The following is a 174,059-nucleotide window of genomic DNA, read 5'->3' as shown; positions in this document are numbered from 1 at the left end:
GGCGACTTATATAATATATCACATGGTTTTTTTAAAGCAAGATAATTTTACGATGGAATTATCTTGCTTTAAATTCCGTTCCTATTCCTGATGAAGCGCAGGCTCAATCTTACCTAATTTATGATTTGCATAGCGTGCTGCTACAAATAAAAAGTCGGATAATCGGTTTAGATACCTTATTACAGTCGGGTTAACTTCTCCGCTCTCTCTAAGTGCGATTGCCTTGCGCTCCGCCCTGCGCACAACCGTTCGGGCAAAGTGAAGCCCCGCTCCTGAAGAAGCCCCTCCGGGAAGAACAAAGTTTGTCAAGGCAGGCAACTGTTCATCCCACTTATCAATCGATTTCTCAAGGAACTGCACGTCAGCTTCCTCAAGTTTCCATCCAACCTCTTTTCCTGCAGGAGTAGCTAACTCCGCCCCAACATGAAACAGCTTCGTTTGGATAATATGAAAAACGGACCTAAATTCAGTCCACTCTTCCTCTTCAGGTAAATACGACAAAGCTAACCCGATGGCAGAATTCGCTTCATCACATGTACCGTAGGCATCGACACGCAGATCGTATTTAGGGACACGAACTCCATAAATCAGACTTGTTTCCCCTTTATCGCCGGATTTTGTATAAATCTTCATTTCGTATTCCCTCCCATTTTATATGACTAAAAGCTGCACACCGGCTAATACCCGCGCCTGCAATCAATTTTATTTATCATCTCATCCTTTAATCCTTTATCATACAGATCAAGGTTCTGATGAAAAATTTCCATCGCCCTTTCCATGTAAAGGGGAGAACGTCCGGATATATGCGGAGTTATAATGCAATTATCAAGCTCCCAGATCGGGGACGTTTCAGGTAAAGGCTCTTGCGAAAAAACATCCAGTACAGCAGCTTTTAGCTGTTTATTCACCAAACGCTCGATGAGTCTTTTTTCGTCAACTACTTCCCCTCTCGCAATGTTGATTAAAACCGCATCCTGCCGCATTGCCTCAAGCTCTTTCTTCCCCAGCAGCCCCCGTGTCTCCTCCGTCAAAGGAACTGCAATCACAACATAGTCGCAACGGGGAAGAACCTTCAATAGTTCCGACTGCTTATGCATCTCGTCACATACATCTTTAGGATGGCCGCTGCGGGAAACGCCAAGGACTTGCATACCAAAAACTTTCGCCCGCCGCGCAATTTCTTCACCAATGGCGCCTACGCCGATAATCCCCATTGTTTTTCCATACAGTTCTTCCACCCGAAGCGTTCGGTCCCACTTTTTGTTTTTCTGATTCTCATATAGTGTATTCATTTCACGCGCGACCTGCAGCAGCACAGCAAACGTATATTCAGCCATCGGAATCTTATGGATGCCACTGGCATTCGTTACAATAACTCCGGCCTTCCCCAGGGCAGGAAGCGGCATTATGTCCAAGCCGGCGCTAATTACCTGAATCCAGTGCAGCCGAGTCATTTCCATAACCCTTTCGGGAGTTAAATCTTCACCATATGTAATTAAAATTTCTGCGTCTCTGACTACTCCACCCGCTTCTTTTAGAGAAGGGTAGAAGTGAAAGTCATGGTGCGCAAATTTTTCCTGCAGCGCGTGTTGATGGCGCTGGCCCATTTTTGCCGTGGAAACAATCTTCATACGTTCTCATCTCCCCTGCATGCTATTCTTTTTTGGCCACGATAATGAGTTCAGTACTTTCAGGCCCGAACGCTGCTTTCTTAAAATCCCCATACCTGGAAACAACGGAAAAACCCGCTAACTTCAGAAGATGATGAAGCTCCATCGGAAAAATATAGCGTATGTGAAAAGGAGCAATGACACGCTGTATCAATTCCCCCGATTTATTTGTACGTTCGTACTGGCGAATGATTTCTGCTATTTGCTGAAAATGGTCGTACCTCGTGTAATCCCAAACAACGAGACGATCCTCGCTCCCCGGAATCGGATAAATCCCCCGGGTAGAACTTCTTTCTTCCTGTTCATATAAGTGCTTAATCAAAGGGACAAATATATTCAGCGCAAGCAAACCATCTTTTGCTAAATGCTTTCGGATTTGCCTTAGCGCAGCGACCTGATCCTTTACCGTCAGAAGATGAAGAAAGGAACGATAAGGAACCATCACAAGAGGAAACGTCCGTTCAAGTTCAAAAGAACGCATATCCGCCTCAACAAAAGCGATACGATCTACCACCTTTGCAATCTCCGCTTTCGCCTTTGCTTTTGCGAGCATTTTGTCCGAGGAATCGACGCCAACAACCTCGATTCCCTGCATCGCCATCGGAACCAAAAAACGGCCTGTGCCGCACGCCAAATCAAGTACCGGCCCATTTGCACTCTTAGCCAGCTCCGTATAAAACTCGATGTCATAATCAATGCCCGTTGAAATCACATCATAATAATCCGTCCAATCATAATGAGCTATGCCCATTACCTACACCTCACCTTATTTATAAAAAAACATTATTCCAAATTTTCACGGATAAAAGCAAGCGCCTCTTCCACGTGTCCATCTACTTTCACTTTTCGGTATTCCCGGGCGAGCTGCCCCTCTTTATCAATGATGAAAGTGGAACGCTCAATCCCCATATACTCTTTCCCGAAATTCTTTTTAAGCTTATACACGTCATACAATTTCGAAACAGCCGCATCCGTGTCACTGAGCAGTATAAAAGGCAAATCGTACTTTTTAATAAATTTATCATGCGACGCTAAACTATCGGTACTAACCCCGAGGATAATCGTATTTTTAGCTTCAAATTGGCCCGCGTTATCACGGAAATCACACGATTCTTTTGTGCATCCCGGCGTATTATCCTTCGGGTAAAAATAGAGAACAACATTTTTGCCGCGAAAATCATGGAGCGAAACCTCTTCTCCATTGCTTGCAGGCAGTGTAAAGTCGGGGGCTGCCTGTCCAACCGTTAAATCAGCCATGTAAATACCTCCTCAAACGTTGAATGATATATTTCTCTTTCATCTTATCAACTTTTCCCATATAAAACAAAGAAAGGAGCGGCTCCTGCATTCAGGAACCTGCTCCTTTGTAATTTTTCACTCCATAATTCCACGCCATTACACCGAGGGCAAAAAACACAACCCCAATTACAGGCGTCAGCATACTGTAAAAATAATATTCCTGTCTCTTTAAGAAATAAGCTGCCGGATACACACCAACGAAAGCGAACGGCAAAATCCAGGTGAGCAGAAATCGAATGGCTTTGTTGTAAATATTGACGGGGTAACGTCCGTAGTTCTGGACGTTATAAATCATCGGCGATATTCCTGTTTTCGAGTCTGTAAAGAAGCCGATCGCCGCGATGCCTGTATATACCCCGCCATACACAAGGGCACCCGAAATGACCAGGAGAACGAAAACAATCGGGTCATACCACGAAAAATCCAGACCCAGCTGAATTCCCGAATATGTCATAATAATCAACCCCGTTGCCGCTCCGACAAGTGACTGCGGGTCCATTGTCTCAAGCATAACCTGAAATAAATTGTGGGCAGGCCGCGTTAAAATCCGGTCCATTTCCCCTTTAATAATGTATTTCTCCTGGAACTCCCATAGATTGAAGAACGTGGAGAATACAGCATAAGGAACAAGAAAAAAGCCATAGATAAAAATAATCTCATCCTTCGACCACCCTTTTAGCAAGGATGTATGCTGAAACACTACAAGGATAAAAATAAGATTAGTCAATTGAAAAACAAAGTCCGAGAGAATCCCATTCACGAAGTCCATGCGATAGGCAAAGCGCATTTTGAAATACTGCTTGAGATAATCCCAGAACAACGAAAGATAAAACATGGATTACCCCCCCTGAATGATGACGTTTTTGCGGGCACGCCACCACATCCACTGAATCGGAATCATAAGAACAAGCAGCCAGATAACCTGAATGAAAACGGCGGAATAAATGGCCTGCCCCTTGACTGCCTGGGTAAAAATCACTCCTGGCAGGTAGCTAATCGCCTGAAACGGCAAGTACTTCAATATTTCCTGTGCCCACAGCGGGTAGAAGCTAATCGGCAGAATCAGCCCGGAGAACAGGTCAACGACCACGCGCTTGGCCCTCATTAATCCATCATTGTTGTAAAAGAAGAAGGTAAGCAGTCCTGTAATCAAGTTAATTTGCGTATTTATCGTAAAGCTAATGAGCAGGCTCAACGCATACCACATCCATGTGCTCACACTGTGGGGATAATGAATCGGAAAAATAAAACTGACAATGAGCATGCCAGGTATCGAGAAAAACAAAAGACGAAAAACCCCCTCACCCAGCCCCTGCATCATTTTAACAAGAAGGTAATTGTAAGGGCGAATCATCTCAATCGCAACTTTGCCTTCTTTTATATCCAGCGCCATTTCCCGATCGATGTTGTTAAAGTAAAATGCCCGCGCCATCCAGCTTATCGCAACATACGTAACCATTTGCAAGGATGTCATCCCCCCCATGGTTGATTGCCCGCCGTATATTGCATTCCAGAGGAAATAGTAGGCACCGATGTTAATACCGTAGACAACAATCCCACTGTAGTAATTTACCCGGTACGCCAGCATCGTAAGAAAACGAATCCGAATGATTTCCGCATACATACTAAGCATGAGCGATACCTTCTCTGTATATTTCACGAACAATTTCTTCGGTGCTGGTAGCCTCGATTGATATATCCTTTACTTCATAATGAGGAATAATAAGAGATAGAAGTTCGGAAATGGCCGTATTTTCCTCCGCGAAAACCGCCCGATAGCGAAGCTCGTTTTCCCGCTGCCAGCTCACAGGGAGGCTTTTTGTGAGAAGACTCAGGCTATCTGCAGCTACAGGATTTGTGAATTCAATGAGTACAGTTTTCTGATTCCCCCATGTTGTCCGCAGTTCATTAAGCCCTCCGTCGTATATAACTTTCCCTCCATCCAGCATGACAACCCGGGAGCATAGCGCTTCAATATCTGAAAGATCGTGCGTGGTAAGCAAAATCGTCGTCCCGTACTCTTCGTTAATCTCCTTAAGAAATTCACGGATTTTCAGCTTCACAAGCACATCAAGCCCAATGGTAGGCTCATCAAGGAATAATAACGGCGGGTTATGAATCAAAGCCGCTGCCAGCTCGCACCGCATGCGCTGTCCAAGGCTTAGCTTACGAACCGGCCTGGTGAGCAGGTCCTCAATTTCAAGCACCTCAATAACATGGCGCATATGTTTGTTATATTGTTCATCCGAAATCCTATATACCTTCTTCAGAAGAGTAAATGACTCCTGAACAGCAATATCCCACCACAGCTGGCTCCTCTGCCCAAAAACTACGCCAATCGTTTGGACAAAACGCTCCCTTTCCCGATGCGGGTCCATTCCATTTACACGCAAATAGCCGGACGTCGGCATAAGAATGCCGGTCAGCATCTTGATCGTTGTTGATTTACCCGCTCCATTTTCCCCAATATATCCGACCATTTCTCCCGGCTCAATGCGCAGGTCAATCGAATCGACAGCACGCATCGTTCTATATTGGCGATTAAACAAATCACGGAAAGCTCCGGAAAGACCGGCGCGACTCGTGTACGATTTAAATTCTTTTGTCAGTCCTTTTGCTTCAATCCGCAGCATATATTTTCTCCCTCCACTTCAGATCCATAAGATACAATTATACCTCTTTTACAATAAGTTTTCATCAGTGGTAAAGTATAAAAGACACATTCATACAGGAGGAATGCCATTTGAATCACTCACGTTCTGAACAACTATACAGGGAAGCGACCGACGTTATTGTTGGCGGAGTCAACAGCCCGTCCCGCTCTTTTAAAGCAGTTGGCGGCGGTGCACCCGTCACGATGGAAAAAGCAAAAGGTGCCTATTTCTGGGATGTAGATGGAAACAAATACATAGATTACCTTGCACCTACGGCCCTATTATTACAGGGCATGCCCATCCGCATATAACAGAAGCGATCACACGGGCGGCACAAAATGGTACACTGTACGGCACCCCTACTCCATGGGAAATTAAATTCGCCCGCAAAATTCGGGAAGCGATCCCTTCTATGGAGAAAATCCGTTTTAACAACTCCGGAACCGAAGCCGTTATGACAACGATTCGTGTTGCCCGCGCGTACACCGGGCGCACAAAAATCCTTAAATTCGCCGGCTGTTACCACGGACACTCCGATTTGGTGCTTGTTGCCGCAGGCTCCGGGCCGTCTACCCTTGGAATTCCCGACAGTGCGGGGATTCCGCAGTCAATTGCAAATGAAGTCATCACCGTTCCGTTTAACGATGTAGATGCTTTGTCTCAAGCGATGGAAAAATGGGGCCACGAAATCGCCGGTGTTCTTGTTGAACCGATTGTCGGTAACTTCGGTATTGTTATGCCTAAGGAAGGCTTCCTTGAAGAGGTAAACCGGCTGGCCCACGCAGCTGGAGCGCTTGTCATTTATGATGAAGTGATTACCGCCTTTCGTTTCACGTACGGTGGAGCACAAAACCTGCTTGGTATCGAACCGGATTTAACGGCGCTTGGCAAAATTATCGGCGGCGGACTTCCGATCGGCGCCTACGGCGGAAGAAAAGACATTATGGAGCAGGTTGCACCGCTTGGCCCTGCTTACCAGGCGGGCACGCATGCGGGGAACCCGGTATCCATCCAGGCAGGAATCGCGTGCTTAGAGGTGCTTGAACAGCCAGGCGTCTATGAAGAAATGGGCCGCCTTGGCGCTATGCTTGAAGATGGCCTGCGCAAGGGCGCAGCGTCAGCAGGTATAGGTGTAATAATTAACAGAGTAGTAGGTGCGCTCGCCATGTATTTTACTGAAGGCCCTGTGACCAATTATGAGGAAGCGAAAGCTGCTGACGGTGAAGCTTTTGCCCATTTCTTCCGGAACATTCTGGAGGAAGGCGTATGCCTTGCCCCTTCAAAATATGAAGCATGGTTTATTACAACCGCCCATACAGAAGACGACATTAACCGCACCATCGAAGCAGCGGGTAAGTCTTTTATAAAAATGCGTTAGAATTAATATTTATCCATTATTTTCATAAAAAAGCGGGAGTGTCTGCGGATACTCCCGCTTTTTATATACAAATATTATCAAAAAGTATAAATAGGTAATTTTATTCTATAATCGTATACCTTTCACAAGAACCTTGCTGATAAACTCTCAAAGGCGGACAAATAAACACAAACTTTTTCGGGCTTGGAAGGGTTTATTGTTCGGATAAACCTCTTAAAACTTTCAATTACGATTATTTAATTTCTTGTTCACAGCACGGGTAAAAACGCTTACATATGAATATTTAATCATTAGCTTATTGTTCGAAAAGAAAATTCGTGATATTCTTTATTCTATATTTACTTTTTCAAACGTTCTGTTTCATTTAAGAACGTACCCGCCATTCCCCGCACAACAGTTCGGTAACACACATAGAAAATCGAACAGCATCCTGTGTGGAATATAAGAATGGCAGAAGTGAGAGATTTCTACTGTTTATTTAGGAGGTGAAGGTCAGTTCACTGACCGAAGTGATGAAAAAAGCAGATTTCGGCAATTTCCGCAATCATCAGGCAGAAGAGCATGACAGCTGTGGCATTGTTGCTATTATTGAAAAAAACGGTAAACCACACCGTGATAACATTTCTAAAATCATCAATGCCCTTATCAAGATGGAACACCGTTCAGGATTTATTGACGGCGAAGGCGATGGATGCGGTATCCTAAGCGATATTCCCCGCGAATTGTGGGCGAAGAAGCTGGCTGACGCCGGAAAACCTGCTGAACTGGCTTACTCGCCTTCTTTTGCCATAGGCCATATTTTCATTCCCGCACGTAATTGCGATGTAGAGAATGTAATGTCTTCCATCCGGCAGATGTTTGCTGAAGCAGAAGTAACCATTGAGTTGGAACAACAGGGCGCTGTAAACAGCGCGGTGCTGGGTAAGAACGGCCGTGCAGATGAGCCTGTTTTCTGGCAGCTTGCCTGTAACTATAAAGGAAAAAATAGAATTGAAAATACATTGTTTGAATTGCTCATCGCTATCGAAGAAACGTATAACGTTCATGTGGCTTCTCTGAGCAACTACTCCGCTTCCTATAAGGTAATGGGGGCCGCTAATATTCTTCCTGATTATTTCCAGGACATTCAGGAGCCGGAATTTGCGTCTTCTGTAACGGTCGGACATAACCGCTATTCTACGAATACACTGTCCAATTTCTTCCGCGTCCAGCCGTTTACGATTCTCGGACATAACGGAGAGATTAACACGATTCGTAAACTGGAAGACGAAGCAACTATGCTCGGTGTCGATCTTGTTAAGGGCGGCAGCGACTCGCAAAATATGAACAGAGCGATCGAGACGCTTATCCACCGCTATGATTTATCTCTATTTGAAGCGATGGAAATGGTGTTCCCGCCGATTATTAATGAAATGAAAAACTTACGTCCGGAGCTGCAGGACCTTTATGTTTATTACCGTCAGACATGGGGCCATTATGCTCAGGGGCCGGCCGGTATCGTATCTCGTTATGGAAACGAATGTATCTTTAGCGTCGACGCACTTGGCCTTCGTCCTGTATGGATGGTAGAGAGCGAAACCTCTCTCTATTTCTCTTCCGAACAGGGAGTCGTTCCTGTGTATGAGATGGTTAACGAACCTAAATCCCTTGCACCAGGCGAAAAGGTTGGCGTGCAGTTGAATCCGGGACAGCCGGTTCAGGTCATTTTGCACCATGAGGTACAGAACCTTGTTCTCGAACGTTCACTTAAAAAAGCGGATTTTGCAGGCTTCCGCACACAGCTTCAATTCTCTCATGCCCCGGCCGCTACAGCTCCTTATTCCGATATCGAAGGCGTGACGAACCAGCAATATGCGGCGTTTGGCTGGGAAAGAGAGCACATCCAGCTTGCAGAGCAGATGGCTACGAACGGAGCGGAACCAATTCGTTCACTTGGTCACGATGCGCCTCTGGCTGCCATTGCAGAAGTACGGCAAAATATCCCTGACTATATTAAAGAAAGTGTAGCCGTTGTAACGAACCCGGCAATCGACCGGGAGCGGGAAATGGAGCATTTTTCAACACGCGTTGTCATCGGCGGACGCCCTGCACTTTTCCCTGCGAATAACGGAGTAACACAAGGGTTGGAACTTCCTTCTCCAATTCTGCTGGAAGGATCTTCTCTTCAGAACCTGGCAGAAGAACTTCATACCCTGTCACTCGAACAAATTATGGAACATTTCCCAGCCTCGGCCTCGATCGTTCCTGTTCATTTTAGCGGAGAGGAAAAGATCGCTAATGCTCTTGAAAGAATTGCCTCCACTGCGGTTTCTGCAGCTGAAGGCGGCGCACGCATTCTTTTACTCGATGATGGCCAGTCGCATCAGAACGGCAACTTCTGGCTCGATCCTCATCTTGCCCTGGCAAAGATCGATCATGCGTTAAAAATAGCCGGTGAAAGAGGAAACAATAATCTGCGCCGTCAGGTGACCCTTATTGTGCGTTCGGGAGCCATTCGAAGCCTGCACGACCTCGCCCTGTTATTCGGGCTTGGTGCAGACGCTGTGTCCCCTTACCTGCTCTTCGCTACCGTTTTCGCGAAAGATGCAGAACGCTCAGTAAGCAACCTTTTCCAGTCTTTAAACAAAGGGTTGGAAAAAGTCATTTCTACGATAGGAATTCATGAGCTTCGCGGCTATTCCCGTCTCTTCTCTTCGATTGGCCTGCACACAGAAGTTGCAGAAATCCTTGATATTGTCAATTTCTGCGGAAGTGAAAAGGCCGGTATATCCTTCCTTAATTTAGAGGAAGACAGCAAAACGCGCTACGAGGAATTCAATAGTGAGCAGGCGAGACCGGCAAAAATATTCCACCTGTGGCCGAGAATTTGGAAATCCATTGGGGAGGTAGCATCAGGCAGCCTTCCGTACCGCGAATTCGCGGATAAATTAATACTCCAGGAACAGGAAAATCCGCTGGCTATCCGTCACCTTGCTGACTTTGATAAATCAAAGTCAGGAGCTCCGGTAGCACCTGAAACTGTGGATGTCTCAATCGGGGAACACAGCCTCCCGTTCCTCATTTCATCAATGTCCTTTGGATCGCAGAACGAAACTGCCTTCAGGGCTTATGCGGAAGCAGCCGATCAGCTAAACATGATTAGCTTTAACGGCGAGGGCGGCGAAATTAAAGATATGCTCGGCAAATATCCGAGAACACGCGGGCAGCAGATTGCTTCCGGACGTTTCGGGGTGAACATAGAGCTTGCTAATTCATCTAACCTGCTTGAGATTAAAATCGGCCAGGGAGCAAAGCCGGGAGAAGGTGGGCACTTGCCAGGCAAGAAGGTTACCGCAAAGGTTGCTGCGGCACGGAATGCTACGCTGGGGTCCGACCTTATCTCCCCTTCGAATAACCATGATATTTATTCGATCGAAGATCTCGCGCAGATGATTACGGAACTGAAGACGGCAAACAGTGAAGCCAAAGTCTGTGTTAAAGTACCCATTGTCCCCAATATTGGTACGATTGCAGTAGGCGTCGCAAAGGCCGGTGCGGATTTTATTACCTTGAGCGGTTTTGACGGAGGCACAGGAGCAGCCCGGGTGCACGCGCTTCAACACGTAGGGCTTCCGGTGGAAATCGGGGTAAAAGCAGCGCATACCGCGCTCATTGAAGCCGGATTGCGGGATAAAGTAGAACTATGGGCTGACGGCGGTATAAAGGGCGGCCACGATGTCGTGAAAATGCTCCTTCTGGGAGCAAACCGTGTCGGGTTCGGCACGCTGTCCATGCTCGCTGTCGGATGTACGACGTGCCGCGGCTGCCACCTCGATACATGTCATGTTGGGATTGCAACGCAAATTGAAACAGTAGAGGAAGCGCAGGAACACGGACTTCGCCGCTTCGTACCGCGCGTACTCGATATTGCTGTTGAGAATTTGAAGCGTTTGTTTACGGCTATCGGTGAAGAGGTTAGGCTTTTGACTGCAGAACTGGGATTCGAGCGGACGCAGGACATGGTCGGACGCGCCGATCTTATGATCCAGACCCGCGGGCTTTCGCAATTGGATCTATCATCCCTGCTTCGTGAGGTCTCATTCCCTTATGCGGAAAGCCCACGCGTTGAATCCAGAGTGCTTGTCGCCGCAGGGGTGGAGTCGTATGAAATTGAAGACTCCTATGCTTCGCCGCAAGCGCCTATTAACGAAACGTTTACGGATGTGCTAAGTGATCAGCGGGTCCTTGGAAGCCGCTATTCGGGTGCCCGTGTTAAACCGTACCTTGACGGAAGCTATGTCAACCTGCCGGAAGTTTCCCTGACATTTGATAACGGAAGCGTGCCGGGGAACGGCCTCGCCGCTTTTAATGCGGAGGGCGTATCGATTCGAGTCCGTGGCGGAGCCCAGGACGGCGTAGGAAAAACAGGATTCGGCGGACGGGTAAGCATTATGAAATCACCGAATGCACATGGTGGTTTCATTAACGGTTCAGTCGGGAAAAGCTTCTGCTACGGCGCCCAGAAAGGGCTCTATATCGTGCAGGGCAATGCGGATGCCCGCGCCTGCATCCGGCTCTCCGGGGCTGACGTCATTATCGGCGGGGAATTAACACAACCGATTAACGACAGCCTGGGAGGCATCGGTGCCCGCGCCAATATTAAAGGATTTGCTTTCGAGTATATGACGAACGGCCGTGCGGTTGTATTAGGCGACCCGGGTCCGTGGATTTGCTCCGGTATGACAGGGGGAACCGTGTACCTGCATATTCAACCGGAAATGGGGCTTGATGAAGCCGCAATTAAACGCCGGATTGCCAAAGCAGCGAAGGTTACGCTCCAACCGCTCAACCAGAAAGGAAAGGAAGACCTCTCCTATCTGCTTGGCGAATATGTTACAGAACTGGAAGCAAGCAACCAGCCACAGACTGCTGAGCACATCAGACAACTGCTGGCACAGGCCGAAACAAACTTTGTGATGGTGACACCTGTAAAAGAACAGGCTGATCCTTCTATCGCGACTGAGTAATTTAACTTTCACCTGCATCTCCCAAATTGCAGTGTGATTTACCACCTTTATAAAGCAGCCGGTCCCCTCCCAAGGACCGGTTGCTTTTTTTACAGTCCATGGTAAGATACAGTATTAGCAGACTATATAGACGGAGGGAACATGAGAGTCGGAGCACGCATTATTAAAACCGGAATTGCTCTTATTTTAGCTTTGCTTGTTTGTAAGTGGCTGAAGCTGAATCCGCCTGTTATTGCAGCGATTGCTGCAACGCTAAGCATTCAGCCTACGCTCTATCGCACATGGAAGCAGCTAAGGGAACAGCTTGAGGCAAATGCGATAGGAGCTGTTATCGGCGTTATCGCCACTTATTTTTTAGGTGCACAACCGCTTATTGTTGGGCTGGTTGTTATGATTGTTATTCTTATAAACCTTCGCCTTAAACTAGAGGACAGTCTTGTTCTCAGTATCATTACTGTTATTGCAGTTATGGAAGTATCCACAGGCAACAATCTGCAGCTTGCGTGGAATCGTTTTTTCCTAACCGTGATTGGCATTCTTTCCGCGGCTATCGTTAATGCTGTATTTATTCCACCACACTATGAAAAGCGCTTATTCAACGAAGTTAGCGAGCTTACAGATAAGCTTTCCTTTATGCTTCGGACCCTCGTCCATAACGAGATGGAAGAAAAGGCATTTCGTAAAGAGAAGAACGAAGCGAAGTCAGCCTTTAAAAGTATCGAACAAATTTATGACCTATACATCGAAGAGCGAACCCGCTTTCGCAAAGTGACGTACTCCGGTTCTAAAAAACTTGTTCTATTTAAACAAATGGTTACTGTTTTATATAAAGAAATGGATATGCTACGCACCTTTGAACGGCACATCTATTCTTCATTTACAAATGAGCATTACCTGTTCCCTATGATTAAGCACCAGCTGGTTGAACTTACAGACTATCACAAGAATATACTTATGACGTATAGCGGTGTATTAAAAACAAAAGAAACATGGCAGCTTCCTGAACCAATCATTGAAGAAAACGACCGGGTCCTTCACGAATTTATGCTGCTTTATAAAGAGGTAAAGAGTACACCCGAAGAGCAGGATGATGGACAGTGGAAGCATTTATTTCCGATCGTTGCAGAGATTTTTGAATACGCAAATCAGCTTGAGCACTTAAACAAACTCGTCCATACTTTCCATACTCATCAATCAGAAGAAGACTAGCTTCTATAAAAAAAGATTGACAGACGGATTTTTTCAAATTATCATTTAAGAGATAATTTCATAACGCTTATCGCGAGATGGCTGAGGGACCGGCCCGATGACGCCCGGCAACCGACTTTTTCATTTTTATCTTTATAGAAATGAGCAAGCACGGTGCTAATTCCTGCAGAATGAAAGATCATTCTGGAAGATAAGAACGTTGCCAGAATGCACGGATGGCTCTCTTTCTTTCAGAAAGAGGGCTTTTTTATTTTCCTAGGAAAGTAGGCTGAATAAATTTATGAATGAATATATAACGGTTCGTTATCTGACAGAAGGAAAAGATTTATCTAAAAAAGCAGAAGGGATTGCAGTAGGGATGACGGTTGGCAGCTGGACAGAACTTCCGGCAGCCCGGAAAGAAATGCTGGCCCCTTACCTTGGAAGAGTGGAAGGTGTAACCGTACAGGAAGAGTGCAGCGGAATTCAACGAGGCATTATTTCCATTCAATATCCTGTTGGGAATATTACGCCCGACATTCCGGCTTTATTGACAACCGTGTTCGGCAAGCTTTCAATGGATGGCAAAATTAAGCTGATGGACATTGACTTTCCCCCTTCCCTTCTTTCGCAATTTCCAGGGCCAAAGTTTGGGATTGAAGGCGTTCGAAGCCTGCTCGGCGTTACTGAACGTCCCCTGCTTATGAGTATTTTTAAGTCTTGCCTCGGGCTGCCTCTTCATGAGCTTGAAGAGCAATTCGCCGCCCAGTTGGAAGGCGGAGTCGATCTTGTTAAAGACGATGAAATTTTCTTTGTGGACGATAAAGCTCCCCTGGAAAAAAGATTACAATCATATAACAGAATTAGAGAAAATGCAGGCCGTCCTGTTTTATATGCAGCCAACTTAACCGGCCCTGTCCATCAGCTTATTGATCGGGCAAAATATGCAATTGAAAACGGGGCAAATTGCCTCCTGTTAAATATTCTTCCATACGGTTTTGATATTTTACACCGATTGGCCGCTGATCCTGATATCACTGTTCCCTTAATGGCTCACCCTGCCCTGGCAGGCGCCTTCTCTTCCGCCGCAGAATACGGTATCGCCTCTCCCCTTCTTCTTGGAAAGCTGATGAGGATTGCCGGCGCCGATCTTGTGCTGTTTCCTTCTCCTTACGGCTCGGTTGCACTCGAGCGGAATGAAGCCCTCGCCATTGCCGACAACGTTCGTGCAGAAAATGGTGTACACAGGCCGTCCTTCCCAGTACCTTCTGCAGGCATTCATCCTGCACTTGTACCACAGCTGTATGAAGACTTCGGCACAGATGCCATTATTAACGCCGGCGGTGGAGTCCACGGCCATCCAGGAGGCGCAGCCGATGGTGCCCGAGCGTTCCGCGCGGCGATTGACGCTGTAACGAGCGGAAGAACACTGGCGGATGCGGCAAATGAAAGCCAGCCGCTCGCTGCAGCTTTAAAGAAATGGGGAGGTGCATAAGATGAGCAAAAAAATTGTGATCTTCTGTGACTTCGATGGAACGATAACAGAAAAAGACAACATTATTGACATCATGAAACAGTTTGCACCGCCTGAGTGGGAAACGATCGTTGATGAAATTTTTGCCAAGGAAAGAAGCCTTCGTGACGGCGTTCATAAAATGTTTTCCCTCATTCCAAGCAGCCTAAGGCAGGAAATTACGGACTTTGTCCTGGAAAGGGCCAACGTACGTGAAGGATTTGCTGACTTCGTTGCTTACTGTAAGAAAAACGGCATTGAACTGTTAGTAACAAGCAATGGAATTGACTTCTTCATTAAGCCGATTCTTGCGCCATATGAAAGCGAGATAAATAGAATTTATTGCAACGACAGTGATTTTTCAGATGAAACAATCAACATTATTTATCCTTATCCATGTGATGAGCACTGCGATGTAGACTGTGGCATGTGTAAAACGACCATTATCCGCTCGTACGACAGTGCCAGCTATCTTAAAGTTGTTATCGGTGACAGCATTACAGACCTCGAAGGGGCGAAAATCGCCGATGCTGTCATTGCCCGCTCTTACCTGCAGAAAAAATGCGAAGAACTTAACATTCCTTATTATCCGTTTTCTACGTTTACGGACTGCATACAGGCGCTTGCTGATTTAAAAAATAAAGCGGAGGTTTTGCAATGAGCACTTTTACACATGAGCAACGTCAACAGGCTTTTCACCAGCTTGATCAAGTGAAGCAGACATTTGCCGCCCGGGGCTGGTTTCCCGGTACCAGCGGCAACCTTTCGATAAAAATCAGCTCCGATCCGCTGCTTGTCGCTGTAACAGCAAGCGGCAAAGATAAAACAGTTTCGACCCCTTCCGATTATTTGGTCGTTGATAAGGAGAACCGCCCTTATGAGGCTACAACGTTAAAACCATCGGCCGAAACGCAGGTTCACACTGCTGTTTACCGGAATATTCCTGAAGCAGGCGCTGTTTTCCATGTCCATACGATTTCTAATAATATTATTTCAGAATTGTACGGAGACCAGGGTTATGTATCGCTCCGTGACCAGGAGCTAATTAAAGGTCTCGGTATATGGGAAGAAGGAGCACAAATCCAGGTTCCTATTGTAGAAAACTATGCGGATATCCCTAAGCTCGCAGACGCTGTAGAAGATGTTTTGGATTTGAGAGTTCCCGGAGTTCTTATTCGAAATCATGGGATTTACGCGTGGGGTAAGAATGATTTTGAAGCAAAGAGGCACCTTGAATCGTTTGAGTTCCTTTTCACTTATCACCTGCAGTGGCTGCAGGTTCGCCATCTAGTTGGCAAACAAGCTACTAATCAAACACAGTCCCTCTCTTACCAGGCCGCGACCCAGAAGTAAAGGAGAGTATAAGGAAGGCACCTGCTGCCTTCCTTTTCTACTGCCGTTTAATGCTTTCCTGACTAAAAAAAGAGACCCATCGTAAAAACGAGGATCTCCAGTACTATTCCAGGGTATCATTTGCCTTCATGCGCTAGCTCAGCCCCATCTAAATTCTGCACTGTAAACAATTTATAATAAGAACCATGGCTATTCATTAATTCCTGGTGTGTACCCTGTTCTTTGATTTGTCCATCCTCGATTAAAACAATTTGGTCCGCATGTGTAATTGTCGACAGCCTGTGGGCGACGATAAAGGTCGTGCGGTTGTGTGCAAGCTCTTCCAGAGATTGCTGGATTAAATGCTCGGACTCAAGGTCAAGGGCAGATGTTGCTTCATCCAGAATTAAAACCCGCGGATTTTTTAAAAACACGCGTGCAATCGCAATTCTTTGCTTTTGCCCGCCCGATAGCTTGACACCCCGCTCCCCAATCTCCGTGTCGTATCCCTGCGGCAGCTCCATAATAAAATCATGCGCACTCGCTGCTTTGGCCGCCGCAATTACGTCTTCTTCGCTTGCTTCCGGATTTCCCATCATAATGTTCTCCCGGATGGAATCGCTAAATAAAATATTATCCTGCAGCACGATTCCGATTTGGCTGCGTAAGCTTTTCATTGTCACATCGCGTATATCGTATCCGTCAATCCGCAGGCTTCCCTGCCGAACATCATAGAAACGGGGCAGCAGGCTGATTAGGGAAGACTTTCCTCCCCCGCTGGCGCCGACAAGGGCAATGGTTTTCCCCGGCTCTACCTCAAGGTTAATCCCCTTCAATACGTTATCGCCGCTATCGAGATAACGGAAAGACACATTATCGAATGTTACCTGTCCCTGGATACGCGGCAGCACCACGGCATTCGGTTTATCCTTCACATCGTACTCAGCATCGAAGAACTCGAATACCCTATCCATCGAAGCGTATGCCTGTGTTAATGTAGTCGATGAATTTACCAGCCGGCGCAGCGGTGCATACAGCCTGTCGAGATAAGCGTAAAACGCAACAAGAGCCCCAATGGTTAGATGCCCGTTAATGACCTGATACCCTGCGACCGTAATGACAAGCAGCGGGGAAATGTCCGTAATGGTATTTACAACGGCAAACGTCTTCGCATTCCAGCTCGTATGCTCCAGGGCCCTGTCAAGAAAATTCCTATTGCGCTTATCGAATTGAACCTGCTCATGCTCTTCCAGGGCGAAGCTTTTAATCACAGGGACGCCCTGGACCCTTTCATGCAGGTGCGCCTGCAGTGTTGCAAGCGCCTGGGAGCGCACCTTGGTCAGGCTTCGTAATTTTGAATAGAAGTATTTAACGGAAAAACCGTAGAACGGAAACATGCAAATGGAAACGAGCGTCAGCCACCCATCCATGGAAAACATAATGCCAGCCGCGATGAGGAGCGTGACGAGGTCAAGCCATATGTTCATCAATCCTGTATCGACAAAGCTTTTCGTCTGCTCAACGTCATTCACTACCCGTGAGATGATTTCTCCCGCCTTATGGTTGTGAAAATACCGGAGGGAAAGTTTCTGGATATGGTCAAATGCCTTGTTCCGTATGTCATAAAGCACACGGTTTGACACGGATTGTGCTAAATACTGACGCCAGTATTCAATCGGCCCCCTGACAACGGTGAAAATGATGAATACGGTTCCCATAATGTACAATAAAGTCTTTAATTTTTGCGATGCATCTCCCGGGGAGAGCAGAATATCGTCAACAACGTATTTAAGAAGGAGCGGTAAAATGAGCGGGATTCCGAACTTCATGATTCCGACAACAATCGTTACCATAATCTTCTTCCAATACGGCCTTACAAAAGCCAAATAGCGCTTTATACTGTCCAATTCACCCCCGCCTTTCGTTCTTATAAAAATAGCCAGAATAAAAAACTCCCTTTCATGCAGAAAAGGAGTTTCAGCCGTTCTTTAAATGCAAGTATCTTTCATACCAGCGTTCAACAAAGCCGGGATGAAACGGTCCCCGTCTTTCCTGTATCCAGCCAACAACATCCTGAACTCCTTTATACACCAATTCTACCACGTCCTCAGGATATTTCATCATTCGGCTGTGCAAAGCAAATTCTTCTTTATCCAGAATTGTATAGCTCATGTCGGGATATACCTTTACATCAAGATCATAATCAATGTATGTCACAAGCCCATTGCGCAACGAAAAAGGTGACCCGATATTACAATAATAATAGATGCCATCCGGCCGAATCATAGCAATTGTATTAAACCACTGACCACGGCCAAACGTACAGATAGCCGGTTCGCGCGTCCGCCATTCCCGCCCGTCCGATTCTGTTACCCGAACATTGTCGTTTCCACCGATAAGCACAGCATCGCTTAGGTGAAGCAACAATGTTTTGTCCCATGAGCGATGAAATAACTGGTTATGTTTGAAGCTTTCAATGCGAAGTGGGGTCCCGGGTGACGTCATCACGCTCTCCTTTCTTTCTACGTGGTTTATATACTTATATACTTCCCGTTATTTTTATTCTCTTTCGAAAGAAAATCCTATTATAAACCCATCCGGTTATGATGAGATTTTCTTGGATAATGTAATATACTCCTTTACCTCATACCCCATCGAGCTATAAAAAGGAATCACTTTCTTATTATCCTGGTTTACCATGATAAATACTCTCGTAACACCCTTTTCCTTAAAGCGTTTCTCCAAAGCTTCAACAAGCTTACGGCCAATCCCTAGATTCTGGTAAGCCGGATTAACAGCCAGACGGTAAAAATACCCGCGGGCACCGTCAATCGTTCCAACAATAACACCTGCAACTTTATCCTCATACTCAGCAATCATAACAAGCTCACTGTCCCATGCCAGCTGTTTGGCAAGCGCATCAAGCGTTTCTGTCTCTGTCTGCTCCAGCCCTGTCTCCTGCCATATTGTACTGATGTGAGCGTAATCTCCTAAGCGAAACGAACGTATTAGCACGCCTGTAGCCCCCCTGCTTTTCGTCTCTTCTTATTTTACACTACAACATATAAAATGTCGCTATTTATCATATAGTTGAGCACAACCCCACAAAGAAAACCTGCCCAAGCATGATGCAGGCAGGCAGGTTTTTTTTATTTTTCTTGCAAAAGGACCTGTTGCCATTGGTAAAACATGGCTTCAACTTCTCTTTGCTTTTCCTCTATGCGGTGCTTTTTTTCATCAATTAACTCGATGATGCTAACAATCGCTTCATCCAGCTGTTGGAGTGCGGGAACGTCAATCGTATCTTCTTGAAGAAGGGTTTGGCGTCTATCGTTTAAGTCTATTTTAATCCAGCGGTACGCGGCAAGCAGCTGTCTCTCCTGATCCAAATCATCTGCCATCTTAGCTTCCCACGTTAGTACTTCTTCTAGAGGATACATTATCTTCGCCCTCCCTATTTTATAATTGCAATAATTATATATATATTCAGGAGGGGGGAGAAAACCCTTTCATTTTTATGCTTCTTTGTGAATTTTGTTTGTCATAAAAGGAAGGAAGGCCCAATTTATAAGCGGCCTTCCTGTCCTCCTGCGTATTCTGTTATAAAAGAATCGAAATCCCGCCGTCTACAATCAAAGTCTGCCCGCGGATCATGGAAGCTTCTTCTGAAAGCAAGAACATCACCGCGTTTGCAAGATCATCGGGCGTAACCATCCTGCCGGCAGGGGTCCGGTCCGCTGCATCCGACAGTATTTCCTGACGGTTGGGAAAGTGCTTGAGAGCATCCGTATCCACTGCACCACCCGAAACGGCGTTAACTACGATGTTCTGTGAAGCAAGTTCGGCAGCGAGGTAGCGGGTCAATGATTCAAGTGCAGCCTTTGATACCCCTACGGTTGTATAGTTTGGAATGACACGCTGGGAACCGAGACTGGACAGCCCAACCATCTTTCCTCCCCCGCTTTTTGTCATCAGCTTTGCCGCTTCTTGGGCGCAGAACAGATAAGCCCGGCTGTTTATGTTCAATGTCCAATCCCAGTGTGACTGTTCCAGCTCCATTAATGGCCGCAGCACACCGGAAGCCGCATTGCTGACAAAATAATCGAGTCTGCCAAATTCACGGTCGATTTCCGCGAACATTTCTTTTATCTTTTCTGTTTCAGATACATTCGTTTTTACAAGGTGAACCCGAACGCCCTTCGCTTCAAGTTCAGCAGCCGTCTCTCTGGCCACCGTTCTGTTGCGTAGATAGTTAATTACAAGATCACACCCCTGGTCGGCAAGCCTATGGGCAATGGCCTTGCCTATCCCGCGGGTCCCGCCTGTAATAAGGGCTACTTTTCGTTGCTGCATAATAGATTCTTTCCCTTCTGATTATGTATTCAACAAATTATACCATACCTGCACATGAAATCGAGCAGCAATGCACAACTTAAGAAATGAATGACAGGAGATTTATTATACTTTCTCATCTGTTTAGTATTGAATTATAATGCCAGTACGATATAATGGATTTTGGAAACATTTTCGTACAAACCCACAAGGAGGATTTACGTTATGGCAAAATTTGAATTACCAGCTCTACCTTACTCTTTTGACGCGCTTGAGCCTCATATCGATGCTCAAACAATGGAGATTCACCACGACAGACATCACGCAACATACGTAAACAACCTTAATGCTGCTCTTGAAGGAAACGAACAATTGGCAGGACAGAGCATTGAAGATTTAATGAGAAACATTGACAGCGTTCCTGAAAACATTCGGGGTGCTGTCCGCAACAACGGCGGCGGCCACTACAACCACAGCTTGTTCTGGGAGATTATGAGCCCGAACGGCGGCGGAGAGCCTACTGGTGATGTTGCTCAGGCTATTGAAGCTTTCGGAGGCTTTGATAAGCTGAAAGAAGAATTTGCGAAAGCTGCAGCTACCCGTTTCGGAAGCGGCTGGGCATGGGTTGTTGTTGATGGCGGCAAGCTCGCTATTACAAGCACACCAAACCAGGATAACCCTCTGATGGAAGGAAAAACGCCAATTCTTGGTGTGGACGTATGGGAGCACGCTTACTACTTAAAATATCAAAACAAACGTCCTGATTACGTGTCTGCATGGTGGAACACAGTAAACTGGGATGAAGTGAACAAGCGCTACAACGCAGCGAAATAAAAACAGGAAAGACTCCCTTTGCTTGAACGGGAGTCTTTTTTTACTATGCGGACGCGTATAGTATAATGATAGCAACCTATACTATATAGGAATGGAGGTGTTTACATTGAATATAGCAACCGTTGTTCAGGAACAGCGGCGCTACATGCAGCGCGTATTTTCCTGGATGTTCGTCGGCTTGCTGATGACAGCCGTTGTTTCGTTTCTCCTGAGCAGGAATAATAATGTCATTTCTTATTTCTCCGAGCATCCGTATGGCTTCTTCGGCATTCTTATCGTAGAACTTGTCATGGTGTTTTACCTTTCCGCCAGAATTCATAAACTGTCGGTCACAGCCGCCACGCTGCTTTTCTTTATATATGCTGCATTGAACGGAATTACGTTTTCCCTGCTTTTTTCTATCTATACAGCCGAATCCATCGGTACTACCTTCTTTATTACAGCGGGGATGTTTGGGGCGGTTTCTGTTTACGGATATGTAACAAAACGAGATTTATCCCGTATGGGTTCCATCCTGTTCATGGCACTTATTGGGCTCCTTCTTGCCACGCTCATAAACATATGGCTGCAAAGCAGCGGCTTGTATTGGATCGTCACGTATGCAGGTGTTCTTATTTTTACAGGCCTTACCGCCTATGATGTCCAGAAGATTAAAGAGGGCAACATTATTGGGAACGAGGGCACTGTTGACGATACAAAAGAAGCAATTATTGGAGCGCTCGTCTTATACCTCGATTTTATAAATTTGTTTCTCTATCTGCTGCGAATTTTTGGCAATCGGGACTAATAGCAAATTTCTGCTTAAAACAAAAGCCCTGCGGCAAAATACGCCCAGGGCTTTTGTTTTATACAAGCATTGTTATTTAGCCAGCCTTTTCCTTACGTTTATATTCCATTATATCCCCACCCTTTTTTAGAATAGCGTTGCCTGGAACCCCTCCTAGAGGGCCTCCACTATTTTCTTATGTGAGACAGAGAATGGATACTCTGCCATATTTTCTTGTTCGATCCATCTCATTCGTTCCTTATTCTCCTGGATGCCAGTCTCTATGTCCTGCCCTTCATACTTGCAAGAATACACCTCAAGATTCCACTGCAAATGGGAAAACACATGCGTATGCTCCATTACCTTTTCTCCGGGAACGACCTGGACGCCAAACGTTTCATACACGTATTTGCTCAGCTCTCCCCTCGCACCTTCTCTGTTTGAAACCGGGGTATTCGGAAACTCCCACATGCGGGCGAGCAGGCCTGTATCCGACCTTCTATGGAGAAGGAAGTTTCCATCCTCTCTTTCTATGAGGCGACCGCCATTTCCTGGACACGAACCTGCTTTGCTTTCTTTTTGACAGGGAGGCTCTCCTGCACCCCTTCTTGCCGGGCACGGCAGTGCGCAGCTACCGGGCACACGGCGCAGCGGGGAGAACGCGGAATACAAATTAATGCCCCGAGCTCCATCAGCGCCTGGTTAAAAAACGACGGATTCTGGCGAGCGATAATGTCCCGGATAATATCCTCAAACAGCTTTCTTGTCTTTACCTTCATAATGTCTTCCTCGATTAAAAAAATACGGGACAGCACCCGCATGACGTTACCGTCTACCGCCGGCTCAGGTACGCCGTAGGCAATGCTGAGAATCGCCCCTGCCGTGTAAGGGCCGACCCCCTTAAGCTTATGAATCTCCTCAGGCGTGTCCGGAACGGTACCGCTGTAATTCTCCTGTACTTCTTTTACGGCCGAATGGAGGTTGCGTGCCCTGGAGTAATAGCCAAGCCCTTCCCAGTACTTGTACACTTCTTCTATATCCGCTTCCGCCAAATGACTTATCGTAGGAAAACGCTCCATAAAGCGTTCATAGAAAGGGATAACGGTGTCTACTCTCGTCTGCTGCAGCATAATTTCTGACACCCAGACACGGTACGCATCACGATTTTGCCGCCACGGCAAGTCTCTCTGCTGCCTTTCAAACCAGTATAGAAGTTGATTCTGGAATTCCTGGACAGCGAAGGCTGCTGTATACTGTTTATGCTGTTCTTGCTGCTTTGCCATTTTTTATCCCTCGCTTCTGGTAACAGGGGTGAATGCCCACATATGCAGCTTTTCGCTACCCCCATCAATGCAATCATTAATACTCTGCCAGAAGACGCCGCCTTCTGCCTTCTCTTCACACCGCTTTCTCTTTAGCTTGCGGTACGCCTCTACAGAAGGTACATGAAACATTTCGACAAAAAGATTGGGTTGATCCACCCCTTCGTATACGAAAAAATTCGTCACACCAATTTTTTCCATCGCAAGAGAAAGGTGGCTCACTTTCTCCAAATATTGCCCGCGCATCTCTTCTTTTACTTTATATTCTGCAAACACCTTAACCGCTGTCAATTATTGAATCCTCCTTGAATAAAAAATTATGGATTTTATGTAAAATAGCTAAACTTTTTTCGCAGTATCCTTTATAATAAAGATATCGCTTCGCACCGTGCATGAAAAGGAAAAATTTCAGCCGGTGTGCATATATAAAATAACGAGCCACTAAACTGGCTCACAAGTAGGAATTGGGGGAATTAAAGGTTGGATACAGGTACCCACATTGCTATGGGGTTTGGTCTTGCAGGTCTCGCGTACATGGACCCTGCGGTTGCAGCACAGCCTGAATTGGCGAGTGCCGTGCTGTTAGGGACGTTAATTGGTTCTCAGGCACCTGATATTGACACTGTGTTGAAGTTAAAGGGAAATGCTACGTACATTCGCAATCATCGCGGGCGTTCCCACTCGATTCCGGCTCTTCTTATTTGGACCGGTTTAATTAGCGGAGGCGTATATTTGTTCCACCCGGGTATTTCATTTCTGCACTTGCTTTTATGGACCCTGCTGGCCGTCGTTGTTCACGTTTCCATCGATTTGTTTAATTCGTATGGAACACAGGCGGGGCGCCCGTTTACAAAGCGGTGGATCGCATTAAACGTCATTAATATTTTTGACCCGTTTATTATGGGAATTCACATCCTTGGCTTCCTTTTCTGGGAGGCAGGTCTGCACCCGGGACACATATTCAGCGTGGTGTACGCCGTCATGCTTACTTATATTGTACAGCGCGTCGTTGCATACCGCAGGCTGCTTACTTACGTTAAAGCAAACCTTGGTGAAGAAGGCCACTATATTCTCCAGCCTACGATTCGCTGGACCCGCTGGGGAATCGTCGCGGATACGGCAGCCGCTTATTACGTAGGTGAATTGAGAAATAAAGAGATTATATGGCACGATACTTTTTATAAAAAAGATGAGAATACGATAATTGAGAAAGCGAAAGCGGATGAGAATGTGCAAGCTTTTCTCTCATTCACCCGCCATCCTCATGTATATACAGCAAAACGTGAATTCGGATATGAAGTTCGGTGGATCGATTTGCGATACCGGACGAAAACACATTATGCCTTCGTTGCTATCGTTCACCTTGATGAGCAGTTAAACATTCTCACTTCCTATACAGGATGGGAATACCGCGAACATAAAATCGAAGAAAAGCTCCTTGTTCCTGAATTGGCTCTCGAAAAATCATAACCCACAAGCGCATTGCCCAGTTACTTTTGTATCGATGGCAATGCGCTTTTTTATTGTTCCCACAAATGAAAAAGGCTGCGGACATGAACCCACAGCCTTTCTAAATACCAATATACCGGAACTAGTATTTTTTCTTCTTTGGTGCTCCCGGCTTTGTATTCTGCATTCTCCGGGTCATCTGGTTCAATTGCTTCTGATTCAAATTCATGCCCATTGAACGGGCGATTTGTTGAAGCTGCTTTTCATCCATCTGCATGTTTGTCATCTGGCGCTTCAAATACCAGACGCCGATGGAGAATCCTCCCACCAATCCTACGACCAGCGTTAGGATAGGAATAATATAATTCCACATAGACATAGTACTCGTCCCTTCCACTCATAAATTACAGGCAATCAAATGATATTTTACTTGGCTTAAGGGAACTTGTCAAAGAGCAATTTTACTTTACGGTGTGTAAAAGTGCTGTGTATAATACGTGCTGTATACGCCGGCACCGAGTTTTTTGAACGATGGGTTCAGCAGGCTCTTCCGGTGCCCTGTGCTGTTCATCCATCCAAACACCGCCTCAATACTGTCCGTATACCCCATTGCAATGTTTTCTGCCGCAACGCTGTATTTAATTTTTTCCGCAGCCATCAAGTCGAATGGTGAACGGCCATCAAACAATGTATGAGAAAAATATTTGTGCACACTCATATCTTTACTATGCTTGTAAGAAGACAGTGCCGCTTGTGAACTCCAGGTCAGTCCAGGCACCTTTTTCTTCATACGTTCAACATTGCTTAGCAGCAGAATTTCCTCGGCTCCCTGCTTGTTTACGGCTGCAGCATCTGTAGTAAAGACAGGGATAGTAGGACGTTTTACATACTGGTACGTATACCCAAAGTATTTTTTATAAACGAGTTCTTCAGGATTGACAACGCGAAGGCCGAGAAGTTTATTCCCATCCAGCGTGTCGTAGTAGGCGATCAGCGCCTGCGAGCCTGCTTTGTAGAGCACTTTCTCTGTCCCAGTATTTTGGAAGGAGAACATGGCGTTGAAGACACTCCATTGCGGGCGGGATGTATACGCTAGCTTCTTCTGCACCTCGCCTCTCGTCATGCCAATCTTTATTCCGTTATATTGCATGGATGGGTAACTGGTGAAAAGCTCAACAACCTTTCCATTGCGGTACCCAATCCAATCGTTATCATAAATCCACCATTTCGTTTCCTTTATTCCTGTATCAAACCGCTTCGGCATCCCCGCTCTTGCCTTCACTGTCTCCCATTTATCACCCAGGTTTGCCTTAAAGCTCGAAGAAGTGACCGTAGCCACGTTCGTAACGTTTTCACTTGTATCCTGTGTACCGGCTATCGGAGAGCCTGTCCACACTCCGAACGTAAATGCGGCGGTTAAGGCTGCCAACGATATCGTCACTTTTCGCGCTAATCTCAACTCTAAACAACTCCCTAATTTGTCTTTTTATAAAAAAAGCGTTCCTAACCCCGAAAACCAAGGTCAGTGAACGCTTCTTTAGTAAATCGTACCATTTAATCCGAAACATGTCTACAATGACCAGCGACCCAATTTCTCGCCGCCTCTATATGCTCATCGTCACATTTTACCTGTTCTGTAAAATCCTTATCCTGCGCCACTGTCCCCACCTGTAATACGCAACCGCAAATAGGGCGCTAATGATGAAGCTGGTCCCCATCCCATAGGCGATTCCTTGCTCTCCAACAAATTTGGAGAAGAAGGCGGTAAGCGGGTAGCGCAGCACCCAGAATGAAATAAAATTAAGCAGCAGAATCTGCATCATACCGCCGGCTCCGCGAATAATTCCGTTCAATATAAAATTAATCCCCAGAAAAGGATAGAAAAAGCAAACGGTAGATAGGTAAAGGGTCCCGAATGAAATAGACTTCGGGTTGTCGACAAATAAGTTAAGCAGCATAGGGGCGGTAAAGTAAACGGCAAGCGCGATGACAAGAGAAACGCTAATAATTAAAATAATTCCGCTGCGCGTTATCTCACCGACCCGCTCCCACTTCCCGGCTCCGATGTTTTGGCCGGCCATACTGTTTACCGCTGAGCCGAGTGTAACAATCGGGAGCATAATGAGGCTGTCCATCCGCTGGGATGCGCCAAATCCTGCGACAACATCAGCTCCAAAGGCGTTTACAACACTCATAATGGCAATCATTCCGCCTGAGATAACCATCATCTGCAGGCCGGCCGGAACTCCCAGTCTAAAGATAGCCAGGGCGTACTGCCTGGAAGGAATATGCGGCCGGACAAACGGGATCGCCCCTGTTCTCCGTGTATAGATGAGCGCGTAAACAAAGGAGAAACCCTGGGAGATAATCGTTGCTATCGCTGCGCCTACAATTCCCCAGCCAAAATAAGAAATAAACAGCGGGGCAAGAACCGTATTCAGCAGCACTGCCATAAAAACAAAGCGGATCGGCGTTCTGCTGTCCCCCAGCGCACGCAGTACCGTACCGATGAAGTTATAGCCGAACAAAAAAACAATGCCAATAAAGTTTACCTGCAGATACTGGGTGGCAAGAGAATGTATAGCCTTCGGTGTTCCAATCAGGTTCAAAATATGCGGGGAGAAAATGTACCCGAGAACCCCGATTCCGGCGGATAAAATAGCGAATACAACAACGAAGGCATTTAACGATTCCTTTAGGCCCTCCTCATCCCCCGCTCCCTTCCGCTGGGCAAGGATCGTGAGGGTGGCCCCATTCATCCCAATAATAAAGGAAAGCATGGTGAATACGACACTTGCGGACACAGATACAGAAGCAAGGGCATCCGATCCAAGCAAATTCCCAACCCACAGGCTGTCAATGAACTGGTACGATGTCTGCAGCACATTTGTAAGAAATATCGGAAAGGAATACACAGCCATCTGGCGCATGATATTCCCTTCCGTAAAGTCCATAAGCTTTGCGGCCATTTTGTTTCCTTCTTTCTCTGCAACACTTATTTCTTCATCATACCATCATACCACCGTAAGAGGTGATAAGGAGTGTTTCAATGCGCTATTATATCGGAAAAGTGGATGGGCTCAGGTCCTCCCAGATTATTGAACTCGGAGGGCTTGTCGAAATTCTGGTGCTTAAGCATAATGGAAAAGTATATGCGAGTCAGAAGGAATGCATACACGCGGGAGCCAGCCTGGCTCGCGGAATTATTAGGGATCATTGTCTTGTCTGCCCGGCACACGGCTGGGCGTTCAACTTAGAGACGGGAATCGATGAAACAGGACAGGCTGAGCCCTTGGAAAAGCAGGTCATGTTTCCCGTTAGCATGGAAGGCGATGATGTGTACGTTGATTTTTGAAAATAATACGATGCCAGGGACGAAATTAAATATCTTTATCATCGAACATCTATAACTTTTACTAAATTAGAAAAGTGCAACCTCTCCACATGAATCATAAGAAGTTGCACTTTTTGTTACTGATAAATTTATTATTTAATTTAAAACTTCCTGACCCGTCAATTTAATATGACCTTCTCCCCAACTGCACATCGCATCCAAAATGGGACGAAGAGACCAGCCATACTCTGTTAAAGAGTAAACGACTTTCGGCGGAACCTGGTCAAAAACCATACGGTTCACGACGCCATCCTCCTCCAGTTCCCGCAACTGCTGGGTCAGCATTTTTTGCGTGATACCAGGCATGAGCCTTTTCAATTCACTCGTTCGTTTTTCCCCTTTAATCAGGTGACACATAATGACGACTTTCCACTTTCCTCCGATGACATCAAGTGTAGCTTCTACGGGAATATTATAAGCCATTTTAGCTCCCCCTTTATTTCTTATAGGTACTTTAAAGTACCTACATTACTTTAAAGTACGTACTATCCTTTCTATTTTACATGTTTCATAATAACGTTCATAGAGGCAGCGTGATAAAAATTTGAAAGGCGCCAACTCACGCTGTCCATAAGTGACACATCTTGAAATTACACATTTTAAAAAGGATAAGGGGGATTCTTTTATGAGTTCAACTGCTATAAGAGCTCAAGAAAAAAAAGGCGGTGCCGCCGCGTTAATGGCACTGGCGATTAGTGCATTTGGAATTGGTACGACGGAATTCGTACCAGTAGGATTACTTTCTTCGTTAGCTGATGATTTAAGTATTTCAATTACTTTAGCCGGTTTATTAATATCTGGTTATGCAATAGGTGTTGCTATCGGAGCACCAGTCCTTACGGCTTTAACAAACAAAATGAACAGAAAAACATTATTAATGTTATTGATGATTGTTTTTATTGTTGGTAACTCAGTCGCTGCTTTGTCGACAAGTTTCGTATTGTTGTTAGTGGCAAGATTCATTACTGCATTTTCTCACGGGGTATTCTTCTCCATCGGCTCAACGATAGCAGCAGACGTAGTTCCTGAAAACAAACGGGCTAGCGCCATCGCATTTATGTTCACTGGGTTAACCGTTGCAACTGTAACAGGTGTTCCACTGGGTACATTTATTGGTCAAGCATTTGGATGGAGAGCGACATTCTGGTGTGTTGCAATGTTAGGTGTAATTGCTATTATTGCAAGTGCCATTCTAGTTCCTAAAAATCTTAAACAAGCACCACCATCTAAATTAAACGACAACTTTAAAATCATAACAAACGGTCCATTACTTCTAGCCTTTGCAATTACAGCTTTAGGATACGGCGGTACTTTTGTAGCGTTTACTTATCTTGCACCCATCTTAGAAGATATTACAGGTTTCGCACCAGGCGCTGTCAGTATCATCTTACTTGTATATGGTGCTGCTGTTGCTATTGGCAATACGATTGGTGGTAAGGCTGCCAATAAAAACCCGTTAAAAGCCTTATTTTGGATGTTTTTAATGCAAGCAGTTGTACTCGTTATTCTAACATTCACAGCACCATTCAAAGTGGCAGGAATTATTACAATATTCTTCTTAGGTTTACTAGCTTTCATGAACGTGCCTGGGTTACAAATTTATGTTGTTCAATTAGCTGAAAAGTATGTACCTTCGGCAGTTGATGTTGCATCTGCTTTAAATATCGCAGCGTTTAACGTAGGAATTGCAATCGGAGCTTTTGTTGGAGGACTTATCGTTGATTCAATCGGATTAATTCATACACCTTGGATTGGCGGAGTTATGGTGCTTGGGGCTGTACTTCTTACACTATGGAGTTCGGCTTTGGAAAGACGTAGTTTTTAGATTTGATTAATTTATTCAATTAACAGAAAAATATACCAGGCGCTGGACTTGGTATATTTTTTTCAGTTTATAAGCATAGCATTATTTTTCTTCATTCCTTTTACTGGGTATCTTACACTCTCATCGTAGCATACCGGGGGATGGTTTCCACTCTGTTTGAATAGGTGTCATAATCTATTCATAACTTTATTGCAATTGTGTCACAAAACACTGGCGGGCGGTGTCTATAAAGTGAAACACTTGAGAAAGGAGGCGGGGAAATGGAGGTTCAGATGGCATTCAGAAAAAGCGAGGAACAGAGCGCAGCAGGCGATTTATCGTTTCAGGACTTATTTAAAGCATATTATCCGCACGTTGTACGGCAAATTGTGCGCATCGTCCACGACCAGGCACGCGCCGAAGATATTGCCCAGGATGTCTTTCTTCAGTTCTATCACACTGACCGCACCCGCATTGAAAATATTCCTGCCTGGCTGGCAAAGGTATCTCTGCATGCGGCTTATAATGAGATTCGCTCGGAAAAAAGGCGGCTGCAACGGGACGAAAAGGAAGTGAACCCATTATGTACATACAGCCTGTCGTCCGAAGAAACGTGGCTGCAAAAAGAGGAGATCCATACCGTGCGTGAAGTGCTAACGGAAATGGACGAACGGGACCGTGTTCTGCTGTTAATGAAATATTCCGGATTTAATTACCGGGAACTCGCGAAAGCAATCGATGTAGAAAATGGCTCAGTTGGTACACTGCTCGCCCGCGCAAAAACGAAGTTTTCCAAACTGTACAAGAAAATGAGGGGGGATTACCAATGAAATGCCAGGATCCTGGATTTATCCAGGCATATCTCGACGGCGAGATCAACCGGGAACAGCGTAAGGAATTCACCCGCCACCTCGATGAATGCGTACAATGCCACGCAATGGTAGGTGAAGCAAACCGGCTGGACAGCTGGGTGCGCCTTACCCTTGATGAAAGCTTTTCAAACACGGAAACAGAACTGATCCATACAGAAGCGGCCTGGCAACGCTTTGAACAGCGGCTAACGGAAACGGCGAGTCTGCACCAGACTGACGGGCACGGCCGCGAACGAAAAGAAACAAAAAGGAGCTGGCGAACAATGAAAAAAACATATAAAAAATGGCTGGCAGGCACAGCCGCTGCGGCCGTACTGGCGGGTTCTCTAAGCATTCCGCAGGTACAGGCGGCCGCAAACAATCTGCTCTCCATCTTCCGCGTAAATAAGGTAGAGCTTGTGAAGCTGACGAACTCGGACCTGCGTGACATCGAAACCTGGATGGTTTCCGGTGAGCCCGGCACGAAAGAAATCAAGGGCATCGGAAAAATGTGGCTTGATGAAGAAACACAGGATCACCACCAGCAGAACTTCGAAACTGTGGAAGAAGCGAAAAAAGCCGGGTATACGACACCTAAAGCTCCTAAAGGCTACAAAACCGAAAACATCATCATCGAACCAAAGTATACTTTAAATGTACAGCTGGATACAGAAAAAGCGAATAAGCTGCTGAAGCAAATGAACACCGGAACCCAGTTCGACAGCAAACTGGACGGTAAACAGTTTGCTATTACCGTGCCGCGCTCCATCCGTACGAGTTTTACGTCCGCGTCCAGAACTGATGGGAATCCGTGGAAAGATCTTTCTTATACCGTTGTGGATGCGCCACAAATGAAGGTGCCAGACAACATAGATTTAGAGCAGGTTCGCACAACCGTTCTCTCCCTCCCCTTCATCCCGGAAAATGTGAGACAGCAGTTGGCCGGCATTCAAGACTGGCAGCACACCCTGCCTTTCCCTTATGTTGAGGATGAGAAAAATAAAACCCGGGAGGCGAGCATTCAAGGTGTCAAAGGTGTTGTTTACGAGTCGGAGCACGAAACGTTTATTATCTGGCAGAAGGACGGAAAGCTGCGCCAACTGACCGCGTACGATACCCGCACGAACAAGCATACTGACGTACTGATTGATATCGCTAACCAGCTACAATAAAGGCAAAACGAAGAAGAGCGGCTATTCCTGCGGAAGGCGGCTCTCTTCGCGTGTCAGAAGGAGAAAACCCTATGAATGACTATGTGATTGAAACGCAGGGATTAACGAAGCAGTACGGCGGAAAAGCCGGCTGCCGGGATATTACGCTTCAGGTGCCGCGCGGCGTTGTTTTCGGCTTTCTCGGCCCCAACGGAGCCGGAAAAAGCACATTCGTCCGCACGATGCTCGGACTCTTACACCCTACAGGAGGCAGCGCCACCATGCTCGGCCGGCCAATCGGCACTGTTTCAGCGCGCACACGGATTGGCTATCTTCCCGAATTATTCCGCTATCCCGACTGGCTGACAGGCCGCCAGCTGCTTGAAACGCACGCTGGTATATGCAGGCTGCCGCGCTCGGAACGAAAAAAGCGAATCAATGTCTTACTGGCCCGCGTCGGGCTGGACGGGCGAGGTGACGAAAAAATACGCGGCTATTCGAAAGGCATGCAGCAGCGCATCGGGATTGCCTGTGCCCTTCTGCCCGATCCGGAGCTTATTTTTCTTGACGAGCCGACCTCGGCTCTTGACCCAATCGGGCGCCGGGAAGTGCGAGAATTGATGAACGAGCTGCGCAACGAAGGGAAAACCGTGTTTCTAAACAGCCACCTCCTAAGTGAAGTTGAAAATGTATGTGACCATGTCGCCATCATACATAAAAGCGAACTCGTTGTGCAGGGAGAGTGGCGCAGCCTGTCTGCCGTGAAAGCAGAGGTGGAAATTACCGCTGCTTCCCTGCCTGATCACGTTTGGAGCAGTGTTTCTTCCTTTATTGTTGATAAGAAAAAGCTCTCATCCTCTCACGGGAAAGACACCTGGCTCGTTACTCTCCATAATGAAGAGCACATTCCAGCCCTCGTTCAGCGGTTTACTTCGCATGGTGCTCTGCTGTACCAGGTAACGCCGAAGCAGCAGCATTTGGAAGATGTATTTATGTACTGGGTTAACCGAAAGGAGCAGGAAACCTATGTGGGTGATCGCCAAATTATCCTGTAAAGAAATACTATACAAGCGGATTTTTCTCATTACCGCACTGGCAAGCCTTGCCTTCCTGCTTTTCTATGCCATCGCTACTCATTTCGCGGCTGGAGAAGTGGCTCAGCAGTCGAATAACGACGTCATGATGCGGAGCTTCTATACCACTCAGTTTCTTGGCATCGGCCTTTATTTTGCCGCGTTTATTACCGCCCTGCTTGCGATTCTAAGCAGTGTCAGCAGCATATCAGGGGAAATTGAAAGCCATCAAATCGATACGTGGCTGGCCCGTCCCCTTCCCCGTCGCTCCATCATTCTCGGCAAGTTTGCCGGTCTCAGCCTGCTGCTTGCGCTTTATGCTGCCTTTTTATTCTCAGGCATTATTTCAATTAATCAATTAATCGGCGGAGAAGCATTGAAGGTGGATATAACCGGAAGCCAGTTTATAAAATCACTGGGAATTTTCATGCTGGAGCCCGTCATTCTCGTAGCGGTCGCTCTTTTCTTCAGCAGCATGATAACAACGATTAACGGCGGTGTCATTATGATTATCCTGTATGGAATCAGCTTTATCGGCGGGTTTGTCGAGCAATTCGGTGTTTTAATCGAGAAGCCAGCCCTGCAGGACATCGGGATTGCGTCCAGCCTGCTGTTCCCTGTGGATTCCCTGTTTCGCAAAATGATGGTGTGCCTGTTTGATACAGCCGACAGCCCGTTTTCTTTTGCCGCCCAGGGGATGTTTGGAAGCCTTTCTGAGCCAAGCGGTGCCATGATGGTGTATACCGCCCTGTATGCGATGACCGCACTCTGGCTGGCCGTCCGCAACTTCACTGTACGTGACGTCTAAAAAAGAACAGCAAAAAAGCGCAGCGTAACGGCTGCACTTTTCTTATCGTATAAGAAACTATATGTTGCTTTAAAGTCATAAAGTGGGACCGTGCGGTCTTAGGCGTCAAAGAAAAACATCGCGGGCGATGACGGCTCTTTTCTTTCCCCCTGTGGAGCGTGTCGAACAAAGGGCGAAAAAGACCGGCAATTGTCTCCATCATTGAGTTACCCAGATGTTTTGCCGGTCCGCCCGGCGTGAGACTAAGCGGCCGTCCCGCTTTCAGGAGGGGAAAGGACGAGCGGCATGCCCGCGATGTTTTTCTCATTATTCTGCAATAATTCCACGTGAGAGCAAATAATCAATAAGCTGGTCCACGGACTGCTCAACTGATTGCTTATCCGACTCAATGATAAGCTCAGGTGCTTCCGGTTCCTCATACGGAGAGGAAATACCGGTGAATTCCGGAATTTCTCCCGCTTTTGCTTTTTTGTACAGCCCCTTCGGATCGCGTACTTCGCATTGTTCCAGAGAGCACTTCACATACGCCTCAACGAACTCACCTTCGTCTACAAGCTCTCTGGCAATCTGGCGATCTTCTTTATAAGGGGAAATGAAAGCTGTCAGAACGATTAATCCCGCATCAACGAACAGCTTTGATACTTCCCCGATTCTGCGGATGTTTTCCTTGCGATCTTCCGGGCTGAATCCAAGATCACGGTTAATGCCGTGACGGATGTTGTCCCCATCAAGCAGGTAGGTACGCAGCCCTCTCTCATGCATACGCTGCTCAACCGCATTCGCTATCGTTGACTTCCCGGATCCGGAAAGCCCGGTAAACCATATGACTGCTCCTTTATGGCCATTTAACTTCTGCCGATCTTCCTTACGAACGGAAGCTGCATGCCATACAATATTTGCATTATGTGACGCCATCGCTGCCCAACCCCCTGTTTTGTTATTTCGTGCCTACCGTAACGCCCATTCCGCGAATGAGCACTTCCACTACTTCCGGACGGCTGAACTCAGGCGGCGGCGCCTCCCCATTACTGAGCATCTGTCTTACCTTCGTTCCGGATAGAATCAGACGGTCTTCTGCTCCGTGTGGGCATGTTTTTGTGGAAGCCATGTTTCCGCACTTCTTGCAAAAAAAGCTGTGTTCAAAAAATAAAGGCATAATTCCAAGTTCCTCCGGAGTGAAGTTACGGAAAATAAGCTGCGCATCATATGTTCCGTAGTAATTGCCAACACCCGCATGATCACGTCCAACAATAAAGTGGGTACAGCCATAATTTTTCCGAACCATCGCATGGAAAATCGCTTCACGCGGTCCCGCATATCTCATCGCTGCCGGAAATACTGCAAGGAATACCCGATCCTGCGGATAATAATTCTTCAATAACACCTGATAGCTTTCCATTCGAATATCGGCAGGAATATCGTCTGATTTTGTTTCTCCGACAAGCGGGTTTAAGAACAGGCCGTCCACGATTTCAAGAGCAGTCTTTTGGATATATTCATGCGCTCTGTGCACAGGATTCCGCGTTTGAAACCCTACGACTGTTTTCCAGCCGCGTTCGGCAAAAGCAGCGCGCGTTTCTTTCGGATCAAGATAGAATTCCTTGAATTGATTTTTTTCCGGACGCTTTATAAGCGTAATCGGGCCAGCCAAATATACTTCTGGCCTCTCCCACAGCTTTTTCACACCCGGATGGGCAAGTTCAGCTGTGCCATACACATTTTCCGCTTCTGCCTCCTTGTCCGGCGAGTACTTCTCTGTCAGTTCAATGACACCGTAAACCGTTCCGTTCTGTACAAGCTTAACCTTATCCCCTATTTGCAGGCCGCCCGCAACCTGCTCCGTTACAGGCAGTGTTATCGGAATGCTCCATACCGTCCCGTCAGCCAGTTTCATATTCTGCACGACACTAAGGTAGTCTGCTTCTTTCAAGAACCCTGTGAGAGGGCTATAGGCGCCAATAGCAATAAGTTCAAGATCAGATAAGGCGAAGTTATCCAACTCAATTTCTTTTGTAAGGGAGGAAATATCGTATGCAGCATTTACTCGGTTCACTAATTCCCCGCCATGTGGTTGATTTACACTCATGTTGTCCACTCCTTTAATTTTTCTCTTGTTCCATTTATTGATGAAGCCCGCATTCCGTTTTGCCGGATCCGCTCCACCGCCCGGCGCGCGAATCGCCGCCGTCCTCTACCGGCAGCGTGCAGTACTCACACCCGATACTCGGATAATTGCGGTCGTGAAGGCTGTTATACGGTAAATTGTGGAGGGTAATATACGACCATACTTCATCCCACGTCCAGTGGATAAGCGGGCATACTTTTATGGATTTAAACTTGTTATCCTTGTTCACATACTGGGTATTAGCACGCGTAGGCGACTGCTCCCGGCGCAGACCCGAAATCCAGCCTTTTACACCTGACAATGCCTTCTCCAGCGGCTGGATTTTCCGCAGGTTACAGCAGAGATCCGGCTTGCTTTTCCACAATTCAGGCCCATGTTGTTCTGCCTGCTGCTCCGGCGTCAGGTCGGTCTCCTGTATTTCGATTCTTAATTCGGGATATTTTGCTTTTACACGATCAATCAGTTCGTATGTTTCCTTAAAATGAAAGTGTGTGTCCAGGAAAATAATCCGTGCGTCCTTCTTCACCTTGCTGATTAAGTCAATGAGAACCATGCCTTCCGCGCCGAAACTGCAAGAATAAACAAGTTCATCTCCGAATTGCTTATATGCCCATTTCAGCACATCGAGCGTATCCGCTCCGGCCAGCTCACTTTCATTGATTCTCTTATAATCTTCATCTGTTAAACGGTCATATGATAGCGCAGAAGCCTGCATTTTATATTCCGCCCCCTTGATCATGAATTGTGCTTTTCTCTTTACGAATCGTTTGTGAAAGGCTAATAGAACCAACAGTTGCAATAAATACACTTACAATAACGACGATGATATACGGGTTGGGCTCAAGCAAAAGATTAACCATTGCGTAAGAAACCACGAGCGAAGATACCGGCGAGACAATCCATACTTTAACAATTTGCCTGATAACTCCTTTTTGCCAGAGGCGAAACCCATTCTCCGCTGTTCCTACTCCCAAAATCGCACACGTCGTTGCCTGGGTGAGCGGAACCGGAATGCCAAATACGGAAGCAATGACAACCAGCGTCCCGCCTGTAAAGGAAACTGCGCTTCCCTGCAGGAGTGAAAGTCTCGTAATTTTCTTTCCGTTTGTCTCCAGAACCTTACCGCCAAGAGCGACGGCTCCTATCGCGACAAACAATCCACCAATCCAAATCCCGCTGTTTGTGCTCATCATATGTGCGCCGACGAGCGGACCGACTGCATTCGCCACATTATTCATCCCCGCGGAGAATGCCTCGAGGCACCCGCCGATAACAAGGAGTATCGAAAGCCACTTTCTCCACTTTCCCTGCCCTTTTAATAGAGGCCACCGTTTCTCTGCTCTTGCAATGCCTTTTCCTATTAGAAAGGCGGCCAGGAAAGCAAGGAAAGGAATAAAAATCCAAAAGGATACAATAACCAGGAGACTATTTGTAAACACAGATTTGTACGCAAGTCCTACTCCAACAATCGAACCGACCGTCACTTCACTTGTTGACAGCGGAATTCCCAGCAGATTCGCAAAGAACAGAGTCAGCGTGGCTGAAGCGAGGATAACGATGACGATTTTCACAGTCAGGATCGAGGAAGGGATAATCCCTCCACCGATTGTTTTTACAACTTCTCCTCCACCGAGAATGGCTCCAAGAAAAGCGGCCAGGGCTACCAGGTACATGGCAATGCGCTTGTTTTTTATCGCTCCGGCTCCATAGGCAGCCCCCATAGAGGCAGCCGTGCCGCTCGCCCCTATATTCATCGCAAAGAAAAGAGCGACCGCCATAGCAATATATGTCCATGTCATATGTCAATCACATACCCGCGTCCGACGCCCGCTGGTTTCTTCTCAACGATCGCGATTTCCGCTATTTTTTTGGGAGGCAGAAATTGCCCCTCCATCTGGCTTTCCGCACTGCGAAACGCCTTCTCTTCATTTTCGTGAAGCACAACTACCGCTGAGTTCGAGCCGTCATCAGACCGCACTTCAAATCTGTATAGAAACATAGTCGCTTCGATCCTTTCCCTTCCGATTCCTCTATTAAGCGATAACGGAAAGCCGCGAAGAATACAGCACCGCCGTCCCATCTTTAACAATATAATCCACATCCACCCCCTTTTGGTGCAGGAGCGCTGCGGTTTCCTCGTCAAAGCACAATGTTTTCAGTCTTTCAAGATTACGCCCCTGATCTTTGAACAGAGGCAGAGATACAAATGCATGCACATCGGCTGGACAGGTGAAAGCAATATAATCAAGGGCTTGTTCCTCTATCATATTTTCGAGTATGGCAAATCCCTTTTCTGAAAGAACCTTCTTGCTTGCTGTCCACCCAATGACTTCCGCTCCCTGTTCTCTTATGTGATGAACGAGCGACCCTTTCCCCTGTTCTTCACTTTCCACTATTATTTTTTCTCCTGCCCAGATCCCATTTAACCTGTTATCTGTAATGGTCTCTACGAAAAGCCCCTTGTTAAGCAAGGCTTCAGACGCATCTCTCCCTACTGCGTAGAATCCCCCGCGGAAGCTTCGGATATCTTCTCCCATTTCTCGAATCCTTCTAAAAAATGCGCCAACGCCTTCTTCACTCGAAAAGACCATTCGGTCCGAGGTTTCCAGTTGATTTATAACGGTATCGAGCGTATCTTCAGATGCGGGAACAGTATCTACAAGGAGAATTTCTACCGGTTGACCGGCCAATTCTTCTATTTGTTCCACCGCGGCCTGCTGCCCTCTATGTAAAACCGCAACCCTTTTTCCAAATAGCGGTTTATTTTCATACCAGGATAGTTTCTCATGCAGACGCACCGTTTCCCCAACGATGATAATCGCCGGTGACGTAAACTTCGCCTCTCTTACCTTCTCAACAATCGTATCGAGCGTGCCGACAAGCGTTTGCTGTACTGCACACGTCCCCCACCTGACCAGGGCAACCGGGGTATTCTTATCTCTTCCATTCTCAAGCAGTTTTTTCGTAATAAGAGGCAGGTTGCGAACCCCCATATAAAAAACAATCGTTTCAACAGCCGTTGAAATCCTTGCCCAATCGACGTGTATGCCTTCGTTTCCTTCACACGCATGGCCGGTCACAACGGCAAAGGAGGAGGAAAAATTCCGGTGGGTGACTGGAATTCCGGCATAGGCAGGAGCGGCAATTCCCGAGGTGATGCCGGGTATTATTTCAAAAGGCACACCCGCTTCTACACATGCCTCGGCTTCTTCTCCTCCACGTCCAAATACATAAGGGTCTCCGCCTTTCAGGCGTACCACCCGCTTCCCTTCCAGCGCATGCTTCAGTATTGCTGCGTTAATTTCATCCTGGGATAAAGCGTGATTGCTCGCTTCCTTCCCACAATAAATAAATTGCGCCCTCTCTTTCGCATGTTCGAGCAGTTTCGGATTAGCCAGGCGATCATGGATTACAACATCCGCTTTCTTTAATGCTTCAAGTCCGCGGACTGTAATGAGCTTGGGATCTCCCGGTCCTGCACCTACTAGATGAACGATCCCTACTGCCATCCTTTTTCGCCTCCTTACTAATTAATTAACTTCATAGGAATAATATGATTTCACTCTATAAAAAAACCTTCTTCACCAAAAGAAGAAGGGTTACTTTATCACACCCTCCTCCTCATCTTCAAGCGAAAGCTTTCTGGAATTAGCACCTAACCGAATTAGGTTGCCGAGATATCAAAGGGCCAGTCCCTCCACCTCTCTAGATAAGAAAGAGTAATTCATATTAAACTGATAGGATTTTTTATTTGTTGTTTTTTATTATATAGGCTGCAAAACTGAATAGCAATATTTTTTTCGAAAAATACTTTTTGTTTTATTAATTCAAAACAGAATCATTAAAATTCAATATTGAATCAAACGGATTTTTTTTAGCTGTTTTTACTTGTTATTAATAGGTTTATACCTGGCATGCTCTTTGCATCCCTGAAATAAACAAGAGTTTAGCCGAGTCATTTAGTTTTCATTTTACTAAGGAGGTTTTCAATCATGAGCTATAAATTTTCCAATGTAAAAACAGAATTGCCGGGTCCAAAAGCAAAAGAACTACTGGAGAAGCGGAAACAATTCGTTCCAAAAGGAATCAGCAACGGTATCCCAACGTTCGTATCCCACGCGGAAGGTGCGCTCCTAACAGATGTAGACGGCAATACGTTTATTGACTTCGCCGGTGCTATCGGAACGGTTAATGTAGGCCATTGCGCACCTGAAGTTGTCACTGCCCTGCACGACCAAATCGACAAATACATTCATACCGGATTTAACGTTATGATGTACGAACCTTATATCGAGCTTGCGGAACGCCTCGCAAATCTTGCACCCGGCGCGCACGAAAAGCAGGTCATGTTCCTGAACAGCGGGGCCGAGGCTGTGGAGAACGCGGTGAAAATCGCCCGCAAATATACAAAACGCCAGGGAATTATCTCATTCTCGCGGGGGTTCCATGGCCGAACCCTGATGACAATGACGATGACGAGCAAAGTAAAGCCGTACAAGTATGAATTCGGCCCTTTTGCCCCTGAAGTATATAAAGCGCCTTATCCATACACATACCGCCGTCCTGATGGAATGAACATAGAGGCGTACGATGACTTCATATTAAATGAATTTAAAACCTTCCTCCTCGGCGACGTAGCCCCGGAAACCGTGGCCGCTGTTGTGATGGAACCTGTTCAGGGGGAGGGCGGCTTTATTGTCCCAACCAAGAAATTCGTACAGGGCGTAGCGGAAATTTGCCGGGAGCACGGCATTCTGTTCGTGGCGGATGAAATCCAAACCGGCTTTAGCCGGACAGGGAAATATTTTGCCATGGAACACTTCGGTGTTGTTCCCGATTTAATCACCGTATCAAAATCGATGGGAGCAGGGCTGCCAATCAGCGGTGTCATTGGCCGCAAGGAAATCATGGACGTTGCAGCGCCGGGCGAACTAGGCGGTACCTATGCGGGAAGCCCGCTCGGATGCCGCGCCGCGCTGGCGGTACTGGATGTTATCGAGAAGCGCGGACTGAATGAGCGTGCGGCGGTTATTGGAGAAAAAGTAATGGAACGCTTCGACCAATTTTCCAGAAAATACGATATAATTGGAGACGTACGCGGATTAGGCGCGATGTGCGCGATGGAATTCGTTAAAGATCCGGTTACGCGTGAACCGAACAAAGAAATCGTAACAAGCATTGTAAATGAAGCAAATAAACGAGGTCTTATTACTTTAAGCGCCGGTTTACATGGCAATGTTCTTCGCACCCTGATGCCGCTCGTGATTACGGATGAACAGCTTGAGGAAGGCTTAACCATCCTGGAACAATCCATCGCAGCAGCTACGTCCGCTCTGCAGGTCCACTAAGAAGGAGGAATGACAATGATAAAACAAGAGATTCCTAAGAAGCTGCTTTTTATCGGTGGAGCTTTTCAAGAAGCCGCTTCCTATAAAACACTGTATTCTCCTCACTCCGGTAAGGCAATTGCCGAAGTAGCCGTCGGTACCCGCGAGGACATGCAGCGAGCGATTGCCCATGCGGAAAAAGCGGCAAAAACAATGGCTAAACTGCCGGCTCACAAACGGGCTGCGATCCTGCAAACTGTTTCTGCTCTCCTGCAGGAACGTAAGGAAGAGGCAGCAAGGATTTTAACACAGGAAGCGGCGAAGCCAATTTCAATGGCCCGGGCCGAAATTGGGCGGACGATTGAAACCTATCAGTTCGCGGCGGATGAAGCGCGCCGCCTGCACGGAGAAACGATTCCGATGGACGCCTCCGCAATGGGTGAAAACCGAATCGCTTACACGGTACGGCAGCCTGTAGGAATTGTTGGCGCCATCACTCCGTTTAACTTCCCATTCAATCTCGTCGCTCACAAACTTGGCCCCGCTTTTGCCGCGGGAAATCCTGTGATTCTCAAGCCTGCTGATCAGACGCCGCTTTCCGCCTTTTTCATTGCTGAATTGTTCGCAGAAGCAGGCCTCCCGGAAGGGGCTTTACAGGTTGTTACCGGCCGCGGCAGTGAGGTTGGGGACGAAATGGTTTGCGATGAGCGCGTGAAGGTCATTACATTCACAGGCAGCCCGTCTGTCGGAAAAACGATTCGGCAGAAAGCCGGCCTCAAACGCGTTGTGCTTGAACTCGGCTCGAACTCCGGCCTCATTATTGATGAAGGCTTCGACATTGAACCAATTATCAAGCGTACAGTCACCGGAGCATTCAGCTTTATGGGCCAGGTGTGTATTTCCCTCCAGCGCATTTACGTGCATCGCTCGCTCTATGATCATTTCCTGGAGAAATTCGTAGTGGAAACAGAGCGCCTGCGCATTGGCGATCCGGCAGACGAGACAACAGATATCTCGGCTCTTATATCAAAGGGCGATACCGAGCGAATCCAGGAATGGGTGGAAGAAGCAAAAGCACTCGGTGCCCGCGTGTTGACCGGGGGCACGGAAGGCCATGTTGTGAAACCTACCGTTATCGTGGATGCTGCGCCCCATGCAAGGGTCAGCTGCCAGGAAACGTTTGCGCCTGTTGTTGTTATTAGTCCTTTTGATACGTTTGACGAGGCGATCGAGGCCGTCAACGACTCCACCTATGGACTGCAGGCCGGGGTGTACACGAATGATATGGAGCACGCGTTCGAAGCGGCGGAATGCCTGGAAGTCGGCGGTGTTATGATTAACGACTTCCCTACTTTCCGCGTTGATCAAATGCCGTACGGCGGGGTAAAAGAGAGCGGTATAGGCCGCGAGGGCATTAAGTATGCGACAGAAGAGATGACAGAGCTTAAACTCGTCTGCTTCAACCGTAACAAGTAGAACAGCCATGTCCGGCGCCTTATATGGGAGGCGTCTTATGCAGTGGAATAACGATATCGAATTGATCTTAGCCGGGTTTTCCATCGGTTTCTGTTATATAGAAGACGGTGTCCTCCACTATAACGAACCTGTGGATACATGGTATTTACAGCAGGGATGGGATACGGATGCCCTCGCATCGCGCCTGCAAAAGTGGATGGCGTCTGGAGAATATATCCAGCAGTTTGAAGGGTTTCTATGGGAAGGAAGAAGGCTTGGCGAACAAGGCTTGTTCGTCTGGCTTGTTTTCCCCTGGAAATCAAAAGAAAACCACGTGGCGACCCAGTTTGAACATTTATATGCAGAGCTGAAAAGCGTGTTCGCTGCCGCCTATGATGAGATTTTCGTCACAGACGGCAGCGGCTATACGGTACGGGTGAACAACGCCTGTGAACGCAATTACGGACTGACGGCCGGGCAAATGGTCGGCAAGCATGTGACCGAGCTTGTTGAAACAGGCATCTTCTCCCCCTCGGCTACACTTGATGTTATCGAAAAACGGAAACAAATCAATCTTGTGCAGCAGACACAAAATGGACGCAAGCTGCTCGTAACGGCTACCCCTGTTTTCACCCAGGATGGAGAGTTAATCCGCGTCGTCAGCAACTCACGGGATATTACTGAACTTCTCAACCTGCGCGAACAGTTGGACCAACTGCAGGAACAGGTTGATTCCTATCAGGAGACATTAAAGCAGCATGAACGAGAAACAGGAATGCAATTCTCCATCAGAAGCCGTGCGATGCTAAAAGTTCTGGATCGGGTGGAAAAGGTAGCCCGGGTAGACAGTACCGTTCTCTTCCTGGGTGAATCAGGCGTGGGGAAAACTCATATTGCCCGCTACTTGCACAATATGAGCCCGCGTAGAGCCTATCCCTTTCTTTCCGTAAACTGTGGAGCGCTGCCTGAAACGCTAATCGAATCTGAGCTTTTCGGATACGAACCCGGGGCGTTTTCCGGGGCACACGCAAAAGGCAAACAGGGGCTTTTCGAAGCCGCTCACCGGGGCACCCTCTTTCTTGATGAAATTGGCGAACTGCCTCTCTCTGCGCAGGCGAAGCTGCTTAATGTACTGCAGGATAAACACTTTTTCCATATCGGAGGCACCTCTCCTATTCACGTTGATGTGCGCGTGATTGCCGCCACAAACCATGATTTAAAGAAAAAAGTGGCGGAGAAAACATTCCGCAACGATTTATACTACCGGCTCAACGTTGTCCCTATTCTCATCCCTTCCCTGCGTGAGCGCAAGGAGGACATTATTCCGTTAACGCTGCGTTTCCTGGAAGAATTCAAAGAACAATACGGAATTGAAAAGAAACTGAGCTACAGCGCCTCGGAAGAGCTGCTCCGTGCCGAGTGGCCGGGAAACATTCGCGAACTACGCAACCTTCTGGAGAGGCTTGTTGTAACGATCGATGAAGATACGATTATGCCGGAGCATGTAACATCAGCCATGTTCGACGGAGAAGAACCTGTCCTGTTTTCTCCTGAGTTTTCACTGAAACAGCAGCTTGAACGGTATGAAGGGCAAATTGTCCGGCAAGCGTACGACAAGTCCGGCAACACGTATGAACTGGCGGAAATGCTTGGGATTAGCCAGCCCAGTGCGGTGCGGAAGGTACACAAATATGTAAAGGAATAAACGTATGCTCGTTACAATGAACGGTACGCAAACATCGGAAACGATCGATATTCATTTCGACAGTCCGCAAACGGTGGGGGCTGTGCTTGAGATCATTCTGGCAATCCACCCGCGCTTTCTCGGGGAACTTCCTCTGCAAAGAGACAGATCCAGCATGGAAAGTGCTCTCTCTATTTATACTGCCGATAACATACTGCTTACTCTTACGGATACTGTCACAAATGATGCAGCACTCGAGATTTGTTTTCATGGTATGATGTAGGTATTATATATCCCTGCCCTTCGGCAGGGTATTCATTTATAAAAGCTAAGTGTAATACTGTGTACTCACCGTGTGGCATATTCTAACAGAAGTAAGAGGCGATGATGATGAATTTAGTATTGTGGGGCTTTGCTTCCGCTCTGTCCGGCTACTTCGCTTACCGTATTTTTCGCCAGTGGACAGCCAAACGAAAACCAAGCCACCTCGCATGGTTTGTCGGATTCTTTTTTTATTTTTTCAGCGCCCTCGGCAGTACGCTCTCCTACGTTATTGGCTGGGATGTAACCATGTATCGCATCTGGTATGTCACGGCAGCTTCCCTCGTTGCCTTCCTGGGAGCCGGGCAGCTTTACTTTACAGTAAAGCCGAAGTGGGCCCACCTTTTTCTCGGACTTATCTCTGTCTTAACCGTCGCGATGTTTATTAAAGTTTTTAATTCTCCGCTTGCTGTGGATAAGCTGGCGCTTCATGGAGAGGAGATTGGAGGCACGGCGCTTCCGCGTGCAGCCCGCCTTTACTCTCCGATGCTTACGATACCTGGAAGCCTGGCTTTAATTGCCGGTTCATTCTACACGTTTGTTCGCCGCCGCTCCAAATCCGGGTTGTGGATCGGAATTGGCTCCCTCATTATTGCGATGGGTGGTATGTTTACCCGACTGGGCTTGCCTGAAATCCTGCCTGTTGCCAATAGTGTGGGAATCAGCTTAATTTTTTACGGATACGCCCTGTCCTCTAAGCCCCATGTAATACGGACAGTAGAGAATGCAGTAAACTAATGCGCCTCTTACCTAAAAACAACCCGCTCCCTTTAGCCTGGGAAACGGGTTGTTTTTCTTAGCTTATCCCATTTTGCGAAGGGATAGGACGGTATGTTCGATTATACTGAAAAGATCCTCAATATTCTCTTCGTTTATTTTCCGGCCAAAATCAAGTGTGATTTCATCCTCGTACTTTTCTTCCCGCTGTGTATAAGGGATATGGTAAAAGGAAAGCCTTTGTGTAATATGAGGCCGGTAAGACCATACATCGTCGAGCATGTCCTCAATTTCCCGGCATTGATCGAGCCCCACAACTTCCTTCAGAAAAATAACTTTTATTGTGCAGCCGAATGATTTGTTTGTTTCATTGCCTTCCGGTAGCTCAAGGATTTCCCCCGCTAAATCGCGCGTGTCAGCCGCAAGTATAATTTTTGCCGCAGTCTTCTTCTGTCTGGAGGCCGCCTCTGATTTTCTATCCTGAAATCCAATGGCATACTCCCGTGACATAGCAGATAACTCAATTACATCGTTACGGGAAACAACGAGGACTTCACCTGAGAGATCCAGATCATAAATGGCACCCTCCAGCGCTACTTTAATGTTTTCGTATATTGTAGGATCGAACATTGCGTCATCTCCTGCCACGGCTATTTACGTCTTCTTCTTGCCTCATCTTCCCTGGCGTTCTGTGCAGCAATGGCGTCATAATCTACGCGCAGGTTGCCGCGAACAGTCTGCGTGATAGCCGTAATAATGCCTCCAAAAAATGCGATTAAAATAATAACCCCGGTAATAAACATCATAATCATTGAGGGGCTCGAAAACATAATTCCCAAGGGAATACCTCCTGTCCTGTTGAATCAATCTCTATGTTATCTATAGCTTGCTTGAGATGCCGCTCTTTCCATTATACCTCATGGGTGATATTTTATTAACTTGAATGATTGGTATAAACCAAAAACCCGGAAATCAGCCAAAATGGCGATTTTCCGGGTTTTTGCCTTCCCGTTTAATCAGCATACGGATACCGTTTACCCTTGCGTTTGTTCAGAAGTATTTCTGTAAGCGGCCTGGGCCTGTGTTAATTGTGTCTGCGCTTGATTGAGTTGTTCTTGAGCGTTCTTAATCGCATCCTCATTTCCTGTAGCCTGGGCCTGAGTAAGATCACCTTTCGCCTGTTTTACAGCATCTTGAAATGTTTGAGTAATTGCTTGTTGCGACTTTAATACCGCATTACTAAGCTGGTTATTTGCCTGTTGCGATTGTTGTTCAGACATATGGAACTCCCCTTACATTTGATTTCGTACCGGTATCAGCACCCTCTTACTATTTACAATGGACTGCTTTTTTATATCCGCTAAAAGCAATCCGTCTGCTATACCCTGTAAGTAAACCTTCCATCCCGCCCATAATTTTACAAATTCCTCACATTTTCGATAGTTAATATTTGTTATAATAGGACAAAAGAATCAAAGTCTTTACATAGAGCAGGAGGATGATCCCTTGAGCTTGAAAGAAGACAATCAAAATCTTTTACTTAGAATTGAAAGCCTGAGAGCAGAGTTAAATGAACTGTCATGGCGGAAAACCCCTTCGGATCCTGAAATGATTATATTAAGCGAGCAGCTGGATATTCTGCTCAATGAATATTATCGCGCAATGAAGCATGCACAATAATAAGCCGTTCCACAAGCTGGGCCGGCTTTTACTATAGGAAAGGGGAAGTCAGCAATGGTGGAGAATGAAGAAAGAATACAATTCGAAATGATCGCTGCAGTAGAAAAATACATAAGCCAGAAAGAGATACAGGATTACCTCTCCCGATTTATAGAGCAAAAGGCAGAAGGACGCTTCCCGTTTGGAAAACTTGCGGTCTCCCATTATTGCGCCTTCGGAGGGGAGCATAAGGATATATATAAGGCGGCTGCAGCAGTTGAGCTCGTTATTCTGTCGCTTGATATATTCGATGATTTACAGGACCAGGATAATGACTTGATGCTGTGGAGTCAAATCGCTCTCCCCGTTTCTATGAATCTTGCCACAGGTTTGCTAACACTGGGCATCCAGTTGCTCTGTGACACCGCTTTTGCAATAGAGAAAAAAATGAACGCACTTGCTTTTATAAATTCCCTCGTAACGAATGCGGTGTCCGGACAGCACAAAGATATAACAAATGCCGTTCGTTCAGAGGCAGAATACATTCAGACAACAAAGGAGAAATCAGGCTCACTGTTGGCCATGGCCTGTCTCGTCGGAACAGCACTCGTTACAGCGGAACACCATGCGGCTGTGAGACAATATGGTGAGCATGTGGGCATCGCTGCTCAAATACATAATGATATCGTTGATATAACCAGAAGGGATAGAAAGAACGATATACTTCATAAAAAAAGAACACTACCCGCGTTATTTTTTCTCCAAAAAAATGAACGGATTAAAAAATACTACGAAGGCACTCTAGAACAGCATCAAATCCTGGCTGATAAGCATGCCATTGTAGACGAGATAAAAAAAAGCGGGGTGATTGAATACGCGCAGGTCGTAGCAAGAATCCACCTCTATCAGGCAGCTAATTTAATTCAGGCCATGGACATCTCTTCGGAAGTTAAAACTAAGCTTTTTGTCTCGCTGGACATCCCGCAAAATATGGCGGGAAGCCGTAATTAAATTTGCGGAAATAAATAAAGAAATAAATGCTATAATACCCTTACAGATATGTTAACTAGCATATATACCCTTTCTTCTATTACCATAATGGAATACTGGGTGTAAGCATGATGAACCGCCAGGGAAACCTGGCTTTTTTTGCGAGAAAAGGAGACGCTTATGAAAGAACGAACGATACACCATGTATTTAAACTGTTGATTTTACTGTTCGCGGCTCTGGGCACTTATCTGCTTTTATTCATGCTTCATTATCCGTACATCGGTGTTTCCGTTGAAAAAGCAAACAATAACGAATGGATAGTGACAAATGTGGAAGATGTCAGCTGGGCGAAAGCGGTAGGAATCCAACCAGGAGATACCGTTCTATCCATAGATGATACGAATCCGGATACACACCGCGCAGTGAAAAGCTTTCGAAAAGTAGAGCAGGTGAAAACCATCGTAGTAAAGAGGCATGGACAGAGTAAAAGGTACACAGTGCCTAACCACCCTCTGCCTGAGCAGCTGTTCTACCATACGGTTTTCCCCGGTTTTATTTTCATTCTTTGCCTTGGCCTGAGCCTCTTTCTTTACCGGCAAAAGAAAGAGGACAAAGCGACCCTCGTGCTCATTTCATTTTTGCTTATCATCGGCACGATTTATTTAAACGCGGGTGCCTCTGCGAGAATGAATAATATTTCCCTGAGTATAGGAGTGGCTCTTATTTTCATTCCGATCCTGTTTTTACATTTCATTGAAGCTTACTTCAAACAGTTTGATATTTTTATCACAAGCAGAAGACTAGTTCCCGTGCTTTATTTTATATACAGCCTTTTATTTGCGACCGATATTGTTCTTCTGAATACTGGAAATCCCTTTTTGTTTAACCTTGCTACAGTTACGGAACTGCTCTTTTTTTCAATGAGCACCCTGCTTTGCCTGTATGTTCTTGCCTCTAGCTATATCCGCTATCAGAAGACGGCATACCGGCCTGTGTTTAAAATTCTTGTTACAGGTATATTTTTTGCATTTTTTCCTTTTGTCGCATTTGTCGCCCTTCCGCGTATTATTCTGGGAACTGCCTTAATTCCCGCGGAAACGGCAGCCCTGTTTTTAATTTTAATTCCTATTGTCTTTCTGTACCTTATCCTGGCCAACCGCTTTCTTGATATCGATTTTGTGATGAGCCGCATCCGGTACTACGCTTTACTCGCTATCTTCCCTTCCCTTCTATGCGTTCTCTTTCTGCTTTATACGGATCGGATCGGGTTTGCTCCAGCTAGATGGGTTCAGCTTTCTATGTTTGTTTATGTGCTGTTTATTGCCTTTCTGTACGTGAAGGAAGAATTGGATTACCTTCTCCGTTCCAGGCTTTATACACAGAAATATAACTACCAGGCAAGCTTAATTAAGTTTTCCCAGGATGTATCGCATATCGTTAAGGTTTCGGTACTGGAAGAAAGGCTGCTTGACGAAATCAACCGCATGCTATCTATTAAAGCGGTCTCTCTTTTTAAAATTAAAAAACAGGAGTCTTCCGTTGAAGTTCGCAAGGGAGACGGACTAATTCCCGTTGAAGCTATTAGCGAACACTTTAAAAATTATGCGGGGATTCCTACAATTGGGGACTATGTACAGTTTGAGACCGGAATGTGCTTCATCATAGGCCAGAGCACTGATGACCTGTATGGATTATGGATTGGAGAAAAGCTAAACCATACGTCTCTGAACCATGAGGAAAAGGAATGGCTAATTACCATCTCCAACTATGTAGGTATCGTGTACGAAAACCTCCACCTTATGGAGGGGCTTATGGAAGAGATTGAAGGAATGAGCCGGCAAAGCCGGATTCCCCCCTGGATTCTTCGCCTTCTCTTCTCTTTGCAGGAGAAGGAAAGGCGCCGGCTGGCCGCTGACCTTCACGATTCTGCTTTGCAGGAACAAGTTATATGGTACCGCAAGCTTGAAGTATTGCTTGAAAATCGCAGAATCCCTGAAGGACTAAAAGGTGAAATTGTAGAAATTAAAGAAGGCCTGCTTGATGTTATCCATGAAATTCGCGAAACATGCAACGAACTGCGCCCGCCGTTCATAAAAGAGATGGGGGTAGCAGAAGCGCTTGAGAATCTATTTGCAAGCGCCCAGTTGCGCAATGACTATATCATCAATTTTCATTCTTCTAAATTCAATCAGGTGCTTAATGATGAATATACGCTCGTCATTTATCGGATTGTCCAGGAGTTATTAACAAACGCAGCCAAACATTCAAAAGCGACCGAGATTAATATCATCCTTTCCAGCTGGGCAGACGCAATTTACTTAAACTACCAGGACAATGGGGTTGGCATGGATGTAGAAAATATACGCTCTTCTTTCCAGCATATCGGCCTATCAGGAATTAAAGAAAGGGTTCGCAGCCTTGAGGGGGATATTTCCTTTCATTCTTCTCCAGATCAGGGATTGGAAGTTTCGCTTTCTATCCCCTTACGTTTTCTTGGGGACGCGACAAATCAAGTAGTGTAAGGAGTGAGCACAGTTGATTCGAATTTTGTTAGTGGACGACCACCCCTCAGTGGGAGAAGGGTCAAAAAATATGATCGAGCAGGAAGAGGATTTGCAGGTCACCATCGTATTATCCGGTACCGAGGCGCTTGACATTTTAAGAAAAGAAACGTTTGATTTGTTTCTGTTTGATTTACACATGCCTGTAATCAGCGGTCTTGAATTGACACAACGGGTAATTGCACAGGATTCAGATGCGAAGGTACTGATTTATACCGGTTTTGAAATTGATCCCCATTTCAATCTCCTTATCGAAGCCGGCGCAAGCGGGTTCATAAGCAAAACAGCTACCCGTGAACAGCTGATTACGACACTTCGTTGCGCATTGCGCAATGAAGCCGTTGTCCCGGTCTCCTTACTTAAACAATTGCGGAGGACGGACGCGAGAATTGTTGTTTCGCAGGAAGGTGATCTTCTTGAAGGCGTATCGATTAACGAAAAAGAACAGGATATTCTGTCGGAGGTTTCCCGGGGAAAAAGCAACAAGGAAATCGCCCAGGCACTGCTAATGAGCCAGCGGACGGTTGAGTACCACCTGACCCGTATTTTCAGCAAATTGAGTGTGCGTTCGCGCGCGGAAGCCATTTCAAAGGCAAAGGAGCTCGGGTTGCTGCCCAGCATTGAAAATTAAATGGGGAAGAAAAGAAAACCTCTTTCAGCACTGCTTTTATGCTGGAAGAGGTTTTTCCATATAAAGAGAGCCGTATACCAATTTCCAAAAATATGAATACTATAGATGCCTTTTCAATCCGACACCTAAAGGAGAATCATCGTATGTATTGGAACGATTGGCCTTTTCAACGAATCGTATTCCTGTTTACAGGAATCGCGTTTCTAATGATGTTTATCCAGGTAACGCTATTTCACTACCGGCAGAATTTTCGTCATTGGTCGATGTGGATTCCCGTCCTCGCCACCCCTCTCTTCGGATTGCTCCTGCTTTTTTTAACAGCTTACAACGCACCGTGGCTTCGCGTTACGCTCGCTGTGCTGCTTGGCGTCGGAAGTGCGGCAGGAGTGTACGGCTCATACCAGCATATGAGCGGTGTAGGGGAGCGGGTTGGGGGATATGAGCTTCGCAACTTTCTAACCGGTCCGCCGGTTATGCTGCCGGGAATCATTACGGCGCTGAGCCTGCTTGGAATTGCTGCTATATACTGGGGGGAATAAGCAATATGGATTCACGTTATCCTGCCTTTGACGTGCTTCAGGCAAAGGATGAGTGGGATGAGCATACAAGAGAAATTGTGCTGCAGAGGATCGAAACCGGCCGCCACACTCTTTCTCTTCTCGATGTGTACCAGGGACAGCTTTTGAAGGAAATCGCAAGCCATATTATTTATGATGAACGGGAAGACATTTTGCGGTTTATCGCTTACCATGTGGATCGCACCATTCAAAATAACGCAGGGGAAGACCAGCGAAAGGCGGGCATCCCGCCTGAAAAAGATTTAATCATAACCGGGCTTGGCATGGTTGATAAGCTTTCACAGGGACAGTTTCTTCTCCGCTTTATCGAATTGGAAAAGGATAAGCAGACAGCTGTTCTCGGGCAGCTAGCCGGCGGAATAGCTCCGGTCCTGTCCGGGTGGGATAGCAAACTGCAGACCGCATTTTTCAAGAAAATACTCGCTCTTGTCGTCAGTGCCTATTACTCTTATCCGACAGTCTGGTCTGAAATCGGGTATGCCGGACCGGCGTACCCGCGGGGTTATGTACGTTCCGAACTTGGATTAACCGATCCCTGGGAGGCCCGCCATGATTGAACATAACCATACAGCTCACCATTCTGTTCACTATAACGGTGAACGCCACAGCGATATGAACCGGAGAAAATACGGAAAAGAAATCGCTGACGTATGCATCATCGGCGCCGGTGCCGCCGGTGGAGTTCTGGCCTATGAATTAAGCAAAGCCGGCATGAAGGCCGTTGTTATCGAGGCGGGGCCATTCTGGGATCCGCAAACCGACTTTGCAAGCGATGAGCTCTCCACCCGGCACCTCGGCTGGCAGGACACCCGGCTGGTCAATGGGCAAAATCCGCTTAAACTCGGGAAAAACAACTCGGGAAGAGGCGTCGGCGGGGGCACCACACACTTCACAGGTGTATTCCTGCGCTTTCATGAAGATGATTTTAAGGTTAGGTCTGCGGATGGGGTTGCGGATGACTGGCCAATTACGTATGAAGACCTGGCTCCTTATTATGACAAAATCGAACGCGATATTGCCGTATCCGGCCCAAAGAACTTTCCCTGGGGACCGTTTCGTGGCCCTTATCCTTACCCGGAACGAGAACCGCTCAGCGCAAACTCGGAGATTTTCCGGCATGGGTGTGAAGCGCTCGGCATTCAAAGTTCTGTCGCTCCCCTTGCGATCTTATCCGCCCCTTATGACGGCAGGCCTCCCTGCATTAACCGCGGCTTCTGTAACGAAGGCTGCATGCCGAACGCGAAATTCAGCACGCTCATTCACCATATTCCAAAGGCAATCGGCTTTGGGGCTGAGGTTTTAACCGATTGTATGGTGACGCAGGTTCTCGTTGACGAACAGGGCCAGGCAACAGGCGTTACCTTCGTAAATGAGGGCCAAACATATGAGCAGAAGGCCCGGATTGTCATTCTGTCGTCTTTTGTGATTGAGACGCCCAGGCTGCTGCTTCATTCTGCCGCCTCGCGATTTCCGGGCGGGCTTGCGAACAGCAGCGGCATGGTTGGGAAGGCCATTATGCCCCACAGCAGCCACGATGTATACGCGAAGTTCAACGAGGAAATCCGCCTGTACAAAGGGACACCGGTTCTCGCCTTAACGCAGGAGTTCTATGGCTCAAATCCAAAGCGCGGGTTTGCAAGAGGATACACGCTTAACGCACACGGTGCACGGCCCATCGGAATGGCCAAAGCGCTTGCAGTCGACGCCGGAGTCTGGGGGGAGCAGCTGCGCAAAACGATGGTCGATTATAATTACTACGGGCGCATCACGCTCGTTGGAGAAGTACTTCCACAGAAACAAAACCAGGTTACACTGGCGAAGGAGAAGGATGAATACGGCATCCCGCGGGCAAATGTTTCCTTCAGCTATGGCGATAATGATTTACGGCTCATTGAACATGCGGTCGGTAAAATAGCGGAAATTTTTGAGGCCGCAGGAGGAACGCCAGAATTTACGGTTCCCGATACCGCTCATCTAATGGGTGGATGCCGTATGGGAGATCACCCGGATACCTCTGTCGTAAACGGGTTTTGCCAGAGCCATGATATTCGGAATCTTTTTATATGCAGTGCCGCAGTTTTCGTTACATCGGGTGGTGCGAACCCGACAAACACAGTGATGGCCATTGCGGCTCGAACCGCCGACTACATTATAGAAAAAACCAAAAAACAGGAACTATAGATAAAGAGCCGGTGAAAGCCCGGCTCTTTGTTTCCTTCTCATTTTCTATTTCATCAGCTTATTCATTGTTTTCAGAAGTTCATCGATGACTTCCTGATCGCCCTCCTGGATCCTTTCAATAACACAGCTTTTCATATGGCCTTCCAGGAGAAGCCTGCCTACAGCATTAAGCGCCGACTGGACAGCGGCAATCTGGTTCAGAACATCATCACAATAGACATCTTTCTCAATCATCCCTTTAATGCCCCGGATTTGCCCTTCGATCCGGTTTAAACGGCTGGCCAAATTGTTCTTTACTTTATCTGAATGGTGGCTTGTTCTTCTACTCCCGGAGTTGCAATCATGATGCGGGTCAAGGTTTTCCGTATGCTCCATTATAATTTTCACTCCCTTTTTATTACTCTTATTATACAATACCCTTTTACCGTATGTTCAAGGGATTGAAATAGCTTCCGCAATTTTTTTATGTTGAGAGAACGGAAAACAGGGTAAATAAAAACTAGGTCTTTTATTTTAGAACACCGGGAGGAAAACGGCATGGGAAAATCGCGTTCTCCCGTAACGGGGGATAAGATGGAAAGAAGAATCCGGGAGAGGCTGGACTGGCTCGCCGATCAGAGAGAGAAGCTGCGGGTAACGAAAGCAATCGAGAAATATCAGAACCCGAAACGAACGTTTCTTGTGAATCTCCTGGCGATCGTTTCTAACTTTGTCGGGCTTACATTCGGCACTGTACTCGTCATTGCCGTTGTTATTTATATTTTAAGCTTGTTTACTTCCGCTCCGCTCATTGGGCAATATATTTCCGTTCTGCTTGATTGGGTGAATTCCTTTAAAAAAGTAAAGGGATAAAGCTTATTGTTTATTCCCGATCCGGTTTTGCACGGCAAAGGCAAGCTGTTCATTATCGAATGCCATCAGCACATTGAGCAGTGTCTCAACCGGAATCTCCCCGGCCTCTTTCTTCGGAACCGTAAGGGCCTGCATATTTTTTAGCTCTTGTGGAATACTCTGTTCAGGGTATGCTTCTTTATAAAGAGCTTCCGGGTTAATATCGTGGTTTACACACCACTGCGAAAAAATTAAAATCATCGCGGAAGTATCGCGCATGTATGAATCTGTCATTTTTTTCTCTAGTTCTTTTTGTTCGTCTTTCATTACGGCACTCCTAACCATTCATATTATTCGATGTCATTATACAAAGAAAATCGCAAATTGTCATTTCTATTGAGGTTTCTATTTACTATATTGTAAAAAATAATAAAAATTGGTAGTAAAACTAGTTGAAATTTTCTGTTAAGTGGGGTATAATTATTGGACATAACAAGAAGGAGGCCAAAGCATGAGAATGTATGTATGCTTATCCTGCTTCCAAGCTAAGCAGGGCGACCACCATCGAATTGACGCTAATGTTTGTGAAACCTGCTCCCCTAGCTTTATGGATAACAAAGACGCCACCCTTCTTCCCGACATGGTTTCTCTTTGTGTTATAGCCGACAGTGATGAACAGGAAAACCCGTCAGCGATTTGCTGACGGGTTGTTTTATATTATACTTATATTGAAGGCATCGTTTTCTTTTGTTCCCATTATGAAACTTTGAGGTGAATCATGAGTTCAATTCGTCGCTCTATTCCTAATGCATTTACGCTCGGTAATTTGGTTTGCGGGATTTTCTCCATCACATTCGCAATGAATGAATTTTTTACAACGGCCGCCATTTTAATTCTACTGGCCGCAGCGTGCGATGTATTCGACGGGAAAATCGCCCGTATGCTGAAGGTCGATAGCCCTATGGGAGTTGAACTTGATTCGCTGGCCGATATTGTTAGCTTCGGTGTTGCTCCTGCTATTCTCGTCCATTCCATGCACCACCCTTCAGTTTTCCTTACGCTGGCATTTGTATCCTTCCCGATTGCAGGCGCCTGGCGCCTGGGGCGCTTTAATATCAAGCCAACGGTAGGCTATTATATGGGCGTGCCCATTACTCTCGCCGGCCTTCTTGTTGCGGTTCTCGCATTATTCTCCTTTTCGAGCCCCGTGTTCTTATTGATTCTCGCGATTCTTATGGTTAGCCCGATACGAATTCCTAAATTATAAAGGCTCCCGCAAAGGAGCCTTTATAATTTAGCCTTCCTTGCCCTCCTCTAAGAGGCGGATAATTTCGGCGTCTAACTCCTCGGGTTTCACCGCAGGAGCATATCGCTTTACCGGAATCCCCTGTTTATTCACCAGGAATTTCGTGAAATTCCACTTTACCGCCTTCGTCCCCAGCAATCCTGGTGTGCTCTCGGTAAGATATGCAAACAGCGGATGAGCATCAGCACCGTTCACATCTATCTTTTCAAACACGGGAAACATAACGCCGTACGCAGTCTGACAAAAATTTTGAATTTCTTCATTCGTTCCCGGCTCCTGATTAAGAAACTGATTGCTCGGGAACGCCAGGATTTCAAATCCTTGCTCTTTATACTTCTCATACAATTGCTGAAGGCCACTGTATTGAGGGGTAAATCCGCACTTGCTCGCAGTATTGACAATAAGCAGCGCCTTTCCTGCGTAGTCGGAAAGAGGTTTCTCTTCCCCCGATATGGTTCTAGCTGTATAGTTGTAAACCGTCATGCTTGCCCCTCCTCCCGTGTCTCCTCACATTTGAAACGGATGCAAAATGTTGTTAGAGACGGTTCAGATTTACACGATATCGTTCCGTTTTGCTTCTCAATAATTTTCTTGCATATAAAGAGCCCAATTCCTGTCCCCAGTTCTTTCGTTGTGACAAACGGTTCAAAAATAGCCTGAATTAAATTGGGTGAAATACACGGGCCATTGTTCGATACAGAAATTTCAATCTCGTTTCCTACTGTTTTCATTTCGATATACAGCTTTCGCGGTGTGTTCACTTGCTGCAGTGCGTCGATCGAATTAATCATCAGGTTAATAAGCACCTGTCTCGTCTCTTCCTTATATCCATAGAAGTAAACGTTCGGTTGAATCGTCGGTACCACTTCCACATCCCCGTCCACAAGGCTGGGGTAAAGGAAATCAAGAACCTCCCTAAATAATTCGCTAAGAAGGAACACTTTCTTGCTTCTGTCTGTATCCCCTCTCCTGGATACGAGCAGAAATTGTGAAATTCGATATTTCAACTGCTCCAGTTCATGCTCCATAATATCCAAATATTCAAGTTCGGCATATTTCTGTTTCAGCAGTTTAGTAAAACCAATGACAGAAGTTAAAGGGTTGCGAAATTCATGGACAAAACTTGATGCCATTTGCCCAAGTATAGTAAGCCTCTCCTTATGCGTCTGTTCGATGAACAGTTCCTTTTTTTCCAAATCAGTGTCTTTAAGCTCCGCGTAGCGTGATACCGCACTGTACAAGAAGTGATCAAACATTCGTTAATTTTCACGCTCCCTAATTGGAGCTGTTCTAACGGAAGACCTGATTCATACATACGATTAAAGATAATACTCCGGCCAAGGCTCACGTTGTACACAAATTCCCCGATATTAATCCCGGCCTGCATGCGCTGTACAGCTACCCTGCGGGCAAGCTTCTCCACTTCTTCCAAACCAATCCGTGACTTCAAGTAATCCACTACAAGCTTATACATCACCAGGCCGTTGCCATAAACTTCTCCACTGTACGGATCGGTATCGGCAATAATGACTCCGTTTGTCCACTCACTAATCAGCTTCACTTCGTCGATTTCTAGAAAATCCGCAAATTGTTCTTTTAACATCTCCGGCTCCCTAAACTGAATTTCACTTTCTCTTACCTTATTTACACATGCCTGCATAAATATCCTTTTGGATTGTGAAAAACGCGATTAAAAAGTACATGACAGCATTGTTCAAATAACCTTCTCATGCCGTTTTATTCTCTGGGACGCGTTCGGCTTGTAGGTATCGCTTCCAACGGATTGTCCGGCCAGTAATGCTTCGGATAACGCCCTTTCAAATCTTTTTTCACTTCAAAATAAGCGTTCCGCCAGAAGCTGCCCAGGTCCCTTGTCACCTGAACAGGACGCTGTGCCGGAGATAATAAATGCAGAGTAAGGGGTACGCTTCCACCAGCGATACGCGGCGTCTCCTTAAGCCCGAACATTTCCTGGAGCCTGACAGCGAGCACCGGAGAAGCAGGATCGCTGTAATCAACAGGAAGGCGCGTGCCGCTGGGAACGACGATATGTGTAGGAGCATACTCATCAAGCTCCCGGCGCTGCTCCCAGGAGAGCATCGATTCGAGAATTCCTGCTACATTTATTTTCTGTAAATCAGCGCGGCTTTTATATCCATACAGGTGAGGGGCCAGCCACTCTTCCATTGTGGCTGTAAGTGAGCCACCCGATACATCCGGCCATCGCTCCGGCTTGTAACGGTGCATGAAATGAAGGCGCTGCCGCAGCTGGCGGGCAGCTTTCGTCCACGGCAATATTTCTAATCCTTCCTCCCCAATCCCGCGAAGGAGCGCCTCCAGGCAACGTTCCGGATCTGGCTCGGAAAGCGGGACTTCGCTCAAAACGAGCGCACCCAGGCGCCTGCGTTTTCGCGCGCGCACTGCCTGTGCCGCCGGATCCCAATCAACGAAAGCCTCCTCTTCCATTTGATTCCCAAAGTGCCGTTCCACATCGTCCAGGTTTAGGGGAGCAGCCAGATAAATCCGGCTCTCCGGCCCCTGACCGTCCAGCTCTGCCGCAACCACATAGGCTGCGTTTGAAAGCGGCTGTGTTTTACTAAAAACCGCTCCGCGGCCGCTGCGCAGAAGAAACCGTCCGCTTGATCTTAATCTGGCAATCCGATCCGGATAAGCAAATGCAAGCAATAGCCCGCAGGCGTTTATGTCATCATCTTTCCCGCCCGCCGGGACCCTAACAATACGTTTCCAGTAATCCGCCTCAGAAAGAATCCGGCGGCAGGCGGTCCAATCAATGTTCGTTTCCCGGGCCCGTTTGGTCTGCCCTTCCCTCTTCAGGCTGCGGAGCACCTCGATACGCAATCGTATGTCCGCATCCGGTGCTGTTTTGCCGTAGCGAAAAAAATCCCGTTCACTTAAAATCGCCGCAAGCTCACATCCGGTTTCTCCATAACCGAGATCTGCAGCTTTAAGAACCATGTGCGCGAGCCGGGGGTGCATCCCAAGTTCGGCCATACGCCGCCCGTGCGCGGTAATCATTCCGCCTTCGTCCAGCGCACCAAGCTGGCTCAAAAGCTTGCGAGCCTCCGCAAATGCGGCGGCAGGAGGCGGATCAAGCCAGGGCAATTGTGCCGGTGCGGACGCTCCCCATGCGGCTAACTCAAGCGCCAGCGGCGCTAAATCGGCTTCCAGTATTTCCGGGATACTGCGAAGGGCAAGACTCCGATTTTCCTGTTCGGTCCAGAGGCGGTAACACACACCCGGCCCCTGCCGGCCCGCCCGGCCGCAGCGCTGGTCCGCCGAAGCCCGCGATACTTGAACCGTCTCCAGCCAGGCCATCCCGGTTCGGGGCGAGAACCGGGATGTACGCATAAGGCCGCTGTCAATGACCGTTCGAACCCCTTCCACTGTGAGACTCGTCTCAGCGATTGAAGTTGCAAGGACAATTTTACGCTCTCCCGGCATGCCCGGTGAAATCGCTAAGTCCTGCGCCTCACGTGTAAGGCTCCCATAAAGTGGAGCGACCCGGACATGCGGTTCCAGATTGCTCTCCAGAAGCAGCGATTCTATCTTCCGGATTTCCCCTGCTCCCGGCAAAAAGACAAGAATACTGCCTTCTTCGCTTTCCAGTGCATCAACAATCGTACGAGTAACAACAGCCTCCATTCTCCCTTCCATCGGCCTGTTTACATAGCGTGTTTCAACCGGAAAAGCCTTGCCTTCGCTTACAATAACCGGCGCATCTCCCAGAAGAGCTGCTACAGGTTCGGCATCCAGGGTAGCTGACATAACGAGAATGCGCAGGTCTTCCCGCAGCACCGCCTGAGACTCCAGACAAAGCGCAAGTCCCAGGTCGGCGTGGATGCTTCTCTCATGAAATTCATCAAAAACAACGAGCCCTACGCCTTCAAGCGCGGGGTCTGCCTGCAGGAGCCGGGTAAGAATGCCTTCTGTGATGACCTCAATCCGCGTTTTTTCTCCAATCTGGGCGTCCAGCTTGACCCGGTATCCGACGGTTTCCCCAACATGCTCGCCCAATGAGGCAGCCATGTAATGGGCAGCGGTGCGGGCAGCGAGCCGGCGGGGTTCCAGCATAAGAATGCGGCGGCCTGCAAGCCACGGCTCGTCCAGGAGGGAAAGCGGAATTCGGGTTGTCTTGCCTGCGCCCGGGGGTGCTACAAGTACCCCGCTGTTATGGGAGTCAAGTACGTTCTTTAATTCGGGCAGCACCCGCTCGATTGGAAGTTGTGTCATGATAGATCACTCCATGAATTACATTGTATCTGCATATATGATAGTAAGTCTCCTGATGTGCTTGCAACATTCCCAGGGTTTCCCCCGTTAGAATCAGTAAACAGCATAGCCGCCTCTCTGACAAGACCTGCGGCGAAGAAGGAGGATCCTCATATTGGAAGAAATCGTACCCGTTAGCGCGGACAACATACAGGAGTGTATAGAGCTTTATACGAAAGTTTTCAATGATGAACCGTGGAACGAGACTTGGACGCACGAAGCTGCCGGGGAAAGGCTGCTTGATTTACTACATACACCTAGGTCTTTGCTTTTTTCCCTGTCTTCTCACGGCCGGTTGGCTGGCCTGGTTGGCGGTAACTGCAAAAGGCATTGCGGCGGTACAACCTTTTATTTAGCCGAACTTTGCATTGACAATAAAATACAGGGCAAAGGATATGGCTCAAGGCTCCTTACACATTTGGAAAGAGAGTTAAAGTCAATGGGCGTACAAAGTATTTACCTGCTGACGATGAACGGCAGACAGGCTGAAGCTTTCTATAACAAACATGGTTATGTCTTAAATAAAAATCGGATCGTTATGGCAAAAAGCCTGTAATCCCCCCAAAGCAGGTTGCCTTCGCTGGTAACCTGCTTTTTACTCCTTCCTATTTTAACAAAAGAACCCCTGCTCTTTCACAGGAAATGGTACTATAACTAAAAACAAGTCTTTTTGTTGATACGGAGGTTTCTATGATTCACTGGCTAACTGAAAAGCAGGTAAAAGTAAAATGGAGCCCTTTTAAAATCTCCATTTTGTTTACTCTTCTCCTTTCCCTCTACTTTATTATTTCGCATCGGCTGCTGCGTCCATATTTCTCTAAACCAGGCCTTTTTGTTCCTGTCCACATTATACAGGATGCGTTGTCTATTCTTATCGGTGCCTTCATCATTTACATCTTCATAAAGCAGGATAGAAAAAAACTTCTCGCCTCGAAACGGAAGCTGCGGGAGGAACAAAAGACGTTGTATACGCTCATTAATAATGTCCCCGACTTCGTATATTTAAAGGACAAGGAGGGGCATTGGATCGAAGGGAATGAAGCATCTCGTCGTTTTTTTGAGATTGAGGATGCCCCTTATGAAGGAAAAACGAGTGCACACATTATTAAAATCTACGGGGACCGGCATCGTTTTTTCTCGGTTTGCCATGATTCAGATATAGAAGCATGGCGTAGCAAAAGAACGATTCGTTTTGAGCAAATCTTCCAAAAAAAAGACGGAACCTTGCTTACTTATGATGTGATTAAAGTTCCTATCTTTGATACGAATGGCGAACCAAAAGTGCTCGTAGTGACAGCGCGTGATATTACAAATTCAAAAATAACGGAAAACAAGTTAAAGGAAAGTGAACAGCGGTACGAGAGTCTTTATAACGCAATCAGCGGCGGCATTGTCCTAAAAGACAGGGAAGGCACTGTTCTGCACGCCAATGAGGAAGCCTGCAAAATATTAGGCGTAAAACAGGAAGAAATACACGGCGGCAACCCCAAGAATGCACCATGGAAGTTTTTCGAAGATGACGGCCGTCTCTTATCCTATGAGGAACAGCCCTACATGATTGCTCTTCGCACAGGGCAGCGTATACAAAATGCTGTACTGGGCGTAGAGCTCGCCGGTGACTCCTCTTACCGCTGGATTTTAGCCAACTATGAGCCCATTCTTGATACGGCTACAGGACAGCCTATTGAGGTACTGGGGACTTTCCTGGATATTACCGACCTGAAACAAACGCAAGAGAGACTAAGGGAAAGCGAAGAACGGTACCGCCTTTTGGTTGAGCACCTCCCTGATAAAATAGTAGTTGTCAACCAGAAAGGTATATTCTCTTTTATAAACAAAGAAGGGGCAGCCATTATGGGTGTAAAAGAACCATGGGAACTGCTAGGAAAAAACGTATTTGATTTTATTGAACCTGATTACCATGAGCTTATAAAGATCTCCGTTAATAAGACCAAAAGGGAAAAAGTCATTATTGGACCCCTCGAGTATAAAATTAACACGTTTGATAATAGAATAATCGAGGTGGAAACGATTTTTATTTCCATAAATTATGAAGGGCAGCCGGCCTGGTTAGGCGTTGGCCGTGATATCACCGGAAGAAAACAAATCGAAGAGGCCCTTAGGAAGGCTGACACGATTTCCATTGCCGGAAACCTGGCGGCCGGTGTAGCACATGAGGTACGAAATCCTTTAACAGTCATACGGGGATTCATCCAATTATTTAAACAGCAATACGAAAGCGAAAACCAATACTTTGATATTGTGTTAGCCGAGGTAAATCGAATTGAACTCATTATTAATGAGTTTTTGATGCTTTCCAAGCCGCAGTCATTTACTTTCAGAAAAAATTCCGTTCAGAAAATCATTCAAGGGACTGTCACTTTGTTTGAAACGCAAGCTATCATGAAAAATATCGAGATTATTACAGTATATGACGAAAATCTTCCTATGATTGAATGTGAAGAAAATCAATTAAAACAAGTTTTTATTAATCTTTTAAAAAACGCAATGGAATCAATGGCGGATGCAGGGGTAATTAAGGTGGAAGCAAAGAAACAGGAAGAAGGGATTAGTGTCCGCTTTGTAGACCATGGGTGTGGAATCCCCCCTGAGAAAATCAAGAAATTAGGTGAACCTTTTTATACTACGAAAGAGAAGGGGACCGGCTTAGGGCTCATGGTGAGCTACAATATTATTAAGAACCATAAGGGAAAAATTAATGTGATGAGCTCTCCCGGACAGGGAACTTCCTTTGAAATCATTCTCCCGCTTACACTTGACTCTGCTTCGAAAAGAGAAGCACAGTAACAAATATGACCGCGACAAATTAGCCGGGGTTTAACGATGAACTGCGGAAAGTATTTATGGAGATTCATTTTAATCTCTGCCGAAGCCCCTCCTGCCGGGAACAGGTGGGGCTTTTTAATGTTCTCCACCCAAAATTTTCATTGACTTTCACCTAACTAAGTTAGATAATTTTACTAAAGTTAAATAAAGAGGTGATAACATGGGGTAAATGAACGGAGGAAGCGTCAAAAAGCCGCTTTAAAAGATGAGATTCTCCTGGCTGCGCGCAGGATTTCCGCACAGGAAGGCTGGCAGTCAGTGACTATTCGTAAAATCGCAAATGAAATTGAATACAGTCCCCCGACAATTTATGAACATTTCTCCAATAAAGAAGAAATGATGCATGAGCTTGTATCCGAAGGATTCCGCCAGTTACTTGAAAAGTTGCGCCATGCTTATCTTAAAGCTGATAACCCAGAATCCGGTTTTATGTCACTTGGAAAGGCATACCTGGAGTTCGTACAGGAAAGTAAGGAATTATACGAAGTAATGCACGGACTGGGCACTATAAAATTTGGTACCGACAAAACTCCAGCTTCTGCAAAAGAAACGTTCGCTTTTATGCGAAGTGTGGTTAAGGATCTCTTTGTATATAAAAGCTGGGAAGAAATAAATATTGATGATGAGGTAGATATCGTCTGGTCATCATTACACGGGTTGATTTCTCTTTCAGCAGCTCATCGAATTGCCGGCGATACTTCCCGGTTTGAGCGTTTGCTTCACAAAACACTGGCTAACTTTTTAGTTCTGTGGAGCATGTAGCCACCCCATCCTCTGCCTTTTGTAAAACAGAGTATGGGGCAATTTTAAAAAACTAACTAAGTTAGATATTATTACATAAGTTAGGAGTGTTGATGATGGAAACCTGGCTGCTTGGCTTCGAGAGAATCCTTTTAACCTGCATGGTAGGAGGTGGAATTATTATTGCTGCCTGTGTTCGCCCCTTTATTTTGCAGTCGCTAAAAACTTTGAATTCTGATGTTTTATAGTCGAAGTTTATTCTTCTCCTGGCTTCTGCGCTCCTCATATGGGTTAGCTTTAGTTAAATCCTTTTCCCTATAGAAACATATGTAATAAGCTGCCGGGAAGCCCCGACAGCCTGAGCCCCTCCTACGAGGGGTTTTTTATATTAATAGCGGAAAAACTGCATCTCAAAGGAAAAATTGGTTCTAATGACCAAAAAATGGATTTGAATTGGTGTAAAAAACCAATAAATAGGATATAGATAGGAACTACAACAGATGGAAATTAATTTAACTACTACAATATATTTACTTATAGATAATGGTGTAGTCAGGGGAAATGAATATGTTTTTTATGCTTCGGGATTTGATTGCCTGGTTCATATGGTTATTGATTGCTGATAAGGAGCGGTGGAGGGAGATAGTCCCTGTATGCTTTTTTGCAGGTTTTTTAGGTGCTACAACAGATAATATTATCCATCATCATCCTCTATGGACTTATCCTTCAAAGCAACCCTTACTGCCTTTGCTGGGAGATGACTGGGGTATCTATTTTGTTGTTACATATTTGTTCATTCAATCGTTACCTAAACAACATACTTTTTGGCGTATATCCCTTCACCTGTTTATCTTTGCAAACACAGGGCTTATAATCGAATGGCTTCACGTAATTACAAACCATATGACACATGAAAGATGGTGGAATTATGGGTATTCATATTTCGCAAATGTAATCCTGTATTTGATGTTTTATTATTTCTACAAAATCTTTCGATTGCCTAAACTAAATGAAAAATAACTTATTTCGCACCCCGAAGAGGGCCTAGAAATGCCCGGGGAATATCCGTCTCAAAACGCAGCAGTTCGCCCGTCGCAGGATGCAAAAAAGCTAAAACACGGGCATGGAGTCCGAGACGGCCAATTGCCTTTGTTTTTGCACCGTATTTCTTATCGCCCACAACCGGATGTCCTATATCCTGCATATGGACACGAATTTGATTTTTCCGCCCTGTTTCAAGATGGACCTCCAGCAAGGAAAAACCCTGGCTTGCTTGAATAACCTTGTAGTGTGTCACGGCGTGTTGTCCGTCATTAGGATAAGGACTGGAATACATTTTTAGAGTCTTACTTTCTTTCAACCACGACGAAATCGTGCCTTCCGGTTTCTTTACCACCCCTTCAACCAGGGCAATGTACGTACGTTCCCGTACAATGTCCTGCCATGAATTTTGCAGCTTTTGCTGGACATCCTTGCTTTTGGCAAACATCATAACTCCGGACGTATCGCGGTCCAGCCGGTGTACGACAAAAATCCGGCTTTTTGGATTTTGGGTGCGGACGTGCGCCATAAGCTGCCGGTAGGCTGTTAACTCATTCTCCTGGGAAGAAGCAATCGAGAGCAATCCGGCTTCCTTCCGGATTACAATGATGTCTTCATCTTCATGCAAAATGGCAAGTCCGACCATTGAAGTTTCTTCTGAAGCTCTATTGTTTCCAATGGAAACGGTTTGTCCGGGCTGCAGCAAAAAATTGTGTGCAGTCACGACCCGATCGTTTACCGATACTTGTCTGCGGGTTAATAACGATTTAACGGCGTTGCGGCTGAGGTTCGATATACTTTTCAGTAAAAAAGGCAGCAATTCCGCCGGTTCTTTCACCGTGTACCGTTTCACTTTGGCCTGGTTCCGATTTGGATGATTTTTCTTATTCATGTATGAAGCCCCCTGATTTGCCGCTATTTCAAACGAATAATGAATAGCTTTTCATATCTACCCTTAGTGTAGGCTTGTTTCCTAAACTTACTACAATCAATCTTAAAATAAATTTGATACAATGGTATGGATGAACAATGCACCGGGAGGAATTTCATATGTCGATTTCGACAGAGATCGCTTCACTGGAGACACTGGCCCTCATTCATCGCACGGATGATATGGAATATATATATAATCGCCTTGTCTATAATTTTAGACGTGTCTCACATTTTGATTGGATTGGCTTATACATACTGGAGGGATCCACTTTAAAACTTAAGGCCTCGTCGAATGATACGGGCCCCTTTTCCCTTGCCCGAAAATCCATTCTTCAGGTTCCCATTAAAGTGGAGGGACACCTGCTCGGCAAAATACTCGTGATGGGCCGGCCATCGATCCATATCGACGAATCGGATCATATTGCCGTTGAGAAAGTCACCGAAGAAATCGGTAAAAAGCTAAGAAGAATTGCAAAACCAGCCTGACTTTCCTTTGGTTTTTCATTACGTATGTATATAGTATAATACATAATGAGGTGAAACGAATGACAACCCATAAAATACAGTCTCTTCTTATCGCTATTTTCTCCGTTCTTTGCTTACTCGCTGTCGGCGTTTCCATTGCGGAGAGAAGCGCTCTGTTTGCCGTTATCTTTTTGCTGGCCGCCATCCTGCTCGTGGGCTTTGGTTTCATGCTAAAGGGCAAGCGGCGTAAAAACGGAACCCTGTAAACCTTCTGCTATGCGGAAGGTTTTTTCTTTTGCCTGAGAAGTGAGAAAGAGAATCATCCTTACTATTCAAACGTTTACTTGAATTCACTTCATAGAAACTATACAATGAGGGCAGATAAACAGGAAGAAAACGGGAGGGTTTATTATGGGCGATCACCATCACCATCACGGGCATGGCCACTCACACGGGCATAGCCACTCCGATCATGCAAATCGGAATTCGCTATTTTTTGCTTTTTTTATTAATTACCGCTTTTATGATTGTAGAGTTTATCGGAGGAATTTGGACGAACAGCCTGGCCCTGCTGTCCGACGCGGGACATATGCTGAGTGACTCTGCTTCCCTTTTTCTAAGCGTTCTCGCCATGTGGCTTGCTGACAAACCTGCCACTGCAACGAAAACATATGGCTATAAACGAACGGAAATACTGGCCGCACTTTTTAATGGTGTTGCCCTATCGGTCATTTCCATTTACATCTTTGTAGAGGCGTACCACCGCTTTTCGGCGCCGCCGAGCGTTGCAAGCAAAAGCATGATGTTTATCGCTATTCTTGGGCTTCTGGTCAACATTGTGGTAGCCTGGATTTTAATGCGCGGGGATACGTCTGACAATCTCAACGTACGGAGCGCATTTCTCCATGTGCTTGGCGACATGCTGGGTTCAGTCGGCGCGATCGTCGCTGCTATCCTCATCTGGGCGTTTGGCTGGAATCTCGCGGATCCAATCGCAAGTATTATTGTGGCCATTCTTGTGCTTTTTTCCGGGTGGCGCGTCATTCGGGATTCGGTAAATGTGCTGATGGAAGGAGTGCCGATAGGAATCGATCTTGAGGAACTAAGGCAGGGAATTCTTTCTTTACAAGGGGTGGAAGACATCCACGACCTTCACGTATGGACGGTAACTTCCGGCTTTCCATCGCTGAGCTGCCATATTGTTATCAACACCCTTGATAACACCGGGGATGTACTGCGGGCAGCCAACCGGATGTTTAAGGAAGACTTCCATATTACCCACACAACGATACAAGTCGAGGATCAGCAAATGTGCGAGGAGGGGAATGTTTGTGACGAAAAAGTCCACCAGCACTGAGGGCTGCCAGGAGCTTGCTCCCGGCAGGCTGGATGAACTGCACCATCTTATCGCGGATAAGCCGGCCCGGCAGCTGGCGGGATGGTTTAAAGGCCTGTCCGAGGCAAACCGGGTAAAAATCGGCTATGCCCTGACTTGCCACGAGGAACTATGTGTGCATGACATTTCTGAGGTTGTCGGTATTTCCGTCGCCAATGCCTCTCACCACCTGCGCCTAATGAAAATGCTCGGCTTAACCAAAACACGCAAAATCGGAACGACCGTTTTTTATTCCCTGGCCGATGATCATGTTCGTAATATCCTCATATTGGGTATGGATCATATGGAGGAAGGGACATAATACACCATGATACCAGACAGGAGAAGAAAATGACGAACCAGGAACTGATGCAGGCGATTGGGCAACTATCCGAACGAGATGTAAAAATCATGGAAAGAACGCTTAGCGCCCTTACAAATATGAAAGAAAATAAATATCCCTTCCTCGGAAATTTTCTCGGTGTTATTGAAGAAACGAGTGACAATCCTGACATTTTTGTCTGCTCCATGCCCATTACCCGCGAAGTGTTAAATCCATACCGCATTGTGTATGGCGGCATCACCGCAACGCTAGCCGATATGGCAATGGGCTGGATGCTTGAGCTGCGGATTTCCGGAAAAGACAAGTTTGTAACGCTGGATATGAATATCAATTACCATAAAGCCGGTACAGGTAAGAAGCTTACTGCTACAACGCGCGTATTAAACCAGGCGCAGGATATTTGGCAGATGGCCTGCGATATTCATAACGACAAGGGAGAGCTTGTTTCTACATCAACAGGTACGTTTCTTCAATTACGCCGCAGCAAAGAATGATGTACGAACATTATTAAGAGAAAGGCTGGGATATTGATGAAGAGAATGAACGTGAATGGGATTGAAATGGCCTATGAGGATCGCGGACAGGGAGACCCCGTCGTCCTCCTGCACGGATTTTGCGGCAGTTCCGCCTACTGGGATGAAATCATTCCGAAGCTGGAGAGCAAATATCGCGTCATTGTTCCTGATCTACGCGGCCATGGCAAAACAGCTGTACCTGAAGGAACGTACTCCATGGAGCAGATGGCCGAAGACATTAAAAATCTCTTAGCTTCGTTAGATGTTTCTGAAGTGAAACTTCTTGGTCACTCCCTCGGCGGTTATGTTACGCTTGCTTTTGCGGAGAAGTACTCAGACATGCTGACCGGGTTCGGTCTTATTCATTCCACTGGCCTTCCGGATGATGCGAAAGCAAAAGAAGGGCGAATGAAGGGGATAGAAACACTGGAAACCGAGGGCATAGAACCGTTTGCCGACAATTTGGTTCCTAAGCTTTTTTCCAGCCAGAACATCAATAACCTCGGCCCTGCAGTAGAAAAGACAAAAGCCATCGCTCTGGCGACTGATCCCAGGGGTGCGATAAATACCCTGCGGGGAATGATGGAGCGGCCTGACAGAACACAGGTTATCGCCAGCACCAATAAGGCGGTTCTCCTCGTTGCCGGTTCAGATGACGGGGTTATCCCTCCAGATAAAGTATTCTCCGCTGAACAACAGCTTGTTCTCTCTGAAACGATTGAAAACGCCGGCCACATGAGCATGCTGGAGAAGCCGGATGAGCTGGCGGGTATTCTCGATCGCTTCCTCGACCCAGCGCTATAAGACACAGAAAAATATAGACAGTAAAAAGAAATAAGTTCCCAGGGGGCTTATTTCTTTTTGTTTCCATGTGTGTATTTTTTGTAAAGAGGTGGTCAGTTCTTTTCAACAGTACTATACTAGTCTTTGTTGGTTTAATTAACTTAAAGCTTGGAGGATTTGTATGAGTGTACTTATCATTGCCATCATTCTGGGGATTGTAGAAGGATTGGCAGAATTTTTGCCGATTTCTTCAACCGGCCACCTCATATTAGCCGGACATCTGCTGCATTTTGAAGGCGAAAAAGCAGCTACTTTTGAAATTTTTATCCAGCTTGGATCGATTATGGCAGTGGCCGTTCTTTATTGGCGCCGATTCCTTAATTTATTAGGCTGGAGAAGAGAAAAAACAATGGCACCGCGCTTGAATCTTTTGCACGTTATTCTGGCGATGCTGCCAGCGGTCATTCTTGGACTTCTTCTTCATAGCTTTATTAAAGAAAAGCTCTTTTCTCCTTATACCGTACTCATCAGCCTTGTTGTCGGCGGGATTTTCATGATTGTAGCAGAAAAAAGCCGCGTCCCTGTGCGGGCGGAAACGGTGGACGATATTACGTATAAGCAGGCATTCAGCATCGGGCTGTTTCAATGTCTCGCCCTCTGGCCGGGTTTCTCCCGTTCAGGCGCTACGATAGCAGGCGGATTGCTCGTAGGAACAAGCCTTAAGGCGGCAGCGGAGTTTACGTTTATTGTTGCAGTTCCGATTATGGTTGCTGCCACAGGGCTTGATCTGGTTAAGAGTCTTCCTTATTTGTCTGTGAACGATATCGGCTTTTTTGCCACCGGCTTTTTCACAGCTTTCATTGTTGCGATGCTGGCTGTCGTGACATTCCTTAGAATATTAAAGAAAATCAATCTTACTCCGTTTGCCTACTACCGCTTCGTAGTGGCGGCGATTTTCTGGTTCTTTGTTTTACGTTAATATAGGAAAGGAAGGCACACACAATCAGTGCCTTCCTTTTTTTTATTCTATTTTTAGAAAGAGGATTGACCCTAACGTAACGTGATGCCTTACAGTAGTTACAGGAGGTGATGCGAAATGGCGTATACGGTAAAAGAACTGGCACAGCTATCGGGTGTCAGCGTTCGAACGCTTCATTACTATGATGAGATCGGCTTGCTAAACCCCGCCTTTCTTGGAGACAATGGGTACCGTTATTATGAAGAGGACCAGCTCTTACAGCTGCAGCAAATTTTATTTTTTCGCGAGTTGGATTTTCGTCTGGACGATATACAGGCGATCCTCAAAAGCAGTACATTCGACCAAATAGACGCTCTTAACTCACATAAACGCCTTCTTGAGCAAAGGGCAGAACGCATAAACAAATTGATAGAAACCGTTATAAAGACCCTTACACATTTGAAAGGAGAAATCGAAATGAAAAACGAAGAAATATACTACGGATTTGACAAGAAACAACAGGAAAAGTATGTGGAGGAACTGAAGGAACGCTACGGAAAACAGGCGGAAGAGTTAATTGAAGAAAGCAATGAGAACACGAAAAATTGGGAGAGAAAAGATTATAAGGAGAATAAAGAGGCCGTCGATGAAATTCACATGGAGCTTGCAGCTGCAATAAATCAAGGCTTAACTGCTGAAAGCCCGGAGGTACAGCGGCTTATTAGAAGGCACTATGAATGGGTGAATAAATTCTATACCCCGACCAAAGAAATCTATGCCGGGCTGGGAGATTTATATGTAGACCATGAAGATTTCCGGAAAATGTACGATTCTTTCCACCCGCAATTAGCCGAATTTCTCCGGGATGCGATGAAATATTTTGTCGGACATGAACTGTCATAGAAAAAAGATCTAAAGGGAAAGTCCGACCGGGTGCTTTCCCTTCTTTAGTATCCCTTATAGATTTAAATGGAGTGCAACCTCCGCCATGCCACCCTCCACATTCACTACCTTGTCAAAACCATTACGCAATAAATAGTTCGTAACATGCCAGCTCCGTACCCCATGCGCGCACACCACGTATACTGTCTGGTCTTTATCCAGCTGATCCAGATGCTCAGGAACCGAGTTCATAGGGAGAAGGCGCGCTTTTTCCAGGTGGTACATTTCCCACTCATAGGGTTCGCGCACGTCCATTATGTAAGCTTCATCCAGTTGTCCGTCTCGGTACAATTGTGCAAAGTCATTCGATGTGATTGAGTATTTATCCATCGTTTAAGAGTTATCCCCGTCAAAAAAGTTACCCAGATTGCCGAGAATACTGCCCTCTTCCTTGCTTCCACCCCGCTGCGGTGCGGCCGCAAAAATCCGGTCTGCCAGACGGCTGAACGGCAGCGATTGGACCCACACCGTTCCCGGGCCTGTTAGCGTGGCAAAGAATAGGCCTTCCCCGCCAAAAAACGCGGTCTTAATTCCACCGACGAATTGAATATCATAGTCCACTTCTTTCGTCATGGCTACAAGACAGCCAGTATCCACCTTCAATGTTTCTCCAGCCCTTAATTGTCTTTCATAAATCGTTCCGCCGGCATGGATAAACGCAAGTCCGTCTCCCTCCAGCTTCTGCATAATGAAGCCTTCACCCCCAAAAAACCCGGTACCAAGTTTACGCTGAAAATCAATGCCAACCGAAACACCTTTTGCCGCACAGAGGAACGCGTCTTTCTGGCAAATCATTTTTCCGCCGTGCATGCTTAAATCCATCGGAATAATCTTCCCCGGGTAGGGCGCCGCGAAAGACACATGCTGTTTGCCTGCTCCCGCATTCGTAAATACAGTCATAAACAAGCTCTCACCAGTGATCAGACGCTTCCCTGCACCGAGAAGTTTGCCAAAGAGCCCGGTCGATTTCGCTTCCGATCCATCGCCGAAAATCGTCTCCATCTGAATGCCGCTTTCCATCATCATCATCGCACCGGCTTCAGCAATAACGCTTTCCTGTGGATCCAGTTCGATTTCAACAAACTGCATATCATCACCGTGCAGTGTAAAGTCGATTTCATGGTTATTCCGTAATCTATCCTGCATCTATTCTCCTCCTCGGTTTACTTTCTTTATTATTCACTGCTGCACTTTTATTATATATGCGGGAAAGAAAAGAGAAAACAAATTCCATCCCGTCCCAGATAACTTTACTCTATTGGAAGAGTCTAAATTATTAATCATTATTAAATGGCACTTTTTCCTGTGTAAACTTTGCAGGAAGGCTGTATAATAGAGTGTACATTTATTTTATATGCTGATTCACTTTTAAAGGGGACAGGCTAAATGGAACACATTATTAATAAAATTGAAGAGCTGCGGAAGGAAATGATCGAGACTGCCCGGGGCAAAAGCTTGACCCATCCCGACGTATGCAAGGTTAGCCGGCATTTGGATTTTTATATAAATGAATATATCAAAATGACAAATGCAGCGGATCATTCTTCATCCTTTTTCAAGGAATGCATGTAGAGCGGAACAGTTATCAACGAGGATAGCTGTTCTTTTTATTTTGCGGCATGGTACAATTATTTTATGCTGCATACCGAAAGGATGGATTCCATGGACTTATCGAACAAAACTCCGGAAAACGTAGAATTTATGGTTGAGGAGATTAAAAACAAATTGCGCATGGCCAATATGGCCGCCATCAAATCCACCCACTTTGATGAGGAAAAATATGAAGATTTACGGGATATCTATGAGATGGTGATAAAGAAAAGCTCCTTTAGCATCAGTGAAATGGAAGCGATTGTAACAGAGCTCGGAAGTTTGCGTAAGGCATAACGGTAGAAGGGAAGGTACAGTCGCCGGTACCTTCCCTTCCTTTCTAATCAAATAGTCCGCCCTTCTTATACTGCTTTGGCGCGCTCCTTGAGCTGCCCAGCGTCTTCTCCGGCCTGTTCTTTCCGCCTTGCGAGGCGTTTTTCTTCTTCTTCTCCTCAATAAATTTCCGCATCATCTCGCTGTTTTTGTTGCCCATACTTTCCTCCTTATAGCATTTCCCATTCTAAAAGCTGTTGCCATAGCTGGGCAAGCTTTTCTTTGCTCTCGGCTGCTGCATCCTCGTCATCTTTGTTCAGCGCATTATGAAGAACCGTGAGGTAATAATCTATCTCAAACCGGATCGCCTCTTCTTCGGGCTCGTCCGGGTTTTTATCCAGCAGTTCGGTGAGAAGCCTGATAATTTCCTTCACCCCATCCGAATCGACAGTATAAATCACCTGGTATGTATTTTCCAGGCTGAATATCCCCTGCTTCGAATCGTTCGTCACAATGACATACGTCATATTCATAATGGCAATCTCGTCTGTATCCGGAACGTTAGTCTGTTGTCCATCCGTCAAAAATACAGCATTCTGCTTAACATTATAGCTGTTTTTGAAGGATTGATACACCATCGTAACCCGTTTCCCGAATTTTTTGTTTAATGCATGGTATAACTGTGAAAGATGCATCTCGTTGTTAATCATCGTTGTTCCCTTCCTCCCCATAGTCTGTGCCTCTATTTAGAAAGTATTCTAAATTCTATCTGATAATTCCTATAATTGCTAGTCCTTCTTTAATATTTTCGGTTTTTTCATTGTTATCCTTTACTAAAGGATTGACGCCGGATAAATAACTCATTATAATCATAAATAATTTAAAACAGGATGGATGATGGTTGCAGGAGAATCTTCGCATAGCGAAGAGCCGAAGGAGCAAAATGCTTTCTCTCACCGGGGAATGCATTGAAACTCTCAGGTGTCTCTCGGCAGGAGAGGCGGTACTGCATCCGGACATACCTCTGGAGAGTTCTGTTGCGAACAGACACCGAAGGAGCAAATCCGCCAGGACCTTACTTATGATCCGGCAGATAATCTCTCAGGTAAAAGGACAGGGGATTCGGGTGGGTTTTTTGCTGTTATTTCCATTCGATATTCTCTGACCATGTGCAGGCGCATGGTCTTTTTTTATTTTTTAAACAAATGGAGGTAGGAGCACAGTGGAGCAGGTACTTACACAAAAAAAAGCAGGCAAAACAAAATGGAAAAACAGGGCACGCATTCTTTTGTCCTGTCCCGACAAACCGGGTGTCGTGGCGGCCGTTTCCCAGTTTCTTTATGAAAAGGGAGCAAATATCGTGCAGTCTGATCAATATACGACGGACCCGGAGGGCGGCCAGCTATTTATGCGGATCGAATTCGACCTTCCCGGACTGCATGAACAGCTGGACAAAATAAAGCTGGACTTTGCGGACGCGGTGGAACCATTCGAAATGAAATGGGAAATCCGTACAGCCGAAAAACCGAAACGGCTGGCCATATTCGTATCGAAAGAAGATCACTGCCTCATGGAACTGCTCTGGCAGTGGCAGGCGGATGCACTATACGCGGACATTGCACTGGTCATTAGCAATCACCCGGATAGCAAAGCAGCTGTAGAATCACACGGCATTCCTTTTTACCACCTTCCTGTAACGAAGGAAACGAAAACAAACGTTGAAAAACAGCAGTTGGAACTGCTGGCACATTACGATATTGATGTCATTGTACTGGCACGTTACATGCAAATCCTTTCATCAAGCTTTGTAACAGCCTATCCGAACCGCATTATTAATATCCACCATTCCTTTCTCCCTGCCTTCATCGGCTCAAACCCATATGCCCGGGCTTACGAGAGAGGTGTCAAGCTCATTGGAGCGACGGCTCACTACGTAACGGAGTCTCTTGATGAAGGTCCGATTATCGAACAGGATGTACAGCGTGTAAATCACAGGGATAACGCGGACGATCTGAAGCGTATCGGGCGTCATGTAGAGCGGATTGCCCTGGCGCGTGCGGTCGCATGGCATCTGGAGGATAAAATTCTTACGTATAACAACAAAACCGTCGTTTTCCATTAAATACAATGGGAGTACAGTGCACCTGTGCTCCCGCTACTTTCCGAGATCAAGCAGCGATTGGTCCCACAGCCGCTTGGCGCTGCCGATGAATGTCTGTGTGCCGAGAATAAGAATTAAATCAACCCCACTGTCTGCTTTTGCCAGTTCAACAGCTTCAGCCAGCGTGCCTGTCTCTTTGCTTTTTTTATTGAACCGCCTCGCTGTTTCCAGGGCATTCGCCGGAAACGCTTTATGTGAAGAATCAGGTTTGGTAACAATCAGCCTGTCCGAGAAAGCACCCGCTGCCCTCATCACGCCTTCGTAGTCCTTATCCTCCGGCACAGCAATAATTGAGGCAATCTTCCTCGCTCCTATTGATTCGACAACTTCCTTTACATACCCAGCAGACGCCGCATTAATTGTTCCATCCAATACGACCGTTGGATTTTCGTCGATGATTTCACACCGCCCCGGCCACTGTACCCCTTGGAGCGCTTCTTTTACTATGGCGTGAGCAAGCGGCTTCCCTGTGATACATTCGCATGCTTTGACCGCAGCTGCCACGTTATCAGCCTGAAAGGCGCCCAGCAGCGGAATGCGTAGATCCGGGTAGCCGGCCAGGTCTGTATGCAGATCAAAATGTGTACCGCTTCTACTGAGCCTTATATTAGACGAGCGAAACTGCCTGCCATAATAATATACGTCCCCACTCCCGCCAGCCAGCATGCCCTCTATGTACGCCATCGCATCTCCGCTCTGTTTATTCACAATAACAGCCTGCGTGCCCTCTTTCACGATCCCTGTTTTATGGCGCACAATGTCCCGGAGAGAGGAGCCGAGATACGGTATATGCTCCTCAAACACCGATCCGATAACCGCCCACTCATTAGCGAGAACATTTGTATCGTCATAGCAGCCTCCTCTGCCCGTCTCAACAACCGCATAATCCACCCCTCGCTCCCGGTAATATTTCAGAGCCACAGCAAGCGTGATTCCTACCGGCCCCTGGTACTCCTCCCTTGATAGCCTCTGCTCAATTTCACCGGCAAAAGGCGAAACTTCGCTGCAGATTCGGACAAAATCGCTGTCTGAAATCGCTTTTCCATCAATGCGTATTCTTTCATTGAAATGTACAAGGTGCGGTGAAGTAAAAAGCCCGGTCTTATACCCGCAATGGCTTAAAATGCTAGAGATAAATCTGGAGGTGGAGCCCTTTCCTTTACTCCCGGTTACGAGGATAATCTTCATTCCTTTATCAGGCTCACCCATTCGATCCAGAAGTTCGCGTGTCAGCGCTGGTCTCCGGGTGATGGAGTCATCCGCCTTCGGGATATAGTTCACAGCCCGTAAATAGGAGGCATAAATAAAATCCTCCGCTTCCTGCATCGTATTATATCTCATAAAGGGCCTCCATCCTTCCGCTGTTTAGAAAGCCAACGAGATAGAGCGAGCCAGTTACAATAAGCACCTCGTCTTCTTGTAAGCCGGACATTGCCTGCCTGAAAGCTTCTTCCACTGTATCGCAGTAAGTACAGCCGACCCCATACTTGTGAAAGTTTCGCTCCACATCCTCCCTGCCCACCCTTCGTTCCTTAAAAGGGGACGGTGCGGCGTAGAAGGGGGCATTCATCTCCGCCAGAAGACGGGCAGTTTCCTCCATGTCCCTGTTGGAAGTAAAAGAAACAAGGATCCGTTTCCTCTCAATACCTGACTCTTTCACATAGTTCGCAAGTGCCTGGAGCTGGAGCGGATTGTGGGCACCATCGAGCAGGATTTTCCTTCCTCCCACTTCCCGCCACTCCATCCGTCCCGAGAATCTCATCGAGGAAAGGCCTTTTCGTACCGCTTCCTCTTCCACCCCGAACCCTTCCCGGCGCAGAATTTCCATAACACACAATGCTGTGGAAGCGTTCTGTACCTGGTGGCGGCCGGGCATGTTTATTTTTACCCCATCCAGCGAAAGCGAAAAGCCCTTATAATCAAACCGGCTCCCTGCTTTTGTTACCTCACGGATCGTGCTTTCGTATTCTCTGTTCCAATATAAAAATCGGGTAGAGATTCGTTCATTTTCAGCATGCTGCAACTCAATCCTCGCTTGAGGTTCAGTCATGCCGCACACCGCATAGGCTGTCGATTTCTTAATAATGGCCGCCTTATTCCGCACGATTTCACGAATGGTGTTTCCAAGCAAATGGGAATGATCGATCGTGATTTCGGTTATAACGGAAATAAAAGGGTCAAAAACATTAGAGGGGTCGCTTTCCCCTCCTACTCCGTTTTCAAAAACAAGAAGCCCTGCGCCTTTTTTCTGAAAGAACATGAGGGCAATTAACACCATCACGTGCATGTGGCCTACGCTCTTCTCTGCATCATACTCCGTCTCAAGTCTTGCTTTAATTTCTTCAATAAAGGAAATGAAAAGAGAAGCCGGAATTGTTTCCCCATTGTATGCGAACCGCTCTTCATACGTATCGAGATGAGGACCGGTAAACAATCCATGGTGAATTCCGTGAGCGGCAAGCATGGAAGAAAGAAAATGGGCCGTGGACCCTTTTCCACACGAGCCTGTAATCTGGATAATCTGATAACCCGCCGTATCTAACCCGAATAAAGCCAGAAGCTCTCTCATTGTCTTGAGGTGGGCTCCGTTTCTCCGATCGGTCACCCTCGTGTTAAATTGTGTTAAATAATCGAGACATTGTTCATAAGACATAGCATCAGGCATACTCTCACACCTTATTTTGTAATGTTCTTCTGTTCATTCCATTATAAAGCATGAGTGGAATGCTGTGTGCCTGAAACGTAAGAAAGCCGATTGATATGCTGCTGCAGCGTACCAATCGGCTTTTCCTATCTATTCGTACTTGCCTTCTCTATTATCGTAACGTCCGGGAGCGCTTTTCGCTTCTTCAATGATTTGGGGCTGGGATGTCGTATGTGTTTCAAAGACGTTCGTTAATGCCTTCTCATGGGTTCCAAGAATTTGCACTTCCCTGTTAACCTTCTCTGTTTTCTTTTCCTTTGCCATATGCCCTTCTCCTTTACGCGTGTACAGAATCGGATTTTATAAACCACACCCTTTTAGTTTCCCAATAGGCAAAGGATATTATCCTGATTACCATCGAGCACAGAATTTCCTGGCAGAAAAGAGGGTAAATACCAAAAAGATCCCTCCGTTTTTTGGAAGGATCTTTTTTGTTACCGGGGTGATAGAGCAGACGCACTGTTAATAAGCCTTGCAATATCCCTTGCGCTTTCAAACAAATACGTTTCCGCGTTCTGCATGCAATCCTCTAAGGTGGCCGGCCCGCGCACAATCGAGTGGCAGCTCACAAAATAATCATATAATTGCTCAATGCCCTGCCCCAAACCTCCTGAAAGCAACACGGTCCTCACGTTATACTGCTGCGCCATCTTCGCTACATAGGAAGGAACCTTGCCAAACAGAGTTTGAAAATCACTCCGTCCTTCTCCGGTAATGACCCAGTCCGCATGCTGAATTCGCTGTTCGAGACCCGTTGCTTCCGCCACGATGTTCGCTCCCGATTCAATTTGGGCTCCCACGGCGAGCAAGGCAAACCCCAGCCCTCCCGCCGCTCCGGCACCCGGTACAAACTGAAAGGATTTGCCCAGCGCCTGTTCAACCCGGTTTGCGTAAGCGGCCAGGGCCTGATCCAGCTGTTCTACCTGGTCAGGGGCAGCTCCCTTCTGTGGACCAAATACATAGGAAGCTCCGTTAGGTCCGCAGAGCGGATTTTCCACATCGCTCGCCACCCGGATGGTGCACTCCTGCACCCTCGCATCCAGCCCTGTAAAATCAACGGATTCAATCGCCGCAATCGCCCCGCCATTCGATTCAACCGGGCGGCCATCTTTATCGAAGAAGACTGCTCCCAGAGCCTGAAGCATTCCGCAGCCGCCGTCATTCGTCGCGCTCCCCCCAAGGCCAATAATAAAGCTCCGGTATCCCCTATCAAGCGCATGGCGTAAAATTTCGCCCACTCCGTATGTCGTCGTCAGCATGGGATTTCGCTTTTCATTCGAAATCATAGGCAGCCCCGCCACGCTCGCCATCTCGATGACAGCAGTTTTGCCGTCTCCGGTTACGCCGTATGCGGTTAGCACTCTCTCCCCGAGCGGTCCGGTTGCTTCAAGTTCAGTCACTTGTCCCCCGGTAGCATACACAAGTGTATCCAATGTTCCCTCTCCCCCGTCAGCCATCGGAATGACCTCAATACGGACATTCTCCATCTCTGATAGGAACGCCTTCCGGATTGTTGTTCCTACTTTCATTGCGGACAAACTTCCTTTAAAAGAATCAGGTGCAATCACAATTGTAGTCAATTTTTTCATCTCCCCGAATGAACTGGCTCTTCTACATATGGAATCGTAAGCGGACCGAGCGGCAATACGGCAACAGACATGTCCTCACCGTACTTTCCTGCAAGCTCCTCCAGCGTTTTTTCAATATTTGCTGTGTACTTAACTTAAACATCGCTTTCTCTACCTCTTCCGGAGACAGTGAAGAATATACGTATACATCTGCCCATACCTGGATAACCGCCTGTTTCTGGACCTGCCACTGGTCAAACATTTCAAACTGTTCACTGTTAATCATCTCCAGAATTTCATGCGGATTTTTTCGCATCTGGAGAATGCGCGCATAATTGCCGTGGCTAGGCAGCCCATCAGAGCATTCAGCCGCGCAAATAATCGTGCCGCCCTGTTTCACAATTTTGTGGGCTGCACTCATTCCTTTTACCGCCTGATATAAATTTTGATCGAGTGGATACCCCGAGTTGGATGTAATAACAACATCAAACCGGTCATCCGTCCGGATCATCGCATGTTCTTTGGCGAAGGCGCAGCCTATATCATGGGCTTCATACAATTCGCCTGCCAAAACGCGGGTAATTTCCTTGCTACGGTTTAACGTAACGTTCAGCATAAAGTGAGGCTTGCACATTCCGTTAATTTCCCGGGTCATATCCTGCAGCGGGTTGTCCACCATGTTACCCCATGTCGCCAGCGGGTCTCCTATCATTCTGGCATTGTGAAAGGTTTGAATGGTTTCAATGCCGGCAATCCCCGGCATGATCCCCTTCGGTCCGCCGGAAAATCCGGCAAAAAAGTGAGGCTCGATGAATCCTGTTACAATGCGAAAATCAGCCTCCACATACTCTTTATTCAGGTATACATCGCAGCCAAATCGGCTTCTTCCCACATTGACGAGGGTTTCTTTATCGTGGCAATGGTTGTTGACAATTTTAATATGGTCGACAACCCACTGGCCAAGCATCTGAACAAATTCTTCTTCCGTCTGATCACGGTGCGTTCCGGTTCCGTTAATAATGACAAAATTCTCGTGCGGTACGTGGGACAGTTCATTAAGTAACCAAGGAACAAGCTTTCATTCGGCGTGGGCCGCGTAATATCGCTAATGACGATCGCAACCCGATCCGTGCTTTTTACCATTTCCCTGAGCGGAGGCGTACCGATTGGATTTTGCAATGCTTCCCGGACAGCTTTTTCTTCATCTGCCAGCCCATCCAGGTGTTTTGGCTCAATTATAACTGCACGATCCGGCACTTCAATCGTTAACCCGTCTTTTCCATATAGAAGAGTGGTTTTCATATTCGTAGTCGCTCCTTGTCGTTATGTGCTTTCATCCTCTCCTCATTATAGCGAATTTTCATAATGTTAGATGTGCACTTGTCCAAAATATGTGTACTTATTTATATAAAACCATGTTCTTTCATAATGAAAAAACACACCATTCCGGACGGTGTGTTTTTTCTCTTTATTACCTATTATACAATGCATAGGCATAAACGCCTTCCTCATCACGCAATTCTAACTCAAGCCGATCGGGGTACGCATGCTTATGAAGATGATTGTATAGATAGAAGCGCATGGCCTCTAAAATGTTCGCTTCAATTAAAATTTGTTTGCGCTTCCCTTCGTACACTTCTGCTGAGAAACCATAGTCCTCATCCCAGAGCAGTTCTGCGCTTACAAGGTGCGGGCTAATCTGCCTCTTCTCCGCTACATAAAGGCAAACCGCGTTAATAATATCCTGTTCTGACAGCTTTATCGTCTCCACGACTCAGATTCCCTCAGGTTTCGCTTCTTTTTAAAGAAACGATACAGCCTTACAATAATCATAATCGCCGCAAAAACAAACAGAACATTGACCAGGAGACCAAGAATAGCTCCGAACGAACCAAGGTTGCCGAGCATCCCTCCGAGCAGCATGCCGGCCAATCCACCGAACAGAAGCCCCTTCATAAATCCGCCACTGCTCTTCTTCGCTGTGGAGAGCGGGCTGCTTGTGGACTTGTTCACCTTGCTGGCATCCGAATTATTGAAGCTGGAATTCTTATTCTGGCTGGTACCGGCTGGCTGGTAGCTTTTTGTTCCTGAACGATAAGATTTCTTGGCACTTACCTCGTCGGGATGAAGAAAGCCTCCAGCACCGAAGAAAACAGCTACGGCTAAAAATAACGTAAAGATTTTTTTCATGGATATATCCAAACCCCTCTCTTTAAATCTTGCTGCACCTATTCTATACGGACGAGTTCATAAAAGGTTTCAATTATTTATTCCTACATTAAAGTTTAATGAGAAAAACCCCTGCCTCATGCTTTTATTTTTCATTAAATTTTAATGGTCATTTTCTATAATGAAAAACAAAGGCTAGAAAGGATGATTGTTTATGTATAAAAGAATAATGACATTTCTACTCATAGGCATTCTAATGCTGGCACCGATTCCCGCCTTTGCAAAAGGTTTTAGCGGCGGACATTCAACCGGCCATTACGGCGGGAGTTCGATAACTCGAAGCGGCCACACAGGCGGCTATCAATCAAATGGTTCTTATTCAAACGGTTCTACTTACCATTCCGGCTACCGTTCACCTTCCTCCAATGTTAGAAACGGATCTTACCATAATTATAACAATTCCACTCCAGGCAAGGGCGGCGGCTTCCTGTCTCATGCCGCAGCTTTTGGGGGCGGCGCTCTAATTGGCAGTATGCTTGGCAGCATGTTCCACCCATTTGGCGGAGGTTACGGCTATGGGGGATACGGAGGCATGTCGCAAGGTTTTTCATTCATGGGATTAATCATTGATCTTATCATTATCGTGGTACTGTTTAAATTAGCCCGCCGATTCTTTTTCCGCTAGGCCGGTATAAGGAGGAAAGAAAACAAGTGAAACTTTATTTCTCTGAACAGGATGTTATTGATTCATGCTGTGTATTTGCTGCCAGGCAGCACCACTGCTCTCCGCAGGATATTGACGTAGACCTTCAATTTAACCCGGCACGCGGGTTTTCTGCAGAGGTAAAGAAGGGCTGGCAGCACAGCCACTTGTATGAGCAGGAACTCATTGATTCGATCGCGCTGTACTTATCTGAGTATCACAACTTCGTTCCCGATGGACTGCTCATCGATCTTGTGTTTTCAGAAGCCGATGGGATCGGAGCACTCGTTGACGCGGGATAATCCGCTCTTCGGAAGTTGTACGCAGGTAACAGGAGGATACGCACCATGAAAAAAGTGCTGATCATAGAAAACGAGGAACGGCTTGCCCGTTTTATCGAACTGGAATTAAAGTATGAAGGGTTTGAGGTAACCGTCGTTTATGAGGGGAAGGCCGGATTATCCAGCGCTATTGAGGAAGAATGGGATGTTATCCTTCTTGGGCTTGTGTTTCCGGGTGTACGTGAAAACGAAATGTACAGGCAGATTCGCGAGGTAACGACTGTACCGATTATTATGCTTACAGAGCGAAATAAACGGTTTAACCCGGCTGGTGGAACGGAAAACAAAGGAGAGCTCTTCATTCCGCGGCCCTTTGTTATTGAGGACCTCCTTGCTGGGATAAGAACGCTCCTATCTGGTTTCTCCACAAGTTAATGCTTAGAGGGCAGTTCGATATGGACCTCGGTCCCCCCTAAACTGGAATGCTGCATCGTAACCTCGCCACCGTGCGAGGTTACGATGGATTTTGCAATGGCAAGCCCCAGTCCGCTTCCTCCCCACTGTCGGTTTCTTGACTTATCAACCCGGTAAAACCGTTCAAATATATGAGGGAGTTCTTCTTCATCGATGCCAATTCCCGTATCCTCTACTTTAATATGTATCAACGGTCCGTCTTGATAGGCGTGTACATATACTTGCCCCTCATCCGTATACTTGCGGGCGTTATCCAGGAAAATATCAAGGAGGCGGCGGATTTTCTCTCGATCCATCGCTAAAACCAGCGGTTCGTCCCACTTAAAAATAAGCTGGAGGTGCGCAGGAAATGCGGATGTCCATGCTTTCTTCACTTCCTCCAGAAGCGGCGTAAGATCCTGCACTTCCAGTTTTTCTGTATCAGGTGAGACCTCATCCAATCCTGCTAGGAGGAGAAGATCATGAATAAGGTGGAAAAGACGGTGCGATTCATGACTCATAGCTTTAAGAGCCTCATCCCTTACCTCGGCTTCATCCTTTCCCCATCTCTCAAGCAATCGAATATACCCGTCGATAATTGTTAACGGAGTTTTTAACTCGTGCGAGGCATCTGCAATAAATTGCTTTTGTTTGGAAACGACTTCTTCAATCTGGTCGAGCAGCGTGTTGAAAGCCTTTGTCAGTGTACCAATCTCCTTTGCCGTAGAGCGCAGCGGCAACCGAGAAGAAAGACGGGAAGCTCTCATCTGGTGAATATCAACAATCAGGCGATCAAGAGGCCGAACTCCGATTCGCGTAAGCAAATAACCGCCAAAGCCGGAAATGATGACAGCTCCGGTAGACGCTGTCCCAAGAATGAGCAGGAGGATATTAATAAAATGATTGAGCGGCTCCGCATCCTCTAGGATTTTTATCTGCATTCCCGGGTAAGGGCCCGGAAGCACGAGCACCTGGGAGGCCTCCAGAGCTTCTTTTCGCGTAACGATGTAGGAATCCGGTTCAAATATTTCCCCGTAGTCCCGCACGCTTTCCTCCCGCCATTTCACCCCGGTTACTCTCGCAATCTCAGTGCCATCCGGTCCAATGAGCGAGAGCCTTTGATAGTCATTCTTAAATTTAGTAAGCATCGGGTGCAGGTGCATATGTCCTAAAGACGGGTGAATCGTTAGCTTGTCCGTTATATCAATGGCTATGGCGTTCACCTTTGATTCAAGAAGCTGGTGCTCGTGCCGGTAAACGAGCTGCATCGTCGCCCAATACACAAACAAATTAAGGATGAGCAGAAAGAAAACCATGCCTGCCGTAAACAAAAGCGTCAGCCGGGAAGTTAGAGAGTAAGGACCGAAACGTTTCTTCATCTATTTCCCCCTAGGATCTCCGAATAACATAACCTGTCCCACGCACGGTCTGGATCAAGCTTTCCTGTCCCGGGATATCAAGCTTATTTCGAAGATAACGGATATATACATCAACAACGTTCGTCTCTACTGCTGATTCATACCCCCATACAACATCAAGCAGCATGTCTCTCGTCATCACCCGATCGATATTGCGCATAAGAACAACCAGAAGCTCATACTCCCTTTTCGTTAAAGAAACAGTCTCTCCGTTTCTCTTCACTACCTGTGACTCCGTATTGACTTCAATTCCTTTATGGGCGAGAAGTGGCGGGGACGTTTTGCTTTCCTGCTTTTCAAGGCGGCGAAGCAGCGCCCGCATCCGCGCAAGCAGTTCTTCAATGGCAACGGGTTTTGGAATGTAATCATCAGCACCGCTGTCCAGACCCGACACTCTATCAAGAACGCTTGTCCGCGCCGTAAGCATGATAATCGGCGTGTCTTTTACATTCCGGATACGCCGGCAGATTTCAATTCCATTTAAACCGGGCAGCATGAGATCGAGGAGAATAATATCCCACTCCTGATGAAGCGCTTTTTCCAGCCCGGTTCGTCCCTCATGAGCGACCTCGACCGCAAACCCCTCGTACTGGAGTTCAAGTTCAATAAACCGGGCGAGGTTTTCTTCATCTTCAATAATGAGTACTTTTTTCATCGTAACCTCCTTGGCTTGCTCTCCGAATCCGGCATCCCACACGATACTTGCTTTTTTATCTTAGCACAGAAAAATCCGCTGTGATTCCATTCTCATGAAACTCTAATATTTCTCACACTTGCTTTTTATTTTCTTTCCTTATACTTCTCCTATACAGAAATACAGAAAGATTCAGGTGACACGGGGGAGTACAACAATGGTAAAACAGAGAAGAAAAATAATCACAGCAGGGTTAGCTGCTATTCCACTCCTATGTGCAATTTTTTTACTTCTTTTTAATACAGCTCCAAAAGTTTCCCTGGCTCATGAAGTGCAACTGCGTAAGTTTCCATATCCCTACCACTCCATGCTTGCTTTTTCCTCCGACATCGATGGAACAACGCCTGCCGAATTTGCCCAATACCACCGGTTTCTCAATACGAGAGAACAGACGCCAATCGGAAGAGGATTGGGGCTTGATGTCGGGGACAGCTTCTGGATGTACATGGCGACAAACGATTCCCATCCTTACTACGTAGATAACAAAAAGCACACCTCAAGTGAAGTGATGACCTATTTTCACGGAATCAACACGAACAAAAAAAAGGACAGTACATTAATTAAACACTACTGGAACGCCGGCTGGATTGACAGCATGCACGGATTTGGCGACTTCTCGCGTACGAATCCAAACGATGCGCTATGCAAAAGAAATCTTGCCAAAATCGCCTGGGAGCACATGAAAGAAGACGGCATCCGTCCGGAGATCTGGATTAACCACGGAAATATGGCAAACCGTCAGAACTTCGGATCCTACAGGTCTATCGGATTCTCTTCTTACCAGGAAGGTGATAACAGAAAGTCTCCCTTCTACAATACCGATTTGGATGTAAAAAACGGCGTTCATTTCATATGGGACTCCGTAGGGGAGGAAAAATTCGGCCAGGATAGCATGATTTTCCCCATAACTCTACGCGACGGAAACCGTGTATGGGGCTTTCACCGCTATACGTTCAACCGGGATCACTCCGGGAAGAAACAGTGGGTATGGGGTCCGGCTTCGATCTACATGGAGCTAACGCCTAAACACCTGGACGACCTTGTAAGGAAGCAGCAGTATTCGATTGTAGCCCAGCACTTCGGCGGCGGAAATCACGCTTACCCGTTCTACGGAAACAACATTAAATCCCTCCGTCTGCTGGCAAAGTACTATGACACAGGGAAAATTCTCGTTGCACGCACAAGCCGGCTTCTCCACTACAACATTGCGCAGGAATATATGAAATATTCTTCGGCAAATGAAGGGGGCAACACAAAGATTTTCATTACATCGATTAATGATCCAACTCTCGGATCACACCCGGCAAAGTTAAACGATGTGAGGGGAATTACCTTCTATGTGAAGGATCCAAAGAAGGCGGTTATCTTCATAAACAATCAGTCTGTTCCTCAACAATATATTCAGTATAACGCACCGGATGAAACTGGAAAGCCAAGCATTGGAATCACCTGGTTTGCAGCGAATACGCTCGACTATTCTAAAAATGCACCGGCAGGGTACTAATCTTTTATATTAATACGGGAGGATTCCGAATGATCATCCGTTTCTTACGAAGGCTCTGTTCCTCTTTATTTTCCATACGCTCACCCTATCACATGGCAGCTGCGGGGTCGGCAGGTATATTCCTCGGAATGCTGCCTGCCTTTGGCATTCGCTGGACAGGCTTCCTGCTCGTGCTCCTGCTGCTTCGCTCGAATATAGCGGCTTTATTCATTGGAACGAGCTTCTCTCTTATTTTCCCTATTTTTCACATGCAGTTTTATTCCGCGGGAAATGTAGCCACCGGGATTCTCCTATCATTCCTATTCTCCCCCCTGTTCATTTGGTTTCACCGGGGCAAACGAACGGGCAGGGAGACAGCAGCAAAGAATGGTTTTGTTTTTTACGATGATTCCGGCCGGCGGTGGGCCCTATTAAAACGGTTCTCTTTTCTTGTCCTCTTCCCATCTCTTATTATCGTCTATATCTTTGGCGCGAGCCTGAATTCTGATCCGCTTCTTCCGCAGCTTGCACTCGGGGCAAATAAAATCCACCTGATAAGCCCGATTGTTGAAAAAATAAATGAGCGTACATTGATTGCACAGCTAAAGCAGGAGGAGAAAGTAAATTCGGCATCCCAATTCGGTTTCAACAGCCATAAAAAGCAGGCTCCTCTAGAAAAAACAGGGCAGGGAGAAGTATACGGATTCTATGTCAACTGGGATGAAAACAGTAAAATATCTTTGAAAAAAAACATTCGCTCCCTCAGCGTTCTGATTCCCGAATGGTATCACCTGAATCGTGACATGACGCTGCAGGATGAAAGCCAGAAGGAAATCCGAAACATAGCGCAAATCAACAATGTGAAAGTAATGCCTCTTATAAATAACTTCACAGGCGAAAAATGGAATGATGCACTTCTACATACGATACTTATCTCTCCCGCAAAGCGTACACAGCTCGTCCGCCAGCTGTATAGGATGGTGAAAAGCAACGGGTATGCGGGAATCAATATTGACTTTGAAATGGTAAAGCCAGAAGACCAGGATAATCTTACAATCTTCATGTCCGAACTGTATGCGCAATTTCATGCGAACGGTCTCCAGGTCACACAGGATGTTCCGGCAAGCGATAATGCCTTCGACTACGGTGCGCTTTCTAAGGTAACGGACCGTATGATCATCATGCTGTATGACGAGCATTACCAGAACGGCAAACCGGGACCGATCGCTTCTGCCTCCTGGTTTGTAAAATCGCTGGAACAGCTGGATATTCCCCCGGAAAAACTCATTGTCAGTCTGGGAAGCTATGGATATGACTGGGTAGAAAACAGCAGCCAGCCGGCAGATGTGGTGACATTTGGCGATATCATGCAGACGGCCACTGCTTCAAAGCTGAAAATTCAGTGGGATGAGGCGGCCCAAAATCCATACATGCGGTATAAGGAAGGCGAAGACCGGCATATTGTCTGGTTTTTAGACGGTGTATCCTTATACAATCAGGTGAAAGCTTCCCTGGATTCAGGTGCAAAGGGAGTGGCGCTCTGGCGTCTTGGCTCAGAGGATCCATCCGTTTGGAACGCACTTCATTCCGTAGGTCACATAAAAGACAGTGTACCTTCTCTCCATACCGTCATAAGCCCTGATCCCGTTCATTATTCCGGGGCCGGTGAGGTATTGCGTATTATTTCTGCTGCGAGGGAAGGAAAGCGGGCATTCCAGGTAGATGAAGACGGGACACTGTCCAACGAGTCCTATACCGCCTATCCGGTTCCTTATGAAGTGGAGCGGTTCGGAAAACCGAAAGGAAAGCAGATTGTCTTAACGTTTGACGACGGCCCTGATCCGATATACACGCCAAAAATCCTTGATATCCTGGATCGCTATAAAATCAAAGGCTCCTTCTTTATTGTTGGGGAAAATGCGCAGGTTAGCCAGGACATCGTGACACGATTGTACAGAGAAGGACATGAAATAGGCAGCCACACGTTTACGCATCCGAATGTAGCAGCAGTTTCTCCAATGCGGACAAAAATGGAACTGAACGCTAACCAGCGGTTATTTCAGGAGATGACCGGACACTCCATGACGCTCTTCCGCCCGCCATATGTGGCCGACTCATCCCCCTCCACACCGGCGGAGCTGCTGCCGATTTTGCGGGCACAGCAGATGGGGTACACCATGGTTGGGGAGGCGATCGATCCGGAAGACTGGCAAATGCCTGCAAGCGATGAAATCGTGCGGCGCGTAATGAAGGAACTTCCCGACGGCAATATCATTCTTCTGCATGATGCCGGGGGTGACCGCTCTGGCACGGTGGAGGCCTTGCCGAAAATCATTGAAACGCTGCAGCACAAGGGGTACAGCTTTGTCACGGTCAGCGATTTACTCGGGAAGAAGAAAGAAGAGATAATGCCTCCCATCCCCCATGCGGAGAGTACCTTTATGACGTATGATAAAGCGGTTTTCACTGCGATTTCAGGCTGGCAAAAAGGGATGGCGTTTATATTTTACCTGGCCATTATTATCGGGATATTCCGTTTCGTCCTCCTGATTTTCCTGGCTGCAAAGCAAAAACAGAAGTATCATACCTTGCCTTCGAATGCTTCCTTCAAGCCTTTCGTGAGCGTCGTCATTGCGGCTTATAATGAAGAAAAGGTCATTTGCAAAACAATACAGTCTATTCTGCAGAGCCATTATCCGTCTTTCGAAATCATTGTTGTTAACGACGGCTCAACCGACCAGACTTCTGACGCAGTGAAGGCTTCATTCCGCAGCCACCCGCAGGTAAGGCTCATTACAAAGGAAAATGGCGGAAAATCCTCAGCCGTGAACAGAGGCTTCCGTGAAGCGAACGGAGAAATTATTGTAGCTCTTGATGCGGATACTGTCCTTGCAGCGGACGCCATTGCGCTGCTTGTCCGTCATATGGCGGATCCGAAAGTGGCCGCCGTATCCGGCAATGTAAAAGTCGGAAATATTCATAACCTGCTTACGCTCTGGCAGCATGTAGAGTATGTAACAGGGTTTAATCTTGAAAGGCGGGCATTTGCCGAACTTAACTGCATTACGGTTGTACCGGGAGCCATCGGCGCCTGGCGCAAGCGGGCTGTCATTGAATCCGGCTATTTTCAGGAGGATACACTCGCAGAAGATACAGACATCACATTAACGCTGCTGCGCAATGGTTACCGCATCGCATTTGAAGAAAAGGCTTATGCTTACACGGAATCACCCGCAGATGTCAAAAGCCTGCTGAAGCAGAGGTATCGCTGGACGTACGGAACCTTGCAATGCTTATGGAAGCACAGGGAGGCTCTCCTGAACCGCAAGCACACATCACTGGGCTTTGTTGCACTTCCAAATATGTGGTTGTTTCAGTATATCTTCCAGGTTCTGTCGCCCATCGCAGACATCCTCTTTGTTATGGGTCTGTTCGGGATTCAGCCCGGTAAAACGCTTGCTTTCTACCTTGTGTTCCTCCTCGTTGATTTTGCAGCTTCCCTGTATTCCTTCCGCCTTGAGAAGGAAAACGCCGGTCCGCTTGCCTGGCTCTTTCTGCAGCGAGTCGTTTACAGGCAGCTAATGACCTATGTCGTAGTAAAATCAATCATTTCCGCTATTAAAGGGATTGCTGTAGGGTGGAATAAGCTGCAGAGAACGGGGAGCGTTACAAATCGCTCATAAAATCAGCTCCTGCCGGGTATGGCAGGAGCTTTAATGTTTGCTTCCCCATTCATTAATGGTTTGGCTGTTTCATTTTAGGAGATACTAGTATGTGAAATATGGGAAAAAAATCCGGTTAAATTTTACAAAATAACGAACAATCGATTAAAGATTGTTCGTTTTACTCATTTAAAATGGTGAAAAATAAAACACTGCTGTAAAATAAACACTATAAAGGAGTGATTATGTGGAACACCATCAAGTAAAACAGCGTAATTATACAGCTGTTATCGTCGCACTCACGATTGCCATCAACGCGATCGTTGCCATCCTCTATTTCATGCCGAAATACGAAGGAATGGGCGGTGTAAATCTAACGTTTTTACCTTTCTTAAATGCCATATGTAACAGCTTTACCTTCATTTTCCTAATCGCCGCGCTTGTGTCGATTAAACAAAAGAATATCCAGCGTCACCGCCGCTACATCTTTGCAGCGTTTACGACGACAGCGATATTTTTAATTTCGTATGTGACATACCACGCGCTTGCGCCTAACACACACTACGGTGGACAAGGCATTCTGCGCCCGATTTATTACTTCATCTTGATCACCCATATTGTGCTATCTGCGGCTATCGTGCCGCTTGCGCTTATAACCGTAACACGCGGGCTAAACATGCAGGTCGAGAAACACCGCAAAATCGCACGCTGGACGATGCCACTCTGGCTTTACGTCAGCTTTACCGGTGTGCTCGTTTACCTCATGATATCACCGTATTATTAAAAGGGACTGCCTTACCGGCAGTTCTTTTTTACGCTCACAGGCTAGTATTTAGGAAGAATGAAAGCAGAAATTTGTTCATCATCGACATGGAGCATATAAGTGTAGGATAGGAAGATAATGAAAGTAATCAGGATACATACATAGCAGCATAAAAGGGAGCGTTTTTTTATTCGTTTGTACCGGCGCCTCTTTATCACAGAATGGATATCGATAACATTACCGTATTTCATCATGGTACACTCCCCCCCCTTAAAATTAGTATCGGCTGATTACTTACTATTCTTAACATTTAAATCAGATTTCTTTTCCTTCCTGCACCGCTTTATTTAGCTTCTGCACCATGTAGCCAATTCCTTTGCAATCCCGCAACGGATACTTCAGGCTGTCAGGATTATACAGCTGTTCCACTACCTTTCTGTATTTTTTACCGCCAAGAACGGTAATTTCATCGTAGCTTTCCAGTCCTCTTTCTGCCATTTGCTTTTTCAGGTTATCTATACTTATAACGTCTGAACTTCCCGAGTCAAAAGATAGATCGTAATTTTCCGGTACAATATCATCGGGAAACAAAAAACCGTGTTTTGCCGACAATATGACCCACACATCGAAAAACTGAGCTGCATACGCCTGGCATGCCTTTCCAAACGTTCCTATGTATACTTCCTGCGCCCGCCTGGCTCCAGCTTCAGGGACCCTATCCCATATTTTCTTTTTTCCACAGGGAATAATAGACAATCGGTTCACTTTCTTTTCCCTTCTTTTCTGTTCGAATATATAAACAGTTTACCATATATATAAAGACGGATAGATAGACTATCCGCCTTGTACCTGCCTTAAATTCTTAAGCTTGTGTGTTTGTATCAGCATCCGTTGCAGCTGTGGTGTTCGTTGCGTTTGCAGCATTCGTCGCGTTTACCGCGTTCGTTGCACCTGCCTGGTTATTTTGCAGTTGGGATGCTAACTGCTCAACGTGCTGTTGTTCTTGATTGTCTGTCGCATGAGCCTGTGCAGCATTCAATCCATGCTCCACCGCGTTTTTGTTGTTTGTCGCCATTTTGTAGTCACCTCTCTTTCCATTAAGAAGTATTCCACTCTACCCTTATGGATTATCCATTCCTTTATAATGAACTCTTCATAAGATTAAAAAAGAGCAGCAGCTTCCGCTCACCGGATCGCTGCTGCTCTGTAAAAGCTTTTCTGCTATTCATGTACTTTCTCTAAAACACTGCCTAATTCTTCTAACGCTTCCTGCTCCCTTTCACCTGCAACTTCAAGCGTGAGTTCATCGCCTTTTCCTGCGGCAAGGGACATCACTCCCATGATGCTTTTTCCGTTCACTTTTTTCTCTCCCTTTATGAGGTTTACCTCACACGGAAAAGAGGATGCTTTTTGCACGAATGATGTGGCGGGGCGAGCATGTAAGCCCGTTGGATTCTGGATAATAAATGTTTTTGTTACCATGAAAATAACACTCCTTGTACTTGTTTTTCTGTAAAATGATGCTACTCACTTACTTTTTTCTTTAATAAATTTACCATAAAAGCCGTCACAAGCGTACCGGCTAAAATCGCTACGATGTACATTGGCCAGTTTCCAATGACCGGCAGCACGAACAATCCGCCGTGCGGAGCTGGCAGCGTACAGCCGAACAGCATGGACAATCCGCCGGCAACGGCCGAACCGGCCATTGTAGACGGGATAATGCGTGCGGGGTCAGCAGCAGCAAACGGAATCGCACCCTCTGTAATGAAAGAAGCGCCGAGCACATACGCCGTTTTTCCGGCCTCGCGTTCTTCTACTGTGAATTTCTTTTTGAATAATGTAGTCGCCAGAGCCAACCCGAGCGGCGGGGTCATTCCCGCTGCCATAATGGCGGCGTGCGGTAAATAGTTTCCTTCCGCAATCATGGCAATGCCGAAAGTAAATGCTGCTTTATTAATCGGTCCACCCATATCAAAGGCCATCATTGCCCCAAGAATAATTCCCAGTATAACCGCATTTCCCTGGCCCATGTTTTTCAGCCAATCGCCGAGCCCTGTATTGATGGCGGCTACCGGGCCGGAAACGACATAAACCATAATAAATCCGACAATGAGAATCCCGAGTAAAGGATACAGAAGCATCGGCTTCAGGCCTTCCAACGATTCCGGCATTCTGGAAAATGCTTTCTTCAAGCCATTAACCACATAACCAGCAAGGAAGCCAGCAATGATTCCGCCGAGGAAACCGGCACCTGAAGTAGCCGCCAGCATTCCTCCCACCATGCCCGGTGCAAATCCTGGCCGGTCGGCAATGCTTTTCGCAATAAAACCGGCGAGGATCGGAACCATTAACTGAAACGCCGTTCCGCCCCCAATATCCATTAACGTTTTCGCAAGCGGGTTAAAAGACGGATCTTTCGGGTCGAATGCTTTAATTCCAAATAAGAAGCTAAGTGCAATGATAATACCGCCGCCGACAACAAACGGAAGCATGTTCGATACACCATTCATTAGATGCTTATAGAAAGCAGACTGCTTGCTTTTCTTCTCCGCTTTAGCTGAGGCGATTTTATCCTTGTAGCTTGCGCCGCCTTTATAAACAGGTCCGTCCTGCTTTAGAGCCTGTTCAATCAATCCCTGTGGATTTCGAATTCCCTGTGCTACCGGTACTTCAATAACAACCTTACCGGCAAACCGTTCCATTTCCACTTGCTTATCGGCCGCAACGATAACCGCCTCAGCTTCCTCGATGTCCTGCTCGGTTAACCGGTTTTTCACGCCTCCGGAACCGTTCGTTTCTACCTTAATCGTTACGCCCATTTCTCCCGCTTTTTTCTTTAATGCATCAGCGGCCATGTACGTATGGGCAATTCCTGTCGGACAGGCGGTTACGGCAACGACTTTCACTTTGTTTTCACCGGCGGAAGGAAGTTCAACGCTTTCCTCTTCATCCCCTGAAAGCTCCGTTTCCTTGTCTGTTACAATTTGCAGAAGTTCTTCCTTGCTTTTCGCTCCTATCAGCTTCTGGCGGAACGATTCGTCCATCAGCATCTGAGACAGAAGGGCTAGTGTTTCCAAATGCGCCTGGTTTGCATCTTCTGTCGCGGCGATCATAAAAAACAGGTGGGCCTTCTGCTGATCAAGCGACGTAAAATCGACGCCTTCCTCCGAGTAGCCAAACGCGATACTCGGTATTTTAACCGCTGCTGTTTTCGCATGAGGAATCGCAATTCCTTCCCCAATCCCGGTGGAGCTTTGCGCTTCACGGGCCAGGATCGCTTCCTTCATTAATTCTTTGTCCGTTATACGCCCCGCTTTATCCAACTGGGTAATGAGTTCATCCAGAACCTCATCCTTTGTCTTTGCAGACAGCTGCATAATAATGGTATCCGCTGTAAGCAGCTCAGTAATACGAATCTTGTTTTGCATATGACAACCCCCGCCTTATAATAATCTATCTATCGTAATGGATGGCATAAACTGCTGAATTTTCTCGTGGGTACAGAATCCTTCGGACAAAGCTGTCGAGCTTCCAGCAGCTACGGCGAAACGAAAAGCCGGCTCCACCTGCCCCGTCTGCTCGTACATGTACAGGAATCCCGCAACCATCGAGTCTCCCGCGCCAATCGAGTTTACTGCTTTTCGCTGCGGAATTTGTGCATAGTACGCTTCACGTTCATTCACAAAAACAGCTCCCTGTCCCGCCATCGATACAATCACATTTTGCGCACCTAACACCACAGTTTCACGCCCATACTCAAGCGCCTTCGCCGGAGTATCAACGCTCACCCCGAACAACTCTCCCAGTTCATGGTGATTCGGTTTGATGAGGAAAGGTCTCTCAGACAGACAGCTCCGCAATGCACCCCCTTTGGCATCCAGAAAAATACGAACCCCTTTGCCGGCAAGCCTCTTCACTACCGTCCGATAAATATCATCCGGGATGCTGTCCGGAACACTTCCTGCAAGAACGAGATAATCTCCTTCCGACAATTCATCTATCTCCGCAAAAAGCTGTTTCAACGCTTCCTGTGAAACAGCCGGTGCTACTCCGCTGAGATCCGTTTCGGTACCAGTCTTCAGCTTCACATTAATACGGGAGTCTCCTTCAACAGAAACAAACCGGTGTAAAATCCCCATGTTTTCCACCTGCTGCTGAATAAACGCACCTGTAAATCCGCCGGTAAACCCTAAAGCAATGCTCTCCATTCCCAGTCCCTTAAGAACCTTTGAGACATTAATCCCTTTGCCTCCTGCATCCTTCCATTCCTTCTGTACCTGATGAATCGTTCCCTCTGTAAGCTGGGGAATCCATATGTGATAGTCAATCGAAGGGTTTAAGGTAAGTGTATAAATCATGTGGTCACCACTTTTACATTCGTTAATTTTTGGTACAATTTCCGTTCCGTTTCATCCAGCCTGCTATCCGTGATAATGGTTACCTGCGCTAGTTCAGCTACCTTCGCGAACGTTACGCGTGAAAACTTGTTTGAATCACAAAGCACAAACCGTTCATCCGAGAAGCTTAGAGCAAGCTGCTTCACGTGAGCTTCCTCCGGATCAGGAGTCGTTAATCCGTGCTTAAAATCAACTCCGTTTATCCCTAAAAAACACTTATCGAACCGGTACTGGCTAATGACATTCACAGCTTCCCTGCCTACAAGGGCCAGGGTACCCGGCTTCAATTCGCCGCCAAGCAGGATTGTCTTAATCTTGCGCTTCATTAATTGGAGTGCGATATCAACTCCATTCGTTACAACAATAATATTTTCAGGCAAGTAATCCAGCATATGGTATGTTGTCGTTCCTGCATCGATATAAATAGAGTCTTTTTCTTTAACTATACTGGCCGCATACCTGGCAATGGCCTTCTTTTCCTGTTCATGTTTCCCAGCTTTCTCTAGAACACTAGGCTCTTCCGTTTTGCTCGATAGCAAAGCAGCGCCTCCGTGTACACGCTTGAGCCGTCTCTGTTCCCCGAGTTCAGTTAAGTCCCGCCGAATCGTTGAATCAGATGCTCCTGTTGCCTCGACAATTTCCTGGATACGGACGATCTCTTTTTCCTGCAGTAAATCCAAAATCATCTGGTGGCGTTCAAGTGTTAACATACGGCCTCCCTTCCTGGTTCATTCAAAGAAGGTGTAGTAATTCTCCTGCTTATTTATTATTGTACAATATAAAGCGTTTACAAACAATCATAAATAATCATTAACAATCAAAAATAATCATAATTTCTTGTTGAAAACTGTCAAAAACGATAAAATACAAGTATGCCGCACCATTTGCGGCATGATCGTTCAACGACCGGGAGCTGATGAATTGTGATGTATACAGGAACGGCTGCTTCCCACGGAATTGTCCTGGGACGCGCTATCGTAAAATTGGAAGAAACCGTCACGGCACTTCGCCAGAAAATCGAACCACAGCACGTTATAGATGAAATCAATCGATTGAAAGACAACCTCAAAGCGACACATCATCAATTAGAGACAATCAAACAACAAGCAATGGTGAACATGGGGGAAGAAGAGGGGCGTATTTTCGAGGCCCATCAGCTTTTCTTGCAGGACCCCGAGTTTATCGGGGAAATCGAGGCGAAAATTACAAACGAATTATTGAACGCCGAATCAGCGGTTGCAGATGTCAAGGACCTGTTTGTTGCCATGTTTGAAGGCATGGATAATGAATACATGAGAGAGCGGGCCGCCGATTTGCGGGACGTCAGCGGGCGCCTTCTGCGTAATTTGCTGGGAATAAAGGATACTGCTTCGATAGATTCCGATGAGCCGATTATTATTGTAGCCTATGATTTGACACCATCGGATACCGCCCAGCTGGATAAGGAAAAAGTAAAAGGCTTTGTTACCGATATCGGAGGGCGCACGTCCCACTCCGCCATCATGGCCCGGACGATGGGAATTCCGGCCGTTGTGGGTCTGGGAGATATGACAAAACACACTCAGGACGGTGATTTTCTTATCGTGGATGGGACAACCGGCGAGGTACATATCAATCCTGAAGCTGCACTGATTGTACAGTATGAGAAGAAAATGCAGGCCGATGCACTTCTGAAGGAGGAATGGATGAAGCTTGTCCACGAGACATCTGTAACTGCTGACGGGCATCGGGTGGAGCTGGCGGCCAATATCGGGAAACCGGAAGATGCTGTTGATGCGGACAAGCAGGGTGCTGAAGCGATTGGCCTTTTCCGGACGGAATTCTTGTATATGGGGCGTGAGAAACTGCCGGATGAAGAGGAACAATTCGAAGCATATAAGGCGGTTGCGCAAACGATGGATAAAGACCGTGCCATCGTAATTCGCACGCTCGATATTGGCGGCGATAAAGAGCTGCCTTACCTGAATCTTCCGAAGGAGATGAACCCTTTCCTCGGATACCGTGCCATTCGCCTCTGTTTAGACCGGCAGGATATTTTCAAAACACAGCTGCGCGCGATTTTGCGTGCCAGCAGCTACGGCAACATTAAAATCATGTACCCTATGATTGCCTCACTTCGTGAACTGCGCCAGGCAAATCAAATTCTGGCTGATGTTAAGCAAGAGCTGAGAGAGGAAAAGGTTCCCTTCAATGAAGAAATTGAAGTCGGCATGATGATTGAAGTGCCTGCAGCTGCCATCACTGCCGATCAATTGGCTAAGGAAGCGGACTTCTTCAGCATCGGAACAAATGATTTAATTCAGTATACGATGGCGGCGGACAGGATGAATCCGGATGTTTCCTATCTCTATGATCCATTCAACCCGGCTGTCTTGCGCTTGATTCAGTATGTTATCGAAGCCGCACACAGAGAGGGAAAATGGGCTGGCATGTGTGGAGAAATGGCCGGAGAAGAAGCCGCCGTTCCGCTTCTGCTTGGTCTTGGCCTCGATGAATTCAGCATGAGCGCCTCGTCCATTTTACGCGTTCGCCGCCTTCTCAAGCACCTTCACCATAGTGAACTTAAAGATGCTGCCGCACATGCCCTTACGTTAGAGAGCGGGGATGCGATCCAGGCCTATATTAAAGAAACCATTCTGGACAAGATTTAATAAAAAAAGGAAAAAAGGGAGTTCATTTGGGTCAGGAAGGCCGGTCAGCGTGGACTGGCCCTCCCTTTTTTCTAACACTTCTGACCTTGCGGGCTTGTTCTCTTTTACTTTAAAGCGACATATACTCCCTGTCCTGCTTTTTTGTTTTCCTTTCAATTTCCTCTCTAAACCCCCTTAAAGTGCGCTCCACGTCTTTTGCCCAACAATTCCGTCAGCAACGAGCTGGTGGTCCTGCTGAAACTGCTTCACGGCATTCTCGGTAGCATTGCCGAAGATACCATCGATTGCACCCGGAGAAAATCCCGCGGCAGCTAGATTTTCTTGAAGCTGTTTGACAGCTTCGCCACGATCCCCCTTGCGGAGAATAGGAGAAACCGCCTTTTCTTTGAATACAATCGCGGCTCCGAGATGCCGTGTTCCCTTATTAGCGCTGATTGCCTTTCCATCTTGGATAAGGACGCTTGTACCATTTACCAAACAAAAAAGGAAGCGGTAGAGTTATCCTCTCCGCTTCCCTTCTATTCAAATCTTTGTTTACGTTGTCTTTAACTTCTCTAATGCTGGAAGAAGCTTCTCGTTCAGCACTTTAATATGCGTGCCTTTCATCCCCAGCGAGCGGGATTCAATGACCCCGGCGCTCTCCAGCTTGCGGAGCGCGTTAACGATAACGGAACGGGTAATCCCAACCCGGTCAGCGATTTTACTCGCTACGAGAAGGCCTTCCTTGCCATCCAGCTCCTCAAAAATATGCTCTACCGCTTCCAGCTCACTGTAAGACAGCGATCCCATCGCCATCTGCACAATGGCTTTGCTGCGCGCTTCTTTCTCGATTTCCTCTGCGCGTTCACGAAGGATCTCCATTCCGACCACCGTAGCACCGATTTCGGCTAGCGCAAAATCATCATCGTTAAACTCAGTGTTAATACGAGCAAGGATTAGTGTTCCCAGCCGGTCACCGCCGCCTACAATCGGAACGATTGTTGTCAGGCCATTTTTAAAGATGTCCTTCATTTCAACAGGAAACATCGTATGTGGGCTATCAATATCAAGATTCGCGGCTGTTTCATCTATCCGCAAAAGCTGTGTAGTGTAATCCTGCGGAAACTGGCGCTTCTCCAGCATCTCTCGAATTCTTTCATTGTTTACTTCCTGGGCAATGCTGTGGCCAAGCACTTCTCCTTTGCGGCTAAGAATAAAAATATTCGCTTCAATCACTTCACTTAAGACATCGGCCATTTCCCTGAAGTTCACCGGATGCCCCGCCGTTTTCTGCAGCATTTTGTTAATGCGTCGAGCTTTCGTTAATAAGTCCATAGTTTTTCATTCCTCCTCATTCCAATAAAAGATAACTTTATTTTCAGTTCTTCTTCCCCATTATGGTCTGAAAATTTTAATTTTATTCTATTTATTATTTGATTTTGATTTATGCTGGGCAGGCTTCCATAAAATCAAACGAAAAGAGACGGAAAACAACTCCGTCTCCAGCGAAATAAAGAATACCACATCCTGGCTACTCAGGCAACCGGTATGTTATTTTTGGATAGCTGTCCTCATGATGCTGCCTGACAATATTCCCTTCATCTACAAATTGATCCAAACACTTCTCGATTACTTTGTAGTCTGTTTGGAATATGCTCCCCAGCCTTACCGTTGAAATGGATGTTTCTTTCTTCGTCGACGAAACAATGGCTTCCTTCACAATATTAAACAGTTTATTTTTATCAATATCTGATGAAGTATTCATAGAAAGGCCCTCCCTCCTATTTCACATTTTCCTGAACAGGCCGAATATAGGCAAACCAGTATACGCCGGCGACAAAGATTGCACCCCCGACAGCATTGCCGAGGAATACAGGGATAAAATTGCGGACATAGTCAGCCCAGCTAAAGTGGCCGGCAAAAATCGCGGCCGGAATGACAAACATATTCGCCACAATATGCTGAAAACCGATGGCAACGAACGCCATGATCGGGAACCAGATTGCAAGGATTTTCCCCCCGATGTCCTTTGAGCCATACGACATCCATACAGCGAGTGCAACGAGCCAGTTACATCCTATTGCGGAGAAGAAGGCTTCCTCGAAATTCTCATGCAATTTTCCCTGTGCGATCGCAACGGTTTTCACAAGAAACGGTCCTGTTTCCGTGAGTCCAACAACATGTCCGAAGAAATAAGCTACAAAAAGAGCGCCAATCAGGTTGCCAACGGTAATCCAAAACCAGTTCCACAGAACCAATCCAAGCGGAATTCTTCGTGACAAGTAAGCAATGGGGAGCGCCATCATGTTGCCAGTTAACAGTTCGCCTCCGGCAATGATGACAAGCATGAGCCCAACGGGGAATACCGCCCCGCCAAGAAAAGCGCCAAAACTCCCCCAGTGCGGGGGCAGATTGGCGGTTACTCGAATATCAAGCAAAAATCCGAGCGCAATAAATGCACCTGCTAAAAACCCGAGAACGAGCATGTTTGGAACTGACATTTTTGCTTTGCGAGCACCTGTATCTGCAGCATACTCAGCAATTTCCTGCGGTGTAAGAAAAGCCATGTCATCCCTCTATTCTGTTTTTACTCGTAAGCCTGCAGCTCCTGCCTGCAATTTTCACAAACATGAAGACTCCTTTTTTCTGCCGTTGTCATTTCCGCTTCCTGCGCCTGCTGCTCCTGCATTCCACAAATTTCACATACTTTAATCATGCCGGATGCCTCCTTTTCCTGTTTTAAAACTTTACACCTAAATCATGGGCTTCAAAACCGGTTTCATAAAGCGCCTGCTGAAAATCTTCATACGAAGCCGCCTTCTCGTCATACATTAAGATAATTTCTTTCGTAGGCAGGTTAATTTCAACCTGGCGTACACCCCACACATCCTTTAGCACTTTGTCAATTCTTTCCGCATCCTGCTGCGCTTTCATGTCCGGCACACTTACTTTTTTTGTTACCAATGGTTGTCCCTCCATCATGTGCTTGGTTTTTCATGCAATTCCCTTTTTACCTGTTCATTGCTCTTATTAAACTCTGTACCCATTCCCCGCAGGAAGTTAAGCAAAACCGTAATGGAAGAATTAATTTCCGGTTCCCGCATCGCCCTTACCATTCCCCATACACTCGTATGGTTGTCATTCTGTGCTGTAGCTTTTTCCAAGCCTTGATTCAGCCCATTTAGCAGCATATGGACCTTGACAGGATCCAGTTTCCTTAAGAACTGCATGGCAACAATTCCGTTTTTCATCATGGATGGGATGCCTGCGACATTGACGAACTCCATAGCCACTTTGGCGATGTCAGTCTTGTTTTTAAGAATGCCCTGCATAATATCAAACAGCCCGGTCCTCTCTGCTTCTTTCAAAACATCCAGGAAGGCGATAAGCGACTCTTTATTATCGCTTAGCACCTTCAATATTTCCTGAATCGACTCTGCCTGCTGCTGGGCCTCGGTAGGGATTTGCTTCTTAATTCTGGTGATTGCTGTTGCCATAGTTGCCCTCCTCATTTTTCACCGTATCAACTACAGGAACATATCCTGGCCGGCTCCATTTTTCTTCGACTTTTACACCTACCTGTGGGACGCGGTTGCCAAACCGATGATTTTCCCGCGGCAACGGATTCTCCCCTTCCGGTTCGAGAATCTCCAAATGTACACTCATTTCCTTGTAGTTCGGCGTATGGGTTATGAGATCGTGATAGCTGCTTGTCAGGTTATTGACGATTTCATTATCTTTTCTTGTGTGCATCGGTAAATAGAGTTCGTTGCCCTGAACGCGGTCCGTAATGAGGGCAGGTACATCAACCTGTCCGTATGGGGAAGTCAGCCGCAGGAGTGCACCATCTTTTATTCCGCGCTCTTGCGCAAGCTGCGGGGATACCTCCAGCCAAATGGATGGTACCTTGTGACGGATTCCCTCCGCCCTGTACGTCATGTTGCCTTCATGGAAATGCTCGAGTATCCGCCCGTTGTTCAGGTGGATATCATATTCTTTTCCCGGATGGTAAGGTGGTGTCCAATCAACGGGAATTAATTTTGCTTTTCCATCGGGGAACGCGAATTTATCGGTATATAAGAGAGGCGTATCCGTACCGTCCGGTGCAACCGGCCATACCAGGCTGTTCCAATCTTCAAGCCGCTCATAACTTACACCGGCAAATAAAGGTGCAAGCGTTGCCGCTTCTGCCATGATTTCGCCTGGATGTGTGTAATTCCAGTTCGCTCCTAAACGATTGGCAACGGCCTGAATGATTTCCCAGTCAGGTTTGGATTCTCCCATGGGTTCAAACACTTTATAGAAACGCTGAATGCGCCGTTCGGTATTCGTAAAGGTTCCATCCTTCTCCAGGCTGGGTGCTGCCGGTAGAACAACATCCGCAAAGCGGGCCGTTTTTGAGAAGAAAATATCCTGCACGACGAAGAACTCCAGCTTTTCAAATGCGTTGACTACATGGTTCGCATTGGCGTCAACGATCGCCATTTCCTCACCAAACAGATACATCGCTTTGATTTCACCTTTGTGGATTCCTTCGACCATCTGATGGTTATCATAGCCGGGCTCCTCCGGCAGTTTAACCCCCCATGCCTGTTCATAACGAGCCCGTACCTTTTCGTCCTCCACCGGTTCATATCCCGGGAACCAGGCCGGCATTGTTCCGAAATCACAGGCACCCTGCACATTGTTATGCCCGCGCAGCGGGTACGCTCCTGTCCCAGGACGGCCGTAATTGCCGGTAACGAGCAATAAATTTGAGATCGCTGTACTCGTATCGGTCGCGCCCATGTGCTGGGTTACCCCCATCGCCCACATGATAGAGACGGATTTTGCTTCATGAATCATGGTCGCTATTTTAATCAGTGTTTCTTTTTCTATCCCTGTTTTTTCTTCCGCATGTTCAAGGGTGTATTTTTGTAAATTCGATACGTATTCTTCGTAGCCGTTTACTCTGTTCCTTATAAAGTCCGTGTCATGCCAGCCCTGGTCGATGATGTATTTGGTGACGGCGGACAACCAGATTAAATCGGTACTGTGATTTGGGTGAATATATAAATCAGCCCGCTCAGCCAGTTCATTTTTTCGGATATCGACTACAATGAGCTTTTGCCCAAACAGCTTGTGAGCACGCTTCACGCGTGTGGCCAGGACAGGATGGGATTCCGCCGGGTTGGCACCGATTACAATCGCCAGATCAGCATTGAGAATATCCTTCATCGTTCCCGAGTCACCGCCAAGTCCTACTGTACGGAGCAGCCCGGCTGTAGCCGGAGACTGGCAGTACCTTGAGCAGTTATCCACGTTATTGCTGTGCATAATGGCCCGGGCAAACTTCTGGAAGATATAATTTTCTTCGTTGCTGCATTTGGATGAAGCAATATAACCGATCGAGTGCGGCCCGTATTTTTCCTTAATGCCGGACATTTTTTCCGCGATTAAATCAAGCGCCTCCTCCCAGCTTGATTCAACGAACGTATCTCCTTTTCGGATTAAGGGCTTTGTCAATCGTTCTTCACTATTAACAAAGTCCCAGCCCCATTTTCCTTTTACGCAGGTGGAAATGCCATTCACAGGCGCATCATACGTAGGCTGGATCCTGAGGATTTGGCGATCCTTTGTCCACACCTCAAAGCTGCACCCTACCCCGCAATAGGTGCACACTGTTTTGGTGCGCTGGATCCGCGACTGGCGCATCGCTGCTTCCATTTCCGAAATCATAAAGATTTCTCTATATCCTGGCTCTACTTCTTTGGTTAAATCAATCATTGGCTCAAGGACATCCGCTACGATTCCGGTTAGGTAGCCGGCTTCGCCCAGCATCGATTTTTCCATTAATGCGTTGCATGGACATACGTTGACACAGTGGCCGCACGATACGCAGGACGATTCATCGATTGGGACATCGTTGTCCCAGATTACGCGGGGGCGTTCACGGTTCCAGTCGATCGTGAGCGTCTCATTGACCTGTACATCCTGGCACGCTTCTACACACCGGCCGCAGAGAATGCATTGATCAGGCTCATAGCGGTAAAACGGATGCGTGTTGTCAGGAGGATATGGTTTTGCTCTAAATTCGTATTTTTGATGTTCCAACTGCAAGTGTTCGGCTGTATTGTGCAATTTGCAGTTTCCGTTGTTGTTGTCGCAAACAGTGCAGTACAATTCATGGTTTTCTAAGATACGGGACATGGCTTCCAGCTGTGCTTCTTTGACGACGTCAGAATCAGTAACAACATTCATTCCCTGGGATACTTGCATGGTGCATCCCCGCACTAGCTCACCGTTCACTTCAACAAGGCACGTATCACATGTTTGAAGTGCCCCCAATTGGGGGTGGTAGCAAACATCCGGTATGTAACAATCGTGCGCTTTGGCAACATCGAGAAGGTTCTGACCGGGAACTGCTGTACATTCCTTGTTGTTGATATGGAAGGAAAACAAATCATTGTTCATTTTTCAACCCCACCTCGCTATCCGGTTATTATAACGGAGATTAATCAAGGTAAAGTATTTCCCATTTCTTCATGTTAATGCATAAACGAGTCGTTGCTTTGCCAAGAACATAACTTCCGCCCACACATAAAATAAAGCAGATTAAAAACATAGAGAAATGATGGAGGTTGTTGTATGTACGAGTATGTGAGTCATGCATTTTATTCGCCAGGACCAGCTCCTTATGACATGTATAGAGTACCTGACCGTGCGTTTGCGCGCATAAAAGGCAGTTCCCTGGCACCGAACTTGAAAGGTTTTGTCGTATTTACCGATGTATCCGGAGGAACCGAGGTATACGTGGAAGTTCACGGTCTTCCGCCTCACCAGCCAGGAACAGCCGGACGACAGCCTATTGGGCCGCACGGCTTTCATATCCATACGAATGGTTCGTGTCAGGTCGGCGACCCGGCAAATCCGTTTCAGGCAGCGGGTGAGCACTGGAACCCAACAAATCAGCCGCACGGTAATCACCCCGGAGATTTCCCGGTCTTATTCTCCAACAATGGATACGCCCGGATGAACTTCTTCACAAATCGGTTTCGCACCGCTGACGTTATCGGGAAATCGGTTGTGATTCATCAAAATCCGGATGACTATCGCACGCACCTGCCGGCAACTCGGGGAAAAGAATCGGATGTGGTGTAATTCAGCCGGCTCAATAGATTAATCGTCAGCATTTTAACAATAGCAAGTATAGTAAAACCCCGTTTTCCTTTATGGAAGCGGGGTTTTGTGCTGTATGTATGTCAGATATTATGTATGGTATATGGAAGCTTCTTACCGCCTTTACGCCCTTTTCCTTAAATGGTGAATCATCATATCCGTCACTTCGGCCATATTCGCGCGTCCGCCGAGGTCAGCAGTTTTCCCGCCGGATTGCAGCGTATCTTCAATCGCATCAAGAATCAGCGCCCCAATTTCCTGATAACCCATGAAATCCAGCATCATTTTACCTGTCCAGATTTGCCCGATTGGATTGGCTACTCCCTGGCCTGCAATATCCGGAGCAGACCCGTGTACAGGCTCGAACATGGAAGGATATTTTCGTTCTATATTCAGATTCGCCGCCGGTGCGATTCCGATACTGCCCATAATGGCTCCTCCCAAATCCGTGAGGATATCGCCAAACAGATTGGAGGCCACGATGACATCAAAGATTTGTGGTTTCATCACAAAGAAAGCGGCTAGCGCATCGATATGGATGCTTGCTGTCCCGAAATCCGGATAATCGTTTTGCACATCTTTAAAGACATCGTCCCAGAATGGCATACTGTGGGAGATGCCATTTGATTTCGTGGCGCTGGTAACATGGCCCCTTCTTTCTTTTGCCAAATCGAACGCGTATCGCATCGCCCGCTCCGTTCCTTTTCGAGTGAACACGGCGTTTTGAATGGCAATTTGGTCGCTGCCCTGATGAATCCGTCCGCCAACCTCCGAGTATTCTCCCTCTGAATTTTCGCGAACAACAACCAGATCAAATTCCTTTGGATTTTTGAGCGGTGATTCTAGGCCGCGTAGCAATTTAGCCGGCCGGACATTGATTGACTGCTCAAAACCGCGGCGAATGTTGATCAGAAGCCCCCATAAGGAAATGTGATCCGGTACAAGCTGTGGCATCCCAACCGCACCTAAGAAAATCTGATTAAAGTTCTGTAACGTTTCCAATCCATTTTCCGGCATCATCTGGCCGTGGTTAAGATAATACTCACAATTCCAGGGGAAATGGGTCCATTGAAACGACAACCCTCCGTGAATTTCTGCGACCGCATCTAATACCCGAATGGCGGCCGGCACGACTTCATTTCCTATTCCGTCTCCCGGAATTACAGCGATTTCATATTTGTTCATAAAGTCCTCCTATTATTTCTTAAATGATGTGAAAAGAGAAAGATACTTAATCGACTATTTTAAATAATCATTATTATAAGTTCTTTTTAGGCAATCGTATACCATTTTCACATTTACTTTTGAAACCTGTCCAATATGCTGAAAAACTCCCCAAGAAACTCATGGAATAGCTTCTCTGCGGGAAGCAGTTGGCGTTCGCTGGGAATAATTACACCGATCGTACGGGTAACCCGGGGTTCGATGACGATAGCTTTACTGATTAATATTATCTACTTTTCATATTGTTTAGATTGTTTTTCAATTATAAAATAGGCTATAGTAAGAAAATCTACCAATTATTAAAGCATATGAAGTCTATATATGTCAGATTATCTCTAGACTTCTAACTTTGTATCACACACTCTTATAACAAGGGGGTCTAAAGACAACATGGCTACTTTACAAGAAGTTAAACAAACGGAAACAGAAATTGCCAAAGATTATGTGAATGAAGTGTATGAAGCTGTGAAGAAGCGTAATCCTAATGAAAGTGAATTTCATCAGGCGGTTAAAGAAATTTTTGATTCTCTCGTACCTGTGTTTGCTAAACATCCAAAATACATAGATCATGGCATACTTGAAAGAATGGTAGAACCGGAAAGAGTTATTACCTTCAGAGTTCCATGGGTAAACGATCAAGGAAAAGTACAAGTAAACCGTGGATTCCGTGTACAGTTCAACAGCGCAATCGGTCCTTATAAGGGTGGCTTACGCTTTCACCCTTCCGTTAATGCCAGCATCATTAAATTTCTAGGCTTTGAACAAATCTTCAAGAATTCCTTAACTGGCCAGCCAATCGGAGGAGGCAAGGGCGGGTCTGACTTCGATCCAAAAGGAAAATCCGATGCAGAAATCATGCGCTTTACGCAAAGCTTTATGACTGAACTCTGCAAATATATCGGCCCGGACATCGACGTTCCGGCCGGCGATATTGGAGTAGGTGCAAGAGAGATCGGATTCATGTTTGGACAGTACAAAAAGATTCGCGGCGGCTATGAAGCCGGCGTATTAACAGGGAAGGGCCTTGGATATGGCGGAAGCTTAACACGTACCGAAGCTACAGGCTATGGTGCTGTTTACTTTGTACAAGAAATGCTGAAGGACAAGGGGCTTGACTTCAAAGGAAACACGGTTGTTGTATCCGGTTCCGGTAATGTTTCCATCTATGCTATCGAAAAAGCCACGCAGTTAGGCGCAAAAGTTGTGGCCTGCAGCGATTCCAACGGTTATGTTTATGACAAAAACGGCATCAACCTTGATACTATAAAACGACTGAAAGAAGTTGAGAGAAAAAGAATCAGTGACTATGTGAAGGAACATCCGCAGGCACAATACTTTGAAGGATGCTCCGACATCTGGTCCATCCCCTGTGATATCGCTCTGCCGTGTGCAACGCAAAATGAAATTGATGAATCATCAGCAAAAATTCTGGTTGCCAACGGAGTCAAAGCCATCGGTGAAGGGGCAAACATGCCGTCTACATTGGAAGCAATTGATGTGTTCCTGAACAATGATGTTCTCTTCGGACCGGCAAAAGCCGCCAATGCAGGTGGCGTAGCGGTTTCTGCATTAGAAATGGCCCAAAACAGCGCGAGACTGTCCTGGACGTTTGAAGAAGTAGATGCAAAATTACACGAAATTATGATAAACATTTATCGAAACAGTGTGAAAGCCGCCGAGGAGTATGGCTATCCAGGCAACCTGGTCGTAGGGGCCAATATCGCAGGATTTATAAAAGTAGCCGATTCAATGGTGGCACAGGGAGTTATCTAAATAAAAAAAAACGAAAAGTTAATTTATAGATACAATAAGCTTCCACTACATCAAGGGTGGCCGCTTTAGAGATTTCTAGAGCGAACACCCTTTTAATTTTTGTTAACGACCTTCATTAGCCATTATTTATATTACGGTTTAAAGTTTTAAAGAGTCTGTCCATTGTCTATTACAAATGTTTGTCCTGTTATGGAACTTTGAGTCATTTGAAAAATAATGGATTCCGCAATATCATTAGGTGTTGATATCCTCTTAAGAGGTAAGTTTCCAGCAAGATTATACATTTTCTCTTCATTACCAGCCCACCATCTTGTATCCACAGCCCCAGGTGCAACTGCATTAACTCTAATTTCCGGTGCTAAAGCAATTGCCAATGACCTTGTCATTGCATGTATTGCTGACTTGGTTGCAGCATATGGAATAGATGAACCTATTCCTGTCACTCCTGCAACGCTACCCATGTTTATAATAACCCCTGACCTTTGTTGTTTCATGTAAGGAACTACTGCCTTTACACAATAAAACATACCTTTTACATTTATATCAAAAAGTTCGTTCCATATTTTATCTGTTACTGAGTTTAAATCGTCCATAGAGATTTGGGCGGTAATACTTGCATTGTTAACTAATCCATCGACTGTTCCATATAATTCAATCGTTTTAGATACCATTTTTATTACTTCTTCTTCATTTGCAACATCGGCTTTAAAAGAAAATGCTAAACCTCCTTGTTCTTTAATTTGTCTTACAACATCCTCTGCGTCATTTGCAGATTTATTATAATTTATAACGACTTTTGCACCTTCACTTGCTAATTTTAATGCAGTTGCTTTCCCTACTCCTGTTCCAGCACCAGTTACTATTATTGACTTATTAACTAGTTCCATTTTTAATCATCCTTCCTTGCTTTATTTAATATTTTTATTATATTTTGAGGTATTAGAGTTGTATAATAGTTAGAAATTAGTGTGGTATCATTTTAAATGATATCAGAGGAGGATATAGAAACTTATGGAGTCTCATGAGTTATTAATCTTTAAACATGTTGCTGAATCGCATTCTATCTCTAAAACTGCTGAGAAACTAGGATATGTACAACCAAATATCAGTCAAAGAATTAAAAATTTAGAGGAAGAATTAGGAGTTAGATTATTTAAGCGAAATAATAGAGGAGTAACTATGACTAGTGATGGGGAAATTTTACTCGATTATGCTAATCAGATTCTCCTGTTAATGAATGAAGCAAAAATAAAAATCAACCCTGAGAAATGGCAGGAACGTCTAGTAATTGGTGCTACACAAACTATCTCTGCTCTAAAGGTCCCTAGAATATTGTCATCTTTTCTTAGTCTTAATAATCAAATTAATGTTAAAGTGAGAACAGATACAACTAGTATGTTGCTAGAACAGGTTGTTTATGGAGAAGTTGATGGCGCCTTTGTCACCGAACCGTTTGATTATAGCGAATTAAAAACAGTTTACACAATTCCAGAAAAAGTAAGCCTTATTTCACCAAAGAATCGTCCGAATAAAATGCAGTATGAACAGACATTACTTGTAAACAGCAATCCTAATTGCATTTATAGAAAAACGCTTATTCATTTATCAAAAAGAATTCTTACAACAATTTACGTATCATTGAGTTTGATTCACTTGAGGCTATTTTACAATCTGTTAGTGATGGACTTGGTATCAGTTTAGTACCTTCTGATGTTGCAAAACTTCAGAAGTATCAAAATGAATACAAGATATCAGAACTTCTAGAGCCTGTCCAAATATACTTTGTAATAAAAAATAAGAATCAACAGCCCAAAGGTCTGAAAAGTTTTATCAAGTTTCTACTAGAAGAATAGGATTTAAACTTGTAAAACATTTCTGCTACAAGTCCTTGACGTGTTATTATTCCCACTGCTGAAGTCTGTGTAAATTGAACATACCTTGCCAATAAAAAAACGCGGCATGAGAACAACATACGAAATTGGCAGGTTATTATTATGACTATGTCAGACTGGGGAAAATTTGTCCTTTTCCCTATGTAAAACGCAAAATTCTACAATTCTCCTTACAGAAAATAAAATATTTTAAACAATCATTAAATAAACATTTATTTCTCCATTTAAAATAGTATAATTGATCCAATACATACAGATAATGCTGTCTTCATTGTTAGGGGGAACAAATTTGATTTCTTTTCAGAACGTACAAAAGCACTATGGAACCTTCCACGTGTTGAAAGATATTAGTTTAACGATCAACGAAGGGGAAGTAGTTGTTGTTATCGGGCCGTCCGGCTCTGGCAAAAGCACGATGCTTCGCTGTATTAACCGGCTTGAAACAATTACAAGCGGGGAATTAACCGTTAACAATGTGAAGGTAAACGACAGAAAAATCGATATAAACAAGCTCCGGCAGGAAATCGGGATGGTATTCCAGCACTTCAATCTGTATCCGCATAAAACGGTACTGCAGAATATTACGCTGGCACCGACGAAAGCGCTGGGCGTTTCTGAACAGGAAGCAAAAGAAACGGCAATGCATTACCTGACAAAAGTAGGCATCCCTGACAAAGCGGATTTCTATCCTACTGAGCTTTCAGGGGGCCAGCAGCAGCGCGTGGCCATCGCCCGCGGACTCGCAATGAAACCGAGAATTATGCTGTTTGACGAGCCTACATCGGCGCTCGATCCTGAAATGATCGGTGAGGTATTGGACGTCATGAAGACGCTGGCGAAGGAAGGGATGACAATGGTCGTCGTTACGCACGAAATGGGCTTCGCCAGAGAAGTGGCGGATCGCGTCGTGTTTATGGATCAGGGCCAGATTGTTGAGGAGGCAGCACCGGCTGAGTTTTTTGCGAATCCGCGTGAAGAACGCGCTCGTACATTTCTTAGCCGTATCTTAAATCATTAATACACATAACAAAGGGGGATTTTTACATGTCATTCTGGAAAAAGTTTACGCAGGCGGGTCTCGCCCTTTCTCTCGTAGCTGTGGGCCTTGTTGGCTGCGGTGGCGGCAAGGAAACATCTTCTGCAGGAGGCGAAAGCAAGGCGCCTGCAGCTGCAGTAAAAACACTGGATGAAATCAAAAAGCGCGATAAATTTGTCGTTGGGGTTAAATATGATACAAACCTGTTCGGTTTAAAAGACCCGGGAACAGGTAAAGTAGAAGGCTTCGATATCGATATTTCGAAGGCAATTGCGAAGAAAATACTCGGTGATGAAAATAAAATCGAGCTGAAGGAAGTTACTTCCAAGACGCGGATTCCGATGCTGAAAAACGGAGATATTGATGCCATTGTCGCAACAATGACCATTACCGAGGCGCGCAAAAAAGAAGTTGACTTCTCTGACGTTTATTTTAAAGCAGGACAATCGCTCCTCGTGAAAAAGGGCAGCCCAATTAAAAGCATTGCAGACATCAAACCCGGCACCAAAGTACTCGGCGTGAAAGGTTCCACATCCGTGAAGAACATTCGCGAAAAAGCACCTAATGCTTCTGTTCTCGAATTTGAGAACTACTCGGAAGCTTTCAGTGCATTGAAAGCAGGGCAGGGGGAAGCGTTAACAACAGATAATGCGATCCTTTACGGAATGATGAAGCAGGATCCGAATTATGAAATGGTTGGCAACAACTTTACAGATGAGCCATATGGTATTGCGGTCCGCAAAGGTGACACAGATTTCGTTAAAACAGTAAACGATACGCTTAAGGAATTAAAAGACAGCGGTGAATACGCCAAAATTTATGAAAAATGGCTGGGAGAAAAACCTAAAGAATAAGCCTGCTTAACAACGGGATGAGCGGTTTCTCGCGCTCATCCCGTTTATGTATACCTACATCTTATAAGGGGGGACTGCGCGTTGCTGGACTTCTCCATTCTTACAAACTATTTAAATGAATACTATCTTAAAGGCTTTATCAATACGATAGGCATCAGTATAATCGCACTGGTGGCCAGCTTTATCTTAGGGACGATTATATCTGTTTTCCGTATTGCCCCGATTCGCCCGCTGAACTGGATCGGTGCCATTTATGTGGAATTTATCCGCAATATTCCATTGCTGCTCATTGCCTTCATTTTCTTTTTCGGGCTTCCCCAGTTGCTCGGCATAACATTAAACGGATTTATTTCCGGAACGATCGCTCTCTCTGTATATACAGCAGCTTTTATTGCAGAGGCGATTCGCGCAGGCATCCTCTCGATTCCAAAAGGACAAACAGAGGCAGCTCGCTCTTCCGGCCTTACGTACATCCAAACGATGCGGTACATTATTCTTCCCCAGGCCATTAAACTCGTTATTCCGCCTTTAGGAAACCAGTTTATAAACCTGGTGAAAAATTCCTCCATTCTCGGTGTTATTTCCGGGTTTGATTTGATGTACTACGGGGATCTTGTTGCTTCCGATTCGTTTGCAACGTTTGATACCTACATCTTCGTCGGGATGTTCTATCTGGTATTAACGGTGCCTCTAACCCTCGGCGTAAATTATTTAGAACGAAAATTGGCGAGAAGCCGCTAAAAGGAGGGACAACAGATGGATTTTGCAGCTGCCTACTCCTGGACAAATATCAAATTTTTACTGGAAGGCCTGCTTGTCACGCTGGAAGTAGCACTCATTGCGATTATTTGCAGCTTTCTTATCGCTTGCGTTGTAGGCATTTTAAGATATAGCCGCATTCCCGTTTTATCGAGGGTCCTCGCTATTATCGTAGAGGCGATTCGGAACCTGCCGCTCCTGCTCATCATCTTCTTTATCCACTTCGCTTTGCCTGAGGTAGGAATTAAGATGAGCGTGATGTCTTCTGCCATTGTTGCGCTTACGATTTTCGAAGCCGCTATGCTTTCTGAAATCGTACGCAGCGGCCTCAATTCTATCGACAAAGGACAGATTGAAGCGGCGCGCGCCTCCGGTTTAACGTATACACAGACAATGTGGCACATTATTCTGCCGCAAGCTTTGCGCCGCATGGTCCCACCGATCGTGAGCCAATTTATTTCCCTGCTGAAGGATACATCGCTCGCTGTCGTTATTGCGCTGCCGGAACTTCTGCACAACGCGCAAATCATCAACGGTAAAAATGTAAACTTCATTCTGCCTACCTTTATGATGGCAGCGTTGATGTACTTTATTGTGAACTATTCGCTTTCCATCGTGGCTAGGCGTTTGGAATTAAAGCAGGCATAACAAGCAAAAAACGGAGCGTGGTATCCATCCCACGCTCCGTTTTTTGTGTGTAAACCTTAAGACGGCTCTTTATGTGACCGAAGAAGCCAGACCCCGCCCACTCCCCCGTCCGTTCGCGCAGCAATGCCTCCTCCGAAAGCTGCCTGCACCATTCAAACCATTCATCTCTTACCTGCCAGTTGTAGCGAAACAATTACAGCAGCCTATTTGCGAGTTAAAAAATGGTTAATAAGAGGGAAGGTATATGGACAAACTAGAAAGACCAACATAATGACAAAGAAAGAAACAAATAAGAAGGGATCCTCATGCCAAAAACAAAACGCAGAAGCAGAACGCTTATGATTAGCACAGCTGTTGTCGTACTCGTTGGCCTTTTAATCTTGTTGTTTGAATTTCGCGGAATTGCATTTCAGAATTTCTTTCTCGGACGTTAACGAAGCAGCAGGAAAGGACTTGAACCTATGAAACGAAGGAAAGGATTCCAGGCATTTATTGTTCTTGCAGCAGCAGCGTGTCTGCTTCTAACGGCAGGCTGTTCCCCCAATTTACTCGTATTTAATACAGCCGGGCCTGTCGCAGAGGTTGAAAAGCGTTTAATCATTATCTCAATCGTTCTTGTTTCGATTGTTACCATTCCGGTTATTCTACTGCTTTTCTATATAATTTACCGTTACAGGGATACGCCGGATAATACTGCGCCATACCGGCCCGAATGGTCGGAAAGCAGGCTGCTGGAAATTATCTGGTGGGGAATTCCGATTATCATTGTGGGGATTTTAGGAGCATACACCGTACGCGATACGTTCGTACTGACAAAGCCGCAGGCGAAAGCTGGCCCGCCGCTCACCATCCAGGTCGTTTCGCTCAATTGGAAGTGGCTGTTCCTGTACCCTGAGCAAAACATTGCCACGGTAAACTACTGCCAGATTCCAGTCAACCGAACCGTAGAGTTTATGTTGACGGCTGACTCCCCGATGAACTCATTCTGGGTACCGCAGCTGGGCGGACAGGAATATACGATGCCGGGGATGGCCATGCGCCTGTGGCTTACGGCCAATAAACCGGGTGACTATTACGGCACCGGCGCCAATTTTACCGGGAAAGGGTTCGCCCATATGAGGTTTAACGTGGCTGCTAGATCCGACCTTGAATTTAACAATTGGGTACAGCAGGTCAAACGCACAGCGCCTGCCCTTCCTGACAGAGGGTACGCGGAATTGGCCCATCCAAGCATTGCTGAACAGGCATCCTTCTCTTCCTTTCCGCCGGAGCTTTTCAGAAAGACAGTCGTCCGGGACGGCGGTATGTACATGAAAAAAGATCCAAGAAAAAAAGCTCAAACAACTGAAACTAAGCATAACCACGCCCACTAAGGGTACAATAAAACGTTTAGAGAGGGAACAACATGGCAGAGCGCATTAAAAATTTTGCCTCACACTTTTTTGTCACCGGCGATCCGATGATTTATGGGGCCGACGTATCCATTGTCCTCGTTAGTGTTGCCATTATCTTCGTCCTTACGTATTACAAAAAATGGGGCTGGCTATGGCGCGAGTGGCTGACGACCGTCGACCATAAAAAAATCGGCATTCTATACATCATTTCCGCCCTCTTGATGTTTTTCCGGGGCGGGGTTGATGCTCTTCTGCTGCGGATACAGCTGACATATCCGAATCTTAGTTTTCTAAAGTCTGATCACTATAATGAGATTTTCACGACGCATGGGACGCTTATGATTTTATTCGTGGCAATGCCCTTTGTCTTTGGCATGATGAACATTGTTGTTCCCCTGCAGATTGGCGCGCGTGATGTTGCGTATCCTTACCTGAACGCAGTCAGCTTCTGGATGTTCTTCTTTGGAGCGATGCTGTTCAATCTCTCCTTTGTTATTGGCGGATCACCGGATGCAGGGTGGAACAGCTATCCGCCGCTTTCCGAAGTCGAATTCAGTCCAGGCCCCGGCGAGAACTATTACTTGCTTGCGCTGCAGATTTCCGGTATCGGAAGCCTGGCTACCGGGATTAACTTCTTCGTAACGATTATGAAAATGCGCGCACCGGGCATGAAATTAATGTCCATGCCGCTGTTCACATGGTCGATTCTGTCGACATCCATCATCATTATCTTTGCTTTTCCAGTGTTAACCGTTGCGCTTGCCGTATTATTAATCGACCGGATCGCCGGCGCCCATTTCTTTACGATGTCAAACGGGGGAAACCCGATGATGTTTATAAACCTATTCTGGATTTGGGGCCACCCTGAAGTTTATATTGTTGTTCTCCCGGCATTTGGCATCTTCTCTGAAGTTGTTGCCACATTTTCAAAGAAACGCATTTTCGGGTATGCTTCCATGGTCGCTTCCATGATGGTTATCGCGGTGTATAGCTACTTTACATGGGTGCACCACTTCTTCACGATGGGCGCAGGGCCAGGAGTCAATAGTTTCTTTGCAATCACAACAATGATTATCTCGATTCCAACCGGAGTTAAAGTATTTAACTGGCTTTTAACGATGTATGAAGGGCGAATTCGTATGACTGTACCGATGCTCTGGACGATCGCTTTCATTCCTACATTTGCAATTGGCGGCGCAACGGGTGTTATGCTTGCTGTCGCACCCGCGGACTACCAGTATCATAACAGCTATTTTCTCATTGCCCACTTCCATAACGTGTTGATTGGCGGTACGATTTACGGAATGCTGGCGGGAATGTATTACTGGTGGCCGAAAATGTTCGGCCATAAGTTAAATGAGCGGCTGGGCAGGTGGGCATTCTGGCTGTTCAATATCGGTTTTTACCTGACCTTCATGCCCCAGTACGTTCTCGGATTAATGGGCATGACACGGCGCATTTATACGTATCCACCGGACATGGGCTGGACAGATTTAAACATGGCTTCAACGATCGGCTCCTTCATTATGGGAATCGGGTTCCTTTTCCTCGTTGCCGACATTCTGTACAGTATCCGCTATGGTGAACGTGATACAACAGGCGATGCATGGAACGGCCGCACGCTGGAGTGGTCCATTCCTTCGCCGGCGCCGCATTATAATTTCGCCCGAATTCCTCAGGTGAAAAGCCGTGATGCATGGTGGATGGAGAAGGAAGAGCGGAAAGCGGGCGTTCCGCAGCAAGAACCTGAGCCGCTTGAACCCATCCATATGCCGAAAAACTCCGGGCTCCCCTTCCTATTCTCTCTTGCCTGGTTTATCGCAGGATTCGGGCTTGTATTTAACTGGTATGTCATGGGGGCCGCCGGACTTGCCGCCGTCGCCATTATGCTTATTGTCCGGTCATTCCAGTACGATACGGATTACTACGTTCCAGTTGAAGAGATTCAGCATACTGAAGCTGCACAAGGGAGGTCATAAACGATGTCGATGGCAAAAGGCGAGGTTATGCTAGGCAAGGTAGACCATGGTGTTCCGCTTGAGTATTCCACTGAAGAAGGCGTTCTTAAAATCTTTGGGTTCTGGGTTTTCCTGGCATCTGATTTAATCCTATTCGCCACGCTGTTTGCCCTGTACTCCATCCTGTATACGCACACGAACGGTGGTCCAGGGCCTGCCGATCTATATGAGGTTCGGGGTTTTACAGCTGAAACATTTATTCTGCTTACAAGCAGCTTTACATGCGGCCTGGCGACACATCAGATGCGCCTGGGGGATGCAAAATGGATGAACATTTGGCTTGTGGTCACTCTCCTTCTCGGGCTTTCCTTTATCGCCCTGGAAGTGAGTGAGTTTATCACCTATGTTGCACGTGGGGCTACCATACAGAAGAGCGCTTTCCTCTCGTCTTTTTTTGTTCTGGTAGGTACGCACGGCTGCCACGTCTCACTCGGGATCGTCTGGATGCTCTGTATTATGATTCAGGCGGCGCGCCGGGGCATTACCGCGGTGACGGCACGCAAAGTATTTATCGTCGGCTTGTACTGGCACTTCCTTGATGTAGTGTGGGTGTTCATTTTCAGCGCTGTTTATTTACCGGGGGTGATGTAACGATGTCGACTTTGGATAAACAAACGCCGGGACAGGGTGTGCACAAACACGGGATTCCGTGGTCGCATGTTGTAGGATTTGTTCTCTCGCTTATTTTAACCGGACTCGCCCTCTGGATGGGGCTCTCACACGTATTAAGTTTCCGGCCCCTCTTTACTGTCATACTCGGGCTTGCGGTACTGCAGATTTTGGTGCAGCTGTTCTTCTTCATGCACGTTAGGGAAGGCCACGGCCCCGCCTGGCACGTGTGGATGCTCGTGCTCGGGCTGCTGTTTACTTTCACAATTGTTGCCGGTTCCATATGGATTATGACTTTCGGAAGTGAAATCTATTGAACAGAAAGTTCGATTGGAGGTAACACCATGAAAAACCGCGCAAGAAATGATGGGCTTCGAATGGTTTTGTGGGCTATTGTGGCAATATTAGCTATCATCTTAGTCATGGGAGCTATTCTCTGGTTATCCGACGGTTATTTGCTAAATCGATAATGATGGACCCGTTTGTAAAAACCCAGAAGCCGAAGGCAGGGGTGGACTATCCTTTTCCTTCGGCTTAAAAGCTTCCCTTTTTTAACATAAGTTTGACGCCGCCGATCATAAATAAATACCGCCAGTCAATAAACCTCTTCACGATCACCGCCGGATAGCCGGTCAGTTTCCTTCTGCCAATCATGCCGATCGCATCCTGCCGCCCAAGGGAGGCAACCGTTCCGCGAATCACCGGCCTGAATGCTTTTTTTCCATATTTATTCCCGCGAACCATGGACGCCAGGTTCTCCCCAATCGCCTTTCCCATTTGTTCGGCAATCTGAGCCGTCGGAGGGTATGGACGCCTTTTCTCTCTGTCTATTACTAACGCACAATCCCCGATAACAAATACATTTTCATAGCCGGGAGCACACAGGTACTTATCAACTTCGACTCTGCCGCGTACGGAAGGGAACCGCGACCGCTCGATTACCGAATTGCCCCGGACTCCGGCCGCCCAGACTACGGTTCCCGCCTTAATCTTTTTTCCGTTCGCCAGCACAACCCCTTCTTTGCTGCACTCTTTAATCGGTATGCCAAGAATGAGGTCAACGCCTTTTGATTGGAGAGCGGCGGTTGCATATTTCACCAGATCAGGTTCGAAGCCGGGCAGCACTGAAGAGTTGGCCTCGACACTGAATAAACGAACCAACTCGCGATCAACATCATACTCCTTGCATAGTGCGGGTACCCGATCAGCTAACTCGCTAACGAATTCAATCCCCGTAAAACCCGCCCCGGCGACCACAAACGTTAACAATTCTGTACGCTCCGGCTCATTTCTGTATGTAGCAAACTGGTACTCAATATGTTCCTTTAGCTGTCTTGCACTATTGATGTTCCATCGGTTAAAGGTATATTTCATTAATCCCGGTATTCCGAATGTCTCCGGTTCGGAACCAAGGCCAATCACCAGATAATCGTACGCTACTTTTTTGCTTTTAAGGATAATGGTTCGTTCACGGGTGCGAATTTCTAAAACCGTATCCTGTATAAATTTTACCTTTTTGGAATTGATGATGTTTTTAATATCTACTCTTGCTTTATTATGCGGGAATGTCCCGGCAGCAGGCTCGTGAAGTTTTGTCGTAAAATAATGGTACTCATTTTTGTTTATGAGAATAATATCGGCTTCTCTGGCTTTCATTTTTTTTTGGAGGGTGAGGACTGCGGCGATGCCCCCGTATCCTGCTCCCAGGATGACTATCTTTGGAATTGGCATATGTGTTCCACCTTTACAAAGGAATCCCTTGTCTCTCCCAATCACCTAGTAATGAAAAAACCGAGATATTTCATCTCGGCTGCACTATCTCTTCAGCTTCCTTAGTGGAATTGCGCCCGGAAAATAATTAGATGTCTATATACATACTATGCATGATATACACAAGAAATTCTTATATATCGTAGTGAAAAAAAGCCAGCCCGGTTTCCCATCAGGCTGGCTTTCACTTCCATTTTATATGGGCTGCGATTTCATCAACTTTACAATTAAATGATCAAGTTCCCGGCTGAAATGGAGAACCTTCGGATGTTGAAAATCGAAACCATGCGCCTTAGCTGCCTCTGTCATTACTTTTTTCAATTCCTCAATTGTAAGCAATAATTCTGTTCGCATGTCTATTTTCATACCCATTCGGCCTCCTATTGTACTATAAGCTGGTACCATATAGACCATTATAACTACAATAAATCATTTTTACAGGCCATGAAATACGATAAATCGTTACATAAATGTGAACGCCATACACATAGATTGCCGATTTATGCGCATCCTTAAATCGAATTGACTTTTACTTTAGGGAGGTTACAAAAATGACTCAGCAAAACAACAACGGCGCTCAAAACAATAACAACAATAACAACAATAACGGCGCAGACAACACAACACTGATTTAAACCTTTTATTAAGCGAGTAACCGCACGCAAAAAAAGAGGGGGGTTCTCCTCCCCTCTTTTTCCTGTTAACGTTTCACACTCTCCTAAGTGGATAAATCTGGCATTACATCTTCCGTAACACAGCCCGCACCGGACTGCCGTCCGCCTCTACAAGCGGCAGCGGAAGAGCAGCTAATTCATAATCTCCGGGCGGTACACTCTCTAACATAAGCCCCTCCAAGATGTGAATCCCGTTCCGGGTGAGTTCATGATGGGCAGTCAATTCCTTACTATCCAGCGGATCAACTGAAGGCAGATCGAGGCCGAGCAGGCGAACCCCGCGAGCTGCGAGGTAGGAAGCAATTTCCGGATGCACGTACGGAATTTTCTCCGGGAATACGCTGATGTCTTTCCATGCCCCTGTACGAATAAGGAGCCGCTTTACTCCCTCTATATCTATATCAGTTAATTCCTCGACGCTAATCCTGTCGGTATCAGGCAAATAGATGACACGAGCCGGGCCGATATACAAATCAAGATCCAAATCGATGACCCGCTTCCCTTCATTATCAAAATGAAAGGGAGCGTCGATGTGCGTACCCGTGTGGATGCTCATTGTGATTTGCCCTACATTAACTGAGCCGCTCTCCTGCTTCGTCCAGGCTAGTCGATAAGAAAACGGGGTATCTCCCGGCCAGGTCGGAACGCTGCTGTCAAGGCGCTGCGAGATATCAATCCATTGTTTCATACAACCATCCTCCGTTTTTTCTTATTACAGCTCCGTTCGCAAGCTCCACAATTCGGAAAAAAAACGGTGTTCAAGGGCACGTCTTAAATACATCACTCCGGACGATCCCCCTGTTCCCTGCTTATGTCCAATAATCCGTTCAACAGTATTCATATGGTTAAACCGCCACTGCTGCTGTTGGCTGGCAATGTCCACAAGCTTCTCCGCTAATTCGTACAAATCCCAGTACTGGTTCACGTTCCGGTATACTTCTAACCAGGCGGCCTCCACGCTGGCATTGGGCGTGTAACTCTCCGACCAGTCCCGCTGCAGGCACTCTTGATCAACAGGCAGACCCCGTGCAGCCATCACCGCAATGGCTGCATCATAGATGCTTGGTTCGTGGAGAGCCTGCTGCAACTGCCGGTGTAATTCTGGCTGGTGTGCGTAGACAGACAACACTTGGACATTCTTGTAACCGAGGGCAAATTCAATGAGCCGGTTCTGATACGATTGGAATCCTGATGAGTGGCCCAGTTTATCTCTGAATTGCATGTAATCAGCAGGCGTCAGGGTGGACAGAACATCCCATGATTTAATGAGCTGCTGCTGGATCCTGGAGATACGGGATAGCATTTTGAAGGCCGGCTCCAAATCGTTCTTCCTAATACTACTGATGGCTGCATGCAATTCATGGAGGATAAGCTTCATCCACAGTTCACTTACCTGGTGGATAACAATAAACACCATCTCGTCATGGTGGCCGGATAACCGCCGCTGGCTGGACAGCACTTTATCCAGATGGAGATAGTCACCGTAGGTCATCTCCTTTTGAAAATCGGTATGAATATTGTTCTCCAGTCCATGCCTTGTTTCTGAATTGTTTTTATTTGAGTGAGACAATGCCAACCCCTCCCTCTCGTTCAGTGCTTATGCGACCACATTCCGCTCGTTTTCGAATTTCTCGTACTCTTTTTCCACCATAATCTTCTTCAGGATCTCCACAATGTTCCACACATCGGTATAAGAGTTGTAAAGCGCAATCGGAGCCAGGCGAATAATATTCGGTGCCCGGAAATCCGGAATGACATGATTTTCTTTGAGCGCCTTGCAAATGCGCGCCGCGTCCTTATGCTCTAAGCTCGTATGGCCGCCGCGGCGTTTATCTTCCAGCGGAGTGCCAATAGTAAAACCAAAGCCGGACAATTCATATTCAAGCAGGTCCATTAAATATCGATTCAATTGAAGGGATTTTTGGCGGATATTCTCAATGCCCGCCTCCGTAAACATTTCTAAAGAACCGAGCAAAGGAGCCAGGCTCAAGACATGAGGCGTTCCAATTTGGTAAGCTCTTGCCGTTTCAGCGGGGCTTAATGTATGCTCCATGTCAAACTGTTTATCCTTCTTTGAACTGAACCACCCGGCCAAGCCCGGCTGGCGGCCAAAGTGTTTTCGATTGACAAACAGGCCACCGACACAACCGGGTCCCCCGTTCAAATGCTTATAATTGCACCAGTAAGCAAAGTCTACATCCCACTCACTAAAGGCATGTGGAATCGAGCCTACAGAATGACAACCGTCAAACCCAATGAGAATCCCGCGCGCATGAGCTTCTGCTGTCAGGCGCTTCATATCGAGTATTTGTCCACTGCGGTACAGCACCGTCGGCAGAATGATGAGGCAATGCCGTCCCCCATAGCGGCGATAATATCCTCTTCTTCAAGAAACCTTCCATCCCGGCTTTTCACACAAACAAGATGTTCTTCGGGGGGATATCCGTGCGTGCGAAGATAGCTTTGCAGTGCATAAATATCAGAAGGAAACGTCAGTTCATCGGCTAGAATTTTCGTCCGTTTTCCTTCAGGCTGGTAAAAGGTAGCGACAAGCTGATGCAAATTCACCGTCGTGGAACCGGTTACAATAACTTCTTCAGGAGCGGCCCCAACTAACGGCGCACACATTTCACCTAATTTCTCCGACAGGTAAAACCATGGGTGACGGCCCTGCGTCCACCCGTCAATGCCGTATTCTCTCCAATCGTCCAGAGAATCAAGGAGCGTTCGCTCGGCTCTCCTGGAGAGAAGACCCAGGGAGTTACCATCCATGTAAATGGTCCCCGGCTTGAGATAGAACTCACTACGAAATCGCAAGAGTTTATCCAGTTGATCGAGCTGCCTGGCATACTCAGCGGTCGGTTGAAAGGAATAAGAAGACATAAGCCCCTCCTTTTCATTACAAAAAGTTGTCGATTGAAGTAAGCGTATCAAGGAATATGACGCAGCGTCAATGTTATTGTATTTTAACTGCATTTTATGTAATGAAAATTAGATTTAATAACCAATCGCTTCCTAGCCATTTGTCCTTATGTCTAGCAATAAGAAGGTGTGGACTTTAGTGACAAAAGTATGTTACTTTTTTCTATCTGTATTCATGTCAAGAGAGTGTCTATTACAACCTTTTTACAGATTGGGTCAAGTGTAGATGAAATACGGCCGACAATTTCAAAAACACTGTCGGCCAAAAATTGTTCGTTTTATCCTTCTCTTGAAAAAATATGGAATTAATCACAAAGTAATTGGGGCGTTAAGTCTTTTACTTCATCAGTACAGTCTCTTCAGATTTTTGATTGGCGTTATTACGATTACGGAACCAGAAAATAACAACTGCTATCATAAGAATAAAGCCGAGGTAACCCATAACAGGATAGACCGTTCCGACGAGGGAAGAAAAACCAAGAAAACTAACAGCGTAAGCAAGTAACCCAAAAAGTACTGTCCCAATTTTAAATGCTCTTCCTTTATCAGGGTTGATGATTCTTGCCGAAAAGGCATAGAGCATCCCCACAGAAGTGTTATAAATCATAACAAGTAAGATGACGGCCATCAAGACGGAAAACCAAGGGGAAATTGAGCTAGCAATTGTCAGAATCGGCATTTCCGATTCTGAAAGATGGTTAAATGATGTTAACATTGTAAAGTGAATAATAAGAATGAGAATACCAAGCCCGAGTCCACCTAACATCCCCCCTCTTGCAGCGTCCTTTTGGTTGTGTACAGAACCACTCATCGCCATTAGCATAGAAGCACCTGCAGCAATATTGTACGAAACGTAGAGCAAACCACCCATCCACCAATTTGGCGCTGCTTGTTTAGCTGGGATGGACGTAATATGAGTAAAATCAATTCCATTTTTAAAAAGTGCAAAAACCGCAATTAAAATCACAATTCCAAACATAAAGGGCGTCGCGAGTCCCATGAGCACAATAATGCGATCAAGGTTAAGCAAAACGGTCCCTAGCGTCAGAAGAAGCATAATAATACTTCCTAAAAAAGAAGGGATTCCAAATTGTTGTTCAAATACGGCTCCACTTCCAGCCAGCATAACCGATGCGACACCAAATAAGAAAAAGGTAGTTACGATGTCAACCAGTACACCTAAATATCGACCACAAATCTTGTAAACGACATCCTTATGTGAAGTAACAGACATCGAACTCCCCAGATAAGCAATCTGCATTCCGAGAAAGGCAAACAAAATGGTTGCAAGTAATCCGCCGATAATTCCGATCACACCAAATGAAGTGAAAAACTGAAGAATTTCCTGCCCCGAAGCAAAACCTGCCCCAATAATTAGACCGATAAAAGCGCCTGCAATTTTTAAACTTTCTTTCATAACTGACTCCCCTTGTTATATTTTATATAAGATTCAGATAACAACAGATAGAAGAAGGCAAGCCCTTCTTATGGACGGTATGTTTTAGAAGAAACCGTATACTCTTCCACTTGTTTTCGATTAACTTCATAGCCAATGCCGCTATGCTGTGGAACTGTAATCAGACCGTTATGTACTGTCACTTCCGGTTCAATGATATCCCGTTCCCAATAGCGTGACGAAGCTGCGGTATCACCTGGCATGGTAAAGTTCTCTAATGTAGTAATCGCGATATTATGGGCTCTTCCTACACCGGATTCAAGCATGCCGCCACACCAAACAGGAATGTTGTTTTCTTTGCAAAGATCGTGGATTTTTTTAGACTCGGTCAGCCCACCCACGCGTCCGATTTTAATGTTAATAATTTTGCAGCTACCTAAGTCGATGGCTTTTCTCGCATCATCATAAGAATGAATACTTTCATCAAGACAAATCGGTGTTGTTAATTCAGCTTGTAATTTTGCATGATCCACAATATCATCCGGTGTAAGCGGCTGTTCGATCATGGTGAGATTAAATTCGTCTAACGCCTTCAATCGATCAATATCCGCTAATGTATAAGCAGAGTTTGCATCCGCCATCAAGGCAATGTCAGGAAAATGTCTGCGTACGTCTCGCATCACCTCGACATCCCAACCCGGCTTAATTTTCACTTTCATCCGGCGGTATCCTTCGGAAACATAGTTATCGATTAATTTCAACAAGTCTCCCACAGATTCCTGAATCCCGATACTGATTCCCACTTCAATTTCATTTTTCTTTCCACCGAGGGCTTTACTTAACGGTTGTTTGTTCTTTTTTGCATAGAGATCCCAGACGGCTCCTTCAAGCGCTGACTTTGCCATATTGTTTTTTCGGATAAAAGCAAATCTAGCACTGATTTCATCGGGGTGCACAATCGTCTCTTTGAATGCGAGCGGAATCAAGTAATCTTCTAACATATGCCAATTTGTTTTTAGCGTTTCTTCGTTATACCAGGGTGCATGGAAAGCAACAGATTCCCCCCATCCCACTGCTCCATCCGCATCCACAGCTTCAACCAAGATAAAGTCTTTCATCTTGAAAGTACCGAAGCTTGTTGTAAAAGGTGCCTTTAATTCCATTTGTAAGTGCCGCAAGGTGATGCGTTCCAGTTTCATATGAACTCTCCTTCTTTTTTTAAATTAGACAACGCTAGGCTTTGTCTTTTTACTAGAACATAATGCTGGATGGGACGTTCTTTACTACGGATAATATGAGCCACAGCCCAGTGATGATTGAATGCCTCCGTAAAGGCCTCCCTTGTTTTCAATCGCCAATCAATGGCCAATCCCATATCTTGTTGTTTGATGAATTGGAATTCTGTAGGAACAGGAACATACAAAAAGGATGCGTTGGAGAGAGCAGCCCAATTGATGTTTTTTCTTGCCGCTTGCGGTAATCCATCTTCTCGCAGTTCCCAATCCAGTAACACTCCCTGTTTTTGAACCGAAAGCTTTGTGAATAAACGCTTCCTTTGCTCTTGATAAGGGCTGGTCATCAACCATTCCACATTAAACCGATCGGAAGGTAAGCCATTATTTAACCCGTCGGACATTTCACCATAACAATTCTCAATATAATCAGAGCAAATGGCACCCAATTTTACGATGTTTAAATATCCATTCCGACTCTCAAGCGGATCATACGTCCATCGAATCTTCTGATAGCCCAATTTTTCCGCTTCTTGTGCTTGCTTCATTTTCAAGAGGTAGCCAATTCCCTGGTTCTGATAATCTGGATCAATCCCCATCATATGGGAACAAAGATACGTTTCTCCTTTCGAGTAACCGGCAAAGCTGTAGAGGAACCCCACGATTTGTTCTCCAGCAAACGCCCCGATGGCTACTCCCCCATTTTTGACCGCCGTTAATGTCTGATGCGTAGGAATCGGGTCCATTCCCCAGACTTTACGTTCCAGATAAGAAATCTTCTCTAGCTCAGCAAATGTTTCTAGTTTTTTTAATATCATGCTCATTTTTTGTTCACTCTCTTATCCTTATTAAATGTTTCTATCACCGTCGTCGCTAGAATTTCGATACCAGATAAAAGGTCTCTTCTATCAAAGGACATGAGGGGATGATGCAAACCCGGCTGTAAATTACAACCCAAACCTAACATGGTTGCTTTAAGTTCAGGTTTCATCAAGGTATAAAAATGAAAATCTTCACCGCCTGATGTGACAACCGGAGGGGCACATTTTTCTTTCCCAAGAACCGACACGATAGATTGTTCCAACAATTGTTTGGCCTCTTCATTCACTTGCGCTGCAGCAACACGAACCCCCGGCCGAATCTGAATCCCTGCCCCGTAGATTATCGATAATCCTTGGGCAATCTTTTCAATTTTCTCCAAGAGGACATCCATCACTTCATTTGTTTGCGCTCTTACATCGAGCATAAACTCGGCATGGTCGGGGATAATGTTGCCGCTCTTATCACCTGCGATAAATTTGGTCATTTTAACCGAAGAAGGTGCTTGCGGATCTGTATGTATTTTACTTAACTCTTGAACCAAGGTGCCTCCAACTTCAATCACATTCACCCCTAAATGTGGCCGGGCTGCATGGGCGGATACTCCCCGGATTTCTCCTTGTAAAAATTGCGCTGCACCATGTACGATCGCAGGCGCAGCTAAACCACTTGTCAGTTCCTGAATCGGCCGTAAATGGACCCCGTATAAAAAGTCCACATCATCCACAACCCCTTTTTCCAGCATTTTCAATGCGCCTGTCCCTTTTTCCTCGGCCGGTTGAAAAATCACTTTTAGTTTTCCAGGGGGCTTGTAGCCTAATCGGTTTAATACCTTAACAACACCAAGAGCCATGGTCATATGGGCATCATGCCCACAGGAGTGATTCGCCTTCCATTGCCCGCTGACTTCCTGCCATAAAGCATCGAGATCCGCCCGCAATCCGACCGTGAAACCACCGTCTCCGATTTCCCCGATGACTCCGGTGCAATCATCGAACGTTTGAACCCGATATCCCTCTTGTTGTAGCTGTTCACCGATAAAGGCTGTTGTTGAAAATTCTTCCCAACTAATTTCTGGGTTTTGGTGTAAATAATCAAAGATGCCAAAAATTTCGTCTTGAATCTCCGTAATGATTTCTTTCATTCCCTTCCCTTCCCTCCTTACTCATCTTTCTCTTGTTTGAAAAAGGGGACCATTTCATTGGTTAAATCATAGGACTTCATGCGCTCTTCTACTTGTTCCAAGTTCTTTAAAGAGTATCCAGCCAGTACACTATTCAACACAGAAAATAATGGCGCGGCAAGGTCAATTGTAGAGGTCTGCTCAATTTCCAGTGGAATAAGCACATGAGCATGCGCAGAAATCGGGGCAAGGAATGAATCCGTAATTGCAATAACTTTGGCCCCCCGTTCCTTGGCAGCCTGGGCGATTTGCAAACTTTCTTTTGCGTACCGGTGAAACGACAACACCAGTACCGTCCAGCTTTCATCAAGTTCTGCCGATAGTGAAAAAACACTATCTGTATCAGTGCGATAAACTTTTGTCTTTCCCCGTAACAAGTTCAAGGTAAATCCAAACCAAAGAGCTGCAGGAAAAGAGGCATGCCGCCCTACAATTAAAACGTTTGACGCGGCCTGTAAACAGGTAATCGTCTCGTCCAGCAGGTTTTCATCGATTTTGTCCATCAATACAGAAATATTTTGCCTGTCTTTTTCCATCACCTTCGCATAAAAGTGAGGGTCTTTAGCAAACACACGCTTATTTCCAATAAACTCATTTAAACTGCTCTTTGAGCGTACTAACTGGCGCTGCAACTCTTTTTGAAATTCGGTAAACCCGTCATATCCAATGGAATAGCAAAATCGAATGACCGTTGTTTCGCTTACCCCCACTTTTTCCCCGATTTCAGAAGCAGACTCAACTGCACTTTTCTCGGAGGTTTTAAGTATGTATTCTGCCACCCTTTTCTGACTTTTCGTTAAGGAAGAATAACATGCTTGAATACGTTTCTTAAAGGAAGTCGAATCGGTATGCATTGGAATTCCCTCCAAAAAAGAAGCCTACACTTCGAATGTATAATATTTAGAAGTTTAAACTTCATTTAGAATAGTCTACAATAGTCTTTAAATTCATGCAAAGTTTTTTTTCAGATAGCTCAGTTTGAAAATGAAACAAACCGCCCTTCTTGTAGAAATGACAAAAAGGACGGCTGTTTTCAATATCTCTTCTTAAATTATACTTTGAGAAAATGTCACTAGCGTTGCATAAAAATCGATAACAAACGATAATGAATCCGTTCCACCCACTTCTCATAGGGCTGCCATAGATAACTTCGCAACAGGCGAGACAGTTCTAACAGGGTCCATTCCGCCTTTGTTTCAATTTTGATCAGTAGAAGCAGACAATAATAAATCAGGGCGATGAAAATTTGATGCAATGCTAGTGCATTTTTTTAAAACTTAAATTTCACCGTTAGCTTTTCTAGTTCTTCAGACATTTTTGATAAAGTGGTGGATAATGCCGTTACCTCTTCCATTGAAGCAAGCTGTTCTTCAGCAGAGGCAGCAATGCTTTGTGAACTCGCTGAGGCTTGTTGGGCGATACTTGCCACGTTCTCCCCACTTGCTGAGATTTCTTGTACACTCGCTGATATTTGCTGAGTGACGCTGGCTAATTCCTCAATTTGTTGTGAAATTTGGCTTGTCGAGCTTAAGATGCCGTTAAATCTTTTTTCCGTTTCATTTGCGATTTCGATTCCAGACACGACTTCCCCTTTTACTTTTCCCATTGTTTGAATGGTTTGTGCCATATCCTTGTGTATTTCTTCAATTAGCTTTGAAATTTGACCGGAGGATTGGTTGGATTGATCCGCTAACTTACGTACTTCATCTGCAACCACAGCAAATCCCCGACCATGTTCCCCAGCACGGGCTGCTTCAATCGCGGCGTTTAAAGCAAGTAAGTTAGTTTGAGCAGAAATATCCGTAATCACATTTAACATTTCCTCAATTTCTTTGGTCCGTTGATCTAAAAGCCGAATGACAGCATCCGATTCATGTACAGAGGAACTAATCAAATTCATTTGTTGTACGGTCTTTTGCACAGCTATCCCACCTATTTTAGCGGTTTCTGCAGTATCTGCGGAGGTTTCTGAAATTGTCGATGTATTCTCAGCGATACGTTGCATTCCAATCGATACTTCTTCAAGAGAATTTGTTGTTTTTTGTAGAGCAATCTGTTGTTCTTCCGCTCCGCTTGCGGATTCCTGTATGGCAACGGTGATTTGCTCGGTTGCTTTGCTTGTTTGTTCAGCACTTTCTTTTAAATCCCTAGAAGAGATAGCGACCTGCTGGGAAGAAGCATTCACTTCACGAATCAAATGCTTCATATTTTTGACCATATTATTAAAATCTTTCGCCAGTTCTCCTACCTCATCTTTTGATTTTATTTGTACCTCTTCAACCGTAAAATCTCCTTCAGCTACTTGATTCAGATTCTTTGCAACAAGTAGGATTGGTTTTGTGAAACGTGTTGAGAAATAGTAAGCAATAGCAACACCTAGGATAACAGCGATTGCTCCGATAACCAAAACAAGATACAATACTTCATTAGCCCCGCTGTTAAACTCGCTAAGATAAGCTCCTGTACCAACAATCCATCCCCAATGCGGCTCCAATTCAACATAAGAAACTTTCGTTTCCACTTTATCTGTACCTGGCTTTTTCCATTTGTAAGTTAAAAACCCGCCGCCGCTTGTTCCTTTCTCAACAATTTCTTTCCCTATCATAACACCGTCTTGGGTCTTAACATCCATTAAATTTTGTCCTTCATTTGCCGCATTCATAACAGAAATGGCATCCTTATTCTGAGCAAATGCATAGCCCGTCTGTCCAACGGTATACTCCTTTTTTGTAGGACGACCATTTTCAGCATTTTTTTCGCCTAATAATTCTTTCCGAACTTTTTCCTGTGCTTCTTCTACTGTTAGGTGTCCTGCTTTTACTTGCTCATCCATAAGAGCAATTATTCCAATGACTAACTTAACATTATGTTTAAGTTCTGTTTTACCATTTTCATCTAATTTACTTTTTGTTGATTGATATGTGCTTACTCCAATGATAACCGTAGGGACTAACAGAATTAATAAGCATAAACCGATTAACTTGGTTCGTAGTGACTGCAATGTGATTTTCAATGAAGCTTCCCCTTTTTTATTAAAATATTGACTCTTAGCGGCTAGGTAGTTTTCATTAGTTATTTTGAAAACAGACAAAAAATGATTAAATAACAATGACTGTAATTAACTATACCTTAGGTCCTTTATCTAAGAATCCGTTATATTCATCTTTTACTTATAATTGAATGGTAGTTCCTACTTTATTTTTGATTGCTTTTTCATAAAAATATTTTGCTACTACAATATCTACCACCGCTAGTCCTACCGATTTAAATACAGTGATTTCTCGATCGTTTTCTCTTCCCTTTCGTTCTCCGTTCACGATTTGACCAAGTTCTGCATGAATATTGCTTTCCTTAAAAACCCCTTCTTGTATTGGGATTTGCAAATCACCGGTTTCCTCAAGTGCTGCTTCCTTTGATTCCACCACTACTTTATCAGCTGAAGAGATAGTATGAGAAGGTAGTTCTTGCATCGTTGGCCGGAATGAACCAACGGCATTGACATGAACCCCACCTTTCAAAGGGGCTGAAAAAACCGGTGAGGAAGAATTTGTTGTAGTCACAACAATATCTGCTGCATGTACTGCTTGGTTTGGATCTGTGTACACTTGTACATGTTTATTAAATTTTTCTGTAATGTACACCGCAAAGTCATGTGCTTTTTGCTCGGTTCGATTGTAAAGTGCAATTTCTTCAATATTTCGAACGGCAAGTACAGCCTCAGCTAGACCTTTCGCTTGTTCTCCTGTACCAATAATACATAACTTTTTTGAATCCTCACGGGCTAAATATTTGGACGCTACGCCTGATAATGCACCCGTTCGGATCATCGTTAAATACGAACCTTCTAAAAGGGCGAGAGTTTCTCCTGTGTCAAAATCCGATAGCATCACAACCCCGTTGATTATTTTTTTTCCTAGTTTTTTATTATTGGGGGCTACCATCACCACTTTTAATCCAAGGCTGCCAAACTCTTCAACTACGGAAGGCATTACTAATGCAGTGTTTTGGGAATTAGCAAATGGCAGAGCGGTACGAATAGGAGTGATTGTTCTTCCTGCGGAAAATTCCTTTAAAGCAACAGCTACGTATTCAATAATCTCATTCATGTCTACTAAGCTTTTTTGTTCATCAGCTTTTATGACCAACATGATTCCTCATCCTTCCCTATTCTTTATTAGGATGTAATTTAGCTCTTTTTCTTAGTTGAAAGATTCGCATTATTCGCTGGCAAGTTTATTCTTATTAGGTCCCCCGCAATATTTATTAGTTTTACAAAATAAACAGCCAAATAATATGGCTGTTTATTTACCACTACTATCTTATTGAACGACATTTTAGACTATTGAAAAAGTATATGAGATGAATTCATGTAAGGAATGGGAACCGGGAAGATATCCAGCCCATCACATCTTTTACATCTTATCCTGTTATTACTTCTACTTCTTGGTGCTTCCTAGTTTCTTGATTACTTCTCTCAAAATCAAGGTCTTTGGTTTCTCGGGTGCAGAAAATCGCGATGAGAGAAATCACTCCGAGGAGTATGATATAAATCGCAACAGGAATCCATGAATTGTTATAACTGCTCATGAGTGCAGTCGCAACCAGTGGAGCTGTGCCTCCAGCCAATGCTGCTCCAAGCTGATAGCCGACTGTTACACCTGTGTAGCGAACTTTTGTACTAAATATTTCAGAAAACAAAGTCCCAAGTACAGCCGTAACCGGTGCCCACAATATGCCTAACCCAATCGTTGTTGCAATGGTTAACCATACGGTCGAGCCTAACGAAACCAAATAGAAGTATGGAAACATATATAAAGTCATTGCAATCATTCCACCGATGAAAAGGGGTTTTCGTCCTACTTTATCAGAAAGAGAGCCCATAATTGGTATCAGGATGGTCGAAACCAGTGTTCCGATTGTGACGGCACTAAGCACTGAGGCAGTAGAATACCCGTGCCCCTTAGCATAACTGATAACAAATGTCGAGAAAATGTAAAATGGAGCCGTTTCTCCAGATTTTAATGCTACGGCAATCAGCACAGATTTCCAGTGGTAACGGAACGTGTCGAGGAGAGGAACCTTGGAGATGTTTCCACTCTCTTTAGCTTCTTGAAATTCAGGTGTTTCATCAATTCCCTTACGGATCCATAAACCAATGAAGACGAGCACAGCACTTAAAATAAATGGAATGCGCCAGCCCCATGCTAAAAATTGGTCTTCAGGTAATGCCGTCATCGCACTAATCGATAACGTACCAAGAAGCAGGCCAACGGTCACTCCTGTTTGTGGTACACTTCCATAGAACCCTTTCTTTCCTTTCGGTGCATACTCAGTCGCGAGCAGCAAGGCACCGCCCCATTCCCCTCCGATCCCAAGCCCTTGTATAAGCCTTAACGTAATAAGTAGAATCGGTGCCCAAATACCAATCGTTTCATAAGAAGGTAGCAATCCAATTAAAACCGTGGCACCTCCCATTAATGACAAGGTAATAACGAGCGTTTTCTTCCGGCCGATTTTATCGCCAATGTGACTGAAGACAACACCACCTAACGGGCGAATAAAAAACGGAATGGCAAACGATGCGTATGCGAGAAGTAAACCAACGGTAGGATCTGCAGAAGGAAAAAACATTTTATTGAATACAAGTGCGGCAATGGTTCCATAGAGAAAGTAATCATACCATTCAATTGAACTTCCTATCAAACTCGCAAAAAGAGCTTTTGTTGACGTTTTTTTTGATGGTTGCTGTTCCATAAATAAAATTCCCCCTTTTAGGCTGTCCTTGATTTTCGAAACGTCGTTAGCAGCCTATTCGTAGAAACACAAATCCCTTATGCGTATACTTTTAAACATGGACGTATAGATTATTATCTTTAATGGAGACATCGAAGCGTTCCACTGTTACTTCATAGCTCTTCGTCCTCACCTTTGGATCGACGATCATGCACCCCGTCTTAATATCAAATTCCCATTGGTGCCAGGGACACCGTACAATCTCGCCTTCCCGTTCGTATTCAAAATTTCCCGGACCTGAAGAGGTAATCAAGGCTGTCGTAATCCCGGTACAAAGAGCCGCTCCCTGATGCGGGCAGGTGTTGCGGATGGCAAAAAATTCTCCACTAATATTATAAACACCGATGCTTCGTCCGTTTGCTACAACGATCTTTTTATCTCCTTCAGCAATCTCAGATGCCTTTCCTACTAGAAAACCAGACATTATTGTGCACCTTCCTTTCTAGCTCCCCTTGCTGGCAGTCCATATAAGTCAGCCGCATTTTGATAAAAGATTTTCTCCCATACTGAATCCTCCAGTTTTGGAAACGCTCGTGTTGGAGAATCGAAATCCCAATGTGGGTAATCACTGCAAAACATGACGGTCTCATCGGCATAGACAGCGCTCATCATTTGCTTGAACATCTCTGGATTCGGCGTCGGCTCTAATGGCTGTGAGGACACTCTCACGTTGCTTCGAAAATATTCACTCGGCTTTTTCTTCACCCATGGCGTTTGGAACCTCAGGCTTTTCCAATCTTCGTCCATCTTCCATAAATAAGGTGCAAGCCAGAACACACCAGCCTCCTGAAGGACGACCTTCAAAGTTGGGAATTTCTCAAAGACTCCTTCATAGATGAAACTTGCTAGGTGTGCCGCCATCACCATCGGTCGACTCGCCCGATACTCCGGATAATAGGAAACATAACCTGCGCCCGTGTTAGGCCCGTTAATGCCGACCCCTTCCATCAGTACGTGAATAGTAAAAGGAAGATTATGCTCAACACAAGCCTCGTAAATCGGATGATAGTACCGGTGCCCATATGGCTTTTCGGCTCCGCTCGACACGATGACTTGAACCATGTCCGGGTGTGAGCCGACACGGTGAATTTCTTTTGCGGACTGTGCCGGATCCTGCTTTGGAATAAACACGGACCCTTTCAGCCTGCTATCCTTGGCCAGCCAATGCTCTAATGTATATTCATTAATCGCGGAACTGACCGCTGCGGCGTAATCCAAATCAGGCGTCGCTTGACTCGAGTAATCGCTACCAGTTAATACCCCGTACTCGATATTAAACGGTTCCAATAATTGTTTTCTCATGAAATCCAGGTCACTGCCGGGGAAGCCGCCACTCGGAGGAGTGGAATCGGTCATCTGACCAACTTTAACCCCACCGTTTAGATATAACGAGCCTGGGAGTCGCCATCCCCACAAATCGATTTGGTCACGGTAGACTCTGGGCAAATAGTTTTTGATTTCATCAAGTGAGGTATAATTATGGATGTCAACATCAATAATACTGCGGTTTGTTTTGGTTCTTTGTGCCGGTTGTTTCGTTTCGGTAACTTGCATTCTTTTTCACTCCTTTGGTCAATGTAACCTTTGTAAAGGTCTTCTTAATTTCACTTCCTACTTACTAGATAAGTAGGAAGGTATGGTCCAGCCTTTACTTAAATCCATTCGATTTCCTTGGTGTTCGTTGTGATTTTCTTTTAATGGATAAGAGGCAAAGGATGGATACCCAAACTCAAGAATGTCATGGCAACGGTAGCAAAGCTTCTTCATTAAATCTATCTCTCCTACTTCTTTGTTACATCTTAGGCAAACCTGAAAACTCTCCATTTTAATACTCCTCCTCTTTATCCCTTCTATACAAAGAACGATTAATACATCTCATTGGGTTAAAACTTCTATCACCTTGAATATTGTCAATCTAATTGTTAATGAAAACTGCTATTTCTTATAGAAAAAGCACCAAATATTTTTTTCGTGTTTACGCTTACAAAGATCTTCAGGCTGAATAGGTTTAAGAATTAAAAAATGATAGCCAAATCCGAAGTTCTTACTTTCCTCTTAACATTTAACTGACATACTCCCTATGCCCTAAGCAAGGGGTTTATTCAACCAGGTAAAGTGATTAAGCTTTTACAAAAACCGTTTTAATTGCAGTGAAAAATTCAATAGCAGCTTGCCCTTGTTCACGAGAACCAGAACTGGATTGCTTCATGCCGCCAAATGGAGCCTGCAATTCGACACCAGCACTTTCCGCATTAATACGAACAAGTCCTGCATCCATTTCATTGATAAAGGAAAGCATGTTCCCAATATCCTTAGTGAAGATAGAGGCACTTAAGCCATACTGAACATCGTTAGCAATTTCAAGTGCTTGTTCGATGGTATCAACCTTAATGAAGGCAAGTACAGGTCCGAAAATTTCTTCTTGAGCAATACTCATTTTGGAATTTACATTTTCAAACACAGTAGGTTCTACAAAAAATCCATGCTCTAAACCGTTTGCTTCTATACGTTTGCCACCATGAAGAAGCGTTGCACCTTCCGCAATCCCTTTTTCAATGTAGGAAAGTACAGTTTGTAATTGATTTTCGCTTGCACATGGGCCCATCCATGTTTCTCCCTGCAATCCATGGCCTACCTTTATTTCTTTTACCTTCTCAAGAAGTTTTGCTTTAAATTCCTCGTATACTTCACTTTGAACAATGACGCGGCTTGTTGCTGTACATTTTTGGCCGGTGGAACGTAATCCACCGTTGATAGTGGCTTCAACCGCCTGGTCAAGATCAGCATCATTAGCAATGATGACAGGGTTTTTCCCACCCATTTCAAGTTGGTATTTTGCACCCCGGGCTACAGCGCCCTGGGCAACAAGCTTACCAACCTGGTCGGATCCAGTAAACGAGATTCCATTAATTCCAGGGTGATCAATGATTCCTTGACCAATAACAGATCCGGAACCTGTCACGAAATTAAGGACACCTGCGGGTAGACCCGCTTCCTCGAAGCATTCTGCAATTTTCGCAGCCGTTACAGCTGCGTCTTGTGCAGGTTTAAAAACAACTGTGTTTCCATATATAAGCGCGGGTGCTATTTTCCAAATCGGGATGGCAGCAGGGAAATTCCACGGTGTAATCAACCCTACGACACCAAGGGGAACACGGCTCGTAAACATGAGAGCTTCACTGTCGGATGAAGGAATAACATCACCGATTTTGCGCATGCCTTCTCCTGCATAGTAACGTAGAATGGCAATCCCTCTTGCTGTTTCCCCCTTAGATTCAGGCAAGGTTTTCCCCATTTCTTTGGTCATACTTTCTGCAATTTCATCAATCCGTCTCTCTACTACATTCGCAATTTTATAAAGGTACTCTCCTCTTGCTGAACCCGATAATTTTCTCCATGATACCTGTGCTTCTTTAGCAGCAGCCACTGCCTGGTCCAAATCCTCTTTGCCCGATTTCTGAACGTAGCCTACAATCTCTTCTTTATTAGCCGGATTGATACTAGCGTCTACTTGATTGGTAGATGCAACTATCCACTCACCATTTATATAATTCTTGTACGTTTTTACCTTTGTTTCAATAATAGTATTCATCGTCTAAGTACCTTCCTTTCTCCTAATAGAACTCTGTCGCTATTTTGATTTAAAATCTAGACTTAGCTCATCCACTGTAAATAGCAAAGCCGTTTTATATCGTTGAGATAACGCCTGGACGAAGGACTTCCTCTGAACGATTGTTTGCCTCTATCGGAGCCAACGCCAATTTATTTGGACTCTCTGTTATAGAATCATCCAAAATACCGTAATAGGCTTTCTCAATCATCAACTCAATATCAGCAGGCTTTGTAAGTCTAGGATTTACGAACACATTTCCGCTTTTCATTGAATCCTCTATTAGTTTCGGTAAGAATTCTAGTGAAACTCCTAGGTCTTTTATATTAAGAGGAATGTTCATCGCTTGATTCATTTCAATTACAGCTTCAATTGCTTTTTCAGCTGCCTGGCTAGTAGAGAGTCCGGCAACATCCTTCCCTAAAGCAATCGCTATCTCCTTGTATTGCTCTGCGCATGCCGGTAAATTAAATTTCATAACAAAAGGCAATAAGGCTGCGTTTGCGATGCCATGTGGGATATTAAAGACGCCTCCAAAGGTATGGGAAATGGCATGCACGTTTCCTAAACGTGACTGTGAAAATGCTACACCAGCAATCAAAGAGGCAACAAGCATTTTTTCCCTACTCTCTATATCTGTTCCGACAAAATAAGCTTTTGTTAAATTTTCACCAATCATTTTAATGGCCTGCATGGCGAATCCCTGACTAACAGGATTAGCGGCTTTTGATGTATAAGATTCAATCGCATGTGTTAATGCATCCATACCTGTGGCTGCCGTAATTCCCTGGGGTAGCTGTAGCGTGAGGGCTGGATCGAGTATCGCCAGAGTTGGGAATAAGTACGGGCTAAGCACACCTAATTTAAATGAGGTTTCTTTGTTGGTTACGACTGTTGAATTTGTTGCTTCACTACCGGTCCCTGCCGTAGTCGGTATAGCAATGATAGGAAGTGGGGGAAATTTAATCTTTCCTACCCCTTCATAATCCAATATATGGCCGGGATTTGTGGCCATCAGTGCGATTCCCTTGGCCGTGTCAATACTGCTTCCACCCCCTACAGCCAATACTGCATCACTTTTGTAATGTTTAAGATACTCTGTACCCTTATGAATGGTTTCGGTTGATGGATTCGGTTCTACCTCATCATAAATATCATAGTTCACGTTTGCAGCCAGTAAAGATCTTTCAATTCCTTCTAGAAGATTGGCTGTCCGAACCCCTTTATCGGTTACGATAAGTATTCTCGTAATGCCTAATTCTTTAATCATTTCCCCTGTTTTTTCAGATATTCCGTTTCCGCTTTCCACTCGTGTAGGCATTAAATATGTAAAGCGCATGGTTACAACTCCCTCTCCATAAATTTTTTTTGGATTTTATTTTTAATGTTTAAATATTTTACTCTTTTTATTATTTATCAATAAAATTTTCTGTAAACTATATTCAAAAAAATAATAAGGTTGCAAATTTTGTTTTTGTAGATCATCAGTGACTTTTAGACTGTTATTTTTTTGTTGGTATTTACTTTTTGAAATTATGCTCCACTACAGGCGTGTCTTCCCCATTCACCTACCTTTCTTTAAGATAACTTTGCATAAAGAATTTAAGAAATGAGTACGTTTACAAACATAATACAAGGAATGATATAATCGGTCCATAAGAATATTTCGATTATTATAATCTTTAAAATCGATTTAGGAGGTCATTATGGAATTAAAACAGTTGATGATTTTTCAAACTGCGGCCCAAGAACTAAACTTTACACGAACGGCTCAAATTCTTTGCCTTGCCCAATCAAGTATCACAACTCAAATTAAATCACTCGAAGAAGAACTTGGCATTCCACTATTCGAACGATTAGGAAAACGTGTGATTTTGAGTGAAGCAGGTCACCGTTTTAAGGCCTATGCGGATAAGATCCTTGAGGTAGCTGAAGAATCAAAAGTTATTGTGGGAGCAAATGTGGAGCCCAATGGGGCATTGACTATTTGTGCTTCAGGAACTCAGTGCACATATCGTTTGCCCTCGTTGTTGAGTCAATTTCAAACTCGTTTTCCAAAGGTACAATTGGTTTTCCGTTCTGGAATATCTGAGGCGGATTTTGGTGGACTTCTTGCTAAAGGCTCCTTAGATGCTGTCTTAATATCAATGACCCCTATTATTTCAGAAAATTTAATCGTAGAAGCACTTGTTCCCGAACCGATTGTAATTGTTAGCCATCCGGATCACTTTTTAGCCCATAAGCCAGAGGTAACTCCTTTAGACTTGAATGGTCAGCCATTACTTGTCACTGAGGAATGCGATTACCGTCGTATATTTGAAGAATCATTGACAGAGGCAGGGGCTAAACCATTAAGCAAACTGGAATTTGGTGATATAGAAGCCATTAAAAAATGTGTTATTGCAGGTATCGGAATAGCTGCCTTACCTAAGATTGCGGTAGAGGCGGAAGTGAATCAAGGACGTATGGTAATACTGAAATGGATTGGATCTGACTTTCCCATCATAACTCAATTAGTTTGGCACAAAGACAAATGGATGTCCCCTGCTTTACGTGCATTTTTGGATGTAACACGGGAGGTAATTTTAAAAGATCATAGGTTATAAAAGCTGGGCGCTTTATGAAAAACTTACCCGGTCCCAGAAAATTTTCCCCCTGGGGAATTTGTCCTTTTTTATAATTTCTGAATGAGCCAAAATCAAGCAGGGATCAGTTTAACGAATCCAGAAAAATTAGGAAACCATAAATAAAAGTTATTAAAGTAATGAAAATTATCAAAACACAAGCTTGATTTTTTATTTTTATTATTTTAAGATTTATTCAAAAGAAATTTGGATAACGCCATTCACTAAATAGACAGATAATATTTTGCAAAAGGGGTGAGTTATTTGACAGAAATTAAACGTGTATCCTATGGAAATATTTCTCACGCATTAGATGTCTTATTATTTTTTAAAGAGCACGAAGATTGCAGTTTAGGTATGTTAGCAGAAAAGCTTGAACTCAAAAAAAGTTACTTATCAAAAGTATTAGATTCTTTAAAAGAAAAAGGATTTATTGCCCAAGATAACGATACAGGAAAGTATAAGTTAGGATTGTCCTGCTTAGAGTTGGGCACTGCGTTTGAAAATAGGCTGGATATTCGTAAAGTCACCCATCCGTACCTTGTTGAATTATCATCAACCACCCAAGAATTGGTTCACCTTGGAGTATTGGATTCTAATGTAGTTGTTTTATTGGAACGAATTATGAATCAAGAGTCAGGCTTGCGATTGCAATTCCATCTATCTTTAACATCCCCTCCCCATTTGACAGGACTGGGAAAAGTGTTATTAGCCTATAGCGACCAAACTATGGTTGAAAATTATTTATCAACTGCAAAATTGGAACGCTCTTCCGCTCATACGACTGTTGATCCCAACAAAATCCGTATGGAATTGGAGCATATAAGGCTTAAAGGTTATTATTTGTCATATGAAACATTTGAAAGCGGTATCTCTTGTATTGCTGCTCCTGTTTTCTCACATCGTGGTAACATCAGCGCGGCTATAAGTATTTGTGGACCAACGGTTCGGATTATGTCGAAACAAAAAGAGTTGGTTAGGCATTTGCTTGCAACAACTTCTACGGTAACTAACAAATTAGGACACAACCTCCAACTTTCCAAATGACAACAAATAACATTACTTAATGGAATGTTGACAGATAAAAATGGGGCGCCGACAATCGTTTATTCCTTTAAAACCTTTTCTTTTATCAAGCTGTTGGTCCGGTCTCCCCTTAACAGCTTGTTTTTGTTTTCTTCTTTCATTAGTCCGCTCCCTTTTAAAAACAGACTATTTTTATACCATAAAATGTAAAGGAGGGATTTCATGCTTTCAAAAGGTACTATCACCGATAAACCTACTTCTGCTCGCCTGGGAATTTGGATGCTCATCTTGGGAATTATATTTGCAGGAGCTAACCTTAGAGCTCCTCTTACAAGTGTAGGGCCCATTATTGAAACGATTCGCCAAGATACAGGGATGTCTCATACCCTGGCAGGCATGTTGACGACCTTACCATTGCTTGCATTTGCTTTTTTTTCACCCCTTGCTCCTAAAATTGCTCGTCGTATTGGATTAGAATACACACTATTTGGAGCCTTACTTTTATTAGCAGCAGGGATTATATTACGGTCTGTACCTTTCATAAATACGCTGTTTATTGGTACAGCTGTGCTTGGTATAGCCATTGCAATATGCAATGTGCTCTTACCTAGTTTGATTAAACGAGAGTTTTTAAATAAAGTCGGTATCATGACGGGTATATACGCAGTGTCTATGAATCTTTGGGGAGCCATTGCTTCGGGAATTAGTATCCCTATCACGCAAGGCATAGAGTTTGGATGGCGTGTTTCCCTTGCTTGTTGGGTCCTCCTTTCTGTCGTTTCCATTGTTTTGTGGATTCCTCAACTGCGTTCTCAATATCATTCAAAAAGTTCCCTTGATGCAAAATTATCTTTATGGCATTCTCGTCTTGCTTGGAACGTCACTTTATTTATGGGATTACAATCTACAGTTTTCTATGTTGTTATAACTTGGCTTCCTTCTATTCTCAATCAACAAGGTATAAGTCAATCAGAGGCGGGGTGGCTCCTATCATTAACCCAATTTGCAAGCCTCCCATCCACATTTATTGTATCGGTTCTGGCTGGTCGCAGTTCGAATCAACGTGGTCTAGTGGGATTCACTGTAATTTTTTTACTCCTTGGTTACATTGGTCTTTTTAGTGGAATCACTTCTTTAGCACCGTTGTACGTCATATTAATTGGCATTGCAATAGGATCAGCATTTGGTCTAGCTACTCTGTTCTTTGTTCTACGTACACATAATGCACATCAAGCCGCCGAGTTATCAAGTATGGCTCAATCTGTTGGTTATTTAGTAGCGGCAGTAGGACCAGCTCTCTTTGGATTTATACACGATATTACCAACAGTTGGACAATCCCTCTACTTATATTAATTGTAGGAGCCCTTTTTCTCTTTATTGTTGGCATGGAAGCTGGGAGCAGTAATTATGTAACCGCTCCAGAGAGCACTATCAAATCTAATTCGTTAAACGGGAAAGCTTAGTTCAGGAAACAGTAACAGGTGAAAGGGGAAGAAAGATTTCAAAACAGGTTCCCTCTCCTGGGTAACTTATAACTTTTATTCGCCCATTGTGATTTTCAATAATGTTATAGCTTACCATTAATCCTAAACCGGTACCTTTTTCTTTGGTAGTATAAAATGGTTCCCCTAATTTCGCGATTTTCTCTGGTGGAATTCCACATCCCTGGTCGGTAAATTTACTTTTACACTAACTATTCCTCCTTCTGGCATGGCTTCCATTGCATTTTTTAAAAGGTTAATAAAGACTTGTCTTAGCTAATTTTCTTCACATTCAATCTCCGTAGCATTACAAATGGACAAAAGGCTGCTTTTGTTCTTAGATAATTTGATGTTATCTTCACTGGTTTTTCCTTTATAAGGAATATTCTCAATAAATTATAAAACCGGGCCTCGGAACGGTAATATATGCATCTTCACGGTACATAGCAAATAAATCCTGCGGTTCACAATCCAGAGAGGATGTTTTTTTGAATAGAAATTACCTCAATGGAAAAATTAACATTGTAAACCATTTTAAGGAGAGATTCTATTGACTGGTTTTCTAATGAAAATAATTATGTGTCCCTTAGTCGTTGTCCTCGCTTCGTATGTATTCCCAAATGTAAGGTTCGCATCTGTTTATCAGGCAATTACTCTTGGGATTGTTTTAGCAATAATTGGGGCGATGATGGAGTATTTATTTTTACGTGAAGGGACACTTTGGATGAATACAATCATGGATTTTATTGCATCATCGATTATTATTTACTTGATGTCTTTATTTTTGACTGGAGCTAGAGTAACACTAACTGGTGCTATACTCACTGGCGTTCTATTGGCTGTTACTGAACATTTTTCCCATAAGTATCTCATCGAAAGCGGAAAAACAAAAAAGGAACCCATATAAATGTAATACCTCCCCCCAGTAGCACAACAGAAAAAAGGCTGTCTCAAAAGTCATGAGACAGCCTCACCCTTTACACGGGTGGTAACTACTCAGGCATGGACTAATAGGCTATTAAATGAATGATTCTATAGATGGACGAAAAAGGGTAGAAAACTGTTTCTTTCCATCTTTATGATACGCTTATGTCACTTATACGCATCTGCTTTCTCTTATAATCATCCAATTTTCTCTGGGTTAAAGGCCAGGGTCTGAGTAGTTACCGCGTGTGGTTAGAATTGATTGTTTTCATGTCAATCTCCTTAATATTAGTTAGTATTGTACACCTCACTGCCATCTGATAAAAAATTAACCGTACGCAATACCTCATCCCCTTATATTTTATTAATTTAATCATATCGTCTTTTTTACTTTTTTGGCAAAAATAAAAAACAGACCCTAAAATAGAGTCTGTCTATCGTTTCATTCCCTAGACTTTACGGACGTTTGTTGCTTGTGGGCCTCGCTGACCTTGCTCAATCTCAAACTCAACTTCTTGCCCTTCATCTAACGATTTGTACCCTTCCCCTTGAATCGCTGAGAAGTGAACAAATACGTCCTCTCCACCTTCAACCTCAATGAATCCAAAGCCTTTTTCACCGTTGAACCATTTTACTTTACCACGTTCCAATTTCATTGCCTCCTAGCGTGTAAAAACTACACAAAATAACAAGTTATTCTTGCTTCCATTATTATACCCAAGAGTAGCATTTTTAAAACAAAATACCCTTTGTAGAGGATACAAATATCACTACTGATTGCTTACTGACATATAAAACATTATCGAACGCAGGTAATTAAATTAATATTTTTTTCAACTATCCTCCCATTAGCACAACAAATAAAAATGACTTCCGAAACAGCCGTACTTTGCTGCTGATTCCCGTAACCTAATAAGAAATACCGGGCGTGCGCCCGGTCCTTTTTATTTCTTCACATCTTCAATTTTGTAAATATGCCCATGTATCCCTTCGTAATACTCCGGGTACATCTCTCCTCCACACTTTTCACAGCTAAACTGAGGCGGGACCGTAAGGTCCCCATCGTCCATTGCATCAAAAGAGCGAACCGTATCATAAGGAATTCCTTCCGTTTCATAGCACACCAAACAGACATAAAATACTGGTTTCATAATTATGTGTTGGTGGTATTAGGATTTAGTTAAGGGAAATTGAGATAGGAAATATCGGTTAGTACACAAACGATTAGGGGAGTGTTTACATTGGGTTTAATTTTTGAAGAAGGACAGGAGATAAAGGAGTTCCTTTTACAAAACAGACAAGTATTTGAGGGAAAGCTGTTATCAGAGGCACAAAATGTGAGAGGGAAAATTGAGGAAATTCAATTAACGGGTAATATTGACCTTTTACATAACGCTCATAAGGTAATCATGTACGTTGTCGGGCATCAAGATAAAGAATTGGTTGCTTTTGCTAAGCAAGAAGGAATCGCATGGGCAAAGTATAACTTGACGTTAGCACTCAAACTAGAATGGATTCACGCGATTCGAAGAACCTTGTGGGATTTCCTCTATCGCTACGAGAAGTTAAGCAGTAAATCTATTAGTAGTGAAGACTTTTATGACATGGAGAAAAAAATTAATGAACAAATCGACCATTTTCTGAACAACTTTTTCATCAGTTATTCAAAATATAAGGATGAATTAATTGAGGAGCAAAAAAGGTTGGTTGAAAACCTATCGGTTCCCATCATACCCATCTCAGGAACGATCTGTGTTTTACCTTTGATCGGACAGATGGATGCTTATCGTGTGGCTATGATAGAGGAAAAAGTATTAATGGAAATAGGAAAATTACAGATTCAAACCTTGATTATGGACCTCTCTGGGATTTCTCAAATGGAGGCTCTGATAGTGAATCATTTATTACGAATTATCGATGGGATTTCAATGATGGGAGGTAAAACCGTCATTACAGGATTACGCCCTGAAATGGTAAGGCAAATGATACATGAAGGCATCTCCTTTACAGGAATGGCAGATATGAAAGGGTCTTTACAGCAAGCATTAAAACATTATCTCATTGCTCCTTCAGATACCTAAACGCCATATATAATAAAAAAGGATGTTATACTTCCTTGACTAACAGGAATTAGTAATTCAACAACATTTGATAAGCTGCATTATGAAAATGAAGAGCCACCCCTGAATTAGGCTGGCTTATTTTCTGTGTACGTATACAAACATTCATTTTCGTTTTTACAAAAGTCACCCACAAAGTAGATGGATATATAGGCTAAGCCCTTGTTTTTAAATATAAATAAAGACCATAATCTGTCGAAACAGAAGCATAACCCATTTGTCGTAACATAGCTGTGATATTACCACGGTGATATGTTCCATGATTCACAACATGGGGTACTAATTCGGACACACTTGTTTTCATTAGGTCGCCAGATGGATTCTCAATTCCAAGAGACTTGTCTATATTTTCCTTTTGGTTAAGGAACGATTTGTATCGCTCGGATAACTCAAAAAACATTGTCTCCATTTCTTCTAATCCTTTTGACTCTGTTTGTTCTTTTAGTTGTTCAGCTAACATCAATGCATGGTTCATATTTTTACCAGAAAAAACTTCTATCCACCCAAGATCGGAAAGATAAACATGGGACAATACATTCGATATCGATGAAAACACACTTTGAACTTCTTGATGGTAAGCATCCTTTGGAAGCTCTTTTAATCGCTTGAAAATTTGTTTATTTGCCCATACGTTAAAATCATAAAACTGTAATGTAAAATGTGTCATTTGAATCTCCTTTGCATATTCAAAGAATTATCCCCGATATAGGGCCTCCTATTAAAGAAATTATTATTATTATTATTATATAACTAAGTGAATTACTGTCACCAGCGTTTTTATTTAAAAATTGATTGAGTGAATAATCTATACCGCTTATACAAATGAGAATCCAAGAAACTAATCGATTCGAAGGGCTATCTTGAAGGTATCGAACAGTCTGCCCGGGTTTAATCCATATCGTTAACCACGGATTCATGAGATTCGCATCCTTATCATTGAATTCATATGTATTATATACTAACCATTTTTTATCAGGCTTTACCATCATAACCAAAAATGCAAACCACTCATATTTGGTATTTCCGTTACCCTAACTTTTTGGTTTTTTAGTAAATTTGCTTCTTAATTTTAAAGATTGGTTAGCTCTTTTTCTTATGTAATAAGCAAGAAAAAAAGAAGCCAGAGGCAAAAGCACAAGTAACTGAATCCAATTCTCTGCACCACCAAAATATAGTCCAATTGGGAAGAAACCCATTTATTCTCCCCCTTTGTCCATTTATTTGTATCTAAGTAGAATACACTTACACAAAAGCACTTTATTTCGATAGATTCACTTCAAAAAATAGGCTTTCAAATAGGCTTTAACCTAGGACTAAACCAAAATGGGTACATATCCTGCTTATGTATGAATCTGGGGAAATGTACCCGCTATGCACAAAGGTAAATCACAGAAAGGAAATTATGCTTGGAAGACCTAATAAGACAAAATTATATAAAAATAAAACATGCATATCACAAGAGAGAATAGTGAATTTCCAGAGGTGGATTACAAAAAAGGGGGAATTATTAAATGGATTGGTTTAACGTTTTTATTGTTGCATGTTTGATTGGAATCGGAACAAATATTGATAATACAAGTATTGGTATTGCCTATGGAATGGAAAAAATAAAATTTCCACATCGGGTAAACATGGTTATTAATTTTATTGGAATTTGTACTGCATTTATTGGGGCATATATGGGTGAAGTGATTTCTAGCTATATTTCTGAAAATACAGCACACGTAGTATCTTTTATTGTATTTGTTGGAATTGGATTATCTATTTTATATTCTGCTTATTTACACCCTCGAATTTCGAAACAAATTTCTGATGTTGAACCAAAAAAACTTGGAATTAAACAAGGTATATTCTTAGGATTTTGTTTATCATTCACAAATATAGCCAGTGGTTTCGGTGCTACTGTTTCAAGCCCTATGTCATTGTGGATACCAGTGATAAGTATCGCTGTTTGGGGCTATATTATGATTTATTTGGGTAATGTTATCGGAATTGGGGTTATCTCCAGAGTCCTCAAGGGATATTCTTCATTACTGGCAGGCTTATTATTAATCGGAGTTGGAATTAATCAAATCATATGATGATATACTAAGTTTTGTATTATTCATTATTATAGCAAATACTCAATTGATACTATATAACTATTCATTTCCATTATCGAACAATATAAATGGAAAAATTCAGGGGATAAATACGTCTTTTTAAGGATTGTAGCCGTTTCCTACCTATTCCTATAATGAAAGGAAGAAAGGGAGGATGATTAAAATATGACAAAGCAACTCGCATTGCCCCTTATTTTATCTCTTTTCATTTTCGCATCGCTGGGCATTTACGGTAAAGCGGAGGCAGCCAGTCTAGAGAAGGGAACCCGTGGCCCTGAAGTGAGGGATGTACAATCCCGCTTAAGCAGCCAGGGGTATTTTTCTATTGTACCTACCGGTTATTTTGGTATTATTACCGAAAAAGCGGTCAAAAGATTCCAACGCAAACATGGATTGCAGGCGGATGGAGTGATTGGTGCAAGAACATGGAAACAGTTGAAAAAAAAGTCCGCAAAAGAAACAGATCTAGATCGGCTCGCACGCATTATTCATGCGGAAGCCCGGGGAGAATCTTTTAAGGGAAAAGTTGCGGTAGGAGCCGTTGTACTAAACCGCTTAAAAGCAGAGGGGTTCCCGAAAACAGTAGAGGGAGTCATTCACCAGCCGCTCGCCTTTACAGCTGTTGCAGATAACCAATACAGCTTAACCCCTAATCGTGAAGCGTACCGTGCAGCCCGAGCCGCCTTGAGGGGAGAAGACCCGACAAGAAATTCCCTGTATTATTTTAATCCAAAAATCGCTACCTCTTCCTGGATTTTAACACGAGGACAAACCGTGAAAATTGGAAACCACATCTTTGCCCAATAATTAATAAAGTACATATGGATAAAATAAACTACGATTATATTGGCTTCGATTAAATCAAGAACAATTAGCCGTTTGTTTATTTGGCAAGAAATGGATTAAAAGCCTTTCCTTTTTAAATGGGAAGGCTTTTTACACAATGGACTGGTATAGGATATAGCCTGTTTGTTTGTCATTTCATTTATCCCCTTACATAGTCCTGTTTCTATATCATACGAATTATTTAATACCACCAATTAGGCAAGGTGAAACTGGTAAATTATTACCTATTATGGTTTTTTTTATTTTTTAGGGGTTCAGTTGTGATACAGTAAAGGAAAATACAATCTAAATAGGGAATAGTGTTGTTTCATTATCTTTCAATAAATGTCTACCTATAAGGTTATTTACATCCGGTCTTTATTTATTTTTAGATAGGTGAATGGACTTATTCCTGCTCTTATAGAGCGGAAAGGAGCATATGACACAGATATTTGGAAGTCATAAATGCCCAAACTGCGATGAAAAATTTGATTGGACAGGTAAATTGAACAACCTTGTAGATGAAGAGATGCAAAAGCAAATCACAGGAAAAAAAGATTTACAGTATGCTCGATTTTCAGAAGGAACAGAGAGAGACTTCAAAGTAAATGTAAGATGCCCTTATTGTAACTATCCAGTTGAGTTTAATTATGGTGATAATAAAAAGGATCTGTTATCGTTTGTTGTTGATTTTGGGACCAAATGAATGGCTACCTATTGATATTAAATTATCTTACGAGTTCGTATCTGAGGCAGTGACAAAGGTGGCATCCAAAACAGCCAAATTAGCTATGATTACTTATGTAATATGACCGCTCTTCTATTCGAAAAGTTGAGAAGTTATCCTTGAGCACCAAGTTCGCGTATGGCTTGTTATACGGTAGCAAATGTTTGTAATGAGGACAAATCGACTCCAAGTCGAATGGCGACCTGGGCAAGTACAGGTCTTATCCCCGTTATAATAGAACGAACACCAAGTAAGCCAAGGACGTCATTAATCTTAAACAGATGATCGATTACCATAGTATCAAGCGCATAGAGACCCGAAAAATCAATAATTAAACAATGAATGCTTTGTTCCTTTATTCTTGTAGGTATATTAAACCATCGTATCCGTTTTTTACGCCATACACGTCCAATCCCTTAAATATTCCTCTTCTAATCTTCTAACTACCGCACGAATAGCGGCGTTCATTCCCGGTGCATCCCCGCCGCTGGTTAATACCGCAATCTTGTTCACTTCGGTTTCCTCCATTATAAATGGTTGTTTGTTAACCTCGTTTTCGCCAGCCATGCGCCACCGATAACCCCCGCATCATTGCCGAGTGTTGCGATGACTAACTCTACACCCTGCGCTACCCTCGGAAAGGCAAAACGAGTGAACTGCTCTTTCAGCGGTGTGAGCAATGTATCCCCTGCTTTTGAAACGCCGCCGCCGATCACAATTTTTTCGGGATTTAAAGCATTTGCGGTATTCGCCAATGCCAGGCCTAAATAAAGGGCGACCTTATCAATCACTTTGATTGCCACCCCATCATGCTCGTGAGCCGCATCAAACACTAATTCGGCTGATACTGTTTGATGCTCATTATAAAAATCCCTTAGCATTCCGGGTGTATTTGCAGAGGATAACTCTTCCATTGTTAAACGGACAATTCCCGTTGCCGATGCTATTGTTTCAAGACATCCTGTTTTCCCGCAATTACAGGGGGCCCCTCCTTCAGCAATAGAGGTCATGTGGCCAATTTCTCCGCCTGCTCCGTTTGTACCATGCACAATTTCGCCATTGGCAATAATACCGCCGCCAACACCCGTCCCTAACGTAACACATACTAAATCTTTTGCACCTTCCCCGGCGCCTTTCCACATCTCGCCAATCGCCGCGATGTTTGCGTCGTTGTCAACAATCACAGGTAATGACGATTCCATTTCAAGGCGATTTTTTAACGGGAAGTTTTCCCATCCTAAATTAACCGCAATGTCAATCGAACCGTTTTTCAAATTAACGGGGCCAGGAGCACCAATGCCAATACCGATTACCTTGCTTTTTGTTTGATCTAACTTATCTAATGTTTGATCAATCGATTTTGCTATATCGGTTGGGATATGATGCCCTTTTTCATTCTTGTTCGTACTGATTTCCCATTTATGAACAACCTCGCCGTTTTGATTGATAAACGCCATTTTAATTGTGGTACCACCTATATCAACACCAACAAACCACTTTTCATACATAGAAGTTCACCTTTCATGCAAAAAATAAAAGGCTGTTGAATATCAATTCAACAACCCTCTATTAATTTTTGATTAATACCCTATTTCAGCTAACTTTGCTTTGAAATATTCGATTGAAGTTCTTGCATACCAATCAGGTTCTGCTTGTCTGGTGTGGAATCCCACTTCCATTGACAGATAACCGTCATAATTAATATCTTTCAATGCCTTTAGCACCGCAGTAAAGTCGCATCTCCCTTGTCCTGGAGGCAGCCTGTCACTGTCAGCAATATGGACATGGTGAAGTTTATCAGCCATTCGATATACATAATCACTTGCCACTTCGTTTCTATACAAAGCATGGAAAGTATCAAACATCACTTTAACATTCGATTCACCTGTTTGTTCACTTAACAGCAAGGCATCATCTGCGGTTTCAATTAAGTTGCTGTCCGCAGGGGTCGGTTCAACTACTATTGTTACGCCAAGTTCTTTGGCATATCTTGCTACATCCGCTAAACCTTCTGCGCTATAATTCCAGGCATCCTTTTGGGCAGTTCCATGAACCACCCAGCCAGCAACCCAAATGACTGTCGGGCATTCCCATTCGTGAGCTAATCGGACTACTTCTTTATAATGGTTGATTGTGAACGCTCTTTCCTCACGTAGTGGAGAGCTTGGATTCATACCCGGTCCGCCCCCAGGTGCAGGAAGCATAGCCGATACTTTTAAATTCTTTTGTTTTAATAGTTTTAGTACTTCCTGTCTTCGTTCCTTCGATAAATAGTCAGGCCAGGCATGCGGGCTTGCGCACCCGATTTCAATGGCGTCATAACCAAAGGAAGAAATTCGGTTGATCACCTCGTCTAACGGGTAGGAAGGAACCCAAACTGGAAAACCGCTATAAGGCCAAGTATTGAATGAAATACCTTTCATATTTACACATCCCTTTTTTAGATAATGAAGAATAGAACGATTATTCCCAAACAAATACAGCTTTTTCAGTCTTTCTCTCGTCGAATAACCGGAATGCTGTCGCAGCCTCTTCCAGCTTAAATCTATGTGTTACTAATTTTTCAACAGGTAAACCTTTTTGTACGATAAAGTTTGCAATTTCCTCGAATTCCTGGATTGGGAAATACCATGAACCTATCACAGATATTTGCTTGCGGATTAACTGTTCACTTGGTCTAATCGTTGACTCCTTGCACTCTCCGATAAACGCCACACGTCCATGAGGTCTAACGCAATCTAATGCATTATTTTCAGCATGCGTACTTCCGGAGCAATCAATTGCAGCATCAGCTCCGCGGCCATTTGTTATGCGTGAAATCTCTTCTAACACATTGGCATGCTGTCCGTTGATTGTATAATCTGCCCCTAACTCTTTTGCAACATTTAACCGCTCATCAAGCATATCAACGGCGATAACTGTTGCACCCAATCCTTTTGCAATCATTACACCTGCGCCGCCCATTGGACCTAAGCCAAAAATAACAAGTGTATCTCTTCCGGAAATACCTAATCTTTTTTGCGCATGGTACAGTGTCCCAACAGCATCAGTAGAAACTGCTGCCGTTACAAAGCTCATTTCATCTGGAAGTCTCATGCAGTTTTCAGCCGGAACAACGATGTAGTCAGCATCACCGCCATGGGAGTCAAAGCCAATACATTTAAATTCCTTGCAGAACATTTTGTATCCGCTTTTACAATGTGGACATTCTCCGCAGCCAATGGCTAAATACACCGCAACCCGGTCTCCCGGTTTAAAAGTGGAGACACCCTCTCCTACTTCGAAAATTTCTCCTGCAGGCTCATGGCCTGGGATAATAGCACCCGTTTTTGCTGCTTCCCCGCCAACAACAGGATTGCCGTAATATAAACTCATATCACTGCGGCAGATCGCTGATGCTTGCATTTTAATTAATACTTCTCCCCGGCCAGGTGCTGGAATTTCAAATTCCCGTACCTCTACCTTTTTATCTCCAGGAAAAACAACCGCTTGCATTGTCATACTAAAACCTCCATATCTATCAAGTAATCTGTAGATGCGATTACATCACCGCACGTCTGAAACTAAGCCCACCACATTTCAGATAGTTGCTCTTTAAACAAGATTCCTTTAAGTAAAGATATCGCTTTTCCTAAGCCCTCATCAATCGAAGCGAGCATATCCTCATGCTCAATGGAAAGAACGTAATCATATCCGACAGCACGAAGAGCGCTGACCATATCCTTCCACATTTTTTCGTCATGGCCATATCCGACGGATCTAAACGTCCATGAACGGTCCAAAACCTTACTGTAATGTTTCGTGTCTAATACACCATTTACATTAATATTTGCTTGATCTAAATACGTATCTTTTGCATGAAAATGAAAGATAGCATTTTCTCTGCCTAACTTTTTAATAGCTTCTACCGGATTAATCCCTTGCCAAACAAGGTGGCTTGGATCAAAATTCGCTCCAATACTCGCTCCTGCATGTTCTCTTAATTTCAATAACGTTTCTGGATTATATACAACAAAACCGGGATGCATTTCAAAGGCAATTTGATTGATTCCGTGTGACTCTGCGAATTTCGCCTCTTCTTTCCAATAAGGAATTACAGCTTCCTTCCATTGCCAATCAAGAACCTCCAAATATTCTGGAGGCCAGGAACAAGTCACCCAGTTTGGGTATTTTGCATTCGGATGATCACCGGGACAGCCGGAAAATCCATTGATAACCGGTATCTCTAAACGTTCTGCTAACAGGACGGTTTTTCTCCAAACTTCATGAGCTTCTTTCGCAGCCTTCTTATCCGGATGAAGCGGATTCCCGTGGCAGCTTAGGCCACTGACGATCAATCCTCTGCTTTCAATCGCACGTTGAAAAGATTTCACCTTCTCCGGGCTCTCTAATAACTCATCCGGATGACAATGATTGTTTCCCGGATAATTGCCTGTTCCCAATTCAACGGCCTCTACACCCATCTCGCATAACTTATCGAGCATCGTCTCAAAGGGCAGGTTTTGATAAAGAACGGTAAACACACCCAGTTTCACGAAAGCACCTCCTGCTGCACTTCGACTTTGACCCATTTTTGCTGTTGATGGCTTTCTAAAATTGCATCGGTAATGCACATGGATACATGTCCATCTTCAAATGTCGCAAAATTCGTTTTATCACTTTGAGGATCTTTGCCTTCCCGAATAAAGGTATAGAAATGCAGCATCATATTTTTTAGAGCGTCCGGCCAGCCTTCATTATGTCCCCCAGGGTGATGGATAGATGATTGTGCTTCCGGTGTAAATAAGGAAGGGTCCGCCAGCAGGATTTCATTTGGTTTATCTCGATGCCCGATCCATAACTTCTCCGGTTCCTCCTGGTTCCAGTAAGCTGAGTTTTTACTGCCATCAATTTCAAAGCTAAGCCTGTTTTTCCGTCCGGCACTTACTTGAGAAACAGTGAAGACGCCCCTCGTGCCATCGTTAAAGCGTAAAAGAACCGACGCATAATCTTCCGTTTTTATCGGAACATCTTCATAAATCTCTTCCTGTGCTTTTTCTGTTCCAAAGGTTGATGCATTGTATTTTGGTTTTTTTCTTACAGGGATAACGGTTGCCATATCAGCGAATACTTCCACAATTCTTTTGCCGGTTACATACTGGACCGTATCGCACCAGTGTGACCCGATATCCGCTACCGCCCGGGTTTTTCCACCCAATTCAGGATCTAAGCGCCAGTTAAAGTCTGTATCGAATAATAACCAATCCTGCAAATAACTTCCGTGTACTGCATTTACTTTTCCTAATTCCTCATTTTTTATCATCGTTGCTAACTGCTGCACAATGGGAAACTGCCGATAGTTAAAGTTAACACCATGCACTGCCTTATGTTTTTTTGCTAACGCCAATAGCTCCGCTGATTCTTTACTATTCATCGCTAAAGGCTTTTCCGACAAAACATGCTTGCCTGATAAAATAATCTCCTTATTCATCGTAAAGTGAAGATGGTTCGGGGCGCAATTATGCACAACTTGAATCTCGCTATCCCGCAGCATTTCACGGTAATCGCTATAGGCTTTAGCAATTCCAAGCTCAGTGGCTTTTTTTTCAGCAGCCTCTTTGCTGCTCCCTGCTACTCCAACCACTTCAACAAACCCGAGCCGTCTGATTGCTTCAATATGAGTGGGCCCTATAAAACCTGTCCCTATGATGCCGACTTTTATTTTTTCCATTGATTCCCCTCCTTCTCAGCACTCCATATTCTTCTATTTATTTATTGCTTTCTTCCCGAACGCTACAGCTAGAATGATGATGATACCTTTGATAATCATTTGTTGGCTGACATCAAGACCCATGATAATTAATCCGTTATTAATCGTTCCTATCATTAAAGAACCAATTACGGTTCCAATTACGGTCCCTACGCCACCAAACAAACTTGTTCCACCAAGAATAACAGCGGCAATAACCGAAAGTTCATCGCCCTCACCAAAGGTAAACCTTCCTGCATGCATCCGGCCTGCATAAAGCAGCCCTGCAAAACCTGCCATGAAACCCGTTCCCAGGAAAACCAACAATTTTATCCTTTGGGTCTTCACCCCAGAAAACCTTGCCGCACTCTCATTTCCGCCTGTTGCTAATGTTTGTCTTCCGAATGATGTTTTGCGCAACAGAACATGAGCAATTACCGTTGCAACTAATGTCCAAACTAATAAGATAGGAATCGGACCAATATCACCCGAACCAAATAAGAAGTTAAACGTTGGGTCAACAATAGGTACGGGAGCCGTATCCGTTATCCACATAGCTAAACCCTTTACTGCCCCCATCGTTCCAAGGGTAACAAGGAAGGAGGGGATCGCAACTTTCGTTACAAGCAATCCATTTATCAACCCAATTAAAAGCCCAGTTCCCACACCAACAATAAGCCCGCCTACCAGGCCAGCACCTGACTGCAGGGCCAGGGCTGCTGTTAAGGAAGATAGGGCAGTAATCGATCCTACAGAAAGATCAATCTCACCCGTACTAATAACAAATGTCATGGCTAAACCCATAATAGAAATCATCGCGGTTTGTCTAACAATGTTCAGTAAATTATCCGTTGATACGAACCCTTCATCGTATAAACTAACAGAAAAATAGATGATGACACCGATGAAAGCCAGGTAGACAATGTAATTTCGCCAATCAAACCCTTTAATCCGTTTTACACTCTGATTTTTAACAACAACTTGACTATTCGTATTAATACCCTTGGATTGCATGTTCAAGTTCCTCCTCTGAATTAATCTCCCTTCTCTTCAATTCCTTAACAATTCGTCCTTCATGCATGATAATGACTCTGTCACTTAATGCAAGAAGTTCAGGAAGTTCTGAAGAAATAACCAGGATGGCTTTCCCGCTATCAGCCAATTCGCGAACAACGTCAATAATTTCTGTTTTAGCACCGATATCCACGCCGATGGTAGGTTCATCTAAAATCAAAACAGCAGGATCATTAGCTAACCATTTTGCTAAAACGATTTTTTGTTGATTCCCTCCGGACAGCAGCTTTGTTGTTTTGAATATGTCATCGGTCTTAATATTAAGCTTTTGGACAAGCTCATTCGCCATTTTGTCTGCTTTGTTTTCATCGAGGAACAATCCTTTTTTAACCTTTGACAGAATAGGTAAAATGATATTTTCTTTTACGCTATGGTCGAGTACCAATCCCTGCATTCTTCGATCTTCTGGAATTAGGGCAAGACCGGCTTTAACAGCATCCGTTGCATTCTGGATGTTTCGTTTTTTACCGTCTACAATAATGTCACCGCTATCTTTTGGATCAATTCCAAAAATCGAACGGACCATCTCCGATCTTCCGCTTCCCATGAGTCCTGCAACACCAACGATTTCACCTGGGAAAAGTTTAAGATCAATATTTTGCACTCTTGTTCCAGATGATAAATTTTTCACCTCCAGCACCGGAGGTACATCTGTTGAATAGGATCTTTCTTTCCATTCAAAAGCTTTATTCAAATCGGAGCCCACAATATGCTGGATTACCGTCTCTAGATTAGTATCTTTACAGTTCTCTGTCGTTACGTATTTTCCATCCCTTAAAATCGTAACCCGATCACATATTTGAAAGATTTCATCCATTCGATGCGAGATATATATAATCGAATAACCTTTTGCTTTAAGTTGATTAATAAAGAAAAAAAGCACTTCTGTTTCTTTATTTGTTAGTGAAGATGTAGGTTCATCCATAATGAGTATTTTTGTTTCTTGCGATAAGGCTTTTGCGATTTCTGTCATTTGCCAGTATCCTACTCCAAGATGTTCAACAATATCATCCGGATGAATATCAACGCCTAATTCACTTAATAATTGTTCTGTTTTGGCCGTACACTCTTTATCATTGAGAAGTCCTAAAGACGTTTTTGATTCTCTTGTTAGAAAAATGTTTTGTGCAACTGTTAATGTAGGAATTAAACTGAATTCCTGGAAAATCATAGAGATATAATTTTTTCTAGCATCATCGGGATTTTTAATTGAAACTTCTTTTCCTTCAATAAAAATTTCTCCCTCGTCTGCTGTATACACACCGGTTAATATTTTCATTAGAGTAGATTTACCGGCACCGTTTCCTCCCATAAGAGCATGTACCTCGCCCTTATTTACGGAGAAATTTACTGAATCAAGAACCGTGATGCCGTTAAATGATTTTGAAATATTTTTCATTAAAAGCATAGGCTGTTCCAAACCAAATCACCTTCTTTTTAATAGAGGCTGCTGCAATAGGAGCAGCCTCTATATGATTTCTTTTAAAAATTATTTAGGAATGACTATTTTACAGCGTTTTTAATGATATCTGGAGCATCCGTACGGTAAACGAGTTTCCATGAATCTAATATATTTTCTTTTGTTACCTGTAAGGCCGGAGTCGTAACATACGGCGGCGCCTCCTTGCCAAGCAACGCGTAGCCGGCCAAAATCGCCTCTGCTATTCCCTGGTCAAACGGCAGCTGCGCGCCAAGTCCTTTTACTACGCCGCCCGAAGCAACCTCTAAGCCAACATTTGTACCTAAGTCAGTCGTAGTGATGACAAGCTTGTCTTTTCCTGCAGTACGCGCAGCTGATACAGCACCCTCTCCAGGTACATCCCAAACGGCAAATATGCCATTTAAATTAGGGTTTCTTGTCAGCATAGCTGAAGCTACTTTTTCCCCATCATTAGGGCTAACAATCCCGCCGCGTGCCACGATTTTAATGTCCGGATATTTTTTCTTCATCGTTTCTTCAAAAGCAGTTGTCCGCTGTTTCGTTACAAAGAAGTCCGAATCGTGGAATATGACACCAACATCGCCTTTTCCCCCAAGCTGCTTAGCCATAACCTCTGCTGCTTCTACACCGTTTCCGTAGTTGTCACCTGATACGATGCTTATATAATCCTTTCCGGGCTTCAACCCTTTCGCCACACCATCCATGAAGACTAATTTAACTCCTGCTTTGGCTGCTTTCATGTATGCATCAGCGGTGGAAACAGGGTCAACTGGAACACTTACAATTACATCTGGTTTCTTAGCTAATACGGTTTCAATATCTGAAACTTCTTTTTCTGCCTTAAATTGTGCATCCGTGACGGCAATTACCTTAATCCCCATTCTATTAAAGCTGGCTTTTAGGGCGTCAATTTGTGCTGTCATATAGTCAGTTCCTGTATAGTGCATAACAATAGCCGCTGTATAGTTGCCTTTTTTAATCTTTGCGATATCTTCTTCAGTGAGCTTTAACATTTTTGCTGAAGCAGCCGGCTCACCATATGGACCTTTGTCCAAGATTTGTTTATCAGCAATATTAGGGTTAATTGTTAATGGCCCCGAACTGGGAATTTCCACTGCAGTTTTAGCTTTATTTTGTTCACCGCCATTGCCGGATGAAGCCGAAGAACTTTGATTGCCGCAGCCAGCAAGCGCTAAGCTGCCGCTTAGAAGCATTGCCATGAATAATGAAGATTTTTTTTTCATAAAGACCTCCTATTTTTCCACTCGTAACTAAATTTTATCTATCCGTTTTAAATCCTGATAAAAATAAGTTGTACATGCATATGAATTTATCGACGCTGGAAGCCCATCACCTCCTTAAATTGAAATATTCAAGTTATCGAAAGCGGTTACATTAAAGGTAACTGTAATCGATTACATTATGCTTTATAAAGAAGAGCCGCCTCCTCTTTTTTCCGAAAGCCAGGTTATCGTATCTCAATCAGGGTTTTCCATCCCTTATGAAATGCATTTAGAGCATGAATCCCGTATAATAAGCTGATCCTCCAGCATATACTGCTCCCTCTGTATTTCTTCCCTGTTAATTAGTCTTATAAGTAACCTTGTTGCTTCGCTGCCTATTTCAAAAGCTGGCTGTGAGATCGTTGTTAGTGCCGGTTCGAAAATGGATGAAAATTTTATATCATCAAATCCCACAACAGAAATATCATGAGGAACACGTAATCCCTTTGATTTTATAGCTTTGATGGCTCCAAATGCCATCTCATCATTAGCTGCAAACACTGCCGTTGGGAGATCATTAAGAGCTAAAAATTTCATCATCATATTAAAGCCGCTTTCGTAAGAAAAATCACCTTCTTGCACCAAAAACGATTCTACTGTGAGATTATACCGGGTCATTGCCTGATAAAACCCCTTTAACCGATCTTTCCCTAAGACAACGTTCATAGGACCTGATATAAACCCGATTCTTTTATGCCCCAGCTTAATCAAATACTCTGTAGCCTTTCGAGCACTGCTAACATTATCAATTGAAACAGTTGGGATTTTCGAACCGTCTATATATTCACACGCAAGAACTACTGGATATTCCTGGGCCATTTCCTCCACTATACTCGAATCCATTCTTGCCGTTAATAAAATCATGCCATCCGCCTTTTTTTGCCGGAGGATGTTTAAATACCCGTTTTCGCGTTCAACATCATTGCCGGCATCCCCAAGCAGAACCTGATATCCCTTTGCAACTGCTATAGACTCTATTCCCCGCAGCACCTTAGAAAAAAAGGGATTTGTAATATCTGGTACAACGACCAGAATTGTTTTTGTTTCTGATCTTCTCAGCTGACGGGCTAATGCGTTAGGCTGATAGTTTAATTTTTCGATTGCTTCTAACACTTTTTGGGTCGTTTCTTTCTTTACGGTTTCGGGTTTACTCAACACTCTGGATACTGTAGCAGTAGAAACATTTGCTTTTTTCGCCACATCTACAATTCTCACCATTTTACGACTCTCTTTTCCTTTGATTTCTCTTATGAATACAGTGTAATCGATTACATTTTGAATTACAAGTATTTTAAAGAGAATTCCTAATTGTTCTACGGACTCTCTTTAGGTGGAGACGTCCAAGGCAAGTGATTCATCCCTCATTTCTAGTTATGATGCAAACAGCATAAAGTACAAAAACTACGAACCTATTTAACTTTTATGCCATAAAAGTTCTCTATATATAATTGTAATCGTTTACATTGTGAATTGCAATATTTAAAACGAACACAAGCGAGCACAAGAGTCTGCAGTAGATTCTTGTGCTCGCTTGTTTATTATTTCATTAGTCAACACTACAGTACTTTCGGGCGCTTACTAATTAGTTTTCCGCACCGACAAGTTGTTCTCCCTGAATTTTTATCCAGCTGTTTTTCTCAGCTGATTCAAGGATGGCATCGGAAATGACGGCAATGCGGTATCCATCTTGGAAGTTCGGTGAAACCTGTGTATCTTCCACGATGGATTTAAAGAAGTCATACGTTTCGATAATTTTGGTTTCTCCATAGCCAATGCCCAGTGCCGGGATGGGCCACAAGCCCTCTCCATACGGATGGGCCGGTCCGGTATAAACCGTTCTAAATCCGCGGCTGTCCCCCGGGTCATCAGCAAAGCAGACCTGAAGCTCATCCCGGCGTTCATAGTTAAAGTATAAAGAACCTTTGTCCCCATGAATTTCAAACGTTAAGAAGTTATTGCGTCCCCAGGCGTTTCGAGTCGCTTCAATGCTGCCTACAGCCCCATTATCAAACTTGATCAAGGTCGAGAACTCATCGTCCACATCCACCGTGCCCTTCGGTACGTCCGCGTCTGCCTTAACCGTCCCCAGCTTATCCACCCCGCCGCTCTGGATGGGTCTCTCCCCTATCCATGTTTTCGCAACGGCCATGACGTCTGATATTTCACTCACCAGGTATCTAGCAAAATCGATTACATGGGTCCCAATATCACCGAGCGCACCGGAACCCGCGATTTTTTTCTGGAACCGCCAGGATAATGGCGAATTTGGATCCGCCGACCAATCCTGCAAGTACGTACCACGGAAGTTTAAGATGTTCCCGATTCTTCCTTCTTCAATGTACTTTTTGGCAAGGGCAACCGCGGGGGTTCTTCTATAATTAAAGGCCACCATGTGCTTGACTCCTGCTTCCTTTACCGCATCCAGCATCGTCTTTGCTTCCGCCGCATTGCGGGCAAGGGGCTTTTCGGAGATAATATGCTTTCCCGCTCTGGCTGCCGCAATAGCAATTTCAGCATGGGAATCATTAGGCGTCACGATATCGATAATATCGATACTCGGGTCTTCCACTACTTGTCTCCAGTCCGATGAATAGTTTTCAAACCCCAGACGCTCTGCTGCCTCCTTAGCCAACTCATCCGTAACATCTACGACTGTTTTACGGTAAGGGATGGCAGGAGCCGGCCAGAAGAACATAGGCATCCCTGCATAAGCAAGTGAATGTGCTTTCCCCATAAATCCTCCGCCAATCATACCGATGTTCATTTTCTTCATACTTAATCTCTCCTCGTATATAATATTTTTTTAAAAATGCCTCATTACTTGACAGCATTTTTGATGGTGTCCGGAGCATCCTGGTTGTATACAAGTTTCCATGAATCAAGGATGTTCTCTTTTGTTACACTCAATGCGGGAACGGCAACATATGGAGGTGCCTCTTTTCCAAGCAGAGCATACCCTGCAAGAATGGCTTCCGACACTCCCTGGTCATATGGCAGCTGCGCCCCTAAGCCCTTAATGATGCCGCCCTGGGCAATTTCTAACCCTACGTTCAGCCCTAGATCAATTGTTGTAATAACCATCTTATCACGGCCTGCTGCACGTACCGCTGCCAGAGCTCCCTCTGCGGGTACATCCCAAACAACAAAGATTCCATTTAAATCAGAATGCTGCGTTAACATGGCCGAGGCCACTTTTTCCCCATCATTCGGTCCGGTAATACCGCCGCGGGCAACAATCTGGATGTTAGGGTATTTCTCCTTAATCGTCTTTTCGAAAGCATCGGTTCTTTGTTTTGTGACAAAGAAGTCTGCATCATGGAAAATAACTCCGACTTTGCCTTTGCCGCCAAGCTTATCCGCCATGATTTTCGCAGCTTCTACACCATTTCCGTAGTTATCCGCCGATACAACACTTACGTAATCCTTGCCGTGTTTTAATTCTTTTGGTGTATTATCCATAAATACTAATTTGATCCCTGCTTCAGCGGCTTTTTTATAAGCACTGGCTGTAGAAACGGGGTCAACAGGGATGCTTACAATTACATCCGGTTTCTTCGCCATTACCGTTTCAATATCAGAAACTTGTTTTTCGGATTTGAATTGCGCGTCGGTTACAGCAACAACCTGAATCCCCATTCTTTCAAAGCTGGACTTTAAACCATTAATCTGGGCGGTTGACCAGTCATTTCCTGCATAATGCATTACAATAGCCGCTTTATATTTCTTTTCTTTTATTTTCTTTATATCTTCCTCCGAAAGCTTTAATGCCTTGGCAGAAATAGCTGCCTCCCCATTTGGTCCTTTGCTCAGTATTTGATTATCAGGTAAGGACTGGTTTATCATCATAGGTCCGGTTTGCTTGGCCTGGCTGTTCGTTTGAGCACTGCCTGCCTCTGTACTCTTCGCAGAACTAACCTCAGCCTTTTGGCTTTGCCCACATCCGCTCAGCAATCCAACAATGCAAGCCGTACTCAAAAGCGCGAGAAATGTTTTTTTGATTTTCATGATTACAACCCCCTTTTTTGTATGCCGAAAAGTTAAAGTGAAAACTCCATTGTAATTAAATTAAACCGAAATGATCTTTTAAGTAGTTTTTGCTAATTTGCGCACCTTTTTTTGGATTATGGTAGCTGTCTAACTCTATAGTAATCCAGCCTTCGTAGCCTGCTCCTTTTAATATCTCAATCATTTCGTGATAATTTTGCTTTCCTTCTCCAAGTGGCAGGAATTCACCCTCCTTGTAATCCTTCAAATGTACATACTTAATACGGTCAGCATATTTCTTAATAACTTGAATAGCATCTCCGCCGCCCGCTTCTATATGTGCTGTATCAGGGCAAAGATTTATCTCGGTTAAAGATAGTAGCTTGTCTAATTGGTCAGGTGCTTCGACTATCGTTCCCAGGTGTGGATGGTAGCTTGGAATTAATCCGTATTTTTCAGCAATCTTACTTACTGTTTCAAGTCCTTCTGCTAATAGCCCATAGTCTGATTCCATAATTCCTTTCGCCCGAATCGCCCCCCTCCTATTACAAGATGCTGTGCCCCAAGCTCACTTGATAATTGGGCCACACTTTCAATTTTGAATAACTCATCTTCCAGAATATCCGGATAAATAAAATTGGCGCCTGTGTAAACAGCAACAAATTCTAAAGAATGCGCTTTCAAAATTTGTTTAAATTCACTTTTCTTGTTTGCGTATTGCGCTAGATTCCCGTCAAAAATTTCAACCCCGGCATATCCTACTTCAGCAATGTCTGACAAAGCTTGTTCAGTGGAACCATTTGCCAAGTAATACAAGTCTTTAACAGACGTTACGCCAGCCGGATGACCTACCACTCCACCCCACGTGTTTGTTTGATATCCTAGTTTCATCGAAATCCTCCTGAGATTTTAATTTCTATACCAGAGAAAATATTTTTATTTCCTCAATATAAACCTCACCCTTTAATGTAATCCATTACATTTTCCTTCTTGTTACTCTCTTATTTTCTTTTACTCCCTCTGCTGATTTATAAAGTATTTAAAATAAAATGACTATCGTTGTATCCTATTACATGTAATCGATTTCAAATTATTATATTTTTTCACTGGTAATTTTGAGCCATTTACTTTTTGTATAAAATTGCACCCAACGATATTTAAAAAGCTGATGCCAGACTATTAATGTAATCCATTACATTTTGTATAATAAGAATATAATACTTATTTCTGATAATTTCAATAGCATTTTCAAATAAACAATTGTTAATTAACATGTTCTTAGCGAACCACTTACCTTTTGTTTCCTAAACGCAATAACCGGGTATTAGATGCTAGGTTAGGTGCTTTTATCTTTAAACAAATTACAGGTGGAGATGTTTACAATGAAAAGAGCATTCATTGGAATAGTCCTAACCGCCACAGCCTTAACGGGTATTACCCTATGGTCTGCCTACTTGAATCAGGCTTCTCCCTCCTCCGTTTCACCAGCCCCTCGCATGTCGATAAGCAAACAAAACATGAATAAACAGAGCCAACCTGCCTCTAACCGGAAGGAAGCACCAGGAAGCAGCCAGCAACCTAAAGCGGCTCCGGCAAACGACCCTATTGCGGCCAAAATCAACGCTGCATCTGCTGAGGTTATCGAAGGCGCGGAGGAGTTACAATTGAAAAAAGATTTAAAAATTGCAGCTGTCGGCGATTCCCTGACCGAGGGTGTAGGTGACACAACAGGAAAAGGCGGTTACGTTGGTATCATAAAAAACACATTGGAAAAAAATAAAAATCATATACATGTTGAAGTTGATAATTTCGGGAAAAGAGGGAGCCGTACGGACCAATTACTGCAAAGGCTGGGGCAACAGGAAGTGGCTTCCTCTATTAAGGGTGCAGATGTTATTCTTATTACGATTGGTGCGAATGACGTTATGAAAGTTGTCCGCTCGAACTTCTCCCACCTGACTTACAAGGAATTCGTCAGCGAACAAGCCCATTACCGAATGAGGCTGGAACAAATAGTGCGCAGCCTGAAAGCGAAAAACCCCAGCGCCAACATTTACTTAATTGGGATTTACAATCCGTTTGATACGTATTTTGCTGATATTAAGGAAATGGACCAGATCATTGCCGATTGGAACCATATTGGCGGCAGCGTTGTCAGCAGCTATCCTCACGCTACGTTTATCCCTGTCGCTGATCTTTTTCACAACGCGAAGGAAAGTTTGTTGTATGAAGACAATTTTCACCCGAATAAGAGAGGGTATCAACTTATGGCGGAACGGGTCCTTCAGTACATCAAGCCGGGGATTCAAAGCCGCAGCTCATAAACGACAAAATAAAACAGGAGAAGGTATATGTTTGAAAAGCACAGTGGAAAAAACAGATGGAAAACATTGTTTTGGGGTTTAATGGCGATTAACGCTGTCTTGCTCCTGGCGGGGATGCTGCTGTTCTTCCTTCCCCCTTCCCACAGTAACGAGTTTCCTGAAGGACATTATGCTAAACAAGGGGAGTCAGAGTTCACAATCTCCTCCACCAGGGAAAATTTAACGCAGTTAGCGAATGGCTATCTGGCTGATTTACCGAAAAACCAAACACTGGACTATTCTATTTTCCTGGGAAACGATGTGCAATTAAGAGGTACGCTTGTCGCTTTTGACAGGAAAATCCCACTCACAATGACATTTAACCCGTTTGTCCAGAAAAACGGGGACCTTATTCTGCAGCAGAAATCGATTGCGCTCGGCAGGCTGCATCTGCCAAACATGGCTGTGCTCTCCTATATAAAAAATCATTACCCTATGCCCGAATGGGTGACCGTTCACCCGAGCGACGAAAGCATTTACCTTGCCGTTACGAAATTGAAAACGAAAAGCGGTTTCAGGGTAAGAGTAGAGAAGCTTAGCCTGGAACAAAATGAGCTTGTTTTTAAAATTGCCGTCCCGAATCGAACGCTCGGCTTTTAAAAAGAAGCCCGAGAACCCAATCTCTAACTCTCGGGCTTTTGTGTGTTTCCTGTTCTCTTTATCGAACCGCCTTCGCATGTGCAGCGCCAGCCGCTGAACTATCAAACGCCTGACTACATAAGCATCCCGCTGAGACGACAACTTCTCCCTTTTTCACTACCGTGTTCACATGGTTAATTCCAAAATGGTAAGGAAGGTAAGCAAGGTTATACGCATTAAAAACCACAATGTCCGCCTGCTTCCCCACCTCAAGGCTGCCTACTGCATCCGCCCTTCCAATTGCATAGGCAGCATTAATGGTCATCGCTGTTAGCACCTCTTCCGGAGTCAACCCCAGATTCAGGCATCCCAGTGTCATGACGATTTGCATGGATTCGGTTGGTGAGCTCCCGGGATTGTAATCCGTTGACAAAGCGACAGGGACGCCCACCTCTATCATCGTCCGGGCCCGGGCATGGTTTTTCGCCCGTAAATTAAATGAAGTCGCCGGAAGACAGACGGCAACCGTTCCCGCCCGCTGCATTGCCGCAAACCCTTCGTTGCTTGCCGCAAGCAAATGCTCGGCGGAAATGCATTCCAGTTCGCCCGCAAGCTCAGCTCCGCCCATCGGCTCAATTTCATCGGCGTGAATTTTAATGCCAAAGCCCAGCTCTTTGGCAGCGGATAAAATTCTGCGAGACTGCTCGATCGTAAATACTCCGTGCTCACAGAACACGTCACAGAACTCCGCTAAGCCGCGGCGTTTCACCTCGGGAAGCATCTCGTGAATGATAACATCCACATATTCCTCTTCGCGGCCTTTGTATTCAACGGGCATGGCATGCGCTCCCATGAAAGTCGAAACTACATCCACCGGGTGGGATTCGTTCAATTTTTGTGCCACCTGCAGCTGCTTTAATTCATCTGCCAGCGTTAACCCATACCCGCTCTTGGCTTCTACCGTAGTCGCCCCGTAGAGCAGCATCGTATCCAGGCTGCCTTTTGCTTTGAGGAATAACTCTTCCTCTGTTGCCTGGCGTGTGGCCTGCACCGTACTTAAAATCCCACCACCCTGGGCGAGAATGTCAAGGTAGGATACGCCTTTTAATTTTAAACTAAGCTCGTTCTCGCGCGAACCGCCGTGAACGAGGTGGGTGTGCGGATCGACAAGGCCTGGAGTAACGAGACGGCCTTCTGCATCTAATTCATGTGTGATCGCCATTCCTGCAAGTTGAGCCCGCACTTCTTCCTCCGGCCCCACCGCAAAAATCTTTCCATCCTGAACAGCTATCGCTCCATTCTTCAGATCACCTACACCGGACATGCTGCTGCCTGTTCTTGGCTTATCCCCCTCCTGCATGGTTATAAGGAGGCCGATGTTATGAATCAGAAGGTCAATTTTGTTGTTTTCCATTTGTTACCCTCCATGAAGACCAAATGCCCGAAGCTTTCCTCGGGCAAGTGGGCTATATAAGATTTTTTATTCTAGATGCCGAGCATTGGTACGCGAACCCCGCGTTCCTTTGCCGTTTGAATCGCAAGGTCATAGCCGGCATCCGCATGGCGAATGACACCCATACCCGGATCGGTATTCAAGACACGGGATAACCTTTCATCGGCTTCCTGTGAACCGTCTGCTACGACAACCATCCCTGCATGGAGAGAGTACCCCATCCCAACACCGCCGCCGTGGTGAACGGATACCCAGCTTGCACCGGAAGCTGTATTGACAAGCGCATTCAGGATCGCCCAGTCACCGACCGCATCGCTTCCATCCTTCATTGCTTCGGTTTCACGGTTTGGCGACGCAACGGAGCCGCAATCCAGGTGATCCCGGCCGATAACGATCGGAGCGGAGATCTCGCCTTTGCGTACCATTTCATTAATAGCGAGGCCCATTTTCACGCGTTCACCGTAACCGAGCCAGCAAATCCGGGAAGGGAGCCCCTGGAAGGCGACTTTTTCTCTGGCCAGTGTAATCCAGCGGCGCAGATTTTCATTTTCAGGGAAGAGCTTTAACACTAATTCATCGGTTTTATAAATGTCTTCTGGATCCCCGGAAAGTGCGGCCCAGCGGAACGGCCCTTTACCTTCGCAGAAAAGCGGGCGGATGTAAGCGGGAACAAAACCCGGGAAGTTAAAGGCATCCTTTACCCCTTCATCGAAGGCGACCTGGCGAATGTTATTGCCGTAGTCGAACACAATGGAGCCCGATTTTTGCAGGTCGAGCATCGCCTGCACATGATCGGCCATCGACTTTTTCGAGAGCTTTACGTATTCTGCCGAGTCATTCTCGCGCAGCTTCGCAGCTTCTTCCAGCGAATACCCGGCCGGAACATAACCATTCAGCGGGTCATGTGCCGAAGTCTGGTCCGTTACAAAGTCCGGTACAATTCCGCGCTTTACGAATTCAGAAAAAATTTCAGCCGCATTGCCAACCAATCCGATGGAAAGCGGCTTTCCTTTTTCCTGCGCTTCCCGCGCCAGCGTTAGGGCTTCATCCAAATCGTAGACGAGTGCGTCGCAGTAGCGGGTATCAATCCGGCGCTGGATACGCGTCGGATCGACGTCGACACCGATAACAACCCCTTCATTCATCGTAACCGCCAGGGGCTGCGCTCCGCCCATTCCGCCAAGCCCCGCTGTTAACGTCAACGTTCCCTTGAGCGTTCCGCCGGCATGCTGGCGGGCAGCTTCTGCGAACGTTTCGTACGTTCCCTGTAAAATCCCCTGAGTTCCAATGTAGATCCAGCTTCCTGCCGTCATTTGCCCGTACATCATTAAGCCTTTCTTGTCCAGCTCGTGGAACGTCTCCCAGTTCGCAAAAGCCGGAACGAGGACAGAGTTGGAAATCAGCACCCGGGGAGCATGGGAATGGGTTCTGAAAATCCCAACCGGTTTGCCCGATTGCACAAGCAGCGTTTCATCAGCTTCAAGATCCTTTAAGCATTCGACGATTTTATCGAAGGATTCCCAGTTGCGGGCAGCCTTCCCGATCCCACCATAAACGACAAGGTCTTCCGGGCGTTCGGCGACTTCCGGGTCGAGATTGTTCATCAGCATGCGAAGCACAGCTTCCTGCTGCCATCCCTTCGTATTTAGCGTGGTGCCGCGCGGGGCACGAATGGTACGTCCTGTTGCTTTTGCCATCTTCATTCTCTCCCTTTTAACTAGTTTTACTGAACGCATTTCATATACCCGGCGAGAAAATTCAATATCACATATAGCGTGGTTCTGACGGTAGCTCTGCGCGGATCCTGCATTGGATCAACGCAAACGACATCAAACCCTTTTACTTTTGGATTCTGGCCCAGCATGAACACCGCATCAAGCAACTGCCAGGAGGTCATTCCCGCCGGCACCATGGCGGGTACACCCGGCGCATATGCCTGATCAAGGACATCCATATCGATCGTTACATAAATCGCGTCGGTTCCTTTTCCCGCTATTTCCATCGCCTTTTCTACGAGAGGTTCGATTCCTTCCTGTGCAACCTGCCGGGCGGTAAATTGAGTAATTCCCTTTGATACAGCATATTCCCGGTACGGCTTAGAATTCGCAAAGCTGTGAATGCCAATTTGAGCGATATGGGAGCCGTCTACCGTCCCGGATTCGATCAATCCCCGGATGGGCGTTCCATTGGATGGCCCGCCATCCTCTAAATTTCTTACATCCATGTGGGAGTCGATCTGTACAATCCCGACCTTGCCTGCAAACTTTTTCTTAAACGCTTTGACCGAAGGACATGTAATCGAATGGTCGCCGCCTGCAATAATCGGAAATAAATCAGGCAACGCTTGATATACATTCGTTAATCCCTGTTCAATATTGGCGTGGCAGCACTGCAAGTCGGTCACATGCATCTGGATATCTCCCATGTCTCGCGCCCGCAGCTCCTGTAAATCAAGATCGTAGTCGATGCTATACGTCGTTGCAGCCGCGAACAATTCGCGCAGCGCATTCGGTGTCATGGAAGCGCCTGAAACGCTTATCGATGTTTTCGATAAAGGAACCCCGATAAAACCGATATCAATGGGTTCTTCTCGATCCCAGGGAGTTAACCACTGGGCAACCTTCGTTTCGAAACGGTCTCGCCAGTTGGACCGGCGGATGATTTCTGGGGGATTGAGCAGTTCAATGTTTTTCAATTCTCTCCTCTCCTCGCTGTTAGAAAAGTTATTATTTTTCGCCTTTATGTTATATTTTTATTTTATTCGAAAATCTTTTATATTTATCTAGCGGAACTTGTGGGATATTAGCACAATCTTGCTAAGCGGTGTTCCTTCGGACTGTGCTGCATGTATTTTTTAAACATACGGCTGAAGTAATTCGCATCCTGGAACCCGACCTCACTGGCGATCTGCTGGATCGTTAAATCCGTTGTTTCCAGGTAGTAAAGCGCTTTCTCGATTCTGACTTTGTTTAAGAAATCAACGACCGTGCTCCCCACTTCCTTCTTAAACAAATGGCTCAAGTGATACTTACTCAAGCAACAATATTGTGCTATCTCGTCCAATGACAGTCTTTCCTGCAGGTTCTCTTTAATATACCGAATGGCCTGCCGGACGACCGGAGAAACGCCTGCCATTTGGGTAAACGCTGCCTGTTCCGTTAATTGGCGTACGTAGTCACATACTTTTTGAATAAACTTATCGTATCGAATCGTCTGATATAAATCCTGGATAAAATGAGCGTTTTCCGACAGAATCGTTTCCGCACTGAAGCCTGATTCTAAAACAAGCCGGGAAACCATCATGACCAGGTCCACGACTTCAGACTTAAACATGTCAACCTTATATTGATTAGCCTGCACCAGGTCTTCCAATATAACCTGCAGCATCACAATGGTCCCTTCTACGTCGGCGATGCGGACCCTTGCCAGCAATTCAATTCGTTCTTTTTCAATTTTCTCTTTAAGGAAAAGGTAGTTTTGCCCGGTCCTTGCAGCACTTTTCTTCTTTTCAAATTGAAAAATCATCCGGTTGCCCTGGAAGAAGCGATCAACCATCGATTTCCTCGCTTCCTCATAGGAATGTTGCAGCATGTAAGGATCATCATAATACGTTCCAATTCCGATCGATACAGCGATATGCATCGCATCTGCCGCTCTTTGGATATCTCGCGCAATCCGGGCAGCCTTTTCATCCGCGCTGTAAGGTTCAGGTGAGAGTTCCAGGAGCAATGCCAGCACGCCTTCCTCAATCCACGCAGTTAGGAAAGGGGCTGTGACCGCATTGTGTATGGCCGCTATCAGCTTCTGGCCCATTTCTATTTTCCAATGTAAATGCTTTTCCTTTGCTAAATCCGGATACCGGTCAACGGAAACAACCATAACAAGATGGGGATGCACCGTAATTCCATATTGCTGCTGCATTTCGGAAAAAGAGGCTTCATGAACAAGCGTCCCTGAAAGCAATAGGTGGGAAAACGCAGTGTAGGCAGGATTTCGCTCCATTCTTTCCCTCTCCTCTACATGTATTATTATTTATTGTTTCGTAAAATACAGATTTTTTCAATAAGTAAGAAAAAAACCCTTCAATTTTTTGAAGAGTTTTCCTTTTATTTACCGGAATGGCTAGCATTTTATTTCACCAATATGGCGTTCAACAGCCTCTAAGATTTGACCGCCGTGAACTTGCTCGTGAACATAGACAATGTCCGGGTAAAAATACCGGTCCTCGTCTACAGCCGGCACCTGGCTGCGAATCAGTTTGTATACTTCCTCGGTGACAGGCGACGGCTTTAACGGCTGATGAAAATCGAGCGCCTGAACAGCAGCCATTAATTCAATGGCCAGAATGTATTCCAGCTTCTGCGAGATTTGGTACGCTTTCCTTGAAGCAAAATAAGCGAAGCTTACCTGGTCTTCCTGGTTGGCACATGTAGGAATGCTGTCAACGGTTGCGGGGTGGGAAAGCACTTTAATTTCATTGAGGAGCCCTGCTGCCGTGTATTGAGGAATCATATACCCGCTATTTAGTCCCGGATTCGCCACCAGGAAGCTTGGAAGCTCGCTCACATGGTGGTTAACCAGCCGATCGGTTCTTCGCTCGGACATTTTTGCCAGATTGGCCATCGCAATACTCATGGCATCCGCGTAAATCCCTACGTACGTACCGTCGAAGTTCCCGCCCATTAAAGCGGAGCCGTCTTCATCCTCCGGGTAGATAATCGGATTGTCGCCGCTGGAACCTATTTCATTCATAATAACAGCGGCTGCGTCCTTCAGTGTCTTTTTGCATGCTCCATGGAGCTGGGGAATGCATCGTAAGCTAAGCGCGTCCTGGAGCCTGTAATCTTTGTATGTCTCCGCGATTTCACTACCTGCGAGAATCCGCAGGATGTTCTCTGCTGTCTTCGATTGCTCCTCATGTTTCTTTACAGAATGATAGCGTAAATCAAGCGCTTTTATTGTTCCTTTTAGAGCTTCCAGCGACATTGCTCCTGCAATGTCCGCTGTTTTTACCGCTTGTGTTGCATTGTACAGCGCCAAAATCGCCATGGCGGTTACCGATGTTGTGCCGCTGATAAGTGCGAGTCCTTCTTTACAGCCCAATGAAAGAGGTTCTACACCGATTCGCTCCAGCGCTTTCTTCCCTGAGAGCAGCTCTCCCTCATACCAGGCCTTTCCCTCACCGATGAGGACAAGAGCCATATGCGCTTCCGGCGTGAGGTAGCCTACCGAACCGTCGCCGGGTGCATACGGTGTAACCCCCTGATTGAGCAGGTGTGAAACATGCTGCAGAACTTCCAGCCTAATCCCTGAATATCCGTGTCCGAGACTGATTAGAATCATAAGCTGAACCGCCCGGACAATCTCTTCTTCCAGGGGCTCTCCTACCGAAACGGCATGAGAGCGAATAATATTGCGCTGTAAAGTTTCGGCGTCTTCAGGCGATATCACTTTCGTTACATTGTCTCCAAACCCGGTCGTTACGCCGTATATTAACCGGTTCTCTTCCAGAAACATCTCGATGAGTCCTCTTGATTTGTTTACTCTGTCACAGTACGATTGCGAGAATGAAACTTTCGCCCTGTATCTGGCAACGGCAATAAATTCATCAATAGAAATGAGAGCGTCTCCAAGTATAACTTCTTTAATGCTCCTTGGATGGCGTTTACTGTCTACAAGCATTTTTTATAAGGACTCCTTTTTCATTTAAATTAATTACTGGCTTGATGTGCCTCAGCACCTGCCTTGTGCAGTAAGTCTTCTGCTTCATGCAGTGGATTGCTTGCTTCATTTAGGCCTAAATCCTTTGTCTCCGGTGCCCAGGCAATCGAGATGAACACCCCAACGATCAGGACAACGGTCATTGCAATCATAGAGGTACTTAGTCCGTAGGAATCAAGAGTGATAGGGAGCAGGAATGTTCCAACAGCGGAACCAACACGGCTAATCGCTGTAACCAGGCCTACCCCCGATGCACGAACTTCGGTCGGAAAGAGTTCAGCTGGATATACAAGCGTAAGGTTAGACGCGGCCGACATTACAAAAGTAAACACCGCAAAGCAAATTAACAGAAAAGCCTGGTAGCTATTGCTTAAAATACCGAGCGGCAGCAGCGTAATGGCAAGAACAGCAAAAGTATAAATTGTAAAGCCTCTGCGGGAAAATTTCTCCATAAACCAGAGGCCGGCAATTCCGCCGATGAGCAGAAAGATGTTTAACAGCATATCTACCAGGAAGGTTTCCTCGAAGCCCATGCTGCTTAAAATCGTTGGAAGGAACGTATAGATAGCAAAATAAGGGATTACGTTACAGACATAAAATAAGCTGCCAAATACGGTGCGCTTTCGTAATTTTTTGCTGAATAAATCACGGAAGCCATGTGCTGTTTGAGCATGCGCGGTTTCTTCAATGACTGCATTTGGGCCCACATATTTCTTTACAATCTCACGCGCTTCTTCCGCACGTCCTACACTCATAAGCCATCTTGGTGACTCAGGTGTCCCAAGCCGCAGCAGCACAATGAAAGCAGGTATAGCCGCACTCGCAAGCATCCAGCGCCACGAATCAGGGCCCAGTTTTTCTAAATAAAATCCAACCAGGTTTGATGCTACATATCCGACTGTCCATACGACGCATAAGGAAGCGAGTAAAAACCCGCGGTGCTTTTTCGGAACGAATTCGGCAAGTAATGTTGAGCCGACTGCGTAGTCTCCTCCGAGGCCAATGCCTATTAATACCCGCAGAATGAACAGTGTTACCGGATCGCTGACAAAGAATTGCAGAAGGGAAGCGAGTCCGACAATCAGGAAGTTCGTAAGGAAGATTTTTTGTCTGCCGATACGGTCAGATAGCCATCCAAGCACCAGGCTTCCGACAAACAGCCCAATTAAAGCGGAACTTCCAATCAGTCCGTTCCACATTGGACTAAGCTTCATTTCAGCGTTAAGCAGAGCAAGTGCCATTCCAATAATCCCCAAAGCATACCCATCAGAGAAATTAGCGCCAAACGTAAGGGCAGTAATTCTTAAATGGAACTTATTAAGCGGCGCATCATCCATCATAAAGGTTTGTTCTTTCATCTGCAGCTTCCTCCTTTTTCATTATAAAAAAAACGCTTACAAAAATATATTTAAATATTTAAACTTGGTTTACTATTACGTAGATTATAATAAGTTTTAAAAGGC

176 protein-coding genes, 8 pseudogenes and 4 riboswitches are annotated in these 174,059 nt (G+C 45.1%); of the genes and pseudogenes, 77 read left to right on the top strand and 107 right to left on the bottom strand.

Going from position 1 to position 174,059, the window contains the following annotated elements; all coding sequences use genetic code 11:
• Positions 1-81 precede the first annotated feature (81 nt).
• The 7 genes from MBEAL2_RS11230 to MBEAL2_RS11200 all read right to left on the bottom strand — a co-directional run bounded on the left by MBEAL2_RS11230 (position 82) and on the right by MBEAL2_RS11200 (position 5,602).
• Entirely contained in the window at positions 82-633 is a 552-nt protein-coding gene (locus MBEAL2_RS11230) for a cob(I)yrinic acid a,c-diamide adenosyltransferase (RefSeq protein WP_047152387.1), read from the bottom strand.
• Positions 634-677: 44 nt separating this feature from the next.
• A complete protein-coding gene (locus tag MBEAL2_RS11225) occupies positions 678-1,631 on the bottom strand; it encodes a D-2-hydroxyacid dehydrogenase (protein ID WP_047152386.1) in 954 nt (317 codons plus the stop codon).
• 22 nt (positions 1,632-1,653) lie between these two features.
• Entirely contained in the window at positions 1,654-2,421 is a 768-nt protein-coding gene (locus MBEAL2_RS11220; RefSeq protein ID WP_369405493.1) for a class I SAM-dependent methyltransferase, read from the bottom strand.
• A 32-nt stretch (positions 2,422-2,453) separates the two neighbouring features.
• Positions 2,454-2,927 (bottom strand): thioredoxin-dependent thiol peroxidase, encoded by a 474-nt coding sequence (bcp, locus tag MBEAL2_RS11215; protein ID WP_047152385.1) that lies wholly within the window; start codon positions 2,925-2,927, stop codon positions 2,454-2,456.
• Between the two features lie 91 nt (positions 2,928-3,018).
• Positions 3,019-3,804, bottom strand: coding sequence for an ABC transporter permease (locus MBEAL2_RS11210; protein ID WP_047152384.1), 786 nt, complete (start codon positions 3,802-3,804; stop codon positions 3,019-3,021).
• 3 nt (positions 3,805-3,807) lie between these two features.
• Positions 3,808-4,602 (bottom strand): ABC transporter permease, encoded by a 795-nt coding sequence (locus tag MBEAL2_RS11205; RefSeq protein WP_082129896.1) that lies wholly within the window; start codon positions 4,600-4,602, stop codon positions 3,808-3,810.
• Positions 4,595-5,602, bottom strand: a complete 1,008-nt coding sequence (locus MBEAL2_RS11200) for an ABC transporter ATP-binding protein (RefSeq protein ID WP_047152383.1) — start codon at positions 5,600-5,602, stop codon at positions 4,595-4,597. Before MBEAL2_RS11200 ends, MBEAL2_RS11205 begins: the two co-directional genes overlap by 8 nt.
• Positions 5,603-5,712: 110 nt before the next feature.
• Here MBEAL2_RS11200 and MBEAL2_RS11195 point away from each other — a divergent pair.
• From MBEAL2_RS11195 to MBEAL2_RS11170, 6 genes and pseudogenes are all read left to right on the top strand, one after another.
• Positions 5,713-7,001: pseudogene (locus MBEAL2_RS11195) on the top strand (glutamate-1-semialdehyde 2,1-aminomutase).
• A gap of 512 nt (positions 7,002-7,513) precedes the next feature.
• The gene (locus MBEAL2_RS11190; RefSeq protein ID WP_047152382.1) at positions 7,514-12,007 is read left to right on the top strand and encodes a glutamate synthase-related protein; all 4,494 of its coding nucleotides are present in this window, start codon (positions 7,514-7,516) and stop codon (positions 12,005-12,007) included.
• Between the two features lie 141 nt (positions 12,008-12,148).
• On the top strand, positions 12,149-13,216 hold the full coding sequence (locus MBEAL2_RS11185; RefSeq protein ID WP_047152381.1) for an FUSC family protein: 1,068 nt from the start codon (positions 12,149-12,151) through the stop codon (positions 13,214-13,216).
• Between the two features lie 64 nt (positions 13,217-13,280).
• Positions 13,281-13,413, top strand: a riboswitch (SAM riboswitch).
• Positions 13,414-13,496: 83 nt separating this feature from the next.
• On the top strand, positions 13,497-14,690 hold the full coding sequence (locus tag MBEAL2_RS11180; protein WP_047152380.1) for a 2,3-diketo-5-methylthiopentyl-1-phosphate enolase: 1,194 nt from the start codon (positions 13,497-13,499) through the stop codon (positions 14,688-14,690).
• A gap of 1 nt (position 14,691) precedes the next feature.
• Positions 14,692-15,369, top strand: coding sequence for a 2-hydroxy-3-keto-5-methylthiopentenyl-1-phosphate phosphatase (locus MBEAL2_RS11175; protein WP_047152379.1), 678 nt, complete (start codon positions 14,692-14,694; stop codon positions 15,367-15,369).
• Complete coding sequence (locus tag MBEAL2_RS11170) at positions 15,366-16,061, top strand: methylthioribulose 1-phosphate dehydratase (RefSeq protein ID WP_047152378.1); 696 nt, start codon at positions 15,366-15,368, stop codon at positions 16,059-16,061. Before MBEAL2_RS11175 ends, MBEAL2_RS11170 begins: the two co-directional genes overlap by 4 nt.
• A gap of 116 nt (positions 16,062-16,177) precedes the next feature.
• Here the strand turns inward: MBEAL2_RS11170 and MBEAL2_RS11165 are convergent, their stop codons facing one another.
• The 5 genes from MBEAL2_RS11165 to fabL all read right to left on the bottom strand — a co-directional run bounded on the left by MBEAL2_RS11165 (position 16,178) and on the right by fabL (position 20,393).
• Complete coding sequence (locus tag MBEAL2_RS11165; RefSeq protein WP_152667768.1) at positions 16,178-17,947, bottom strand: ABC transporter ATP-binding protein; 1,770 nt, start codon at positions 17,945-17,947, stop codon at positions 16,178-16,180.
• 70 nt (positions 17,948-18,017) lie between these two features.
• Positions 18,018-18,548 (bottom strand): DUF402 domain-containing protein, encoded by a 531-nt coding sequence (locus tag MBEAL2_RS11160; RefSeq protein ID WP_439644851.1) that lies wholly within the window; start codon positions 18,546-18,548, stop codon positions 18,018-18,020.
• A 93-nt stretch (positions 18,549-18,641) separates the two neighbouring features.
• Positions 18,642-19,055: a GNAT family N-acetyltransferase gene (locus MBEAL2_RS11155; RefSeq protein WP_047152376.1), complete on the bottom strand. Its 414-nt coding sequence runs from the start codon at positions 19,053-19,055 to the stop codon at positions 18,642-18,644.
• Positions 19,056-19,189: 134 nt separating this feature from the next.
• Positions 19,190-19,480, bottom strand: coding sequence for a hypothetical protein (locus tag MBEAL2_RS11150; RefSeq protein ID WP_047152375.1), 291 nt, complete (start codon positions 19,478-19,480; stop codon positions 19,190-19,192).
• 160 nt (positions 19,481-19,640) lie between these two features.
• A complete protein-coding gene (gene fabL / locus MBEAL2_RS11145; RefSeq protein WP_047152374.1) occupies positions 19,641-20,393 on the bottom strand; it encodes an enoyl-[acyl-carrier-protein] reductase FabL in 753 nt (250 codons plus the stop codon).
• A gap of 204 nt (positions 20,394-20,597) precedes the next feature.
• Between fabL and MBEAL2_RS11140 the strand changes: the two genes are divergently transcribed.
• On the top strand, positions 20,598-21,206 hold the full coding sequence (locus MBEAL2_RS11140; protein ID WP_047152373.1) for a superoxide dismutase: 609 nt from the start codon (positions 20,598-20,600) through the stop codon (positions 21,204-21,206).
• A 106-nt stretch (positions 21,207-21,312) separates the two neighbouring features.
• Positions 21,313-21,993, top strand: a complete 681-nt coding sequence (locus MBEAL2_RS11135) for a Bax inhibitor-1/YccA family protein (protein WP_369405492.1) — start codon at positions 21,313-21,315, stop codon at positions 21,991-21,993.
• A gap of 153 nt (positions 21,994-22,146) precedes the next feature.
• Here MBEAL2_RS11135 and mutY read toward each other — a convergent pair.
• Positions 22,147-23,255, bottom strand: a pseudogene (gene mutY, locus MBEAL2_RS11130) (A/G-specific adenine glycosylase).
• 3 nt (positions 23,256-23,258) lie between these two features.
• Complete coding sequence (locus tag MBEAL2_RS11125; RefSeq protein ID WP_052947666.1) at positions 23,259-23,585, bottom strand: MFS transporter; 327 nt, start codon at positions 23,583-23,585, stop codon at positions 23,259-23,261.
• Positions 23,586-23,774: 189 nt separating this feature from the next.
• Between MBEAL2_RS11125 and MBEAL2_RS11120 the strand changes: the two genes are divergently transcribed.
• Positions 23,775-24,764, top strand: coding sequence for a metal-dependent hydrolase (locus MBEAL2_RS11120; protein WP_047152371.1), 990 nt, complete (start codon positions 23,775-23,777; stop codon positions 24,762-24,764).
• A gap of 121 nt (positions 24,765-24,885) precedes the next feature.
• Here MBEAL2_RS11120 and MBEAL2_RS11115 read toward each other — a convergent pair whose 3' ends face one another.
• The 3 genes from MBEAL2_RS11115 to MBEAL2_RS11105 form a co-directional block, all read right to left on the bottom strand.
• Positions 24,886-25,116 carry a YneF family protein gene (locus MBEAL2_RS11115; protein ID WP_439644858.1) on the bottom strand — a complete coding sequence of 77 codons (231 nt, stop codon included), beginning with the start codon at positions 25,114-25,116 and terminating at the stop codon, positions 24,886-24,888.
• A 93-nt stretch (positions 25,117-25,209) separates the two neighbouring features.
• Complete coding sequence (locus MBEAL2_RS29205) at positions 25,210-26,202, bottom strand: CAP domain-containing protein (protein WP_152667766.1); 993 nt, start codon at positions 26,200-26,202, stop codon at positions 25,210-25,212.
• Between the two features lie 166 nt (positions 26,203-26,368).
• Entirely contained in the window at positions 26,369-27,712 is a 1,344-nt protein-coding gene (locus tag MBEAL2_RS11105; protein WP_047152369.1) for an MATE family efflux transporter, read from the bottom strand.
• Positions 27,713-27,792: 80 nt separating this feature from the next.
• Here MBEAL2_RS11105 and MBEAL2_RS11100 point away from each other — a divergent pair, with 80 nt between their 5' ends.
• Positions 27,793-28,098: a Rieske (2Fe-2S) protein gene (locus MBEAL2_RS11100; RefSeq protein WP_052947664.1), complete on the top strand. Its 306-nt coding sequence runs from the start codon at positions 27,793-27,795 to the stop codon at positions 28,096-28,098.
• Positions 28,099-28,233: 135 nt separating this feature from the next.
• Here the strand turns inward: MBEAL2_RS11100 and MBEAL2_RS11095 are convergent, their stop codons facing one another.
• Entirely contained in the window at positions 28,234-28,560 is a 327-nt protein-coding gene (locus MBEAL2_RS11095; protein WP_047152368.1) for a winged helix-turn-helix transcriptional regulator, read from the bottom strand.
• A gap of 202 nt (positions 28,561-28,762) precedes the next feature.
• On the opposite strand from MBEAL2_RS11095, the gene MBEAL2_RS11090 reads away from it, so the two are divergent.
• The 6 genes from MBEAL2_RS11090 to MBEAL2_RS31745 all read left to right on the top strand — a co-directional run bounded on the left by MBEAL2_RS11090 (position 28,763) and on the right by MBEAL2_RS31745 (position 34,144).
• Positions 28,763-29,962, top strand: a complete 1,200-nt coding sequence (locus tag MBEAL2_RS11090) for an MFS transporter (RefSeq protein WP_047152367.1) — start codon at positions 28,763-28,765, stop codon at positions 29,960-29,962.
• 260 nt (positions 29,963-30,222) lie between these two features.
• On the top strand, positions 30,223-30,771 hold the full coding sequence (locus MBEAL2_RS11085; RefSeq protein ID WP_047152366.1) for an RNA polymerase sigma factor SigX: 549 nt from the start codon (positions 30,223-30,225) through the stop codon (positions 30,769-30,771).
• Complete coding sequence (locus tag MBEAL2_RS11080) at positions 30,768-31,964, top strand: anti-sigma factor family protein (protein ID WP_047152365.1); 1,197 nt, start codon at positions 30,768-30,770, stop codon at positions 31,962-31,964. The genes MBEAL2_RS11085 and MBEAL2_RS11080 overlap by 4 nt, the downstream gene beginning before the upstream one ends.
• A gap of 71 nt (positions 31,965-32,035) precedes the next feature.
• Positions 32,036-32,998, top strand: a complete 963-nt coding sequence (locus tag MBEAL2_RS11075; protein ID WP_047152364.1) for an ABC transporter ATP-binding protein — start codon at positions 32,036-32,038, stop codon at positions 32,996-32,998.
• Positions 32,970-33,824, top strand: coding sequence for an ABC transporter permease (locus MBEAL2_RS11070; protein WP_047152363.1), 855 nt, complete (start codon positions 32,970-32,972; stop codon positions 33,822-33,824). Before MBEAL2_RS11075 ends, MBEAL2_RS11070 begins: the two co-directional genes overlap by 29 nt.
• 158 nt (positions 33,825-33,982) lie before the next feature.
• Positions 33,983-34,144, top strand: a complete 162-nt coding sequence (locus MBEAL2_RS31745; RefSeq protein ID WP_161798203.1) for a hypothetical protein — start codon at positions 33,983-33,985, stop codon at positions 34,142-34,144.
• On the opposite strand, the gene cysC is transcribed toward MBEAL2_RS31745, so the two are convergent.
• Genes cysC through cobA form a run of 6 tightly spaced genes read right to left on the bottom strand, consistent with a single transcriptional unit; the run spans position 34,131 to position 39,458 of the window.
• The gene (gene cysC, locus MBEAL2_RS11065; protein ID WP_047152362.1) at positions 34,131-34,739 is read right to left on the bottom strand and encodes an adenylyl-sulfate kinase; all 609 of its coding nucleotides are present in this window, start codon (positions 34,737-34,739) and stop codon (positions 34,131-34,133) included. The genes MBEAL2_RS31745 and cysC overlap by 14 nt on opposite strands.
• Before the next feature lie 22 nt (positions 34,740-34,761).
• Positions 34,762-35,910 (bottom strand): sulfate adenylyltransferase, encoded by a 1,149-nt coding sequence (gene sat / locus MBEAL2_RS11060; RefSeq protein ID WP_047152361.1) that lies wholly within the window; start codon positions 35,908-35,910, stop codon positions 34,762-34,764.
• Between the two features lie 34 nt (positions 35,911-35,944).
• Entirely contained in the window at positions 35,945-36,664 is a 720-nt protein-coding gene (locus MBEAL2_RS11055) for a phosphoadenylyl-sulfate reductase (protein WP_047152360.1), read from the bottom strand.
• A 1-nt stretch (position 36,665) separates the two neighbouring features.
• On the bottom strand, positions 36,666-37,748 hold the full coding sequence (gene cysP, locus MBEAL2_RS11050; protein ID WP_047152359.1) for a sulfate permease: 1,083 nt from the start codon (positions 37,746-37,748) through the stop codon (positions 36,666-36,668).
• A complete protein-coding gene (locus MBEAL2_RS11045; protein ID WP_047152358.1) occupies positions 37,745-37,948 on the bottom strand; it encodes a DUF3906 family protein in 204 nt (67 codons plus the stop codon). The genes cysP and MBEAL2_RS11045 overlap by 4 nt, the downstream gene beginning before the upstream one ends.
• Positions 37,949-37,982: 34 nt before the next feature.
• Positions 37,983-39,458, bottom strand: coding sequence for a uroporphyrinogen-III C-methyltransferase (gene cobA, locus MBEAL2_RS11040; protein WP_047152357.1), 1,476 nt, complete (start codon positions 39,456-39,458; stop codon positions 37,983-37,985).
• A gap of 109 nt (positions 39,459-39,567) precedes the next feature.
• Positions 39,568-39,665: riboswitch (SAM riboswitch) on the bottom strand.
• Positions 39,666-39,941: 276 nt separating this feature from the next.
• On the opposite strand from cobA, the gene gabT reads away from it, so the two are divergent.
• The 5 genes from gabT (at position 39,942) to MBEAL2_RS11015 (ending at position 45,474) form a co-directional block, all read left to right on the top strand.
• Positions 39,942-41,297, top strand: coding sequence for a 4-aminobutyrate--2-oxoglutarate transaminase (gene gabT / locus MBEAL2_RS11035; protein WP_439644850.1), 1,356 nt, complete (start codon positions 39,942-39,944; stop codon positions 41,295-41,297).
• Between the two features lie 15 nt (positions 41,298-41,312).
• A complete protein-coding gene (locus MBEAL2_RS11030) occupies positions 41,313-42,752 on the top strand; it encodes an aldehyde dehydrogenase family protein (RefSeq protein ID WP_173427708.1) in 1,440 nt (479 codons plus the stop codon).
• Positions 42,753-43,065: 313 nt separating this feature from the next.
• Entirely contained in the window at positions 43,066-44,436 is a 1,371-nt protein-coding gene (locus tag MBEAL2_RS11025; RefSeq protein WP_047152401.1) for a sigma-54 interaction domain-containing protein, read from the top strand.
• Between the two features lie 4 nt (positions 44,437-44,440).
• On the top strand, positions 44,441-44,698 hold the full coding sequence (locus tag MBEAL2_RS11020; RefSeq protein WP_047152355.1) for a hypothetical protein: 258 nt from the start codon (positions 44,441-44,443) through the stop codon (positions 44,696-44,698).
• 101 nt (positions 44,699-44,799) lie between these two features.
• Positions 44,800-45,474 carry a hypothetical protein gene (locus MBEAL2_RS11015; protein WP_152667765.1) on the top strand — a complete coding sequence of 225 codons (675 nt, stop codon included), beginning with the start codon at positions 44,800-44,802 and terminating at the stop codon, positions 45,472-45,474.
• A 63-nt stretch (positions 45,475-45,537) separates the two neighbouring features.
• On the opposite strand, the gene MBEAL2_RS11010 is transcribed toward MBEAL2_RS11015, so the two are convergent.
• The 3 genes from MBEAL2_RS11010 to MBEAL2_RS11000 all read right to left on the bottom strand — a co-directional run bounded on the left by MBEAL2_RS11010 (position 45,538) and on the right by MBEAL2_RS11000 (position 46,733).
• The gene (locus tag MBEAL2_RS11010; RefSeq protein WP_047152353.1) at positions 45,538-46,083 is read right to left on the bottom strand and encodes a hypothetical protein; all 546 of its coding nucleotides are present in this window, start codon (positions 46,081-46,083) and stop codon (positions 45,538-45,540) included.
• Positions 46,084-46,103: 20 nt separating this feature from the next.
• Positions 46,104-46,292, bottom strand: a complete 189-nt coding sequence (locus MBEAL2_RS11005; RefSeq protein WP_047152352.1) for a hypothetical protein — start codon at positions 46,290-46,292, stop codon at positions 46,104-46,106.
• 195 nt (positions 46,293-46,487) lie between these two features.
• A complete protein-coding gene (locus tag MBEAL2_RS11000; protein WP_047152351.1) occupies positions 46,488-46,733 on the bottom strand; it encodes a hypothetical protein in 246 nt (81 codons plus the stop codon).
• Between the two features lie 226 nt (positions 46,734-46,959).
• Between MBEAL2_RS11000 and MBEAL2_RS30165 the strand changes: the two genes are divergently transcribed.
• The 7 genes from MBEAL2_RS30165 to MBEAL2_RS10970 all read left to right on the top strand — a co-directional run bounded on the left by MBEAL2_RS30165 (position 46,960) and on the right by MBEAL2_RS10970 (position 54,054).
• Complete coding sequence (locus tag MBEAL2_RS30165; RefSeq protein ID WP_152667764.1) at positions 46,960-47,133, top strand: aspartyl-phosphate phosphatase Spo0E family protein; 174 nt, start codon at positions 46,960-46,962, stop codon at positions 47,131-47,133.
• A 54-nt stretch (positions 47,134-47,187) separates the two neighbouring features.
• The gene (locus tag MBEAL2_RS10995; RefSeq protein WP_047152350.1) at positions 47,188-48,123 is read left to right on the top strand and encodes a polyprenyl synthetase family protein; all 936 of its coding nucleotides are present in this window, start codon (positions 47,188-47,190) and stop codon (positions 48,121-48,123) included.
• Between the two features lie 159 nt (positions 48,124-48,282).
• Positions 48,283-50,625 carry an ATP-binding protein gene (locus MBEAL2_RS10990; RefSeq protein WP_047152349.1) on the top strand — a complete coding sequence of 781 codons (2,343 nt, stop codon included), beginning with the start codon at positions 48,283-48,285 and terminating at the stop codon, positions 50,623-50,625.
• Positions 50,626-50,638: 13 nt separating this feature from the next.
• Complete coding sequence (locus MBEAL2_RS10985) at positions 50,639-51,295, top strand: response regulator transcription factor (RefSeq protein WP_047152348.1); 657 nt, start codon at positions 50,639-50,641, stop codon at positions 51,293-51,295.
• Between the two features lie 143 nt (positions 51,296-51,438).
• Positions 51,439-51,834, top strand: coding sequence for a hypothetical protein (locus tag MBEAL2_RS10980; RefSeq protein WP_047152347.1), 396 nt, complete (start codon positions 51,439-51,441; stop codon positions 51,832-51,834).
• A gap of 5 nt (positions 51,835-51,839) precedes the next feature.
• Positions 51,840-52,430: a gluconate 2-dehydrogenase subunit 3 family protein gene (locus MBEAL2_RS10975; RefSeq protein ID WP_047152346.1), complete on the top strand. Its 591-nt coding sequence runs from the start codon at positions 51,840-51,842 to the stop codon at positions 52,428-52,430.
• Positions 52,431-52,485: 55 nt separating this feature from the next.
• Positions 52,486-54,054 (top strand): GMC family oxidoreductase, encoded by a 1,569-nt coding sequence (locus tag MBEAL2_RS10970; protein WP_439644857.1) that lies wholly within the window; start codon positions 52,486-52,488, stop codon positions 54,052-54,054.
• Between the two features lie 45 nt (positions 54,055-54,099).
• Here MBEAL2_RS10970 and MBEAL2_RS10965 read toward each other — a convergent pair whose 3' ends face one another.
• Positions 54,100-54,429, bottom strand: a complete 330-nt coding sequence (locus MBEAL2_RS10965) for a metal-sensitive transcriptional regulator (protein ID WP_047152344.1) — start codon at positions 54,427-54,429, stop codon at positions 54,100-54,102.
• Positions 54,430-54,591: 162 nt separating this feature from the next.
• On the opposite strand from MBEAL2_RS10965, the gene MBEAL2_RS10960 reads away from it, so the two are divergent.
• Positions 54,592-54,906 carry a DUF5665 domain-containing protein gene (locus tag MBEAL2_RS10960; RefSeq protein ID WP_047152343.1) on the top strand — a complete coding sequence of 105 codons (315 nt, stop codon included), beginning with the start codon at positions 54,592-54,594 and terminating at the stop codon, positions 54,904-54,906.
• Between the two features lie 3 nt (positions 54,907-54,909).
• Here MBEAL2_RS10960 and yxiS read toward each other — a convergent pair whose 3' ends face one another.
• Positions 54,910-55,212 carry a protein YxiS gene (yxiS, locus tag MBEAL2_RS10955; RefSeq protein WP_047152342.1) on the bottom strand — a complete coding sequence of 101 codons (303 nt, stop codon included), beginning with the start codon at positions 55,210-55,212 and terminating at the stop codon, positions 54,910-54,912.
• Between the two features lie 184 nt (positions 55,213-55,396).
• Between yxiS and MBEAL2_RS10950 the strand changes: the two genes are divergently transcribed.
• Together MBEAL2_RS10950 and pssA are read left to right on the top strand one after the other, a co-directional pair.
• Positions 55,397-55,588: a hypothetical protein gene (locus tag MBEAL2_RS10950; RefSeq protein WP_047152341.1), complete on the top strand. Its 192-nt coding sequence runs from the start codon at positions 55,397-55,399 to the stop codon at positions 55,586-55,588.
• Between the two features lie 72 nt (positions 55,589-55,660).
• Positions 55,661-56,152, top strand: coding sequence for a CDP-diacylglycerol--serine O-phosphatidyltransferase (pssA, locus tag MBEAL2_RS10945; RefSeq protein WP_082129894.1), 492 nt, complete (start codon positions 55,661-55,663; stop codon positions 56,150-56,152).
• Between the two features lie 27 nt (positions 56,153-56,179).
• Here the strand turns inward: pssA and MBEAL2_RS10940 are convergent, their stop codons facing one another.
• From MBEAL2_RS10940 to hrpB, 4 genes are all read right to left on the bottom strand, one after another.
• Positions 56,180-56,674: a glutathione peroxidase gene (locus MBEAL2_RS10940; protein WP_047152339.1), complete on the bottom strand. Its 495-nt coding sequence runs from the start codon at positions 56,672-56,674 to the stop codon at positions 56,180-56,182.
• The gene (locus tag MBEAL2_RS10935; RefSeq protein ID WP_161798202.1) at positions 56,671-57,324 is read right to left on the bottom strand and encodes a sensor histidine kinase; all 654 of its coding nucleotides are present in this window, start codon (positions 57,322-57,324) and stop codon (positions 56,671-56,673) included. Before MBEAL2_RS10935 ends, MBEAL2_RS10940 begins: the two co-directional genes overlap by 4 nt.
• Entirely contained in the window at positions 57,285-57,794 is a 510-nt protein-coding gene (locus MBEAL2_RS31060; RefSeq protein WP_161798201.1) for a histidine kinase N-terminal domain-containing protein, read from the bottom strand. The genes MBEAL2_RS10935 and MBEAL2_RS31060 overlap by 40 nt, the downstream gene beginning before the upstream one ends.
• A 134-nt stretch (positions 57,795-57,928) precedes the next feature.
• Positions 57,929-60,442, bottom strand: coding sequence for an ATP-dependent helicase HrpB (hrpB, locus tag MBEAL2_RS10930; RefSeq protein WP_047152338.1), 2,514 nt, complete (start codon positions 60,440-60,442; stop codon positions 57,929-57,931).
• A gap of 154 nt (positions 60,443-60,596) precedes the next feature.
• Here hrpB and MBEAL2_RS10925 point away from each other — a divergent pair, with 154 nt between their 5' ends.
• The 4 genes from MBEAL2_RS10925 to MBEAL2_RS10910 all read left to right on the top strand — a co-directional run bounded on the left by MBEAL2_RS10925 (position 60,597) and on the right by MBEAL2_RS10910 (position 65,089).
• Positions 60,597-61,037: a GNAT family N-acetyltransferase gene (locus MBEAL2_RS10925; protein WP_236692765.1), complete on the top strand. Its 441-nt coding sequence runs from the start codon at positions 60,597-60,599 to the stop codon at positions 61,035-61,037.
• A 134-nt stretch (positions 61,038-61,171) separates the two neighbouring features.
• Complete coding sequence (locus tag MBEAL2_RS29200) at positions 61,172-63,289, top strand: PAS domain-containing sensor histidine kinase (RefSeq protein WP_052947663.1); 2,118 nt, start codon at positions 61,172-61,174, stop codon at positions 63,287-63,289.
• 249 nt (positions 63,290-63,538) lie between these two features.
• The gene (locus tag MBEAL2_RS10915; protein ID WP_369405496.1) at positions 63,539-64,090 is read left to right on the top strand and encodes a TetR/AcrR family transcriptional regulator; all 552 of its coding nucleotides are present in this window, start codon (positions 63,539-63,541) and stop codon (positions 64,088-64,090) included.
• A 546-nt stretch (positions 64,091-64,636) separates the two neighbouring features.
• Entirely contained in the window at positions 64,637-65,089 is a 453-nt protein-coding gene (locus MBEAL2_RS10910) for a CBO0543 family protein (protein WP_052947662.1), read from the top strand.
• A gap of 1 nt (position 65,090) precedes the next feature.
• Here MBEAL2_RS10910 and MBEAL2_RS10905 read toward each other — a convergent pair whose 3' ends face one another.
• Complete coding sequence (locus MBEAL2_RS10905) at positions 65,091-66,002, bottom strand: RluA family pseudouridine synthase (RefSeq protein ID WP_047152334.1); 912 nt, start codon at positions 66,000-66,002, stop codon at positions 65,091-65,093.
• Between the two features lie 158 nt (positions 66,003-66,160).
• Between MBEAL2_RS10905 and MBEAL2_RS10900 the strand changes: the two genes are divergently transcribed.
• From MBEAL2_RS10900 to MBEAL2_RS10865, 8 genes are all read left to right on the top strand, one after another.
• Positions 66,161-66,529 (top strand): hypothetical protein, encoded by a 369-nt coding sequence (locus MBEAL2_RS10900; protein ID WP_047152333.1) that lies wholly within the window; start codon positions 66,161-66,163, stop codon positions 66,527-66,529.
• 59 nt (positions 66,530-66,588) lie between these two features.
• Positions 66,589-66,774 carry a DUF5325 family protein gene (locus tag MBEAL2_RS10895; protein WP_047152332.1) on the top strand — a complete coding sequence of 62 codons (186 nt, stop codon included), beginning with the start codon at positions 66,589-66,591 and terminating at the stop codon, positions 66,772-66,774.
• Positions 66,775-66,947: 173 nt separating this feature from the next.
• Positions 66,948-67,865, top strand: coding sequence for a cation diffusion facilitator family transporter (locus tag MBEAL2_RS10890; protein WP_369405491.1), 918 nt, complete (start codon positions 66,948-66,950; stop codon positions 67,863-67,865).
• Positions 67,840-68,205: an ArsR/SmtB family transcription factor gene (locus MBEAL2_RS10885; protein ID WP_052947661.1), complete on the top strand. Its 366-nt coding sequence runs from the start codon at positions 67,840-67,842 to the stop codon at positions 68,203-68,205. The genes MBEAL2_RS10890 and MBEAL2_RS10885 overlap by 26 nt, the downstream gene beginning before the upstream one ends.
• Before the next feature lie 29 nt (positions 68,206-68,234).
• A complete protein-coding gene (locus MBEAL2_RS10880; RefSeq protein ID WP_047152330.1) occupies positions 68,235-68,720 on the top strand; it encodes a PaaI family thioesterase in 486 nt (161 codons plus the stop codon).
• Between the two features lie 36 nt (positions 68,721-68,756).
• Positions 68,757-69,545 carry an alpha/beta fold hydrolase gene (locus tag MBEAL2_RS10875; protein WP_047152329.1) on the top strand — a complete coding sequence of 263 codons (789 nt, stop codon included), beginning with the start codon at positions 68,757-68,759 and terminating at the stop codon, positions 69,543-69,545.
• 160 nt (positions 69,546-69,705) lie between these two features.
• Positions 69,706-70,503 (top strand): undecaprenyl-diphosphate phosphatase, encoded by a 798-nt coding sequence (gene bacA / locus MBEAL2_RS10870; protein ID WP_047152328.1) that lies wholly within the window; start codon positions 69,706-69,708, stop codon positions 70,501-70,503.
• A 117-nt stretch (positions 70,504-70,620) separates the two neighbouring features.
• The gene (locus tag MBEAL2_RS10865) at positions 70,621-71,385 is read left to right on the top strand and encodes a MerR family transcriptional regulator (protein WP_047152327.1); all 765 of its coding nucleotides are present in this window, start codon (positions 70,621-70,623) and stop codon (positions 71,383-71,385) included.
• A gap of 54 nt (positions 71,386-71,439) precedes the next feature.
• Here the strand turns inward: MBEAL2_RS10865 and MBEAL2_RS10860 are convergent, their stop codons facing one another.
• On the bottom strand, positions 71,440-71,754 hold the full coding sequence (locus MBEAL2_RS10860) for a rhodanese-like domain-containing protein (RefSeq protein WP_052947660.1): 315 nt from the start codon (positions 71,752-71,754) through the stop codon (positions 71,440-71,442).
• A 3-nt stretch (positions 71,755-71,757) separates the two neighbouring features.
• Positions 71,758-72,570 (bottom strand): TIGR00266 family protein, encoded by an 813-nt coding sequence (locus MBEAL2_RS10855; protein WP_047152326.1) that lies wholly within the window; start codon positions 72,568-72,570, stop codon positions 71,758-71,760.
• Between the two features lie 240 nt (positions 72,571-72,810).
• Between MBEAL2_RS10855 and MBEAL2_RS10850 the strand changes: the two genes are divergently transcribed.
• Both MBEAL2_RS10850 and MBEAL2_RS10845 read left to right on the top strand, forming a co-directional pair.
• Complete coding sequence (locus MBEAL2_RS10850) at positions 72,811-72,996, top strand: aspartyl-phosphate phosphatase Spo0E family protein (protein WP_047152325.1); 186 nt, start codon at positions 72,811-72,813, stop codon at positions 72,994-72,996.
• Between the two features lie 90 nt (positions 72,997-73,086).
• Positions 73,087-73,311 (top strand): DUF1128 domain-containing protein, encoded by a 225-nt coding sequence (locus tag MBEAL2_RS10845; protein ID WP_047152324.1) that lies wholly within the window; start codon positions 73,087-73,089, stop codon positions 73,309-73,311.
• A gap of 43 nt (positions 73,312-73,354) precedes the next feature.
• Here the strand turns inward: MBEAL2_RS10845 and MBEAL2_RS32245 are convergent, their stop codons facing one another.
• Positions 73,355-73,507: a hypothetical protein gene (locus MBEAL2_RS32245; protein WP_173427707.1), complete on the bottom strand. Its 153-nt coding sequence runs from the start codon at positions 73,505-73,507 to the stop codon at positions 73,355-73,357.
• A 10-nt stretch (positions 73,508-73,517) separates the two neighbouring features.
• A complete protein-coding gene (locus MBEAL2_RS10840) occupies positions 73,518-73,997 on the bottom strand; it encodes a YkzI domain-containing protein (protein ID WP_152667760.1) in 480 nt (159 codons plus the stop codon).
• A gap of 184 nt (positions 73,998-74,181) precedes the next feature.
• A riboswitch (glycine riboswitch) is annotated at positions 74,182-74,289 on the top strand.
• A 12-nt stretch (positions 74,290-74,301) separates the two neighbouring features.
• A riboswitch (glycine riboswitch) is annotated at positions 74,302-74,414 on the top strand.
• 95 nt (positions 74,415-74,509) lie between these two features.
• Here MBEAL2_RS10840 and purU point away from each other — a divergent pair.
• The gene (gene purU / locus MBEAL2_RS10830; RefSeq protein WP_047152321.1) at positions 74,510-75,409 is read left to right on the top strand and encodes a formyltetrahydrofolate deformylase; all 900 of its coding nucleotides are present in this window, start codon (positions 74,510-74,512) and stop codon (positions 75,407-75,409) included.
• A 33-nt stretch (positions 75,410-75,442) separates the two neighbouring features.
• On the opposite strand, the gene MBEAL2_RS10825 is transcribed toward purU, so the two are convergent.
• From MBEAL2_RS10825 to MBEAL2_RS10800, 7 genes and pseudogenes are all read right to left on the bottom strand, one after another.
• Positions 75,443-76,789, bottom strand: coding sequence for a bifunctional folylpolyglutamate synthase/dihydrofolate synthase (locus tag MBEAL2_RS10825; RefSeq protein WP_047152320.1), 1,347 nt, complete (start codon positions 76,787-76,789; stop codon positions 75,443-75,445).
• A complete protein-coding gene (locus MBEAL2_RS10820) occupies positions 76,779-78,113 on the bottom strand; it encodes a bifunctional folylpolyglutamate synthase/dihydrofolate synthase (RefSeq protein WP_047152319.1) in 1,335 nt (444 codons plus the stop codon). The genes MBEAL2_RS10825 and MBEAL2_RS10820 overlap by 11 nt, the downstream gene beginning before the upstream one ends.
• 129 nt (positions 78,114-78,242) lie before the next feature.
• A complete protein-coding gene (locus MBEAL2_RS31740; protein ID WP_161798200.1) occupies positions 78,243-78,416 on the bottom strand; it encodes a hypothetical protein in 174 nt (57 codons plus the stop codon).
• A 170-nt stretch (positions 78,417-78,586) separates the two neighbouring features.
• Positions 78,587-79,732 carry a glycerate kinase gene (locus tag MBEAL2_RS10815; RefSeq protein WP_236692763.1) on the bottom strand — a complete coding sequence of 382 codons (1,146 nt, stop codon included), beginning with the start codon at positions 79,730-79,732 and terminating at the stop codon, positions 78,587-78,589.
• A 5-nt stretch (positions 79,733-79,737) separates the two neighbouring features.
• A pseudogene (gene larA / locus MBEAL2_RS10810) lies at positions 79,738-81,022 on the bottom strand (nickel-dependent lactate racemase).
• Between the two features lie 169 nt (positions 81,023-81,191).
• Positions 81,192-81,491 carry a YxcD family protein gene (locus MBEAL2_RS10805; RefSeq protein ID WP_047152317.1) on the bottom strand — a complete coding sequence of 100 codons (300 nt, stop codon included), beginning with the start codon at positions 81,489-81,491 and terminating at the stop codon, positions 81,192-81,194.
• Positions 81,479-81,910: a hypothetical protein gene (locus MBEAL2_RS10800; RefSeq protein ID WP_047152316.1), complete on the bottom strand. Its 432-nt coding sequence runs from the start codon at positions 81,908-81,910 to the stop codon at positions 81,479-81,481. Before MBEAL2_RS10800 ends, MBEAL2_RS10805 begins: the two co-directional genes overlap by 13 nt.
• 193 nt (positions 81,911-82,103) lie before the next feature.
• On the opposite strand from MBEAL2_RS10800, the gene MBEAL2_RS10795 reads away from it, so the two are divergent.
• From MBEAL2_RS10795 to MBEAL2_RS10785, 3 genes are read left to right on the top strand one after another with little or no spacing between them, the layout of a single operon-like run.
• Complete coding sequence (locus MBEAL2_RS10795) at positions 82,104-82,574, top strand: hypothetical protein (RefSeq protein WP_047152315.1); 471 nt, start codon at positions 82,104-82,106, stop codon at positions 82,572-82,574.
• Positions 82,575-82,600: 26 nt separating this feature from the next.
• Positions 82,601-82,894 (top strand): DUF2653 family protein, encoded by a 294-nt coding sequence (locus MBEAL2_RS10790; RefSeq protein ID WP_047152314.1) that lies wholly within the window; start codon positions 82,601-82,603, stop codon positions 82,892-82,894.
• A 45-nt stretch (positions 82,895-82,939) separates the two neighbouring features.
• A complete protein-coding gene (locus MBEAL2_RS10785; RefSeq protein WP_052947659.1) occupies positions 82,940-83,308 on the top strand; it encodes a response regulator transcription factor in 369 nt (122 codons plus the stop codon).
• On the opposite strand, the gene MBEAL2_RS10780 is transcribed toward MBEAL2_RS10785, so the two are convergent.
• Entirely contained in the window at positions 83,305-84,705 is a 1,401-nt protein-coding gene (locus MBEAL2_RS10780) for a sensor histidine kinase (RefSeq protein ID WP_047152313.1), read from the bottom strand. The genes MBEAL2_RS10785 and MBEAL2_RS10780 overlap by 4 nt on opposite strands.
• Positions 84,706-84,715: 10 nt before the next feature.
• The gene (locus tag MBEAL2_RS10775; protein WP_047152312.1) at positions 84,716-85,399 is read right to left on the bottom strand and encodes a response regulator transcription factor; all 684 of its coding nucleotides are present in this window, start codon (positions 85,397-85,399) and stop codon (positions 84,716-84,718) included.
• Between the two features lie 196 nt (positions 85,400-85,595).
• Here MBEAL2_RS10775 and MBEAL2_RS10770 point away from each other — a divergent pair, with 196 nt between their 5' ends.
• The 3 genes from MBEAL2_RS10770 to MBEAL2_RS10760 all read left to right on the top strand — a co-directional run bounded on the left by MBEAL2_RS10770 (position 85,596) and on the right by MBEAL2_RS10760 (position 91,367).
• Positions 85,596-86,942, top strand: coding sequence for a hypothetical protein (locus MBEAL2_RS10770; protein WP_052947658.1), 1,347 nt, complete (start codon positions 85,596-85,598; stop codon positions 86,940-86,942).
• Positions 86,943-86,971: 29 nt separating this feature from the next.
• Positions 86,972-90,604 (top strand): trifunctional glycoside hydrolase family 18/polysaccharide deacetylase/glycosyltransferase family 2 protein, encoded by a 3,633-nt coding sequence (locus MBEAL2_RS10765; RefSeq protein WP_236692756.1) that lies wholly within the window; start codon positions 86,972-86,974, stop codon positions 90,602-90,604.
• A 226-nt stretch (positions 90,605-90,830) separates the two neighbouring features.
• Complete coding sequence (locus tag MBEAL2_RS10760; protein WP_047152311.1) at positions 90,831-91,367, top strand: DUF420 domain-containing protein; 537 nt, start codon at positions 90,831-90,833, stop codon at positions 91,365-91,367.
• 294 nt (positions 91,368-91,661) lie between these two features.
• Here MBEAL2_RS10760 and MBEAL2_RS10750 read toward each other — a convergent pair whose 3' ends face one another.
• The 6 genes from MBEAL2_RS10750 to MBEAL2_RS10725 form a co-directional block, all read right to left on the bottom strand.
• On the bottom strand, positions 91,662-92,111 hold the full coding sequence (locus MBEAL2_RS10750; protein WP_047152309.1) for a DUF6884 domain-containing protein: 450 nt from the start codon (positions 92,109-92,111) through the stop codon (positions 91,662-91,664).
• A gap of 97 nt (positions 92,112-92,208) precedes the next feature.
• A complete protein-coding gene (locus tag MBEAL2_RS10745; RefSeq protein WP_047152308.1) occupies positions 92,209-92,421 on the bottom strand; it encodes a hypothetical protein in 213 nt (70 codons plus the stop codon).
• A 146-nt stretch (positions 92,422-92,567) separates the two neighbouring features.
• Positions 92,568-92,828 (bottom strand): HPr family phosphocarrier protein, encoded by a 261-nt coding sequence (locus MBEAL2_RS10740; protein ID WP_047152307.1) that lies wholly within the window; start codon positions 92,826-92,828, stop codon positions 92,568-92,570.
• A 41-nt stretch (positions 92,829-92,869) separates the two neighbouring features.
• The gene (locus MBEAL2_RS10735; RefSeq protein ID WP_047152306.1) at positions 92,870-94,777 is read right to left on the bottom strand and encodes a PTS fructose transporter subunit IIABC; all 1,908 of its coding nucleotides are present in this window, start codon (positions 94,775-94,777) and stop codon (positions 92,870-92,872) included.
• Between the two features lie 15 nt (positions 94,778-94,792).
• Positions 94,793-95,707 carry a 1-phosphofructokinase gene (gene pfkB, locus MBEAL2_RS10730; RefSeq protein WP_047152305.1) on the bottom strand — a complete coding sequence of 305 codons (915 nt, stop codon included), beginning with the start codon at positions 95,705-95,707 and terminating at the stop codon, positions 94,793-94,795.
• Positions 95,704-96,456 carry a DeoR/GlpR family DNA-binding transcription regulator gene (locus MBEAL2_RS10725; protein ID WP_047152304.1) on the bottom strand — a complete coding sequence of 251 codons (753 nt, stop codon included), beginning with the start codon at positions 96,454-96,456 and terminating at the stop codon, positions 95,704-95,706. Before MBEAL2_RS10725 ends, pfkB begins: the two co-directional genes overlap by 4 nt.
• 216 nt (positions 96,457-96,672) lie before the next feature.
• Between MBEAL2_RS10725 and ptsP the strand changes: the two genes are divergently transcribed.
• Positions 96,673-98,397 carry a phosphoenolpyruvate--protein phosphotransferase gene (ptsP, locus tag MBEAL2_RS10720; protein ID WP_439644855.1) on the top strand — a complete coding sequence of 575 codons (1,725 nt, stop codon included), beginning with the start codon at positions 96,673-96,675 and terminating at the stop codon, positions 98,395-98,397.
• A gap of 174 nt (positions 98,398-98,571) precedes the next feature.
• Here the strand turns inward: ptsP and MBEAL2_RS10715 are convergent, their stop codons facing one another.
• From MBEAL2_RS10715 to fdhF, 8 genes are all read right to left on the bottom strand, one after another.
• Positions 98,572-98,874 carry a peptidoglycan-binding domain-containing protein gene (locus tag MBEAL2_RS10715; RefSeq protein ID WP_052947657.1) on the bottom strand — a complete coding sequence of 101 codons (303 nt, stop codon included), beginning with the start codon at positions 98,872-98,874 and terminating at the stop codon, positions 98,572-98,574.
• Between the two features lie 57 nt (positions 98,875-98,931).
• Positions 98,932-99,711 carry a GTP-sensing pleiotropic transcriptional regulator CodY gene (gene codY / locus MBEAL2_RS10710; RefSeq protein ID WP_047152302.1) on the bottom strand — a complete coding sequence of 260 codons (780 nt, stop codon included), beginning with the start codon at positions 99,709-99,711 and terminating at the stop codon, positions 98,932-98,934.
• A gap of 196 nt (positions 99,712-99,907) precedes the next feature.
• Positions 99,908-100,141 (bottom strand): hypothetical protein, encoded by a 234-nt coding sequence (locus MBEAL2_RS10705; RefSeq protein ID WP_047152301.1) that lies wholly within the window; start codon positions 100,139-100,141, stop codon positions 99,908-99,910.
• A 16-nt stretch (positions 100,142-100,157) separates the two neighbouring features.
• Positions 100,158-100,943 carry a formate/nitrite transporter family protein gene (locus MBEAL2_RS10700; protein WP_047152300.1) on the bottom strand — a complete coding sequence of 262 codons (786 nt, stop codon included), beginning with the start codon at positions 100,941-100,943 and terminating at the stop codon, positions 100,158-100,160.
• A gap of 20 nt (positions 100,944-100,963) precedes the next feature.
• Positions 100,964-101,092, bottom strand: a complete 129-nt coding sequence (locus MBEAL2_RS33590; RefSeq protein ID WP_269082465.1) for a hypothetical protein — start codon at positions 101,090-101,092, stop codon at positions 100,964-100,966.
• 23 nt (positions 101,093-101,115) lie between these two features.
• Entirely contained in the window at positions 101,116-101,340 is a 225-nt protein-coding gene (locus MBEAL2_RS10695) for a heavy-metal-associated domain-containing protein (protein WP_052947656.1), read from the bottom strand.
• A 14-nt stretch (positions 101,341-101,354) separates the two neighbouring features.
• Complete coding sequence (locus MBEAL2_RS10690) at positions 101,355-101,873, bottom strand: helical membrane plugin domain-containing protein (protein WP_047152299.1); 519 nt, start codon at positions 101,871-101,873, stop codon at positions 101,355-101,357.
• The gene (gene fdhF / locus MBEAL2_RS10685; RefSeq protein WP_047152298.1) at positions 101,848-104,829 is read right to left on the bottom strand and encodes a formate dehydrogenase subunit alpha; all 2,982 of its coding nucleotides are present in this window, start codon (positions 104,827-104,829) and stop codon (positions 101,848-101,850) included. The genes MBEAL2_RS10690 and fdhF overlap by 26 nt, the downstream gene beginning before the upstream one ends.
• A gap of 174 nt (positions 104,830-105,003) precedes the next feature.
• On the opposite strand from fdhF, the pseudogene MBEAL2_RS10680 reads away from it, so the two are divergent.
• Positions 105,004-105,533: pseudogene (locus tag MBEAL2_RS10680) on the top strand (superoxide dismutase family protein).
• Positions 105,534-105,657: 124 nt separating this feature from the next.
• Here the strand turns inward: MBEAL2_RS10680 and MBEAL2_RS10675 are convergent.
• Positions 105,658-106,719, bottom strand: a complete 1,062-nt coding sequence (locus MBEAL2_RS10675) for a tartrate dehydrogenase (protein WP_047152297.1) — start codon at positions 106,717-106,719, stop codon at positions 105,658-105,660.
• Between the two features lie 429 nt (positions 106,720-107,148).
• On the opposite strand from MBEAL2_RS10675, the gene gdhA reads away from it, so the two are divergent.
• Positions 107,149-108,531 carry an NADP-specific glutamate dehydrogenase gene (gdhA, locus tag MBEAL2_RS10670; RefSeq protein ID WP_047152296.1) on the top strand — a complete coding sequence of 461 codons (1,383 nt, stop codon included), beginning with the start codon at positions 107,149-107,151 and terminating at the stop codon, positions 108,529-108,531.
• 146 nt (positions 108,532-108,677) lie between these two features.
• Here gdhA and MBEAL2_RS10665 read toward each other — a convergent pair whose 3' ends face one another.
• Entirely contained in the window at positions 108,678-109,418 is a 741-nt protein-coding gene (locus MBEAL2_RS10665) for an SDR family NAD(P)-dependent oxidoreductase (protein ID WP_047152295.1), read from the bottom strand.
• A 124-nt stretch (positions 109,419-109,542) separates the two neighbouring features.
• On the opposite strand from MBEAL2_RS10665, the gene MBEAL2_RS10660 reads away from it, so the two are divergent.
• The 6 genes from MBEAL2_RS10660 (at position 109,543) to MBEAL2_RS10640 (ending at position 113,720) form a co-directional block, all read left to right on the top strand.
• On the top strand, positions 109,543-110,232 hold the full coding sequence (locus tag MBEAL2_RS10660; protein ID WP_369405490.1) for a LysR family transcriptional regulator: 690 nt from the start codon (positions 109,543-109,545) through the stop codon (positions 110,230-110,232).
• A complete protein-coding gene (locus tag MBEAL2_RS33970; RefSeq protein WP_369405495.1) occupies positions 110,136-110,384 on the top strand; it encodes a LysR family transcriptional regulator substrate-binding protein in 249 nt (82 codons plus the stop codon). Before MBEAL2_RS10660 ends, MBEAL2_RS33970 begins: the two co-directional genes overlap by 97 nt.
• A 328-nt stretch (positions 110,385-110,712) precedes the next feature.
• Positions 110,713-111,441, top strand: a complete 729-nt coding sequence (locus MBEAL2_RS10655; RefSeq protein WP_047152294.1) for an amino acid ABC transporter ATP-binding protein — start codon at positions 110,713-110,715, stop codon at positions 111,439-111,441.
• A gap of 26 nt (positions 111,442-111,467) precedes the next feature.
• Complete coding sequence (locus tag MBEAL2_RS10650) at positions 111,468-112,313, top strand: ABC transporter substrate-binding protein (RefSeq protein WP_047152293.1); 846 nt, start codon at positions 111,468-111,470, stop codon at positions 112,311-112,313.
• 81 nt (positions 112,314-112,394) lie between these two features.
• A complete protein-coding gene (locus tag MBEAL2_RS10645; RefSeq protein WP_047152292.1) occupies positions 112,395-113,054 on the top strand; it encodes an amino acid ABC transporter permease in 660 nt (219 codons plus the stop codon).
• A gap of 15 nt (positions 113,055-113,069) precedes the next feature.
• Entirely contained in the window at positions 113,070-113,720 is a 651-nt protein-coding gene (locus MBEAL2_RS10640; RefSeq protein ID WP_047152291.1) for an amino acid ABC transporter permease, read from the top strand.
• Positions 113,721-113,823: 103 nt separating this feature from the next.
• Here MBEAL2_RS10640 and MBEAL2_RS30160 read toward each other — a convergent pair.
• Positions 113,824-113,913, bottom strand: a pseudogene (locus MBEAL2_RS30160) (DinB family protein); the annotation flags it as partial.
• Positions 113,914-114,025: 112 nt separating this feature from the next.
• Here MBEAL2_RS30160 and MBEAL2_RS33585 point away from each other — a divergent pair.
• The 6 genes from MBEAL2_RS33585 to MBEAL2_RS33580 are packed head-to-tail and all read left to right on the top strand — an operon-like array spanning position 114,026 to position 118,211.
• Positions 114,026-114,154: a hypothetical protein gene (locus tag MBEAL2_RS33585; RefSeq protein ID WP_269082464.1), complete on the top strand. Its 129-nt coding sequence runs from the start codon at positions 114,026-114,028 to the stop codon at positions 114,152-114,154.
• Between the two features lie 27 nt (positions 114,155-114,181).
• Positions 114,182-115,093: a ubiquinol oxidase subunit II gene (locus tag MBEAL2_RS10635; RefSeq protein ID WP_047152290.1), complete on the top strand. Its 912-nt coding sequence runs from the start codon at positions 114,182-114,184 to the stop codon at positions 115,091-115,093.
• 32 nt (positions 115,094-115,125) lie between these two features.
• A complete protein-coding gene (qoxB, locus tag MBEAL2_RS10630; RefSeq protein WP_047152289.1) occupies positions 115,126-117,093 on the top strand; it encodes a cytochrome aa3 quinol oxidase subunit I in 1,968 nt (655 codons plus the stop codon).
• A gap of 27 nt (positions 117,094-117,120) precedes the next feature.
• On the top strand, positions 117,121-117,723 hold the full coding sequence (gene qoxC, locus MBEAL2_RS10625; RefSeq protein ID WP_173427710.1) for a cytochrome aa3 quinol oxidase subunit III: 603 nt from the start codon (positions 117,121-117,123) through the stop codon (positions 117,721-117,723).
• Between the two features lie 2 nt (positions 117,724-117,725).
• On the top strand, positions 117,726-118,058 hold the full coding sequence (locus MBEAL2_RS10620) for a cytochrome o ubiquinol oxidase subunit IV (RefSeq protein ID WP_047152288.1): 333 nt from the start codon (positions 117,726-117,728) through the stop codon (positions 118,056-118,058).
• 27 nt (positions 118,059-118,085) lie between these two features.
• Positions 118,086-118,211, top strand: coding sequence for a hypothetical protein (locus MBEAL2_RS33580; protein WP_269082463.1), 126 nt, complete (start codon positions 118,086-118,088; stop codon positions 118,209-118,211).
• A gap of 64 nt (positions 118,212-118,275) precedes the next feature.
• Here the strand turns inward: MBEAL2_RS33580 and MBEAL2_RS10615 are convergent, their stop codons facing one another.
• The 18 genes and pseudogenes from MBEAL2_RS10615 to MBEAL2_RS10535 form a co-directional block, all read right to left on the bottom strand.
• Positions 118,276-119,472 carry an NAD(P)/FAD-dependent oxidoreductase gene (locus MBEAL2_RS10615; protein ID WP_047152287.1) on the bottom strand — a complete coding sequence of 399 codons (1,197 nt, stop codon included), beginning with the start codon at positions 119,470-119,472 and terminating at the stop codon, positions 118,276-118,278.
• A 234-nt stretch (positions 119,473-119,706) separates the two neighbouring features.
• A complete protein-coding gene (locus MBEAL2_RS30155) occupies positions 119,707-119,877 on the bottom strand; it encodes an aspartyl-phosphate phosphatase Spo0E family protein (RefSeq protein WP_201780816.1) in 171 nt (56 codons plus the stop codon).
• A gap of 372 nt (positions 119,878-120,249) precedes the next feature.
• Complete coding sequence (kynB, locus tag MBEAL2_RS10610; protein ID WP_047152286.1) at positions 120,250-120,873, bottom strand: arylformamidase; 624 nt, start codon at positions 120,871-120,873, stop codon at positions 120,250-120,252.
• 24 nt (positions 120,874-120,897) lie between these two features.
• The gene (gene kynA / locus MBEAL2_RS10605) at positions 120,898-121,755 is read right to left on the bottom strand and encodes a tryptophan 2,3-dioxygenase (protein ID WP_047152285.1); all 858 of its coding nucleotides are present in this window, start codon (positions 121,753-121,755) and stop codon (positions 120,898-120,900) included.
• Positions 121,756-121,782: 27 nt separating this feature from the next.
• A pseudogene (gene kynU / locus MBEAL2_RS10600) lies at positions 121,783-123,068 on the bottom strand (kynureninase).
• Positions 123,069-123,444: 376 nt separating this feature from the next.
• Positions 123,445-124,524 (bottom strand): YkvI family membrane protein, encoded by a 1,080-nt coding sequence (locus tag MBEAL2_RS10595; protein WP_047152284.1) that lies wholly within the window; start codon positions 124,522-124,524, stop codon positions 123,445-123,447.
• 68 nt (positions 124,525-124,592) lie between these two features.
• Positions 124,593-125,702 carry an o-succinylbenzoate synthase gene (gene menC, locus MBEAL2_RS10590; RefSeq protein WP_047152283.1) on the bottom strand — a complete coding sequence of 370 codons (1,110 nt, stop codon included), beginning with the start codon at positions 125,700-125,702 and terminating at the stop codon, positions 124,593-124,595.
• On the bottom strand, positions 125,699-126,559 hold the full coding sequence (locus tag MBEAL2_RS10585; protein ID WP_047152282.1) for a GNAT family N-acetyltransferase: 861 nt from the start codon (positions 126,557-126,559) through the stop codon (positions 125,699-125,701). Before MBEAL2_RS10585 ends, menC begins: the two co-directional genes overlap by 4 nt.
• Positions 126,556-127,698: a M20 peptidase aminoacylase family protein gene (locus tag MBEAL2_RS10580; RefSeq protein ID WP_047152281.1), complete on the bottom strand. Its 1,143-nt coding sequence runs from the start codon at positions 127,696-127,698 to the stop codon at positions 126,556-126,558. Before MBEAL2_RS10580 ends, MBEAL2_RS10585 begins: the two co-directional genes overlap by 4 nt.
• Before the next feature lie 17 nt (positions 127,699-127,715).
• Positions 127,716-128,591 carry a MurR/RpiR family transcriptional regulator gene (locus MBEAL2_RS10575; RefSeq protein ID WP_047152280.1) on the bottom strand — a complete coding sequence of 292 codons (876 nt, stop codon included), beginning with the start codon at positions 128,589-128,591 and terminating at the stop codon, positions 127,716-127,718.
• Between the two features lie 416 nt (positions 128,592-129,007).
• Positions 129,008-130,750, bottom strand: a complete 1,743-nt coding sequence (locus tag MBEAL2_RS10570; protein ID WP_047152279.1) for a methyl-accepting chemotaxis protein — start codon at positions 130,748-130,750, stop codon at positions 129,008-129,010.
• 157 nt (positions 130,751-130,907) lie between these two features.
• Positions 130,908-131,885: an ornithine cyclodeaminase family protein gene (locus MBEAL2_RS10565; RefSeq protein WP_047152278.1), complete on the bottom strand. Its 978-nt coding sequence runs from the start codon at positions 131,883-131,885 to the stop codon at positions 130,908-130,910.
• Between the two features lie 271 nt (positions 131,886-132,156).
• Positions 132,157-133,491: an MFS transporter gene (locus MBEAL2_RS10560; RefSeq protein WP_047152277.1), complete on the bottom strand. Its 1,335-nt coding sequence runs from the start codon at positions 133,489-133,491 to the stop codon at positions 132,157-132,159.
• Between the two features lie 91 nt (positions 133,492-133,582).
• Positions 133,583-133,954: a Rieske (2Fe-2S) protein gene (locus MBEAL2_RS10555; protein ID WP_047152276.1), complete on the bottom strand. Its 372-nt coding sequence runs from the start codon at positions 133,952-133,954 to the stop codon at positions 133,583-133,585.
• Complete coding sequence (locus tag MBEAL2_RS10550) at positions 133,954-135,084, bottom strand: amidohydrolase family protein (RefSeq protein ID WP_047152275.1); 1,131 nt, start codon at positions 135,082-135,084, stop codon at positions 133,954-133,956. The genes MBEAL2_RS10555 and MBEAL2_RS10550 overlap by 1 nt, the downstream gene beginning before the upstream one ends.
• A gap of 57 nt (positions 135,085-135,141) precedes the next feature.
• Positions 135,142-135,354, bottom strand: coding sequence for a hypothetical protein (locus MBEAL2_RS10545; RefSeq protein WP_047152274.1), 213 nt, complete (start codon positions 135,352-135,354; stop codon positions 135,142-135,144).
• Between the two features lie 295 nt (positions 135,355-135,649).
• Positions 135,650-137,122, bottom strand: a complete 1,473-nt coding sequence (gene gucD, locus MBEAL2_RS10540; RefSeq protein ID WP_047152273.1) for an alpha-ketoglutaric semialdehyde dehydrogenase GucD — start codon at positions 137,120-137,122, stop codon at positions 135,650-135,652.
• Between the two features lie 94 nt (positions 137,123-137,216).
• A complete protein-coding gene (locus MBEAL2_RS10535; RefSeq protein WP_082129889.1) occupies positions 137,217-138,479 on the bottom strand; it encodes an iron-containing alcohol dehydrogenase in 1,263 nt (420 codons plus the stop codon).
• A gap of 367 nt (positions 138,480-138,846) precedes the next feature.
• Here MBEAL2_RS10535 and MBEAL2_RS10530 point away from each other — a divergent pair, with 367 nt between their 5' ends.
• The 3 genes from MBEAL2_RS10530 to MBEAL2_RS10520 all read left to right on the top strand — a co-directional run bounded on the left by MBEAL2_RS10530 (position 138,847) and on the right by MBEAL2_RS10520 (position 142,254).
• Complete coding sequence (locus MBEAL2_RS10530) at positions 138,847-139,746, top strand: LysR family transcriptional regulator (protein ID WP_047152272.1); 900 nt, start codon at positions 138,847-138,849, stop codon at positions 139,744-139,746.
• A gap of 282 nt (positions 139,747-140,028) precedes the next feature.
• Positions 140,029-140,811, top strand: coding sequence for an IclR family transcriptional regulator (locus MBEAL2_RS10525; protein ID WP_047152271.1), 783 nt, complete (start codon positions 140,029-140,031; stop codon positions 140,809-140,811).
• A gap of 201 nt (positions 140,812-141,012) precedes the next feature.
• The gene (locus tag MBEAL2_RS10520) at positions 141,013-142,254 is read left to right on the top strand and encodes a CynX/NimT family MFS transporter (protein ID WP_047152270.1); all 1,242 of its coding nucleotides are present in this window, start codon (positions 141,013-141,015) and stop codon (positions 142,252-142,254) included.
• Between the two features lies 1 nt (position 142,255).
• On the opposite strand, the pseudogene MBEAL2_RS30150 reads toward MBEAL2_RS10520, so the two are convergent.
• A pseudogene (locus MBEAL2_RS30150) lies at positions 142,256-142,548 on the bottom strand (ATP-binding protein); the annotation flags it as partial.
• 274 nt (positions 142,549-142,822) lie between these two features.
• Here MBEAL2_RS30150 and MBEAL2_RS10515 point away from each other — a divergent pair.
• Positions 142,823-143,179 (top strand): DUF2512 family protein, encoded by a 357-nt coding sequence (locus MBEAL2_RS10515; protein ID WP_047152269.1) that lies wholly within the window; start codon positions 142,823-142,825, stop codon positions 143,177-143,179.
• Between the two features lie 466 nt (positions 143,180-143,645).
• Here the strand turns inward: MBEAL2_RS10515 and MBEAL2_RS10510 are convergent, their stop codons facing one another.
• A complete protein-coding gene (locus tag MBEAL2_RS10510) occupies positions 143,646-143,846 on the bottom strand; it encodes a cold-shock protein (RefSeq protein ID WP_047152268.1) in 201 nt (66 codons plus the stop codon).
• Positions 143,847-144,437: 591 nt separating this feature from the next.
• On the opposite strand from MBEAL2_RS10510, the gene MBEAL2_RS10500 reads away from it, so the two are divergent.
• The gene (locus MBEAL2_RS10500) at positions 144,438-145,277 is read left to right on the top strand and encodes an STAS domain-containing protein (protein WP_047152266.1); all 840 of its coding nucleotides are present in this window, start codon (positions 144,438-144,440) and stop codon (positions 145,275-145,277) included.
• A gap of 193 nt (positions 145,278-145,470) precedes the next feature.
• Here MBEAL2_RS10500 and MBEAL2_RS10495 read toward each other — a convergent pair whose 3' ends face one another.
• The gene (locus MBEAL2_RS10495; RefSeq protein ID WP_047152265.1) at positions 145,471-145,983 is read right to left on the bottom strand and encodes a DinB family protein; all 513 of its coding nucleotides are present in this window, start codon (positions 145,981-145,983) and stop codon (positions 145,471-145,473) included.
• Between the two features lie 364 nt (positions 145,984-146,347).
• On the bottom strand, positions 146,348-146,512 hold the full coding sequence (locus MBEAL2_RS32240) for a hypothetical protein (RefSeq protein WP_173427705.1): 165 nt from the start codon (positions 146,510-146,512) through the stop codon (positions 146,348-146,350).
• A gap of 315 nt (positions 146,513-146,827) precedes the next feature.
• Between MBEAL2_RS32240 and MBEAL2_RS10485 the strand changes: the two genes are divergently transcribed.
• The 3 genes from MBEAL2_RS10485 (at position 146,828) to MBEAL2_RS10475 (ending at position 148,949) form a co-directional block, all read left to right on the top strand.
• Positions 146,828-147,397, top strand: coding sequence for a manganese efflux pump MntP (locus MBEAL2_RS10485; protein WP_047152263.1), 570 nt, complete (start codon positions 146,828-146,830; stop codon positions 147,395-147,397).
• A 186-nt stretch (positions 147,398-147,583) separates the two neighbouring features.
• Positions 147,584-148,225 (top strand): cell wall hydrolase, encoded by a 642-nt coding sequence (locus tag MBEAL2_RS10480; RefSeq protein ID WP_052947655.1) that lies wholly within the window; start codon positions 147,584-147,586, stop codon positions 148,223-148,225.
• A 457-nt stretch (positions 148,226-148,682) separates the two neighbouring features.
• Positions 148,683-148,949 (top strand): hypothetical protein, encoded by a 267-nt coding sequence (locus MBEAL2_RS10475; RefSeq protein ID WP_047152262.1) that lies wholly within the window; start codon positions 148,683-148,685, stop codon positions 148,947-148,949.
• Positions 148,950-149,116: 167 nt separating this feature from the next.
• Here MBEAL2_RS10475 and MBEAL2_RS30145 read toward each other — a convergent pair whose 3' ends face one another.
• From MBEAL2_RS30145 to MBEAL2_RS33570, 15 genes and pseudogenes are all read right to left on the bottom strand, one after another.
• Positions 149,117-149,329 (bottom strand): STAS domain-containing protein, encoded by a 213-nt coding sequence (locus tag MBEAL2_RS30145; protein WP_439644853.1) that lies wholly within the window; start codon positions 149,327-149,329, stop codon positions 149,117-149,119.
• 11 nt (positions 149,330-149,340) lie between these two features.
• Positions 149,341-149,483 (bottom strand): annotated as a pseudogene (locus tag MBEAL2_RS30140) (6-phosphofructokinase); the annotation flags it as partial.
• Between the two features lie 14 nt (positions 149,484-149,497).
• Positions 149,498-150,478: an ROK family glucokinase gene (locus MBEAL2_RS10470; protein WP_047152261.1), complete on the bottom strand. Its 981-nt coding sequence runs from the start codon at positions 150,476-150,478 to the stop codon at positions 149,498-149,500.
• 72 nt (positions 150,479-150,550) lie between these two features.
• A complete protein-coding gene (locus MBEAL2_RS10465; protein WP_047152260.1) occupies positions 150,551-151,393 on the bottom strand; it encodes a sugar phosphate isomerase/epimerase family protein in 843 nt (280 codons plus the stop codon).
• Positions 151,394-151,433: 40 nt separating this feature from the next.
• Positions 151,434-152,471 carry a zinc-dependent alcohol dehydrogenase family protein gene (locus MBEAL2_RS10460; RefSeq protein WP_052947654.1) on the bottom strand — a complete coding sequence of 346 codons (1,038 nt, stop codon included), beginning with the start codon at positions 152,469-152,471 and terminating at the stop codon, positions 151,434-151,436.
• Positions 152,472-152,533: 62 nt separating this feature from the next.
• Positions 152,534-153,505 (bottom strand): sugar phosphate isomerase/epimerase family protein, encoded by a 972-nt coding sequence (locus tag MBEAL2_RS10455; RefSeq protein WP_047152259.1) that lies wholly within the window; start codon positions 153,503-153,505, stop codon positions 152,534-152,536.
• On the bottom strand, positions 153,502-154,680 hold the full coding sequence (locus MBEAL2_RS10450) for a Gfo/Idh/MocA family protein (protein WP_047152258.1): 1,179 nt from the start codon (positions 154,678-154,680) through the stop codon (positions 153,502-153,504). Before MBEAL2_RS10450 ends, MBEAL2_RS10455 begins: the two co-directional genes overlap by 4 nt.
• Before the next feature lie 33 nt (positions 154,681-154,713).
• Entirely contained in the window at positions 154,714-155,712 is a 999-nt protein-coding gene (locus MBEAL2_RS10445) for an ABC transporter permease (RefSeq protein WP_082129887.1), read from the bottom strand.
• Positions 155,693-157,180 (bottom strand): sugar ABC transporter ATP-binding protein, encoded by a 1,488-nt coding sequence (locus MBEAL2_RS10440; protein WP_047152389.1) that lies wholly within the window; start codon positions 157,178-157,180, stop codon positions 155,693-155,695. Before MBEAL2_RS10440 ends, MBEAL2_RS10445 begins: the two co-directional genes overlap by 20 nt.
• A gap of 95 nt (positions 157,181-157,275) precedes the next feature.
• Positions 157,276-158,457 carry a substrate-binding domain-containing protein gene (locus MBEAL2_RS10435; protein WP_047152256.1) on the bottom strand — a complete coding sequence of 394 codons (1,182 nt, stop codon included), beginning with the start codon at positions 158,455-158,457 and terminating at the stop codon, positions 157,276-157,278.
• A gap of 255 nt (positions 158,458-158,712) precedes the next feature.
• Positions 158,713-159,714 (bottom strand): LacI family DNA-binding transcriptional regulator, encoded by a 1,002-nt coding sequence (locus MBEAL2_RS10430; RefSeq protein WP_047152255.1) that lies wholly within the window; start codon positions 159,712-159,714, stop codon positions 158,713-158,715.
• Positions 159,715-160,078: 364 nt separating this feature from the next.
• Positions 160,079-161,269, bottom strand: coding sequence for a levoglucosan dehydrogenase (locus tag MBEAL2_RS10425; protein ID WP_047152254.1), 1,191 nt, complete (start codon positions 161,267-161,269; stop codon positions 160,079-160,081).
• A gap of 44 nt (positions 161,270-161,313) precedes the next feature.
• Complete coding sequence (locus tag MBEAL2_RS10420) at positions 161,314-162,501, bottom strand: substrate-binding domain-containing protein (protein WP_082129886.1); 1,188 nt, start codon at positions 162,499-162,501, stop codon at positions 161,314-161,316.
• A 55-nt stretch (positions 162,502-162,556) separates the two neighbouring features.
• Complete coding sequence (locus MBEAL2_RS33575; protein WP_269082462.1) at positions 162,557-162,994, bottom strand: sugar phosphate isomerase/epimerase family protein; 438 nt, start codon at positions 162,992-162,994, stop codon at positions 162,557-162,559.
• A complete protein-coding gene (locus tag MBEAL2_RS33570; RefSeq protein WP_269082461.1) occupies positions 162,970-163,371 on the bottom strand; it encodes a sugar phosphate isomerase/epimerase family protein in 402 nt (133 codons plus the stop codon). The genes MBEAL2_RS33575 and MBEAL2_RS33570 overlap by 25 nt, the downstream gene beginning before the upstream one ends.
• 491 nt (positions 163,372-163,862) lie before the next feature.
• On the opposite strand from MBEAL2_RS33570, the gene MBEAL2_RS10410 reads away from it, so the two are divergent.
• Positions 163,863-164,804 (top strand): SGNH/GDSL hydrolase family protein, encoded by a 942-nt coding sequence (locus MBEAL2_RS10410; RefSeq protein WP_047152253.1) that lies wholly within the window; start codon positions 163,863-163,865, stop codon positions 164,802-164,804.
• 27 nt (positions 164,805-164,831) lie between these two features.
• Complete coding sequence (locus tag MBEAL2_RS10405) at positions 164,832-165,443, top strand: YpmS family protein (RefSeq protein ID WP_047152252.1); 612 nt, start codon at positions 164,832-164,834, stop codon at positions 165,441-165,443.
• Positions 165,444-165,501: 58 nt separating this feature from the next.
• Here the strand turns inward: MBEAL2_RS10405 and hutI are convergent, their stop codons facing one another.
• The 6 genes from hutI to MBEAL2_RS10375 all read right to left on the bottom strand — a co-directional run bounded on the left by hutI (position 165,502) and on the right by MBEAL2_RS10375 (position 173,954).
• Complete coding sequence (gene hutI / locus MBEAL2_RS10400) at positions 165,502-166,836, bottom strand: imidazolonepropionase (RefSeq protein ID WP_047152251.1); 1,335 nt, start codon at positions 166,834-166,836, stop codon at positions 165,502-165,504.
• Between the two features lie 71 nt (positions 166,837-166,907).
• Positions 166,908-168,572 carry a urocanate hydratase gene (hutU, locus tag MBEAL2_RS10395; RefSeq protein ID WP_047152250.1) on the bottom strand — a complete coding sequence of 555 codons (1,665 nt, stop codon included), beginning with the start codon at positions 168,570-168,572 and terminating at the stop codon, positions 166,908-166,910.
• 26 nt (positions 168,573-168,598) lie between these two features.
• Entirely contained in the window at positions 168,599-169,570 is a 972-nt protein-coding gene (locus MBEAL2_RS10390) for an agmatinase family protein (RefSeq protein ID WP_047152249.1), read from the bottom strand.
• A gap of 107 nt (positions 169,571-169,677) precedes the next feature.
• On the bottom strand, positions 169,678-170,877 hold the full coding sequence (locus MBEAL2_RS10385; RefSeq protein WP_047152248.1) for a helix-turn-helix domain-containing protein: 1,200 nt from the start codon (positions 170,875-170,877) through the stop codon (positions 169,678-169,680).
• A gap of 120 nt (positions 170,878-170,997) precedes the next feature.
• On the bottom strand, positions 170,998-172,557 hold the full coding sequence (gene hutH / locus MBEAL2_RS10380; RefSeq protein ID WP_047152247.1) for a histidine ammonia-lyase: 1,560 nt from the start codon (positions 172,555-172,557) through the stop codon (positions 170,998-171,000).
• Between the two features lie 29 nt (positions 172,558-172,586).
• On the bottom strand, positions 172,587-173,954 hold the full coding sequence (locus tag MBEAL2_RS10375; RefSeq protein ID WP_047152246.1) for an MFS transporter: 1,368 nt from the start codon (positions 173,952-173,954) through the stop codon (positions 172,587-172,589).
• Positions 173,955-174,059 lie beyond the last annotated feature (105 nt).

The sequence above is a fragment of the Aneurinibacillus tyrosinisolvens genome (assembly GCF_001015055.1).
In the GTDB taxonomy this organism is placed as follows: Bacteria; Bacillota; Bacilli; order Aneurinibacillales; family Aneurinibacillaceae; genus Aneurinibacillus_A; species Aneurinibacillus_A tyrosinisolvens.
The sequence above is the reverse complement of the archived record's forward strand: the minus strand, read 5'-3'. Positions and strand labels throughout refer to the sequence as shown.

Bases quoted from the DNA above. Each gene is read 5' to 3' on its own strand.
- MBEAL2_RS10970 (WP_439644857.1), top strand. From the start codon at position 52,486: ATGAACCGGAGAAAATACGGAAAAGAAATCGCTGACGTATGCATCATC.
- MBEAL2_RS10530 (WP_047152272.1), top strand. From the start codon at position 138,847: ATGGAATTAAAACAGTTGATGATTTTTCAAACTGCGGCCCAAGAACTA.
- MBEAL2_RS33580 (WP_269082463.1), top strand. From the start codon at position 118,086: ATGAAAAACCGCGCAAGAAATGATGGGCTTCGAATGGTTTTGTGGGCT.
- MBEAL2_RS10740 (WP_047152307.1), bottom strand. From the start codon at position 92,828: ATGGTAACAAAAACATTTATTATCCAGAATCCAACGGGCTTACATGCT.
- MBEAL2_RS10555 (WP_047152276.1), bottom strand. From the start codon at position 133,954: ATGTCTGGTTTTCTAGTAGGAAAGGCATCTGAGATTGCTGAAGGAGAT.
- MBEAL2_RS10435 (WP_047152256.1), bottom strand. From the start codon at position 158,457: ATGAAAAAAAAATCTTCATTATTCATGGCAATGCTTCTAAGCGGCAGC.
- MBEAL2_RS10965 (WP_047152344.1), bottom strand. From the start codon at position 54,429: ATGGAGCATACGGAAAACCTTGACCCGCATCATGATTGCAACTCCGGG.
- qoxB (WP_047152289.1), top strand. From the start codon at position 115,126: ATGGCAGAGCGCATTAAAAATTTTGCCTCACACTTTTTTGTCACCGGC.
- MBEAL2_RS10765 (WP_236692756.1), top strand. From the start codon at position 86,972: ATGATCATCCGTTTCTTACGAAGGCTCTGTTCCTCTTTATTTTCCATA.
- MBEAL2_RS33575 (WP_269082462.1), bottom strand. From the start codon at position 162,994: ATGGAATCAGACTATGGGCTATTAGCAGAAGGACTTGAAACAGTAAGT.
- MBEAL2_RS10425 (WP_047152254.1), bottom strand. From the start codon at position 161,269: ATGAAGAAAATGAACATCGGTATGATTGGCGGAGGATTTATGGGGAAA.
- MBEAL2_RS10890 (WP_369405491.1), top strand. From the start codon at position 66,948: ATGGCCACTCACACGGGCATAGCCACTCCGATCATGCAAATCGGAATT.
- MBEAL2_RS10430 (WP_047152255.1), bottom strand. From the start codon at position 159,714: ATGGTGAGAATTGTAGATGTGGCGAAAAAAGCAAATGTTTCTACTGCT.
- MBEAL2_RS30155 (WP_201780816.1), bottom strand. From the start codon at position 119,877: ATGAAAATAGACATGCGAACAGAATTATTGCTTACAATTGAGGAATTG.
- MBEAL2_RS10650 (WP_047152293.1), top strand. From the start codon at position 111,468: ATGTCATTCTGGAAAAAGTTTACGCAGGCGGGTCTCGCCCTTTCTCTC.
- MBEAL2_RS31740 (WP_161798200.1), bottom strand. From the start codon at position 78,416: ATGGCAAAGGAAAAGAAAACAGAGAAGGTTAACAGGGAAGTGCAAATT.
- bcp (WP_047152385.1), bottom strand. From the start codon at position 2,927: ATGGCTGATTTAACGGTTGGACAGGCAGCCCCCGACTTTACACTGCCT.
- hrpB (WP_047152338.1), bottom strand. From the start codon at position 60,442: ATGACACAACTTCCAATCGAGCGGGTGCTGCCCGAATTAAAGAACGTA.
- MBEAL2_RS11220 (WP_369405493.1), bottom strand. From the start codon at position 2,421: ATGGGCATAGCTCATTATGATTGGACGGATTATTATGATGTGATTTCA.
- MBEAL2_RS10845 (WP_047152324.1), top strand. From the start codon at position 73,087: ATGGACTTATCGAACAAAACTCCGGAAAACGTAGAATTTATGGTTGAG.
- MBEAL2_RS10995 (WP_047152350.1), top strand. From the start codon at position 47,188: ATGGTGGAGAATGAAGAAAGAATACAATTCGAAATGATCGCTGCAGTA.
- pfkB (WP_047152305.1), bottom strand. From the start codon at position 95,707: ATGATTTATACACTTACCTTAAACCCTTCGATTGACTATCACATATGG.
- yxiS (WP_047152342.1), bottom strand. From the start codon at position 55,212: ATGAAAGACGAACAAAAAGAACTAGAGAAAAAAATGACAGATTCATAC.
- MBEAL2_RS11115 (WP_439644858.1), bottom strand. From the start codon at position 25,116: ATGTGGAATTATATTATTCCTATCCTAACGCTGGTCGTAGGATTGGTG.
- MBEAL2_RS33590 (WP_269082465.1), bottom strand. From the start codon at position 101,092: ATGATTAAAGTATGTGAAATTTGTGGAATGCAGGAGCAGCAGGCGCAG.
- MBEAL2_RS10665 (WP_047152295.1), bottom strand. From the start codon at position 109,418: ATGGAACTAGTTAATAAGTCAATAATAGTAACTGGTGCTGGAACAGGA.
- kynB (WP_047152286.1), bottom strand. From the start codon at position 120,873: ATGAAACAATGGATTGATATCTCGCAGCGCCTTGACAGCAGCGTTCCG.
- MBEAL2_RS10855 (WP_047152326.1), bottom strand. From the start codon at position 72,570: ATGCAGGATAGATTACGGAATAACCATGAAATCGACTTTACACTGCAC.
- MBEAL2_RS11080 (WP_047152365.1), top strand. From the start codon at position 30,768: ATGAAATGCCAGGATCCTGGATTTATCCAGGCATATCTCGACGGCGAG.
- hutU (WP_047152250.1), bottom strand. From the start codon at position 168,572: ATGGCAAAAGCAACAGGACGTACCATTCGTGCCCCGCGCGGCACCACG.
- MBEAL2_RS10775 (WP_047152312.1), bottom strand. From the start codon at position 85,399: ATGAAAAAAGTACTCATTATTGAAGATGAAGAAAACCTCGCCCGGTTT.
- MBEAL2_RS10905 (WP_047152334.1), bottom strand. From the start codon at position 66,002: ATGAATAAGAAAAATCATCCAAATCGGAACCAGGCCAAAGTGAAACGG.
- MBEAL2_RS11000 (WP_047152351.1), bottom strand. From the start codon at position 46,733: ATGTCTGAACAACAATCGCAACAGGCAAATAACCAGCTTAGTAATGCG.
- MBEAL2_RS11055 (WP_047152360.1), bottom strand. From the start codon at position 36,664: ATGCAGGCTTCTGCGCTATCATATGACCGTTTAACAGATGAAGATTAT.
- MBEAL2_RS10585 (WP_047152282.1), bottom strand. From the start codon at position 126,559: ATGAGCATGATATTAAAAAAACTAGAAACATTTGCTGAGCTAGAGAAG.
- MBEAL2_RS10450 (WP_047152258.1), bottom strand. From the start codon at position 154,680: ATGGAAAAAATAAAAGTCGGCATCATAGGGACAGGTTTTATAGGGCCC.
- MBEAL2_RS10640 (WP_047152291.1), top strand. From the start codon at position 113,070: ATGGATTTTGCAGCTGCCTACTCCTGGACAAATATCAAATTTTTACTG.
- MBEAL2_RS10660 (WP_369405490.1), top strand. From the start codon at position 109,543: ATGGAGTCTCATGAGTTATTAATCTTTAAACATGTTGCTGAATCGCAT.
- MBEAL2_RS11045 (WP_047152358.1), bottom strand. From the start codon at position 37,948: ATGTTTCTATACAGATTTGAAGTGCGGTCTGATGACGGCTCGAACTCA.
- MBEAL2_RS10520 (WP_047152270.1), top strand. From the start codon at position 141,013: ATGCTTTCAAAAGGTACTATCACCGATAAACCTACTTCTGCTCGCCTG.
- MBEAL2_RS10800 (WP_047152316.1), bottom strand. From the start codon at position 81,910: ATGAAAAAAATCTTTACGTTATTTTTAGCCGTAGCTGTTTTCTTCGGT.
- MBEAL2_RS10735 (WP_047152306.1), bottom strand. From the start codon at position 94,777: ATGCAAAACAAGATTCGTATTACTGAGCTGCTTACAGCGGATACCATT.
- MBEAL2_RS11205 (WP_082129896.1), bottom strand. From the start codon at position 4,602: ATGCTTAGTATGTATGCGGAAATCATTCGGATTCGTTTTCTTACGATG.
- MBEAL2_RS10565 (WP_047152278.1), bottom strand. From the start codon at position 131,885: ATGTTGGTCATAAAAGCTGATGAACAAAAAAGCTTAGTAGACATGAAT.
- MBEAL2_RS10635 (WP_047152290.1), top strand. From the start codon at position 114,182: ATGAAACGAAGGAAAGGATTCCAGGCATTTATTGTTCTTGCAGCAGCA.
- MBEAL2_RS10580 (WP_047152281.1), bottom strand. From the start codon at position 127,698: ATGAAAGAAATCATTACGGAGATTCAAGACGAAATTTTTGGCATCTTT.
- MBEAL2_RS10615 (WP_047152287.1), bottom strand. From the start codon at position 119,472: ATGCCAATTCCAAAGATAGTCATCCTGGGAGCAGGATACGGGGGCATC.
- MBEAL2_RS11225 (WP_047152386.1), bottom strand. From the start codon at position 1,631: ATGAAGATTGTTTCCACGGCAAAAATGGGCCAGCGCCATCAACACGCG.
- MBEAL2_RS10705 (WP_047152301.1), bottom strand. From the start codon at position 100,141: ATGAATACTTCATCAGATATTGATAAAAATAAACTGTTTAATATTGTG.
- MBEAL2_RS11075 (WP_047152364.1), top strand. From the start codon at position 32,036: ATGAATGACTATGTGATTGAAACGCAGGGATTAACGAAGCAGTACGGC.
- MBEAL2_RS10900 (WP_047152333.1), top strand. From the start codon at position 66,161: ATGTCGATTTCGACAGAGATCGCTTCACTGGAGACACTGGCCCTCATT.
- MBEAL2_RS10385 (WP_047152248.1), bottom strand. From the start codon at position 170,877: ATGGAGCGAAATCCTGCCTACACTGCGTTTTCCCACCTATTGCTTTCA.
- MBEAL2_RS10820 (WP_047152319.1), bottom strand. From the start codon at position 78,113: ATGCCTGATGCTATGTCTTATGAACAATGTCTCGATTATTTAACACAA.
- cysP (WP_047152359.1), bottom strand. From the start codon at position 37,748: ATGACATGGACATATATTGCTATGGCGGTCGCTCTTTTCTTTGCGATG.
- ptsP (WP_439644855.1), top strand. From the start codon at position 96,673: ATGTATACAGGAACGGCTGCTTCCCACGGAATTGTCCTGGGACGCGCT.
- MBEAL2_RS10495 (WP_047152265.1), bottom strand. From the start codon at position 145,983: ATGACACATTTTACATTACAGTTTTATGATTTTAACGTATGGGCAAAT.
- MBEAL2_RS32240 (WP_173427705.1), bottom strand. From the start codon at position 146,512: ATGGGTTTCTTCCCAATTGGACTATATTTTGGTGGTGCAGAGAATTGG.
- MBEAL2_RS10460 (WP_052947654.1), bottom strand. From the start codon at position 152,471: ATGACAATGCAAGCGGTTGTTTTTCCTGGAGATAAAAAGGTAGAGGTA.
- MBEAL2_RS11085 (WP_047152366.1), top strand. From the start codon at position 30,223: ATGGAGGTTCAGATGGCATTCAGAAAAAGCGAGGAACAGAGCGCAGCA.
- MBEAL2_RS31060 (WP_161798201.1), bottom strand. From the start codon at position 57,794: ATGTTAAAAGAACAATTTGCGGATTTTCTAGAAATCGACGAAGTGAAG.
- hutI (WP_047152251.1), bottom strand. From the start codon at position 166,836: ATGGAAAACAACAAAATTGACCTTCTGATTCATAACATCGGCCTCCTT.
- MBEAL2_RS10960 (WP_047152343.1), top strand. From the start codon at position 54,592: ATGGGAAAATCGCGTTCTCCCGTAACGGGGGATAAGATGGAAAGAAGA.
- MBEAL2_RS10780 (WP_047152313.1), bottom strand. From the start codon at position 84,705: ATGAAGAAACGTTTCGGTCCTTACTCTCTAACTTCCCGGCTGACGCTT.
- MBEAL2_RS10865 (WP_047152327.1), top strand. From the start codon at position 70,621: ATGGCGTATACGGTAAAAGAACTGGCACAGCTATCGGGTGTCAGCGTT.
- MBEAL2_RS10690 (WP_047152299.1), bottom strand. From the start codon at position 101,873: ATGGCAACAGCAATCACCAGAATTAAGAAGCAAATCCCTACCGAGGCC.
- MBEAL2_RS10825 (WP_047152320.1), bottom strand. From the start codon at position 76,789: ATGAGATATAATACGATGCAGGAAGCGGAGGATTTTATTTATGCCTCC.
- MBEAL2_RS11190 (WP_047152382.1), top strand. From the start codon at position 7,514: ATGAAAAAAGCAGATTTCGGCAATTTCCGCAATCATCAGGCAGAAGAG.
- MBEAL2_RS10840 (WP_152667760.1), bottom strand. From the start codon at position 73,997: ATGATTAACAACGAGATGCATCTTTCACAGTTATACCATGCATTAAAC.
- codY (WP_047152302.1), bottom strand. From the start codon at position 99,711: ATGGACTTATTAACGAAAGCTCGACGCATTAACAAAATGCTGCAGAAA.
- MBEAL2_RS10980 (WP_047152347.1), top strand. From the start codon at position 51,439: ATGTATTGGAACGATTGGCCTTTTCAACGAATCGTATTCCTGTTTACA.
- MBEAL2_RS10875 (WP_047152329.1), top strand. From the start codon at position 68,757: ATGAAGAGAATGAACGTGAATGGGATTGAAATGGCCTATGAGGATCGC.
- gdhA (WP_047152296.1), top strand. From the start codon at position 107,149: ATGGCTACTTTACAAGAAGTTAAACAAACGGAAACAGAAATTGCCAAA.
- gucD (WP_047152273.1), bottom strand. From the start codon at position 137,122: ATGAATACTATTATTGAAACAAAGGTAAAAACGTACAAGAATTATATA.
- bacA (WP_047152328.1), top strand. From the start codon at position 69,706: ATGAGTGTACTTATCATTGCCATCATTCTGGGGATTGTAGAAGGATTG.
- MBEAL2_RS11180 (WP_047152380.1), top strand. From the start codon at position 13,497: ATGAATGAATATATAACGGTTCGTTATCTGACAGAAGGAAAAGATTTA.
- MBEAL2_RS10895 (WP_047152332.1), top strand. From the start codon at position 66,589: ATGACAACCCATAAAATACAGTCTCTTCTTATCGCTATTTTCTCCGTT.
- hutH (WP_047152247.1), bottom strand. From the start codon at position 172,557: ATGCTTGTAGACAGTAAACGCCATCCAAGGAGCATTAAAGAAGTTATA.
- MBEAL2_RS11200 (WP_047152383.1), bottom strand. From the start codon at position 5,602: ATGCTGCGGATTGAAGCAAAAGGACTGACAAAAGAATTTAAATCGTAC.
- MBEAL2_RS10595 (WP_047152284.1), bottom strand. From the start codon at position 124,524: ATGAAAGAAAGTTTAAAAATTGCAGGCGCTTTTATCGGTCTAATTATT.
- MBEAL2_RS10480 (WP_052947655.1), top strand. From the start codon at position 147,584: ATGACAAAGCAACTCGCATTGCCCCTTATTTTATCTCTTTTCATTTTC.
- MBEAL2_RS10940 (WP_047152339.1), bottom strand. From the start codon at position 56,674: ATGACGGTTTACAACTATACAGCTAGAACCATATCGGGGGAAGAGAAA.
- MBEAL2_RS11175 (WP_047152379.1), top strand. From the start codon at position 14,692: ATGAGCAAAAAAATTGTGATCTTCTGTGACTTCGATGGAACGATAACA.
- MBEAL2_RS10975 (WP_047152346.1), top strand. From the start codon at position 51,840: ATGGATTCACGTTATCCTGCCTTTGACGTGCTTCAGGCAAAGGATGAG.
- menC (WP_047152283.1), bottom strand. From the start codon at position 125,702: ATGAAACTGGAACGCATCACCTTGCGGCACTTACAAATGGAATTAAAG.
- MBEAL2_RS11185 (WP_047152381.1), top strand. From the start codon at position 12,149: ATGAGAGTCGGAGCACGCATTATTAAAACCGGAATTGCTCTTATTTTA.
- MBEAL2_RS11100 (WP_052947664.1), top strand. From the start codon at position 27,793: ATGCGCTATTATATCGGAAAAGTGGATGGGCTCAGGTCCTCCCAGATT.
- qoxC (WP_173427710.1), top strand. From the start codon at position 117,121: ATGCTAGGCAAGGTAGACCATGGTGTTCCGCTTGAGTATTCCACTGAA.
- MBEAL2_RS10535 (WP_082129889.1), bottom strand. From the start codon at position 138,479: ATGCGCTTTACATATTTAATGCCTACACGAGTGGAAAGCGGAAACGGA.
- MBEAL2_RS10405 (WP_047152252.1), top strand. From the start codon at position 164,832: ATGTTTGAAAAGCACAGTGGAAAAAACAGATGGAAAACATTGTTTTGG.
- MBEAL2_RS10745 (WP_047152308.1), bottom strand. From the start codon at position 92,421: ATGGCGACAAACAACAAAAACGCGGTGGAGCATGGATTGAATGCTGCA.
- fdhF (WP_047152298.1), bottom strand. From the start codon at position 104,829: ATGAACAATGATTTGTTTTCCTTCCATATCAACAACAAGGAATGTACA.
- MBEAL2_RS10950 (WP_047152341.1), top strand. From the start codon at position 55,397: ATGAGAATGTATGTATGCTTATCCTGCTTCCAAGCTAAGCAGGGCGAC.
- MBEAL2_RS11210 (WP_047152384.1), bottom strand. From the start codon at position 3,804: ATGTTTTATCTTTCGTTGTTCTGGGATTATCTCAAGCAGTATTTCAAA.
- MBEAL2_RS33570 (WP_269082461.1), bottom strand. From the start codon at position 163,371: ATGAAACTAGGATATCAAACAAACACGTGGGGTGGAGTGGTAGGTCAT.
- MBEAL2_RS32245 (WP_173427707.1), bottom strand. From the start codon at position 73,507: ATGGGCAACAAAAACAGCGAGATGATGCGGAAATTTATTGAGGAGAAG.
- MBEAL2_RS10990 (WP_047152349.1), top strand. From the start codon at position 48,283: ATGAAAGAACGAACGATACACCATGTATTTAAACTGTTGATTTTACTG.
- MBEAL2_RS10770 (WP_052947658.1), top strand. From the start codon at position 85,596: ATGGTAAAACAGAGAAGAAAAATAATCACAGCAGGGTTAGCTGCTATT.
- MBEAL2_RS10485 (WP_047152263.1), top strand. From the start codon at position 146,828: ATGGATTGGTTTAACGTTTTTATTGTTGCATGTTTGATTGGAATCGGA.
- MBEAL2_RS10700 (WP_047152300.1), bottom strand. From the start codon at position 100,943: ATGGCTTTTCTTACACCGCAGGAAATTGCTGAGTATGCTGCAGATACA.
- sat (WP_047152361.1), bottom strand. From the start codon at position 35,910: ATGAGTGTAAATCAACCACATGGCGGGGAATTAGTGAACCGAGTAAAT.
- MBEAL2_RS11230 (WP_047152387.1), bottom strand. From the start codon at position 633: ATGAAGATTTATACAAAATCCGGCGATAAAGGGGAAACAAGTCTGATT.
- MBEAL2_RS10420 (WP_082129886.1), bottom strand. From the start codon at position 162,501: ATGAAAATCAAAAAAACATTTCTCGCGCTTTTGAGTACGGCTTGCATT.
- MBEAL2_RS10785 (WP_052947659.1), top strand. From the start codon at position 82,940: ATGAAAAAAGTGCTGATCATAGAAAACGAGGAACGGCTTGCCCGTTTT.
- MBEAL2_RS11070 (WP_047152363.1), top strand. From the start codon at position 32,970: ATGTGGGTGATCGCCAAATTATCCTGTAAAGAAATACTATACAAGCGG.
- MBEAL2_RS10860 (WP_052947660.1), bottom strand. From the start codon at position 71,754: ATGGATAAATACTCAATCACATCGAATGACTTTGCACAATTGTACCGA.
- MBEAL2_RS10470 (WP_047152261.1), bottom strand. From the start codon at position 150,478: ATGTATGAAAAGTGGTTTGTTGGTGTTGATATAGGTGGTACCACAATT.
- MBEAL2_RS11140 (WP_047152373.1), top strand. From the start codon at position 20,598: ATGGCAAAATTTGAATTACCAGCTCTACCTTACTCTTTTGACGCGCTT.
- MBEAL2_RS29200 (WP_052947663.1), top strand. From the start codon at position 61,172: ATGATTCACTGGCTAACTGAAAAGCAGGTAAAAGTAAAATGGAGCCCT.
- MBEAL2_RS10910 (WP_052947662.1), top strand. From the start codon at position 64,637: ATGTTTTTTATGCTTCGGGATTTGATTGCCTGGTTCATATGGTTATTG.
- MBEAL2_RS10445 (WP_082129887.1), bottom strand. From the start codon at position 155,712: ATGCAATCCAAGGGTATTAATACGAATAGTCAAGTTGTTGTTAAAAAT.
- gabT (WP_439644850.1), top strand. From the start codon at position 39,942: ATGAGCTATAAATTTTCCAATGTAAAAACAGAATTGCCGGGTCCAAAA.
- MBEAL2_RS10545 (WP_047152274.1), bottom strand. From the start codon at position 135,354: ATGGAGAGTTTTCAGGTTTGCCTAAGATGTAACAAAGAAGTAGGAGAG.
- cysC (WP_047152362.1), bottom strand. From the start codon at position 34,739: ATGGCGTCACATAATGCAAATATTGTATGGCATGCAGCTTCCGTTCGT.
- MBEAL2_RS10575 (WP_047152280.1), bottom strand. From the start codon at position 128,591: ATGCATACCGATTCGACTTCCTTTAAGAAACGTATTCAAGCATGTTAT.
- MBEAL2_RS10550 (WP_047152275.1), bottom strand. From the start codon at position 135,084: ATGCAAGTTACCGAAACGAAACAACCGGCACAAAGAACCAAAACAAAC.
- MBEAL2_RS11170 (WP_047152378.1), top strand. From the start codon at position 15,366: ATGAGCACTTTTACACATGAGCAACGTCAACAGGCTTTTCACCAGCTT.
- MBEAL2_RS10850 (WP_047152325.1), top strand. From the start codon at position 72,811: ATGGAACACATTATTAATAAAATTGAAGAGCTGCGGAAGGAAATGATC.
- MBEAL2_RS33585 (WP_269082464.1), top strand. From the start codon at position 114,026: ATGCCAAAAACAAAACGCAGAAGCAGAACGCTTATGATTAGCACAGCT.
- MBEAL2_RS10560 (WP_047152277.1), bottom strand. From the start codon at position 133,491: ATGGAACAGCAACCATCAAAAAAAACGTCAACAAAAGCTCTTTTTGCG.
- MBEAL2_RS11015 (WP_152667765.1), top strand. From the start codon at position 44,800: ATGATGATGAATTTAGTATTGTGGGGCTTTGCTTCCGCTCTGTCCGGC.
- MBEAL2_RS10410 (WP_047152253.1), top strand. From the start codon at position 163,863: ATGAAAAGAGCATTCATTGGAATAGTCCTAACCGCCACAGCCTTAACG.
- MBEAL2_RS10620 (WP_047152288.1), top strand. From the start codon at position 117,726: ATGTCGACTTTGGATAAACAAACGCCGGGACAGGGTGTGCACAAACAC.
- MBEAL2_RS10475 (WP_047152262.1), top strand. From the start codon at position 148,683: ATGACACAGATATTTGGAAGTCATAAATGCCCAAACTGCGATGAAAAA.
- MBEAL2_RS10375 (WP_047152246.1), bottom strand. From the start codon at position 173,954: ATGAAAGAACAAACCTTTATGATGGATGATGCGCCGCTTAATAAGTTC.
- MBEAL2_RS11090 (WP_047152367.1), top strand. From the start codon at position 28,763: ATGAGTTCAACTGCTATAAGAGCTCAAGAAAAAAAAGGCGGTGCCGCC.
- MBEAL2_RS10935 (WP_161798202.1), bottom strand. From the start codon at position 57,324: ATGGCATCAAGTTTTGTCCATGAATTTCGCAACCCTTTAACTTCTGTC.
- MBEAL2_RS10465 (WP_047152260.1), bottom strand. From the start codon at position 151,393: ATGAAAGGTATTTCATTCAATACTTGGCCTTATAGCGGTTTTCCAGTT.
- MBEAL2_RS10675 (WP_047152297.1), bottom strand. From the start codon at position 106,719: ATGAACAAATATGAAATCGCTGTAATTCCGGGAGACGGAATAGGAAAT.
- MBEAL2_RS10725 (WP_047152304.1), bottom strand. From the start codon at position 96,456: ATGTTAACACTTGAACGCCACCAGATGATTTTGGATTTACTGCAGGAA.
- cobA (WP_047152357.1), bottom strand. From the start codon at position 39,458: ATGGCAGTAGGGATCGTTCATCTAGTAGGTGCAGGACCGGGAGATCCC.
- MBEAL2_RS11010 (WP_047152353.1), bottom strand. From the start codon at position 46,083: ATGTTCGATCCTACAATATACGAAAACATTAAAGTAGCGCTGGAGGGT.
- MBEAL2_RS10440 (WP_047152389.1), bottom strand. From the start codon at position 157,180: ATGCTTTTAATGAAAAATATTTCAAAATCATTTAACGGCATCACGGTT.
- MBEAL2_RS11020 (WP_047152355.1), top strand. From the start codon at position 44,441: ATGCTCGTTACAATGAACGGTACGCAAACATCGGAAACGATCGATATT.
- MBEAL2_RS11030 (WP_173427708.1), top strand. From the start codon at position 41,313: ATGATAAAACAAGAGATTCCTAAGAAGCTGCTTTTTATCGGTGGAGCT.
- MBEAL2_RS10880 (WP_047152330.1), top strand. From the start codon at position 68,235: ATGACGAACCAGGAACTGATGCAGGCGATTGGGCAACTATCCGAACGA.
- MBEAL2_RS11095 (WP_047152368.1), bottom strand. From the start codon at position 28,560: ATGGCTTATAATATTCCCGTAGAAGCTACACTTGATGTCATCGGAGGA.
- MBEAL2_RS10795 (WP_047152315.1), top strand. From the start codon at position 82,104: ATGTATAAAAGAATAATGACATTTCTACTCATAGGCATTCTAATGCTG.
- MBEAL2_RS11105 (WP_047152369.1), bottom strand. From the start codon at position 27,712: ATGGCCGCAAAGCTTATGGACTTTACGGAAGGGAATATCATGCGCCAG.
- MBEAL2_RS11150 (WP_047152375.1), bottom strand. From the start codon at position 19,480: ATGTATCCTCTAGAAGAAGTACTAACGTGGGAAGCTAAGATGGCAGAT.
- fabL (WP_047152374.1), bottom strand. From the start codon at position 20,393: ATGCAGCAACGAAAAGTAGCCCTTATTACAGGCGGGACCCGCGGGATA.